The sequence below is a fragment of the Jeongeupia sp. USM3 genome (assembly GCF_001808185.1).
GTDB lineage: Bacteria > Pseudomonadota > Gammaproteobacteria > Burkholderiales > Chitinibacteraceae > Jeongeupia.
The window spans coordinates 450,629-681,314 of sequence record NZ_CP017668.1 but is presented as its reverse complement, the minus strand read 5'-3'; the positions used below and the strand labels follow the sequence as shown (position 1 = coordinate 681,314).

At 65.5% G+C, this 230,686-nt stretch carries 199 protein-coding genes, 1 tRNA gene and 1 pseudogene (2 of these 201 cut by a window edge); 124 read left to right on the top strand and 77 right to left on the bottom strand.

Annotated elements, in window-relative coordinates; translation table 11 throughout:
* The 4 genes in view from rimO to recJ are tightly spaced (at most 50 nt apart) and all read left to right on the top strand, a layout consistent with a single transcriptional unit that may run on beyond the window.
* Nucleotides 1–515: the end of a 30S ribosomal protein S12 methylthiotransferase RimO gene (gene rimO / locus BJP62_RS03060; protein WP_070526380.1), read on the top strand. It extends 808 nt beyond the left edge of the window; 515 of the gene's 1,323 nt are visible here — the last part of the coding sequence; its start codon lies beyond the left edge, outside the window; its stop codon occupies nt 513–515.
* Nucleotides 512–1,300: a tRNA cyclic N6-threonylcarbamoyladenosine(37) synthase TcdA gene (gene tcdA, locus BJP62_RS03055; protein WP_070532221.1), complete on the top strand. Its 789-nt coding sequence runs from the start codon at nt 512–514 to the stop codon at nt 1,298–1,300. Before rimO ends, tcdA begins: the two co-directional genes overlap by 4 nt.
* A 50-nt stretch (nt 1,301–1,350) precedes the next feature.
* On the top strand, nt 1,351–2,352 hold the full coding sequence (locus BJP62_RS03050; RefSeq protein ID WP_070526377.1) for a hypothetical protein: 1,002 nt from the start codon (nt 1,351–1,353) through the stop codon (nt 2,350–2,352).
* The gene (recJ, locus tag BJP62_RS03045; protein WP_070526375.1) at nt 2,352–4,055 is read left to right on the top strand and encodes a single-stranded-DNA-specific exonuclease RecJ; all 1,704 of its coding nucleotides are present in this window, start codon (nt 2,352–2,354) and stop codon (nt 4,053–4,055) included. The genes BJP62_RS03050 and recJ overlap by 1 nt, the downstream gene beginning before the upstream one ends.
* 1 nt (nt 4,056) lies before the next feature.
* Here recJ and BJP62_RS03040 read toward each other — a convergent pair whose 3' ends face one another.
* Complete coding sequence (locus BJP62_RS03040) at nt 4,057–4,290, bottom strand: hypothetical protein (RefSeq protein WP_070526372.1); 234 nt, start codon at nt 4,288–4,290, stop codon at nt 4,057–4,059.
* Nucleotides 4,291–4,418: 128 nt separating this feature from the next.
* Nucleotides 4,419–4,691, bottom strand: coding sequence for a hypothetical protein (locus BJP62_RS18805; protein WP_205700952.1), 273 nt, complete (start codon nt 4,689–4,691; stop codon nt 4,419–4,421).
* 5 nt (nt 4,692–4,696) lie between these two features.
* Here BJP62_RS18805 and BJP62_RS03030 point away from each other — a divergent pair, with 5 nt between their 5' ends.
* Nucleotides 4,697–5,935 (top strand): chitinase N-terminal domain-containing protein, encoded by a 1,239-nt coding sequence (locus BJP62_RS03030; protein WP_168163779.1) that lies wholly within the window; start codon nt 4,697–4,699, stop codon nt 5,933–5,935.
* 61 nt (nt 5,936–5,996) lie between these two features.
* Here BJP62_RS03030 and BJP62_RS03025 read toward each other — a convergent pair whose 3' ends face one another.
* The 5 genes from BJP62_RS03025 to BJP62_RS03005 form a co-directional block, all read right to left on the bottom strand.
* Nucleotides 5,997–6,341: a cytochrome C oxidase subunit IV family protein gene (locus BJP62_RS03025; protein ID WP_070526364.1), complete on the bottom strand. Its 345-nt coding sequence runs from the start codon at nt 6,339–6,341 to the stop codon at nt 5,997–5,999.
* A gap of 146 nt (nt 6,342–6,487) precedes the next feature.
* Nucleotides 6,488–7,198, bottom strand: coding sequence for a heme-copper oxidase subunit III family protein (locus BJP62_RS03020; RefSeq protein WP_070526361.1), 711 nt, complete (start codon nt 7,196–7,198; stop codon nt 6,488–6,490).
* Nucleotides 7,199–7,229: 31 nt separating this feature from the next.
* Nucleotides 7,230–7,817: a cytochrome c oxidase subunit 3 gene (locus BJP62_RS03015; protein ID WP_070526359.1), complete on the bottom strand. Its 588-nt coding sequence runs from the start codon at nt 7,815–7,817 to the stop codon at nt 7,230–7,232.
* The gene (gene ctaD / locus BJP62_RS03010) at nt 7,814–9,544 is read right to left on the bottom strand and encodes a cytochrome c oxidase subunit I (protein ID WP_070526357.1); all 1,731 of its coding nucleotides are present in this window, start codon (nt 9,542–9,544) and stop codon (nt 7,814–7,816) included. The genes BJP62_RS03015 and ctaD overlap by 4 nt, the downstream gene beginning before the upstream one ends.
* 9 nt (nt 9,545–9,553) lie before the next feature.
* Nucleotides 9,554–10,687, bottom strand: a complete 1,134-nt coding sequence (locus BJP62_RS03005; protein ID WP_070526355.1) for a cytochrome c oxidase subunit II — start codon at nt 10,685–10,687, stop codon at nt 9,554–9,556.
* Nucleotides 10,688–10,919: 232 nt separating this feature from the next.
* On the opposite strand from BJP62_RS03005, the gene BJP62_RS03000 reads away from it, so the two are divergent.
* The 7 genes from BJP62_RS03000 to cobA all read left to right on the top strand — a co-directional run bounded on the left by BJP62_RS03000 (nt 10,920) and on the right by cobA (nt 20,774).
* On the top strand, nt 10,920–11,495 hold the full coding sequence (locus BJP62_RS03000) for an ANTAR domain-containing response regulator (protein ID WP_070526352.1): 576 nt from the start codon (nt 10,920–10,922) through the stop codon (nt 11,493–11,495).
* Nucleotides 11,496–11,512: 17 nt separating this feature from the next.
* The gene (locus tag BJP62_RS02995; RefSeq protein ID WP_070526349.1) at nt 11,513–12,679 is read left to right on the top strand and encodes a CmpA/NrtA family ABC transporter substrate-binding protein; all 1,167 of its coding nucleotides are present in this window, start codon (nt 11,513–11,515) and stop codon (nt 12,677–12,679) included.
* Between the two features lie 403 nt (nt 12,680–13,082).
* Complete coding sequence (locus BJP62_RS02990) at nt 13,083–14,285, top strand: NarK/NasA family nitrate transporter (protein WP_070526347.1); 1,203 nt, start codon at nt 13,083–13,085, stop codon at nt 14,283–14,285.
* A gap of 148 nt (nt 14,286–14,433) precedes the next feature.
* Nucleotides 14,434–16,878: a nitrite reductase large subunit NirB gene (nirB, locus tag BJP62_RS02985; RefSeq protein WP_070526345.1), complete on the top strand. Its 2,445-nt coding sequence runs from the start codon at nt 14,434–14,436 to the stop codon at nt 16,876–16,878.
* Nucleotides 16,875–17,204: a nitrite reductase small subunit NirD gene (gene nirD, locus BJP62_RS02980; protein WP_070526343.1), complete on the top strand. Its 330-nt coding sequence runs from the start codon at nt 16,875–16,877 to the stop codon at nt 17,202–17,204. Before nirB ends, nirD begins: the two co-directional genes overlap by 4 nt.
* A gap of 11 nt (nt 17,205–17,215) precedes the next feature.
* Nucleotides 17,216–19,930, top strand: a complete 2,715-nt coding sequence (locus tag BJP62_RS02975) for a nitrate reductase (RefSeq protein WP_070526341.1) — start codon at nt 17,216–17,218, stop codon at nt 19,928–19,930.
* A gap of 109 nt (nt 19,931–20,039) precedes the next feature.
* On the top strand, nt 20,040–20,774 hold the full coding sequence (gene cobA, locus BJP62_RS02970) for a uroporphyrinogen-III C-methyltransferase (protein WP_070526338.1): 735 nt from the start codon (nt 20,040–20,042) through the stop codon (nt 20,772–20,774).
* Between the two features lie 106 nt (nt 20,775–20,880).
* Here cobA and BJP62_RS02965 read toward each other — a convergent pair whose 3' ends face one another.
* From BJP62_RS02965 to BJP62_RS02945, 5 genes are all read right to left on the bottom strand, one after another.
* Entirely contained in the window at nt 20,881–21,270 is a 390-nt protein-coding gene (locus tag BJP62_RS02965) for a hypothetical protein (RefSeq protein ID WP_070526337.1), read from the bottom strand.
* A gap of 146 nt (nt 21,271–21,416) precedes the next feature.
* Nucleotides 21,417–21,830, bottom strand: coding sequence for a DoxX family protein (locus BJP62_RS02960; RefSeq protein WP_070526334.1), 414 nt, complete (start codon nt 21,828–21,830; stop codon nt 21,417–21,419).
* 17 nt (nt 21,831–21,847) lie between these two features.
* Nucleotides 21,848–22,339 carry an SgcJ/EcaC family oxidoreductase gene (locus BJP62_RS02955; protein WP_070526331.1) on the bottom strand — a complete coding sequence of 164 codons (492 nt, stop codon included), beginning with the start codon at nt 22,337–22,339 and terminating at the stop codon, nt 21,848–21,850.
* Between the two features lie 15 nt (nt 22,340–22,354).
* Nucleotides 22,355–23,341, bottom strand: a complete 987-nt coding sequence (locus tag BJP62_RS02950) for a zinc-binding dehydrogenase (RefSeq protein WP_070526328.1) — start codon at nt 23,339–23,341, stop codon at nt 22,355–22,357.
* Between the two features lie 10 nt (nt 23,342–23,351).
* On the bottom strand, nt 23,352–23,729 hold the full coding sequence (locus tag BJP62_RS02945) for a nuclear transport factor 2 family protein (protein WP_070526326.1): 378 nt from the start codon (nt 23,727–23,729) through the stop codon (nt 23,352–23,354).
* A 122-nt stretch (nt 23,730–23,851) separates the two neighbouring features.
* Here BJP62_RS02945 and BJP62_RS02940 point away from each other — a divergent pair, with 122 nt between their 5' ends.
* Complete coding sequence (locus BJP62_RS02940; protein ID WP_070526323.1) at nt 23,852–24,754, top strand: LysR family transcriptional regulator; 903 nt, start codon at nt 23,852–23,854, stop codon at nt 24,752–24,754.
* A gap of 105 nt (nt 24,755–24,859) precedes the next feature.
* On the opposite strand, the gene BJP62_RS02935 is transcribed toward BJP62_RS02940, so the two are convergent.
* Entirely contained in the window at nt 24,860–25,927 is a 1,068-nt protein-coding gene (locus tag BJP62_RS02935; RefSeq protein WP_070526320.1) for a type II asparaginase, read from the bottom strand.
* Between the two features lie 452 nt (nt 25,928–26,379).
* Between BJP62_RS02935 and BJP62_RS02930 the strand changes: the two genes are divergently transcribed.
* On the top strand, nt 26,380–26,742 hold the full coding sequence (locus tag BJP62_RS02930; RefSeq protein WP_070526317.1) for a cupin domain-containing protein: 363 nt from the start codon (nt 26,380–26,382) through the stop codon (nt 26,740–26,742).
* A 1-nt stretch (nt 26,743) separates the two neighbouring features.
* Here the strand turns inward: BJP62_RS02930 and BJP62_RS02925 are convergent, their stop codons facing one another.
* From BJP62_RS02925 to BJP62_RS02910, 4 genes are all read right to left on the bottom strand, one after another.
* The gene (locus BJP62_RS02925) at nt 26,744–27,505 is read right to left on the bottom strand and encodes a ParA family protein (RefSeq protein WP_070532218.1); all 762 of its coding nucleotides are present in this window, start codon (nt 27,503–27,505) and stop codon (nt 26,744–26,746) included.
* Between the two features lie 120 nt (nt 27,506–27,625).
* Nucleotides 27,626–28,165 (bottom strand): GNAT family N-acetyltransferase, encoded by a 540-nt coding sequence (locus tag BJP62_RS02920; protein ID WP_070526316.1) that lies wholly within the window; start codon nt 28,163–28,165, stop codon nt 27,626–27,628.
* Nucleotides 28,166–28,623: 458 nt separating this feature from the next.
* Nucleotides 28,624–30,033: a PhoH family protein gene (locus BJP62_RS02915; protein WP_070526313.1), complete on the bottom strand. Its 1,410-nt coding sequence runs from the start codon at nt 30,031–30,033 to the stop codon at nt 28,624–28,626.
* A 73-nt stretch (nt 30,034–30,106) separates the two neighbouring features.
* The gene (locus BJP62_RS02910; protein WP_070526310.1) at nt 30,107–30,565 is read right to left on the bottom strand and encodes a peroxiredoxin; all 459 of its coding nucleotides are present in this window, start codon (nt 30,563–30,565) and stop codon (nt 30,107–30,109) included.
* A 154-nt stretch (nt 30,566–30,719) separates the two neighbouring features.
* Here BJP62_RS02910 and dcd point away from each other — a divergent pair, with 154 nt between their 5' ends.
* The 4 genes from dcd to BJP62_RS02890 all read left to right on the top strand — a co-directional run bounded on the left by dcd (nt 30,720) and on the right by BJP62_RS02890 (nt 35,157).
* Nucleotides 30,720–31,295 (top strand): dCTP deaminase, encoded by a 576-nt coding sequence (dcd, locus tag BJP62_RS02905; protein ID WP_070526307.1) that lies wholly within the window; start codon nt 30,720–30,722, stop codon nt 31,293–31,295.
* A 190-nt stretch (nt 31,296–31,485) separates the two neighbouring features.
* Complete coding sequence (locus tag BJP62_RS02900; protein ID WP_070525743.1) at nt 31,486–32,436, top strand: IS481 family transposase; 951 nt, start codon at nt 31,486–31,488, stop codon at nt 32,434–32,436.
* 166 nt (nt 32,437–32,602) lie between these two features.
* On the top strand, nt 32,603–34,684 hold the full coding sequence (locus tag BJP62_RS02895) for an HDOD domain-containing protein (protein ID WP_070526305.1): 2,082 nt from the start codon (nt 32,603–32,605) through the stop codon (nt 34,682–34,684).
* Nucleotides 34,685–34,764: 80 nt separating this feature from the next.
* Nucleotides 34,765–35,157 (top strand): hypothetical protein, encoded by a 393-nt coding sequence (locus BJP62_RS02890; RefSeq protein WP_083300661.1) that lies wholly within the window; start codon nt 34,765–34,767, stop codon nt 35,155–35,157.
* A gap of 58 nt (nt 35,158–35,215) precedes the next feature.
* Here the strand turns inward: BJP62_RS02890 and trxB are convergent, their stop codons facing one another.
* From trxB to crcB, 3 genes are all read right to left on the bottom strand, one after another.
* Complete coding sequence (trxB, locus tag BJP62_RS02885; RefSeq protein WP_070526302.1) at nt 35,216–36,169, bottom strand: thioredoxin-disulfide reductase; 954 nt, start codon at nt 36,167–36,169, stop codon at nt 35,216–35,218.
* Between the two features lie 73 nt (nt 36,170–36,242).
* Nucleotides 36,243–36,572, bottom strand: coding sequence for a DUF190 domain-containing protein (locus BJP62_RS02880; RefSeq protein WP_205700950.1), 330 nt, complete (start codon nt 36,570–36,572; stop codon nt 36,243–36,245).
* Entirely contained in the window at nt 36,569–36,958 is a 390-nt protein-coding gene (crcB, locus tag BJP62_RS02875; RefSeq protein WP_070526298.1) for a fluoride efflux transporter CrcB, read from the bottom strand. The genes BJP62_RS02880 and crcB overlap by 4 nt, the downstream gene beginning before the upstream one ends.
* Nucleotides 36,959–37,022: 64 nt before the next feature.
* Between crcB and BJP62_RS02870 the strand changes: the two genes are divergently transcribed.
* The 42 genes and pseudogenes from BJP62_RS02870 to BJP62_RS02665 all read left to right on the top strand — a co-directional run bounded on the left by BJP62_RS02870 (nt 37,023) and on the right by BJP62_RS02665 (nt 79,546).
* Nucleotides 37,023–37,718, top strand: coding sequence for an ABC transporter permease (locus BJP62_RS02870; RefSeq protein WP_145927080.1), 696 nt, complete (start codon nt 37,023–37,025; stop codon nt 37,716–37,718).
* Nucleotides 37,715–38,260 carry a hypothetical protein gene (locus tag BJP62_RS02865; RefSeq protein ID WP_145927079.1) on the top strand — a complete coding sequence of 182 codons (546 nt, stop codon included), beginning with the start codon at nt 37,715–37,717 and terminating at the stop codon, nt 38,258–38,260. Before BJP62_RS02870 ends, BJP62_RS02865 begins: the two co-directional genes overlap by 4 nt.
* The gene (locus tag BJP62_RS02860) at nt 38,241–39,209 is read left to right on the top strand and encodes an MlaD family protein (RefSeq protein ID WP_070526290.1); all 969 of its coding nucleotides are present in this window, start codon (nt 38,241–38,243) and stop codon (nt 39,207–39,209) included. The genes BJP62_RS02865 and BJP62_RS02860 overlap by 20 nt, the downstream gene beginning before the upstream one ends.
* Nucleotides 39,206–40,003: a hypothetical protein gene (locus BJP62_RS02855; RefSeq protein WP_145927078.1), complete on the top strand. Its 798-nt coding sequence runs from the start codon at nt 39,206–39,208 to the stop codon at nt 40,001–40,003. Before BJP62_RS02860 ends, BJP62_RS02855 begins: the two co-directional genes overlap by 4 nt.
* A gap of 150 nt (nt 40,004–40,153) precedes the next feature.
* Nucleotides 40,154–40,873, top strand: coding sequence for a 30S ribosomal protein S2 (rpsB, locus tag BJP62_RS02850; protein WP_070526285.1), 720 nt, complete (start codon nt 40,154–40,156; stop codon nt 40,871–40,873).
* A gap of 106 nt (nt 40,874–40,979) precedes the next feature.
* Nucleotides 40,980–41,858, top strand: coding sequence for a translation elongation factor Ts (gene tsf / locus BJP62_RS02845; RefSeq protein WP_070526282.1), 879 nt, complete (start codon nt 40,980–40,982; stop codon nt 41,856–41,858).
* A gap of 118 nt (nt 41,859–41,976) precedes the next feature.
* Nucleotides 41,977–42,696: a UMP kinase gene (gene pyrH, locus BJP62_RS02840; protein WP_070526279.1), complete on the top strand. Its 720-nt coding sequence runs from the start codon at nt 41,977–41,979 to the stop codon at nt 42,694–42,696.
* Between the two features lie 95 nt (nt 42,697–42,791).
* Nucleotides 42,792–43,349, top strand: coding sequence for a ribosome recycling factor (gene frr / locus BJP62_RS02835; RefSeq protein ID WP_070526277.1), 558 nt, complete (start codon nt 42,792–42,794; stop codon nt 43,347–43,349).
* An 11-nt stretch (nt 43,350–43,360) separates the two neighbouring features.
* Nucleotides 43,361–44,125: a polyprenyl diphosphate synthase gene (gene uppS / locus BJP62_RS02830; protein WP_070526274.1), complete on the top strand. Its 765-nt coding sequence runs from the start codon at nt 43,361–43,363 to the stop codon at nt 44,123–44,125.
* Nucleotides 44,119–44,952: a phosphatidate cytidylyltransferase gene (locus BJP62_RS02825; protein ID WP_070526271.1), complete on the top strand. Its 834-nt coding sequence runs from the start codon at nt 44,119–44,121 to the stop codon at nt 44,950–44,952. Before uppS ends, BJP62_RS02825 begins: the two co-directional genes overlap by 7 nt.
* Nucleotides 44,953–44,969: 17 nt before the next feature.
* The gene (gene ispC / locus BJP62_RS02820; RefSeq protein ID WP_070526266.1) at nt 44,970–46,172 is read left to right on the top strand and encodes a 1-deoxy-D-xylulose-5-phosphate reductoisomerase; all 1,203 of its coding nucleotides are present in this window, start codon (nt 44,970–44,972) and stop codon (nt 46,170–46,172) included.
* Nucleotide 46,173: 1 nt separating this feature from the next.
* Nucleotides 46,174–47,517 (top strand): RIP metalloprotease RseP, encoded by a 1,344-nt coding sequence (rseP, locus tag BJP62_RS02815; RefSeq protein WP_168163778.1) that lies wholly within the window; start codon nt 46,174–46,176, stop codon nt 47,515–47,517.
* 28 nt (nt 47,518–47,545) lie between these two features.
* Entirely contained in the window at nt 47,546–49,825 is a 2,280-nt protein-coding gene (gene bamA / locus BJP62_RS02810) for an outer membrane protein assembly factor BamA (RefSeq protein ID WP_374749731.1), read from the top strand.
* Nucleotides 49,826–49,841: 16 nt separating this feature from the next.
* Nucleotides 49,842–50,330, top strand: coding sequence for an OmpH family outer membrane protein (locus BJP62_RS02805; RefSeq protein ID WP_070526251.1), 489 nt, complete (start codon nt 49,842–49,844; stop codon nt 50,328–50,330).
* The gene (lpxD, locus tag BJP62_RS02800) at nt 50,330–51,376 is read left to right on the top strand and encodes a UDP-3-O-(3-hydroxymyristoyl)glucosamine N-acyltransferase (protein ID WP_070526248.1); all 1,047 of its coding nucleotides are present in this window, start codon (nt 50,330–50,332) and stop codon (nt 51,374–51,376) included. Before BJP62_RS02805 ends, lpxD begins: the two co-directional genes overlap by 1 nt.
* A pseudogene (gene fabZ / locus BJP62_RS02795) lies at nt 51,373–51,821 on the top strand (3-hydroxyacyl-ACP dehydratase FabZ). Before lpxD ends, fabZ begins: the two are co-directional and overlap by 4 nt.
* Nucleotides 51,822–51,836: 15 nt before the next feature.
* Nucleotides 51,837–52,613 carry an acyl-ACP--UDP-N-acetylglucosamine O-acyltransferase gene (gene lpxA / locus BJP62_RS02790; RefSeq protein ID WP_070526245.1) on the top strand — a complete coding sequence of 259 codons (777 nt, stop codon included), beginning with the start codon at nt 51,837–51,839 and terminating at the stop codon, nt 52,611–52,613.
* Nucleotides 52,614–52,626: 13 nt separating this feature from the next.
* Entirely contained in the window at nt 52,627–53,811 is a 1,185-nt protein-coding gene (lpxB, locus tag BJP62_RS02785; protein WP_070526243.1) for a lipid-A-disaccharide synthase, read from the top strand.
* The gene (gene rnhB / locus BJP62_RS02780) at nt 53,802–54,383 is read left to right on the top strand and encodes a ribonuclease HII (protein WP_070526241.1); all 582 of its coding nucleotides are present in this window, start codon (nt 53,802–53,804) and stop codon (nt 54,381–54,383) included. The genes lpxB and rnhB overlap by 10 nt, the downstream gene beginning before the upstream one ends.
* A 113-nt stretch (nt 54,384–54,496) precedes the next feature.
* Nucleotides 54,497–55,357 (top strand): flagellar motor stator protein MotA, encoded by an 861-nt coding sequence (motA, locus tag BJP62_RS02775; protein ID WP_070526238.1) that lies wholly within the window; start codon nt 54,497–54,499, stop codon nt 55,355–55,357.
* Nucleotides 55,358–55,381: 24 nt separating this feature from the next.
* Nucleotides 55,382–56,269 (top strand): flagellar motor protein MotB, encoded by an 888-nt coding sequence (gene motB, locus BJP62_RS02770; protein WP_070526236.1) that lies wholly within the window; start codon nt 55,382–55,384, stop codon nt 56,267–56,269.
* Nucleotides 56,266–56,985, top strand: a complete 720-nt coding sequence (locus BJP62_RS02765) for a hypothetical protein (protein ID WP_070526234.1) — start codon at nt 56,266–56,268, stop codon at nt 56,983–56,985. Before motB ends, BJP62_RS02765 begins: the two co-directional genes overlap by 4 nt.
* The gene (locus tag BJP62_RS02760) at nt 56,982–58,265 is read left to right on the top strand and encodes a hypothetical protein (RefSeq protein ID WP_145927076.1); all 1,284 of its coding nucleotides are present in this window, start codon (nt 56,982–56,984) and stop codon (nt 58,263–58,265) included. The genes BJP62_RS02765 and BJP62_RS02760 overlap by 4 nt, the downstream gene beginning before the upstream one ends.
* Complete coding sequence (locus BJP62_RS02755; RefSeq protein ID WP_070526228.1) at nt 58,265–59,056, top strand: RNA methyltransferase; 792 nt, start codon at nt 58,265–58,267, stop codon at nt 59,054–59,056. Before BJP62_RS02760 ends, BJP62_RS02755 begins: the two co-directional genes overlap by 1 nt.
* Before the next feature lie 27 nt (nt 59,057–59,083).
* A complete protein-coding gene (locus BJP62_RS02750) occupies nt 59,084–59,575 on the top strand; it encodes a PilZ domain-containing protein (protein WP_070526226.1) in 492 nt (163 codons plus the stop codon).
* Nucleotides 59,572–60,258, top strand: coding sequence for a uracil-DNA glycosylase (locus BJP62_RS02745; RefSeq protein ID WP_070526224.1), 687 nt, complete (start codon nt 59,572–59,574; stop codon nt 60,256–60,258). The genes BJP62_RS02750 and BJP62_RS02745 overlap by 4 nt, the downstream gene beginning before the upstream one ends.
* Nucleotides 60,255–61,142: an ROK family protein gene (locus BJP62_RS02740; RefSeq protein WP_070526222.1), complete on the top strand. Its 888-nt coding sequence runs from the start codon at nt 60,255–60,257 to the stop codon at nt 61,140–61,142. The genes BJP62_RS02745 and BJP62_RS02740 overlap by 4 nt, the downstream gene beginning before the upstream one ends.
* A gap of 31 nt (nt 61,143–61,173) precedes the next feature.
* Nucleotides 61,174–62,865: a glycoside hydrolase family 9 protein gene (locus tag BJP62_RS02735; RefSeq protein WP_070526221.1), complete on the top strand. Its 1,692-nt coding sequence runs from the start codon at nt 61,174–61,176 to the stop codon at nt 62,863–62,865.
* A 1-nt stretch (nt 62,866) separates the two neighbouring features.
* On the top strand, nt 62,867–63,862 hold the full coding sequence (gene rfaD, locus BJP62_RS02730) for an ADP-glyceromanno-heptose 6-epimerase (RefSeq protein ID WP_070526219.1): 996 nt from the start codon (nt 62,867–62,869) through the stop codon (nt 63,860–63,862).
* A 115-nt stretch (nt 63,863–63,977) separates the two neighbouring features.
* Nucleotides 63,978–69,683, top strand: coding sequence for an alpha-2-macroglobulin (locus BJP62_RS02725; protein WP_236943649.1), 5,706 nt, complete (start codon nt 63,978–63,980; stop codon nt 69,681–69,683).
* Between the two features lie 184 nt (nt 69,684–69,867).
* On the top strand, nt 69,868–71,982 hold the full coding sequence (gene pbpC, locus BJP62_RS02720) for a penicillin-binding protein 1C (protein ID WP_236943648.1): 2,115 nt from the start codon (nt 69,868–69,870) through the stop codon (nt 71,980–71,982).
* A gap of 79 nt (nt 71,983–72,061) precedes the next feature.
* Nucleotides 72,062–72,631 carry a hypothetical protein gene (locus BJP62_RS02715; protein WP_070526215.1) on the top strand — a complete coding sequence of 190 codons (570 nt, stop codon included), beginning with the start codon at nt 72,062–72,064 and terminating at the stop codon, nt 72,629–72,631.
* 60 nt (nt 72,632–72,691) lie between these two features.
* Complete coding sequence (gene cysM / locus BJP62_RS02710) at nt 72,692–73,582, top strand: cysteine synthase CysM (protein WP_070526214.1); 891 nt, start codon at nt 72,692–72,694, stop codon at nt 73,580–73,582.
* Complete coding sequence (locus BJP62_RS02705) at nt 73,579–73,848, top strand: SemiSWEET transporter (RefSeq protein WP_070526212.1); 270 nt, start codon at nt 73,579–73,581, stop codon at nt 73,846–73,848. The genes cysM and BJP62_RS02705 overlap by 4 nt, the downstream gene beginning before the upstream one ends.
* Nucleotides 73,845–74,705 carry a 3',5'-nucleoside bisphosphate phosphatase gene (locus BJP62_RS02700; protein WP_070526210.1) on the top strand — a complete coding sequence of 287 codons (861 nt, stop codon included), beginning with the start codon at nt 73,845–73,847 and terminating at the stop codon, nt 74,703–74,705. The genes BJP62_RS02705 and BJP62_RS02700 overlap by 4 nt, the downstream gene beginning before the upstream one ends.
* A 52-nt stretch (nt 74,706–74,757) precedes the next feature.
* Nucleotides 74,758–75,384, top strand: coding sequence for an L-threonylcarbamoyladenylate synthase (locus BJP62_RS02695; protein ID WP_070526209.1), 627 nt, complete (start codon nt 74,758–74,760; stop codon nt 75,382–75,384).
* 10 nt (nt 75,385–75,394) lie between these two features.
* Nucleotides 75,395–76,048, top strand: coding sequence for a site-2 protease family protein (locus BJP62_RS02690; RefSeq protein WP_070526207.1), 654 nt, complete (start codon nt 75,395–75,397; stop codon nt 76,046–76,048).
* A gap of 27 nt (nt 76,049–76,075) precedes the next feature.
* Nucleotides 76,076–77,278 carry a tryptophan--tRNA ligase gene (locus BJP62_RS02685; protein ID WP_070526205.1) on the top strand — a complete coding sequence of 401 codons (1,203 nt, stop codon included), beginning with the start codon at nt 76,076–76,078 and terminating at the stop codon, nt 77,276–77,278.
* Between the two features lie 134 nt (nt 77,279–77,412).
* Nucleotides 77,413–77,919, top strand: coding sequence for a GNAT family N-acetyltransferase (locus BJP62_RS02680; protein WP_083300658.1), 507 nt, complete (start codon nt 77,413–77,415; stop codon nt 77,917–77,919).
* The gene (locus tag BJP62_RS02675; RefSeq protein ID WP_236943647.1) at nt 77,916–78,725 is read left to right on the top strand and encodes a ScpA family protein; all 810 of its coding nucleotides are present in this window, start codon (nt 77,916–77,918) and stop codon (nt 78,723–78,725) included. Before BJP62_RS02680 ends, BJP62_RS02675 begins: the two co-directional genes overlap by 4 nt.
* Nucleotides 78,722–79,255, top strand: coding sequence for an SMC-Scp complex subunit ScpB (gene scpB / locus BJP62_RS02670; protein WP_070526203.1), 534 nt, complete (start codon nt 78,722–78,724; stop codon nt 79,253–79,255). The genes BJP62_RS02675 and scpB overlap by 4 nt, the downstream gene beginning before the upstream one ends.
* A gap of 75 nt (nt 79,256–79,330) precedes the next feature.
* Complete coding sequence (locus BJP62_RS02665) at nt 79,331–79,546, top strand: hypothetical protein (protein ID WP_070526201.1); 216 nt, start codon at nt 79,331–79,333, stop codon at nt 79,544–79,546.
* Here BJP62_RS02665 and BJP62_RS02660 read toward each other — a convergent pair.
* Entirely contained in the window at nt 79,543–80,193 is a 651-nt protein-coding gene (locus BJP62_RS02660) for an SOS response-associated peptidase (RefSeq protein ID WP_070526199.1), read from the bottom strand. The two genes, BJP62_RS02665 and BJP62_RS02660, sit on opposite strands and share 4 nt — an antisense overlap.
* 58 nt (nt 80,194–80,251) lie before the next feature.
* A tRNA-Gly gene (locus tag BJP62_RS02655) sits at nt 80,252–80,325 on the bottom strand.
* Nucleotides 80,326–80,430: 105 nt separating this feature from the next.
* Here BJP62_RS02655 and BJP62_RS02650 point away from each other — a divergent pair.
* The gene (locus BJP62_RS02650) at nt 80,431–82,020 is read left to right on the top strand and encodes an isovaleryl-CoA dehydrogenase (protein ID WP_070526197.1); all 1,590 of its coding nucleotides are present in this window, start codon (nt 80,431–80,433) and stop codon (nt 82,018–82,020) included.
* A gap of 31 nt (nt 82,021–82,051) precedes the next feature.
* On the opposite strand, the gene BJP62_RS02645 is transcribed toward BJP62_RS02650, so the two are convergent.
* From BJP62_RS02645 to BJP62_RS02635, 3 genes are read right to left on the bottom strand one after another with little or no spacing between them, the layout of a single operon-like run.
* On the bottom strand, nt 82,052–83,464 hold the full coding sequence (locus tag BJP62_RS02645) for an efflux transporter outer membrane subunit (RefSeq protein WP_070526195.1): 1,413 nt from the start codon (nt 83,462–83,464) through the stop codon (nt 82,052–82,054).
* Complete coding sequence (locus tag BJP62_RS02640; protein ID WP_070526193.1) at nt 83,457–86,591, bottom strand: efflux RND transporter permease subunit; 3,135 nt, start codon at nt 86,589–86,591, stop codon at nt 83,457–83,459. Before BJP62_RS02640 ends, BJP62_RS02645 begins: the two co-directional genes overlap by 8 nt.
* 9 nt (nt 86,592–86,600) lie before the next feature.
* Nucleotides 86,601–87,764, bottom strand: a complete 1,164-nt coding sequence (locus BJP62_RS02635; protein ID WP_070526191.1) for an efflux RND transporter periplasmic adaptor subunit — start codon at nt 87,762–87,764, stop codon at nt 86,601–86,603.
* A gap of 303 nt (nt 87,765–88,067) precedes the next feature.
* Between BJP62_RS02635 and BJP62_RS02630 the strand changes: the two genes are divergently transcribed.
* The 4 genes from BJP62_RS02630 (at nt 88,068) to BJP62_RS02615 (ending at nt 94,579) form a co-directional block, all read left to right on the top strand.
* Complete coding sequence (locus tag BJP62_RS02630; protein WP_145927075.1) at nt 88,068–88,667, top strand: TetR/AcrR family transcriptional regulator; 600 nt, start codon at nt 88,068–88,070, stop codon at nt 88,665–88,667.
* A 91-nt stretch (nt 88,668–88,758) separates the two neighbouring features.
* Entirely contained in the window at nt 88,759–90,033 is a 1,275-nt protein-coding gene (locus BJP62_RS02625) for an efflux RND transporter periplasmic adaptor subunit (RefSeq protein ID WP_070526188.1), read from the top strand.
* Nucleotides 90,034–90,045: 12 nt separating this feature from the next.
* Complete coding sequence (locus tag BJP62_RS02620) at nt 90,046–93,183, top strand: efflux RND transporter permease subunit (protein WP_070526186.1); 3,138 nt, start codon at nt 90,046–90,048, stop codon at nt 93,181–93,183.
* 10 nt (nt 93,184–93,193) lie between these two features.
* Nucleotides 93,194–94,579, top strand: coding sequence for an efflux transporter outer membrane subunit (locus tag BJP62_RS02615; protein WP_070526184.1), 1,386 nt, complete (start codon nt 93,194–93,196; stop codon nt 94,577–94,579).
* A 59-nt stretch (nt 94,580–94,638) separates the two neighbouring features.
* Here the strand turns inward: BJP62_RS02615 and phbB are convergent, their stop codons facing one another.
* Nucleotides 94,639–95,373 (bottom strand): acetoacetyl-CoA reductase, encoded by a 735-nt coding sequence (gene phbB, locus BJP62_RS02610; protein ID WP_070526183.1) that lies wholly within the window; start codon nt 95,371–95,373, stop codon nt 94,639–94,641.
* 150 nt (nt 95,374–95,523) lie between these two features.
* Here phbB and BJP62_RS02605 point away from each other — a divergent pair, with 150 nt between their 5' ends.
* From BJP62_RS02605 to BJP62_RS02580, 6 genes are all read left to right on the top strand, one after another.
* Nucleotides 95,524–96,405 (top strand): SDR family NAD(P)-dependent oxidoreductase, encoded by an 882-nt coding sequence (locus BJP62_RS02605; protein ID WP_070526181.1) that lies wholly within the window; start codon nt 95,524–95,526, stop codon nt 96,403–96,405.
* A gap of 106 nt (nt 96,406–96,511) precedes the next feature.
* The gene (locus BJP62_RS02600) at nt 96,512–98,164 is read left to right on the top strand and encodes a CTP synthase (protein WP_070526179.1); all 1,653 of its coding nucleotides are present in this window, start codon (nt 96,512–96,514) and stop codon (nt 98,162–98,164) included.
* A 77-nt stretch (nt 98,165–98,241) separates the two neighbouring features.
* Complete coding sequence (gene kdsA / locus BJP62_RS02595) at nt 98,242–99,093, top strand: 3-deoxy-8-phosphooctulonate synthase (RefSeq protein WP_070526178.1); 852 nt, start codon at nt 98,242–98,244, stop codon at nt 99,091–99,093.
* A gap of 66 nt (nt 99,094–99,159) precedes the next feature.
* Entirely contained in the window at nt 99,160–100,455 is a 1,296-nt protein-coding gene (gene eno, locus BJP62_RS02590) for a phosphopyruvate hydratase (RefSeq protein WP_070526176.1), read from the top strand.
* Nucleotides 100,456–100,550: 95 nt separating this feature from the next.
* Nucleotides 100,551–100,874, top strand: coding sequence for a cell division protein FtsB (ftsB, locus tag BJP62_RS02585; protein ID WP_070526174.1), 324 nt, complete (start codon nt 100,551–100,553; stop codon nt 100,872–100,874).
* Nucleotides 100,875–100,979: 105 nt separating this feature from the next.
* The gene (locus BJP62_RS02580; protein ID WP_070526173.1) at nt 100,980–102,458 is read left to right on the top strand and encodes a PLP-dependent aminotransferase family protein; all 1,479 of its coding nucleotides are present in this window, start codon (nt 100,980–100,982) and stop codon (nt 102,456–102,458) included.
* Nucleotides 102,459–102,462: 4 nt separating this feature from the next.
* Here BJP62_RS02580 and BJP62_RS02575 read toward each other — a convergent pair whose 3' ends face one another.
* From BJP62_RS02575 to BJP62_RS02560, 4 genes are all read right to left on the bottom strand, one after another.
* Entirely contained in the window at nt 102,463–102,741 is a 279-nt protein-coding gene (locus BJP62_RS02575) for a hypothetical protein (protein WP_070526171.1), read from the bottom strand.
* A 73-nt stretch (nt 102,742–102,814) separates the two neighbouring features.
* Complete coding sequence (locus BJP62_RS02570) at nt 102,815–103,102, bottom strand: DUF2917 domain-containing protein (protein WP_070526169.1); 288 nt, start codon at nt 103,100–103,102, stop codon at nt 102,815–102,817.
* 418 nt (nt 103,103–103,520) lie between these two features.
* The gene (mnmC, locus tag BJP62_RS02565) at nt 103,521–105,452 is read right to left on the bottom strand and encodes a bifunctional tRNA (5-methylaminomethyl-2-thiouridine)(34)-methyltransferase MnmD/FAD-dependent 5-carboxymethylaminomethyl-2-thiouridine(34) oxidoreductase MnmC (RefSeq protein ID WP_070526168.1); all 1,932 of its coding nucleotides are present in this window, start codon (nt 105,450–105,452) and stop codon (nt 103,521–103,523) included.
* A 27-nt stretch (nt 105,453–105,479) separates the two neighbouring features.
* Nucleotides 105,480–106,703 (bottom strand): MFS transporter, encoded by a 1,224-nt coding sequence (locus tag BJP62_RS02560; protein ID WP_070526166.1) that lies wholly within the window; start codon nt 106,701–106,703, stop codon nt 105,480–105,482.
* A 320-nt stretch (nt 106,704–107,023) separates the two neighbouring features.
* Here BJP62_RS02560 and BJP62_RS02555 point away from each other — a divergent pair, with 320 nt between their 5' ends.
* Nucleotides 107,024–108,373: a DUF1214 domain-containing protein gene (locus tag BJP62_RS02555; protein WP_205700948.1), complete on the top strand. Its 1,350-nt coding sequence runs from the start codon at nt 107,024–107,026 to the stop codon at nt 108,371–108,373.
* Between the two features lie 12 nt (nt 108,374–108,385).
* Here the strand turns inward: BJP62_RS02555 and BJP62_RS02550 are convergent, their stop codons facing one another.
* Nucleotides 108,386–109,750, bottom strand: coding sequence for an MATE family efflux transporter (locus BJP62_RS02550; RefSeq protein WP_070526165.1), 1,365 nt, complete (start codon nt 109,748–109,750; stop codon nt 108,386–108,388).
* 183 nt (nt 109,751–109,933) lie between these two features.
* Between BJP62_RS02550 and BJP62_RS02545 the strand changes: the two genes are divergently transcribed.
* Entirely contained in the window at nt 109,934–110,404 is a 471-nt protein-coding gene (locus tag BJP62_RS02545; RefSeq protein WP_070526163.1) for a WbuC family cupin fold metalloprotein, read from the top strand.
* A 67-nt stretch (nt 110,405–110,471) separates the two neighbouring features.
* On the opposite strand, the gene BJP62_RS02540 is transcribed toward BJP62_RS02545, so the two are convergent.
* The 3 genes from BJP62_RS02540 to BJP62_RS02530 are packed head-to-tail and all read right to left on the bottom strand — an operon-like array spanning nt 110,472 to nt 112,628.
* Nucleotides 110,472–111,803 carry an MFS transporter gene (locus BJP62_RS02540; RefSeq protein ID WP_070526161.1) on the bottom strand — a complete coding sequence of 444 codons (1,332 nt, stop codon included), beginning with the start codon at nt 111,801–111,803 and terminating at the stop codon, nt 110,472–110,474.
* A 4-nt stretch (nt 111,804–111,807) separates the two neighbouring features.
* Nucleotides 111,808–112,116, bottom strand: a complete 309-nt coding sequence (locus BJP62_RS02535; RefSeq protein WP_070526160.1) for a GIY-YIG nuclease family protein — start codon at nt 112,114–112,116, stop codon at nt 111,808–111,810.
* Nucleotides 112,117–112,166: 50 nt separating this feature from the next.
* On the bottom strand, nt 112,167–112,628 hold the full coding sequence (locus BJP62_RS02530) for a VOC family protein (RefSeq protein WP_070526158.1): 462 nt from the start codon (nt 112,626–112,628) through the stop codon (nt 112,167–112,169).
* A 163-nt stretch (nt 112,629–112,791) separates the two neighbouring features.
* On the opposite strand from BJP62_RS02530, the gene BJP62_RS02525 reads away from it, so the two are divergent.
* Nucleotides 112,792–113,250 (top strand): cupin domain-containing protein, encoded by a 459-nt coding sequence (locus BJP62_RS02525; protein WP_070526156.1) that lies wholly within the window; start codon nt 112,792–112,794, stop codon nt 113,248–113,250.
* Nucleotides 113,251–113,279: 29 nt separating this feature from the next.
* Here the strand turns inward: BJP62_RS02525 and BJP62_RS02520 are convergent, their stop codons facing one another.
* Complete coding sequence (locus tag BJP62_RS02520) at nt 113,280–114,458, bottom strand: PQQ-dependent sugar dehydrogenase (RefSeq protein ID WP_236943646.1); 1,179 nt, start codon at nt 114,456–114,458, stop codon at nt 113,280–113,282.
* A gap of 121 nt (nt 114,459–114,579) precedes the next feature.
* Here BJP62_RS02520 and BJP62_RS02515 point away from each other — a divergent pair, with 121 nt between their 5' ends.
* Both BJP62_RS02515 and BJP62_RS02510 read left to right on the top strand, forming a co-directional pair.
* Nucleotides 114,580–115,317 (top strand): Mut7-C RNAse domain-containing protein, encoded by a 738-nt coding sequence (locus BJP62_RS02515; protein ID WP_070526154.1) that lies wholly within the window; start codon nt 114,580–114,582, stop codon nt 115,315–115,317.
* Entirely contained in the window at nt 115,298–116,146 is an 849-nt protein-coding gene (locus BJP62_RS02510; protein WP_070526152.1) for a DMT family transporter, read from the top strand. The genes BJP62_RS02515 and BJP62_RS02510 overlap by 20 nt, the downstream gene beginning before the upstream one ends.
* Before the next feature lies 1 nt (nt 116,147).
* On the opposite strand, the gene acnA is transcribed toward BJP62_RS02510, so the two are convergent.
* From acnA to BJP62_RS02495, 3 genes are all read right to left on the bottom strand, one after another.
* Nucleotides 116,148–118,958, bottom strand: a complete 2,811-nt coding sequence (gene acnA, locus BJP62_RS02505; RefSeq protein ID WP_070526150.1) for an aconitate hydratase AcnA — start codon at nt 118,956–118,958, stop codon at nt 116,148–116,150.
* Nucleotides 118,959–119,084: 126 nt separating this feature from the next.
* Nucleotides 119,085–119,402: a hypothetical protein gene (locus BJP62_RS02500; protein ID WP_070526148.1), complete on the bottom strand. Its 318-nt coding sequence runs from the start codon at nt 119,400–119,402 to the stop codon at nt 119,085–119,087.
* Nucleotides 119,399–120,319, bottom strand: coding sequence for a transcriptional regulator GcvA (locus BJP62_RS02495; protein WP_070526147.1), 921 nt, complete (start codon nt 120,317–120,319; stop codon nt 119,399–119,401). Before BJP62_RS02495 ends, BJP62_RS02500 begins: the two co-directional genes overlap by 4 nt.
* A 195-nt stretch (nt 120,320–120,514) precedes the next feature.
* Here BJP62_RS02495 and acnB point away from each other — a divergent pair, with 195 nt between their 5' ends.
* The 10 genes from acnB (at nt 120,515) to BJP62_RS02445 (ending at nt 138,055) form a co-directional block, all read left to right on the top strand.
* Complete coding sequence (acnB, locus tag BJP62_RS02490) at nt 120,515–123,100, top strand: bifunctional aconitate hydratase 2/2-methylisocitrate dehydratase (protein WP_070526145.1); 2,586 nt, start codon at nt 120,515–120,517, stop codon at nt 123,098–123,100.
* A gap of 422 nt (nt 123,101–123,522) precedes the next feature.
* The gene (locus BJP62_RS02485; RefSeq protein WP_070526143.1) at nt 123,523–124,053 is read left to right on the top strand and encodes a fimbrial protein; all 531 of its coding nucleotides are present in this window, start codon (nt 123,523–123,525) and stop codon (nt 124,051–124,053) included.
* Nucleotides 124,054–124,125: 72 nt separating this feature from the next.
* Entirely contained in the window at nt 124,126–124,887 is a 762-nt protein-coding gene (locus tag BJP62_RS02480; RefSeq protein ID WP_070526141.1) for a molecular chaperone, read from the top strand.
* A 67-nt stretch (nt 124,888–124,954) separates the two neighbouring features.
* A complete protein-coding gene (locus tag BJP62_RS02475) occupies nt 124,955–127,600 on the top strand; it encodes a fimbria/pilus outer membrane usher protein (RefSeq protein ID WP_083300656.1) in 2,646 nt (881 codons plus the stop codon).
* A gap of 5 nt (nt 127,601–127,605) precedes the next feature.
* Nucleotides 127,606–128,982: a fimbrial protein gene (locus BJP62_RS02470; protein ID WP_205700947.1), complete on the top strand. Its 1,377-nt coding sequence runs from the start codon at nt 127,606–127,608 to the stop codon at nt 128,980–128,982.
* A gap of 31 nt (nt 128,983–129,013) precedes the next feature.
* Nucleotides 129,014–129,730 (top strand): molecular chaperone, encoded by a 717-nt coding sequence (locus tag BJP62_RS02465; protein ID WP_205700946.1) that lies wholly within the window; start codon nt 129,014–129,016, stop codon nt 129,728–129,730.
* A gap of 213 nt (nt 129,731–129,943) precedes the next feature.
* Nucleotides 129,944–131,158: an EAL domain-containing protein gene (locus BJP62_RS02460; protein WP_070526135.1), complete on the top strand. Its 1,215-nt coding sequence runs from the start codon at nt 129,944–129,946 to the stop codon at nt 131,156–131,158.
* A gap of 86 nt (nt 131,159–131,244) precedes the next feature.
* Nucleotides 131,245–134,130 (top strand): ATP-binding protein, encoded by a 2,886-nt coding sequence (locus BJP62_RS02455; RefSeq protein ID WP_083300654.1) that lies wholly within the window; start codon nt 131,245–131,247, stop codon nt 134,128–134,130.
* 56 nt (nt 134,131–134,186) lie between these two features.
* Nucleotides 134,187–137,408 carry a hybrid sensor histidine kinase/response regulator gene (locus BJP62_RS02450; RefSeq protein WP_145927073.1) on the top strand — a complete coding sequence of 1,074 codons (3,222 nt, stop codon included), beginning with the start codon at nt 134,187–134,189 and terminating at the stop codon, nt 137,406–137,408.
* Nucleotides 137,405–138,055 carry a response regulator transcription factor gene (locus BJP62_RS02445; RefSeq protein WP_070526126.1) on the top strand — a complete coding sequence of 217 codons (651 nt, stop codon included), beginning with the start codon at nt 137,405–137,407 and terminating at the stop codon, nt 138,053–138,055. Before BJP62_RS02450 ends, BJP62_RS02445 begins: the two co-directional genes overlap by 4 nt.
* A gap of 176 nt (nt 138,056–138,231) precedes the next feature.
* On the opposite strand, the gene BJP62_RS02440 is transcribed toward BJP62_RS02445, so the two are convergent.
* Nucleotides 138,232–138,972 carry a 6-phosphogluconolactonase gene (locus tag BJP62_RS02440; RefSeq protein WP_070526124.1) on the bottom strand — a complete coding sequence of 247 codons (741 nt, stop codon included), beginning with the start codon at nt 138,970–138,972 and terminating at the stop codon, nt 138,232–138,234.
* Between the two features lie 240 nt (nt 138,973–139,212).
* On the opposite strand from BJP62_RS02440, the gene agaB reads away from it, so the two are divergent.
* From agaB to agaF, 4 genes are all read left to right on the top strand, one after another.
* Nucleotides 139,213–139,686: a PTS galactosamine transporter subunit IIB gene (gene agaB, locus BJP62_RS02435; protein ID WP_070526123.1), complete on the top strand. Its 474-nt coding sequence runs from the start codon at nt 139,213–139,215 to the stop codon at nt 139,684–139,686.
* 11 nt (nt 139,687–139,697) lie between these two features.
* Nucleotides 139,698–140,492 (top strand): PTS galactosamine transporter subunit IIC, encoded by a 795-nt coding sequence (agaC, locus tag BJP62_RS02430; protein ID WP_070526121.1) that lies wholly within the window; start codon nt 139,698–139,700, stop codon nt 140,490–140,492.
* Nucleotides 140,482–141,300, top strand: a complete 819-nt coding sequence (gene agaD / locus BJP62_RS02425; RefSeq protein ID WP_070526119.1) for a PTS galactosamine transporter subunit IID — start codon at nt 140,482–140,484, stop codon at nt 141,298–141,300. Before agaC ends, agaD begins: the two co-directional genes overlap by 11 nt.
* A gap of 107 nt (nt 141,301–141,407) precedes the next feature.
* Nucleotides 141,408–141,851, top strand: a complete 444-nt coding sequence (gene agaF / locus BJP62_RS02420) for a PTS galactosamine/N-acetylgalactosamine transporter subunit IIA (protein ID WP_070526118.1) — start codon at nt 141,408–141,410, stop codon at nt 141,849–141,851.
* Between the two features lie 18 nt (nt 141,852–141,869).
* On the opposite strand, the gene BJP62_RS02415 is transcribed toward agaF, so the two are convergent.
* The 4 genes from BJP62_RS02415 to BJP62_RS02400 all read right to left on the bottom strand — a co-directional run bounded on the left by BJP62_RS02415 (nt 141,870) and on the right by BJP62_RS02400 (nt 145,864).
* Entirely contained in the window at nt 141,870–143,102 is a 1,233-nt protein-coding gene (locus BJP62_RS02415) for an ABC transporter substrate-binding protein (protein WP_070532194.1), read from the bottom strand.
* Between the two features lie 4 nt (nt 143,103–143,106).
* On the bottom strand, nt 143,107–144,582 hold the full coding sequence (locus BJP62_RS02410) for an ATP-binding protein (RefSeq protein WP_070526116.1): 1,476 nt from the start codon (nt 144,580–144,582) through the stop codon (nt 143,107–143,109).
* The gene (locus BJP62_RS02405) at nt 144,563–145,300 is read right to left on the bottom strand and encodes a response regulator (RefSeq protein WP_070526114.1); all 738 of its coding nucleotides are present in this window, start codon (nt 145,298–145,300) and stop codon (nt 144,563–144,565) included. The genes BJP62_RS02410 and BJP62_RS02405 overlap by 20 nt, the downstream gene beginning before the upstream one ends.
* Nucleotides 145,301–145,369: 69 nt before the next feature.
* Nucleotides 145,370–145,864, bottom strand: a complete 495-nt coding sequence (locus BJP62_RS02400; protein ID WP_083300652.1) for a HugZ family protein — start codon at nt 145,862–145,864, stop codon at nt 145,370–145,372.
* 175 nt (nt 145,865–146,039) lie between these two features.
* Between BJP62_RS02400 and BJP62_RS02395 the strand changes: the two genes are divergently transcribed.
* On the top strand, nt 146,040–146,984 hold the full coding sequence (locus BJP62_RS02395; RefSeq protein ID WP_070526111.1) for a rhodanese-related sulfurtransferase: 945 nt from the start codon (nt 146,040–146,042) through the stop codon (nt 146,982–146,984).
* 63 nt (nt 146,985–147,047) lie between these two features.
* On the opposite strand, the gene BJP62_RS02390 is transcribed toward BJP62_RS02395, so the two are convergent.
* Complete coding sequence (locus tag BJP62_RS02390) at nt 147,048–147,509, bottom strand: DUF1456 family protein (protein ID WP_070526109.1); 462 nt, start codon at nt 147,507–147,509, stop codon at nt 147,048–147,050.
* A 395-nt stretch (nt 147,510–147,904) separates the two neighbouring features.
* Here BJP62_RS02390 and BJP62_RS02385 point away from each other — a divergent pair, with 395 nt between their 5' ends.
* From BJP62_RS02385 to rpoS, 6 genes are all read left to right on the top strand, one after another.
* A complete protein-coding gene (locus tag BJP62_RS02385; RefSeq protein ID WP_374749730.1) occupies nt 147,905–148,981 on the top strand; it encodes an aromatic ring-hydroxylating dioxygenase subunit alpha in 1,077 nt (358 codons plus the stop codon).
* A gap of 97 nt (nt 148,982–149,078) precedes the next feature.
* Nucleotides 149,079–149,987, top strand: a complete 909-nt coding sequence (locus BJP62_RS02380) for a DMT family transporter (RefSeq protein WP_070526106.1) — start codon at nt 149,079–149,081, stop codon at nt 149,985–149,987.
* A 56-nt stretch (nt 149,988–150,043) separates the two neighbouring features.
* Nucleotides 150,044–150,787: a 5'/3'-nucleotidase SurE gene (surE, locus tag BJP62_RS02375; RefSeq protein WP_070526105.1), complete on the top strand. Its 744-nt coding sequence runs from the start codon at nt 150,044–150,046 to the stop codon at nt 150,785–150,787.
* A complete protein-coding gene (locus BJP62_RS02370) occupies nt 150,784–151,443 on the top strand; it encodes a protein-L-isoaspartate(D-aspartate) O-methyltransferase (RefSeq protein ID WP_236943645.1) in 660 nt (219 codons plus the stop codon). Before surE ends, BJP62_RS02370 begins: the two co-directional genes overlap by 4 nt.
* A 112-nt stretch (nt 151,444–151,555) precedes the next feature.
* Nucleotides 151,556–152,452, top strand: coding sequence for a peptidoglycan DD-metalloendopeptidase family protein (locus BJP62_RS02365; RefSeq protein ID WP_083300651.1), 897 nt, complete (start codon nt 151,556–151,558; stop codon nt 152,450–152,452).
* A gap of 6 nt (nt 152,453–152,458) precedes the next feature.
* Nucleotides 152,459–153,430: an RNA polymerase sigma factor RpoS gene (gene rpoS / locus BJP62_RS02360; RefSeq protein WP_070526101.1), complete on the top strand. Its 972-nt coding sequence runs from the start codon at nt 152,459–152,461 to the stop codon at nt 153,428–153,430.
* 55 nt (nt 153,431–153,485) lie between these two features.
* On the opposite strand, the gene dapD is transcribed toward rpoS, so the two are convergent.
* The 4 genes from dapD to BJP62_RS02340 form a co-directional block, all read right to left on the bottom strand.
* Nucleotides 153,486–154,307, bottom strand: a complete 822-nt coding sequence (gene dapD / locus BJP62_RS02355) for a 2,3,4,5-tetrahydropyridine-2,6-dicarboxylate N-succinyltransferase (protein WP_070526099.1) — start codon at nt 154,305–154,307, stop codon at nt 153,486–153,488.
* A gap of 18 nt (nt 154,308–154,325) precedes the next feature.
* Complete coding sequence (dapC, locus tag BJP62_RS02350) at nt 154,326–155,513, bottom strand: succinyldiaminopimelate transaminase (protein WP_070526098.1); 1,188 nt, start codon at nt 155,511–155,513, stop codon at nt 154,326–154,328.
* Nucleotides 155,514–155,668: 155 nt separating this feature from the next.
* Entirely contained in the window at nt 155,669–156,496 is an 828-nt protein-coding gene (queF, locus tag BJP62_RS02345) for an NADPH-dependent 7-cyano-7-deazaguanine reductase QueF (RefSeq protein ID WP_070526096.1), read from the bottom strand.
* A 32-nt stretch (nt 156,497–156,528) separates the two neighbouring features.
* Nucleotides 156,529–157,137, bottom strand: a complete 609-nt coding sequence (locus BJP62_RS02340; RefSeq protein WP_236943644.1) for a LexA family transcriptional regulator — start codon at nt 157,135–157,137, stop codon at nt 156,529–156,531.
* 102 nt (nt 157,138–157,239) lie between these two features.
* On the opposite strand from BJP62_RS02340, the gene BJP62_RS02335 reads away from it, so the two are divergent.
* Nucleotides 157,240–158,184 (top strand): tRNA-dihydrouridine synthase, encoded by a 945-nt coding sequence (locus BJP62_RS02335; protein ID WP_070526093.1) that lies wholly within the window; start codon nt 157,240–157,242, stop codon nt 158,182–158,184.
* Nucleotide 158,185: 1 nt separating this feature from the next.
* Here the strand turns inward: BJP62_RS02335 and BJP62_RS02330 are convergent, their stop codons facing one another.
* The 12 genes from BJP62_RS02330 to BJP62_RS02275 all read right to left on the bottom strand — a co-directional run bounded on the left by BJP62_RS02330 (nt 158,186) and on the right by BJP62_RS02275 (nt 171,627).
* Nucleotides 158,186–158,686 (bottom strand): FixH family protein, encoded by a 501-nt coding sequence (locus BJP62_RS02330; RefSeq protein ID WP_070526091.1) that lies wholly within the window; start codon nt 158,684–158,686, stop codon nt 158,186–158,188.
* Nucleotides 158,687–158,755: 69 nt separating this feature from the next.
* Complete coding sequence (gene ccoG / locus BJP62_RS02325; RefSeq protein WP_374749729.1) at nt 158,756–160,258, bottom strand: cytochrome c oxidase accessory protein CcoG; 1,503 nt, start codon at nt 160,256–160,258, stop codon at nt 158,756–158,758.
* Between the two features lie 60 nt (nt 160,259–160,318).
* Nucleotides 160,319–161,239 carry a cytochrome-c oxidase, cbb3-type subunit III gene (gene ccoP / locus BJP62_RS02320; RefSeq protein ID WP_070526087.1) on the bottom strand — a complete coding sequence of 307 codons (921 nt, stop codon included), beginning with the start codon at nt 161,237–161,239 and terminating at the stop codon, nt 160,319–160,321.
* Nucleotides 161,240–161,265: 26 nt separating this feature from the next.
* Nucleotides 161,266–161,433, bottom strand: a complete 168-nt coding sequence (locus tag BJP62_RS02315) for a cbb3-type cytochrome c oxidase subunit 3 (protein WP_070526086.1) — start codon at nt 161,431–161,433, stop codon at nt 161,266–161,268.
* Nucleotides 161,434–161,439: 6 nt separating this feature from the next.
* Nucleotides 161,440–162,054, bottom strand: coding sequence for a cytochrome-c oxidase, cbb3-type subunit II (gene ccoO / locus BJP62_RS02310; RefSeq protein ID WP_070526084.1), 615 nt, complete (start codon nt 162,052–162,054; stop codon nt 161,440–161,442).
* Between the two features lie 20 nt (nt 162,055–162,074).
* Nucleotides 162,075–163,496 (bottom strand): cytochrome-c oxidase, cbb3-type subunit I, encoded by a 1,422-nt coding sequence (ccoN, locus tag BJP62_RS02305; protein WP_070526082.1) that lies wholly within the window; start codon nt 163,494–163,496, stop codon nt 162,075–162,077.
* Nucleotides 163,497–163,712: 216 nt separating this feature from the next.
* A complete protein-coding gene (gene ccoS, locus BJP62_RS02300) occupies nt 163,713–163,904 on the bottom strand; it encodes a cbb3-type cytochrome oxidase assembly protein CcoS (RefSeq protein ID WP_070526081.1) in 192 nt (63 codons plus the stop codon).
* Nucleotides 163,904–166,348, bottom strand: coding sequence for a heavy metal translocating P-type ATPase (locus BJP62_RS02295; RefSeq protein WP_070526079.1), 2,445 nt, complete (start codon nt 166,346–166,348; stop codon nt 163,904–163,906). Before BJP62_RS02295 ends, ccoS begins: the two co-directional genes overlap by 1 nt.
* Nucleotides 166,349–166,432: 84 nt before the next feature.
* On the bottom strand, nt 166,433–167,359 hold the full coding sequence (ispH, locus tag BJP62_RS02290) for a 4-hydroxy-3-methylbut-2-enyl diphosphate reductase (protein WP_070526077.1): 927 nt from the start codon (nt 167,357–167,359) through the stop codon (nt 166,433–166,435).
* Complete coding sequence (lspA, locus tag BJP62_RS02285) at nt 167,356–167,832, bottom strand: signal peptidase II (RefSeq protein WP_070526075.1); 477 nt, start codon at nt 167,830–167,832, stop codon at nt 167,356–167,358. Before lspA ends, ispH begins: the two co-directional genes overlap by 4 nt.
* Complete coding sequence (gene ileS, locus BJP62_RS02280; RefSeq protein WP_070526073.1) at nt 167,825–170,692, bottom strand: isoleucine--tRNA ligase; 2,868 nt, start codon at nt 170,690–170,692, stop codon at nt 167,825–167,827. The genes lspA and ileS overlap by 8 nt, the downstream gene beginning before the upstream one ends.
* Nucleotides 170,689–171,627 (bottom strand): bifunctional riboflavin kinase/FAD synthetase, encoded by a 939-nt coding sequence (locus tag BJP62_RS02275; protein ID WP_070532185.1) that lies wholly within the window; start codon nt 171,625–171,627, stop codon nt 170,689–170,691. Before BJP62_RS02275 ends, ileS begins: the two co-directional genes overlap by 4 nt.
* Nucleotides 171,628–171,764: 137 nt before the next feature.
* On the opposite strand from BJP62_RS02275, the gene BJP62_RS02270 reads away from it, so the two are divergent.
* Nucleotides 171,765–174,137 carry a diguanylate cyclase gene (locus BJP62_RS02270; RefSeq protein WP_070526071.1) on the top strand — a complete coding sequence of 791 codons (2,373 nt, stop codon included), beginning with the start codon at nt 171,765–171,767 and terminating at the stop codon, nt 174,135–174,137.
* A gap of 10 nt (nt 174,138–174,147) precedes the next feature.
* On the opposite strand, the gene flgA is transcribed toward BJP62_RS02270, so the two are convergent.
* Nucleotides 174,148–174,825, bottom strand: a complete 678-nt coding sequence (flgA, locus tag BJP62_RS02265; protein WP_070526069.1) for a flagellar basal body P-ring formation chaperone FlgA — start codon at nt 174,823–174,825, stop codon at nt 174,148–174,150.
* A gap of 108 nt (nt 174,826–174,933) precedes the next feature.
* Between flgA and BJP62_RS02260 the strand changes: the two genes are divergently transcribed.
* From BJP62_RS02260 to BJP62_RS02250, 3 genes are all read left to right on the top strand, one after another.
* A complete protein-coding gene (locus BJP62_RS02260; RefSeq protein ID WP_070526067.1) occupies nt 174,934–176,889 on the top strand; it encodes an esterase-like activity of phytase family protein in 1,956 nt (651 codons plus the stop codon).
* Nucleotides 176,890–176,996: 107 nt separating this feature from the next.
* Entirely contained in the window at nt 176,997–178,475 is a 1,479-nt protein-coding gene (rmuC, locus tag BJP62_RS02255; protein ID WP_070526065.1) for a DNA recombination protein RmuC, read from the top strand.
* Nucleotides 178,476–178,738: 263 nt separating this feature from the next.
* Nucleotides 178,739–179,155 carry a DUF4124 domain-containing protein gene (locus BJP62_RS02250; RefSeq protein ID WP_070526064.1) on the top strand — a complete coding sequence of 139 codons (417 nt, stop codon included), beginning with the start codon at nt 178,739–178,741 and terminating at the stop codon, nt 179,153–179,155.
* Nucleotides 179,156–179,173: 18 nt separating this feature from the next.
* On the opposite strand, the gene BJP62_RS02245 is transcribed toward BJP62_RS02250, so the two are convergent.
* Together BJP62_RS02245 and BJP62_RS02240 are read right to left on the bottom strand one after the other, a co-directional pair.
* Nucleotides 179,174–179,485, bottom strand: a complete 312-nt coding sequence (locus BJP62_RS02245) for an RnfH family protein (protein WP_070526062.1) — start codon at nt 179,483–179,485, stop codon at nt 179,174–179,176.
* A 5-nt stretch (nt 179,486–179,490) separates the two neighbouring features.
* The gene (locus BJP62_RS02240; RefSeq protein ID WP_070526060.1) at nt 179,491–179,919 is read right to left on the bottom strand and encodes a type II toxin-antitoxin system RatA family toxin; all 429 of its coding nucleotides are present in this window, start codon (nt 179,917–179,919) and stop codon (nt 179,491–179,493) included.
* A gap of 72 nt (nt 179,920–179,991) precedes the next feature.
* Here BJP62_RS02240 and dnaB point away from each other — a divergent pair, with 72 nt between their 5' ends.
* A complete protein-coding gene (dnaB, locus tag BJP62_RS02235; protein ID WP_083300647.1) occupies nt 179,992–181,425 on the top strand; it encodes a replicative DNA helicase in 1,434 nt (477 codons plus the stop codon).
* Between the two features lie 79 nt (nt 181,426–181,504).
* Here dnaB and serB read toward each other — a convergent pair whose 3' ends face one another.
* From serB to mfd, 3 genes are all read right to left on the bottom strand, one after another.
* A complete protein-coding gene (gene serB, locus BJP62_RS02230) occupies nt 181,505–182,344 on the bottom strand; it encodes a phosphoserine phosphatase SerB (protein ID WP_070526058.1) in 840 nt (279 codons plus the stop codon).
* Nucleotides 182,345–182,422: 78 nt separating this feature from the next.
* Nucleotides 182,423–183,121, bottom strand: a complete 699-nt coding sequence (locus tag BJP62_RS02225; RefSeq protein ID WP_168163776.1) for a YecA family protein — start codon at nt 183,119–183,121, stop codon at nt 182,423–182,425.
* Nucleotides 183,122–183,135: 14 nt separating this feature from the next.
* Nucleotides 183,136–186,543, bottom strand: coding sequence for a transcription-repair coupling factor (gene mfd / locus BJP62_RS02220; protein ID WP_070526054.1), 3,408 nt, complete (start codon nt 186,541–186,543; stop codon nt 183,136–183,138).
* Between the two features lie 113 nt (nt 186,544–186,656).
* On the opposite strand from mfd, the gene BJP62_RS02215 reads away from it, so the two are divergent.
* Both BJP62_RS02215 and rlmB read left to right on the top strand, forming a co-directional pair.
* Nucleotides 186,657–189,191 carry an EAL domain-containing protein gene (locus BJP62_RS02215; RefSeq protein WP_070526053.1) on the top strand — a complete coding sequence of 845 codons (2,535 nt, stop codon included), beginning with the start codon at nt 186,657–186,659 and terminating at the stop codon, nt 189,189–189,191.
* Between the two features lie 78 nt (nt 189,192–189,269).
* The gene (gene rlmB / locus BJP62_RS02210; RefSeq protein ID WP_070526051.1) at nt 189,270–190,007 is read left to right on the top strand and encodes a 23S rRNA (guanosine(2251)-2'-O)-methyltransferase RlmB; all 738 of its coding nucleotides are present in this window, start codon (nt 189,270–189,272) and stop codon (nt 190,005–190,007) included.
* Between the two features lie 48 nt (nt 190,008–190,055).
* Here rlmB and mltB read toward each other — a convergent pair whose 3' ends face one another.
* Both mltB and hrcA read right to left on the bottom strand, forming a co-directional pair.
* Entirely contained in the window at nt 190,056–191,087 is a 1,032-nt protein-coding gene (gene mltB / locus BJP62_RS02205; protein WP_070526049.1) for a lytic murein transglycosylase B, read from the bottom strand.
* Between the two features lie 34 nt (nt 191,088–191,121).
* A complete protein-coding gene (hrcA, locus tag BJP62_RS02200; protein WP_070526048.1) occupies nt 191,122–192,138 on the bottom strand; it encodes a heat-inducible transcriptional repressor HrcA in 1,017 nt (338 codons plus the stop codon).
* Between the two features lie 94 nt (nt 192,139–192,232).
* Between hrcA and BJP62_RS02195 the strand changes: the two genes are divergently transcribed.
* The 6 genes from BJP62_RS02195 (at nt 192,233) to BJP62_RS02170 (ending at nt 199,206) form a co-directional block, all read left to right on the top strand.
* A complete protein-coding gene (locus tag BJP62_RS02195; RefSeq protein WP_070526046.1) occupies nt 192,233–193,108 on the top strand; it encodes an NAD kinase in 876 nt (291 codons plus the stop codon).
* Between the two features lie 30 nt (nt 193,109–193,138).
* The gene (recN, locus tag BJP62_RS02190) at nt 193,139–194,806 is read left to right on the top strand and encodes a DNA repair protein RecN (protein WP_070526044.1); all 1,668 of its coding nucleotides are present in this window, start codon (nt 193,139–193,141) and stop codon (nt 194,804–194,806) included.
* The gene (tadA, locus tag BJP62_RS02185) at nt 194,803–195,321 is read left to right on the top strand and encodes a tRNA adenosine(34) deaminase TadA (RefSeq protein ID WP_070526042.1); all 519 of its coding nucleotides are present in this window, start codon (nt 194,803–194,805) and stop codon (nt 195,319–195,321) included. Before recN ends, tadA begins: the two co-directional genes overlap by 4 nt.
* A gap of 144 nt (nt 195,322–195,465) precedes the next feature.
* Nucleotides 195,466–197,232, top strand: coding sequence for a glycoside hydrolase family 18 protein (locus BJP62_RS02180; RefSeq protein ID WP_083300646.1), 1,767 nt, complete (start codon nt 195,466–195,468; stop codon nt 197,230–197,232).
* A 126-nt stretch (nt 197,233–197,358) separates the two neighbouring features.
* Nucleotides 197,359–198,735 carry a cysteine--tRNA ligase gene (gene cysS, locus BJP62_RS02175; RefSeq protein ID WP_070526039.1) on the top strand — a complete coding sequence of 459 codons (1,377 nt, stop codon included), beginning with the start codon at nt 197,359–197,361 and terminating at the stop codon, nt 198,733–198,735.
* A 195-nt stretch (nt 198,736–198,930) separates the two neighbouring features.
* The gene (locus BJP62_RS02170) at nt 198,931–199,206 is read left to right on the top strand and encodes a hypothetical protein (protein WP_070526038.1); all 276 of its coding nucleotides are present in this window, start codon (nt 198,931–198,933) and stop codon (nt 199,204–199,206) included.
* 12 nt (nt 199,207–199,218) lie between these two features.
* On the opposite strand, the gene BJP62_RS02165 is transcribed toward BJP62_RS02170, so the two are convergent.
* A complete protein-coding gene (locus tag BJP62_RS02165) occupies nt 199,219–199,611 on the bottom strand; it encodes a hypothetical protein (protein WP_070526037.1) in 393 nt (130 codons plus the stop codon).
* Between the two features lie 370 nt (nt 199,612–199,981).
* On the opposite strand from BJP62_RS02165, the gene BJP62_RS02160 reads away from it, so the two are divergent.
* The 5 genes from BJP62_RS02160 to adhE all read left to right on the top strand — a co-directional run bounded on the left by BJP62_RS02160 (nt 199,982) and on the right by adhE (nt 207,317).
* The gene (locus BJP62_RS02160; RefSeq protein ID WP_070526036.1) at nt 199,982–202,708 is read left to right on the top strand and encodes a cation-transporting P-type ATPase; all 2,727 of its coding nucleotides are present in this window, start codon (nt 199,982–199,984) and stop codon (nt 202,706–202,708) included.
* A 6-nt stretch (nt 202,709–202,714) separates the two neighbouring features.
* A complete protein-coding gene (locus BJP62_RS02155; RefSeq protein ID WP_145927071.1) occupies nt 202,715–203,158 on the top strand; it encodes a universal stress protein in 444 nt (147 codons plus the stop codon).
* A 20-nt stretch (nt 203,159–203,178) separates the two neighbouring features.
* Nucleotides 203,179–203,607 (top strand): universal stress protein, encoded by a 429-nt coding sequence (locus BJP62_RS02150; RefSeq protein ID WP_070526034.1) that lies wholly within the window; start codon nt 203,179–203,181, stop codon nt 203,605–203,607.
* A gap of 198 nt (nt 203,608–203,805) precedes the next feature.
* On the top strand, nt 203,806–204,348 hold the full coding sequence (locus BJP62_RS02145) for a hypothetical protein (protein ID WP_070526032.1): 543 nt from the start codon (nt 203,806–203,808) through the stop codon (nt 204,346–204,348).
* A 341-nt stretch (nt 204,349–204,689) separates the two neighbouring features.
* Entirely contained in the window at nt 204,690–207,317 is a 2,628-nt protein-coding gene (gene adhE / locus BJP62_RS02140) for a bifunctional acetaldehyde-CoA/alcohol dehydrogenase (protein WP_070526030.1), read from the top strand.
* 65 nt (nt 207,318–207,382) lie between these two features.
* Here adhE and BJP62_RS02135 read toward each other — a convergent pair whose 3' ends face one another.
* The gene (locus BJP62_RS02135) at nt 207,383–208,486 is read right to left on the bottom strand and encodes a hypothetical protein (RefSeq protein ID WP_070526028.1); all 1,104 of its coding nucleotides are present in this window, start codon (nt 208,484–208,486) and stop codon (nt 207,383–207,385) included.
* A 227-nt stretch (nt 208,487–208,713) separates the two neighbouring features.
* Between BJP62_RS02135 and BJP62_RS02130 the strand changes: the two genes are divergently transcribed.
* Genes BJP62_RS02130 through BJP62_RS02120 form a run of 3 tightly spaced genes read left to right on the top strand, consistent with a single transcriptional unit; the run spans nt 208,714 to nt 210,762 of the window.
* Nucleotides 208,714–209,163, top strand: a complete 450-nt coding sequence (locus tag BJP62_RS02130; protein WP_070526026.1) for a PTS sugar transporter subunit IIA — start codon at nt 208,714–208,716, stop codon at nt 209,161–209,163.
* 28 nt (nt 209,164–209,191) lie between these two features.
* The gene (locus tag BJP62_RS02125) at nt 209,192–209,458 is read left to right on the top strand and encodes a PTS sugar transporter subunit IIB (protein ID WP_070526025.1); all 267 of its coding nucleotides are present in this window, start codon (nt 209,192–209,194) and stop codon (nt 209,456–209,458) included.
* 50 nt (nt 209,459–209,508) lie between these two features.
* Nucleotides 209,509–210,762, top strand: coding sequence for a PTS ascorbate transporter subunit IIC (locus BJP62_RS02120; RefSeq protein WP_070526023.1), 1,254 nt, complete (start codon nt 209,509–209,511; stop codon nt 210,760–210,762).
* 56 nt (nt 210,763–210,818) lie between these two features.
* Here BJP62_RS02120 and BJP62_RS02115 read toward each other — a convergent pair whose 3' ends face one another.
* Both BJP62_RS02115 and BJP62_RS02110 read right to left on the bottom strand, forming a co-directional pair.
* Nucleotides 210,819–212,720 (bottom strand): ATP-binding cassette domain-containing protein, encoded by a 1,902-nt coding sequence (locus BJP62_RS02115; protein WP_070526021.1) that lies wholly within the window; start codon nt 212,718–212,720, stop codon nt 210,819–210,821.
* A 46-nt stretch (nt 212,721–212,766) separates the two neighbouring features.
* Nucleotides 212,767–214,917, bottom strand: a complete 2,151-nt coding sequence (locus tag BJP62_RS02110) for a DUF1631 family protein (RefSeq protein WP_070526020.1) — start codon at nt 214,915–214,917, stop codon at nt 212,767–212,769.
* 232 nt (nt 214,918–215,149) lie between these two features.
* Here BJP62_RS02110 and BJP62_RS02105 point away from each other — a divergent pair, with 232 nt between their 5' ends.
* From BJP62_RS02105 to lysS, 3 genes are all read left to right on the top strand, one after another.
* The gene (locus BJP62_RS02105; RefSeq protein ID WP_070526018.1) at nt 215,150–219,895 is read left to right on the top strand and encodes an NAD-glutamate dehydrogenase; all 4,746 of its coding nucleotides are present in this window, start codon (nt 215,150–215,152) and stop codon (nt 219,893–219,895) included.
* A 144-nt stretch (nt 219,896–220,039) separates the two neighbouring features.
* Entirely contained in the window at nt 220,040–221,143 is a 1,104-nt protein-coding gene (gene prfB, locus BJP62_RS02100) for a peptide chain release factor 2 (protein ID WP_070526016.1), read from the top strand.
* Between the two features lie 44 nt (nt 221,144–221,187).
* Complete coding sequence (gene lysS, locus BJP62_RS02095; protein ID WP_070526015.1) at nt 221,188–222,696, top strand: lysine--tRNA ligase; 1,509 nt, start codon at nt 221,188–221,190, stop codon at nt 222,694–222,696.
* Nucleotides 222,697–222,775: 79 nt separating this feature from the next.
* Here the strand turns inward: lysS and BJP62_RS02090 are convergent, their stop codons facing one another.
* The 5 genes from BJP62_RS02090 to apaG form a co-directional block, all read right to left on the bottom strand.
* Nucleotides 222,776–224,395, bottom strand: coding sequence for a methyl-accepting chemotaxis protein (locus tag BJP62_RS02090; RefSeq protein ID WP_070526013.1), 1,620 nt, complete (start codon nt 224,393–224,395; stop codon nt 222,776–222,778).
* A 169-nt stretch (nt 224,396–224,564) separates the two neighbouring features.
* Entirely contained in the window at nt 224,565–225,935 is a 1,371-nt protein-coding gene (locus BJP62_RS02085) for an L-serine ammonia-lyase (protein WP_070526011.1), read from the bottom strand.
* Nucleotides 225,936–226,010: 75 nt separating this feature from the next.
* Complete coding sequence (locus tag BJP62_RS02080) at nt 226,011–227,246, bottom strand: amino acid permease (RefSeq protein ID WP_070526010.1); 1,236 nt, start codon at nt 227,244–227,246, stop codon at nt 226,011–226,013.
* Between the two features lie 187 nt (nt 227,247–227,433).
* On the bottom strand, nt 227,434–229,197 hold the full coding sequence (locus tag BJP62_RS02075) for an ABC transporter ATP-binding protein/permease (RefSeq protein WP_070526008.1): 1,764 nt from the start codon (nt 229,195–229,197) through the stop codon (nt 227,434–227,436).
* 64 nt (nt 229,198–229,261) lie between these two features.
* Nucleotides 229,262–229,645 carry a Co2+/Mg2+ efflux protein ApaG gene (apaG, locus tag BJP62_RS02070; RefSeq protein ID WP_070526006.1) on the bottom strand — a complete coding sequence of 128 codons (384 nt, stop codon included), beginning with the start codon at nt 229,643–229,645 and terminating at the stop codon, nt 229,262–229,264.
* Between the two features lie 99 nt (nt 229,646–229,744).
* On the opposite strand from apaG, the gene rpe reads away from it, so the two are divergent.
* On the top strand, nt 229,745–230,428 hold the full coding sequence (gene rpe / locus BJP62_RS02065; RefSeq protein WP_070526004.1) for a ribulose-phosphate 3-epimerase: 684 nt from the start codon (nt 229,745–229,747) through the stop codon (nt 230,426–230,428).
* Nucleotides 230,425–230,686 carry the 5' portion of a phosphoglycolate phosphatase gene (locus tag BJP62_RS02060; RefSeq protein ID WP_070526002.1) on the top strand. Its footprint extends 401 nt past the window's final position, so only the first 262 of its 663 coding nucleotides appear in the window; it begins with the start codon at nt 230,425–230,427; its stop codon lies beyond the right edge, outside the window. Before rpe ends, BJP62_RS02060 begins: the two co-directional genes overlap by 4 nt.

Here is a 230,686-nt window from a genome sequence, read left to right as displayed (position 1 = left end):
AGCTGATGAAGCGTCCGGCCAACAGCGCCAACGTGCTCGAGCGCATCAAGAAGTGGCGCGAGATCTGTCCGGACCTGACGATCCGTTCGACCTTCATCGTCGGCTTTCCGGGCGAGACCGACGCCGATTTCGACGAGCTGCTGGCCTTCCTCGACGAAGCCCAGCTCGACCGCGTCGGCTGTTTCACCTATTCGCCGGTCGACGGCGCGACGGCGAACGATCTGCCGGACCACGTAGCGGCGGATGTCGCCGAAGACCGCAAACGCCGCTTCATGGAAAAGCAGGCGGCGATTTCCGCGGCGCGACTGCAGGCCAAGATCGGCCGCGAGTTCACCGTGCTCGTCGACGAGATCGACGACGAAGGCGCCGTGGCGCGCACCTATGCCGATGCACCGGAGATCGACGGGCTGGTGTTCTTCGAGCCGGCCGCCGGCGTGCGGCCGGGCGACTTCGTCAAAGTGCGGATCACCGACGCCGACGAGCACGACCTGTGGGCCGAGCAGATCGAAGGCTGACCGTGGATACCTCGTACGAGCGCCGCTTCGGCGGCATCGCCCGGCTTTACGGCGCTGCCGCGCTGGAGACATTCCGCGCTGCGCACGTCTGCGTGATCGGTGTTGGCGGCGTCGGCTCGTGGTCGGCCGAGGCGCTGGCGCGTTCCGGCATCGGCGCGATCACGCTGATCGACCTCGATGACATCTGCGTGTCGAACACCAACCGGCAACTGCCGGCCCTGGCCGGCCAGTACGGCAGGATGAAGGTCGCGGCGCTGGCCGAGCGCATCGTCGCGATCAACCCCGAATGCCGGGTGACGACGGTCGAGGATTTCGTCGATGCCGACAATCTGGCCGCACTGCTTGGCGTCGGTTTCGATTACGTCGTCGACGCGATCGATTCGGTCAAGACCAAGGCGGCGCTGATCCACTGGTGCCGGCGCAACAAGGTCAGCCTGATCACCACCGGCGGCGCCGGCGGCCAGATCGACCCGACGCAGGTGCAGGTCACCGATCTGGCCAGAACCACGCAGGACCCGCTCGCCAGCAAGGTCCGCAGCATCCTGCGGCGCGAGTACGGTTTCCCGAAGGGCGACAAGAAGTTCGGCATCGACTGCGTGTTCTCGACCGAGCCGCTCGTCTACCCGCAACTCGACGGCAGCGTCTGCGCGCAGAAACCGGCCGTCGGCGATTCGCCGGTGCGGCTCGATTGCGAGGGCGGTTTCGGCGCCAGCGTCGCGGTCACCGGCACCTTCGGTTTTGTTGCCGTCGCGCACCTGCTGAAGAAGCTCGCGACCAAGGTCTGATGCGGCTTCTCCGGCAAGGGACGGGGCACTCGGCGTGATAAAATCGGCCGATGCCCCTTCACCTTGTCCTCCCTTATTCCGACTGGGCGGCGCGCGACGAGATCGCCGCTTTTGCCCGGTCCGTTTCCCTGCCCGCGACGGCGATGCTGCTCGGCCGCGGAGCCCGCCGGCCGGCGCGGCCAGAGCCGCTCGAAACCTGGCTCGCCAACCGCTGCGGCCTGGGTGATCTGCCCGTTGCACCACTGACGATGGCGCTTGACCTGCCCGGCGAGGCGCCGGGTTTCTGGTTGCGGGCCGACCCGGTTCACTTGCGTGTCGATCGCGACCGCCTGCTGCTGGTCGATGCCGGACACTTTCCGCTGACGCAGGCCGAGGCCGACGGTCTGTGCGCCGGGCTGAACGCGCTGTATCGCGATGACGGCCTGCGCTTCGTGGCGGCGACGCCGTCGCGCTGGTACCTGCGGCTGCCGGCCGATCCGGGCCTCGTCTGGTCGCCGATCGACGCCGTGCTCGGGCGCGATGTCCGCGAGCATCTGCCCAAGGGCGACGGCGCGCTGCGCTGGCATGGCTTGCTGAACGAGATCCAGATGTGCCTCTACAACCATCCGGTCAATGACGCGCGCGTGGCCGCCGGCAAGCCGGCGATCCAGAGCGTCTGGCCCTGGGGGGGCGGCCAGTACCCGCTGGCCGACAAACCGGTCGCGCCGGCGCAGCCGGTGCTGAGCGACCTGCCGCTGGTGGCTGCGCTGACCCAGCACGGCGGCGGCCAGGCGAGGCCGGCGCCAAGCGATTTTGAGGCGGTTTCCGGTGATGCGGTCGTGGTTCTGGATACGCTGCGCGATGGCAACCTCTACGGTGATGCGCATGCGTGGCTGTCGGCCTGGCTGGCGCTCGAAACGGACTGGCTGGCACCGGCGCTGGCGGCGCTGAAGGGCGGCCGGCTCGACGAACTGGCGATCTCGATGCCCGAGGCGGGGTTTGCGGTCAAAGTCACCCAACGCACGTTGTGGGCGTTCTGGCGCAAGGCGGTGTTGCCGTGGGAGGTGGCCTGATGTCCCAGGTCCGTGCCCGCCCGGTCGCGAGCGACCACCAGCAGCGGCTGATGATGGAAGGCATGAGCGCGCTCGAGGCGCGGCTTTACGCGGCGCGCGGCATCGCGTCGCCGGCCGAGCTCGAGCACGACCTCAAGCGCCTGCTGCCGTTCACGACGATGAAGAACGCCACCGCTGCGGCCATCCGGCTCGCCGATGCGATCGCCGCGAAGGAGCGGCTGCTGATCGTCGCCGACTACGACGCCGACGGTGCGACCGCCTGCAGCGTCGGCATGAAAGGGCTGACGATGCTCGGTGCCGTCGTCGACTTCGTCGTACCCAACCGCTTCGAGTACGGCTACGGGCTGACGCCCGAAATCGTCGAGCTCGCCGCACAGAAGTCGCCCGACCTGATCGTCACCGTCGACAACGGCATTGCCAGCGTCGCCGGCGTCGCCGCGGCCAAGGCGCGCGGGATCGACGTACTGGTCACCGATCACCATCTGCCCGGCGACACCTTGCCCGACTGTCTGATCGTCAATCCGAACCAGCCCGGCTGCGACTTCCCGAGCAAGCATCTCGCCGGCGTCGGCGTGATGTTCTACGTGCTGATGGCGCTGCGCGCCGAGCTGCGCGCCCGCGGTGCGTTCGCCGATCCTTCCGCCGGTGCCGCCGAGCCGAATCTGGCGACGCTGCTCGATCTGGTCGCGCTCGGCACCGTCGCCGACGTCGTCAGGCTCGATGGCAACAACCGCATCTTGGTCGAGCAGGGCCTGCGTCGGATGCGCGCCGGTCGCGCCAGCGCCGGGGTGATGGCGCTGTTTGCCGCCGCCGGCCGCAATCCGGCCAAGGCAAGCTGCTTCGACCTCGGCTTCACGCTCGGCCCACGGCTCAACGCTGCCGGCCGGCTCGACGACATGAGCTTCGGCATCGCCTGCCTGTTGTCGGCGTCCGAGGAGGATGCATTGCCGCGTGCGCGCGAGCTTGACCAGCTCAACCGCGCCCGCCGTGACATCGAGGCCGGCATGCGCGAGGAAGCCGAAGCCGCGCTGCAAAGCGTCGCGATCGACGCGCGCTACTGCATTACGCTGTACCGGCCGGACTGGCATCAGGGCGTGATCGGCATCGTCGCCTCACGGGTCAAGGAGCGTTACCACCGGCCGACCATCGTGTTTGCCGATGCGAGCGACACCGAGGTCAAGGGCTCGGGCCGGTCGATTCCGGGCCTGCACCTGCGCGATGCGCTTGATCTGGTGTCGAAACGCCATCCGGACCTGATCGTCAAGTTCGGCGGCCACGCGATGGCGGCGGGGCTGAGTCTGCGGCCGAACGACATCGGCCGCTTCCAGACGGCGTTCGAAGCCGTGTGCCGCGAGCTGATGAGTGAGTCCGCGCTCGAGCGCGTGATCGAAACCGACGGCGAGCTGCCGGCGGCGGATTTCTGCTTCGAAACGGCCGAGCGGATCGAGCGCCAGGTCTGGGGACAGGGCTTTCCGGCGCCGCTGTTCCACGGGCATTTCCGCGTGCTCGAGCAGCGGGTCGTCGGCGAGCGCCACCTCAAGGTCAAGCTCGCCAACGATCACGGCATGGTGCTCGACGGCATCCGTTTCCAGCACCCGGATCCGCTACCGCGCGACGTGACGGCCGTGTACGGTTTGTCGGTCAACGAATTCCGCGGCGAGCGCATCCTGCAGGTGATGCTCGATCACGTCGAGGCCACCTGAGCTATTTGCACTCGATGGTGATCGCGTAAACGTCGTCGGTTTCGTGCGGGTTGCCGATCAGCCCGTAGCCCTTGGGGCAGAGGTCGTGCGCTTCGTCGAAACTGTCGGCGGCGCTGCCGGTTTCGATATGATGGACGGGTTTGCCGTTGGGGCCGAATTCGGCGGTTTCGACCGAGGCGCAGCCGGCGAGCCAGGCGGCGCCGAGCAGCGCTGCTGCGAAGAGCGGTGTTTTCATGATGTCCGTGATTGGCGGTGCGGTAGGGCATTGTTGCGATTTGTGGTTGTCATCTACAACTGAAATAGTGGCGCGAGCCGCGATGGTCACGGCAGGAGGTGGCGGGTGGTTGGTACAGCATTCATTCGTTACGGGCTGCCCGGTGTCGCGCTGCTGCTTTCGGCCTGCACCGTGGTGACGGTGACCGGTGCGGTGGTCGGGACAGCGGTATCGGTGACGACGAGCGCGGTCGGGCTCGCGGTCGACGGCACGGTTGCGGCCGGCAAGGGCGTGGTTGCCGCTGGCGGCATGGCGGCCGGGGCGATATCGTCCAGACCGACGGCGAGCGAAGCCAGTTCGGCCAGCGGCGTCGCCAACCAATCGCGGTAAGCGGGAGAGGAAAACCATGCGCGCAATCGCATTCGCCATGACTTTGTTTGCCGCGCCGGCCATGGCGGGCACGGTGCTCACGCCGGCCGAGGCGTATGCGCTCGGCGATGCCGCGTGTACACCGCTGAAGAACGGCCTGCTCGACTGCCAGACGGTTGCCGCACCGCCACCGCCGCCCGCATCGGACCCCGCTATCCGGCCGCTTGACCCGATGTTTGCGCCGGCGACGCAGGTTTTCCCGGCGCCGAGCGCCGAAGCGCCGATCCTGCCGAGCTTTGATCCGGTGCCGGCCCGGCCGGACGGCGACACCGTCGAGATCGGCTGGGATATCGGCTTCGGGACGGTGGCGAGCTGGTGGGAGGTGTACGACAACGAAGCCCTGCGGCTGAAATCGCGCAACTTCGTCCAGCGCCCGCTCGGCGCCGCGCCGCTGGGCGAGAACGTGCCGGCGAGCGAGGGAATGATCGTCCAGGGGGGCGTGCAGTCGCTGTCGGTGCAGAGCGGCGTCTACAGGCTCGGCCCGTTGACGCCGGGACGGCACGTGATCGAGGTGCGGCTGTGCAACCCGGACGTCGATGGCAAGCCGCTGTGCACGGGCAAGACCTTCGAGGCCTGGGTCGGCGGCAAGGACGAGCAGGCCGGGGGGCTGCCCGACAAGCCGCAATTCGACTGGATTCCGCAGATCACCACCGGCGAGCCGATCACGGTGGGCTGGAACATGTGGTGGGGGCGGACCGGCAGCTACTGGCAGTTGCTCGACGACAAACAGGTGCTGCTCGAGTCGCGCGAGTTCGGCGAACACACCGAGCACAGCCAGTCGGGGCAGACGGTGCTGAAGGGGCTGGCGGCGGGCAAGCACAGCCTGCAGGTGCGGCTGTGCAATGCGCTGCAGTGCGCCGACAGCGACCCGGCGCCGGTCGAGGTGCTGTTGCCGCCGGCGGCGCCGTCCAAACCGTTGCTGGCGCTGCAGCCGCTGGACAACGGCTGGTGGCTGCTGCGCTGGTCCTTGCCGAAATCCACCCAGCTCGTCAGGCCGACCGACTGGCAGTTGCTCGATGCCGACGTGCCGGCGGTGCTGATGCACGAACGCGCAGTGCGCGCGTGCCAGGTGTCCGACGACACGCAGCAGACCGTGGCGAGCTACTGCGGCGAAGCCCGGATTGCCAGGTCCGCCATGCCGGCGCAGTTGCTCGTCCGGGTCTGCGCCGGCCAGCGCTGCGTCGACAGCGATACGGTGCCGGTGGTGATGCTGCTGGCGACGCCGGAAACGGAGTGAGCGGTGTGGGGCGCCTGCGTGCGCCGGGTCGGCGCATCGGGGGCAGGGCGATTCAATGACGCTAAGGCCGCTGCGGCTGTCCTTCCTCCGCCACCGGTGCGGCGAAATGAGTGCCGCGGGCGTTGAAGATGTACTCGGCCTCGAACGCCATCAGGCTTGCCAGCAGCAGCAGGCACAGTGGCGGCAGCAGGATCGCGCAGACGAGGGCGAGCCGCTCCCACGCCATGTGCATGAAGACGCAGACGATCAGGCCCGCCTTGTACAGCATGAAGGTCATGACCAGTGTCCAGCGCAGCGCGCCCTGAACCTGTAAGTAGTCGACCAGGTACGAGCAGGCGCTGAGGATGAAGAGCAGCCCCCAGATGATCAGGTACAGGCTGACCGGATGTTGCTGGCCGTGTTCCATGATGGCCTCCAAAAGCGACACTCAAACGTCCAATGCTGTTTAACGCAGTGCACAAAACGCCGATGGCAAGGCGTGCGAAGCGCAGACAGTACAAACGGGTACGGCAAGCGAGCACAACACAGCAAGCGGCGTTTTGTGAGCAGCGTTCACCACAGGTAAAAGAACGCAAAGATGAATACCCAGACCAGATCGACGAAATGCCAGTACAGGCCGGCGATCTCGACGCGATCGGCGTCGCCGGGTCGTCCATCACCGGGCGGCTCATCGTCGTGGCGCCTGAGCAGCCGAATGGCGACGGTGGCGAGGTAGGCCACGCCGGCGCTGACGTGCAGGCCGTGAAAGCCGGTGATCATGAAGAAGCACGCGCCGAACTGCGCCGCACCGAGCGGGTTGTTCCACGGCCGCACGCCCTCCGTGATCAGCTTGGTCCACTCGAACGCCTGCATGCCGACGAAGGTTGCGCCCAGCGCGGCGGTGACCAGCATCAGCGCGGCGGCGCGGCCCCGCTCGCGGCGGCAGGCGAAGTTGACCGCCATCGCCATCGTGCCGCTGCTGCTGATCAGCACGAAGGTCATGATGGCGATCAGCAGCAGCGGCAACCGGCTTGCGCCGACCTGCAGCGCGAACACCTCGCTCGGGTTGGGCCAAGGCTCGGCCGTGGTCATGCGCACCGCCATATAGCCGCTGAGGAAGATGCCGAAGATGAAGGTGTCGGACAGCAGGAACACCCACATCATCGCCTTGCCCCAGGGCACTTTGAACGTCTCGCGGTCGGCGGACCAGTCGGCCGCCAGACCGTCCAGACCGGTCGGTGCGGCGGTCCCGGCGGCGGGGGAAGAGGGGGTCGGATCAGGCATGTTGATCAACCTCGGTGGGTCTGGGGCCTGTTTACAGGCCCTGGCCGCTGCCGCAAATGGCCTGCAGCGTGGCCGGCGGGATCAGGAAGAGCACGCCGTACAGCAGCAGCCAGACCAGCAGCATGAAGTGCCAGTAGCGTGCGCACAGGCGCGTGCCGGGCACGGTGTCCGCGCCGCGCCGCGCACGGACCAGCAACACGCCCAGCACGGCCAGCCCGCCGAGCACATGCACGCCGTGCAGGCCGGTCAGCAGGTAGAAAAAGCTGTTGGCCGGATTGCCTGCCACGCCAAATCCCAGCGACTGCAGTTGCTGCCAGGCCAGCAGCTGGCCGGCCAGAAAGGCGCAGCCGAACAGGCCGCCGAGCCGGAGCGCGCGCTTCGCGCCGGGGCGCATTGCGGCCGACTGCAATGCGATGCCGGCCAGCAGCAGCGCCAGCGTGTTCCAGCGCAGCAGCGCCGGCTCGGGCAGGCGTTGCCAGTCCGGGCTGCCCAGCCGGACTGCGTACGCCTGGATGAACTGCAGGAACAGCACCGTGATCACGGCGATCAGCACCCACAGGCCGATCCGGGCGGCGGCATCCGCGGTGGCGCGATCCGGTCGGGCGGCGGCGTCGTTCATGGCGTGTCCTTTTCACCGCCGCCCAGCGGCGACGTCGAGGTCTGCGGCAGGAAATCCTCGTCGGCGCCCGGCACGCTGTAGTCGTAGGGCCAGCGGTGCACCTCCGGCAAGTCCGGCCCCCAGTTGCCATGGCCGGGCGGGGTTTGCGGCGTCTGCCATTCCAGCGTGGTTGCGCCCCAGGGGTTGGGGCCGGACGGCTGGCCCTTGAACGCGCTGCGGGCAAGGTTGTAGAGGAACACCAGCTGGAACGCGCCGACGACCAGCGCGGCGACGGTGATGAAGGCGTTCAGCTGCTGCGCGGAGGCCGGGATGAAGGCGTAGCCGTCGTACGCGTGATAGCGGCGCGGCATGCCGAGGATGCCGAGGTAGTGCATCGGAAAGTAGATCGCGTAGCTGCCGACGAACGTCACCCAGAAATGCAGCTTGCCGAGCGTGTCGTTCAGCATCCGGCCGGTGACTTTCGGGTACCAGTGGTAGATGCCGCCGAAAATCGCCAGGATCGGCGACACGCCCATCACCATGTGGAAGTGGGCAACGACGAAGTAGGTGTTCGACAGCGGCATGTCGGTGCTGACATTGCCGAGGAAGAGCCCGGTCAGGCCGCCGATCACGAAGGTGCTGACGAAGCCGATGGCGAACAGCATCGGTACCGTCAGATGTATGCTGCCGCGCCACAGCGTAAGCAGCCAGTTGTAGACCTTGATTGCGGTCGGCACGGCGATGACCAGCGTGGTGGTGGCGAAAAAGAAGCCGAACCAGGGGTTCATGCCGCTGACGTACATGTGGTGCGCCCACACGATGAAGCTGAGCACGCCGATGATGACGATGGCCCACACCATCATCCGGTAGCCGAAGATGTTCTTGCGCGCATGGGTGCTGATCAGGTCGGAGACGATGCCGAACGCCGGCAGCGCCACGATATAGACCTCGGGGTGGCCGAAGAACCAGAACAGGTGCTGGAACAGGATCGGGCTGCCGCCCTTGTACGCGAGCGCCTGCCCCATCGACACGATGGCGGGCATGAAGAAGCTGGTACCGAGCAGCTTGTCGAACAGCATCATCACCGCGCTGACGAACAGCGCCGGAAAGGCCAGCAGCGCCATGATGGTGGCGACCCATATTCCCCACACCGTCAGCGGCAGGCGCATCAGCGTCATCCCGCGCGTACGCGCCTGCAGCACCGTGGTCACGTAGTTGAGGCCGCCCATCGTTGCGGCGACGATGAAGATCGCCAGCGACACCAGCATCAGCACGATGCCGCCGCCGCTGCCGGGCGTGCCGGGCAGGATCGCTTGCGGCGGGTACAGCGTCCAGCCCGCGCCGGTCGGGCCGCCGGGCACGAAAAAGCTCGCCATCAGCACCAGCACCGCCAGCAGGTACACCCAGTAGCTGAGCATGTTGAGGAAGGGGAGCACCATGTCCCGCGCGCCGACCATCAGCGGGATCAGGTAATTGCCGAAGCCGCCGAGGAACAGCGCGGTCAGCAGGTAGATCACCATGATCATCCCGTGCATGGTGACAAACTGGTAATAGCGTGCGGCGTCGATCCACGGAAACTGGCCCGGAAAACCGATCTGCAGCCGCATCAGGTTGGACAGAACCAGCGCGACCAGCCCGACCGCAATCGCGGTGACCGTGTATTGCACCGCGATCACCTTGTGGTCCTGGCTCCATACGTAGCGGGTCCAGAAGCTGCGTGGTGCGTGATCGTGTTCCGGATAGCTCATGACGTTCCCTCAGCGTTGCGTGGTATTCGCCGCAGGCTTGCCGGACAGCGATTTGATGTAGGCGACCAGCGCGTCGACCTCCTGATCGCTCAGGTCGGCCTTGGGCATGATGGGCTGGAAGCCCTCGACCAGCGTCGCGTTCGGCGCGGTGATCGCTTCCCGCAGATAGGCCTCGTCGACCAGCGCGGTCTTGCCGCCCGCCAGCTTCTCGCGCTTGCCGTACAAGCCCTGCCAGCCCGGCCCGACGCCGGAACCGGCCGTCGGGCTGTGGCAGGCCACGCAGCCCTTGCCCTGTGCCAGTGCCTGTCCCCGGCTGACCAGCGTCGTTCCCGGCGCCGCCGCACCGGGTTTGGCGGCGGGCGGTGCCATGCCCGCCTGCTGCCTGCCCAGCCATGCCCGATACGCGGCCTCGTCGTCGACGACCACAAGGCCGCGCATGCTGGCGTGACCCACGCCGCACAACTGTGCGCACAGGATCTCGAATCGCCCCGTTCTGGTTGGCGTGAGCCAGAGCGAGGTGACCATGCCCGGCACCATGTTCATCCGGGTCCGGAAGGGCTGGACGAAGAAGTCGTGCAGCACGTCCTGCGAGCGCAGCAGGATCTTCACCGGCCGGTTCACCGGCAGATGCACCTCGGGTGCGTCGATCAGCACATCGTCGCGTCCGCGCGGGTCGGCCGGATCAAGGCCGAACGGATTGGCCGGGCCGACGAAGCGCACGTCGGTCGCACCCAGCCGGCCGTCGTCGCCGGGCAGGCGGAAGCGCCACTGCCACTGCCGGCCGACGGCCTCGATGACCGTGGACCCCGGCGGTGCGTTGATCAGGTCGCCATACACGAACAGCCCCGGCGCCAGCATGGCGGCGATGCCTGCCGCGGTCAGCCAGATCAGCCTCCATTCCAGCTTGCGGTTGCCCGGCTGGTAGGCGGCACGATGGCCGTCGCGGTGACGGAAGAGGACGACGCAGTAGGCGATGAAGACATTGACCGCAATGAAGACCGCGCCGGTGATCAGCAGGGTGATGGCCAGCGTGGTGTCGATCAGCGCCCAGTTGGAGGCCAGCGGCGTGTACCACCACGGGCTGAAGACGTGGAACAGAACCGCCGCGATGACCAGTGCGATCAGTACGATTGCGAGCGCCATGGGATGCCTGCCTGTCGCCGGCCCCGAACGCGTGGCATGCCCATGCTTCGGGACTTGCGTCGTTTTACGCTAGCACATCGTGACCGGCGCACCGGTCCGGCGGGGCAATCGGGCGATGACCTGCGGTTTTGCCCGATATCGGGCGGCCGGGGAAGGAGGGGGGGCGGGCCGTGCCGACCCCGGCACGCAACTTGCTTGGACTATGCTGGTTCCTATGCAAAGTCCAGCCCACATGCTTCGCGTCCTGCTCGTCAACGACACTGCCAAGGCCATCGGCGCACTGCGCGATGCGCTCGAGCACGCCGGCTACACGGTGACCGCCGAGGTCACCGGCGCCGCCGCCCTGTTGCGGGCGGTCGAAACGCAGCGTCCCGACGTGGTGATCATCGACACCGAATCGCCGTCGCGCGACACGCTCGAACAGCTCGCGGTGATGGGGCACGCGGCGCCGCGGCCGGTGGTGATGTTCGCCGACCGCGGCGAGCCGCAACTGATCCGCGACGCCGTCGGCGCTGGCGTCACCGCCTATGTCGTCGACCACGTCGGTGCCGACAAGCTTGCGCCGATCATCGAGCTGGCGCTGGCCCGCTTCGAGGAAGAGGCAAAGCTGAAGAAGCGGCTGGCGGATGTCGAGCAGCAACTGGCCGACCGCAAGCTGATCGACCGGGCCAAGGGCATCCTGATGGACAAGCGCGGCCTGAGCGAGGCCGAGGCGTTTTCAACCTTGCGCGACCAGGCGATGAAGCAGGGCATCAAGATCGCCGAAGTCGCGCGGCAACTGATCGCGATGTCCGGTCTTCTGGGCTGATCGCGAGGGTCAAAGCGATGTCACACCTGTATGAATCCTTGCCCGGCTACCGGATCACGGGCTCCGACGCGCCGGAAAAAGCCGTGCTCCGGCTCGGCTTCGTGCCGCTGTCCGACTGCGCGCCGCTGGTCGCGGCCAAGGTGCTCGACCTTGGGCGCCGTCATGGCATCGCGATCGAGCTGCACCGACAGCCGTCGTGGGCGGCGGTGCGCGACAAGCTGATCTCGGGCGAGCTCGATGCCGCACATGCGCTCCACGGCCTCGTTTACGGCGTGCAGCTCGGCATCGGCGGGCCGCAGGCCGACATGGCCGTGCTGATGACGCTGAACCGGAACGGCCAGGCGATCACGCTCTCGACCCGGCTGGCCGACGCGCTGCAGGCCGGCCGCGGGCTGCGCGAGCTGCTGGCGTCCGAATCGCGGCAGCACGTGTTCGCGCAGACCTTCCCGACCGGCACGCATGCGATGTGGCTGTATTACTGGCTGGCGGCGCAGGGCATCGACCCGTTGGGCGACATCAAGGCCGTGGTGATTCCGCCGCCGCAGATGAGCGACGCGCTGGCTTCGGGGCTGCTCGACGGCTACTGTGCCGGCGAGCCGTGGCACGCGGTTGCCGAGGCCGAAGGGCTGGGGCGGACCGTGGTGCGCAGCGGCGAAATCTGGCCCGACCACCCCGAGAAGGTGCTCGCGTGCCGGCGCGATTTCGTCCGGCAATGCCCGAACGCCGCGCGGGCGCTGACGATGACGCTGCTCGAGGCCTGCCGCTGGCTCGACGACCCCGGGCACCGGCGCGAGGCCGCCGGCTGGCTCTCCGGCCCCGGCTATGTCGGCCGTGCCAGCGCGCTGATCATGCCGCGGCTTCTGGGCGACTACGGCCGGCTTGGCGACACCGCGCCGCTGATGCGTTTTTTCGATGGCGGCAGCGTCAACTACCCGTACCTCTCGGACGGGCTGTGGTTCCTCAGCCAGTACCGGCGCTGGGGGCTGTGGTCCGGCGACGCCGACATGCTGGCGATCGCACGCGCGATCAACCAGACCGCGCTGTACGGCGAGGCCGCGTCGAACCTCGGCGTGCCGCAGCCGGCCAGCCCGATGCGCCGCAGCGTGCTGATGGACGGCCGCGTCTGGGACGGCAGCGATCCGCAAGCCTATGCGGACGGTTTCGACATCCGCATCAAGCCCTGATCGCCTGCCTGCGCGCCTTATCCGGCCCGGTGCGGCCATGGAAAGACCGTAGACGGACTCCGAGCGGACGGCCGGCACCGACGTGCCGATCTGCGCATCAAGCTGCGATGCTGCAGTGCGCAAATACCGTGCGATACCGCGCTACTTGCACCGATGCGGTGCGCCGGAATCGTCCGCAGCGCTGCGCAATACGGGCAAATTCCCATGCTGTACGGATAAAACCTTTCTGGCACGGCCCTTGCTAGATACGAAGTGACCGGCGCAATGGCGCGCCGGGCACCGAATGCAAAGCGACAAGGCCAACGGCGGTCTTCACGCTCAAGGACAACGGCGTCCCTCCATGTTTTCCACGACATGGGCGGACGCCGTTTTTGTTTTCTGATCGAGCTTGGGAGAGTCAACCATGAACCGTTCCTTCTGGCGTGCCGGGCATACGCCGACGCTGTTTTCCGCCTTCCTCTATTTCGACCTCAGCTTCATGGTCTGGTACCTGCTGGGGCCGCTGCAGGTGCAGATCGCCGGCGACCTCAACCTGACGACGCAGCAGCGCGCGCTGATGGTTGCCACGCCGATCCTCGCCGGCGCGCTGCTGCGGCTGGTGATGGGCGTGCTGGTCGACCGGATCGGCGCCAAGCGCGCCGGGCTGATCGGCCAGCTCATCGTCATCGCCGCCTTGTTCACCGCCTGGCAGGTCGGCTTCTCGACGCTGACCGGCGCGCTGACGCTCGGGCTCTTCCTCGGCGTTGCCGGCGCCTCGTTCGCCGTGGCGCTGCCGCTGGCCTCGCGCTGGTATCCGCCCGAGCATCAGGGCACGGCGATGGGCATCGCCGGCGCCGGCAACTCGGGCACCGTCCTCGCCGCGCTGTTCGCGCCGATGCTGGCGGTGGCCTTCGGCTGGCAGAACGTCTTCGGCCTGGCGTGCATCCCGCTGGTGCTGACGCTGGTGATCTACGCGCTGACCGCCAGGGACGCGCCGGGCGCCGCGCCGAAGAAGCGCCTTGGCGATTATCTGGCCGTGCTCGGCGAGAAGGACGCGTGGTGGTTCATGTTCTTCTACGCGATCACCTTCGGCGGCTTCTCCGGCTTTGCCAGCGCCTTGCCCGGTTACTTCCACGACCAGTTCGGCTTCGACGCCAAGACCGCCGGTTTCTACACCGCCGCCTGCGTGCTGGCCGGCTCGGTGATGCGCCCGATCGGCGGTGTACTGGCCGACAAGGTCGGCGGCACCAAGTCGCTGCTCGTCGTCTACACGGCCACCGCCGCGCTGATCGCCGCCGCCGGCTTCGGTCTGGGTGGCTCGGCCGGTACGGTCACGCTGTTCATCGCAGCGATGCTGTTCCTCGGCGCAGGCAACGGTGCGGTGTTCCAACTGGTGCCGCAACGCTTCGGCAAGGAAATCGGCGTGATGACCGGCCTGATCGGCATGGCGGGTGGTGTCGGCGGCTTCGCGCTGGCGGCAAGTCTGGGGGCGATCAAGCAGGCCACCGGCGACTACGCAAGCGGCTTGTGGCTGTTCGCCTGCATCGCCGCGCTGGGCTGGATGAGCCTGGCCGGGGTGAAACAGCGGTGGCGCAGCGACTGGTCGGTTGCGGCGGCACGGGTCTGAATCTGCTGCGCAGGCGATATGCGGCGTTGCGCGCTCCTCGAACTCCTCATGGGCTAATACCCATTCCGGGTTCTGTGGTGCGGGCGCCTTGCCTCTCGCCTGCTCGCGACGATTCATCACTAATTGAACAACTGAAGCGGGAATGATTATGAAAAAGCCCAAACTCGTCGTCGTCGGCAACGGCATGGCCGGCATCCGTACCGTCGAAGAGCTGCTGACGCTGGCGCCCGATCTGTACGAGATCGCCGTGTTCGGCGCCGAGCCGCACCCGAACTACAACCGCATCCTGCTGTCGCCGGTGCTGGCCGGCGAGCAGGAATTCAAGGACATCGTCCTGAACCCGCTGTCGTGGTACGCGGAAAACGGCATCCGCCTGCATCTGGGCAAGAGCGTCGCGCGGATCGACCGGCACCGCCGCACCGTCGTTGCCGACGACGGCACCGAGGAGCCGTACGACCGGCTGCTGCTCGCGACAGGGTCAATGCCCTTCATCCTGCCGGTGCCGGGCAAGGATCTGAAGGGCGTGATCAGCTACCGCGACATCTACGATACCGAGACGATGATCGAAACCGCCCTGACCAAGAAGCACGCGGTGGTGATCGGTGGCGGGCTGCTGGGGCTGGAAGCGGCCAACGGGCTGAAGATTCGCGGCATGGACGTGACCGTCGTGCATCTGGGCGAGTGGCTGCTCGACAAGCAGCTCGACGTGACCGCCGGCAAGCTGCTGCAGGATTCGCTTGAGGAGCGTGGTTTGTCCTTCCTGCTGCAGAAGCAGACCGCCGAGCTGGTCGGCAACGATGCCGGCGAAGTGACCGCGGTGCGTTTCAAGGACGGCGACGAGGTCGCGGCCGATCTGGTCGTGATGGCCGTCGGCATCCGCCCGAACACCGCACTGGCCGAATCGGCGGGGCTGCACTGCAACCGCGGCGTCGTCGTCAGCGATGCGCTGCAGACGTTCGACCCGCGCATCTACGCGGTCGGCGAGTGCGTCAGCCATCGCGGCGTCGCCTACGGGCTGGTCGCGCCGTTGTTCGAGCAGGCCAAGGTCTGCGCCAACCATCTGGCACAGCTCGGCATCGGCCAGTACAAGGGCTCGGTGCTGTCGACCAAGCTCAAGGTCACCGGCATCGACCTGTTCAGCGCCGGCGACTTCATGGGCGGCGAGGGCACCGAGGACATCGTGCTGTCCGACCCGGCCGGCGGCGTCTACAAGAAGCTCGTGATCAAGGACGACCAGCTCGTCGGCGCCTGCCTGTACGGCGACACCGCCGACGGCGCGTGGTACTTCAAGCTCTTGCGCGAGGGCCGCAAGATCGCCGACCTGCGCGATCACATCATGTTCGGCGAATCGGCGATCGGCGATGCCGGCGTGCAGGGCCAGAGCCGTGCCGGTGCGATGCAGGACAGCGACGAGGTCTGCGGCTGCAACGGCGTGTGCAAGGGCACCATCGTCAAGGCGATCAAGGACAAGGGGCTGTTCACCGTCGACGACGTCAAGAAGCACACCAAGGCGGCGAGTTCGTGCGGCTCGTGTACCGGCCTGGTCGAGCAGATCCTGATGAACACGCTGGGTACCAGCTTCCAGGAGGCGCCGAAGACCAAGGCGATCTGCGGCTGTACCGACCGCACCCACGGCGAGGTGCGCAAGGCCGTCCGCGAGCACCACCTGACCAGCCACAAGGCCGTCTACGACTTCCTCGAATGGCGCACGCCGAACGGCTGCGCGACGTGCCGGCCGGCGGTCAACTACTACCTGATCTCGACCTGGCCCAAGGAGGCCGTCGACGACCCGCAAAGCCGCTTCGTCAACGAGCGCGTCCACGCCAACATCCAGAAGGACGGCACGTTCTCGGTGATTCCGCAGATGAAGGGTGGCGTGACCAACTCGTCCGAATTGCGCCGGATCGCCGACGTCGCCGACAAGTACCACGTGCCCATGGTCAAGGTCACCGGCGGCCAGCGCATCGACCTGCTGGGTGTGAAGAAGGAAGACCTGGTCAACGTCTGGAAGGACCTCGGCATGCAGTCGGGCCACGCCTACGGCAAGTCGATCCGCACGGTGAAAACCTGCGTCGGCAGCGAGTTCTGCCGCTTCGGCACGCAGAACAGCACGCAGATGGGCATCGACCTCGAAACCATGCTCGCCAACATGTGGTCGCCGCACAAGGTCAAGCTCGCCGTCTCCGGCTGCCCGCGCAACTGCGCCGAATCGGGGATCAAGGACGTCGGCGTGATCGCGGTCGACAGCGGCTGGGAGCTGTATGTCGGCGGCAACGGCGGCATCAAGACCGAGGTCGCGCAGTTCCTCTGCAAGGTGAAGACCAGCGACGAGGTCAAGGCGTACACCGGCGCCTTCCTGCAGCTCTACCGCGAGGAGGCGTACTACCTCGACCGCACCGTGCATTACATCGCCCGTGTCGGCCTCGACTACATCAAGCAGAAGGTCGTCGACGACGCGGACTCCCGCCGTGCGCTGTACGAGCGGCTGCTGTATTCGCTCGAAGGGCTGCCCGACCCGTGGGCGGCGCGGATCGCCGGCGCGCAGAAGAACGAATACATCCCGATCAAACTCGTCGAAGGAGCGCCGGCATGAGCACGCTGACCGTAAGCGAACACTGGCTGCGCGTCTGCGCGGTTGCCGACATCCCGGTGCTGGGCAGCCGGGTGATCGAGCGCGAAGCCGGCAATATCGCCGTGTTCCGTACCGCGACCGACAGCGTGTTTGCCTTGCTCGACCGCTGCCCGCACAAGGGTGGCCCCTTGAGCCAGGGCATCGTCCACGGCGAAGCGGTGACCTGCCCGCTGCACAGCTGGAACATCGACCTGACATCGGGCGAAGCCCGGGCGTCCGACGTCGGCTGTGCGCGGCGGTTTCCCGTCAAAGTAGAAAACGGCGAAGTTTTCCTCGCATTGAGCTGAGGGCTGTAATCATGGGCAAGACCGTCACCAAATCTACTTGCTGCTACTGCGGTGTCGGCTGCGGCGTGCTGATCGAGTCGGACGGCGAGAAGATCACCGGCATCCAGGGCGATCCGTCGCATCCGGCCAACTTCGGCCGGCTGTGCACCAAGGGTATGACCCTGCCGGCGACGGCCGCCAGCCTGACCGGCCGGGCGCTGCATCCGGAAATGCGCCTGACGCGCGACGCCGAACGTCAACGCGTCGACTGGGAGGCGGCGCTCGATACGGTGTCCGAGCGCTTTGCCGACATCATCGAGCGCCACGGCCCGGATGCGGTTGCGTTCTATGTATCGGGCCAGTTGCTGACCGAGGACTACTACGTCTTCAACAAGCTCGCCAAGGGCGTGATCGGCAGCAACAACATCGATACCAATTCGCGGCTGTGCATGAGCAGCGCGGTAACCGCGTACAAGCTGGCGCTCGGTGCCGACGGCCCGCCGACGTGCTACGAGGACCTCGAACTTGCCGACTGCGTGCTGTTCGCCGGCAGCAATATGGCGTACGCGCATCCGGTGCTGTTCCGCCGGCTCGAAGCGGCCAAGGCGACACGGCCGGCAACCAAATGGATCGTGATCGACCCGCGCCGTACCGACACCGCGGCGGTGGCAGACCTGCACCTGCAGATCCAGCCCGGCACCGACGTTGCGCTGTTCAACGGCATGCTGCACCACCTGATCTGGGAAGGGCTGGTCGACCCGGCCTATATCGCCGCGCACACGGCCGGCTTTGCCGACCTGAAGGCACTGGTGCGCGACTATACGCCCAAAATGGCGGCCGAGATCTGCGGCATCCTCGAGGCCGACCTGATCCAGGCGGCGGAATGGTTCGGGCGGACCGACGGCGCCTCGTTGTCGCTGTACTGCATGGGGCTGAACCAGTCGGCGCACGGCACCGACAAGAACCTGGCGCTGATCAACCTGCATCTGGCCACCGGCCAGATCGGCAAGCCCGGTGCCGGCCCGTTCTCGCTGACCGGCCAGCCGAACGCGATGGGCGGGCGCGAGGTCGGTGGCATGGCGACGATGCTCGCTGCGCACCGCGACATCGCGATTCCGTCGCACCGCGCCGAGGTTGCCGAAGTCTGGAACGTGCCGGCCGGCCGGCTTTCGGGCCAGCCGGGCCTGCCGGCGGTGGCGATGTTCGACGCGATTCGCGACGGCCGGATCAAGGCGGTGTGGATTGCCTGTACCAACCCGGCGCATTCGCTGCCCGACGCCGGCAGGGTGGCCGAGGCGCTGGCGGCGGCCGAATTCGTCGTCGTGCAGGAAGCGTTCACCGGCACCGATACCGTGCCGTACGCCGACGTCCTGCTGCCGGCCGCGACCTGGGGCGAGAAGGGCGGCACGGTGACCAACTCCGAGCGCCGCATCTCGCGCGTCCGCGCCGCGATCCCGGCGCCAGGCGAGGCGAAGCCCGACTGGTGGATTGCGTGCGAAGTCGCGAAACGGATCGAAGCTCGCCTGCATCCCGATGAAGCGTCGTGCTTCGGTTATGCGAACACGGCGGCGATTTTCGACGAGCACCGCAGGCTGACGATCGGCCGCGACCTCGACATCGGCGGGCTCGACTATGCACTGCTCGAGTCGCACGGCCCGCAGCAATGGCCGTTGCCGGGCGGCATGAAGCAGGGGCTGGCGCGGCGTTACGTCGACGGCCGCTTCGCGACGCAGGACGGCCGTGCGCGCTTTCACGCGACGCCGTACAAGCCGGTCGCCGAGCCGACCAATGCGCGCTATCCGTTCCACCTGCTCACCGGCCGGCTGCGCGACCAGTGGCACGGCATGAGCCGTACCGGCCGGTTGCCGCAGCTGTTCGCGCACACGCCCGAGGCCAGCCTGACGATGCATCCGAACGACGCCGAGCGCCGGGGCCTCAAGGCCGGCGAGCTGGTCAGGGTCGCCAGCAAGCGCGGCGCACTGGTGCTGCCGCTGGCGATTGGCAACGATGTCCCGAGCGGCAGCGTGTTCGCCGCAATGCACTGGAACGGCCAGTTCCTCAACAGCATCGGCATCAACGAAACCAGTGCGCCGATGGTCGACGGCAAGTCCTTCCAGCCCGAGCTCAAGCACGCAGCGGTGCGGATCGAGCGTGCCGAGCTGCCGTGGCGCGCAATGGCGGCACTGCGCAGTCCCGACGTACTGCAGCTGCACGCGGCGGTGCAGCCTCTGCTCGCCGGCTGCGACTACGCCGCGGTCAGCCTGGCCGGGCGCGATGCGCTGGTGCTGCGCGCTGCCTGTGCCGAGGCGCCGGCCGGCTGGCTCGAACGGCTGTTCGCCGTGCTCGGCCTGCTGCCGGGCGCCGACGTGCTCGAGTACCGCGATGCGCGCCGCAATGTCGTCAAGCGCGTCGGCTGGCACCAGTTGGATGAAGGAGGTGGGGCGCTGGCCGGCTTCGTGTTCGCCGGTGACGTGTCCGGCGCCGAAGGCCTGCTCGACACGCTGCTCGAAGGCGAAACGTGGCAGGGGCCGCGGCTGGCGGTGTTCGCGCCGAAGGGCGCAAGCGCCGCGCCGCGCGACCGGGTCGTCTGCAACTGCACCCAGGTGCGCGAATCGCAGATTCTCGGCCGTGTCGCGACCGGCGCCGGCATCGACCAGCTGAAAGCGGAACTCGGCTGCGGCGGCGTCTGCGGCTCGTGCGTGCCCGAACTCAAACGCCTGTGCGCATCGGCGTCACGGGCGGCCTGAAAACGGTGGCCGGCGCTGCCGGCAAGGGGCCTCACGGGGCCGAAGCGAAGACGGTACGCGTTGACACGGCAAATGCACCCGGCATGCCGGTCACACTGAGGAGAAGATCATGAAAGGCAAAGTCATCCTGCTCGGCGCCGGCCCCGGCGATCTGGACCTGCTGACGCTGAAGGCCGCGAAGGCGCTGGTGGCGGCCGAGATCCTGCTGCTCGACGACCTCGCCAACCCGGAGATCGTGACGCTCGCGCCCGGGGCGCGGGTGATCCGCGTCGGCAAGCGCGGCGGCTGCAAATCGACGCCGCAGGATTTCATCCAGCGGCTGATGCGCCGCTACGCGCTGGCCGGCAAGGTCGTCGTGCGGGTCAAGGGCGGCGAAGTGCTGCTGTTCGGCCGCGCCGGCGAGGAGATCGCCTACCTGCAGGCGGCCGGCGTGCCGGTCGAGATCGTCAACGGCATCAGTTCCGGGCTGGCGGCCGCGGCGAGCCTCGGGATCTCGCTGACGCACCGCGAACACTGCCGCGGCGTGACCTTCGTCACCGCCCATGCACAGGACCACTCCGAACCGGACTGGGATGCGCTGGCCGCGACCGGTACGACGCTGGTGGTCTACATGGGCATGAGCCGGATCGCCAGCCTTGCCGGCGGCCTGATGCGGACGCTGCCGTCGTCTACGCCGGCGGCTGTGGTGCAATGGGCGAGCACCGCGCGCGAGCAGCGGCTGGTGACGACGCTGGCCGCGCTGGCCGGCGACGCCGAAGCCGCCGGCCTCGGCAGCCCGGCGATCATCCTCGTCGGCGAGGCGGTCGGCGAAGCGTTGCCGAGCGCGCTGCCGCTGGCGGCTTAGCGTACCGGCAAAACCTGGCGCAACCCGGCAGTGCGTACGAATGTCCCGCGCCCTGCGGTCGCAACAGCACGAGTACGGCAAGCGAGTACAGACAGGGCTGGCTCGCCTAGCGGTACTTGATCGCGATGCCGATAAGGCGCTGGCCTTCGATGCCTTGAACCGTCGCCGCCCAGTACGGGCCGGACACATAGGCGCCGACCGGCTGGATGCGGTCGTAGACGATGACAACCGCGTCGGCGCCGAGCTGCGCCGCCTCGGCGCGCAGCCTGTTCTCGACATCGGCGACGGCCGGCGCCGGGTCGGTACTGGCGTCGATTTTCACTTCGCCGATCCGGTCGAACGGCTTTTTCGGCTCCTCGCGCAGGATCTGCACCGAATCCGGGCTGGTCGCTGCCGGGTGCGGGGCGCCGACGTACTGGGTCGACGTGGCGTCGATACTGGCGCAGGCCGCGAGCAGCAAGGCGAGGGCGGCGGTGACGAGCGGGGCGGCTTTCATGAAGGTCTCGCTTGGACGGATGAGAATCAATCCCGATTTTAGCGCCAGCCGGAATCGTTGCCATCGAGAACTTCATTGCACAAATGCACAGTGCCGGACAAGAGCGCCACCCCAGCGGGTTCACGTCCGGCGGTCACGCTGGGGCATCAGCGATCGGCGCTAGGAGGCCGGGCCTTGCACCGGCATGCATCCAGGCTGAACCTGCCCGGGCCGTGGATGGCCAGCACGATGAAGCCGCCCGCCATCGCCAGATTCTTCAGGAACATGATCATCTGGATCTGGTCGCCGAACTGCGTGTGGAACAGCGCCGCCGCAGCCAGGCAGAATCCCGCCAGCAGGGCCGAGGCGACGCGGGTCTGATAGCCGGCGAGGACCAGAATGCCGGCGCCGATCTCGAAGACGATCGTCGGCCAGAGCAGGATGGCGGGGACGTGCATGGCTTCCATATACGCCGCCGTGGCGGCCTGTGCGCCGATCTTGCCCACGCCGGAGAGGATGAAGATCAGCGCCATCAGTGCACGGGCGATGACGATCGCGATGGATTGGGCCTGGATATTCATGGTAGGACCTCGCTGTATCAGTTCGGCCGCCGGGGCGGATTGGTGGTGGTAAAAATATAGCGGGCAAAGCGCCACTGCCCATCCGCTTCCCGATGGAAGAGGAACAGCTCCTGATTGGCCTCCGGCCCCGGCGGCTGATCGCTGCCCAGCACCTTGACCGTACCGGTCGAACGGGTCCGGGCAAACGCCCAGTCGTGCGAGAGCTGGCTGATCTCGTCGATCCGGAAGCGGATGTCGAGCCTGATGGCGCCGAAGACGCGCTGATAGGCCTCGCGTACCGCCGCACGCCCGACCGACGGCGGGCTGTGCTGCGGCATGAAAACGCCGTCATCGCTGTAGAGCGCCATGACGCGCTCAACATCCGCGGCATTCAGCGCCTGCTCATAACGGTTGAGCTGCCGGGTGATGCTGGCCGTGGTTGCGTCACCGGTCATGGGTACAGCGGCCAGCGCCGGTACTGCGGCGCTGAAGGCGGCGGCAGCCAGCGCCAGTCGGAAAGACTTGTTCATGATGATGCTCCCGTGTCAGACCACGACCACCAGCTTGCCCTGGGCCTGATTGCTTTCCATCAGGCTGTGGGCACGGCGGACGTCGTCAAAGTTGAAGGTTTCAACGCGCAGCGACGGTATGCGCCCGGCGGCAATGCCCTTGGCGATGGTGCGCAGCGGTGCGCTGCTCAACGGCAGCGCGGGCGTGCCCAGCAGCCCGCTGCCGAAGAAGCTCAACTGCGTCGCACCGGGCAGGTCCTGCATCAGGTGAAACTGCTCGAGTACCGGCGGGCCACCGAGCAGGCCGATGACCGTGACTGCGCCGAACGGGCGAAGCGTCCTGATCGTGTCGCGCAGCGTCGCGGCGCCGACCACTTCCAGTGCCGCGTCCACCCCGGCCGGGGCAATGGCGCGAACGGCCGGTGCGATGTCGCCGTTGTCGACGACGACCTCGTCGGCACCAAGCCGCACGAGGCGCTCGGCATGGGCGGGAGAGCGGGTGGTGCCGATCACCCGCAGGCCGAGCACCTTGGCGTAGGTCACCGCGGCCAGGCCGACCGACGAGGTCGCGCCGCGTACCAGCAGGGTTTGCCCTGCTTGCACGGCCAGCGTCCTGACCAGCGCGCCCCATACGGTGAGGTAGGCCTGCGGCAGCGCCGCCAGTTCTTCCCAGGACAGCGCAGTACCGTCGAGTGCAATGACATTGCTGCGCAGAACAGCGATTTCTTCCGCGTAGCTGCCGGTGCGGCCGAACTGCAGACCGCCCATTGCGGTCGCCACCCGCTGGCCGACCCGGAACGTGCCCGACGCGTCGGCGACGACTTCGCCGACCGCCTCGATACCCGGCACCCTGGGGCCGTCGATCGCGCCCGTCTTCCCGGCGCGAAGATACGCTTCGGCGCGGTTGAGGCCGAAGGCCCGTACCCGGATCTGCACTTCATCCGGGCCGGCTTGCGGTGCGGGAATGTCCCGCAGCTGCAGCGCTTCCGGGCCGCCCGCCTGTTCGATCACATACGCTTTCATGATGGTCTCCTCAGGCGCGCGGCAGGCTGGTGGCGAAGAGGTAGCGGTGAATCCGCCATTCGCCGGCTTCACGACGGAAGATGAACAGCTCGTTGTTGCCCTCGTCGACCTCGACGCCGGCGGCCAGAATGTGGGTCCGCCCGGCGGAACTGGTCCGCGCCCAGGCCCAGTCTCCCGATTCCTCGACGTCGTGAATGTCGAAGCGGACTTTGAGCTTCAGGTTCATGAAGACCTGCACGTAGCCGGCCAGTACGGCCTCGCGGCCGACCAGGGCCGGTGCATGCTGCGGCATGAACACCGGCTCCCGGCCGTACAGGTCGAGGATGGTGTCGATGTCGTTGGTGTTGAGTGCCAGTTCGTAAGTGCTGATCAGTTCCCGGATGGACATGGTTTCGGCTCCAGTGATTGGGCGGCTTTTGTCTGCTGCCGTGGAACAACGATATCCCTGTCAAATGCGGTGAAAAAGCCACTATGATTGCAGTCGTCATCTCATAAATGAGAGGTTTGCCGGTGGATCTGAATGCAGTACGGATGTTTGTCGCCGTGGTTCAGGCCGGGAGCCTGTCTGCCGCCGCGACGCGACTGGCGGTGCCACTCCCGACACTGAGTCGCCGCATCCGCGAGCTGGAGCGCGAGCTGAACGTGCAATTGCTGGAGCGGTCGGTGCGGGGCACCAGGCTCACCGACTCGGGCATGCAGCTTTACGAGAGCGCCAACCGGGGGATCGAGGAGCTGGCAGGGGCAGAGAGGGCGGTGATGAGCGATCAGGCACAGCTCAAGGGCCTGCTGCGCCTGTCGCTGCCGCCCGCGTTCGAGCCGTGGTGGGCGCTGCTGTCCCAGTTCCAGCGGCTGTACCCGGGGATAAGGCTGAATGTCTTTACCACCGAGCGGCGTGTCGACCTGATCGAGGATGGCGTCGACGTCGCATTGCGGGTCGGCGCGATTGCGCACGAGGCGATGGTTGCGCGGCATCTGCTGTCCTACCGCCACGTGCTGGTGGCGGGGCCGGCGCTGCTCGAGCGCTTCGGCAAGCCGGAAGCGCCGGCCGACCTGCACCGGTTCCCGTGCGCGACCTGGCGCCTCAGTGCGGCGGGGATTGCCCGCTGGCAGCTCGGCGCGCAGTTGTTCGAGCCGCAGGCCGTGCTGGCCACCAACGATTACCTGCACCTGCACAGTCGCGCCCTGCAAGGCGAAGTCGTGACTGAACTGCCGCCGTTCCTGGCGGCCGAAGCGCTCCGGGACGGTCGCCTCGTGGCGCTGTTGCCGGGCTATCCGCTGCCCGAGCAGCAGATCAACCTGCTTTACCCGTCCCACCGGCACCCGTCGTCGATCGTGCGGGCCTACCTGGAGTTCTGCCGCGACCGCCTGCCCGATGTGCTGAACGGACACCGGTCGTCAGCCGCGCCCGGCTGAACGAAAAAATCCCGCAGCAGTGCCGCGGGGTTGGGGTGTTTGTCGCAGTGCCCGGACCTGATTGTTTTCAAACAGCAATCAAATCGGCGTGCAGCGGTAACTTCCTTAGTAGGTGTAGAACATCCGCTGGATTTCCTTGGTGTCCTTTGTCTTCGTCAGCGCGAGCATCAGGAGGATGCGGGCCTTCTGCGGGCTCAGGTTGTCGGCGGCGACGAAGTCGAGTTCGTCGTCGTTGGCCTCGCCGTTGCGTGCGGTGATGCCGCTGCCGGTGCGCGAGCTGCGGACGACCACGACGCCCTTGCCGCGGGCTTCCTTCAGTGCGTCCTTGACCGGCGTGGCCAGGCTGCCGTTGCCGGTGCCGGCGTGGACGATGCCGACGTCACCGCCGGCGACGAAGGCGTCGATCGGCGTGCGCTTGGCGTTGGCATAACCGTAGACGATGTCGACTTCGGGCAGCTTGTCGAGCTTGCTGACGTCGAATTCGGTGTCGGTCGTGTTCTTGCGGGCGGTGGCGCGGTAGAACACCGGCTTGCCGCGGACAACATAACCGAGGTTGCCCAGTTCCGGCGCGCGGAAGGTGTTGGCCAGCATGGTGCTGGACTTGGTCACTTCGCGGGCACCCTGGATTTCGTCATTCAGCGCGACCAGCACGCCGCGGCCGGCCGAGTCCTTGCTGCCGGCAACGCCGACGGCGTTGTACAGGTTGATCGGGCCGTCGGCGCTGATCGCGGTCGCCGGGCGCATTGCGCCGACGATGACCACCGGCTTCTTGCTCTTCACGGTCAGGTTGAGGAAGTAAGCGGTTTCCTCGATGGTGTCGGTGCCGTGGGTGATGACGATGCCGTCGACGTCGGACTGCTTGAGCAGCTCGTTGACGCGCTTGGCGAGCTTGAGCCAGTGGTCGTTGGTCATGTTCTCGCTGGCGATCTGGAACACCTGCTCGCCCTTGACGTTGGCCACGGTCTTCATTTCCGGCACGGCTTCGATCAGCTTCTCGACGCCGATCTTGGCCGCCGTGTAGCCGACGGTGGTCGTGCTGGTGGCGCCGGTGCCGGCGATCGTGCCGCCGGTGGCAAGGATCATCACGTTGGGCAGCTTGTCGGCCGCGTGGACCGAAAACGCGGTAAACAGCGCAGCGGCACAGAGGCCTTGCTTGGTGAGGGTGGCAAACATCGGCATTCTCTCCGGTGTCGGCAGGCGCTTCGCTCACCGGGTCGGTGACACCGGGCCTGCCCGTTTTCTGGGTTGGAATACGCTGCCCGATGGCAGGGTGAAAACGATCATGCTTGCCGGGTTTTTGCAAACCTATTGTCACCTTTCCTGATGGGGAAATGCCTTAGCAGGGCGCGAAAGGATTTGCGCTATTAGGACGTGGAATCAACGCCTTACGGTTCCTGTTCGTGCTGCATCTGCACAAAAACGGGGCGCAGGGCGCACCCGTGCTGGATGTGCCGAAAGCTGCGTCGCAACAAGGACTTGAATGCGGCCGTGGCACGCCGACCCGTTTTTCGGCGGCTGTCGCGCACCGTCGTGATGCGCCCCGGTGATCGCCGCATCACCGCGGTGGGCGGATACCGGCGGCTGGCGATCGGCTATGCTTGTCGTTTTTCGTACCCGGTCCGACGATGAATCCGCCCCGCATTGTTCCGTTTTCCGCCACCGACGTGGCGCCCAGTCACGATCATCCGCGTCCGGACCGGCGCGTCGACGGCAACCCGCGGCGTACGACGTGGGAGCACTACACCCGGCAGGGGCTGTCCAGCGGCATCTGGGCGTGCGAGGTCGGCAGCTGGAACATCCGCTTTGCCGACAACCGCGACGAGTTCTTCTGCGTGATCGAGGGCTGGGTGCGGCTGCACGACGAGGCCGGCGGCGTGGCCGAATTCGGAGCGGGCGATGCGGGGGTGATTCCGGCCGGTTTTGTCGGCCGTTTCGAGGTCGTCGAGGCGGTGCGCAAGTACTTCGTCGTCGTCGACCAGCCGGGCTGAACTAGAGGCCGACCAGCCCTGTCTCGATCAGCTCGTCGAGCAGCAGCGCCATGTCTTGCGCGGCGTCGCTGTCGGGGTCGAGCGAGAACACGTCGGCGTGGCGGATCACCGCGGCTTCGTACAGCTCGGCCGGCCTCAGCGTGGCGCCGAGTACTTCGCCGGGGTAGTCGTGCCGCAACTGGCGCAGCGCGTGCTCGCTGCCGATACTGCCGCGCTGGTAGCGGTTGAGCAGGTAGCGGCGCGGTTTGCGCGGCACCAGCCGCTCGAGCCCGGCCAGTGTGCGTGCGCTCATCCGCGCGCCGTGCAGCGCCAGCGTTTCCGGCGATACCGGCACCAGCACCAGGTCGGCCGCGAGCAGCGCCGAGAAACCGAGCACGCCGAGCATCGGCCCGCAATCGATCAGCACCGGCGCCTGGCCGTCGAGCATTTCGGCGGTCAGCCCGAGCTTGAGCCGCCACAGGTGGTCGCGATGGCGGGTGAGCTGGGCGTCGACTTTCGACAGCGCCAGCTCGGACGGGATGAAGTCGATGCCGTTCGGCAGCGGCCGGACCAGGTCGGACAGCGCCGCGGTGCCGCGGAAAAAGTCGTGAATCGTCGCGCCGGGGGCGGCGCCGAAGCCCCAGTAATGACTCAGGTGCGCCTGCGGGTCGAGGTCGATCACCAGCGGTGCCGTGCCGTTCTGCGCCATCGCGGCGGCAAGGTTGGCCGTGACGGTCGTCTTGCCGACGCCGCCCTTCTGGTTGAAGACCGCAATCGTGGTCATGGTTTGCCGTTGATCGCCGTTGATCGGATCGCCGACCATAACCAAAACCCGCCGCCTTTCAAAGCCCGGAACGCAAAAAGGGCCGGCAAAGCCGGCCCGTACAACAGCATTTGCTGATTTTTATGCGGGGCGAGCGAGTACGAAATAGTCGAACGTGCCGTCGTCCGCGCATTCGACCGTGCCCTGGCAAGTGAAGCCGCTGCGCAGCAACACCCGGCGCGAATGATCGTGCGCCGGTTTGACGATTGCCATCAAGGCAGGAAGCGGACCGCGCTCGAACAGCCAGCTGCTGGCGGCGCGCACCGCTTCACTGACGTACCCCTGACCACGATGATCGCGCGAGATCGCGTAAGCCACTTCCGGTAAATCAACCTTGACGCTGGGCTTGGGCCAGATACCCAGCCAGCCGATCATCTCCCCCGTGGGCAGGCAGATTGCGAACGGCAGGCTGGGCTGGGCCGGGTTGAAATCGTCGTAGCGCGTGCAGTGCCACGTCAGCCATTGTGTGCATTGCTCCCGGCTCATGGCCCAGTCGTTGAGAATGTCGGTGATTTCAGGCTGAAGCGTCAGCGCATGCAGTGCATCGATGTCATCGAGGGTAAACGCACGCAGGTTCAGGCGCTCGGTTGCAATGTGCAGGGTGCGCAGGTTCTGCGTCATCGGATGATCCAGGTCGGTGGGGTCGATCGGCGCAGCAGACGGGCGTTGCGCTGGCGGTTGAATACGCCGGGCGCGAATCGGTTTGACGTTGCCTCTGGGGTTGCGGTAGTTGCGGATTGCAGTGTGGCCGCTTCTCAGAGCCTGTTCAATGTCTTTTCGCGTCAGCGTTCGGGGCAGTACCGGGGGGCGGGCAAGGCGAGAGCCGCGCCGCGGTACAGGTACCGCAAGCGGTTTGCAACGCTGCACGCAGCCGGCAATGCTCCGAACCCGAAGGGCCGAGCCGGAAAAAGGTCATCCACTGCGTTGTACTCCTTGCCAATAACCGGTTATTGCCCGCGTCGCACGCCTTGTGCCTGACCTTTTTCCGGCCCGGCACTGACGTGAAAAGACATTGAACAGGCTCTCAGCGGGCACGCAACGCGGGCAGGTTTGCCCGCGTTGCGTCGTCTGAGATTGCGCTAGAGTGTTTCGGCCGCGTAGTCGGCCAGCCGCGAACGCTCGCCGCGCTGCAGCGTGATGTGGCCCGAGTGGTTCCAGCCCTTGAAGCGGTCGACGACGTAGGTCAGCCCCGACGAGCCCTCGGTGAGGTAGGGCGTGTCGATCTGGCTGATGTTGCCAAGGCAGACGACCTTGGTGCCGGGGCCGGCGCGCGTGATCAGCGTCTTCATCTGCTTGGGCGTCAGGTTCTGCGCCTCGTCGATGATCAGGAACTTGTTGAGGAAGGTCCGGCCGCGCATGAAGTTGAGCGACTTGACCTTGATGCGCGAGCGGATCAGGTCGCGCGTGGCGGCACGGCCCCAGTCGCCGGCTTCGGCGTCGGTCTGGTTCAGCACGTCGAGGTTGTCCTCGAGCGCGCCCATCCACGGCTGCATCTTTTCCTCTTCGGTCCCCGGCAGGAAGCCGATGTCCTCGCCGACCGGCACGGTGACGCGGGTCATGATGATTTCGCTGTAGATCTTGGTTTCCAGCGTCTGCGCCAGGCTCGCCGCGAGCGTGAGTAGCGTCTTGCCGGTGCCGGCCTGGCCGAGCAGCGAGATGAAGTCGATCTCCGGGTCCATCAGCAGGTTGAGCGCGAAGTTCTGCTCGCGGTTGCGCGCCAGAATGCCCCAGATGGCGTTCTTCTGGTGCGAGTAATCCTTGAGGCTGACGATCAGCGCGCTCTTGCCGTCGATCTCGGCGACCCGGGCAATGAACGGGGTCTCGCCCTGCTGGTACAGCAACTGGTTCGGATAGAGGTCGATGACGTCCGGCCCCTTGATCCGCCAGTAGCTGCGGCCGCCTTCCTGCCAGCTCTGCAGGTCCTTGCTGTTTTTCTCCCAGAAGGCCTGGTCGATTTCGCGCATGCCGGTGTAGAGGAGGTCGGTATCCTCGAGCACCTTGTCGTTGAAGTAGTCCTCGGCCGCCAGCCCCATCGTGCGGGCCTTGATGCGCATGTTGATGTCTTTCGACACCAGAATGACGTGGCGCTTGGGCTGCATCTGCTGCAGGTGGTGGACGACGCCGAGGATCTGGTTGTCGGCCTTGCCCATCGGCAACTGCGACGGCAGCACGCTGGTGATCGCTTCGGTCTGCAGGAACAGCCGGCCGGTGGCCTGCTCCTTGCTCGGGCCGTCGAGCGGCACGCCTTCGTGCAGGCTGTGTTCGCGTCCGGCGACAAGCTCCTCCATGAAGCGGCTGGCCTGCCGGGCGTTGCGGGCGACTTCGGACATGCCCTTCTTGTTGTTGTCGAGTTCTTCCAGCGTCATCATCGGCAGGAAGAGGTCATGCTCCTGGAAACGGAACAGCGAGGTCGGATCGTGCATCAACACGTTGGTGTCGAGTACGAACAGCTTGGTGTCGTCCTTGCGGCGAGGCTTGCGGGCAGCCATGTCGTTCCCCTTGCTGGTTGGTGCTGTGCGGATGCAGCAGCCATGAAAAAAGCGGCGCACGCGCCGCTCTCCCTTACTTCAGTGTCCGGACAAAGCCGAGGACTTCCTCGACATGCCCCGGGACCTTGACGCCTCGCCACTCCCTGGCGATCTGTCCGGTCCGGTCGATGACGAAGGTACTGCGTTCGATGCCACGCACCTGTTTGCCATACATGTTCTTCATTTTCATGACACCGAATGCTTCGCAGGCGGTCTCCTCCGGGTCGGATACCAGTTCGAACGGAAAACACTGCTTGGTCCTGAAGTTTTCGTGCGACCGGACGCTGTCGCGGCTGATGCCGAAGACCTTCACGCCGGCGGCGTCGAACGCGTCGTGATGGATGCGGAAATCGTTGCCCTCGAGCGTGCAGCCGGGGGTGCTGTCTTTCGGGTAGAAGTAGAGGACGAAGGCCTGACCCCTGAGTGCTGCTGTATCGAAAACGCCGCCGCTGGTCGTCGGCAGGCTGAGGGTGGGGCACGGCGTGCTGGACATCTGCGGAGGTTCTCCTTCTCGTTATGCTTACCCTGATTGTCGGCAATCGGCGCGGCGAGGGCAAGTCGGTGGCGGCGGCAAGAGTCGTGTATCCGGCTCGGCTTCCTGCCGGTAAAATGCCGGCCATTCCAATGAAATCAAGCAGGGTATTGCAATGAGCATCAAGTCGGACAGGTGGATTCGGCGCATGGCCGAAGAGCACGGCATGATCGAGCCGTTCATCCCGGGCCAGGTCAAGGAAGTGAACGGCGAGCGCATCGTCTCCTACGGCACGTCGAGCTACGGCTACGACATCCGCTGCGCCGACGAATTCAAGGTGTTCACCAACCTGAACAGCACCATCGTCGACCCGAAGAACTTCGACGAGAACAGCTTCGTCGACGTCTCGGGCAAGGGCTACTGCATCATTCCGCCCAACTCGTTCGCGCTGGCGCGTACGGTCGAATACTTCCGCATCCCGCGCAACGCGCTGACCGTGTGTCTGGGCAAGTCGACCTACGCGCGCTGCGGCATCATCGTCAACGTCACGCCGTTCGAACCGGAATGGGAAGGCTATGTGACGCTGGAGTTCTCGAACACTACGCCGCTGCCGGCGAAGATCTACGCCAACGAAGGTGTCGCGCAGGTGCTGTTCTTCGAGGCCGACGAGGACGACGTGTGCGAAACCAGCTACCGCGACCGTGGCGGCAAGTATCAGGGCCAGAGCGGCGTCACGCTGCCGAAGACCTGAGCGCGGCTGACAAAACCCTGCTGGCTGTGCTCGCTTGCCGTACGCGTACTCTTGCGACCGCAGGGAGTCCCTTTGGGACGTGTTCGCACGCCTAGCTGTGAAGGTTCAATAGGTTGTTTCGGGTGTTCACCCGGAGAAGTTCTGCGAGACTGGAAATCGCCAAACCCCCAGTCACAGAACAAGACACCGGATGAACACACATAAGAATGCCCGACTGACGTATCTGCGTCGCCTGGAAATGGTTCAGGACATCACCGAGCATGGTTTGTCGACCGCGGCGGCGGCGGCACGCCATGGCGTAAGCGCGGTCACCACCCGCAAGTGGCTGGGCCGCTATCTGGTCGGCGGCGCGGCTGCCTTGCTCGACAAATCCTCGCGTCCCGAGCGCTCGCCACGTGCCATTGCGCCCAGCGTTGCCCTGACGATCATCGAATTGCGTCGCAAGCTGTTCCTGCAGGCTCGCATCGCAAGCTATATCGGCGTGTCCAAAGCAACCGTCAGTCGCGTGCTGCGACACGCAGGGCTATCGCGGTTAAGCGACCTGCAGCCCGCAGAGCCTGTGCAGCGCTACGAGCGCGAAACGCCCGGCGAACTGCTGCACGTCGACATCAAGAAGCTCGCCCGCTTCGAGCAGGTCGGCCATCGCATCACCGGCGATCGTCGCCAGAACAGCCGAAACAGCGGCTGGGAATATCTGTTCGTGGCGATCGACGACCATAGTCGCATCGCCTTCACCCGACTCTACCCCGACGAGCGCCGCGCCAGCGCCATCGACTTCCTGCGTGCGGCCAACGACTACTTCAAAACGCTGGGCGTACCGCTCCAGCGCCTGATCACCGATAACGGGCCCGCCTTCCGCTCCCATGACTTCGGCCGCGTTTGCGTTGAACTGGGCATTAAGCAGAGGTTCACCCGCGCCTACCGACCGCAAACCAACGGCAAGGCCGAGCGCTTCATCCAGTCCGCGCTGCGCGAATGGGCCTACGGCCAAACCTATCAACACTCGGATGAGCGCGGCGCAGTCCTGAGGTATTGGAATCATTATTACAACTGGCACCGTCCGCATCACGGCATCGGCTGCCACGTGCCCATGTCCCGTCTCTCAGCAACGAAAAACAACGTCTTGACTCTTCACACCTAGCCAGCACCGTTGCACCGGGTTTTTAGCCGTACTGAATACGCCCTCAGGGTGTCAATCGAAGCCGCCGCACAGGCGGCTTTTTTGTTACGCCCGTTCGCGCCGAGCATGACACCCCGTAAGCCTGCAAGCTATAAGTGCGGTGGGAGGCGTGCAATCGGGAGGGCACATGACCTTGTTATCGCGCTACGTCGTCGACGAGCCGCTGCTGAGCAAGCCGCACTGGTCGCTGCACCGCGGCCGTGACGAACAGGCCGGCCATGCGGTGATGCTGCTGGCGATCCGGCCACCGTGTGACGCGAATGCGCTGCTCGCGTTCCGGTATCCGCAACTGCTGACGCCGGAGGCCGCGTTCGACCACGACGGGGCGAGCTGGCTGGTGATCGGCGACGCCGCGTTCGAGCCGTTGTCACAGCGGTTGAGGCGCGAAGGTCCGGTCGCGCCGCTGTCCGCGGTTGGCTGGGTGCTCGATGTGCTGGCGGCGCAGCGCCATGCCCTGCAGCAGGGGCTGGCGTTCGAGTCCGGCGAAGACACCCTGATGATCGACGCGAAGGGCGGCGGCTGGCTGTTGCCGGTGCCCGGCCCGGCACCTGCGGACCCGTTGCCGGCTGCCGTGCAACTGCTGCAACGCCTGATCGGCGATGCTGCAACCCAGCCCGAACTGCGCGGGCTGGTCGCGGCCAGCGGCGGCGGGGCCGATGCCTGGTCGCAGGCGTTGCGGCGCTGGCTCGATGTGCAGGGCGGGACGCCGACCGGCGGCACGCTCGACAAGCTCCTGTGGCGCATGCAGCGCAGCAGCGACTTTCCGGCGCTGTCGCAGGCCATCAGCAGCCTCAACCAGATCCAGGTCGGCGACGGCGAGCATCTGCAGGCGCTGTCCGACGTGGTGCTGCGCGATTTCGCCCTGACCAACAAGCTGCTCAGGCTGGCCAATTCGGCAATCTACGGCCAGTACGGCGGCACGATCAGTACGATCTCCCGCGCGATCGTGATCCTCGGCTTCAACACGATCCGCAGCCTTGCGGTGACGGTCCTGCTGTTCGAGCACCTGCACGACAAAAGCCGGGCGCAGGCGATCAGGGAGGCAACTTTGCGGGCGTTCTTCTCGGGGCTGCTTGCCCGGGCGCTGCATCGCCGCAGCGGAGCGCGCGATACCGAGGAAACACTGGTCTGCGGCATGCTCCATCATCTGGGCAGGCTGTTGACCATCTATTACTTCCCCGACGACAAGCTGCGCATCGACCAGCGCTGTCGCGAAGGGCGGAGCGAGCAGAGCGCCGCCAAATCGGTGCTCGGACTCGATTTTTCCGAGCTGGGGCGCGGCGTGGCACGGCAGTGGCGCTTTCCGGAGCGCATCTGCCGCAGCATGGAGTCGCTGCCCGACGGCATCGTCCGTGCGGCACAGGCCGAGCAGGAAAGGCTGCGCCAGTACGCCAATCTCGGCAGCGAGCTGCTCGTCGTGCTCGATGGCAGCGACGAGACCGGCATCGACCGGCTGCAGCAACTGCACCGGCGCTATCTGCCGGCCACGGGGCTGACGCTCGACGATCTGAGCACCGTGCTGAACGAAGTCTCGGCGCAGTTTCGCGACTATCTGCATGCGCTGGGCATCACCGCCAGCGACAGCGCGTTCCTGAGCGGTCTGTCCAGGCTGGACGCCGCGCGGCTGAAGGCGGTGGCGCCCGATACGATCGATCAGGCCCGGCTGGAAACGACGCTCGAAGGCGGCACGCGCGCGCATACGGCGATCCTTGCCGCCGGCGTGCAGGACATCGCCAACACGCTGGTCGGCGGTTTCAGTCTCAACGACCTGCTGCGCATGGTGCTCGAAACGATGTACCGCGGCATCGGTTTCGACCGGGTGCTGCTGTGCACGCGTGACGTCAAGCGCCACGCCATCGTCGGCCGCTTCGGCTTCGGCGCCGATATCGCCACCGTTCTGCCCGGTTTCCAGGTCGAGCACGGTGCGGTGGCCGACGTGTTCCAGGTCGCGCTGCAGCGCAATGCCGACATCCTGATCGAGGATACGCACGACGCGACCATTCGCGACCGGATCCCGGCCTGGCACGCGCAGCGGCTCGGAGCGCGGACCTTCATCGTGCTGCCGCTGGTGCTCGACAAGCAGGTGATCGGCCTGCTGTACGGCGATCGCCGCGCGGCCGGCAGCCTGAAGATCGGCAACGACGAGCTCAACCTGCTCAAGACCTTGCGCAACCAGGCGCTGATGGCGATCCGGCAGGCGCAGTCTTGAACGCTGCCGGTTCTGTGCGGTCAGTGCGACATGGACTCACGCAAAAGGACGGGCAATGAAGCAACGCGCAATCGGGGTGAATGATGGCAATTAACTGGCTGGTCGCCCTGCAGGCGATACCGTGGGGGCAGGTGATCGAGAACGCACCGAAGATCATCGACGCGACGAAAAAGCTGTTCACCAAGGCCAAGGCGGCCGAGCCGCCGCGCGAGATCGTCATCGACGCGGGCGCGCCGACCGACGAACCGGCCCGGCTGGGCCGGGTGGAACGGCTGGTCGAGGAAAACCGCCACGAGCTGATCGTGCTGCACGAAGGCTTGCAGGCGTCGACCCGGCTGATCGGCGAGCTGGCCGAGCAGAACGCGCGGATGGTCGGCGAGATCGAGGCATTGCGTCGCCGCGGCCGCGTGCAGTTCTGGTTCTGCGCGCTGCTGGCGCTGCTGCTGGTTGGCGTCCTGCTCAGGCTGGCGTGATGCCGGCGGACAAAAAAAGCGCCCCGACGGGGCGCTTTTTATTACCGGCGTGCCGCGATCAGCGCAGCGTTTCCAGGTACTTGTCGGCGTCGAGCGCGGCCTGGCAGCCTGAAGCGGCGCTGGTGACGGCCTGACGGTAGATGTGGTCCTGCACGTCGCCGGCGGCAAAGACGCCCGGCGCGGTGGTTGCGGTGGCGCCGCCGTCGCGGCCGCCCTTGGTGATGATGTAGCCGGTGCTGTCCATCTCGATCTGGCCGCGGAAGATGTCGGTGTTCGGCTTGTGGCCGATCGCGATGAATACGCCGGCGACCTCGAGGTCCTTGGTGGCGCCATCCTGGCTCGACTTCAGTCGTGCACCAGTCACGCCGGTAGCGTCGCCCAGCACTTCGTCGAGCGTCTGGTTCAGTTCGAGCGTGATCTTGCCCTCTTTGACCTTGGCCATCAGGTGGTCGACGAGGATCTTTTCCGCGCGGAAGGTCTCGCGGCGATGGATCAGCGTCACGTGCGCAGCGATGTTGGCGAGGTAGAGCGCCTCTTCAACGGCCGTGTTGCCGCCGCCGACCACGGCAACCTTCTGGCCGCGGTAGAAGAAACCGTCGCACGTTGCGCAAGCCGACACGCCGCGGCCGGCGAACGCCTCTTCCGACGGCAGGCCGAGATACTGCGCCGATGCGCCGGTCGCGATGATGAGCGCGTCGCAGGTGTACTCGCCGGCGTCACCGACGAGGCGGATCGGCTTCTCGTTCAGGTGCGTCGTGTGGATGTGGTCGAAGATCATTTCGGTGCCGAAGCGCTCTGCGTGCTTCTGGAAGCGCATCATCAGCTCGGGGCCCTGAACGCCGTCGGCGTCGGCCGGCCAGTTGTCGACATCGGTGGTCGTCATCAGCTGGCCACCCTGAGCCAGACCGGTCACCAGCACCGGGTTCAGGTTGGCGCGTGCGGCATAGACGGCGGCGGTGTAGCCGGCCGGGCCGGAACCGAGAATCAACAGGCTGGCGTGCTTGGTGGCCATGAGCTTTCCTAGATGGGGTCGCAAAGGCGGATAGTTTAAATCAGCTGTGTTTCGACAATCTAATCGAATATGTCTATTGACCCGATTGCCGTGCCTCACCGGTGACGCGCAGTTCGACCGGCACCTGCAGGTAGGGGATGCTCAGTCCCTCGGCGTCGATCGCCGCAACGAGGTCGGCCACCACGGCCTCCGGCGCGATCACCTCGACCGCGACCGGCACTTCGCCGGCAAGCTCGAAGAAGGTCGCCTCGTGCCAGTGGTGGCGGCCGAAACCGGCGAGCGCATGGAACGCCGTCGCGCCGGAAGCGCCGCGATCGCGCGCCTGCTCGAGCAGCCATTCGTACAGCAGTACGCCGTGATGACGGCGCGTCTGGGTCAGGTAGAAGCGGACCAGCTGCATCATGCACCTCCCTTGAGCGCGGCGACCGTCTTCAGCCCCAGCCACGTCAGCGTCAGCGAGCCGCCGACGTGCAGGCCGATCGCCGCGACGGCCCAGCCGAACTGCTGGCGCAGAATCAGTGTGGTCATCTCGGCGGAAAAGGTCGAGAACGTCGTCAGCCCGCCGAGAAAGCCGGTCGTGACCAGCAGCTTGACCTCGGGCGAGATGCCCTGCCAGAGCGTGAACACGCCGAGCGACAGGCCCATCAGGTAGCCGCCGATCCAGTTGGCCGCGAGCGTGCCGGCGGGCACGGTCGGAAACAGCGGGTTGAGTGCGATCGACAATCCCCAGCGCGCCCAGGCGCCGAGCGCCGCGCCGATGCCGATGAAAAGCAGGCTGGTATAGTTCATAGTCGAAGCAGGGCGGAAGGATTGCCGCCGATTATAGTGCTCCCGCCATTTCTGCGAGTTTCTTGTGCCCAGTCGATTATTCACGCCACTGCTGCTGCTCGGACAGTTGCGCCGCGCGCCGGTGCGGCGGGTCGTGCTCAAGCAGCTGTATTTCACCGGCAACCAGGCCGCGTGGATCATGCTGCTGATCGGCGTTGCGCTGGGCGGCATCGTGATGCTGTTGCTGCACGGCCAGTACGGACAGAGCCGCGAGGCATCGCTGCGGCTGCTGGCGACCTTGAGTTTTCGCGACATCAGCCCCTTGCTCGCCGCGCTGGTACTGATCGCGCGCTCCTCATCGGCCGTGGCGAGCGAGCTGGCGGCGATGCGGGTTCACGGCGAACTCGACAGTCTTGCTGCGCTCGGCATCCCGGTGTCGGGCTACATCGTCCTGCCGCGGGTCATCGGCATCAGTGTATCGGCCGCGCTGCTGTCGTTCTATCTGGCCAGCGCCTCGCTGGTCGGCGGCGCGATCGCTTCATCGGGCTGGGAAATCGGCTATCAGGTGCAGCGCATCGACCAGGTCCTGCAGTTCGGCCTGGTGCTGCAGTGCCTGGCCAAGTCGCTGCTGTTCGGACTGGCGGCGGCAGTGCTCGCATGCATGGCCGGCTTGCGCGCCGCGCCGTATGTCACCGAGATCCCCAAGGCATCGTCGAGCGCGGTGGTTCGCGGCCTGCTGGCGGTGTTCTTTGTCGACCTGCTGTGGGTGCTGTTCTCGTGAGCTGGAACTTTGCCGCCTGTGCGCCCGGTGTGTGCTACGGCATCGAACGGGAGCTGGACCAGCGCGAGGGCCATGCCGTGGTGACGGCCTTGCAGCGCCTGTACCCGGGGCGCGTGGCGTGCCTGCAGGAGAGCGGCGGCTTCGTCAACAACCTGCGGGTGTGGGAAAACCTGATTCTGCCTGCGTGGTACCATGAATCGGCATCCTTGCCGGTGCTCGAAGCGCGCTTGGTCGCGGCGATGGACGCGCTGGCGATACCCGCCGATGGGCGCGCTGCGCTGACGGCGGCGCTGCCGGCGGCGTTGTCGAAATCGCAGCGTCGCGAGCTGGCGCTGGCCCGGTCGCTGGTGCAGTCGCCCGATTGGCTGGCCGTCGAAACCGAATGGCTGGTCTGGCTGAACGGCGCGGCCAGCGTCGCCTGCAAGGAAGTCTACGGTGCGTTGGCGCTGCGCTGCCCGGTGCTGCTGTTCGGCGCCGGAGCGTTGCAGCACGCCGAGCCGTTGCCGGATACCGGGGAGGAGAATGCTGTTACTCAGGGATAACGATCCGCGCTTTCGCCGGCTCGGTCTGCGCGTCAGTGCCTTCGTGCTGATCGGCGTCGGCATTGCGCTGACGCTGCTGGTGTTGCTCGGCCTGCGTCAGGGCTATTTCGTGCCGAAAACCCGGCTGCATTTTGTCGCCGAGCATGGCGCCGGGCTGATCCCGGGGATGCAGGTGAGGCTGTCCGGGTTCAAGATCGGCGTCGTCGATGCGGTTGCGCTGAACGATCAGGCCAAGGTCGACGTCGACCTGCTGGTCGAGGAGCGCTACATCAAATGGATCAAGCCCGATTCGACCGCGATCCTGCAGCAGGACGGGCTGATCGGCGACCATTACATCGAAGTCGCCGGCGGCTCCCCGAATCAGGCGCCGATCAAGGAGGGGGGCAAGCTCGCGTTTGCGCCGGCGCTGGGGCTGTCCGAGATCGCGCTCGACCTGCGGCAGCGCGTCGTCCCGATCATCGACTCGGTGCAGACGACGCTCGACACCGTCAACGACCCGAACGGCGATCTGCGCCAGACGCTGGCCAATGTGCGCGGCCTGACCGCCGAGCTGCGCCAGACCCGGGCGTCGGTCGACGAGCTGATCGTCAACCTGAACAAGCTGAGTGCGCACGATCTGCCCGCCGTTGCGCAAACCGGCCAGCAGGCGCTCGCCCGCGTCGATACGCTGGCCGCCGAACTGCAGACCCGCATGCCGACAATGCTCGACAAGCTCGACGGCACCTTGTCGCACGCCAGTCGCGCCGCCAGCGAGGCCGAGGCGATGATGGCGACGACACGCCGCGCCGTCGACACCGCCGCGCCGAGGTTGCCGGCCATCCTGCGCAACAGTGATGCGGTACTGCAAACCAGTCGCGACGCGCTCGACGGCGCGTCGCAGTCGTGGCCACTCAAGCAATGGCTGCCACCGGCCGATACCGCGGCGCCGCTGCCGCCGAGCCGGCCATGAGGGGCGCCCTGCGATTCGCCCTGCTGGCGGCGCTGCTGCTGAGCGCCTGCGGTGGCGCGCCGCCGGCGCCCCGGCCGGTGCTGCTGCAGCGTGCCGATGCCGCCGCGCTGGCTGCCAATCGTGCAACCCAGTCCGGCAACGACGAGGATGCGGCGGACTTGTGGCGCTCGGCGCTCGAGCTGCGTACCGCGATCGACGACTGGCAGGGCGCGGGTGAGGCGCGCCTCGGCCTGGCACAGGCGCAGCGCCAGCTTCAGCGCCCCGACGCAGCGGTCGCAACGCTCGATGGCATGCCGGACGCCGTGCTCTATCCGCCATCGCAGCGCGCACGCGCTGCCTATCTGATGGCCCTGCTGACGGTTGCGCAGCCGGGGGTGGCGAGGGGATGGCTGCAGCGTGCGCGGACGCAATGCACCGCGCCGTGCGCGCTGGCGGTGCCGCTGGCGAATCTCGATGCGCGTCTGTTGCTCGCGGAGGGTGATCCGGCCGCGGCGCTGGCGATGGCCGCATCGCCCGTCGATGCGCCACCCGCCGAACGCGCCCATGCGGCGCGGATTCGCGCCGAAGCGCTGGGGCAACTGGGGCGGCCCGCGGAGGGCCTGGTCCAGCTCGCCGATGCGATAACGGCCGATCGGCATCTGGCGGAACCCGCCTACCTCGCCGACGACTTTGCGTTGCAGCAGCGCCTCGCCGATGCCGCCGGGGAAGGCCGACTTGCCGACGAAGCGCGTACCCGGCTCGCGGCGATTTGCGCGGTGGCGAGGGTTCCGGCGTGCGCGCTTCGGCAGCCTTGAGGGATCGGGTTCTTTCGCGCTATAATCTTCGGCTGTGTGCGGGATGGTCCCGTGCGCAGATTCTCCCGGTTCGCCCCGATATGGGTGCCCTGCAAGTCAGGGTGTCGCGCGAACGGTAGTCCATAACCCTATCGATTTGGAGATTTACCAATGTCCGTTAGCATGCGTGAAATGCTTGAAGCTGGTGTTCACTTCGGTCACCAGACCCGTTACTGGCACCCGAAGATGGGTCAGTACATCTTCGGTGCGCGCAACAAGATTCACATCATCAACCTCGAAAAGACCCTGCCGCTGTTCGAAGAGGCGCTGAAGTACGTGCGTCGCCTGTCGGCCAACAAGGGCACGGTGCTGTTCGTGGGTACCAAGCGTTCGGCACGCGACATCGTTGCCGAAGAGGCCGTCCGCGCCGGCATGCCGTTCGTCTCGCACCGCTGGCTCGGCGGCATGCTGACCAACTACAAGACCGTCAAGCAATCGATCAAGCGTCTTGAAGAACTGCAGGCGATCCTGGCCGACGAAAACAGCGGCTACGGCAAGAAAGAACTGCTCGACATCCAGCGCGAAGTCGAGAAGCTCGACCGCTCGCTCGGCGGCATCAAGGACATGAAGGGTCTGCCGGACGCGATTTTCGTGATCGACACCGGCTACCAGAAGGGTGCGCTGGTCGAAGCCAAGAAGCTGGGTATTCCGGTCATCGGCATCGTCGATACCAACAACGACCCGCAAGGCGTCGACTTCGTTGTGCCGGGTAACGACGACTCGTCGCGTGCCATCCGTCTGTACGCCCGTGGCGTTGCCGATGCGGTGCTCGAAGGCCGCAACCAGGCTGTACAGGAAATCGTTGCTGCGGCTGCTGAAGCGCAGGCCTGATTCGCATCGCGCGAGTCCGAAATGAAAAAGGGGCGTTCAGCCCCTTTTTCATAAGCTAGTAAACCGAATTCAATACTGTATCTGAACCGTATTCAGGAGAATCAACATGGCAGCAATCACCGCAAAGATGGTCGCCGAACTGCGCGAACTGACCGGCCTGGGCATGATGGAGTGCAAGAAGGCGCTGGTCGAAGCCGATGGCGACGTCAAGAAGGCCGAAGAAGTCCTGCGCATCAAGTCGGGCAACAAGGCGTCGAAGATGGCCGGCCGTACCGCTGCCGAAGGCGTGATCGCCGCGTTCATCTCGGACGACAAGAAGGTTGGCGCCATTGTTGAAGTGAACTGCGAAACCGACTTCGTCGGCAAGGACGCGGGCTTCATCGAATTCGCCTCGGCCGTCGCCAAGGCGGTTGCCGTCGCCAATCCGGCCGATGTTGAGGCGCTGGCAGCCACCGCTACCGATTCGGGCGCTTCGGTCGAAGACCTGCGCAAGGCGATCATCGCCAAGCTCGGCGAAAACATGACGCTGCGCCGTTTCGTTCGTTACGAAACCGCTGGCCAGCTGGCGACCTACCTGCACGGCGGCAAGATCGGCGTGCTGGTCGACCTCGAAGGCGGTGACGAAGTGCTGGGCAAGGACGTGGCGATGCACATTGCCGCGGCCAAGCCGAAGTCGCTCGACGCATCGGGTGTCGATGCCGAGCTGATCGAAACCGAGCGTCGCGTTGCGATCGAGCGTGCCAAGGAAGCCGGCAAGCCGGAAGCGATGATCGAGAAGATCGCCGAAGGGACCGTGCAGAAGTTCCTGAAGGAAGTGACGCTGCTGAGCCAGCCGTTCGTCAAGGACGACAAGCAGACCATCGAGCAACTGCTCAAGGCCAATTCGGCCAAGGTCAACGCGTTTGCGCTGCTGGTCGTTGGCGAGGGCATCGAGAAGAAGGTTGTCGACTACGCAGCCGAAGTCGCAGCCGCAGCCAAGCTTTAAGCTATTGTTGTAGAAGTGCCTGACGCCGCGCGGTAACGCGCGGCGTTTGTCCGCCTGTCATATCGGCGGCAATCAGAATAATTCGTATCGTCGAGCGCCCCGCACAAGGAAAACCCAAATGAGCCAAGCCCCCAAATACAAGCGCATTCTGTTGAAACTCTCCGGCGAGGCCCTGATGGGCGATGACAGCTACGGGATCAATCGGGCTACCATCGATCGTATTGTCGGCGAGGTGAAGGCGGTCGTCGATCTGGGTGTGCAGGTCGCCGTGGTCATCGGTGGCGGCAACATCTTCCGCGGCGTGGCGCCGGCTGCGGCCGGGATGGATCGTGCAACGGCCGACTACATGGGGATGCTGGCGACGGTGATGAATGCGCTGGCGCTGCAAGATGCGATGCGTCATGCCGGCATCGTCAGTCGGGTGCAGTCGGCACTGACGATCCAGCAGGTTGCCGAGCCGTACATTCGCGGCAAGGCGATCCGCTATCTCGAAGAGAACAAGGTGGTGATCTTCGGTGCCGGCACCGGCAATCCGTTCTTCACGACCGATACCGCGGCCGCACTGCGCGGGATGGAAATGGGTGCCGACATCGTTCTCAAGGCAACCAAGGTCGACGGCGTCTACACCGATGATCCGAAGAAGAACCCCGATGCGGTGCGCTACCAGACGGTGACGTTCGACGAGGCGATCGGCCGCAACCTGAAGGTGATGGATGCGACCGCATTCGCGCTGTGCCGCGACCAGAAGATGAACATCAGCGTCTTCAGCATCTTCAAGGCCGGCGCGCTCAAGCGCGTGGTGCTTGGGGAAGACGAGGGCACGCTGGTACACTGCTGATCTTGGTGGGGCGCTCGCTCGCCCGTGCCGGATTCAGGAATGCTCGAGCAGGCGGATTCGGTCCGCCTGTTTCGTTTGTGCTGTGAGGACAAAAAATGATCGCCGATATCAAAAAGAACGCCGAAACCAAGATGCAGAAGTCGATCGAGTCGCTCAAGATCAGTCTGAGCAAGGTGCGCACTGGCCGTGCGCACATTGGTCTGCTTGATCACGTGATGGTCGACTACTGGGGTAGCCCGACGCCGATCAACCAGGTCGCCAACGTAACCTTGCTCGATGCGCGCACGATTGGTGTGCAGGCCTGGGAAAAACCGATGGTTGCCAAGGTTGAGAAGGCGATCCGCGACTCCGACCTCGGCCTCAATCCGATGTCGATGGGGGATGTGATCCGCGTGCCGATGCCGATGCTGACCGAAGAGCGTCGCAAGGAGCTGATCAAGGTCGTCAAGGGTGAGTCGGAAGATGCCCGCGTGGCGATTCGCAACCTGCGCCGCGACGCCAATGACCAGCTGAAAAAGCTGCTCAAGGACAAGGACATCTCCGAAGACGACGAGCGCCGTGGGCAGGATGATATCCAGAAGCTGACCGATCGTTACATCGTTGAAGTCGACAAGGTCTTCGCCGAGAAAGAAAAAGAGTTGATGACGGTATAAAGGCCGGATTCGTGACCCAGTTTTTCAGCTCGACGCTTGCGGTGCCGCAAGCTAATACATGCGTGCCGCAGCACGTTGCCATCATCATGGATGGCAACGGTCGCTGGGCCAAGAAGCGGCTGATGCCGCGCGTGTTCGGCCACAAGAAGGGCGTCGATGCGCTGCGGGAAACCGTCAAGGCGTGCGATTCGCTCGGCGTCCGATACCTGACCGTGTTCGCCTTCAGTAACGAGAACTGGCGCCGACCGGACGACGAAGTGTCGTTCCTGATGGGCTTGTTTCTCAAGGTGTTGCAGGGCGAAATCGAGCGGATGTGCCAGAACGGCATACGCTTGAAAATCATCGGCAACCGGACGCGCTTTCCCGCCGAGCTGCGCGAGTGGATCGAGGCCGCCGAGAGCAAGACGGCCGGCAATCCGGGGCTGACGCTGACGATTGCCGCCGATTACGGTGCGCGCTGGGACATCCTGCAGGCGACGCATCGCCTGCTGGCCGAGCACCCGGACAAGGCGACCAGCTTCGGCGAGGAGGCGCTGACGCCCTATCTGTCGATGGCCTACGCGCCCGAGCCCGACCTGTTCATCCGTACCGGCGGCGAGCAGCGCATCAGCAACTTCCTGTTGTGGCAGCTCGCGTATACCGAGCTGTACTTCACCGATCTGCTCTGGCCGGATTTCGATCAGGAGGCGTTTGGCGCGGCCATCGACTGGTACCGTGGCCGCGAGCGCCGCTTCGGCCGGACCAGCGAACAAGTGCAGGCGGCATCCGCATGCTGAAGCAGCGCGTACTGACCGCGCTGGTGCTGATCCCGCTGATCCTGCTCGGCCTGTTCGCCTTGCCGCAGGCGGCATGGACCGGTTTTGTCGCGGTGATCCTCGGCTTTGCCGCCTGGGAGTGGCAGCGGCTTGCCGGGATGCACGGGCTGGTGGCCCGGCTGTATCCGCTGCTGACGCCGGGGCTGTTCCTGCTGCTGGCGCTGCCGGTGTCGTCGCCGTTCATGCTGCTCGGTGTCATGCTTGCGGGGTGCGTGTTCTGGGGCCTGGTCGTGCCGTGCTGGCTCCGGACCAAGTGGCGGCTGGCCGATGGCGGCAACATCAATGCCCTGCTCGGTTGGGCCGTGCTGTTGCCGGCCGGACTGGCGATGGTCGTGCTGCGCGACGGCAGCATGGGCGGCTGGCTGCTGCTGATCATCATGGCGATTGCCTGGGTGGCCGATACCGCTGCCTATTTCAGCGGCAAGGCCTTCGGGCGCCGCAAGCTGGCGCCGACGATCAGTCCGGGCAAGAGCTGGGAAGGGGTCGTCGGCGGCATGGCCGGTGTCGCGATCTATGCGGCGGTGGTGCCGAAGGCGCCGTTCATCGGTGGGGATTCGGTTGCGACCTGGGTCTGGGTCGCGCTGGCGCTGCTGCTTACCGCCCTGAGCGTGATCGGCGATCTGCTCGAATCGCTGTTCAAGCGGCAGATCGGCCTCAAGGACAGCAGTCAGTTGTTGCCGGGGCATGGCGGCGTGCTCGACCGGATCGACAGCCTGCTGGCCATCCTGCCGGTTGCGGCCGCGCTCTATCTTTCCTACCTGCTGTTTTATCTCGTGCCTGGGCATTAGTCCGGCGAGGCTGAATCATGGCTCCACAAATTCTGACCGTTCTCGGCTCGACCGGCAGCATTGGCGTCAGCACGCTCGACGTCGTTGCCCGGCATCCAGAGCGCTTCCGCATTCATGCACTGACCGGGGCGACCCAGCTCGAGAAGCTGCACGACCAGTGTCTTGCATTTTCGCCGCGCTATGTCGTCGTGCTGGCCGAGCCGGCTGCCGAGACCTTGCGCGCCCGGCTCAGGGCCTCGGGCAGCGAGACCGAGGTATTGTGCGGCGAAGCTGCACTTGAACGTGTCGCCAGTGATCCGGCAGTGACGACGGTGATGGCTGCCATCGTCGGTGCCGCAGGGATGAGGCCGACGCTGGCTGCGGCGCGTGCCGGCAAGCGGGTTCTGCTGGCCAACAAGGAAACCCTGGTCCTGGCTGGCCGGCTGTTCATGGACGAGGCGACCCGTTGCGGTGCGACGCTGCTGCCGATCGACAGCGAGCACAACGCGATCTTCCAGGTGCTGCCGCGCGCGTATCGCGAGGCGCCGTACGCCGGTACGCTGTGCGCTGCCGGCGTCAAGCGCATCCTGCTGACCGCATCGGGCGGGCCGTTCCGCCAGCGGCCACTGGCCACGCTCGCCGATGTGACGCCCGAGGAGGCAGTCCGGCATCCGAACTGGTCGATGGGGCGGAAGATTTCCGTCGACTCGGCGTCGATGATGAACAAGGGGCTCGAGGTCATCGAGGCGCGCTGGTTGTTCAATGCCGACGTCGATGACATCGCCGTCGTCGTTCATCCGCAAAGCATCGTCCATTCGATGGTCGAGTATGTCGACGGCTCGGTGCTGGCCCAGCTGGGTGCGCCGGACATGCGCATTCCGATCACCTACGGCCTGGCCTATCCCGAGCGTGCCGAATCCGGTGCCGCTTCGCTGGACCTCTTCAGTGTCGGCCGGCTCGATTTCGAAGCGCCCGATCTGGCGCGTTTCCCCTGTCTGCGCCTGGCATTCGAGGCGCTGCGCGCCGGTGGTGCGGCAACGGCAGTGCTCAACGCCGCCAACGAAGTGGCTGTCGCGGCTTTTCTTGACCGCCGCCTGGGCTACACCGGCATTCCGGCGCTGATCGACGCAGTACTGGCCGAATGCGAAGGGCAGACCTGCGCGGAAAGCCTCGATGCCCTGATGGATGCCGATGCGCTGGCTCGCGAGCGGGCCGACGCATGGCTGGGCGCGCGACGCTGAGATGTTGCTGACCGTCCTGGCCTTTATCGTGACGCTGGGCGTGCTCGTGACCGTGCACGAATGGGGTCATTACTGGGTGGCGCGGCGCTGCGGCGTCAAGGTGCTGACGTTCTCGATCGGCTTCGGCAAGCCCTTGCTGCGCTGGCGGCGTGGCGACGAGAACTGGCAACTGGCGGCGATCCCGCTCGGCGGCTATGTGCGCATGCTCGACGAGCGCGAGGCGCCGATTCCGCCGCAGGACGCTGGCCTGGCGTTCAATCGCCAGCATCCGTTCAAGAAGATCCTGATCGTCGTGGCCGGTCCCTTGGCCAATCTGATCCTTGCCGGGCTGCTGTATGCCGGCCTGTATGTTCATGGCGTCGATGCGATCCGCCCGGTGGCCGGGCAGGTGTTGCCGGCATCGATCGCCGAGCGTGCCGGCTTTCGTCCTGGCGATCTGCTCGTCGCCGTGGCCGACCGACCGGTGGCCAGCTGGGACGAAGCCTTCGTTGCGCTGCTCGACGCGGCCGGTGACGACGCGCCGGTCGCCGTGCGGGTGCGCGATGCGCAGGGGCGCGAATCGGAGCGGACGCTGCCGCTGGCCGAGCTGGGGCGCAGCGTCTACGAGCCGCGCCTGCTGATCCGCCTCGGTTTCTCGCCATATCCGCTGACGACGACGATCGAGCGGGTCGAGCCGGGGAGTGCTGCCGATGCGGCCGGACTGCGAGCCGGCGACGTCATCGTGACGCTCGATCAGCGGGCGCTGGCGCAGTGGGGGCAGCTCCAGTCGGTGCTGCAGGAAGGGGCTGCGCCGCTGACGCTGGGCGTGCTGCGCGACGGCACGGTGCGCGCGCTGACCGTTGTGCCGAAGGCGGTTGGGGTCGGCGGCCGGACGATCGGACGTCTGGGGCTGGAGCCGGCGGTGGACAAGCAGGCCTGGCAGGCGGCACAGGTCCGCCTGCAATATGCGCCGCTCGGGGCGGTATCGGCCGCCGTCGAGAAAATCGCCATCCAGACCCGTCTGACGCTGAGCATGTTCGGCCGGATGATCGTTGGCAAGGCATCGCTCGATCAGGTGAGCGGCCCGCTGACGATTGCCACCTATGCCGGAGAAAGTGCGCGGCTGGGCTTGAGCACCTATATCGAATACCTGGCGCTGATCAGCCTGAGCCTTGCGGTGCTGAACCTGCTGCCGGTGCCGCTGCTGGACGGCGGGCATTTGTTGTATCATGTCGTCGAACTTTTGACCGGCCGGCCTGTGTCGCCGCAGGTCGAGGCAATCGGGCAGCGCATCGGGCTGACCCTGTTGTTCGCCTTGATGGCGCTTGCGCTGTTCAACGACATCCACCGACTTTTCCTGGGCTGATCGAGCCAGCATCCGACCGACAATGACATTGAAACCGCTTCATCTGCTGCTTGCCGCCGCACTGAGCTCGGCAAGCGTTGCCGCGCACGCCGTGGCACCGTTCGTGATCAAGGACATCCGGGTCGAGGGGCTGCAACGCACCGACCCCGGCACCGTGTTCAGCTATCTGCCCGTCAAGGTCGGCGACCGTTTCGACGACAGCCGGGCGACCGAGGCGATCAAGTCGCTGTTCGCGACCGGCTTCTTCAACGACGTCCGGGTCGAGTCCGACGGCAGCGTGCTGATCGTCACGGTCGAGGAGCGGCCGACGATCGCCCAGGTCAACATCAACGGCGCCAAACTGCTCGAGAAAGACCAGATCAAGACCGCGCTCAAGGGGCAGAACTTCGCCGAAGGGCGGATTTTCGACCAGGCCGTGCTCGACGCCGGTGTCAACGAACTCAAGCAGCAGTACTACTCGCGCGGCCGCTACTCGGTCATCATCAAGACGACGATCACCAAGCTCGAGCGCAATCGTGTCGGTGTGCAGTTCGACATCTCCGAAGGCGAGGTCGCGCGGATCAAGCAGATCAACGTCGTCGGCAACAAGGCGTTTTCCGATGGCGATGTCGGTGACCTGTTCTCGCTGACGACGCCGAACTGGATGTCCTGGTACACCAAAACCGACCAGTACTCGAAGCAGACCCTGAGCGCCGACCTGGAAAAGCTGCGCTCCTACTACCTTGATCGCGGCTATCTCGAGTTCAATATCGACTCGACCCAGGTGGCGATTTCGGAAAGCCGCGAGGACATGTTCCTGACGGTCAACGTGAGCGAGGGTGACCAGTTCACCGTCAGCGACGTCAAGCTGGTCGGCGACACCATCGTGCCGCGCGAAGAGGTCGAGAAGCTGATCGGCATCAAGGCCGGCGAAGTGTTCTCGCGCGAAAAGCTCAACAAGACCACCGCGGCGATCTCCGAGCTGCTCGGCAACGAAGGCTATGCGTTCGCCAACGTCAATGCGGTGCCGGAAATCGACAAGGAAAAGCACACGGTTGCATTTACGCTGTACGTCGATCCGGGTCGCAAGGTCTACGTGCGGCGGATCAATATCAGCGGCAACAACCTCACGCGCGACGAAGTGATCCGGCGCGAGCTGCGTCAGCTCGAATCGGCGCAGTACGACGGCGCCAAGATCAAGCGTTCGAAGCAGCGCCTGAATCAGCTCGGCTATTTCAACGAGGTGACGATCGATACGCCGATCGTGCCCGAGGCGACCGACCAGGTCGACATGAACGTCCAGGTCACCGAGCAGAAGACCGGTACGTTCAACATCGGCGCCGGTTACGGCCAGTCCGAAGGCATCGTGGTCATCCTGTCGCTGTCGCAGAGCAACTTTCTCGGCAGCGGCAAGCAGTTCACCGCCGAGGTCAACACCAGTCAGTCGAACAAGGTGTACTCGCTGGCATTGACCAACCCGTATGCGACACCGGATGGCGTGTCGCTGGGCTGGAACATCTATCAGCGTGAAACCGATGCGTCCGATCTGGATATCGGCGACTACGCGACCTCGTCGTACGGCGCCGGCATGTCGATGGGCTTTCCGGTGTCGGAAACCAACCGGATCAATGTCGGCCTCAACTACGAAAACCTCGAGCTGATCACCAATAACGATTCGCCGGGTTACATCAAGGACTTCGTTGCCGCGAACGGCAACCAGTACAACAACTACCCGATGACCGTCTCGTGGGCGCGCGATACCCGCGACAGCGGCTCGTACCCGACCAAGGGCTGGTATACGCGCGTGGCCGGCGAGGTGTCGCTGCCGTTCTCCGATCTCGACTACTACAAGATCCTCGGCCAGAGCCAGCTCTTCATTCCGCTGTCGAGCGAATTCACGCTGATGTGGAACATTGACGCGGGCTACGGCGACTCCTACGGCAGCAACAGCTATCCGTTCTACAAGAACTTCTATGTCGGCGGCGTGAACTCGGTGCGCGGCTTCAAGTACGGCACGATCGGCCCGAAGGACGAGGACGGCAACGGTATCGGCGGCACCCGCAAGCTGGTGAGCAACCTCGAGTTCCTGTTCCCGATGCCGGGCGTCAAGAACGACAAGTCGATGCGCCTGTCGGTCTTTGCCGATGCCGGTGACGCCTGGGGCGAGGGCGAGGATATCGACTTCTCGACCTTGCGCTACTCGGTCGGTGCCGCGTTCACCTGGATCTCGCCGGTCGGCCCGCTCAAGCTCGTTTACGCGCTGCCGCTGAAGTCCGAGGATGGCGACCAGATCGAGCGCTTCCAGTTCCAGCTGGGCAAGGTGTTCTAAGTTGCGAGGAAACGGTATGAAGCGACATGCATGCTGGCTGATCGCCGCGGTGCTGCTGAGTGCGTCGGCTTGGGCTGCCGACATGAAAATCGGCTTTGTCGATACCGATCGCATCCTGCGTGAGTCGGCACCCGCGCAGCGGGCGGGCAAGAAGCTGGAGAAGGAATTCGAAAGTCGCCGCCAGGAGCTGCAGCGTCTTTCGGCGCAGGGCAAGAACCTGCAGGCGCAGATGGACAAGCCGGGCGTATCCGAAAATGACCGCAAGGCCAAGGAAAGGGATCTGATCCGGCTGAATCAGGACTTCCAGCGCATGCAGCGCGAACTGAACGAAGACCTCAATGCGCGCCGGAACGAGGAGCTTGCCGGCATCCAGGAGCGTGTCAACAGCGCGATCCAGCAGATCGCCAGCGGCGAGAAGTACGACCTGATTCTGCAAGAAGCCGCCTGGCGCAATCCGCGGATCGACATCACCGACAAGGTGCTGCGTCTGCTGTCGGACAAATGATGGCAGGGCCGATTGCAATCTCGGCGCTGGCCGAGCGTTTTGGTGCGCAATGGCATGGCGACGACGTCCGGGTTGCGCGGGTCGCGCCACTGGAGTCGGCCGGGCCCGATGCGCTGGCTTTTCTGTCCAACCCGCGCTTCAAGCCGCAACTGGAAACCAGCGCCGCCGGCGTGATCGTGGTGCGCGCCGCCGACGCAGCGGGGCTGCAGCGACCGCACGTGGTTGCCAGGGATCCCTACCTGTTTTACGCGCAAGTGGCGCAGCAGCTCTATCCGCAACGCCAGCCCAAGGCCGGCATCCACCCGCAAGCCTGCGTCGATCCGTCGGCCCAGGTGCACGCATCGGCCGAGGTCGGCCCGAACGTGGTGGTCGGTGCCGGTGCGGTGGTCGGCGCGGGCAGCATAGTCATGGCCAATGCCTATGTCGGCGAGCGCGTGACACTGGGGCGCAACGTCTTGCTTCATCCGAACGTCACGGTGATGGACGACTGCCATCTCGGCGACCGGGTCGTCGTCCATCCGGGTGCGGTGCTCGGCGGCGACGGTTTCGGCAATGCCTGGGCCGGTGATCACTGGGAAAAAATCCCCCAGATCGGCCGTGTGCTGATCGGCGACGACGTCGAGATCGGCGCGTGCACGACGATCGACCGCGGCGCGCTCGAAGATACGGTGATCGGCCAGGGCGCGCGCATCGACAACCTGATCCAGATCGGCCACAACGTCGAGATCGGCGCGCACACGGCGCTGGCCGGCTGCGTCGGTATTGCCGGGTCGACGAAGATCGGCGCGCGCTGCCAGATCGGCGGTGCGGCAATGATCAGCGGCCACCTGGAAATCTGCGACGGCGCGGTGGTTCTCGGCGGTACGCTGGTCGCCAAGTCGATCCGCGAGCCCGGCGCCTACGGCGGCCCTTATCCGATGCAGCCTCACTCGGACTGGGTCAAGAATGCAGCACAGCTGCGACACCTCGGCGAGTTGGCACAACGTGTCAGACAGCTGGAAAAAAACATGGCGAGCCTGAGCGCCGCCGCTGGAGAAAAAGAATGAGCCAAGTGATGGATGTCCGCGAGATCATGGAATGCCTGCCGCACCGGTACCCGTTTCTGCTGCTGGATCGGGTGGTCGAGCTCGAGCCGGGCAAGTCGATCAAGGCGGTCAAGAACGTCACCGTCAACGAGCCGTTCTTTCAGGGGCACTTCCCGCAGTACCCGGTGATGCCGGGTGTGCTGATCCTCGAGGCGCTGGCGCAGGCCGCCGGTGTCCTGTCGTTCAAGAGTGTCGAAGAAGTCCCGAGGATTCGCTCTACCTGTTTGCAGGCATCGACAACGCGCGTTTCAAGCGCCAGGTGCTGCCGGGCGACCGGCTGACGCTGTGCGTCGAGATCGTCGCGCACAAGCGCGGCATCTGGAAGTACGTCGCCAAGGCCTTCGTCGATGGCGAGCTGGCGGCCGAAGCCGACCTGATGAGCGCACACCGCGTGATCAGCCGCTAAGTTTACGGAGCGAACATGCCGAAGATTCATCCCGCTGCGCTGGTCGATGCGCGTGCCGATCTGGCCGACGACGTCGAGGTCGGTCCGTTTGCCGTCATCGGTCCCGATGTGCGGATCGGCGCCGGGTCGGTCGTCGGTGCCGGCGTGCAGATCGAGGGTGTCACGCGCATCGGCATCGGCAACCGCTTCCACCCGCACAGCCATATCGGCTGCGCGCCGCAGGACAAGAAGTACAAGGGCGAGCCGACCGAGCTGCACATCGGCGACGGCAATACCTTTTTCCAGAACATGACGGTGTCGGTCGGCACGGCGCAGGACAAGGGCGTCACGCGGATCGGCGACAACAACTGGTTCATGGCCTATGCCCACATCGGCCACGATTGCACGATCGGCAGCAACACGATTTTCGCCAATGCGGTGACGCTCGGCGGCCACGTCAGCGTTGCGGACTGGGCGATCCTCGGCGGCCTCTCCGCGATCCACCAGTTCTGCACGATCGGCGCCCACGTAATGGCCGGTGGCGGTTCGATCATCGTCCAGGATCTGCCGCCTTACGTGATCTGCGAGGGTAATCGCGCCGTTGCGCGCGGTGTCAATCTCGAGGGGCTCAAGCGCCGCGGTTTCAGTGTCGACGCGATCGCCCGGGTCAAGCAGGCTTATCGCCAACTGTACCGGCAGGGGCTGCCGTTCGACGAGGCGCGCGCGAAGATCGAGGCCGATGCGCCCGGCGCGCCCGAACTGCAGGCCTTTGTCGACTTCTTTGCCGTGAGTCAGCGCGGCATCATTCGCTAAAGACGACGAGGCGATGAACGATCGACTCTTTGAAGCCGGGAGTCGCGGGCCCCGCATCGCCATCGTGGTCGGCGAGGCGTCCGGCGACCTGCTCGGATCCCAGCTGATGCTGGCACTCAAGGCCCGCCTGCCCGGCGCCCAGTTCGCCGGCATCGCCGGTCCCAAGATGATGGCGGCCGGCGCCAGCACCATGGTGCCGATGGAGAGCCTTGCGGTGCGCGGCTATGTCGAGGTGCTCAGGCATCTGCCCCGGCTGCTCGGCATCCGTCGCCGGCTCAAGCGGGCGATTCTCGCCGAAAAGCCCGACCTGCTGATCGGTATCGACGCGCCGGATTTCAACCTCGGCCTCGAGGCCGCGGCCAAGGCGGCCGGCATTCCGACCGTCCATTACGTCGGGCCGTCGGTCTGGGCCTGGCGTCCCGAACGGCTGAAGAAGATCGGCGCGTCGGTGTCGCACATCCTGCTGCTGTTTCCGTTCGAGGAAGAAATCTACCGTGAGGCCCGGATTCCGGCGACCTATGTCGGCCACCCGCTGGCCGACCTGATGGCGGTCGAGCCGGATCAGGCGGCCTTGCGCGAGCAGCTGGGCGTCGAGTCGGGCGGGCCGGTGTTCGCCCTGCTGCCGGGGAGCCGGCAGAACGAGCTGGAGATGCTCGGCGCGCTGTTCGTCGAGACGGCGAAGAAGCTGTATGAGCGTTTCCCGGATGCGACCTTCCTTGTGCCGTTCATTACCCGCGAAACGCGGTTGTATTTCGAGAGCGAGATGTGGCGCCAGGGCGCGCAGGAACTGCCGTTCCGGCTGATGTTCGGCCATGCACACGAAGCGATGCAGGCTTCCGACGCGATTCTTGTCGCGTCCGGTACCGCTGCGCTCGAGGCGATGCTCGCCAAGCGGCCGACCGTCGTCACCTACCGGATCACCAATTTCACTTACCGGATGGTGAAGAAAAAGCTGCGCCTGCCCTATGTCAGCCTGCCCAACGTGCTCGAGGGGCGTTTCGTGCTGCCCGAGCTGATCCAGCACGAGGCTACCGCCGAGAACCTGAGCCAGGCGCTGGCCAATCTGGTCGTCGACAAGCGGCTGGCCGGCAAGCTGGCCGACTGCTTTACCGCCCACCACAAGGCGCTGCGCTGCAACGCGGCCGAACGTGCGGCCGACGCGGTGATCCGCCTGCTCGGGACGCGCACATGGGCCTGATCTGCGGTGTCGACGAAGCGGGGCGCGGGCCGCTGGCCGGCTCGGTCTACGCCGCCGCGGTGATCCTGCCCGACGACCACGGCATCGTCGGCCTGAACGACTCGAAGAAGCTGTCGGAAAAGAAGCGCGAGCAGCTGTTTCCGCTGATCCAGCAGCGTGCGCTGGCCTGGGCGGTTGCCAGTGCCAGCGCGGCCGAGATCGACGAGATCAACATCCTGCAGGCGACGTTTCTGGCAATGCGCCGCGCGATCGAGGCGTTGCCGCTTGCGGCGACCGCGGCGCTGATCGACGGCAACCGGGTTCCGCCGCGGCTGGCGATACCGGCCGAGGCCATCGTCCAGGGCGATGCCAAGGTAGCGTCGATCGCCGCTGCGTCGATCCTGGCCAAGGTGTCGCGGGACCGCGAGGCGGTCGAGCTCGACGCGCGCTATCCCGGTTACGGCCTCGCGCAGCACAAGGGCTACCCGACCGCGGCGCATCTCGCTGCGCTGCAAAAGCTGGGGCCGACGCCGGAACACCGCCGCAGTTTCGGGCCGGTCAAGGCGCTGCTGGCGCAGGCCGCGCTGTTCTGACTGTTGCAGGGACTGTTGCAAAGGGCGCCTTGCACCGCGCCATGGGCGTTGCGGTGCAACGGGCGGATCGCCGACAATCGGCCGACAAATTTTACTAGTTCAGGGATAGGACGATGTTCGTTGTCATCGGCTACATCTTCATGTGCGCCTGCATTTTCGGCGCCTATGCCGCCCACGGCGGCCACCTTGCTGTGCTGTGGCAGCCGACCGAAATCGTCATCATCTTCGGTGGCGCACTCGGCGCGATGATCGTCGGCTACGGCGGCAAGCCGCTCAAGGCCGTGATGAAGGCGCTGCCGACGCTGTTCAAGGGCAGCGCCTACAGCAAGGCCTTTTACATGGACCTGTTTGCGCTGCTGTTCGAGCTGCTGACCAAGGTGCGCAAGGAAGGCCTGATGTCGATCGAGGCCGATGTCGAGGATCCGCACAGCAGCCCGGTGTTCGCCAAGTACGACCGGATCGCCAAGGACCACCACCTGGTCGAGTTCATCACCGACTACCTGCGGCTGATGGTCGGCGGCAACCTCAACGCCTTCGAAATCGAAAACCTGATGGACGTCGAAATCGATACCCATCACCACGAGGCGGCGATACCGGCAACGGCGATCACCAAGCTGGCCGACGGCCTGCCGGCGTTCGGCATCGTTGCGGCGGTGATGGGCGTCGTGCACACGATGGGCTCGTTGCACCTGCCGCCGTCCGAGCTTGGCGGGCTGATCGGTGCCGCGCTGGTCGGGACCTTCCTCGGCATTCTGCTGGCCTACGGTTTCGTCGGGCCGCTGGCGCAGATTCTCGAGCGCAAGGTCGAGGAGTCGAGCCAGTCGTTCAATACCGTGAAAGTCACGCTGCTCGCGAGCCTGAACGGCTATGCGCCGCAGGTGGCGGTCGAGTTCGGCCGCAAGGCGCTGAATTCGACCGAGCGGCCGTCGTTCAAGGAGCTCGAGGAGTTCGTCAAGAATGCCAAGGCCAAGTAATCACCGCGTGTACGGGGTGCTGGAATGAGCGACGAATCGCAACGGCCCATTGTCGTCAAGCGGGTCAAGAAGGGCGGGCACGGCCACCACGGCGGCGCATGGAAGATTGCCTACGCCGACTTCGTGACCGCGATGATGGCGTTTTTTCTGCTGATGTGGCTGCTGGGCTCGGTGTCCAAGGGCAACCTCAAGGGCATTGCCGACTATTTCTCCAATCCGCTCAAGGTGGCCAGCCGCGGTGGCGAAGGTGCCGGTGATGCCGATTCGCTGATCAAGGGTGGCGGCAAGGACTTGTCACAAAAAACCGGCCAGCTCAAGAAAGGGGCGCCGACGGTCGAGGACCTGCAGAAGGACAAGAACCGGCTTTCGGCGCTGAAGAAGAAGTTCGAGTCGCTGATGAACGACAAGGCGAAGAAGAACAGCAAGCTTGCCCAGTTCAGGGACCAGCTCCGGCTCGACATGGTCGCCGAAGGCCTGCGCATCCAGATCGTCGACAAGCAGAACCGGCCGATGTTCAAGTCGGGCGTCAGCGAGCTGGAGCCCTATGCCGTCGAGATCCTCGACGAGATTGCGCAACTGCTGAACGAGGTGCCCAACTCGGTCTCGATTTCCGGGCACACCGATGCGCAGCAGTACGCGAGCGGCCAGCGCGGGTTCAGCAACTGGGAGCTGTCGGCCGATCGCGCCAACGCGGCGCGGCGCGAGCTGATCCATGGCAGCCTGGCCGAGCAGAAGATCCTGCGCGTCAACGGCTTTGCCGACGAAGTGCCGCTCGATAGCGGCAACCGGCTCAATCCGGTCAACCGGCGGATCAGCATCGTCGTGCTCAACAAGGACGCCGAGGGCGATATCCGCCAGCAGGCCGGCATGGGGAGCGATGCCGCCAGCGAACCGCAGTCTGCCGGAACATGACCGCGGTCCTGCGCCTGCTGGCGCTGCAGGGCGCCGGCTGGCTGGCCGCGCTGGTGCTGCTCTGGTCGCAGCCCGCCTGGATGCAGTCGCTGCTGGCCGGAGGCACGGCTGCCGGGCTGGCCGCGCTGACCGGCCGTCGCTTCGTGCCGATGCACGCACTGATGCCGCCGCTGTGCGTGTTCGCGCTGCTGGGTGGCGTGCCGCCGTGGGTCTGGCTGGCCGCCGCGCTGCTGACGTGGGCGCTTGGTGCCGGTGCGTTTCGCTACCGTGTGCCGCTCTATCTGTCCAACCGGCATGCGCTGGCGCGACTCGAAACGCTGATCCCGCCCGGTGCGCGGGTCATCGACCTCGGTGCCGGCACCGGTTCCGCCTTGGTGTGGCTGGCGCGCCGGCGCAAGGACCTGTCGCTGAGCGGCGTCGAGATGGCGCTGCTGCCCTGGCTGATCGGCAAATGGCGCTTGCGCGCGAGTCCGGTCGGGTGGTGCCGCGGCGATGCATTCGACGTCGACCTCTCGGCGTACGATGTGGCCTATGCCTATCTGTCGCCTGCGCCGATGGTGGCGCTGTGGCACAAGGCGTGCAGCGAGATGGCGGACGGCGCGCTGCTGATCAGCAACAGCTTCGGCATCGACGGCGTGCCGCCGTGGCAGCGGCATCCGGTCGGAGACTGGAAACACAGTGAGTTGCTCGTATGGCGTCCAGGAGTGAATCCGTGAACGCGGCGGCATGGCGGGATTGCCCCTTGCCGGCGATGCAGGCCACCCGCGATGGCCTGCTCGGGCTGCTGCGGCGTGTCGATCGCCTGAAGCCGGCCGAGGTGGCCGACGTCGTGCTGACCGATCCGCTGCTGACCGCGACGGTACTGCGCGATGCGAGCCTGCGGACCAAGACCAGCATGAGCGTCGACGTCGTGACGATCGAGGCGGCGGTGATGCTGGTCGGCGTACTGCCTTTCGTCGAGCGCCATGCGCGGGGGCTCGCGCTCGAAACCGTGCTTGCCGGCGATGCCGCGCGGCTGGAGTGCTGCCTGGCGCTGATCGCGCGCGCGCAGCTCGCGGCGCGAATCGCAGGGGGCTTCGGGCTCCGCCGGATGGATGCCAGGGTCGAGGAGCTGCAGGTTGCCGCGCTGCTGAGTGTGGTGCCGGGCCTGCTGGCGCAGCTGCACGGCGATGTTGCCGACGTCACGGCCTTGCTCGCGGCCTGGGATTTTCCGGAAGTGCTCGTCCAGCTCTGCGTCGGTGCCGATGACATGCCGCCGCGACAGAAGCTGCAGCAGGCATCGTTGCGGCTTGCGGCAGGGCTCGAAAAGGGCTGGTGGGGCGACGAGGTGTCGCAGGCCGTCCAGAGCATCGCCGCGGTCTTCGATACGGCAGAGGGCGACGTCTGGCGGCAGCTTCACGAACCGGTGCTGGCGCAGGCGCATGCGCCGCTGGCGGCGCGGGTCGTGCCTGTTGCGACCTGGCTGCCGATGGTGGCCGGCGCCTGGCCTTCCCCCCGGCCGGTCAGGGATGTGCTCGCGGCGCGGATGCAGGCGCTGCATCTGGCCGGCCTGCAGGGGCTGCCGGCCAACCAGATCATGCGGCTGGCCGTGCGTGCGCTGGTCGAGGGCTTGCAGCTGCGGCGGGTGCTGCTGGCGATTCCGCAGGACGGCGCGCTCGTGGCGCGTTTCTGCGTCGGTGCGAGCGTCGACGACCCGATCCGCAGCCTGAATCTGCCGCTGGCCGGTCCGCAGCTGTTCGGTCAGCTGATGCAAAGACCGCAGGCCGTCTGGCTCAACGCCGACAGCCGGCCCAAGCTCGTGCCGCAACTGACGCCGGCGCTCACCGCGCTGATCGGTGACGGCGATTTTTACGCGATGTCGCTGTTCGTCGGCGACAAGGCCGTCGGGATGTTCTTTGCCGACCGTACCCTGCCGCTGGACGCGCAGTCCTATCTGTCCTTCAAACAAATCTGCCAGCTGACGAGCCGTGCGCTCGCCGGCAGGGCCGCCCTCTGATGCTGCAAGACGCCATCCACTCCGTCCACAATCCGCTCTACAAGCAGCTGCACAAGCTCGCGACGCAACGGCGCGACCGGCTCAAGCTTGGCCTGACCCTGCTTGACGGCCCGCACCTGATCGATGCTGCGTTGTCGGCGGGCTGGCCGCTGCAACGGCTGCTCGTCACCGATGCCGGCCTGCAGCGCCCCGAGGTGGCGGGGCTGGTCGCGCGGGCCGCCTTGCCGACGCACCCGCTGGCCGAGGCGCTTTTTGCCGAGCTGACCGAGTTGCCGAGCCTGAGCGGCGTGATTGCGCTGACCGCGATTCCGCCGGCACCGGTGCCGCGCCGCGATGGTCTGGTGCTCCTGCTCGACGGCGTGCAGGACCCGGGCAACGTCGGCACCTTGCTGCGTACCGCGGCGGCGGCCGGCGTCGACCAGGTCTGGCTATCGACGGGCTGCGCCGATGTCTGGTCGCCGCGGGTGCTGCGTGCCGGCATGGGCGCGCACTTCGTGCTGCCGCTGATCGAGCGTGCGCCGCTGCTCGACTTGCTCGACGGCTTCGACGGGCCGCTGGCGGCAACCCTGCTTGACGGCGCGGTCGACCTGTATGCGGCCGATCTGCGCGGCGATCTGGCGCTGGCACTCGGTGCCGAGGGGCAGGGGATTTCGGCCGGACTCGCCGCCAGGGCCGTCAAACGGCTGCGCATTCCGATGGCGGCCGGGGTCGAGTCGCTGAACGTCGGTGCCGCCGCGGCCATCTGCCTTTACGAGCGCGTGCGTCAGCTCGGTGGCGCCGGGCGGGTATAATCGCCGTTTTGGGTTTGCGAGAGCAGCATGCAAGCGTTTCCCGATGGCGTGTTCTTCGAAGCCGAGCTGCCGCTGGCATGGCAGCGGCAGCGGTGCTGGCAACCGCTGGAGGTTGCCCGTTATTTCGACGTACTGGCCGACTTCGAGGTCGTCGACCGCGCCGATGCGGCCGATGTGCATCAGGCCAAGCTCGATCTGCAGCTCGTCTGGCTGGCGCGGCTGATGACGCCGTCGCTGCCGGCCAAGGTGGCGGTAACGGTCGGCCTCGAGTCGGTGCGCTGGCTCGCTGCCGATCTCGAGCCCGGCGAGCGCGGCTGTCTGGCGATCGCGCCGGGCGCTGCGTTGCCGCACCTGCTGGCGCTGCCGGCCGAGATTTTCGATGTTGACGCGTCGCCGCAAGGTACGGTGGTGACCGCGCGCTGGTGCTTCGATCACGCCGGCGCGAAGGATGCGTTCGAGCGTTACGTGTTCCGCCGCCATCGCGAACAGATCCGCCACGGGCGCGGGGGCGAAGCGTGAGCGCGCTGGCAGGGCAGATTCCCGCCGCGTGGCAGGGGCCGCTCTCCGGCGTGACGGCAAAGCCGGCGTTCGACGCGCTGTCCCGCTTTCTCGATGCCGAGCTCGCCGCCGGCAAGACCATCTACCCGCCGCGCGCGAACTGGTTTGCCGCGCTTGCCGACCTGGCGCCCGACGATGTCCGCGTGGTGATTCTCGGGCAAGATCCCTACCACGGTGCCGGCGAGGCGCACGGACTGAGCTTTTCGGTGCCGCACGGCGTGAGGACGCCGCCGAGCCTGCGCAACATCTGGCAGGAAATCGCCCGAGATCTGGGTATCACGCCGCCGCAGCACGGCAATCTGGCCGGCTGGTCCGGTCAGGGGGTGCTGCTGCTGAACAGCGTGCTGACCGTCGAGGCCGACAGGGCCGGGTCGCACGCCAGACGCGGCTGGGAGGCGCTGACCGACGCGGTGATCGCGGAGCTGGCGTTGCGCCACGAACACCTCGTATTCATGCTCTGGGGTGCCTATGCGCAAAAGAAGGCTGCGCACGTCGACGCACAGCGCCACTGCGTGCTGGCGTCGGCGCACCCGTCGCCGCTGTCGGCCTACCGCGGCTTCCTCGGCAACGGCCATTTTTCGGCCGCTAATGCCTATCTCGAACAACACGGAAAGGCGCCCGTCGACTGGGCGCGGGTCGAATGAGCCAGAAACTACTGAGTTTTGATATCGGCGGTACGCAGATCAAGTACGGCATCGTCAGTGACAGCGGCGAGGTGCTGCTCGCGCACTCGGTGCCGACGCAGGCGCAGGAAGGCGCCGCGGCGCTGCTCGACCGTCTGGTTGCGCTGGCACGGCCGGTTGTCGAGCAGAACGACGTGTGCGGCATCGCGATCAGCACGCTGGGGCTGGTCGATGCCGACAGTGGCCGGATTCTCGGCGCTGCCGAGGCCGTGCCCGACTATGTCGGCATGTCGCCGAAACTGGCGCTCGAGGATGCGTTCGACCTGCCGGTGACGATCGAGAACGACGTCAACTGCGTCGCGCTGGCCGAAGGCTGGCAGGGTTCGGCCAAAGGCGTGCAGCACTATATCGCGCTGGCGATCGGCACCGGCATCGGCGGCGGTATCGTCATCAACGGCAAGCTCTACCACGGCGCCCGTTCGGCCGCCGGCGAGTGGGGCTATATGCGCATCGCCGACCGCTGCTGGGAAAACCATGCGTCGATGCGCGGCCTTGTCACCGAGGCGATCCGCGTCAGCGGGCGCAGCGACTGGGATGGTCGGGCGGTGTTCGCGGCCAGCGACGCAGGCGACGAGCAGATGTGCCGCGTCGTCGACGAATGGCTCGATCTGCTGGCGACCGGTATCGTCAACCTGATCTATGTGCTCAACCCCGAGCGGGTCGTCGTCGGCGGCGGCATCAGCGGTCGCGGCGAGCGCTTCCTGAACGAACTGCACGCCGCGATCGGCGCGCGGATCGAGCCGGGCTTCCGCGAGATGAGCGAAGTCGTGCTCGCCAGCGCCGGCAATCACGCCGGCATGATCGGCGCGGCACGCAACTGGTTCCTGAACAAGCGTCTGTTCTGATATCCGATAACAACCAAGGGCGAGACTGACCGTGAAAATCCTGTTCAACCACCTCGGCTTCGAGCCGCAGACCCGCAAGCAGGCACTGATCGAGGCGCCGGCCGATGCGGCGCTGACGACCTTCGGCGTCTACAACGCCGACACGCGCGAATGCGTGCATCGCGGCGACGTCCGTGCCGAAGGTGGCGTTGCACGCTGGAAGGACTGGCATTTCTGGTCGGCCGATTTTTCCGCGCTGACCGCACCGGGCGAATACTTCGTCGTCGTCGATGGCGTGAGCCCGGCGCTGGTGTCGCATACGTTCGCGATCGGCGAGGGCCTGTTCGGCGAGCTGCTGCTGTCGGACATCGTCCATTACATCAAGGGCCAGCGCTGCACCGGGCTGTACGACCTGGCCGACCGTTCGCGGCCGAAGTGGGGCAGCGACGAGCGTCGAGACGTGCACGGCGGCTGGTACGACGCGTCGGGCGACTGCTCCAAGTACCTGAGCCACCTGTCGTTCGCGCAGTTTATGAACCCGCAGCAGACGCCGCAGGTGGTCTGGAACCTGATCGACGGACTGGCGCAGCTGCCCCAGCAGTCGAAGTGGTTCAACGAGCGCATCGTCGACGAAGCCCTGCACGGCGCCGATTTCCTCGTCCGGATGCAGGACCCGGCCGGGTATTTCTACATGACGGTGTTCGACCAGTGGAGCAAGGACGAAAACCGCCGCGACATCTGCGAGTACAAGACGCAGAAGGGCGACAAGTACGATACCTACCAGTCCGCCTACCGCCACGGCGCCGGTGTCGCGATTGCCGCGCTGGCGCGGGCGTCGACGCTGGGCCGCGATGGCGAGGGCTTTGCCCGTGCCGATTACCTGAAGGCGGCGCAGACCGGTTTTGCCCATCTCGAAGCCAACAACGTCGCGTACCTCGAAGACGGTGTCGAGAACATCATCGACGACTACTGTGCGCTGCTCGCCGCGACCGAGCTCTTGGCGGTGACCGGTGACGGCGCCCATGCCGATGCTGCGACGCGCCGCGTGCTGAACCTGCTCGAGCGCCAGCAGATGGATGGCTGGTTTGCCGCCGATGCGGCGGGCGAGCGCAGCTATTTCCACGCGGCCGAGTCGGGGCTGCCGTACATCGTGCTGATGCGCTATCTGGAAGTCGTGCCGGCAAGCCCGCTGGCCGGCCGGATTCGCGAAGCGCTGCGCGGCGCCTACGAGTACGAGCTGCGCATTTCCAGCGAGGTCGCCAACCCGTTCGGCTACCCGCGCCAGTTCGTCAAGCTGCCGGGCCAGGACGGCAAGGTGCAGTTCTTCATTCCGCACGACAACGGCACCGGCTACTGGTGGCAGGGCGAGAACGCCCGGCTCGGCTCGATCGCCGCCTCGAGCGGCCGCGCCGCCGCGCTGTTCGCCGGCGAGCCGGAACTCGCCAACCGCATCGCCGCGCATGGCCAGAACGCGCTCGACTGGGTGCTCGGCGCCAATCCGTACGACGCGTGCATGCTGCAAGGCTGGGGCCGAAACAACCCGCGTTACGAGCCGGGGTTCTACAATGCGCCCGGTGGCGTGTGCAACGGCATCACCGGTGGCTTCGACGACGACCAGGACATCGACTTCCGCAAGTCGGAGGTCGCGACGATGGCGCACAGCTGGCGCTGGACCGAACAATGGATGCCGCACGGCGCTTGGCTGTTCCTCGCGCTGTGCACCCGACTGAAAAAGGAAAACTGATATGGCTATCGTGGTGACCGGCGCAGCCGGCTTTATCGGCTCGAACATCGTCAAGGGCCTGAACGCCCGCGGCGAAACCGACATCATCGCCGTCGACAACCTCACCCGTGGCGACAAGTTCCGCAATCTGGCCGACACCCAGATCAGCCACTTCGTCGACAAGAACGACTTCATCGCCGAACTCGCCAGTGGCCGTTACGACGGCGAGGTCACCGCGATCCTGCATCAGGGTGCGTGCTCCGACACCATGGAGCACAACGGCAAGTACATGATGGAGAACAACTACCAGTACACGCTGGGGCTGTTCGAGTGGTGCCAGGCCGAAGAGGCGCAGTTCATCTACGCCTCGAGCGCGGCCACCTACGGCAACGGCGACAACGGCTTTCGCGAGGACCCGGAGTGCGAAGGTCCGCTGAACGTCTACGGCTACTCGAAGCTGCTGTTCGATCAGGTGTTGCGCCGCCGCTGGGAAGAACTTTCCGCGCAGGCGGTGGGCTTTCGCTACTTCAACGTCTACGGCGCGCGCGAGTGGCACAAGGGCCGGATGGCCTCGGTGGCCTTCCACAACTTCAACCAGTACCGCGAGTCGGGCAAGGTCAAGCTGTTCGGCGAGTACGGCGGTTACGTGCCGGGCGGCCACCTGCGCGATTTCGTCTCGGTCGAGGACATCGTCAAGGCCAATCTGTGGTTCCTCGACAATGACGAGGTCTGCGGCATCTACAACCTCGGCTCGGGCCAGGCACAGCCGTTCAATGACGTTGCGTCGACCGTGGTCAATGCCTGCCGCTCTGCCGAAGGCAAGTCGATCCTGACGCTCGACGAGATGGTCGGCGAGGGCATTCTCGAGTACATCGATTTTCCCGATGCGCTGAAGGGCAAGTACCAGTGCCATACCGAGGCCGACCTGACGCTGCTGCGCGAAGCCGGCTATACCGAAGCGTTCCTCACCGTGCAGGAAGGTGTGTCGCGTTATGTGGAATCGCTGTTGCAAGGCTGATCTGACGCAATGTGCACGCAAAAAGCCGGCAAAAGCCGGCTTTTTGCTTTCCACTATCCGGATTGATTGAAAATTTTATGTAAGAATGTTGGCTTGTCACTACCGGGGTGCCCCGATGCGTGTATTCCGTCTGCTTGCGGCCAGTACGCTGGCGCTGAGCCTGGGGGAGGCCCAGGCCGCGGTCAATGTCGCGACCTTCTCGCCGCAGGGCGAGGTCCGGCAGGTCGAACAGGTGCGTGCGACCTTCTCGGCACCGATGGTGCGGATGGGGGACGTCTCGGCCGCTGCGCCGTTTGCCGTGTCGTGCACCTTGCCCGGCAAGGGCCGCTGGATCGACGACCGCAGCTGGGTGATCGACATCAGCGGTGATCTGCCGGCCGAGACGACCTGCCGCTTCACGCTCAAGCCGGGCCTCAAGAGCGTCGACGGCAGCGTGGTCGACGGTCGCGACGGCAAGCGGGCGTTCCAGTTCTCGACCGGCGCGCTGGCGATTGCGGAAAGCTGGCCGGATCGCGGCGAGACCATCGACGAGGATCAGGCCTTCGTACTGCGCTACAACGGAGCGCTTGGCGGCAAGCAGCCGCAGCTCTACTGCAAGATCGAGGGCCTGCCCGAACGCGTGCCGGTGACGCGTCTGCCGGCGACCGACACGGCGACGCTGGTCAAACACCTCGGCGAACAGAAGCGGGCGGCGACGATCGAGGCGGTGCGCTGTGCCCAGCGCCTGCCGGCCGGCAAGAAGGTCGTGCTCGTCCAGCCGCGCGCCGGCAAGGTCGAAATGCGCGCGTTCGACGTCCGCCCCGAGTTCAGCGCGTCGTTCAGCTGTTCGCGCGAGAACGCCAGGGCCGCGTGCATTCCGTTCAAGCCGGTGACGCTGTCGTTCAGCTCGCCGGTGCCGCAGAAGCTCGCCGACAAGATCCGGCTGGTGACACCCGAAGGCGAACGCGCGCCGGAGCCCGACCGCGATGCGCGCAACGGCACCGTCGATGCGGTCCGGTTCAAGCCGCCATTCGCCGCACTCGGCGCGTTCACGATCAAGCTTCCCGGTGATCTGGTCGACGACGCCGGACGCAAGCTCACCAATGCGTCGGCGTTTCCGCTGGCGTTCAAGACGACCGACTACCCGCCGCTGGCGAAATTCGCCGCTGCGCCGTTCGGCATCATCGAACTCGGTGACGATGCGGCGCTGCCGGTGACGCTGCGCAATGTCGAATCCGACCTCAAGGTCGGCGAAATCCGCGTCGGCGCCGAAACGCTGGCGGTCAACGACGACAAGGGCATGATGACCTGGCTTGCCCGGGTGCTCGACCACCACGAGGGCGTCGTGCCGGTGACGCGCAACGGCAAGACCGAACAGGTCGAAACGCGCCGGCTGAGCTTGCTCAAGGGCCAGAAGGGCGTGACGCCGCTGGCGCTGCCCGGCAAGCCCGATGCCAAGGGACGCTGGCCGTTCGAGGTTGTCGGCATTCCGCTCAAGACGCCGGGCCTGCACGTGGTCGAGATCGAATCGCGCCTGCTCGGCAAGGCGCTGCTCGGCGCGAACAAGCCGATGTACGTGCGCAGCGCGGTGCTGGTCACCAATCTGGCGGTGCATTTCAAGCAGGGACGTGACAACGCCGCCGTGTGGGTGACGACGCTCGATCGCGGCCGGCCGGTGCCGCAGGCCGACGTCAGCATCTACGACTGCAAGGGCGTCGCCCGCTGGCATGGCAAGACCGGCGCCAACGGCGTTGCGGCGGTGCCGCAGGCGCTGGGTCAGCCCGATTGCAGCGGCACGACGCTCGACGGCTACTTCGTGACCGCGCGCAAGACCGACAAGGGCGTCACCGACGTGTCCTTCGTGCGCTCGGGCTGGAACCGCGGCATCGAATCGTGGCGCTTCCCGTTTCCGACCAGCAGCAGCGACCGGCCGTCGGTGCAGGCGCACTCGGTGCTCGACCGGATGCTGTTCCGCGCCGGCGAGACGGTGTCGATGAAGCACTATCTGCGCGTCGAAACGACCAAGGGTTTCGCGCTGCCGAAGGCGAGCCAGTTGCCGGACCAGTTGCGCATCGTCCACGACGGCAGCGGGCAGGAGTACCGCCAGCCGCTGGTGTGGCGCCAGGGGCGCTACGCCGACTCGAGTTTTGCCCTGCCCAAGGACGCCAAGCTCGGCGAGTATTCGATCGTGCTCGAAAAGGCCGCCGTCAGGACGCGCAGTGACGATGCCGACGGGTATGACGGAGGGGGCAACGGACTGACGTTCTACTCGGGCACGTTCCGCGTCGAGGAATTCCGCCTGCCGGTGATGACCGGCTCGCTGACCGTGCCGGCCAAGGCCGGCATCGCACCCAAAGACCTGCCCGTTGATGTCGCACTGGCCTATGTCAACGGCGGTGCGGCCAAGGGGCTGCCGGTGCAGGTATCGGCGATGCTGCGCGAACGCTATGCGCGGCCGCAGGGTTACGACGGCTATTCGTTCAGCCCAGCCGAGGCCAGGCGCAACGAGACGCAGTCCTCGCTCGACGGCAAGGTGGTGCTCGACAAGGCGGCACTGTCGCTCGATGCCAACGGCGGCGGCAAGGTGGCGGTGAAGGCGCTGCCGGCAATCGACCGCCCGTACGACATGGTCGCCGAGGCCACCTACGCCGATCCGAACGGCGAGGTGCAGACCCTGTCGCGCACCGTGCCGCTGTGGCCGGCCGCGGTGCAGATCGGCGTCACTGTCGACGACTGGGTGTCGGTCGGCCGTGAAGCGAGCCTCAAGGCCGTGGTGCTCGATACCAACGGCAGGCCGGTGGCCGGCCGCAAGGTCGTCGTCAACGCCGTGCGCCACACCTACCAGTCGACACGCAAGCGGCTCGTCGGCGGCTTCTACGCCTACGATCACGACGAGCAGGTCGACGATCTGGGCAAGGTCTGCAGCGGCAGCAGCGATGCGCGCGGCCTGGTGTTCTGCGATATCGCGCTGAAGGACGCCGGCAGCATCGAACTCGTCGCCAGCGTCGACGACGGCGAAGGCCATACGGCCCGTGCGGCGCAGTCGGTCTGGGTCAGCAAGCAGGACGAGCTGTGGTTCGATGTCGACAACAATGACCGGATCGACCTGCTGGCCGAGAAGGAAAGCTACAAGCCCGGCGAGACGGCGCGCTTCCAGGTGCGCATGCCGTTCCGCAAGGCCACCGCCTGGGTCGCGATCGAGCGCGAGGGCGTGATCGACACGCGCGTGGTCGAACTCGAAGGCAAGTCGCCGGTGATCGAAGTGCCGGTCAGTAGCGCATGGGCGCCCAACGTCTACGTGTCGGTGCTGGCGGTGCGCGGTCGCGTGCGTGACGTGCCGTGGTACTCGTTCTTCACCTGGGGCTGGAAGGCGCCGGTTTCGTGGTGGGATGCGTACTGGAACGAGGGCCGGGACTATCAGGCTCCGACGGCAACGGTCGATCTGGCCAAGCCGGCGTTCAAGTACGGCATTGCCGAAATCCGCGTCGGCGAGGCCGGGCACAGGCTCGGCATCACCGTGACGCCGGACAAGCCCGGCTATGGCGTGCGCGATACCGCGCACGTCACCGTTCAGGTGAAGCTGCCCGACGGCAAGCCGGCGCCGGCCGGCACCGAGCTTGCATTTGCCGCCGTCGACGAGGCGCTGCTCGAGCTGCAGCCCAATCCGAGCTGGGACCTGCTCGACGCGATGCTGCAGCGGCGCAGCTACGGCGTCGAAACTGCAACGGCGCAACTCGAGGTCGTCGGCAAACGCCACTACGGCCGCAAAGCGCTGCCGCCGGGCGGCGGGGGTGGCTCGGCGCCGACGCGCGAGCTGTTCGATACGCTGCTGGTGTGGAATCCGAAGCTGGTGCTCGACGCCAATGGCCGGGCGAAGATCGCCGTGCCAATCAACGACTCCCTGACCCGTTTCCGCTTTGTCGCGATTGCCGATGCCGGGACCGGTTACTTCGGCACCGGCTCGGCCAGCGTGGCGGTGACGCAGGACCTGCAGCTGACGTCGGGCTTCGCGCCGCTGGTGCGCGAGGGCGACCAGATCCGCGCGTTGGCGACCCTGCGCAACGGCAGCACGCGCGCGATGAGCGTCCAGGTCAGCGCGCAGGCCGAAGGCTTGCCGGCACTGCCGGTCAGCAAGCTGACGCTGCCGGCCGGCGAGGCGCGCGAGCTGGTCTGGCCGATGGGTGTGCCCGACGGGTTCAAGTCGCTGAAATGGACGCTGACCGCGACCGAGGTCGGTGGCAAGGCGGTCGACCGGCTGACGTTCAGCCAGCAGGTCGACCCGGCGGTGCCGGTCACGGTACAGCAGGCGACGCTGCGCCGGATCGACGCCGACGTCAGCATCCCGGTGGCGCTACCGGCGTCGGCGCTGCCGGGGCGGGGCGGTGTCTCGGTGCAACTGCAGTCGCGGCTGTCGGCCGAGCTGCCGGCAGTGCGGCGCTGGTTTGCCGACTATCCCTATGTCTGCCTCGAGCAGCGGGCATCGGTCGCGATCGGCCTGGCGGACAAGGCACGCTGGGACGCGCTGATGGCCGAGCTGCCGGTCTACCTCGACGCCGACGGTCTGGCCAACTATTTCCCGCCGCGCGAAGGTGATGCGGCCCAGGGCAGCGATACGCTGACCAGCTACCTGCTCGCCGTGTCGTCCGAGGCCGGCTGGACGGTTCCGGAGGCCAGTCGCGAGAAAATGCTGCAAGGGCTGACACGCTTCGTCGAGGGCCGGCTCAAGCGCGATGCGTGGGCGCCGCGTCCGGATCTCGACGCGCGCCGGCTGGCGGCGCTCGAAGCGCTGAGCCGCTACGGCCGGGCCGAACCACGCCAGCTCGCGGTGCTGACGATCCAGCCGAACACCTGGCCGACGGCGATGCTGGTCGACTGGCTGTCCCTGCTCGAGCGGCTGCCGGCGCTGCCGGATCGCGCGGCGAAGGTCGCCGAGGCGGAGCAGTTGCTGCGCGGGCGCCTGAGCTATCAGGGAACCCGGCTGCAGTTCTCGGCCGAGAAGGACGACGACTGGTGGTGGCTGATGCGTAGCGCCGACGTCAACGCGGCACGGCTCCTGCTGGTGACGCGCAGCCTGCCGGGCTGGAAGGACGATCTGCCACGCTTGCTGAACGGCCTGATCGGCCGGCAGACGCAGGGTACGTGGCGGACGACGACGGCCAACGTCTGGGGTTCGCTTGCCGTGGCGGCATTTGCCCGGCAGTTCGACGCGACACCGGTTGCCGGCAGCACAAAGGTGGTGCTCGGTGAGGCAACACGTGAACAGGCATGGCCTGCGGCGACGCCGGTACCGGTTTCGCTGCCGTGGCCGGCTGGCGGCAAGGGCGTGCTGGCGATCAGGCACGACGGTGCGGGTGCGCCGTGGGCGACGGTGCAGGTGTCCGCCGCGGTGCCGCTCAAGGCGCCGGTCGGTGCCGGCTTCCGCGTCAAGAAGACCGTCAGTGCGGTCGAGCAGAAGGTTGCGGGCCGGTACAGCCGTGGCGACGTGCTGCGGGTGAAGCTCGATGTCGATGCGCAGAGCGACATGACGTGGGTGGTCGTCGACGACCCGGTGCCGGCCGGCGCAACCGTGCTCGGTGGCGGGCTTGGGCGCGATTCGGCAATCGCGACACGCGGCGAGCGGCGCGAGGGCGAGGCATGGCCGGCTTACGAGGAGCGCCGCTTTGCCGGCTACCGCGCCTATTACGGCTACGTGCCGCGCGGTACGTTCTCGGTCGAGTACACGGTGCGGCTCAACAGCGCCGGCGAGTTCAAACTGCCGCCGACACGGGTCGAGGCAATGTACGCGCCGGACGTGTTCGGCGTGTTCCCCAATCCGACCTTCAAGGTCGTCGATGCGAAGTAAAACCCGCCCCATCAGACGGCTGCGCCTTCGCGTTTTGCTTCCGTTCGGTGCTCGGCGCACCCCAAGGGCACTTCCTTCGGGGCGTCCTCATGGACCGTACGTCCATTCCGGCGCCTGCGTTCCGGGCGAAAGCAAACCGCTTTGGCCCGCTCGCCTGCTGAGGCAGGTTTTCATTGGGGGGGCGTTGCTGGCGATCTCGCCGGCGTGGGCACTGCCGACGTTCGATGCGGTCAGGGCCGACTGGCGCTCGTCCGACGCGGTGCTGCTCGATCGTCGCGGCGTCGAAATCCAGCGCGTCCGCGTCGACATGACGCAGCGGCGCGGCGACTGGGTGGCACTGGCCGAGACGTCGCCGGCGCTGCGGCATGCGCTGGTGGTGTCGGAAGACAGGCGCTTCTACGCACACAGCGGGGTTGACTGGTCGGCCGTCGCGGCGGCGGCGTGGGGCAATCTCTGGAGCAGCAAGACCCGTGGCGCGTCGACGCTGACGATGCAACTGGTCGGGCTGATCGATGATGACCTGCGCCGCGACCAGGGACGGCGCAGCTTCTGGCAGAAGGCCGGGCAGAGCGTGTCGGCGCAGGCGCTCGAGCGCAACTGGAGCAAGGCGCAGATTCTCGAGGCCTATCTGAACCTGGTCAGCTTTCGCGGTGAAATCGTCGGCCTGTCGGCGATGTCGGCGACCCTGTTCGGCAAGTTGCCGTCCGGCCTCAATGCGCGCGAGTCGGCGATTGCCGCGGCGCTGATCCGGGCACCGAATGCCTCCGTTGATCGTGTCGCGGCGCGTGCCTGCACCATCCTCAAGGACATGAAAACGCACGACGACTGTGGCGGGCTGCACGGCGAAACCCGGCTCGCGCTGGCACGCAAGGCGGCCCCGGCCGCGCAGGCCGACGCCCGGCCCGAGGCGCTGGCGCCGCACTTCGCCCGGCAGGTGCTCGCCGGCGCCAAGGCCGGGGCGCGCATTCCGACGACGCTGGACGCCGGCCTCCAGCGCTTCGCGACGCAAACGCTGCGCCGGCATCTGCTCGAGCTGAGTCGGCGCAATGTGCAGGACGGTGCGGTGATCGTGCTCGATAACGCCAGCGGCGACGTGCTCGCCTGGGTCGGGGCGAGCGGCGGGCTGTCGAAGGCGCGCGACGTCGATACCGTCGTGGCGCTGCGTCAGGCCGGATCAACGCTCAAGCCCTTCCTGTTCCAGCTGGCGCTGGAAGGGCGCTGGCTGACGGCGGCGTCCTTGCTCGACGATTCGCCGCTCGACCTGCAGGCCGCCGGCGGCCTCTATGCACCGCAGAACTACGCGAAGGATTTCAAGGGGCCGGTATCGGTACGCACGGCGCTGGCGGCGTCGCTCAACGTGCCGGCGGTGCGCACGGTCGAGATCGTCACACCGAACCGGCTGCGCGACCGCCTGCATGCGCTCGGCCTGAACAGCCTGTCCGAAGCCGGCGACTACTACGGCTATTCGCTGGCGCTCGGTGCGGCCGACGTGCGCCTGGTCGACCTCGCGAATGCCTACCGGGCGCTGGCCGACGGCGGCCTCGCATCGCCGCCGCGCTTGCGCAGCGATACGCCGCCGGTAAAGGGCAGGCGCGTCATGGATGCGGCGACGAGCTTCATCGTCGCCGACATCCTGTCGGACCGGACGGCGCGCTCGCGGACCTTCGGGCTCGAGAGCGCGCTGGCAACGCGCTACTGGAGCGCGGTGAAGACCGGTACCAGCAAGGACATGCGCGACAACTGGGCGGTCGGCTTTTCGCGCCGCTATACGGTTGGCGTCTGGGTCGGCAACGCCAGCGGCGAGCCGATGTGGGACGTGTCGGGCATGCACGGCGCCGCGCCGGTCTGGCTGGCGGTGATGAGTCGCGCGCAGCAGTCGCCATCGCGGCCACCGGCTGCACCGCCGGGTGTGGTTGCAAGGCGGGTCACGTTCGACGGCAATGTCGAGGCCGCGAGGCAGGAGTGGTTCATCAAGGGGACCGAGCGCAGCGAAATCCGCGTCGCCGCGGCCGACGCCAAATCGTCGCCGGCGCGCATCGTCAACCCGGTCGACGGTGCGATCTACGCGCTTGACCCGGATATCCCGCCACAAAGCCAGCGCATCGTCTTTCGTTCGGAGGGTGTGCCGGGCGCGATCTGGTGGCTCGACGGCCGGCGGCTCGGTCGCGGCGCAAGCGTGGGCTGGTTTCCGTGGCCGGGGCGGCACCTGCTGCAGTTGCGTGACGCCAGGGGCGGGCTCGTCGAGGAGCGACGATTCGAGGTGCGCGGCGCAACAGTCAGGCAGGGGCGTGGACGTTGAGCGTATCGTTACAAACTCAATGGAATGGCATGACGTATGCTGTAGGCCCAAACCTATATCTTTTACAGGGAGTGCTTTCATGAAAACCGTAACCAAGTTGCTGCTGGCGATGATGGTCTCCGCTGCGATCCCGGCGTGGGCGGCCGATGGCGCCGCCGTGCCGCTGGTCGTTCTCAAGGAGGAGGACAAGCTGACCGTGCAGATCGCCGCGATCGACGCGGCCAAGCGCAAGCTGACGGTGAAGCTGCCCAGCGGCGAACTCGCCGATGTCGACGCCGGTCCCGAAGTGCGCAACTTCGACCAGCTCAAGGTCGGCGACAAGGTGACGACGCGGATCGGCGTGGCGATCGCCTACGAACTGCTCAAGGGTGGCGCCGGTGTGCGCGGCACGACCGAGTCGACCGACGCAGCGCGCAGCGCGCCGGGCGAGCGCCCGGGCGGCGGCTGGGTGAAGACCGAGACGCTGGCGGCCGATGTTGTCGCAGTCGATCGCAAGACGTCGCGTGTCAAGCTCAAGACACCGGACAGCAAGATCGTCGAGGCCAACGTCAAAAACCCGGCCGCGCTCGAGCAGATCGCCGTCGGCGACCAGATCGAGGTGACCCTGCGCCGTTCGATCGCGATCTCGGTCGAGCCGGCGGCGCAGTAAGTCGTCACCGGGCGCGCGGGGCGTGCGCGTCGCCGTCATGCGGCGAGGTATAATCGCCGCATGACTACGCCCCGCTTCAAAACGCTCGAGGACTTCGTCGGCAACACGCCGCTGGTCCGACTCAAACGCCTGCCCGGCGAGACCAGCAACGTCGTCCTCGTCAAGCTCGAGGGCAACAACCCGGCCGGCTCGGTCAAGGACCGGCCCGCGCTGTCGATGATCCGCCACGCCGAGGCGCGCGGCACGATCCGCCCCGGCGATACGCTGATCGAAGCCACCAGCGGCAATACCGGCATCGCGCTGGCGATGGCCGCCGCGATGATGGGCTACCGGATGGTGCTGATCATGCCGGGCAATTCCAGCGTCGAGCGCGTCCAGACGATGAAGGCCTACGGCGCCGAGGTGATCCTCGTCGACGGCATGGAGGTTGCCCGCGACCTGGCCGCGCAGATGGTGCTCGATGGCAAGGGGCTGGTGCTCGACCAGTTCGCCAACCCGGACAACCCGCTGGCGCACTACGAGACGACCGGCCCGGAAATCTGGCGCGATACCGAAGGGACGATCACCCACTTCGTCTCGAGCATGGGCACGACCGGCACCATCATGGGAACCGGGCGCTACCTCAAGGAGATCGCGCCGCATGTCGAGATCGTCGGCGTCCAGCCGAGCGACGGTGCGGCCATTCCCGGCATCCGCAAGTGGCCGGCCGAATACGTGCCGGCAATCTGCGACTTCTCGCGGATCGACCGCGTCATGGAAGTCGGCCAGCAGGAGGCCGAGGAGATGACGCGCAGGCTGGCGCGCGAGGAAGGCATCTTTGCCGGCATTTCGTCGGGCGGCGCGCTCGCCGCCGCGCTGCAGCTGTCCAAGCAGGTAGAGAACGCCGTGATCGTGACCATCGTCTGCGACCGTGGCGACCGCTACCTGTCGACCGGGGTGTTTCCGGCGTGAACCCGCTCGACTGGATCGGCCATGTTGCCGGCGTCTGCACGACGTTTTCCTTCCTGCCGCAGGTGATCAAGGTCTGGCGGACGCGCTCGGTCGAGGACATTTCGCTCGGCATGTATTCGCTGTTCGTGTTCGGCGTTGCACTTTGGCTGCTGTACGGTGTGGTGATCGCCTCGTGGCCGCTGATCATCCCGAACACGATCACGCTGGTGCTCGCCGGCTCGGTGCTGGCGATGAAGCTGCGCTACTCGGTGAGGGGAAAGCGATGACGCCGGTCGATCTGCACTGCCATTCGAACGTCTCGGACGGCCTGCTGCCGCCGCGCGAAGTCGTGCGCAAGGCGTTCGAGCGCGGCTGTCAGCTGTTTGCGCTGACGGACCACGACGATGTCCGTGGCCTGCCCGACGCCGCCGACGAAGCGGCACAGCTCGGGATGCAGTTCATCAGCGGCGTCGAGATATCGGTCAGCTGGGGCAAGCACACCCTGCACATCGTCGGGCTCGGTTTCGATCCGAACCACCCGGCCATCGTCGATGGGCTGGCGAGCGTGCGTGCCGGTCGGGCGGAGCGCGGCGAGCGGATGGCCGCGGCGCTGGCGGCCGTCGGTATCGACGGCGTGCTCGAAGGTGCGCGTCGCTATGCCGACAACCCGGAGATGATCAGCCGGACGCACTTTGCCCGCTACCTGGTCGCAGCCGGTTACGCCAAGGACACCAAGAGCGTGTTCAGGAAGTATCTGGTCCGCGGCAAACCGGGTTACGTCGAGCACGAATGGGCGACGCTGCACGAGGCCATCGGCTGGATACGCGAGGCCGGCGGCGTTGCCGTGCTGGCCCATCCGGGCCGCTACGAGCTTGGCAACGAAACGTTGCGCGTCATGCTGACCGAATACCGGCGGCTTGGCGGCGAGGCGATCGAGGTCGTCTCGGGCAGCCACGGTGCCGCCGATGTCGGGCGCTTCTCGCGGCTGGCACAGGAGTTCGGTTTCCTTGCATCGGCCGGCACCGATTACCACGCAACCGGCGAAGGTGCCCGCGAGCCGGGGCTCAACGCCGATCTGCCCGTCGGCTGCGAACCGGTCTGGACGCGCTGGTGGACGCTGCCGTCCACGACAAACTTGCCCTGACGTCCGGCCGCCCGTCCGCTACAGTCGCAGCACAACTCCCAGAAGCGAGCCCATGTCCCAGTTTTTTTCGATACACGCCGAAACGCCGCAGTTGCGCCTGATCAAGCAGGCGGTCGAGATCGTCCGCAAGGGCGGGCTGATCGTCTATCCGACCGACTCCTGCTATGCGCTCGGTTGCGCGCTCGACAACAAGGATGCGCTCGAGCGCATCCGCCGCATCCGTCAGTTGAGCGACAAGCACCATTTCACGCTGGCGTGCCACGACCTGTCGCAGCTCGGCAACTACGCGCGCGTCGACAACCGGACGTACCGGATGCTCAAGAGCGCAACGCCGGGCAACTACACCTTCATTCTGCTGGCAACCAAGGAAGTGCCGCGCCGCGTCTGGCATCCGAAGAAACAGACCGTCGGCCTGCGCGTCCCCGACCATCCGGTGGCGCTGGCGTTGCTCGAGGAACTGGGCGAGCCGATGCTGTCGAGCTCGCTGCTGCTGCCCGGCGAAGAAATGCCGATGTCCGATGCGTGGGAAATCCGCGACCGGCTCGAGCACGATGTCGATCTGGTGATCGAGGGCGGTTACTGCGGTGTCGAGCCGACGACGGTGATCGACCTTTCCGATGGGGCGCCGGTGCTGATGCGTGCCGGCAAGGGGCCGCTGGCGCCGTTTGGGCTTGAGTGAGGATGGCATGATGGGTGGTTTTGACCTGGGCAGTTTTATCCAGACCGTTTGCATCTGGGCGATTCCGGTGCTGTTCGCGATCACCGTGCACGAGGCCGCGCACGGCTACGTGGCGCGGCACTTCGGCGACGATACCGCGTCGCGGCTGGGGCGGATTTCGCTGAATCCGGTCCGGCACATCGATCCGATCGGCACGGTGGTGCTGCCGATGGCACTGCTGGCGCTCGGCGGCTTCCTGTTCGGCTGGGCCAAGCCGGTGCCGGTCGATTTCGGCAAGCTGCGCAACCCGAAGCGCGACATGCTCTGGGTGGCCGCGGCCGGGCCGGGGTCGAATTTCGCGATGGCGATCGTCTGGGCGCTGCTGATGAAGGTTGCGCTCGGCCTCGAAGGCTTCAGCCTGCAGGAGCCGATGTTCCTGATGGGGCAGGCCGGGGTGACGATCAACCTGTCGCTGATGGTGCTGAACCTGCTGCCGCTGCCGCCGCTCGACGGCGGGCGCATCCTCGTGTCGCTGCTGCCGCACCGGCAGGCGGAGCTGGTGTCGCGGATCGAGCCCTACGGCTTTTTCATCCTGATCGCGCTGCTGGCGACCAATCTGTTGACCGCGATCATGAATCCGCTGATGAAGATCGCGGCGCTGCCGATCATGTTCATCCTGCATTAACCATCAAACAGTCAAGGATTTAGCTTCATGTTTCCCGACCGCGTCCTCTCGGGTATGCGCCCGACCGGCAAGCTGCACCTGGGGCACTATCACGGCGTACTGAAAAACTGGGTCAAGCTGCAGAGCGAGCACGAGTGCCTGTTCATGGTCGCCGACTGGCATGCGCTGACGACCGCGTACGACGACGTCAGCGTCATCGAGAAGAGCGTCTGGGACATGGTGATCGACTGGATTGCCGCCGGCGTCGATCCGGCGCAGGCGACGATCTTCATCCAGAGCCGCGTGCCCGAGCACGCCGAGCTGCATCTGCTGCTGTCGATGGTGACGCCGCTGTCGTGGCTCGAACGCGTTCCGACGTACAAGGACCAGATCGACAAGATGAGCCACAAGGACCTCGGCACCTACGGCTTCCTTGGCTACCCGCTGCTGCAGTCGGCCGACATCCTGCTCTACCGCGGCAATCTGGTGCCGGTGGGCGAGGACCAGGTGCCGCACGTCGAGATCACCCGCGAAATCGCCCGACGCTTCAACCACGTGTTCGGCAAGGAAGTCGGTTTCGAGGAAAAGGCCGAGGCGGCGGTCAAGAAGATCGGCGGCAAGAAGGGCAAGCTGTACGAGGAGCTGCGCACCCGCTACCAGCAGAACGGCGATGTCGAAGCGCTCGAATCCGCCCGCGCGCTCCTGGCCGAAACGCAGAATCTGTCGCATGGCGACCGGGAGCGGCTGTTCGGCTACCTCGAAGGCGGCGGCAAGATGATCCTGCCCGAGCCGCAGCCGCTGCTGACGTCGGCCAGCCGGATGCCGGGTCTTGATGGCAACAAGATGTCCAAGTCCTACGGCAACACGATCAGCCTGCGCGAGGATGCCGATTCGGTTGCCAAGAAGATCAAGCAGATGCCGACCGACCCGGCGCGCGTTCGCCGCACCGATCCGGGTGATCCGGAGAAGTGCCCGGTCTGGCAGCTGCATCAGGTGTATTCGGACAAAGCGACCCGTGCCTGGGTCGTCGAGGGCTGCAAGAGCGCCGGCATCGGCTGTATCCAGTGCAAGCAGCCGGTGATCGACGGCGTGCTGGCCGAACAGGCGCCGATGTTCGAGCGTGCACAGCCTTATCTCGAAGACCCGACCCTGGTGAAGAAGATCGTTGCCGACGGCTGCGAGCGTGCACGCGAGCTGGCACGCGATACGATGCGCGACGTGCGCGAGGCGATGGGCCTCGCTTACGGCTGAGCGCGACCAACAAGGCCGGCGTACTTGCCGCCGACGGTTGCGACTTCAGGGCGTCTCTTGATAGGGACGCTTCGTACGCCTTGCGGCACCGCGACCCCGGTATTGGGCCGCTCAAAAAAATGGAGAGTTTCTCGATGTCCGTGACGATTCGTCCCGCCGCAGCTGCCGACGCCGCGGCGGTCCATGCGCTTGTTACCGCGGCGTTTGGCCAGCCCGGCGAGGCAGATCTTGTCGTGGCGCTCAACGAGGCAGGGCGTACCAGGGTCGAGCTCGTTGCCGACGTCGACGGCCTGATCGTCGGCCACCTGCTGTTTTCGGCCGCCTCGGCCGATGGCGTCGCCGGCGAGGTGGCCGGGCTGGCGCCGCTGGCGGTCGCCGCCGACTGGCGCCGGCAGGGCGTCGCCAAAGCGCTGGTCGACGCGGGGCTGACGGCGCTGAAAGCACGGGGTGCCGCGGCGGTCGTCGTGCTCGGCGATCCGGCCTATTACGGCCGCTTCGGCTTCGTGCCGGCGGCGAACTACGGCCTGGTGTGCGAATACGACGTGCCGGCCGAGTACTTCATGGCGCTCGAGCTCTGGCCCGATGCGCTGGCGTTCGCCGCCGGCACGGTCCGCTATGCGCCGGAGTTTGCCGGGCTGTGAGCGCCGCCGACGCGCTGGCGCACGTGCTCGGCGAGCCGGTGCACCAGCTGCCGGCCGATCTGTACATCCCGCCCGATGCGCTGCGCGTGCTGCTCGAATCGTTCGAGGGGCCGCTCGACCTGTTGCTCTACCTGATCCGCAAGCAGAACCTCGACATTCTCGACATTCCGCTCGCCGACGTTACCGCCCAGTACATGCGCTATGTCGAGGCAATGCAGGCGAGCCGGCTCGAACTCGCGGCCGAGTACCTGCTGATGGCGGCGGTGCTGATCGAGATCAAGTCGCGCCTGCTGCTGCCCAGACGTGACGAGTATTTCGACGACGGCGCCGATTTCGAGCCCGAGGACCCGCGGGCCGAACTGGTCCGGCGTCTGCTCGAGTACGAGCAGATCAAGCAGGCGGCGCTCGGGCTCGACCGGCTGCCGCTGGCCGGGCGCGATTTCCACTTCGTTGCCGTGCTGTTCGAGCGCGAAATGGTCCAGCGCCTGCCCGAAGTCGGCGTAGCCGACCTGCGCTCGGCCTGGCAGGCCATCCTGACCCGCGCCAGGCGCAATCAGCATCATCAGATCACGCCGGATACGCTGTCGGTGCGCGAGCAGATGAGCCGGATCCTCAAGTTGCTGCAGGACGGCTGCCACCACGCGTTCGAGCGGCTGTTCGAGCCCGATGGCGGCGTACCGCTGCTGGTCGTCAGCTTTCTGGCCGTGCTCGAGCTGGTCAAGGAGTCGCATATCGTCGTCAGTCAGGACGACGGTTACGCGACGATCTATGTGCGCCTTGCGAAAGGCATCGGGGAGGGCGTATGAGCGTCGCGCCGAAAACCGTGCTGGAAACGGCGCTGCTGGTCGCGCAGGAGCCCTTGCCGATGGTTGCGTTGCGGCAGCTGTTTGCTGATGCGCTGAGCGGCAAGGAAGTGGCGGCACTGCTCGATCAGCTGCAGCAAGACTGGGAAGGGCGCGGCGTCGAGCTGGTCCAGCTCGCGACGGGCTGGCGTTTTCGCGCCCGGCCGGCCATGCAGCCCTATCTCGACCGGCTCAACCTCGAGCGGCCGCCACGGTACTCGCGTGCGGTGATGGAAACGCTGGCGATCATCGCCTACCGGCAGCCGGTAACGCGCGGGGAGATCGAGGAGATCCGCGGCGTGGCCGTATCGAGCGCGATCGTCCAGACGCTGAAGGAGCGAGGCTGGATCGACGTCGTCGGCCACAAGGAAGTGCCGGGGCGGCCGGAGCTGCTGGCGACGAACAAGCAGTTTCTTGACGATCTGGGCTTGTCGTCGCTGTCGGGCTTGCCGCCGCTCGCCGAGCTGGGTGGCTTGATCGAGCCGGAAGAGTGACGGCACTTTACCGAGGTCAATCAGGCCGCTTGCCATCCGCGGTACACTGCTGCCGAACTTCTCGTCAGGATTGCCATGAATGAAATGACCGCCGTCGGCATTGGTGCCGTCGCCCTGTTCGTCGTCTGGAAATGGGTTGCAGCCAGGGTGGCCGGCTACGGCCGCGGCAAGGTGTTGCAGCACCTGGCCGGCGGCATCGCCGGCATGCTGGTGCTGGCGGCCATCGTCGGCGTGCTCGCGCCGTCGCGCATGCCGGCACAGCCCGTGCCGGCGGCCAGCTCGGTACGCTAGAACAGCGTTGCCGTGGTCGGCGTTGCGCGCGGCACCGGTGCGCCGTACAGGTTGCCGGGCAGGCGCAGAAAGGCTTCGGCCGTGAGGACTGAGGCGCAATCCAGCCATGCGTCGTAGTCGCGTTCGGCGATGACGACAAGGCTGCGCTTTTCATCGCCGGGCCTGTGCATGCGCGACATCAGCGGGTGCGCATCGGCATTGACGGTGAGCTGGCTGAACGAAAAGCTGTAACCGCCGTCGTCTTCCTTCCACGGACGCCAGATGCCGGCCACTGCAAACGCTTCGCCATCGGCGGGCTCGATGCGCCAGCGCTCGGCTTGGCCGGTTTCGTAGCAAGGCTCGTAAAAACAATGCATCGGCACCAGGCAGCGGTAATGCCTGCGCCAGGCCGTCCGGTACGACGGCAGCTCGCCGACCGTTTCGGCGCGGGCATTCATCGTGCTGAACGGTTTTCTGCCCGGCGGCAGCTTGCGCTTCGGGATCATGCCGTAGCTGGCGATCATCGCTTCGCGGCCGCCGTCACCGGCAACGATGATCGGCGCGGCGTAGTCCTGCCAGGCCTCATCGGGCCAGTCGCCCAGTGGCGCCGGCGTGCCGAAACGGGAGGGCCATGCAGTACTCGGGACGGGGGTGTAGTTGACGCACATCGGCCGCAGGCGAAAAAACGCCCGGCGCCAGATGGCTGGCCGGGCGCTGTTGCGTGTCTGGAGCGGGCGACGGGAATCGAACCCGTGTTCCGAGCTTGGGAAGCTAGTGTCTTACCATTAGACGACGCCCGCAGAAGCCATGCATTCTAGCCGATTGCCGCCTGTCGGGCAATCGGCGCGGGGGCTCGCCCGAACCGGCCGCCGGGCCTGTAGACCGGAAGCAGCGGGGAGGGTTTCATGGCCGGCAAGACGTCGTTCAATCAGGTTCCGTGGCTGGAAAACGCCGATCTGTTCGGCGGCGATACGGCGCTCAAGGCGGCGGTCCGGACGTTTGGCGCTGCGTGGGCTCTGCCTGGCTTGTGGCGGCGCGGCCGTCTGCTCGGCCGGGCACAATGGCTGGATATCGCCGATGCGGCCAACCGGCATCCGCCCCGGCTGATCCAGTACGACCGGCTCGGAGCGCGCTGCGACCGGGTGGTGTTCGATCCCGCCTGGCACGATCTGCTTGGGTCGATTACCGCGGCGAGGCTGCACAACGCCGCCTGGGCCGTACCGCGAGCCGGGGCTCAGGTGGCACGGGCCGCGGGGTTCTACCTGCAGGCGCAGCTCGAGGCCGGCAGCCTGTGCCCGGTGACGATGACCTATGCGGCGATCCCTTTGTTGCTCGACCAGCCCGCGCTGGCGGCCTGGCGCCGGCCGCTGCTGTCGGATCGCTATGACCCGCGGCCCTTGCCGGGGCCGGAGAAGGCCGGCGTGCTGGTCGGGATGGGCATGACCGAAAAGCAGGGTGGCTCCGACCTGCGCAGCAACCGGACCCGGGCCGAAGCCGATGGCGATCGCGCTCGGCTGTCCGGTCACAAGTGGTTTTTCTCGGTGCCGCAGGCCGATGCACACCTGGTGCTGGCCCAGGCCGCGGCCGGGCCTTCGTGCTACTTCATGCCGCGGTTTCGCGATGACGGCGAACTCAACGGTATCCGGCTGCTCAGGCTGAAGGACAAACTTGGTAACCACTCGAACGCCAGTGCCGAGGTCGAGTTCGACGGCGCGCTCGCCTATCCGGTCGGCGAACCCGGCCGCGGCATCGCCACCTTGCTGGCGGTGGCGGCGCGGACGAGGCTGGACTGTGCGATCGCCTCGGCCGGCATGATGCGGATGACGCTGGTCGAGGCGCTCCATCATGCGCGTCACCGCCGCGCCTTCGGGGGGGCGCTGGTCGATGCGCCGCTGATGCGCACTGTGCTGGCGGACATGGCGATCGAGTCCGAAGCGGCGATGTGGCTGGCGTTGCGGCTTGCCGATGCGGCGGACAACGAACCGATGCTGTTTCGCATGCTGACGCCGGTGGCGAAGTACTGGATCTGCAAGCGGGCCGAGGCCTTCATCGGCGAAGCGATGGAGGTGCTCGGCGGCAACGGTTACTGCGAGGATTTCCGGCTGGCGCGTGCTTACCGCGAAGCGCCGGTCAATGCGATCTGGGAAGGGGCGGGCAACATCATGTGCCTCGATTTGTTGCGCGCCTTGCAGCGGCAGCCCGACTCGCTGGCACTGTTGATGGGCGAGCTGGGCGCCGCTGCCGGCGGGCATCGCGATTACGATCATGCACTCGGCCAGCTGCCGGAGAAACTGCGCAGCGCCGACGAGGCGGGCGCCCGGCATCTGGCGAGCTGGGTTGCGCGGCTGGTTCAGGCCGGGCTGCTGTTGCGCTATGGCAGCAAGGCCATCGGCGACGCTTACTGCGCCAGCCGGCTGACGCAGGGCGATGCGCTGTTCGGCGAGGCCGTCCATCGCGGCGCGTCCGCGATCCTGCGGCGGGCGTGGCCGGAATGAAAAGACCCGGCGCGAGGCCGGGTCCGGGTGCTTACTTCTGGGCGGTTTCGTCCGGCAGCCGCCAGCCGCCGCCGACCGCCTTGTAGAGCGCGACGCGGCTGTTGACCTCGTTCAGCTGGGCATCGACCAGCGCAAGGCGGGCGTTGAACAGGTTGCGTTCGGTGTCCAGCACTTCGAGGTAGCTCGAGTAGCCGTTGTCGTAACGCAGGTTCGCCAGTTTGTACTGCCGTTGCAGCGCGACGACCCGGTCCGCTTGCGCGCGGGTCCGCTTGTTCGACTCGCCGTTGGCGACCAGTGCGCCGCGTACGTCGGCAAACGATTGCTGGACGGTCAGGCGGTAGTTGGCCAGCGCCTGTTTCTCGACGGCGCGGGCCTGATCGACCTGCGCCGCGGTCAGTCCGCCATCGAACAGCGGCATCGCGAGGTTGCCGGCAAACGACCAGGTCTTGGCCGCACCGGTGAACAGGTCCGAGAACGACAGGCTTTGCACGCCAAGCAGGCCGGTCAGCGAGATCGTCGGGAAGTAGGCGGCGCGGGCGGCTTCGACGCTGGCGCGCGCACCGATCAAGCTGGCCTCGGCCGACTGGATGTCCGGACGGCGCAGCAACAGATCGGACGGCAGTCCGGCCGGGATCGCCGGCGGGTTGCCGAGATCCTGGATCGACTTGCCGCGCTGCGGTGCCGACTCGATGATTGCCTTCGGGTCTGCACCGATCAGTACGCCGAGCGCGCCTTCGGTGGTCGCGATCGCGCTGACCAGATCAGGCACTGCGGCGCGGGCGATGTCGAGTTCCGATTCGGCCTGACGCACGTCGAGCTCGGAAATCAGCCCGCCCTTGAAGCGCTTGGTCTGCAGCGCGTAGGTCTCCTCGCGCGACTTGACGGTGTCCTGCGAAATCGACAGCTGCGAGTCGAGCGCGCGCAGGTTGAAGTAGGTCTGGGCGACTTCGGCTTCGAGCGAAATCTCGACGCCGTCGCGGTTGTAGGCTGTGGCGAGGTAATTGCGCCGTGCGGCCTCGGTCTGGTTGGCCAGCTTGCCCCACAGGTCGATCTCCCAACTGGCCGACCCGGCGACCTGGTAGTCGTTGTAGGTGCCCAGCACAGCCTGCGAACCCTTTTCCGAGGTCTTCTGGCGGGCGCCGCCGGCGCCGAGGTCGACGCGCGGCAGCTGTGCGGCCGAGTTGATGCCGAGCACGGCACGCGCCTGATCGACGCGGGCGCTGGCGATCGCCAGATTCTGGTTGTTGCTGCGCGCGGTTTCGATCAGCTGGTCGAGCGTCGGGTCGCCGAACTGCTTCCACCAGCCATCGCTGACCCAGTCGGGTTGTACCTGGGCGGTGGCCGGCAGCGGCATCTGCGGTGCCTTGGTGTCGGGCTGGAAAAAGGCGCAGCCGGACAGCAGGGCGAGCGCGACGGAAACGGACAGAAGTTTCAGCTTAGGCATGGTGGTCTCCCGAAGTCGGCGCGGCGTCTTTCTTCTTGCCCAGGCCCATGATCAGTCGGAAGAAGAGCGGAACAAAGAAAGTGGCGAGGCAGGTTGCGGCGAGCATGCCGCCGATCACGCCGGTGCCGATCGAGTGCCGGCTGGCGGCGCCGGCGCCGCTCGAGGTGACGAGCGGAACGCAGCCGAGAATGAAGGCCAGCGACGTCATCACGATCGGGCGGAAGCGCAGCCGGGACGCTTCCAGCGCCGCATCGAGCAGCGACATGCCTTCGTGGACCTTCTCGACGGCGAACTCGACGATCAGGATCGCGTTCTTCGCCGCCAGGCCGATCAGCGTGACCAGGCCGATCTGGAAGTAGACGTCGTTGTTGAGGTCGCGCAGCCAGACCGCGAGCAGCGCACCGAACAGGCCGAACGGCACGGCGGTGACGACGGCGATCGGCAGGGTCCAGCGCTCGTACTGCGCGGCCAGGATCAGGAACACCATGATGATCCCGAACACGAAGGCCTGCGTCGACGTGCTGCCGGCGAGTTTCTGCTGATAGGCGCTCCCCATCCACGCGAGCGTGAAGTCCGAGCCGAGATCCTGGCTGGCGACCTCCTCGGCGGCGTTGATCGCCTGACCGGTCGAATAGCCTGGTGCCGGCTGCAGCATGACCTTGCCGGCGGCGAACACGTTGAAGCGTTCGACCAGTTCCGGGCCGGTAACCGGCTTGACCGTGACGAGCGAGTCGAGCGGAATCATCTGGCCGCTGGCAGCGCGCACGAACACGTTGCGAATGTCGCTTGGGCGCGAGCGGAAGTCGGCTTCCGACTGCAGCTCGACCTTGTACGTCCGGCCGAACTTGTTGAAGTCGTTGACATAGAGCGAACCGAACGTTGCCGACAGCGTCTGGAAGACCTGGTCGACCGGCACGCCGAGCGTCTTGGCTTTCTCGCGGTCGAGGTCGAAGTACATCTGCGGTACGTTGGCGCGGTACGTCGTCGTCACGCTGGAGAATTCCGGACGCTTCTTGGCCGCCTCGATGAACGATTGGATGGCGGCTTCGATCTGCTTCGGATCGGTCGTGCCACGGCTCTGGATATAAGCCTCAAGGCCGCCGGTCGTCGACATGCCGGTAATGGCCGGCGGGTTGAACGCCAGCACCACACCGTCCTTGACCGCGTGGGCGCCAAAGCCCATCACCTGTTTGGCGAGCGAGAACGAATCCTGGCCTTCGCCTTCACGCTCTTTCCAGTCCTTCAGTGTCATGAAGGTCGCCGCTGCGTTCGAGCGATAGGAGCTCGACAGCAGGTCAAAACCCGAGAACGTCAGGACCTGATCGATGTCCTTGTTCTTGGCGAAACCGGCGTCGAGCGTCTGTGTCACCGCCTGGGTGCGGGTCAGCGACGCGGCGTCCGGCATGATCGGCACGACCATCAGATAACCCTGGTCTTCGTCGGGAACCAGCCCGCCCGGTACGCGCAGGAACAGCACCACCAGCAGCACGATCATCGTGCCGAACAGCGTGAACGCGACCAGCACGCGGCGGTTCAGGAACGCAACGCCGGAGACATAGCCGTTGGTCATCTTGTCGAAGCTGCGGTTGAACCAGCGGAAGAAGCGGTTCGGCTCCGAATGTGTCGGCTTGAGGATCAGCGCGCACAGGGCCGGCGTCAGTGTCAGCGCGACCAGACCCGAAATCACCACCGAGACGGCGATGGTGACGGCGAACTGCTTGTACATCTGGCCGGTCATGCCGCCCATGAAGGCAACGGGCAGGAAGACCGAGCACAGCACCAGCACGATCGCGACAACCGGACCGGAAACTTCTTCCATCGCCTTGATCGCAGCGTCCTTCGGCGAGCATTTCTCGGTCGACATGATCCGCTCGACGTTCTCGAGTACGACGATCGCATCGTCGACGACGATACCGATCGCCAGCACCATGCCGAACAGCGTCAGGAGGTTGATCGAGAATCCGAGCGCGTACATGCCGGCAAAGGTGCCGATCAGCGAGACCGGAACGGCGAGGCAGGGGATCAGCGTGGCGCGGGCGTTCTGCAGGAAGAGGTAAACGACGATGAAGACGAGGATGATGGCTTCGAACAGTGTATGGACCACTTCCTCGATCGAGATCTTGACGAACTTGGTCGTGTCGTACGGGATGTTGTATTCCATGCCCTTGGGGAAGCGCGCCTTCATCCCGTCCATGGCGCCGCGAACCGATTCGAGCACCTTGAGTGCGTTGGCGCCCGGTTGCAGGTAGACGGCGATGCCGACGGTGTCCTTGCCGTTGTGCTTGGCGACGACGTCATAGCTGTCGGCGCCGAGCTGGATGCGGGCGACATCCTTGAGCTTGGTCTGCGAGCCGTCCGGGTTCGAGCGCAGGATGATGTTGCCGAATTCCTCGGTCGTCTCGAGCCGGCCCTTGGCGGTGGCGGTGTAGGTGAATTCGAGCGGCTCGTTGGTCGGCGCGGCGCCGACCTTGCCGGCGGCGAACTGCTGGTTCTGCTCGTTGATCGCATTGACGACGTCGGACGTGCTCATGCCGAGCTGGGCGAGTTTGTCCGGGCGCAGCCAGACGCGCATCGAGTAGTCGCCGGCACCGATGACGGAAATGTCACCGACGCCGTTCAGCCGCTTGAGGGCATCGACGACGTTGAGGTTGGCGTAGTTGGCGAGGAACAGCGAATCGAGGCTGCCATCGGGCGAGTCGAGCGTCACGAAGGCGAGAATCGACGACGATTTCTTCTGGACCGTGACCCCCTGCTTCTTCACCGTGTCCGGCAGTTGCGCCATCGCGGCCTGGACCCGGTTGTTGACGTTGATCGTCGCCATGTCCGGGTCTGCGCCGATGTTGAAGTAGACGTTGAGCGTCATCGCGCCGTTGGACGCGCCGGACGACTGCATGTAGATCATGTCCTCGACGCCGTTGACCTGTTGCTCGATCGGTGCGGCAACGGTTTCGGCGATGACCTCGGGCGAGGCGCCCGGGTAGGAGGTCGTCACGGACACCTGGGGCGGGACGATGTTCGGATACTGCTCGACCGGCAGCGCCTTCATCGACACCAGGCCCGCAAGGGTGATGATGATCGAGATGACGCTGGCGAAGATCGGCCGTTCGATAAAGAATTTGGAGAACATGCCGGCTCCTTATTTGGCGGCCACGGCCGGGGCGCTGGCGCCTGCCGGAACCGGATGCACCGGCAGACCCGGACGCGCCTTGAGCACGCCGTCGACGATCACGCGGTCGCCATTCTTGAGACCCGACGTCACGACGAAGTCGTTGCCGCGTTCCTGACCCAGCTGGACCACGCGCGGCGCGACGACGTTCTTGTCGTTGAGCACCAGCACGGCCTTGTCGGCCTGGAACTGGATGACGGCGCGTTGCGGAATCAGCATCGCGTTGTTGAGCTGTGCACCGTTAACCACGACGCGGACGAACTGGCCCGGCAGCAAGTCACCTTCGGGGTTCGGGATCACCGCACGCGCCTTGATCGTGCCGGTGGCCGGATCGACCTTGCTGTCGGAGAAGTCGATGCGCCCGCTGTGCTTGAAGACCGAGCCGTCCGCCAGCTTGAGCGAGACCTGATAGCTGCGGTCTTCGGGCAGCGTGACGCTGCCGCGCTGGGCGGCTTTTTCCAGTGCCAGCTTTTCGGCCTCGGAGAACGAGAAGTTCGCGTAGAGCGGGTCGAGCTGGACAATCGTCGTCAGTAGGCCGCCATTGGTGGTCGGCGAAACCAGGCTGCCTTCGGAGAAATTGATCTTGCTGGCCATGCCGGAAATCGGCGCAACGACATTGGTATAGCCGAGGTTGATACGGGCTTCCTCGGTGCTGGCCGTGGCGGCAGCGAGGTTGGCGACGGCGGCGTCGTAGCCGGCATTGGCGTCGTCGAAATCCTTTTTCGAGACGGCGTTTTCCTTGAACAGCGGCGTGATCCGGTTGCGGTCCGCCGTGGCCTTCTCGAGCGATGCCTTGGACTGCGCCTGGGCGCCCAGTGCCCGGTCGAGCGCTGCCTTGAACGGCGCCGGGTCGATCTGGAACAGCGTCTGGCCTTCCTTGACCGGCTTGCCTTCGGTGTAGACCCGCTTGAGCAGAATGCCGTCGACGCGCGCGCGCACGTCGATCTCGCGGTAGCCGGCCGTCTGGCCCACCGCCTCATAGGTGTAGGGAACGGTCTGCGTCTTGATCGTGATCACGCCAACCTGGGGCGGAGGGGGCTTCGGCGCCTCTTGCTGTTTGCATGCGGCCAGGCTGATGGCGAGGGCGGCGGCGAGCAGGGTGGGGATCGCGGTGAATTTGCGGCAGCGGGGCACGGGAGTTCTCCAGGTGCGTTTTTTTACAGAGACTCGGCGTCGAGTCTTTATTGGCGTGCAAGGCGCGGCCCGCTCTGGATTAGCGGGCGGTGATGTGCAGTTTACCCAAAATTGAACTGATTTTATGACAACTTGTCGCCCGCCTGAGATGGCGGCAATTTATGGTTGTGTGCTGCAACATATTGCGGCCTTGCATCGTAAACAAGACGGCGAAGCTGTGCGCGCTTAATCCATGTAGATATTTACGTCGCCGATTCCGACATTTAGACTGGACAGTCCAATCCAGTGGTTGTGGCGGTGCCGATGTCGGAGCAGGAAATTCATGGTCAGGGCTGCCGGCAGCGCATTGTCGCTGCGGCGCTGGAGGTCTTTCGCGAATGCGGCTACCGCGCCAGCGTCGATCGCGTCGCACGCCAGGCCGGCGTCGCACGTCAGACGATCTACAACCATTTCGCATCCAAGCCGGCGCTCTTCGCCGCGGTGTTGCAAGAAGGCTGCGCGGCGCACCGGGCGCGATTGCTGAATGCCGACGGCTCCCTCGCGGAGCGCTTGCTGCACTTTGCCGAGGGTATGCAGGCCAATCTGCTGACACTGGAGGCGATCAATCTGCACCGGCTGCTGACGCACGAAGCGCCTCGCTTCCCTGAACTTGCGGCGCAGGTTTATGTCAATGGCGTGCAGGCAACGGGTCAGCAACTGGCCGGTATGCTGTCGCAGGCGATGCGGGACGGCGAAATGCGGGAGGACGACCCGCAACTGGCCGCAGACATCTTCCTCGATGTGGTGGTCAGCCACGACCGTGCTCGCCTGCTGTTCTGTATGCCGTTGCCGGATACCGCTGCGCAGCGGGTGTTGCTGCAACGGAGAGTCGAGGTGTTCCTGCGCGCCTACGTGAGGTCCTGACGTCGTTGCGCTGCCGCTGCGACTTGAAGCCGTTGCCACGAAGCAATAGTAGAAAAATCAAATAATCGAGATACAACCGAAGGGATACGCCATGCAGCAACGACTTGCCGTGCTGTGCGCCGTGCTGGCGCTTGGTTTTACCGCCTGCAGCAAGCAGGATGATGCCGCCAGGGCCGGCGGGCCGCCTCCGGCCGAGGTTGCCGTCGTGACCGCGGCACGGGGCGACAGCGCGGTCACGCGCGAGTTTCCGGGTCGGGTGACGGCGTACCGCACCGCCGAGGTTCGCGCCCAGGTCGAAGGCATCCTGCAGCAGCGGCGCTATGCCGAAGGCAGCGAGGTCCGTGCCGGTCAGCAACTGTTCCAGATCGATCCGCGCACGCTGCGTGCCAATCTGGCCGCGGCCAGCGCCGAACTGGCGCGCGCGCAGGCCAGCGCCGAGATCGCCGCGGCGACGGTCAAGCGCTATGGCCAGCTTGTCGGCGACCAGGGTGTGTCGCGGCAGGAGTACGACCAGGCGCAATCGACGCTGAAGCAGGCGCAGGCCCAGGTGCTGGCCGCGTCCGCCGCGGTCGACCGCGCCCGGATCGACCTCGAGCATGCTTCGGTGTCGGCGCCGATCTCGGGCCGGATCGGCCGGGCGCTGGTGTCCGAAGGGGCGCTGGTCGGCAAGGGCGAGGCGACGCATCTGGCGACGATCGAACAGCTCGACCCGATCTACGTCGACTTCAACCAGTCGGCCAACGACCTGCTGCGACTGCGCCAGCAACTCAAGTCCGGCAAGCTGAACGCGGCCGATGGCCTGCCGGTCGAGCTCATCCTGCCCGACGGCAGTGCCTACCCGCATGCCGGCAAGCTGCTGTTCTCGGAGCAGACCGTCGATCCGGCGACCGGCACGATTGTCGTGCGCGCCCAGTTCCCGAATCCGGACCGTTTGCTGATGCCGGGCGTCTATGTGACCGCCCGCTCCGCCCAGGGAACGCTGAGCGGCGCGGTGCGCGTGCCGCAGCGCGCGGTGCAGAGCTCGCCGCAGGGCCAGTTCGTCTATGTCGTCGACAAGGATGGCAAGGTGGCGCAGCAGCCGGTCAAGACCGCCGGCTTCTCGGGCAAGGACTGGCTGATCGGCGAGGGCCTCGAGGGTGGCGAGACGGTGATCGTCGAAGGCATCCAGAAAATTCGTCCGGGTGCGCCGGTCAAGCCGGTGCCCTATGGCGCCAGCCAAGTCTCAAGCCAGAGCGCCAGCCAAGTCACAAGTCAGAGCGCCAGCCAAGTCACAAGTCAGAGCGCCAGCCAAGCCACAGGTCAGGGCGCAGGCCAAGTCGCCAGCCAGCCGGCAGCGGCGGCAAGCGCCGTCCCGGCCAAGCGGTAAGGGGGCGCGACCATGTCACGCTTCTTCATCGACCGCCCGGTGTTCGCCTGGGTGATTGCACTGATTATCATTCTCGCCGGTCTGCTGGCGCTGCGCGGGCTGCCGGTGTCGCAGTACCCGGAGGTTGCACCGCCAGGCCTGACGATCTCGGCCACGTATCCCGGTGCCAATGCCAGGCTTGTCGAAGAGACGGTGACGGCGCTGATCGAGCAGGAAATGAACGGGCTCGAGAACCTGCTGTACTTCGACTCGGCGAGCGACAGCAACGGTTCGGCGACGATCACGCTCACGTTCGCGTCGGGCACCGATATCGACATCGCCTCGGTCGAGGCGCAGAACCGCATCAAGCGGGTCGAGGCGCGGCTGCCGGCCGAGGTGCGCCAGCAGGGCGTGCAGGTCGCCAAGTCCCGCCGCAACTACCTGCTGTTCATGACGTTGTATTCGCCCGACGGCACGCTCGACAACGTCGCGCTCGGCAGCTATGCCAGCTCGGCGGTGCTCGACAGCCTCCGCCGCGTCAAGGGCGTCGGCGAGGCGACGCTGTTCGGCACCGAGTACGCGATGCGCGTCTGGCTCGACCCGCAGAAGCTCGCCGGTTACAAGATGACGCCAGCCGAGGCGCTGGCGGCGGTGCGGGCGCAGAACGTCCAGGTCGCAACCGGCGAGCTCGGCCAGCTGCCGGCGGCGCCGGGGCAGGAAATCAACGCGACCGTCGTTACCCAGGGACGTTTCGTCACGCCCGAGCAGTTCGGCAGCATCGTGTTGCGTGACGGCGGCGGTGGCGCACAGGTGCGGCTCAAGGACGTCGCGCGGGTCGAACTCGGCGCGCAGGACTACTCGGTCGTCGCACGCCTGAACGGCAAGCAGACCGCCGCGATCGGCGTGAAGCTGTCGCCGGACGGCAATGCGGTCGAAACCGCGGGCCTTGTGCGCGCGAAGATGAACGAACTGCAGCGCTACTTCCCGCAGGGCGTGGCCTGGGACATCCCGTACGACACGTCCAAGTTTGTCGACATCTCGATCAAGGAAGTGCTGAAGACGCTGGCCGAGGCCGTCGTGCTGGTGTTCCTGGTGATGTACCTCTTCCTTGGCAACCTGCGCGCGACGCTGATTCCGACCATCGTCGTGCCGATCGCGCTGACCGGCTCGCTGGTCGGCCTCTACCTGCTCGGCTATTCGATCAACGTGCTGACCTTGTTCGCGATGGTGCTGGCAATCGGCATCCTCGTCGACGATGCGATCGTCGTGGTCGAGAACGTCGAGCGGATCATGGCCGAGGAAGGGCTGGCGCCACGCGAGGCGACGCAGAAGGCGATGGGCCAGATCGTCGGCGCGATCGTCGCGATCACGCTGGTGCTGTCGGCGGTGTTCGTGCCGATGGCGTTCTTCACCGGTTCGGTCGGCGCGATCTACCGGCAGTTCTCGGTGACGCTGGTGCTGACGATGGGCTTCTCGGCACTGCTGGCGCTGACGCTGACGCCGGCGCTGTGCGCGACGATGCTCAAGCCGATCCACAAGGGCGAGCTGCACACGCAGACCGGCTTCTTCGGCTGGTTCAACCGCAAGTTCCACAACACCACCGTCGGCTACGTCGGCTGGGTTGGGCGCATCCTGCGCCGCTCGGGGCTGGCGCTGCTGTTTTTCGCGCTGATCCTTGCCGCCACCGGCTGGCTGATGAGCCGCTTGCCGACGTCGTTCCTGCCCGACGAGGACCAGGGCTATTTCGTCAGCCTGGTGCAACTGCCGGCCGGCGCGACGCGCGAGCGCACGCTGCTGGTGATGAACGAAGTCGAGCAGTACTACATGAAGCAGCCCGAGGTCGAAAAGGTCATCGGCGTCGTCGGTTTCAGCTTCTTCGGTCGTGGCCAGAACGCCGCGCTCGCCTTCGTGACGCTGAAGGACTGGAAAAACCGTCCCAGGAAGGAAGAGGGCGTGTCGACGCTGGTGCAGAACGCCAACATGATGCTGTTCCGGATCAAGCAAGCCTTCGTGTTTGCCCTGAACGTGCCGCCGATTCCCGAGCTGGCGTCGGTCGGCGGCTTCGACTTCCGGCTGCAGGACCGGGCCGGCGTCGGCCGCGAAAAGCTGCTCGAAGCGCGCAACATGCTGCTCGGCATGGCCGGGCAGAACCCGGCGCTGGCCGGCGTGCGGCCGGAAGGCCAGGAGCCCGGGCCGCAGCTCTATCTCGAGGTCGACCGTGTCCGTGCCAGCCAGCTGGGCATTCCGCTGGGCGACCTGAACGATACGCTGTCGATCGCGCTCGGCTCGGCCTATGCCAACGACTTCGTCCGCGACGGTCGCATCCTGCGCGTGCTGATCCAGGCCGATGCGCAATCGCGCTCGTCGCCGGACGGCATCCTCGCGCTGCAACTGCGCAACCGCCAGGGAAATCTGGTGCCGCTGGCGGAAATCGCCACCGCCAGCTGGGTCGTCGGCGCGCCGAAGCTCGACCGCTATAACGGCCTGCCGTCGTACAAGATCAGCGGCGGCCCGGCGCCGGGCAAGAGTTCGGGCGACGCAATGGGCGCAATGGAGGAGATGGCGGCCAAGCTGCCGCAGGGCATCGGCTTCGAGTGGTCCGGCACCTCGTACGAGGAGCGCCTGTCGGGCTCGCAGGCACCGTTCCTGTTCGGGTTGTCGGTGCTGGTCGTCTTTCTGTGCCTTGCCGCGCTGTACGAAAGCTGGTCGATTCCGTTTGCGGTGCTGCTGGTCGTGCCGCTGGGGATCTTCGGTGCGGTGGTGGCGATGACGTTGCGCGGGCTGCCGAACGACGTCTACTTCAAGGTCGGGCTGATCGCGATCATCGGCCTGTCGTCGAAGAACGCGATCCTGATCATCGAATTCGCCAAGGACCTGCAGCGCCACGGCATGGGCTTGACCGAGGCGACGCTCGAAGCGTGCCGGCTGCGGTTCCGGCCGATCCTGATGACGTCGATCGCCTTCATCGCCGGCGTGTTGCCGCTGGTGATCAGCACCGGCGCCGGCGCGGCAAGCCGTCATGCGATCGGTACCGGGGTGATGGGCGGGATGATCGCCGCTACCGTGCTCGCGGTCTTTCTGGTGCCGGTGTTCTTCGTCGTGACGCGCAAGCTGTTGCCGGACAGGGCGCACAAGGCGTCGACCGACGCCGCCACCGATGATTGCCGCTAAGGAGCACGCGATGAAAACAACCGTTATTCCGCTCGCGCTGCTGGCCCTGCTCGGCGGCTGCGCCGTCGGTCCCGACTACCAGCGCCCGGCGCTCGAGATGCCGAAGCAGATCGGCGCGGCCGACCGGCCGGCAGCCGTGCCGGCGCTGGCTTGGGAACGCTATTTCACCGATCCGGCGCTGAGGCCGCTGATCGAGGATGCACTGGCCAACAACCGCGACCTGCGCGTCGCCGTTGCCCGGGTCGAGGAGGCGCGCGCGCTGTATGGCATCCAGAAGGCCGATGCGCTGCCGTCGTTCAGTGCGGTGGGCGCCGGGGCGGCGAGCAGGGTGCCGGCGACGGTCAATGGCGGCAGCGCGGCGACGATTTCGCGCCGCTACGATGCCAACCTTGGCCTGCTGTCGTACGAGCTCGATTTCTGGGGGCGGGTGCGGCGCCTGAACGAGGCGGCGCAGGCCAGTTACTTCGCCAGCGAGGCGGCGCAGAAGAGCTTCCGCGCCGGGCTGATCGCCGACGTCGTCAGCGGCTATTACGGCGCGCAGGCGCTGTCGGAGCAACTGGCGTTCTCGCGCAAAACCGAGGTGGCGCGGGCCGAGACCTTGCGGCTGGTCCAGCGCAGGCTCGATGTCGGCGTCGCCGGCAGGCTCGAGTTGCTCGAGGCGCAGAGCGCGCTCGAAACGTCGCAGGCGGTTTCGGCGCAGCTGGCCAGGCAGAAGGACAATGCCAGGCATGCGCTGAGCGTGCTGGTCGGCCGCGTCGTCGGCGACGACGAAATCATTTCCGGCGACGCAACACTGCTCGAAAAACGGCCCTTGCCGCTGGCGATTCCCGCCGGCCTGCCGTCGGATATCCTGCTGGGGCGCCCGGACGTCGAGCAGGCCGAGCAGCAACTGGTTGCGGCCAATGCCAATATCGGCGCAGCGCGCGCGGCGTTCTTCCCGAAGGTGACGCTGCTCGGTTCGGCCGGCACGGCCAGTGCCGAGCTTGGCGATCTGTTTGGCAGTGGCAGTGGTGCGTGGAGCTTCCTGCCGACGGTATCGATGCCGATTTTTGACGGTGGCCGGACGCGCTCGGGGCTGGCGCTGGCCGAAGCGCGCAAGGTCGGTGCGGTTGCCGGCTACGAGAAAGCCATCCAGGTTGCATTCAAGGAAGTGGCCGATGTGCTGTCGGACCAGCAATGGCTCGATGCCCAGCTTGAGGCGCAGCAGCGGCTGATCCGCAGCCAGACCGCGCGGATGGATCTGGCCGAGCAGCGCTACCGGGACGGTCTGACCAACTATCTGGAGTTCCTGATCGCGCAGCGCGACTACTACGCTTCGCAGCAGACGCTGATCGAGGCGAGGCGGGCGAGGCTGACTGTGGCGGCGCAGGCGTACAAGGCGCTGGGTGGCGATTAGACCGCACAAACGACAACGCCAAGGTTTCACCTTGGCGTTGTCGTTCCGGAGGTCGGGGCTCAGCCCATGTGCTGGCCGCCGTTGATGGCGAGGTTGGCGCCGGTCATGAAACCCGAGACGTCCGACGAGAGATAGCCGATCAGCGCGGCGATTTCTTCGGGCTTGCCGAGGCGGTTGACCGGAATGTGCGAGATGATTTTGTTGCGCACGTCCTCGGGCACTGCCATCACCATGTCGGTGGCGATGTAGCCCGGCGAGATCGTGTTGACCGTCACGCCCTTGCGTGCCACTTCCTGCGCCAGCGCCATCGTGAAGCCGTGCATGCCGGCCTTGGCCGCCGAGTAGTTGGTCTGGCCGAACTGGCCCTTCTGGCCGTTGATCGACGAGATGTTGATCACGCGGCCCCAGCCGCGCTCGGCCATGCCGTCGACGAACTGCTTGCAGACGTTGAAGACCGAATCGAGGTTGGTCTTGAGCACGTCGTCCCAGCTGACCTTGTCGAGCTTCTTGAACGTGGCGTCACGGGTGATGCCGGCGTTGTTGATCAGGACGTCGACCTGGCCGACTTCGGCGGTGACTTTTGCGGCCAGTGCGACGCACGCATCATAATCGGTGACGTCGCATTGAAATGCGTGGAAGTTGTAACCCAGCTCCTTCATGTCGGCGAGCCAGGCTTGCTCCTTGCCCGGACGCGAGTAGGTCGTCACAACGGCGTAGCCGTCGTCTGCGAGCCGTTTGCAGATGGCCGTACCAATGCCACCCATGCCGCCGGTAATCAATGCGATTTTTGCCATGATGTGCTGTCCTTCTCGTTTTGTATGTTGTCGTTCCTGCCTGGGGCTAGGCAGTGAAAATCTTACTACTTACATTCTTTGGATGTAAATAAATAAGCGGGTCCGCCTGTGTGTGGCAGCAACACTACTTCACTAGGAAGTTAAATACTGATGAAAGAAATGCCGGTGCACTCACCCCCTTCCGTTCTGATCAGCGGTTGCTCTTCAGGTATAGGCCACATCGTCGCGAAAGGGCTGCAGGCCCGTGGCTGGCTGGTGTTCGCAACGGCGCGCCAGCACAACGATGTTGCACGGCTGGCCGACGAGGGCTTTGTTGCCCTGCAACTGGATATCGCCGACGATACGTCGATTCGCAGCTGTGTCGATCAGGTATTGACCCACACCGGCGGTCGCCTCGACGCGTTGTTCAACAACGCCGGTTTCGGTGTTCCGGGGGCCGTCGAGGACGTGTCGCGCGATGCGATGCGGCATCAGTTCGAAACCAATGTGTTCGGCAGTCTGGCGCTGACCAATGCGGTGTTGCCGGCGATGCGCAGGCAGGGCCGTGGGCGGATACTGTTCAACAGCTCGGTGCTGGGGTTTGCGGCGATGCCGTACCGCGGGGCGTACAACGCCAGCAAGTTCGCGCTCGAAGGTCTGGCGGATACGCTGCGGCTGGAACTGGCAGGTTCCGGCATCCACGTGTCGCTGATCGAGCCCGGGCCGATTGCGAGCCGCTTTCGCGCCAATGCGCAGCTGCAGTTCGACCGCTGGATCGACGAGGCGGCGAGCGTGCATGCGCCGGCCTACCGGGCGATGCGGGCGCGGCTTGCCAGAGCGGGGCCCGCTGCGCCGTTCACGCTGCCGCCGGAGGCGGTGCTGCAGGTCGTGATCGCCGCGCTTGACGCGGACCGCCCGGCGGCGCGTTACCGCGTGACGGTGCCGACGCACGTATTCTGGTGGCTCAAGCGGCTGCTGCCGACCCGCCTGCTCGACTTGGTACTTTTGCGCGCCAGTGGCGACGAGCCCGGTCATGTGTACGGACGCAAGTAAATCCGTCGCGTCGGCATGACCGAGTCACATTCCGCCGTCCTTGTCCAGAATTGAGGGGGGGCGGGTGTTCGGCTAAAATACGGGATTCCAATCTGTTGCATTCGCCATGACCAAGTACATCTTCGTAACCGGCGGCGTTGTTTCTTCTCTCGGGAAGGGCATCGCCGCCGCGTCGCTTGCGGCCATCCTCGAGTCGCGTGGCCTCAAGGTCACCATGATGAAGCTCGATCCGTACATCAACGTCGACCCGGGTACGATGAGCCCGATGCAGCACGGCGAAGTGTTCGTGACCGAAGACGGCGCCGAGACCGACCTCGACCTCGGCCACTACGAGCGCTTCATCCACTCGAAGATGAAGAAGAGCAACAACTTCACCACCGGGCAGATCTACGAATCGGTGATCAAGAAGGAACGTCGTGGCGACTACCTGGGCAAGACCGTCCAGGTGATTCCGCACATCACCGACGAGATCCGGCTGTTCATCGGCGAAGGCACCGAAGGGGTCGATCTGGCCGTGATCGAGATCGGCGGCACCGTCGGCGACATCGAGTCGCTGCCCTTCCTCGAAGCGATCCGCCAGATGGGGGTCGTGCTCGGTCGCGAAAACGTCTGTTTCGTTCATCTCTCCTACGTGCCGTACATTGCTGCCGCCGGCGAGATCAAGACCAAGCCGACCCAGCACAGCGTCAAGGAGTTGCGCGAAATCGGCATCCAGCCGGACGTGCTGATCTGCCGCGCCGATCGCGTCGTGCCGGACGACGAGCGCAAGAAGATCGCGCTGTTCACCAATGTGTCGGAAAAGGCCGTGGTGTCGTGCCCGGACATGGATTCGATCTACCAGATCCCGCGCGTGCTGTCGGATCAGGGCATCGACGACATCATCTGCAAGCAGTTGCAGCTGACCCTGCCGAAGGCCGACCTTTCGATGTGGGACCGCATCGTCGGGGCAATCCAGAATCCGAAGCAGACCGTCAATATCGCCATGGTCGGCAAGTACGTCGACCTGACCGAATCGTACAAGTCGCTGATCGAGGCGCTGAAGCACGCCGGCATCCACACCGAGAGCGAAGTGAAGATCCACTTCGTCGATTCGGAGTCGCTCGAGACCGAAGGTCCGGGTTGCCTGGCGTCGGTCGACGCGATCCTCGTGCCGGGCGGTTTCGGCAAGCGCGGCGTCGAGGGCAAGATCGTTGCGGTCAAGTACGCCCGCGAAAACAATATTCCTTACCTCGGCATCTGCCTTGGCATGCAGATCGCGCTGATCGAATACGCGCGTGACGTTGCCGGCATGAAGGGCGCGAACTCGACCGAGTTCGACCTCGAGACCGGGTTCCCGGTCGTGGCGCTGATCGACGAGTGGGTCAACCACGACGGCAAGATCGAGACCCGCGACGAGAACTCGAACATGGGCGGCACGATGCGCCTTGGCGCGCAGGAGTGCAGGCTCGTTCCGGGCAGCCACGCGGCGAACATCTACGGTGCTGACGTGATCACCGAGCGCCACCGCCACCGCTACGAAGTCAACAACCACTACCTGCCGCGCCTCGAGGCGGCCGGGCTGACGATCAGCGGCAAATCGACCGGTGCTGAGCAACTGGTCGAGACCATCGAGTTGCCGGAGCACCGCTGGTTCTTCGCGTGCCAGTTCCATCCGGAATTCACCTCGACGCCGCGCGATGGCCATCCGCTGTTCAAGTCCTATATCGAGGCGGCGGTCGATTACGCCAAGTCGCAAGGGCGTGAAGGCCTGAGCTGCTGATCAACCCGGGCCACCAGCAGGTGGCCCGTCATGCGTATTGGCCGGGTGTTGCGACACCTCGCCGGGAGACAAGCACCATGAAGCTGTGCGGATTCGAAGCCGGTCTCGACAAGCCGTTTTTCCTGATTGCCGGGCCGTGCGTGATCGAGGGCGAGCAGTTCTCGATCGACGTTGCCGGTCAACTCAAGGAAATCACCGCCGAACTCGGCATCCCGTTCATTTTCAAGTCGAGTTTCGACAAGGCCAACCGTTCGAGCGGCAAGTCGTTCCGCGGCTTCGGCATGGACGAGGGGCTGAAGATTCTGGCCAAGGTCAAGGAACAGATCGGCGTGCCGGTGCTGACCGATATCCATGAGATCGACCAGATCAAGCCGGTTTCAGCCGTTGTCGACGTACTGCAGACCCCGGCCTTCCTGTGCCGCCAGACCGATTTCATCCGGGCCTGTGCGCAATCGGGCCGGCCGGTGAACATCAAGAAGGGCCAGTTCCTCGCACCGGGCGACATGAAGAACGTCATCGACAAGGCCCGCGAGGCCGCGCGCGACGCCGGCCTGCCCGACGACGTGTTCATGGCTTGCGAGCGTGGTGCCAGCTTCGGCTACAACAATCTGGTGTCCGACATGCGCTCGCTGGCGATCATGCGCGAGACCGGTGCGCCGGTGGTGTTCGACGCGACCCATTCGGTCCAGCTGCCGGGCGGCCAGGGCGACAAGTCCGGCGGTCAGCGCGAGTTCGTGCCGGTGCTGGCGCGCGCGGCGATGGCGGTCGGCGTCGCCGGCCTGTTCGCCGAAACGCACCCGGACCCGGCGTGCGCGATGTCCGACGGCCCGAATGCGTGGCCGCTGCCGCGGATGAAGGAGTTGCTGACGGTGCTCAAGGCGATCGACACCACGGTTAAGGCAAACTCCTTGTCTGAACAAACGCTGTAACCCGGTGCCGGCAGTATCGGCGCTGGTCTGTTCTACAAACGTCATCATCAACAAAGGAAAGCATCAATGAGCGCAATCGTTGAAGTGATCGCCCGCGAGATTCTCGACTCCCGCGGCAACCCGACCGTCGAAGCAGACGTCCTGCTCGAATCCGGTGTGATGGGCCGTGCCGCCGTGCCGTCCGGCGCGTCGACCGGCGAGCGCGAAGCGCTCGAACTGCGCGACAACGACAAGTATCGCTACCTCGGCAAGGGCGTGCTCAAGGCCGTCGAGAACATCAATACCGAGATCGTCGAAGCGATCATCGGCCTCGATGCCGCCGACCAGGCATTCATCGACAAGACCATGCTCGAACTCGACGGTACCGAGGACAAGAGCAAGCTGGGCGCCAACGCCATCCTCGCCGTGTCGATGGCCGTTGCCAAGGCTGCAGCCGAAGAATCGGGCCTGCCGCTGTACCGCTACATCGGCGGTTCGGGCCCGATGAGCCTGCCGGTGCCGATGATGAACGTCGTCAACGGTGGCGAGCACGCGTCGAACAGCCTCGACTTCCAGGAACTGATGATCGTTCCGGTCGGCGCACCGACCTTCCGCGAAGCGCTGCGCTACGGCGCCGAGATCTTCCACAACCTGAAGAAGATCCTGCACGACAAGCACCTGCCGACCCAGGTGGGTGACGAAGGCGGTTTCGCGCCGGACGTGGCCAATGCCGAAGAAGCACTGGACCTGATCCTGGCCGCCATCCACAAGGCCGGCTACAAGCCGGGCGAAGACATCGCCATTGCGCTGGACTGCGCCGCGTCGGAATTCTTCGACAAGGCCACCGGCAAGTACGTTTACAAGAAGAGCGACCAGCGCGCACTGACCAGCGAACAGCAGGTCGACTACCTCGAGAGCCTCGTCAACAAGTACCCGATCATCTCGATCGAGGACGGCATGGGCGAGCGGGACTGGGACGGCTGGAAGGTGCTGACCGACCGCCTGGGCGACCGCGTCCAGCTCGTCGGCGACGACCTGTTCGTCACCAACACCAAGATCCTCGCCGAAGGCATCGCCAAGGGCATCTGCAACTCGATCCTGATCAAGGTCAACCAGATCGGTTCGCTGTCGGAAACGCTCGCTGCGGTCGATCTGGCCAAGCGCAACGGCTACACCTCGGTCATGTCGCACCGTTCGGGCGAAACCGAAGATTCGACCATTGCCGATCTGGCCGTTGCAACCAACTGCATGCAGATCAAGACCGGCTCGCTGTCGCGTTCGGACCGTATCGCCAAGTACAACCAGCTGCTCCGTATCGAGGAAGAGCTCGGCGATGCAGCGGTGTACCCGGGCCGTGGTGCGTTCTACCAGCTCAAGAAGTAAGCGCCTAAAACGCTGCAAACATGTAGTAAGATGGAAAACCGGGGTTCGGCCCCGGTTTTTCTTTGGTTCCAACCCGGTTTCTCCCGCACTCACCCATGCGCCTGCTTGCCATCGTCCTTGCCTTGTTGATCGCCCTGTTGCAGTGGCCGTTGTGGATCGGCAAGGGTAGCTGGTTGCGCGTCTGGCAGCTCGACAACGAGCTCGTCGCCAAGCGCGCCCAGAACGAGCGGCTGAAGGAGCGCAATGCCGCGCTCGACGCCGAAGTCGCCGACCTCAAGTCCGGTACCGATGCAATCGAGGAGCGTGCCCGCAACGAGCTGGGCATGATCCGCCAGGACGAGGTGTTCTTCCAGGTGCTCGATCGCCGCAAGCCGGCCAGCGGCCCGTCGATTGCCAGCCAGATCGCGTCGGCACCCTGAGCGCATTTCGCTCGAATTGTGCTGCTGTCGTGGTTTAATAAACAAATATTCACAACTGTAACGGCCTGACTGTATATTGGTATCTCATCGACGATGAGGTGCATGATGGCAACGCCGGTTTCTCCCGCTGCAAAGCGCAAGTCCGATACCCTGTATTTCCAGCTGGCCGAGGAAATGGCGCAGGCGATTGCGGCCGGGGTGCTGAAGGCCGGCGAGCGGTTGCCGTCGATCCGCCGCCTTTCGGCACAGCGCCAGATCAGCCTGTCGACGGTGATGGAGGCGTACCGCGAGCTCGAAGCGCGCGGGCTGATCGAGGCTCGGCCGCAGAGCGGTTTTTACGTCAGGGCGCTGCATCCGGCCTTCGTGGCGCCGGCGCTGACGCAGCCGCCGACCGAGCCGCGAGAGGTCGTCACCGCGCCGGTGCTCTGGCCCTACCAGGTCAACGAGAACCAGTCGATCCGCGTCGATTTCGGCCTTGCGATCCTGTCCCCCGAGCTGTACCCGACCCAGCAACTGCAACGGCTACTGGCGCAGACGACGCGCTACCAGCCGAGGGTGCTGGCCGATTACGGCAAGCCGGCCGGCGACATCGAGCTGCGCCGGCACATCGCCCGCCGCTCGATCGCCTGGGGCGGCCAGTTCGAGGCCGACGACGTGCTGATCACCAATGGCTGTCTCGAGGCGATCAACCTGTGCCTGCGTGCGGTGACGTCGCCGGGCGATGTCGTCGCGATCGAATCGCCGGCCTATTTCGGCCTGCTGCAGATCCTCGAGAGCTTCCAGCTCAAGGCGCTGGAAATCCCGACGCATCCGCAGAACGGGATTTCGATCGAGGCGCTCGAACTTGCGACGCGCGACGGTCGGGTCAAGGCCTGCCTGCTGATCCCTAGCTTCTCGAATCCGCTCGGCAGCGTGATGCCGGACGAGAACAAGAAGCGGCTGGTCGAACTGCTCGCGAGCCGCAGCATTCCGCTGATCGAGGATGACCTGTACGGTGAATTCTTCCACCACGGCAGTCGCCCGCGCCCGGCCAAGGCCTTTGATCGCGACGGCAATGTGATGCTGTGCTCGTCGTTCACCAAGGCGCTGGCGCCGGGGATGCGCGTCGGCTGGGTCGTCGCCGGGCGCTGGCGGCGCGAGCTCGAGAAGCTCAAGTTCATCAACACCTATTCGACGCCGCTGGCCCTGCAGCAGACGATCGCGCGCTTTCTCGAGAACGGCGGCTACGACCACCACCTGCGCCGGTTGCGGCGTGCCGTGGCCGAGCAGGTCGACGGGGCGGTATCGGCAATCCGGCGTTTCTTTCCGAAGGACACGCGGCTGAACGTGCCGCAGGGCGGCTATGTGCTGTGGGTCGAGTTGCCCGAGTGTGTCGACACGCGCGAACTGTTGCGGCTGTCGCTGGCGGAAGGGATCAGCTTTGCGCCGGGCGAGCTGTTCTCGCCCAGCCACAGCTACCGCAACTGCCTGCGCATCTGCTGCGTCGAGCCATGGACGACAAGGCACGAGCGCGCGATCCAGCGGCTGGGCGAGCTGTGCCAGACGCTGATCCGCCCGGTGCCGCAGATCGCCACCACCGTGTGAACGCTCAGTTCTCGCTGCTCGGGTTGCCGTCGTCGACGTGCATCACGACCATGCAGCTGGTCGGGCCGCTGTGCTGGACCTCGTCGCAGAACGGCGAGTACGACATCAGGCAGGGCTGGTTGGAGCGGGTTTCGTCGATCCAGATCACGTCGAAACGCTGACCGCAGACCGAGTCGAGCACCATGCGCAGCGTGCTGATGTTCTCGATCAGCCCGCCGGCGGTGTACGGGCTGAACAGGCTGGTGGCAAGCGCGAGCGCCGCGAGGCGTGGGGGGCGAATCATGGCGGACCTCCCGGCAGTCGCCCGGCACAGCCGCCGGCCCCCGAGGGGTACTGCCATGATTCACTCTAGATACTTACAACCGCCACTTCAGTGACAGCGGGGCGCCGAACGTCGGCTGGCGATGCCGGGTCAGCCGGGCGAGCCAGCCCGAGCGGGCCGAGAGCTGCAGCCTGGCCTGCACCGAGATGGCTTCGACCAGTGCGGTGCCGCGCACCGGCGCGGTCCACTGCTCGCCCTGCCTGAGCGTGACGTCCTCGCCGTCCAGCGTCAGCCAGAGGCTGCCGGCGGTGCAGCGCAGCGCCCGCCCCGGTGTGAGCACCAGCCTGTGCAACTGGCCGGATTCGAGTGTCAGGGTCTTCATCGTCGTCTCCTGTCGTAACCATAAGAACCTGTTTACGATCTTTTCACGGCCGCGCCGATCCGGAAAAAACGCAGCCACAAGGCGTGCGACGCGGGCAATAACCAGTTATTGGCAAGGAGCACAACGCAGTGGATGCGTTTTTTCCGGATCGGCCCTTCGGGTTCCGGGCATTGCCGGCGGCGGACTGCGTTGCAAACCGCTTGCGGTACTCGTACCGCGGCGCGGTTCACGCCTTGCCCACCCCCGGCACTGCCCGGAACGCGGTCGTGAAAAGATCGTAAACAGGTTCTAAGACGATGCTACGGCGGCACCTGTCGCGGCGTCAGACGCAGCCGTTCGGTACTGTGATGGTGCAGCGGGTCAGCCGGTGCTGATTGTAATGCCCATGCCGATGGCAAGCTGTTTGGTCGCCACCGGTTCAGTCGTCGTCGCTGCCCGAAAGCGGTGGCTGGTAAGCCTCGCCGCGGCGCAGTGCGCGCAACAGGAAGCGGGCGGGGTCGACGGCACGGACGAGCGACTTCTCGAGCGGCAGCGGTTCGCCGTCGAGCTGGCTGGCGAGCAGCTCGCCCATCAGTGTTGCCCAGCTCAGGCCGCGCGCGCCGAAGCCGAGTACGCCGTACAGCCCCGGCTGGCGCGGGATCTGCTGCGGCTGGTGGCAGCGCGGGTAGCCCGCGTGCCAGCGTTCCGGCAGGGCGCCGACCAGCGGCAGCCGGTCTGGCGAGGCGGGGCGCTGGCAGAGCCGGTGGGTCAGTGCAATGTCGTCGGCGAGTCCGGCGTCGGGGAGTAGCGCCATCAGCGCCTTGCGGTTGTCGTCACCGGCGGCGGCCAGATCACCGCCGTAGGCGGCTGCGCCGATGACCCGTTCGCCGGCGTGGGCGCCGGTGACGTAGCCGGCGCCGGCGATGCCTGCCGCGGGCAACGGCAATGCATCGGCGGCGAGCCGGCTGGCGACGCGGGCGACGCTCCACAGCGGCAGCTCGGACCCTTGTGCCAGCGCGCGTGCGGCGCTGGCGTTGGCGAGGATCACGACCGGTGCGGTGCCGACAAGGCGATCCTGTGCGTCGAACGCCTGCCACTGCTGCGTCGCCTCGTCGCGCGCGAGCCGGACGATCGGCGTGTCGGGCCGGAAACGGATGCGATCGGCGTGGCGCGCGAGCAGTGCGGCGCAGTAGGCCGGCGGATTGATCCAGGCGCCGCGCTCGAACCACCAGCCGCCGCGCGCCGGCCGCAGCCCGAGCCGGGACCGCGCATCGTCGGCGGACCAGAATTGCAGGCCGTGGCAGGTGCCGGCCTCGGCGATTTTGCGCTGCAGCGCTTCCTGCGCATCGTCGCGCGCGACCTGCAGGATGCCGTCGACGCCGTGCGGCACGGTCAGCCCGGCTCCGGCGAGTTCGGCCAGCTTTGCCAGCGTCGCTGCGTTGCCGGCACGGCTGAGGCGGGACAGCAGGTTGTCGTCCTGCGAGACGTAGGCGTGCATCAGGCCGGCGGGGTTGCCCGACGATTGCGTGGCCGGTGCCGGCGCGCTGTCGACGAGGTCGATGCACCAGCCGCGTGCGGCCAGCCGCTCGGCGGTGGCGCAGCCGGCGAGCCCGGCGCCGACGATCAGCGCATGCCTGGCGGTGCTGGCGCTGCGGGCCTGCCGCGGTGCGCGGGCAACGCCGCCGCGCAGCATGTGCCACTTGCTGCCGTAACCCTTGGCCCTTTCGACGGCGAAACCGCATTCGTTCAGGCTGCGCCGCACCGTGCCGGCGGCGGTGTAGGTCGCCAGTGTGGTGCCGGGATGACTGAGCCGCCACAGCTGCCTGAAGACCTCGGGCGACCACAGTTCGGGGTTCTTGGCCGGCGAGAAGCCGTCGAGATAGATCGCGTCGGCACAGGCGTCGAGCTCGGGCAGCACGTCGAGCGCATCGCCGAACAGCAGCGTCAGCGTGATCCGGCCTTCGTCGAGCGCCAGCCGGTGAAAGCCGGGCGTGAGGTCGGGCCAGCGTTCGACGAGCTGTGCGGCCAGTTCGCCGAATTGCGGGAGGCGGGCGAGCAGGGCCGCCAGGTCGTCGCGACCGAAGGGGTGGCGCTCGACCGAGGCGAAATGCAGCCGCCGGCCCGCGGCCGGGTCGGCCCGCCATGCGGCCCAGGTCACCAGAAAGTTCAGCCCCTGCCCGAAGCCGGTTTCGACGATGGTGAACATGTCCCGGCCCTGCCAGCGCGCCGGCAGGTCGTTACCGTTCAGGAAGACATGTTCGGCCTGGCCGATGCCGCCATCGGGCGAGTGGTAGGCGTCGTCGAACTCGTTCGAGAACGGGATGCCGTGTTCGTTGAAGGCGAGCCGGGCGGGCGTGATGCGGGCGGGCAAGGGTGGCTTCCGGGCAAAGTCGCGATTCTACGTGCCTGCGACGGGGACGTCGTGTCCGGAGAGGAAACGGCGTACTAGCAGCCAGAAGCCGATGCCGGCGACGAGGTTGGCGCAGGCAAACCAGACGTTGCCGCCGCCGTCGTAGCCCAGCCGGACGATCTCGATGCCGATCGTAAAGAACACCATCGTGATCATGCCGAGCGAGGCGGCGACGGTGCCCTTGCTGACGCTGCTCGAGAACAGCGTCAGCCGGTACAGCGCTGCGTTGGCCAGCCCGACACCGAAGGCGTAGAGGCTGATGCCGGCGACCAGCCAGGCGATCGCGTTGCTGTCGACCAGCATGGCAGCGGCGGAGACGCTCAGGCCGGTCAGTGCCGGGATCAGGCCGAAGCCGATCATCCGGTGGATCGGCACCCGGTCCGCCACGCGGGCCAGCGTGATGTTGCCGAGGATCAGCGCCGCAAATACCGGGATCTGCCACAGGCCGAAGGTCAGCGGCGTCATGTGCGCGCGCTCCATCAGGATTACTGGCGCCTGGCCGATCCAGGTCAGGATCGGCAGGCTGGCCGCGCCGATCGCGAGTGCGCCGCAAACGAAGCGCCGGTTGCCGAACACCTTGCGGTAGTCGCCGGCGATGCTGCGGATGCTGAACGGTGTGCCGCGCAGCTTGGCGGTTTCGGGCATCGTGCGCCACAGGCCGAACAGCGAGATCGATGTCGTGATCGCGATGAGTACGAAAATCATCCGCCACGGCGCGACCTCGATCAGCGCCGCGCCGGCCACCGGCCCGACCAGGGGGGCCAGTAGCGCGACATTGGCCATCAGCGCCATCACCCGCACGGCCGCCGTTTCGGAAAACGCTTCCTGGATCGACGCGTAACCGATCGCGGTGACGAAGCACAGCCCCATGCCCTGGAAGAAACGCAGCACCATGAACTGGCCGATCGAGCTGGTCGGCAGCGTCAGCAACAGCAGCACGATGAAGGCCGAGACGCCGAACAGCATCAGCGGCCGCCGGCCGATCCGGTCCGACAGCGGCCCGAGCAGCCATTGCAGCGCCGCGCCGCCGGCAAGGTAGGCCGCCAGCGCCGTCGGCACCAGCGACGACGGCGCGTTGAACTCGTGTACGACCTGCAGCATGCCCGGCAGGATCATGTCGTTGGCGATGTAGGTCGAAAACTCGAACAGCACCAGCGAGATCGGGAACAGCATCGTTCGCCAGGTGAGTCGGGAGATGGGCTGGGCGGTCATGGGCGGACTTCGGGGAATCAACCCGCCAGTCTGACCGATGACGACGGAATGCGCGATGGAGGATTACCGCCGTTGCGACACTTCGGGCGGGGTCGGGCAACGTCGGCCAAGCGCCGCCGCCGGCCCATGCTTACGCCGCCGCTGCGGTGCTGTTTGGCGCAAATGCAGTGCTGCGCTGCATTTGCGCTGGCGGATGAAACGCAAGGCATGGCCTGACGGCAAATAGCGCCGAATTTCATATTGAGTGGATTGCATATTCTTTGCGGGTCTATTTGGCGGCTTCCTATCCTTGTCGTTCATTTACAGACAAGGAGGAATGTATGCCGTCCAGCCGTTCACAAACGCTTTCGTCGTTCAGACACGCCGGCCTGCTGCCCGGTCTGGCCGCGCTGCTGCTCGCCGGCCAGGTCAGTGCCGCCTCGGTGCTGGCGACGCCCGAGCAGCAGGCGCTCGACGCCCGGGCGATCCAGATCAGCAAGCGCAATCCCTTCTTGCTGCAGCGCGCGCAGCTGGCTTCGGCGTACGCGGCAGCCCACGGTGCGCCAATCAGCAGAGAGGCCGGCGCGCGGCTCGACGAGGCGATCGACGAGCTGGTGTTCAGCGCCATCCAGAAGGCGGTGAACAACGATCCGGCGTATCCGAAGGTCTACTGGCTGAATGCGCCGCCGCGCGACTGGTTCGGCCTCACGGTGCCGGGCGGGCGCTATTCGTACGACAACCCGGACAACATCTACCGGACCATTCCGGTCGACGGCGACTCGCGCTACGTGATCCGCGGCCAGCGCCGCGGCAGCGGGCCGAGCGACGTGACGTTCTCGCTGATCAGCAACCCGAACTACCAGCAGAGCATTGCCGTGCTGAGCGGCAAGGACCTGGTCGTGGCCGGCGACGGCAGTTTCACCATCACGGTCGACAGCCAGCCGGCCAACGGCCGGGTCAACCACATCCGGTCGACCGCCGAGGCGAAGCAGCTCTTCGTGCGCAACAACCTCGGCGACTGGGCCGCGGAGACGGCCGACGCGCTCAGCGTCACCCGCCTCGATGCGCCACCGCGCCCGGTGAAGAGCGACGCGGACATCGTCGCCGACGTCCGGACCAATCTGAACGAATCGACACTGGCCTACGCGGTCGGCACGCTGGGGCTGAAGACCTATGCCAACCCGGTGAACACGCTGCCGCAGCCGAGCTCGTCGGCCACGCTCGGCACGCTGGTGACGCAGGCCAGCAGCTTCGGGCATTTCCGCCTGACCGACGACGAGGCGCTGCTGGTCACGGTCAACACCGGCGGTGCCGGCTACTTCGTGCTGCCGCTGACCGACCCGTGGACGGTCAGCGTCGAGCCGGATCGCCGCCAGGTCAGCCTGAACCATGCGCAGGCGGTTGCCGATGCCGATGGCGGCTACACCTTCGTGATCTCGCCGCGCGATCCCGGCGTGCACAACTGGCTCGACACCGCGGGGCTGCACGAAGGCACGCTGATGCCGCGCTGGCAGAACCTGCCGGCGACGCCGCCGGCCAGCGGCGGCCCGGCCATCGCCACCCGCGTCGTCAGGCTGGCGGAACTGCCGCACTACCTGCCCGCAGGGACGCGCTACGTGACGCCGGCAGAGCGCCAGCAGCAGCTGGCGGCGCGTGCAGCCGGATACGCGGAGCGGGTGGCAACCGACTGATCGGGACGACGGTCAGCAAGGCTGCGGGCGGAGGCGTCGGTGGATGGCGCCCGCCTGCACCAGCCAGCCACGCTGCTGCCAGCGCCGGTACATCAGCACGCCGCGCAGCCATTCGTCGCAGAGCATCGCCAGCCAGACGCCGGCCAGCCCGAGGCCGAGCGCCGTACCGAGCAGCCACGCGCCGCCGACGAGAATGGTCCACATCGACAGCATGCCGACGACGACCGGGTACCGTACGTCGCCGGCCGCGCGCAGCGCGTTGATGGCGACCAGGTTGGCAACGCGCCCCGGCTCGAGCACGATGCCGATGTACATCAGCACCGTGCCGGTGGCGATGATCGCCGCATCGGCGGTGAACAGGCCGAGCAGCCACGGCGCGGCCAGCGCGACCAGCAGCGCCATGCTGCCGGCGAACAACCAGCCCAGCTTCAGGCTCTGCAGCACCTGCCGGTAGGCGGCGTCGAACTCGCCGGCGCCGACGAGCTGGCCGATGAGGATCTCGGTCGCGAGGCCGATCGCGACGCTGGTCAGCACGACGATGTGCACCAGCTGCATCGCGTAGGTCTGCGTGGCCAGCGTCGTATCGCCAAGCCGCGCGCTGAGCGCGGTGATCGTCATAAAGGCCAGATACCAGCTGACCTTCTCGCCGGCGGCCGGCAGGCCGATGTGCAGGATGCGCCGCAAGACGTCGGCCGGAACGACGAGCAGCTCGCGCAGCTGCGGATGCCAGCCCAGCGCACGACCCAGCAGCAGGATCAGTGCCAGCAGCGCGACGATGCGTCCCAGCACGGTGGCGTAGGCGACACCCTCGACGCCCAGCACCGGCGCGCCGAGCAGGCCGAACAGCAGGACCGCATTGCCGCAGGCACTGACGACGTTCTGCGCCAGGCTCACCCACATCGCCGTCCGGCTATGGCCGTGCGCGCGCAGCACGGCCGATACCGACAGGTTGACCGCCTCTAGGCACAGGCTGGCGCCGACGATGACGAGATAGGGGCGGGCGTAACCGCGCAGCGCGTCGGAAAGCTGCATCGCCCGCAGCAGCGGGTCGGCCAGCACGGCGACGACGATGCCGAGTGCGAGGCCGAGCCAGGCGTTGACCGCGATCGCGGCAACGGCAACGCTGCGGGTGCCCTGCCGGTCGCCGGCGCCGATGTGGTGGGTCAGGACGACGCTGCCGCCGATGGCAACGAAACCGAACACCATGATGCACAGCGAGACGACCTGGTTGGCCGCCGACAGGCCGGCGACGGCGCTGTCGCCGATGTGGCTGACCATGAAAACGCCGATCATGCCGACCAGCATGTGCAGCAACTGCTCGAGGAACAGCGGCCAGGCGAGCTGGAACAGGGTGGGGCGCTGCGGGGCGGGATGCATGGCGGCTGGTTTTCCGGGTGGTTTCCGCCATTCTGCGCAATTCTCCGGCGCAATTCAAACCGGTTTGAATTGGAGTTTTGGTGGTTCAGGAGCCGGTCAGGGCGATGAAGCAACCACGGCTCGTGCTGGTGGCGTATCGTGCTTTGCGGCATGCTCGCCGCTTTTCCGCACCGGAGCCCGGCCATGAAACAGATCGACACCGTGACGCTGGACGCGCTGGCGGCGCAGGCCGCGCAATCGCCGCGCCGACGTGCCAACCACAACCTGCATCCGGTGCTGGCCGATCCGGTCCAGCGGCTGGCGATTGCAATGGAGCCCGATACCTATGTGCGGCCGCACCGGCATCCGCACACCTGGGAGCTGCTGTATCCGCTGCGTGGCCGCTTTGTCGTGCTGCATTTCGACGCCGCCGGTACGGTCATCGACCGCGCGGTGCTCGGCGACGGTGTCGCGGTGGTGGAGACGCCGGCCGGCGTCTGGCATGCGGTGCTGTCGCTCGACGAGGGCGGGGTGATCTTCGAGGTCAAGCACGGCCCGTATGCGGCGATCCCGCCGGAGGACTATGCCGCCTGGTCGCCGGCCGAGGGCGAGGCGGGCGTTGCCGGGCTGATTGCGCGCTATGCGAGTGCCCGGCCGGGTGACGTGCTGGCGTAGCGCCTTTGCGCTGTCCGCTAGCGGTCGGCCTCGCGCACCGCGCGGCCGAACCAGACCGCGAGCAAGGTCAGCAGGGCGAGCGCGGCGAAGGTCCAGTGAAACGCCGGCAGCAAGGCTTCGCCACCGATGCCGGCCGGCGCCAGCGCCGCCAGCAGCAGGCTGCCGACGGCAACGCCGAAGGCCATCGACAACTGCATCGCGGTGATCCAGCCGGTGTTGCCCATATTGGTGTTCTCGGGGGCAGTTCGGTCACCGTCGCGGCATTCAGCACCGTGTACTGGGTCGAATTCAGCGCGCCGTTGAGCAACAGCAGCGCGACGATCTGCACGCCGGCGCTGTCCGGCTTCAGCCAGCCGAAGGCCCAGGTCGCCAGCGCGAGCAGGATATTGGTTGCTGTCAGCAGCCGTGCCCGGCCGAATAGGCGGATCAGCGCGGGCATCAGCGGTTTGGCACCGATCGCGCCGATCGACGCGACACCGATGTACAGCCCGGCCTTGGTCGGGCTGAAGCCGAGCGCCAGCTGCAGCTGCAGCGGCACAAGGAGCGGCACCGCACCGGTGCCAAGCCGGCCGAGCAGCGTCGCGAGGATGCCGGCGCGGTATCCGCCCTGTTGCCACAGCGCCGGCGAGAATAGCGGCGCCGGATGCCGGCCGAAGTGGCGGGTGCACAGCCAGAGCGGAATCAGCGCCGCCAGCGCGAGCGGCAAGGCCAGCGAAACCGGCAAGGCCTTCTGGCCGAGCGCATCGAGCGCGGTCGTCAGCACGGCGATGCCGCCGGCAAACAGCAGGAAGCCGAGCGTATCGAAACGCTTGGCGTCGCTGTGCCGGTAGTCGGGCATGCAGCGCCGGATCAGCAGCAGCCCGAGCACGCCGACCGGGACATTGATGAAGAAAATCCAGCGCCACGATGCGTATTCGGCCAGCCAGCCGCCGAGCAGGGGGCCCAGCAGCGGGCCGACCAGACCGGGGATGGTCACGTAGTTCATCACCCGCAGGTAACGTTCGCGCGGGTAGTGATGCAGGATCGTCGCCAGCCCCACCGGCATCATCAGCGCCGCGCCGGCGCCCTGCAGCACGCGCACGACGACGAGAAAGCCCAAGCTTTGCGAGAAGCCGGCCGCCAGCGAGGCGGCGGTGAACAGCAGCAAGGAGCCGGCGAACACCCGGCGGCTGCCGAAGCGGTCGGCCAGCCAGCCCGATGCCGGCGTGCAGACGGCGACGGCCAGCCCATAGGCGAGGATGACCGCATGCAGCGAGAACGGGCTGGTGCCCAGTTGCGCCGCCATGGCCGGGATCGCGGTATTGAGGATGGTGACGTCCAGCATCTGCATGAACATCGCGATGGCGACGAGCCAGGGCAGGCCGCGGTAGTGGCGGGTGATGTGGGTGCGGGCTTCCATGGGCTCAACCGGGTGACGGGGTGCTGCCGGCGTGTGCCGGCAGTGCGGCCAGCAAGTCGGCCGGTACCGGATACTGCGCGCACAGGGCGCGCTTCTGCACCGCAGATAGTTGCTTGACTGCGTGTTCTTCGCGGCTGGCGCTGGCGCGGTCGGCGTGCGGGATCACGGCTGCGAGCCGCCTAGGCGGATTGGCGCGGGTGTAACGCGCGCCCTTGCCGGCAAGGTGGGTGCAAAAGCGCGCGACGACGTCGTTGCTGATGCCGGTATAGAGATGGCCGTTGGCACACTCGATCAGGTAGACGTACCAGGACATGGAAGCGGCCGGGATGCGGAAGCGGACGATTGTACCCGCCGGCGCGGGCGCTATTCCATGTCTTGCGCCCTGGCGCGCGCGTGCATTTCCTCGGCCGACAGCCGTTCGCGTTGCGACGAGATGTACCAGCGGTGCCCGAAGGGATCGACGATGGTGCCGCTGCGGTCGCCGTAGAACTGGTCGGCCGCCGGCCGCGTCACGACCGCGCCGAGCCCGACGGCACGTGCGATGGTCGCGTCGACGTCTTCGACATAGAGCAGCAGCCCCACCGGCGTGCCGCCGACGGTCTGCGGGCTGTGGGCCTCGTACTCGGGGTGTTCGCTCGCCAGCATCAGCGGCTGGCCGTTGATGCGCAGCTCGGCGTGGCCGATGCTGCCGCCGGCGCCTTCGAAGCGCATCGCCTCGGTGGCGCCGAATGCGGCCTTGTAGAAATCGAGCGCGGCGTGACCGTCGTCGACGATCAGATAGGGTGTGACTGCCGTGTATTCGGCGGGAATCGGCGGGACAGGCATGGGGGACTCCGGCGGAGGTGACGCTCCACGATAGACCGCCTGTGGCGCGACGGGTGCGTCCGTTCATCGACGCGGCGCCGTATTGCCGGAGGGCCGAAGGAAAGGGGCGGCTACCGTTGAATCTGGCGAGCCGATTCGCCGTTTTCCGCCGACAGGAGGCGTCATGAAACCGCAATGTCCAGCGCTGGCGATCCTTGTCGCCCTGATCGCGTCGCCGCTGTGGGCTGACGATGCGGTCTTCCTCAACCCCGGGCAGCTCATCTGGCAGGCCGCGCCGCCGACCCTGCCCAAGGGCGCCAAACTGGCCGTGCTGCGTGGCGATCCGGCCAAGTCCGGGCCGTTCACGATTCGCCTGAGCGTGCCGGCGGGCTACAAGGTGCCGCCGCACCGGCACTCGCGGGCCGAAAGCGTGACGGTGATTTCGGGCTCTTTCCATCTCGGCCTTGGCGACAGGATCGACAAGGCAAAGGCGCACGAACTCAAGGCCGGCGGCTACCGTTACCTGCCGGCCGAGGTCCATCACTATGCGGTGGCCAGGACCCGGGGCGTCATCCAGATCGAAGGCGAAGGGCCGTTCGACATCCATTACCTCGATCCGGCGGACAAGCCCGAAGGCAAGTAGGCGCCGGTGCGACGCGGATGGGCGCAGCGCTACCGGCGGTGCAGGCGCAGGATTTCGCCGTCGCCCTCGTCGGTCAGCAGGTAGAGCCAGCCGTCCGGCCCCTGGCGCACGTCGCGGATGCGGCGCTTTTCGCCCTGCAGCAGCCGTTCCTCGGCAACGACCCGGTCGCCGGATAGCGCCAGCCGCACCAGCATCGTGTCCTTGAGTGCGCCGACGAAAACGCTGCCGGCCCAGCCCGGGTAGCGCGTGCCGGTATAGAACGCCATGCCCGACGGCGCGATCGACGGGTCCCAGTGGTAGACGGGCTGTTCCATGCCGGGCTTGCTCGTTCCCTCGCCGATTTTCATGAAGTTGTAGTCGCGCCCGTAGGTGATCACCGGCCAGCCGTAGTTGGCGCCGGCTTGCGGGATGTTGATCTCGTCGCCGCCGCGTGCGCCGTGTTCGACCGTCCAGAGCCGGCCGCTGGCGGGATTGATCGCCGCGCCCTGCGGGTTGCGGTGTCCGTAGCTCCAGATTTCCGGCAACACGTCCTTGCGGCCGGCAAAGGGGTTGTCGGCCGGCAGGCTGCCGTCAGGCCGGATCCGGACGACCTTGCCCAGATGCGTGCCGAGATCCTGCGCGCGGTCGCGCTGGTAGCGCTCGCCGAGTGTGATGAACAGCGTGCCGTCTCGCGCAAACACCAGGCGCGAACCGAAGTGCGCGCTGCCGTCGACCTTGGGCTGCTGGCGGAAGATCACCTGCAGTCCGGCCAGGCTGGCCTTGCCGTCCGCCTCGGCCAGCCGCGCTCGCGCAACCGCCGTGCCGGCGCGGCCGCCACTGCCCGCCTCGGCGTAGCTCAGGTAGACGAGGCGGTTGTCGGCAAACTTCGGGTCGGTCGCGACATCGAGCAGCCCGCCCTGGCCGGTTGCATACACGCCGGGAACGCCGGCGACGGGTGCGGAGAGCTCGCCGGCGGCCGAGACGATGCGCAAGCGGCCGGGGCGCTCGGTCACAAGCATCCGGCCGTCGGGCAGGAAGGCGAGCCCCCACGGGTGCTCGAGCCCGCGAGCGACGGTCGTCGTGGCCCAAGCGCCGGAGGTACTGACCGGCACCGCAGCCCGGACCCCGCCGGCCAGCACCAGCCCGGCCAGCGCAATGCCGGCCGCGCGCAGAACGCTGCCGATCCGGTGGGGCATCGCCGCATGGCGTGGTACAGCAGGCTGGATCATGGCCGGATTCCGGGGGTTGGGCTCCCCAGCATAGCGGGCGGCGCGGCGATGCGGGTATCCGCCGTCGGCTGTTTCGTCGACCGGTACCGCGGCGGGCATGGCCGGGTGCAATACTTCCGGCATGAGTACGGCGATTTTCCGCTTCTACGAGGAGCTTAACGACTTCATCGCGCCCGAACGGCGCCGGTGCGAATTCACCTGCGTGCTGGCGCGGGCGGCAACGGCCAAGCACATGATCGAGGCGCTCGGCGTGCCGCATACCGAGGTCGAGCTGGTACTGGTGAATGGCGAGTCGGTCGGCTTCGAGCGGGTGCTCGACGACGGCGACAGGGTGGCGGTCTACCCGAAGTTCGAGTCGCTCGACGTCTCGCCGCTGCTGCGCGTGCGCGAACACCCGTTGCGGGTGACGCGCTTCGTTGCCGACGCGCATCTCGGCGGGCTGGCACGGCTGCTGCGCATGGCCGGCTTCGACACCCTGTACGACAACCATTTCGCCGACGACGAGATCGAAAGGCTGGCCGGGGTGGAGCGGCGCATCGTGCTGACGCGGGACCGCGAGCTGCTCAAGCGGCGCACGATCACGCACGGCTGCTACGTGCGCGCGCTCAAGCCGCCACAGCAGTTGCGCGAGGTCGTCGACCGGCTCGACCTGGCCGGCAGCGCCCAGCCGTTCACGCGCTGCCTGACGTGCAATGCACCGCTGCGCGCGATCGCCAAGGCCGACGTGGTCGAGCGCCTGCCGCCGGCGGTGCGCGAGCAGCACACGCGCTTCAGCACCTGCGACGTGTGCCGGCGCGTCTACTGGGAAGGCTCGCACTGGCTGCGGATGCGGGCGCTGCTTGAAACGCTGGGGTGCTGAGGTGGCGGGGCGGATTGCCGTGCTGACCGCGCTGGCGATGCTGGCCTTTGCCGGCAACTCGATCCTGTGCCGGCTGGCGCTGCGCGACGCCGCGATCGACGCGGCCAGCTTCACCGTGATCCGCCTTGTTTCCGGCGCGCTGGTGCTCTGGCTGATCGTGCTGATCCGTGGCGGCAGGGCCGCAGGCAACTGGCGATCGGCGCTGGCGCTGCTGGCCTACGCGGCAATGTTCTCGTTCGCGTATCTGGGGCTGACCGCGGCCACCGGCGCCTTGCTGCTGTTCGCTGCGGTACAGGCGACGATGGTCGGCGTCGGCTGGTGGGGCGGAGAACGGATGAATGGCGGGCAGTGTTCCGGGCTCGCCATGGCAATGGCTGGACTCGTCGTGCTGCTGCTGCCGGGGCTGTCGGCGCCGCCACCGGCGAGTGCGGCGCTGATGGTCGGCGCCGGCATGGCCTGGGGCGTTTACTCGCTGCGCGGCCGCGGTTCGACCGATCCGCTCGGCGAAACCGCCGGCAACTTCGCGCGTGCCGTGCCGCTGGCACTGCCGTTGCTGGCGTGGTCGGTGCGGCCGGCGGGCCTGGACGGCGTCGTCTTCGCGGTGCTGTCGGGGGCGCTTGCCTCGGGTTGCGGTTACGCGGTCTGGTACGCCGCGCTGCGCGGCCTGAGCGCCTCCGGCGCCGCAGCGGTGCAACTGAGCGTGCCGGTGATCGTTGCCGCTGCCGGCGTGCTGCTGCTCGGCGAGCCGTTGTCGCTGAGGCTGGTGCTGGCCTCTGCGGCGATCCTCGGCGGCATCGCGCTGGTGCTGCGGGCGAAGCGCCCGGCCTGACTCAGCGCGTGCCCACCAGCAGCTCGCGCAACACATAGGGCAGGATCCCGCCGTGCCGGTAGTAGTCGACCTCGATCGGCGTATCGATCCGGCAGCGCACGGCGATGTCGCGTGCCTTGCCGTCGGTGCCGGTGATGCGCAAGGTCAGGTCTTGCTGCGGCTTCAGCCCGCCGTCGATGCCGACGATGTCGAAAGTCTCGTCGCCGACCAGTTGCAGCGTTGCGGCGCTGTCGTTGCCGCTGAACTGCAAGGGCAGCACGCCCATGCCAACAAGGTTGCTGCGGTGGATGCGCTCGAAGCTGCGCGCGATCACTGCCTTCACGCCGAGCAGTTGCGTGCCCTTGGCGGCCCAGTCGCGGCTTGATCCGGTGCCGTACTCGTCGCCGGCGAACACGACGGTCGGCGTGCCGGCGGCCAGATGCGCCTGCGCGGCGTCGAACACCGTCGCCTGCGCGCCATCAAGCAGCGTGTACCCGCCCTCGGTCCGGCTGCCGTCGGCCTTCGCCGGCAGCATCAGGTTCCTGATCCGTACATTGGCGAAGGTGCCGCGGATCATGATGTCGTGGTTGCCGCGCCGGCTGCCGTAGCTGTTGAAGTCGGCGCGCGGCACGCCGTGCGCGATCAGGTACTGGCCGGCCGGCGTCTTCTCGCCGAACGAACCGGCCGGGCTGATGTGGTCGGTAGTGACCGAATCGCCAAGGACCAACAGCGCCCGGGCGCCGTGGATGTCGCTGACGGTGCCGGGCTGCATCGCGAAGCCGTCGAAGAACGGCGGCCGGGCGATGTAGGTCGATGCCGGCCACGAATAGACCTGGCCGGATGGCGCGGGGATCGCGTTCCACAGCTCGAGATCTTTGGTGAAGTCGGCATAGAGCCGGCGGAAGACCGCCGGGTCGAGTGCCGTCGGCAGCAGCGCGGCGATCTCGTCGGCCGCGGGCCAGACGTCGCGCAGATAGACCGGCTCGCCCTCGTTGCCGATGCCGAGCGGTTCGGACTCGAGGTCGATGTCGACCCGGCCGGCAAGCGCGAAGGCGACGACCAGCGGCGGGCTGGCAAGGTAGTTGGCGCGGATGTTCGGATGGATGCGCGCCTCGAAATTGCGGTTGCCCGACAGCACCGCCGCGGCAATGACGTCGTTCTCGGCGATCGCCGCGTTGAGCTCGGGCGTCAGGTCGCCCGAGTTGCCGATACAGGTGGTGCAGCCGTAGCCGGCCAGCGCGAAGCCGAGCTGCGCCAGCGGCTCGAGCAGGCCGGTTTTTTCCAAGTACTCGGTGACGACGCGCGATCCCGGCGCGAGGCTGGTCTTGATGTGTGGCTTGACGCGCAAACCATGGGCGACGGCCTTGCGCGCCAGCAGCCCCGCCGCGAGCAGCACGCCGGGGTTCGACGTGTTGGTGCAACTGGTGATCGCCGCGATCAGCACGTCGCCGTGGCCGAGGTCGATGCCGCTGTCGTGGCGGTCGTCGATGCGGTCCGGCGACGGGCGGTTGTCGGCCATCTCGACGACGTTGCGCGCCGAACCGGTGTGGTCGAACTGCTGGCCGTCGACGGTGCTGCAGCTGCTTTCCTGCCCGACCGGGTAGCGCCGAGCCAGCTCGGCCGCCGGCTTGCCGAAACCGTTGTCGCCGACCGGTGTCGAGAACAGCGTCTCAAACGTCTCGCGCATCGCCGGCAGCGCGATCCGGTCCTGCGGGCGCTTCGGTCCGGCCAGGCTGGGGACGATGCCGGCGAGGTCGAGCGTCAGCGTGCGGGTGTAGTCGATGTCGCCGGCCTTGGGTATACCGAACAGCTGCTGCGTCCTGAAGTAGGCCTCGAACGCCTCGATTTCGCTGTCGAGCCGGCCGGTGCCGCGCAGGTAGGCGATCGTCTGTTCGTCGACCGGAAAGAAACCCATCGTCGCGCCGTACTCGGGCGCCATGTTCGCGATCGTCGCCCGGTCGGGCACCGTCAGGCTGGCCGTGCCGTCGCCGAAGAATTCAACGAACTTGCCGACCACCTTTTCGCGCCGCAGCAGCTCGGTGACGGTCAGCACCAGATCGGTTGCGGTCACGCCGTCGCGCAGCCGGCCCTTGAGTTCGACGCCGATCACGTCCGGCGTCAGGAAGTACACCGGCTGGCCGAGCATGCCGGCCTCGGCCTCGATGCCGCCAACACCCCAGCCGACGGCGCCGACCGCGTTGATCATCGTCGTGTGGCTGTCGGTGCCGACCAGCGTATCGGGGAAGGCGACGCCGTCGCGGATCTGCACGCCACGGAACAGGTATTCGAGGTTGACCTGGTGGACGATGCCGATGCCCGGCGGCACGACCTTGAAGGTGTCGAACGCCTGCATTCCCCATTTCATGAAGCGGTAGCGCTCGCCGTTGCGGGCGAACTCGAACTCCATGTTCCGCTGCAGCGCATCGGGCCGGCCGAACACGTCGACCTGCACCGAGTGGTCGACGACGAGGTCGACCGGCACCAGCGGCTCGATCAGCGCGGGGTCGCGACCGAGCGCTTCGACGGCGCTGCGCATCGCGGCCAGATCGGCGAGCAGCGGTACGCCGGTGAAGTCCTGCAGCACCACGCGGGCGACGATGAACGGAATCTCATCGACCCGTTCGCCCTGCGGCTGCCAGTTGGCCAGTTGCCGGACGTGGTCAATGGTGACCTTCTTGCCGTCGCAGTTGCGCAGCACCGATTCGAGCACCAGCCGGATTGACACCGGCAGCCGCGACACCGGGCCGACGCCGGCGGCTTCGAGCGCGGGCAGGCTGTAGTAATCCAGCGTTTCGCCGTTGGCGAGGGCGAGCGACTTCAGCGTATGCAGCATGGCGGGGCTCCGTCTGCGGGGTCGATAAACAGTCCGACCGCGTGCGGGGCCGGCCGTTCACGTGATCGCATTCATCTTCGCAGATCGGGACGCCGGAGCAAGGTACGCCAGCCGGCGGGCGCCGGTTCAGTGGCGCGGCGGGCCCGGCGGCAGGTAGGGGAGCGCCGCCTGAAGCGCGGGGATGCTCAGCGCGACCCACGCCGCCGCCAGGATGGCCAGCCACAATCCCTTGCGCTCGGCGTTGAGCAGCCAGCACAGCCAGCCAAGCACGCTGCCCAGCAGTGGCACGAACTGGAGCAGGATGGAGAGCTCGTAGTAGAAGCGTGGCAGTCTCGGGTTTGCCAGGCCGACGGTAAGCACGAAAAACGCAAATTGATAAAGACAGTAACCGAACGCCAGTCCGACGATCACGATGCCGATCCGCGTCCATGTCTGCGGCGTCATTTGCGGCCGCCCGAGTTTGAAGTCACGCCCTTGAACCCTTCGGTCGAGCGCTCGAGCCACTGGCAAAAGGCGTTGGTCATCGGATCGTTCATCGCCGTTCGCGGTGCAATCCAGCAATAGCCGCGCACCGGGACGATCGGCGCCGCAAGCGGTGCGATCAGGCTGCCGTTGTCGAGTTCGGCCTGCATCATCGGCAACGGTCCGAGTGTGACACCGAGGCCGTCCATCGCCGCCTGCAGCGCCAGGTAGAAGTGGTCGAACTGCTGCGTGGCCGCGGGCTTGAGGTCCGGAACGCCGGCCAGCGTGAACCAGCGCTGCCATGCGGTCGGGCGCGTGTCGGCATACAGCAGCGTGTGGCCGGCCAGATCGGCGGGCGTGCGGATCGGCTGGCGCTCGAGCAGCGCCGGGCTGCACAGAGGCAGCTCCCATTCGTCGAGGAAGGGCTTGCTGACATAGCCGGGCCAGTCGCCGGGGCCGCGGCGGATCGCGACGTCGAACGGTGTATCGAGCCGGCTGATGTCGCGGTCCGACGTCATCAGCCGCAGCTCGACGTCCGGGTGCTCGCGCTGGAACTGTGCCAGATGCGGCAGCAGCCAGTACATCGCCAGCGTCGGCGTGGAGTTGATCACCAGTCGACGCTGGCGGTTCGGTTGCATCAATTGCTGAGTGGCATTGGCGATGATGTCGAAACCGTCCTGCACCTGCACCAGATAGCGCCAGCCGGCATCGGTCAGCCTGACCCGGCCGCCGGCGCGCTCGAACAGCTGCACCGATAGCCATTCCTCGAGTTGCTTGATCTGCTTGCTCACAGCGCCGTGCGTGACGAACAGCTCGTTGGCGGCGGCGGAAAAGCTTTCCAGCCGGGCGGCGGCTTCGAAAATGCGCAGGGCGTTCAGCGGCGGAAGGGTCTGGCTCATCGTGTGAGTATATCTCACAGGCGATGTGGCGATTACTCGTTTGTTTTGCCGTCGTGATCGCGTTACGCTCGCAGCCAAATCCCCGGTTTGCGTTCGGTACTGACGCGGGCCGCGATGGTCCGCATGCGCGGCCATCAATGGAGTCGATACGGACGCGAGTCCGCCGTACACAACGCAACCGCAAAGGTCACCCCCATGCTTGAAGCCTATCGCCAGCACGTTGCAGAGCGCGCCGCCCTTGGCATTCCGCCGCTCGCACTCACCGCCCAGCAGGTCGCCGACCTCGTCGCGCTGCTGCAGAATCCGCCGGCAGGCGAGGAAGAGTTCCTGCTCGACCTGATCACCAACCGCGTGCCGCCGGGCGTTGACGATGCCGCCAAGGTCAAGGCCGCCTTCCTCGCCGCCGTGGCGCAGGGAAAGGACACCTGTAAGCTGATCAGCCGCGCCAAGGCGGTCGAACTGCTGGGCACCATGCTCGGCGGCTTCAACATCAAGCCGATGATCGACCTGCTCGGCGACACCGAAGTCGGCACCGTCGCGGCCGAGGGGCTGAAGAAAACGCTGTTGATGTTCGACTACTTCCACGACGTGAAGGAACTGGCCGACGGCGGCAACGCCAATGCCAAGGCCGTGATCCAGAGCTGGGCCGACGCCGAGTGGTTCACCAGCCGTCCGGAAGTGCCGCAAGCCGTGACGCTGACCGTGTTCAAGGTCACCGGCGAAACCAATACCGACGACCTGTCGCCGGCCCCGGACGCGTGGTCGCGCCCGGACATCCCGCTGCACGCGCTGGCGATGCTCAAGAACACCCGCGACGGCATCACGCCGGAAGAAGACGGCAAGCGCGGCCCGATCGCCTTCCTGCAGGAACTGGCCGCCAAGGGCCACGCCGTTGCCTACGTCGGCGACGTGGTCGGTACCGGTTCGAGCCGCAAGTCGGCGACCAACTCGGTGCTGTGGTGGACCGGCGAAGACATCCCGTTCGTGCCGAACAAGCGCTTCGGCGGCTACTGCCTTGGCGGCAAGATCGCGCCGATCTTCTTCAACACGCAGGAAGACTCGGGCGCGCTGCCGATCGAAGTCGACGTGACCCAGCTGAACATGGGCGACGTGATCGAGCTGCGCCCGTACGAAGGCAAGGTGCTCAAGGGCGGCGAAACCGTATCCGAGTTCAAGGTCAAGTCCGACGTGCTGTTCGACGAAGTGCGCGCCGGCGGCCGGATCAACCTGATCATCGGCCGCGGCCTGACCGCCAAGGCGCGCGAGTCGCTCGGCCTGCCGGCCTCGACGCTGTTCCGCCTGCCGCAGGCACCGGCCGAATCGACCAAGGGCTTCACCCAGGCGCAGAAGATGGTCGGCCGTGCTGTCGGCCTGCCGGAAGGCCAGGGCGTGCGCCCGGGCACCTATTGCGAACCGCGCATGACCTCGGTCGGCTCGCAGGACACCACCGGCCCGATGACCCGCGACGAGCTGAAGGACCTGGCTTGCCTCGGCTTCTCGGCCGACCTCGTGATGCAGTCGTTCTGCCACACCGCGGCCTATCCGAAGCCGGTCGACGTCAAGACCCACCACGAACTGCCGGAGTTCATCCGCAACCGTGGCGGCGTGTCGCTGCGTCCGGGCGACGGCGTGATCCACAGCTGGCTGAACCGCATGCTGCTGCCGGATACCGTCGGCACCGGCGGTGACTCGCACACCCGTTTCCCGATCGGCATCTCGTTCCCGGCCGGCTCGGGCCTCGTTGCCTTCGGCGCCGCCACCGGCGTGATGCCGCTGGACATGCCGGAATCGGTGCTGGTGCGCTTCAAGGGCGAACTGCAGCCGGGCATCACCCTGCGCGACCTCGTCAACGCGATCCCGCTGTACGCGATCAAGGCAGGCCTGCTGACCGTGGCCAAGGCCGGCAAGAAGAACATCTTCTCGGGCCGCATCCTCGAAATCGAAGGTCTGCCGGACCTGAAGGTCGAGCAGGCGTTCGAGCTGACCGATGCGTCGGCAGAGCGTTCGGCTGCCGGTTGCTCGGTGCGCCTGAACAAGGAGCCGATCATCGAGTACCTGAACTCGAACATCGTGCTGCTGAAGTCGATGATCGCCGACGGTTACGGCGATGCCAAAACGCTGGCCCGCCGCGTCAAGGGCATGGAAGCATGGCTGGCCAACCCGAACCTGATCGAGCCGGATGCCGACGCCGAATACGCCGCCGTGATCGAGATCGACCTCGCCGATGTCAAGGAGCCGATCCTCGCCTGCCCGAACGACCCGGACGACGTGAAGGTACTGTCCGAAGTGGCCGGCACCAAGATCGACGAAGTGTTCATCGGTTCGTGCATGACCAACATCGGCCACTTCCGTGCCGCCGGCAAGCTGCTGGAAGGCAAGCGCGACATCCCGGTCAAGCTGTGGATTGCGCCGCCGACCAAGATGGACGCGCAGCAGCTGACCGAGGAAGGCTATTACGGCACTTTCGGCACCGCCGGCGCGCGTACCGAAATGCCGGGCTGCTCGCTGTGCATGGGCAACCAGGCGCAGGTGCGTGAAGGCGCAACCGTGGTGTCGACCTCGACCCGCAACTTCCCGAACCGTCTGGGCAAGAACACCAACGTGTTCCTCTCGTCGGCCGAACTTGCCGCGATCGCATCGCGTCTCGGCCGCATTCCGACCGTGGCCGAATACATGGCCGACATCGGCGTGATCAACGAGAAGGGTGCCGAGGTCTACCGCTACCTCAACTTCAACCAGATCGACAGCTACCAGGCCGAAGCCGCAAAAGCGACGGTTTGATCGTACGATTCCGGTCAGCCTGACCTGAAAACAGCCCGCCAATCGGCGGGCTGTTTGTTTTTCAGCGTGCACTGTCGCCGGCGGGGCCGTTGTCGGGCGGCGCGGCTACGGCAAGAGCGCCGATGGCCACGGCCGGCGGCCGCGCCAGCCCGACCACCTTCGATCCGTCGCGCCATGCAGGCCGGTGTGTAGCGCACGGCTGCGGACGGCTTGGCGTGCGGCGAGCCATGGGGCGGGTTTCCGCGCCGGGCCACTTTGAGATTCGTCTGAAGTGCGGGTGTTTCGTGCTTCGGTATCTTCCGAATCAGAAGCTTGGTTCACTTTCCGGCATTCGAATCGGGAATGAATTGAGGTTTGCTTCAGTGTGAGGTGGTCAATTCCCTCCTTTCTTTGACGTTGTTTTGATGCTTTCAGGAGTCATCATGAAAAAATTCGCTTTTGCCGCCGCCGCGCTGTCGATTATTCCCGCGCTGACGTTTGCCGCCAGTGCCAATACGATCAATTTCCAGGGGGAAGTGGCTGACCAGACTTGCTCCGTCACCATCAACGGCAATGCAACGACGCCGATGGTGCTGTTGCCGACCGTGCCGGCGAGCCAATTGGCCGCTTCGGGCAGCACTGCCGGCCAGACGCCGTTTACCGTCGGCCTGACCGGTTGCACCGCGCCGGCTTCGGCATTGTCGGTCAAGACCGTTTTTGTCGGCAACAACCTGAATACGGGCAATCGTCTTGGCAATACCGGTTCGGCCACCAATGTCAGCCTGGAGCTGGTCGACCCGGCCACGCCGGCCACGCCGCTGGATCTGACCGGTCAGACCGGCGCAGCGGGTCTGGTGCTGGCGGCAGGTGCCACTTCGGCATCGCATGATTTCGCCGTCCGCTATTACGCCGAAGGCGCGGCCACCGCCGGTTCGGTGCTCGGCAGCGTCCAGTACGCAGTGTCCTACCAGTAAGTCGTTTCCAATGGGCCGGCCGCGAATCTGGCGGCCGGTTTTCATTGGTGCAGCCATTGCGGAGTCGTGAATATGATCCAGTCAGCCATTATTGCCGCACTGCTGTGGTGTCTGGGCATCTTTGTGCCTGCCGCGGCCAGTGTCACGATGATCAATACCCGGGTGGTTTATCCGGGGGATGCGACCGAGCGGACGATCCAGCTGAACAACGACGACCCGATTCCCAGCATCGTTCAGGTGTGGGTCGACTCGGGCGATGCCGCTTCGACGCCTGAAACGGCCGATGCGCCCTTCGTTGCGCTGCCGGCGCTGTTCCGCATCGAGCCCAGGTCGGGGCAGGTGGTCCGGCTGATTTATACCGGCAAGGACCTGCCCCGGGATCGGGAATCGGTCTTTTACCTGAATATTGTTCAGGTGCCGCCGAAAGACGCGCTCAAGTCGCAACAGAATCACATGACCGTCATCCTGCGGAACCGTTTGAAGCTCTTCTATCGGCCGTCCGGCATTGAAGGTCGTTCGGATGACGTGAGCAAGCAACTGGCCTTTTCGCTGGTGCAGGACGGAAACAAGGGCCGGGCTATCAGGGTAAAGAACAATTCCGGCTATTTCGCCTCGCTGGCGAGCGCCAGGCTCGTTGCCGGCACCGAAGAACTGGCATTGAACGCGGAGATGGTCGCGCCCAAATCGGCCGTCAATTGGGAGGTTGGCGATCGTGCCGCGAAAATGAAAGGGCCGATGAAAATCAAGTACACGCTGATCAATGATTACGGCGCGATCGTTGCTGCCGAGGCGGTGGTGGATATCGAAGGACTTCGGCAGGCGGGAGAGCAATAGCGGGCCGGGTTGTGTATTGAAGCACCGGTTCCGGCCGACCTGTTTTTCTTCCCCGAAGAGGTTTTTCATGAAGCGCGGCATTCCGAATCGAACTCCGCATTCCGCAGTTGATGTCCTGCCCGTCAAACCGCTGGTGCAGGCGCTGATGGTGGTGTTTTGCGCCGGCTCTGCGATGGCCGACGGCGTGCCGCCATTGGCGGGTGAATCCGAGTACCAGTTCGACGAGAGCCTGCTTGTCGGCAAATCGGTTTCGCCCGGCACGATTGCCCGTTTCAACAAGGCCAACGCGGTCAATCCGGGCGAATACCAGGTCGATGTCTATATCAACGAGGGTTTTCTTTCCAGAAAGACGATCGAATTCCGCGCCGACCGGCAGGGCGAGGTGCGGCCGTGCCTGAGCAGCGATCTGCTGCTGGCCGGTGGCGTGTTGCCGGACAAGATTGCGGCCGCGGCCGGCGAATGTGCGCCGCTTGGCGATCTGGTGGCCGGTGCGGCCAGCCGTTTCGATCAGGGGCGGCTGCGGCTGGACCTGTGGGTACCGCAGGCGTCGATGAAGCGCGTTGCCCGGGGCGCGGTTGCGCGGGACGACCTGAACGCTGGCGAAACGATGGTCTTCGTCAACTACGACACGAACTACTACCGCTCCGACGCCGCCGGCCTGTCGAGCGATTCGCTCTACCTGAACCTCAACAGCGGGGTGAATCTGGGCGCCTGGCGCTTCCGGCAGCAGTCCAGCTACAACGGCACGGTGAGCGGCGGCAAACGCAAGGGCAACTGGGATGCGCAGCAGACCTACGTCCAGCGCGCCATTCCCGCCTGGCAGAGCGAACTGAAGGTCGGCGACAGCTATACGCCCGGCAACTTTTTCAGCAGCCTGAGCTTTCGCGGCGTGCAGCTGGCCACCGACGAGCGCATGGTGCCCGATTCGCTGCGCGGTTACGCGCCGACGGTGCGCGGCATCGCGACGACCAACGCCAAGGTATCGGTCCGCCAGGGCGGGGCGCTGATCTACCAGACGACCGTGGCGCCGGGGCCGTTCGCGATCGACGACCTGTACCCGACCAGCCTCAGCGGTGATCTCGACGTCGCGGTTGAAGAGGCGGACGGGCGCATCTCGACCTATACCGTGCCGTTCAATGCGCTGCCCGAATCGGTCCGGCCCGGCCGTTCGCAGTGGAACGTGTCGGCCGGCCGCGTGCGAGGGATCGAGGGCAGCGACGCCTACTTCGGCGATGCCACCTATCAGCGCGGGCTGACCAATGCGCTGACCGCGAATGGCGGCATCCGCGTGTCCGACCACTACCTGTCGGCGACGCTGGGCGGGGTGCTGGCAACCAAACTCGGTGCGTTCGGCGTCAACGCGATCTACTCCAGTTCCGATGATCCGGTCGACGGCCGGCAGCAGGGCTGGCAACTGTCGGCGAACTACAGCCACGCCATCGCGCCGTGGGGAACGACGTTCTCGCTGGCCGGCTACCGTTATTCGACCGACGGCTACCGCGAACTGGCCGACGTGCTCGCCGTCAGCAGCCTGGGCAGCAATGCCGACTGGCAATCGAAGACCTACCGCCAGCGCAGCCAGTTCACCGCGACGATGGCGCAGAGCCTGGCGAGCTACGGGCAGCTCTACCTGTCGTTCTCCAGCAGCGACTACTGGGATGGCCGCGGCCGCGATACCCAGTACCAGCTGACCTATTCCAAGGCGTACAAGAGCGTCAGCTACAACCTGTCGCTGTCGCGGCAATGCATGGCTTCGCTGAACGGCATCGGACCGGAAGGCGGCGCGATGCCGTCGCCCGGGACGGCCCAGTCGTGCGGTGCCAACCAGAACATGGTGATGTTCTCGCTGTCCTTGCCGCTGGGGCCGGGCGCAACGTCGCCGGTGTTGTCGGGCAGCGTGAGCCGGCAGGGCGGCAGCCAGGGCGAGACCACGCTGCAGACGACGCTGGCTGGAACGGCCGGCGAGACGCAGGACTTTAGCTACGCCGTCAATGCGGCCTACGACACCGCCGGCAACGGCGTCAGCGGCGGTGCGAGCGTTCAGCAGCGCCTGCCGGTTGCCACGGTCGGCGGCAGCTACTCGAAGGGCCAGGGCTACTCGCAGTGGGGCGCCAGCGCCCGTGGTGCGGTCGTCGCGCATGCGGGCGGCGTGACTTTCGGTCCTTACGTCAACGACACCTTTGCCCTGGTCGAGGCCAAGGGCGCCGAGGGCGCGCGCGTGATCGGCGGAATGGGGGCGGAAGTCGACCGCTTCGGCTACGCGCTCGTCCCGTCGCTGGTGCCCTACCGCTACAACGATGTCGCGCTGGACAGCAAGGGCATGAGCGGCGATGCCGAACTGACCGAGGGCACCCGGCGCACCGCACCGTACGCCGGTGCCGCGGTCAGGCTCAAGTTCAGGACGCTGGAAGGCAGCGCACTGCTGATCAGGTCGCACCAGGCGAGCGGCGACGGCCTGCCGCTGGGCGCCAGCGTACTCGATGCCAAGGGCGCGGTGATCGGCCTCGTTGGCCAGGGCAGCCAGATCTATGCCCGAGCCGCGGGCGACAAGGGCGAGTTGCTGGTCAAGTGGGGCGACGGCAACGGCGAACAATGCAAGCTGCCGTTCGATTTGAGCGGTCAGGCGAAGGCTACGAAGAACCCGTTGTTCCGACTGGACGCGGTCTGCTTGCCGGTGCCGGCTACGGCCAGTGCTGCACGCAAGGAAGGATGAATGCCATGACGAAGATGCAAACGACCATTTCCACCATGAAGCGCGGGGGGCTGCTGCTGGCTATCGCCGTGCTTTCATCCGCGTCGGCGTGGGCGACCTGCTACCGGATCAGCTATGCGCCGGGTGGTGTCACCGATGTGAACTCGGCCTACTACGTTGATCCGGCCTACGGCACGACCGGTGTGTGGAGCGGTGCAACCGATACCTCCGGTACGAGTGGCGGGCTGCCGGCGCTGGTCAACATCAACAGTTCGACCTTCCAGCCCGACGGCACGCTGCTGGCGAGCGGCACCACCGATTTTCTCCGTTCTGGCCTGGAACAACCGTACAAGCCGGAGCAGGTGCTGTACCGCTGCACGGCCAGCGAGGCAGGCCAGCTCTACGAGTACTACGCCACCAACGGTGACAACGACTGGGGCGGGATGTACGAGGATGGCGCATCGGCCGGCATGCCGGGAGCCTACCGGACCTATGCGAAGGGCATGCTGATCCGCGTGACCAACACGATTACCGGCGAGTATTACTCGCGCTACTGGAAGGCCCGGCAGCTGACCGGGCTGGACGTCGATTCGAAGGGATGGATTCTGGTCAAGGCGAAGAATTTTGCCGGCTACAAGGTCGAGCTGCTGCGGATGAACAATTCGGCCGCGTGGACCGGCAGCGGCATGTACGGCTACTCGCAACCCGCCGCCTACGTCGCCTTCAAGGGGGGCGGGATGTCGTCGGGGCTGACGGTCGGCGCGGACTCGCGCTACGTCTATCACGGCTGGTACGGCGACTGGCCCGGGGCAATCAACCTGTACAACCGCCTGACGGTGCGGCGCTCGGCCACCTGCGGCGTGACCAGCGTGACGCCGACGGTCACCTTCCCGGTGATCACCGCGGCCGAAATGAACAGCGGCGGTTCGCGCCAGGTACCGGTCTCGATCAAGTTCGACTGCCAGACCGGGGCGCCGGCCAATACCGGCCTGACGGCCTTCGCCAGCGGCATCGCGACGAACCAGACCGCGATGGGCTTGCTGGTCAACCCGGCCAATGCCGCTGCCGCCGTGGCCGCCGGGGTAGGGACCGCCGGTTCGGGCGTGAGCTACCTGCTGTCCGACGGCTACGGCAGCGACCCGACCGTCGCCACCGGCGTGGGGGTACAGATCTCGCGCACCAGCGGCACACCGCTGAAGCTGTTGAGCACCTTGGGTACGCTGGGCGGCGGCAATGCGGCAGGCTGGTACCCGGTGCTCGACGATGCGACAGCAGGCGCGGTGGTGAGTGGCGTCACGTCATATACCAAGACGCTGAACGCCAAATTCATGGCGCTGCCGGGCAAGACTGCGACCGTGGGCCGGTTCAGCGGCCAGGCGCAGGTGATCATCCAGGTGCAGTAGCGGGAGGGTGAAGGAGGTGCAAATGAGGGCAGTGCGCTGGCTGTGCGTCTTGCTGGTATCGGTCGTCGTCGGCATGCCGGCTGCGGTGCAGGCCGGGGTCATCGTCGAGTCGTCGCGCGTGGTGTTTGCGGCCGGCGCCCGCGAGCAGTCGCTGCTGCTGGCCAACAGCGAGTCCTACCCGATTCTGGTGCAGGTCTGGATCGACGATGGCAAGCCGGAAGGCACGCCTGAAACCGCCGAAGCACCGGTCATGCCGCTGCCGGCAATCTTCCGGCTCGAGCCGGGCGAGAAGAAGAACCTGCGCTTGCTGAATACCGCAGGCGCTGCCCAGCCGCGGGACCGCGAGTCGCTCTACTGGCTGAACGTCTACGCGGTGCCGCCGCGCGACGCGAAGCTGCCGCCGGGGGCGTCGTCGCTGACCGTGGCGATCCGCTTGCAGCTGAAGGTGTTTTTCAGACCGAAGCTGGCCGTACCGGTCGACGCGCGGCTCGACCGGCTCCGGTTTTCCATGCAAGGGCAGGGTGAACATGCCTTGAACATCGAAAACCCGACACCCTATTTCGTCACCCTCAGCCGCCTGAAAATCTCCGGCGGGGGCGGCGAGCAGCAGCTTGCCGGTGGCATGATCGCGCCATTTTCGGCAATGAAGGTCGCGGTCGATGACGGGATTGAGGGCGTGCGATCGGTCGATTACGCCATCATCGATGATGACGGCAACGAAATAGCCTTGCATTCGGCGCCGGAGTAACAGCCATTGGCCTCAGGGCGATTGCACCGGTGGTCACGATGCACCGCCATTTTTGAGATCAATCTCAATCGCCGGGACATTGCCGGCGCGTATGCTGGCAGCAGGCCTGTGGCGAGGCAGGCGGCGCCTGATTGGCCGGGCGCACTGACAAGCGGCGCAAGTCAGTGATATGGCACCAAGGTGGTGCGGCAGATATTCGATAGGGCAGCAAGCATGAATTTCAACACAGCCGGGCATGTGCAAGCCGTATCGCGAACGGTCCTGCTTGTGGAGGATCATGTATTCCAGCAGGAATACATGGCGCAGCAATTGCGGTTTGAAATGAGCTGCCAGGTCGATTGCGCCGCGAACGGCCTCGAGGCGCTGGAGAAGCTGAAACAGAAGCGCTACGACATGGTGGTCTGTGATTTGGCAATGCCCGGAATGGATGGCATTGTCTTCATCAAGCACCTGGCGCAGTTGCATGATCGGCCCGATCTGATCATTCTGTCCTCGCAGCCGGCATCGTTGCTGCACCTGGTCGAGCGTCTGGCCAAATCACTGGGTTTCGAGCGATTTACTGCGCTGGCCAAGCCGATGGTGATCGACCAGATCAAGGGCGCGATACGGCAGTTCGAATCGTCGGGTGTCGCGGCGGAGCATTGGCCCGCGGCCGACAGCCCGATGGCAGCCGCTGCCGTTGAAGTACTCGAAGGCTTGATCCGCAAGCAGTTTTTCCCGTGGTACCAGCCGCAGCACGATATCGCGACGGCAAGAGTCGTCGGGGTGGAAGTGCTCGCCCGCTGGCATCACCCGCAACGCGGTGTTTTGCCGCCGTCCATCTTTCTGGATACGGTGATCGAATCGAACTGGATCAACCACCTGAATTCCATCCTGCTGGAAAAAGCGCTCAGGGCACAGGTGAAATGGGCGAAGGCGGGGCGCAGGCTGGCCATTTCGTTCAATTTGCCGGTCTGCCTGCTTGCGGAGGAGTCGCTGCCGGAGCGTCTGCTCAACATCGTCGAGCGTTGCGGCGCCGATCCCGGTGCATTGATGCTGGAATTGACTGAAACGACCGTGGCCGATCAGTTCAGCGATTACCTTGCCGGCGCCGCGCGGCTCAAGCTCAATGGCTTCAAATTGTCGATCGACGACTACGGCACCGGCTATTCATCGCTGTTCCACCTGATGTCGGTTCCGTTCGATGAAATCAAGCTTGATCGCGCCTTCGTGCATGGCGCACACAAGGACATCGCCGCGCAGGCCGCGCTGGAGAGCAGTATCGCACTGGCCCGGCGTCTGGATATCAAGGTCGTTGCCGAAGGGATCGAAGACCCGCGGGATCTCGCGCTGCTGCGGCATCTGGGCTGCAGCACGGTGCAGGGCTATCTGTTCAGCAAGCCGCTGACGGAGCCGGCATTCGAGAGGTTGCTGCTCGGCCAGGTTTGACCCAAGTGGAATAATGCCATTCCACTTTTCCAGCCTATCAGAATCCTCTTATTTTCCAGGTTAATCATGACGACTAATTTTGCGTCATGACAAAAATCATTCCTTCCTTTCGTGCGCTGAATAATTGGATTCTGCATCCAAAATTCGCGTACAGGCTGATTTGTTGCCTGGCAATAGCATTCGTTCTCGGCGTGCTGGGTGCCATTACGATGTATTGTTATGCTTCGCTGGTGAGTGAAATATCCGCTTACAGAAAGGTATTCAACAACAGCTATATCCATGCCCGTGACTATTACGAGAACAGCGAGTCTGATCTCGCCGGCATCATCAAGGCCGTAGACTTCTCCGGGTATGGCGATCCGCCGGTCGAAGGCGAGGGCAAAAAGGTATTCCGCTTCAAGCCGGGCAGCGCTCTGGACGGACGGCAAGGCGTGCTCCACCTCTCGGTCAAGATGCGGCGTTCGCTTCGTTTGTCGGAGATGGACCTGGTCTATCTGAATACGCAGACAGGAACGGCCGAGTACGTGTTTCAGTCCTCCGTTGATGGCGATATTTATCTTGGCCGCTTGCTTCAGGCAGTGCGAGATGTCGACATGAATCAGGCGAGCGAGTCGGAAACAAGAATCTTGCGTGTCGGCGAAGGCGAGCAGGAAAGAACCTATCTGTTCGAGCCGTTGGCATCGAGTATCATGCCTCATGCATGGCTGGGGCTGGTTTTGCCGAAAAAGCAGATCGAGAAATCGATCACGAGGGAAATTGGCACCGTTCCGGATCTGAATATCAAGTATCTGGTCATGGATCAACATGGCGAAGTGCTCAGGGGAAAGGCAGAGACCCGTTGGCGCCATCAGAACAACGCCGAATTCCTGCAAAAGCTTCGACAGACTGAAGACGGATTTTTGGATTTCGGCATGCCAATATTCATGATCTGCCTGAAAAAGGAGTTGGGTGACGGGCAGCGCCAGGTTGTATTTTATGCGAGCTATATCGACGTCCTGTGGCAAATCCGGCATCCGGTACTGTTCGGCCTGGGACTGTTTGCCCTTGCTGCCGTGGCGGCCTGTGTCGCGGTTCGTCATGTCAAATACGCGGTGCTTCTGCCGGCCGAGGATCAGGCGGCGCAGCTGCTGGAGCGGGAGGCATTCAATCGCGCAATGCTGGCGCTGGCACCGGTTGGCATCTGCGTGCTGCGCCGCACGAATGGCGAGTTGCTGATCTGCAATGAGCAGGCCAAGTCGTTGCTGGCGCTGGGGCTGGATGTCGGCGGAGTGTGGCAGGGGCTGCATGCGTATTTCCTGAATCTTCCCGTTGTGGGGATGAACAGGCCGTTTCATGGTGATGTGAGCGTCTTGGCTGCGGATGATGAAGCAACTAGGCACATTCATTTCTCGCTGATCGATTTGCAGTACAACGATCAGCCGGTGCTGTTCTGCGTTTTCACCGACGACAGCGACCGCAAGAACGTCGAGCTGGCACTGGCCGCCGCCAGGGATGCGGCCGACAGCGCCAACAAGGCCAAGTCGGCCTTCCTGGCGATGATGAGCCACGAGATCCGCACGCCGCTCTATGGCGTGCTGGGCACGCTCGAGCTGCTGGGCAAGACCGCGCTGTCACCGCAGCAGCATGGCTATCTGGGCACGGTGCAGCAGTCGTCTGGCAACCTGCTGCAGATCATCAACGACATCCTCGACTTCTCCAAGATCGAGGCCGACCAGCTGAGTCTGGCGTTGGCGCCGTTCAACGCGATCGAACTGGCCGAGGGGGTGGCGCGGAACTTCGCGCCGCTGGCGCGGCAGAAAGGCGTCGATCTGTACTGCTGCCTGCAGCCGGACGTGCCGGTGCTGCTCGGCGACCGCCACCGGCTGCAGCAGGTGCTGAGCAATCTGGTCGGCAACGCGGTCAAGTTCACCGACAGCGGCAAGATCGTCATCCGCCTGAACGGCCGCGAGGTCGAGCCCGGCCGGTTCGCGCTCGACCTGCAGGTCACGGACTCGGGCATCGGCATCGGCAAGGCCGACCAGGCCCGACTGTTCGAGCCCTTCACCCAGGCCGACGATTCGACGGCACGGCGCTTCGGCGGGACCGGGCTGGGGCTGTCGATCTGTCGCAAGCTCGTCGCGCTGATGGGCGGCGGGATCGAACTGGTGAGCGAAACCGGGCTGGGCAGCAGCTTCACCGTGCGCTTGCCGCTGGCGATCACCGAGCGGCCGCAACCGGCCAGCCTGGCCGGCGTGGCGCTGGTGCACGTGCAGGCCGGCGCGAGCGATTGGCGCGAGAACCTGCTTGCCCAGATCCGGCATGCCGGCGGTCAGGCGCAGCCGTTCAGCGCAACCGCGGCCATCGGTCCGGACGACATCCTGCTGGTCGCCGGGCCGGCGGACGCCGGGCTGGTGCAAGGCTTTGCCCATGTGGTCCGGCTGACGCCCGAGGGCGCACCGGCTCCCGAGTGGCACGACGACGGCTGGCACGTGAGCGGGCTGTGCCAGCAGGGGCTGCTGGACGCGCTGCGGCTGGCCGGCGGCCAGGGGTTGCATCCTGCCGCGGCGGCAGCCGGGGGCGAGCCGGCGGCGCACCGCGGGCTGCACGTGCTGGTGGTGGAAGACCACCCGATCAACCAGCTGGTGATGAGCGACCAGCTCGAACAGCTCGGCTGCACGGTCACGCTGGTGGCCGACGGCCGCGAGGCGCTGCAGCGCTGGCGCCGGGGCGAGCGCTACGACGTGATGCTGACCGACGTGAACATGCCGAATCTGGACGGCTACGCGCTGGCGCGGCAATTGCGTGTGGACGGCATCGGCGTCCCGATCGTCGGGGTGACGGCGAATGCACAGCCGGAGGAGGCGGCGCGTTGCCTGGCGGCGGGGATGGACGCCCATCTGGCCAAGCCCGTGTCCCTGAGCAGCTTGAGCCAGACACTCCGGCGGTTCTGGCGGTTGGCTGGCCTACCGGATCAGAGAACGCTTATAGTTTAATGCGATATACATAGTGGCCCAGCTCAAGCCGGCCCGAGGGTCATAAGGGGCGGACCGTGAAAAAAGAACAGTTTCAGTTATCCCGATTCCTGCTGCATGGTGTGGCCGCGCTGGCCATTGTGCTATTGCTCGCGTCATTCCTGTTCCACTACTACGTGATGCTCGGGAATGTGCTCGCCGAATACGGAAATCGGGCAAAGTCGCACGCAGCGGCTCTGGCGGTACAAACCAGCTTTGAGAATTGGGTTGTCTCGTCCTTTGCCAGGCTGGCATTGAGTGTTAGCAAGAACGCGGGGGAGGGAGCGCCATTCGTCCAGCCCCATTCATCCGGGTCTACTGGCATCGGAACCGCCGTGTCCGAAGGTGGGGTTCTGATTGCCGGTGATCGCCAGCCGAGCAGTGAGTTCACGGATTTCAGTAGGCAGGCTGAACTCTTTTCCCTGGTGACTACGGTCTCCTGGCAGGGCGTGGAAACCAGACGACGCCGATTCCTGATTTCTTCGGAGATGACGTTTCTTTTTCTCTCTCCCAGTTTGTTCGGCCTGAGCCATCTGGAGCGGCGGGGCAATCCCGCCGAGCGGCAGCGCCTGCTGGAAGCCGCCGGCATGCCGGTTATCCGGGATTACACTGAGCGCCAGTTCAAATCACCACAGCGGGACGCGATCTGGGGGGCAGTTCACCAGAGTGCGTTCGATGCGCAACCGGTAACGATCTGTTATCTACCGATCTACGGCCCGAATGGCAAACCGGTCTCGTATGTTGTCAGCGAAGTGCTGGTGTCGGATCTCGTGTCCGCCCAGCGCCTGAAGCCTTATGGCATGCAGCTGATGCTGCTCGATCCGGAAGGCAAGCCGGTTTTTGTCGATCCGGCACTGAAACAGGGCCGCCAGCTGGCGGATCGCATCATGTCGATGCGGGGTGATTTCCACCTGGAAATTGATTGGCGCAATGCACGGCTGCTCATGTTCTATCAAGGGCTGGTCTCCCATTGGCGCATTGTGTATGCCGTACCGCTTTCCGCGGTTATTGCAAGGCACACTATTGTCGTTGTCATTTCGCTGCTTTTCCTGCTGACGGGACTCGTCGGAATATTCTGGACCGCAAGGGAAGTTCGTCGTCGCATCATCGAACCGGCACGAAAAAACGCGGAGGAAGTCATCAAGGGCCGTGATCTCATCCAGACCCTGATGGAATTGGCCCCTGTCGCCCTGTGTCTGTTGAGGGTCGACAGGGGTACGGTGCTCATTCAGAACGAGCGTGCTCGCGAATTGGCGCAGCTGGAGATCAGCAAGGGAGAGGCGCGCTGGCCACTGCTCGATTTCTTTCTGGCCGTCCCGTCCGCGGGGCCAGAGATACCCCATTCGGTCGAAGTGGAGACCAATGCGCCCGACCATGAGCGACGGCAGTACATCGTGGCCAAACTGATGAGAATCCGGTACGAGGACCAGCCCGCGCTGTTCTGCGCATTCAGCGACGTCAGCGACCGCAAGAACGCCGAGCTGGCACTGGCCGCCGCCAGGGATGCGGCCGACAGCGCCAACAAGGCCAAGTCGGCCTTCCTGGCGATGATGAGCCACGAGATCCGCACGCCGCTCTATGGCGTGCTGGGCACGCTCGAGCTGCTGGGCAAGACCGCGCTGTCACCGCAGCAGCATGGCTATCTGGGCACGGTGCAGCAGTCGTCGGGCAACCTGCTGCAGATCATCAACGACATCCTCGACTTCTCCAAGATCGAGGCCGACCAGCTGAGTCTGGCGTTGGCGCCGTTCAACGCGATCGAACTGGCCGAGGGGGTGGCGCGGAACTTCGCGCCGCTGGCGCGGCAGAAAGGCGTCGATCTGTACTGCTGCCTGCAGCCGGACGTGCCGGTGCTGCTCGGCGACCGCCACCGGCTGCAGCAGGTGCTGAGCAATCTGGTCGGCAACGCGGTCAAGTTCACCGACAGCGGCAAGATCGTCATCCGCCTGAACGGCCGCGAGGTCGAGCCCGGCCGGTTCGCGCTCGACCTGCAGGTCACGGACTCGGGCATCGGCATCGGCAAGGCCGACCAGGCCCGACTGTTCGAGCCCTTCACCCAGGCCGACGATTCGACGGCACGGCGCTTCGGCGGGACCGGGCTGGGGCTGTCGATCTGTCGCAAGCTCGTCGCGCTGATGGGCGGCGGGATCGAACTGGTGAGCGAAACCGGGCTGGGCAGCAGCTTCACCGTGCGCTTGCCGCTGGCGATCACCGAGCGGCCGCAACCGGCCAGCCTGGCCGGCGTGGCGCTGGTGCACGTGCAGGCCGGCGCGAGCGATTGGCGCGAGAACCTGCTTGCCCAGATCCGGCATGCCGGCGGTCAGGCGCAGCCGTTCAGCGCAACCGCGGCCATCGGTCCGGACGACATCCTGCTGGTCGCCGGGCCGGCGGACGCCGGGCTGGTGCAAGGCTTTGCCCATGTGGTCCGGCTGACGCCCGAGGGCGCACCGGCTCCCGAGTGGCACGACGACGGCTGGCACGTGAGCGGGCTGTGCCAGCAGGGGCTGCTGGACGCGCTGCGGCTGGCCGGCGGCCAGGGGTTGCATCCTGCCGCGGCGGCAGCCGGGGGCGAGCCGGCGGCGCACCGCGGGCTGCACGTGCTGGTGGTGGAAGACCACCCGATCAACCAGCTGGTGATGAGCGACCAGCTCGAACAGCTCGGCTGCACGGTCACGCTGGTGGCCGACGGCCGCGAGGCGCTGCAGCGCTGGCGCCGGGGCGAGCGCTACGACGTGATGCTGACCGACGTGAACATGCCGAATCTGGACGGCTACGCGCTGGCGCGGCAATTGCGTGTGGACGGCATCGGCGTCCCGATCGTCGGGGTGACGGCGAATGCACAGCCGGAGGAGGCGGCGCGTTGCCTGGCGGCGGGGATGGACGCCCATCTGGCCAAGCCCGTGTCCCTGGCGGAACTGACGGCGGCTTTGGCGCCGTTTCGCATGCGCAGCGCATCTCCTCCGGCGAACGTGCTGCCCCATCTGGAAGGACTCAAACCGGCGATGAGAGAACTGTTCGTTTCGACGGCCAGAGCGGACTGGCTTGCGGTGCTGGCGGCCATTCCGGGCGGCGATTCGGCATCGGTCGTTGTCCATGCACACCGGCTCAAGGGCGCGTTGGCGACCATCGGCGCGGCGGATGCCGTGGAGTACTGTGCCCGCCTGGAGGAGCGTGCGGCCGAAGGCGCAATGGACGATACGGCAGACGATGTCCGGTGGCTGAATGATTATCTGAGTCCGATATTGGAGGTGTTGCCATGAGCATCAAAGTGGTTTTGGCGGATGACCATCCGATCGTGTTGCTGGGTATCCGCATGGCTTTCGAAAGCGAGCAGGACCTTGAGATCTGCGGCGAGGCGGCGGACTCGACCGAGCTGGTCGAGCTGATCGAAAAGACGAGTCCGGATGTCCTGATCTGCGATTTCTATATGCCGGGCGGCAAGTATGGCGACGGGTTGACGCTGATTGCCCACCTCAGGCGCAAATACCCGGAAGCAAAGCTGATCATCCTGACCATGATGGCCAATCCCCTGCTGCTGGAAAGCATTCTGGAAACCGGGGGCAATGGCATTCTGCTGAAAAGCGGCCGGCAGGATGAGGTCGTCAATGCGGTCCGTACCGTTGTCGCGGGCGGAACCTATATCGATGCAACCGTCAGAAAAATCCTGGACGAAGCGCGGCTCAGCCATCTGACTTCCCGCGGGGAAATCGCGCAGACCGAGTTGTCGAGAAAGGAGCTGGAAGTACTGAGGCTGTTTGTCGAAGGGAACACGGTGTCCGGCATTGCCGAGATGCTGCACCGCAGCGTCAAGACGATCAGTCACCAGAAAATCGCCGCTCAGAAAAAGCTGGGGATATCGAACGACAGGGAATTGTACGAATACGCGTTGCGGCATGGCTTGCTGTGATCCGCAAGGCAACCCCCGTTTCGCGCAGGCCGGCCGCTGCCGGTCGAGCCGCAAGCGACGGCCTGATCGCTTGATCACGGTCGGTTTGACGTGAAAACGGCCCGCCGGATGGCGGGCCGTTCTGTCATTGCGGGCGCCTGAAGCAGGCGGGCGTGCGCCGGGCTGCCAGCGGCGGATCAGCAGGGTGCAGGGGCGAGCAGCCGCGCCGCTTCGGCGTCGAGCATCGCGATTGCGTTGCCATGCCGGCGCAGCAGGCTGGCCGGCAGCGGGTTGCCGATGTCGCCCTGCAGCGCCTTGTGCACCGTTTCGGCTTTTTTGTCCCCGCTGACCATCAGTACCGCGCAGTGCGCCTGCATGATGCTGCCGATGCCGAGAGTGATGCCTTGCCTGAGCACCGGTTGCTGCGCGCCGAAGTACTTCTGGCCGACGCTGACGGTAACCGGGTCGAGTTCGGTGACGATGCTGCCGCTGTCCTCGGCGCAGCCCGGTTCGTTCATGCCCAGATGGCCGTTCATGCCCATGCCGAGCAGCACCAGATCGAGCGGACCGCGCTCGGCCAGAAAGGCGTCGACGCGGCGGCACTCGGCCGCCAGATCGCCGGCCACGGCGTCGTAGAACACGATACGTTCCGGCGGCACCGCCAGCGGGCCGAACACGGTTTCCTGCATGAAGGCGCGGCAGCTTCCGGGATAGTCGGCGGGCAGGCCGACCCATTCGTCGAGGCCGACGTAAACCACCCGCGACAAATCGACCTCGCCGGCGCGCTGCATTGCCACCAGCCGCGCATAGGCCGCGCGCGGCGTGTCGCCGCCGGCCAGACACACTACCGCGTCGGGTTTGGCGCGGACGCAGTCGGCGATCAGGGTGGCGACGGCGTCGGCCAGCGCGGCCGGGTCGGCATGAATGCGGGTTTGCATGAGCGAAGCTCCTGTTCGTGATCGATGCCCGTCAGGCTAGCGCCTGCCCGGCGCGCACTCGGTATCAAAATCCGCCGCCGCTGCAACCTTTGTCCGTTTTGTTGCCGCGCCGAAACATTTGCCGTGCCGGTTTGCAGTGTCGAGACAAATGCTCAATGAGATGTAGCCTTCGCGGCAGCGCGGCTTTCTAGACTCGTTTCCAACGCCCCACCGAGGGACGGCGAACAGAAGGAGTCCAAGATGACCGCACCCAACATCCTGCTCACCCGCATCGACAACCGGCTGGTCCACGGCCAGGTCGGCGTGACGTGGACCACCGCGCTCGGCGCCAACCTGCTTGTCGTCGTCGACGACGTCACCGCCGCCGACGAAATGCAGCAGAAGCTGATGGCCATCACCGCCGACCAGGTCGGCGTCGGCATCCGCTTTTTCACGGTCGAGAAGACCATTGCCGTGATCCACAAGGCATCGCCCGCACAGCAGATCTTCCTGATCTGCCGCACCCCGGCGACGGTGCGCCGGCTGGTCGACAGCGGTGTGCCGATCCGCGACGTCAACGTCGGCAACATGCATTTCTCCGAGGGCAAGCGGCCGCTGTCCAAGAAGGTCTACGTCGACGACGCCGACCTTGCCGACCTGCGCGCGCTCAAGGCCGCCGGCATCAACGTGTTCATCCAGGACACGCCCGGGGACACCAAGGACACCATCCAGTAGGGGAGACCGTCATGCATGAAATCACACTGATGCAGGGGCTGATGCTGGCCGGCGTCGCCTTCATTTTCGGGATCGACTTCTGGCTCGAGGCGCTGTTCCTGTTCCGGCCCATCATCGTCTGCACGATCACCGGCGCCATTCTCGGCGACCTGCAGATCGGCCTGATTACCGGCGGGCTGACCGAGCTGGCCTTCGCCGGGCTGACCCCGGCCGGCGGCGTGCAACCGCCAAACCCGATCCTTGCCGGGATCATGACCACGGTGATCGCGCACAGCGCCGGCGTCGATCCGAAGACCGCGATCGGCCTCGGGCTGCCGTTCAGCCTGCTGATGCAGTACATCATCCTGTTCTACTACTCGGCGTTCTCGATGTTCATGCCCAAGGTCGAGCGCTATGTGCGCGACAACAACACCACCGGGCTGGGCCGGATGAGCCTGCTGATGACGCTGATCGTTGCCTGCACCTACGCGCTGGTGGTGTTCCTGTGCGCATACTCGGCGCAGGGCGCAATGCAGGCGCTGGTGAAGTCGATGCCGGGCTGGCTGAGCCACGGCTTCGAAGTCGCCGGCGGCATCCTGCCCGCGGTCGGTTTCGGCCTGCTGCTGCGGGTGATGCTGAAGATGCAGTACGTGCCGTACCTGCTCGCCGGCTTCCTGTTCGTCTGCTACGTGCAGATCCAGAACCTGCTGCCGGTGGCGGTGATGGGCGCGGCCTTCGCCCTGTTCGTCTACTTCAACAGCAAGCCCGAAGCGGCGCCTGCCGCACCCGCTGCCCAGCCAGAGGAGGATTTCAGCAATGGCATCTGATCACACCACGTCCAGCGACGACGCCGTCGTCACCAAGGGCGACATCACCAAGCTCGCTTTCCGCTCGTCGATGCTGCAGGCCGGTTTCAACTACGAACGGATGCAGTCGGTCGGCTTCACCACGGCCATGCAGCCGCTGCTGAAAAAGATCTATCGCGACGATCCGGACGGGCTGAAGGCCGCCAACAAGGACAGCCTCGAGTTCATCAACACCCACCCGAACCTCGTCGGCTTCCTGATGGGGCTGCTGATCTCGCTCGAGGAGAAGAAGGAGGACCGCGCGCTGATCAAGGGCCTGAAGGTGGCGCTGTTCGGGCCGATCGCCGGTATCGGCGATGCGCTGTTCTGGTTCACGCTGTTGCCGATCGTCGCCGGTGTCTGCGCGTCGTTCGCGATCCAGGGCAATGTGCTCGGGCCGCTGATCTTCTTCCTTGTCTACCTCGTGGTGTTCTTCATGCGCGTCGGCTGGACCCACATGGGCTATACGCTCGGGGTCAAGGCCATCGACAAGATCAAGGACAGCTCGACGATGATCGCCAAGTCGGCAACCATCCTCGGGGTGACGGTGATCGGCGGGCTGATTGCGTCCTATGTGCACATCAACGTCATCGCCAGCTTCGCGATCGACGCCACCCACAGCGTCGGGCTGCAGAAAGACTTCTTCGACAAGGTCTTTCCCAACCTGCTGCCGATGGGCTACGTGATGCTGATGTACTACCTGCTGAAGAAAAAGCAGGTGCATCCGGTCATGCTGATCCTGATCACCTTCGTGCTCTCGATCGCGCTGTCCTGGCTCGGCATCCTCTGACCCGTTTTTCCGGCCGGTCCCCCTCCCGCCGTGCCGGAGGCGGCGGTTCCTGTAACCGCCGCTCCCTTTCCTGCATCACGGACGCCCGCGTCACAGAAGGAGTCTCCATGATCAGCCTCATCGTCACCGGCCACGGCCGGTTCGCCTCGGGCCTGCTCGGCGCGGTCGAGCAGGTGTTCGGCCCGCAAGCGCAGGCCGTCGCCGTCGACTTTCCGCCCGAGCTCGGCACCGCCGAACTCGAGGCACACCTGAATGCCGCCGTCGCCAGCCTGCCGGCCGGCGCCGGCATCGTGTTCCTCACCGACCTGCTCGGCGGCTCGCCGTTCAAGCTCGCATCGCAAATCGCCCTGGCGCAGTCGCAGCCCTGCGACGTGATCGCCGGCAGCAATATGGCGATGTTTGCCGAAGTCGCGCTCGAGCGCGACGAGATTGCCGGCGTCGGCGATTTCGTCACACGTGCGCAGGCGGCGGGCAGGGCCGGCGTGGCCAGCCTGCGCGAGCGGCTTGCGCGGCAGCAGGCTCGCGCCAGCGCACAGGACGACGGGCTTTAAGCGCTTGGGCTTAAGGACTCAGTAGCGCAAAGCCTGCAGGGCGGCGTCAATCTGCCTTGCCGCCTGCTGGCTGCTCTGCTCGGGGTGGTTGAAGTAGTAGCTGATCACCCGGAAGAACACCTCGCGCGCCTGCTGCGACGTGGCCATCGAGTGCGCCATGCTCGGCAGCAGGCGGCCGTGCTTTTCGGCGTCGCGGAAGGCGCTGACCGCGTCGAGCCCGCAACTGTCGAACCCTTCGTGGCTTGCGTCGGTGCGGGGCGGAATGGCGCCCTTGCGCCGGGCCAGCTCCGACTGGAGCGCCGGGTTCATCAGCACGTCGGCCAGTGCCGCCTGCGTGTCCGCCGCGCTTTCGGCCGTGCGGAACAGTGCAAAGCTGTCCAGCCCGTAAACGAAGTAGCCGGCGGTGCCCGGCGCGGGCACGCAGCGCAGCGTCTTGCCCGGCACCATGCCCTGCAGGACCAGGTCGGCCTTGGCCCAATCGCCCATGATGAACATCGCCGCGCGGCCGCTGCGTATTGCCGCCATTTCCGGCGACTTGCCGGTGCTCCCCGGTGCGGCGTACTGGCGCAACTGCCGGAAGCGTTCGAGCACGGCCACCATTCGCGCGCTGTTGATGGCGGCGCTGTCCTGTTCGACGAAGACCTTGCGGTAGAACGCGCCATCGGTCAGGCCGAGCAGGACGCTCTCGAACAGCGTCGTCTCCTGCCAGTCGAGCTTGCCCAGCGACAGCGGGATGTAACCGGCCGCCTTGAGCCTGGGCGCCACCTTGAAGAACGCGTCCCAGCTTGCCGGCACCGGCAGTTTCAGCGCATCGAACGGCGCCGGGTTCACCAGCATCCAGTTGATCCTGTGCAGGTCGGTCGGCAGCGCCACGTAACGGCCCTTGTACTTGACCGCGTCGCGAACCACGGCCGGCAGGACGGCGTCCCACTGCTTTTCCCTCGCCGGCGGGTAGGGGGCGGCCAGAAAGCCCAGCGACGCCCATTCCTGGATGATCGGCCCTTCCATCAGCGCCGCCATCGGCGGGTCGCCGGCGATGGCCCGGGCCTGCAGCACCGCGTAGGCGCTCTCGCCGCCGCCGCCGGGCACGACGAAATCCTTCCAGTACAGCCCGTGCCGGCCCAGCTTCGACTTCAGGAGCGCCAGCGCGGTGACCTCGCTCGGCAGCGTCCAGTAGTGCAGCACCTCGATCTGTCCTGCCTGCGCCGGGAGACTCAGCGCCAGCAGGCAGGTTGCAAGCAGTTTCTTCATCGTTTCAGCCATTGCGCAGCAGCACCAGTGTCGCCATCAGGCCGCCTTGCGGATCGTTGTGCAGCACCAGTTCGCCGCCGTGGCTGCGGGCGATGCTGCGGGCGATCGCCAGCCCGAGTCCGGTCCCGCCCTGATCGTGGTGGCCGCGGAAATACGGTTCGAAAACCTTCTCCAGCAGTCTGTCCGGCAGGCCGGGGCCGTCGTCGCCGACGAACAGCGTGATCCGGTCCGCCTGCTCGTCGAGCGTCAGCGTCACATGGCGGCCGAACTTGAGGCCGTTGTCGATCAGGTTGCCGATGCAGCGGCGGATCGCCAGCGGCCGGCCGCGTATCGGCGCCACCTTGCCCCGCAGCAGCACGCGCTCGCCGTAGGCTTCGATCAGTTGCGCGAGCAGCTGCATCACGTCGACCCGCTCGATGTTCTCGTGGATGTCGGTGTCCTTCATGCTCTGCAGCGCCCCCTTGACCATCAGCTCCAGATCCTTGAGGTCGGCCTCGAACTTCTGCTGCTGCGTCTCGTCGTCGAGCATCTCGGCGCGCAGCCGCAGCCGGGTGATCGGGGTTTTCAGGTCGTGGCTGATGGCGGTGAACAGCATTTCCCGGTTGTGCAGGTAGGCGCGCAGCCGGCCCTGCATCCGGTTGAACGCCCGCGTCGCGGCGACGAACTCGGCATTGCCGGCCTCGGGCAGCGGCGGCACGTCCAGCCGCGAATCGAGTTCTTCGGCCGCGCTCGCCAGCGCCTCGATCGGCTTGAGTTCGCGCCGCAGCAGCGGCCAGGTGAACAGCAGCACCAGCAGCATGCCGAAGGCAGTGAACCAGAACTGCCGCGGCGTGAGGAAGGGGACGTCGAGGGCGTCGTAAGGCGGTGGCAGCGGTGCGGCGAGGAACAGCCATTCCTTCGGATTGATCTGCAGCTGCAGCACCAGAATGGGCGCGTTCTGGCGCAGGATGGGCAGCGAGAACCGCGCCCAGCCCGGCGGCAGATCGGCCATCAGCACGCCAGCGTTGAACACGCGGAGCTGGTCGGCGCGGGTCAGCGCGACGCTTACGGGCTGGTCGCTGCGCAGGTGCAGCGCCAGCTCGCGCGTGGCGATCTCGACGATTTTCCGGCCGGCCTTGCTGGCGGGCAGCGGCTGCTGTTTCAGCTCGTGATTGTTGATCGAGACGAAGAACTGCGAGCCGCCCAGCTCGCGCTGCTGCGCCAGCACCAGCTGGCGGTAGTTGCGCGGCAGCGCGCTCATGAAGTTGACCGTGGCAATGACGCCCTGCGTCATGCTGCGGATCGCGCTTTCCAGCCCGGCGTCGATGCGCGAGCGGTACTGGTAGTACCAGAGCGCGCCGGCCAGCAGCTCGGCCAGCAGCAGCGCGGCGACCAGCATGCACCAGACGCGGCCGAACAGCGAGCGCGGGTAAAGGCGCGCCAGCCGGCGCCACCATTCGCCGCCCGTCGAGGGGGCGATGTCAGTATTCGCGCCGGACATCGGCACAGAGCATGTAGCCCTGATTGCGCACCGCGCGCACCAGCTCGCGCTGGCCGTCGCGCAGACGTTGCCTCAGCCGGCTGACCTGAACGTCGACGCCGCGATCGAGCGGGTTGTTCTCGCGGTGGCGGGTGATCTCGGAGATCGCATCGCGGTCGAGCACCTCGTGCGCGTGGCGCAGGAACAGCGACAGCAGCGCGTATTCGGTGCCGGAAATCGGTTCGACGCTGCCGTCGGCATGCAGCAGCTCGCGGCGCAGCACGTCGAGCTTCCAGTCGCCGAACACCAGATAGCGCGGTTCGGCGCCGGATGCCGGTGTCTGCGCCATCTGGTTGCGCCGCAGCAGCGCCTTGATCCGCGCCAGCAGCTCGCGCGCGCTGAACGGCTTGGCCATGTAGTCGTCGGCGCCGAATTCGAGCCCGATCACCTTGTCCGCCTCGTCCGACGCCGCCGTCAGCATGATGATCGGCACGGTCGAGAACTGCCGGATCATCCGGCACAGCGTAAACCCGTCGTGACCGGGGAGCATGATGTCGAGCACGACCAGGTCGATCGCATCCTGCTTGAGTACCGACATCAGCGTGCTGCCGTCGGGCAGCGCCCGGACCCCGAAGCCGGCACGGCCGAGGTACTCGGTCAGCAGGGTCCGGATTTCGGCATCGTCGTCGATCAGCAGGATGGTTGCCGCCCGGGCGGCGTGGTGCGCGTGCAGGTCCATGGCCGATTATGGGGCGATCCCGGGCGGCAATTGCAATCGGGGATTTGCGTTACATCAACGTGCGCCGATTCAGGCGGTTTTCCGGTCGACGACGACGTGATCGAACTGCGCGCCGTCGATGCTGACGTCGAACGCCTTGCCGAAGCCGACGACGTAACGGCCCGTTTGCGGCGTCAGCTCGAACAGCGAGAAATCGAGCCCGCGCAGCAGGGCCAGCATCTTCTCGCCGAAGCGCTCGTCGAACAGTGCAAACACCGCGTCGTTGCCGTCGTCGCCGAGCCTGGTCACGTCGCACAGCCAGCGCGCACGCTCGCGGCCGAACAGGTTGGCGGTGTCCGCCTCGTCGGCGAGCAGCATCACGTTGGCCTGCCGGTGCGCGTCGATGAAGCGGTAGTGCTCGGCCAGGCGGCTGATGTAGATGTAGAAACGGCCTTCGCGATGGACGAACGGCGCGTAGCTGATGAACGGTGCGCCTGCATCGTCGAGGCAGGCGATCGCCAGTGTTCTGCGGCTGGCGACGAAATCGAGAAACTGCTGTTTTGCGCTGGCAAGGTCGATGGCCATGGTCGGCGTCATCCTGTCGGTCGGCAGCCGGCTATTGTCGGGGCTGACGGCCGGGATGTCACGGCCTGCAATCGCGGCGCCGGAGCGGGTAAAATGCGGGTAGCGCCGGCCACAGAGCCGGCCTTGTCATTGATCCGGTCCGCCCTTTGCGAGGGCGACCACCTGGAGAATACCGATGTCGCATCAAACCGCCCGGCCCATCGTGGTCGCGGCCCTGTACAAGTTCGTTACGCTGGACGATTACGCCGCGCTGCGCGAGCCGCTGCTGCAATGCATGCTCGACAACGGCGTGAGGGGCACGCTGCTGCTCGCCGGGGAAGGCATCAACGGCACGGTGTCCGGCACGCGCGCCGCGATCGACGCCCTGCTGGGCTGGCTGCGTGCCGATCCGCGCCTGGTCGATGTCGACCACAAGGAATCGTATTGCGACGAGCAGCCTTTCCTGCGCACCAAGGTCAAGCTGAAGAAGGAAATCGTCACCCTCGGCGTCGACGGTGTCGATCCGAACAAGCGCGTCGGCACCTATGTCGAGCCGCAGGACTGGAATGCGCTGATCAGCGATCCGGAAGTCCTGCTGATCGATACCCGCAACGATTACGAAGTAGCCATCGGTACGTTCGAAGGCGCCATCGACCCGAAAACCGAGAGCTTCCGCGAGTTTCCCGACTACGTGAGCGCGCACTTCGATCCGGCCCGCCACAAGAAGGTGGCGATGTTCTGCACCGGCGGCATCCGCTGCGAGAAGGCATCGAGCTACATGCTCGGCGCGGGTTTCGACGAGGTCTATCACCTGAAGGGCGGCATCCTCAAGTATCTGGAAACCGTACCGCAGGACGAGTCGCTGTGGCGCGGCGACTGTTTCGTCTTCGACAACCGGGTGACGGTGCGTCACGACCTGTCCGAAGGCGACTATGTGCTCTGCCATGCCTGCCGCGAACCGGTGTCGGTGGACGAGCGCCAGTCGCCGGATTACGTCGAAGGCATCAGCTGCCCGCATTGCCGGGACAGCCTGAGCGAGAAGACCCGCGCCGGCGCCCGCGAGCGGCAGAAGCAGATCAATCTGGCCAAAGAACGCAAGCAGCCCAGCCCGCTGGGACGCAATCCGCGCGGCGACGATTGAGTCCGGCGCGGACGGACGATGAAAAACAGCCCGGCCAAGCCGGGCTGTTTCCATTCGATGGACTCAGCCGCGAATCCGCATCGTCAGTCCCTTGAGGAAGTTGCGCAGCAACTGGTCGCCGCAGCGGCGGAAGTTCTTCTGGCCTTCCTTGCGGAACAGCGCGCTGAGCTCCGGCTTGGAAACGTCGAAGTCCACGCTGGCGAGGATGGCGTGCATGTCCTCGTCCTTGAGTTCGAACGCGACGCGCAGCTTCTTCAGCACCGTGTTGTTCGAGACCGGCCAGACGGCCTCCGGGAGGGGGCGGCTGTCGTCCTTGCCGCGCCTGTACACCACCAGGCCGTCGAGGAAGTGGGCGAACATCTGGTTGTCGCAATGCTTGTAGCCGTCCTCGTCGTCCTTCTTGAGATAGGCCCGGACGTCGGCCAGCTGGGCCTCGAAGCCGGCGAGGGCGGTGATTTCGACGAGCTTGGCGTCGCTGATGTCGAGCATGTAGCGCACGCTGCGCAGTACATCGTTGGAAAGCAATTCGGTTCCTTGTCTTGGCTGGGCGCGGCGGGAAAGCCGGGCCGAAACCGCCATTTTGCCACCTTGTCCGCGCCCCCGGCAGTGCTGGCACCGTCTTGCTGTCCTTTCGGTTCCATGCGGCTTCGTGCCGCGCCGTCTGTTCGCCGGCCGGATTTCGGGCTAAATTTCTAATTTTTCTCGATATTTTCGTCGTTTTGGCTTGCCCGGCCTGTGCCGGCAGGGCAAAATCCCCGTCTTTTTTCGGGCCGGACATCCATCCGGCATGTGATGAATTGATGGCTTGCCCACCCATCGTGACCTGGTCACAAAGTGGCGAGACGTCTTAGACCTTCTAGCCCAGGGGGTGTGGGATAAACATGACGAATCTGGCTACGGCTGCAGCCTTGCAGCTGGATATGACGACCCAGCTCCCTGTGTCGTCCTACTTTGACGAAACCCTTTTCCAGATCGAGCAGGAGCGCCTGTTCGCACGGGGGCCGAAGTACATCGGTCACCAGCTGATGGTCCCGGAAGTCGGCGACTATCACGTACTCGAGATGACCGACGGTGCCAAGTACCTGAAGCGCACCGATCAAGGCGTCAAACTCCTTTCCAATATCTGCCGCCACCGTCAGGCCACGATGCTGTCCGGTCGCGGCAACGGCACGCACACCGTCTGCCCGCTGCATCGCTGGACCTACGACCAGCACGGCAAGCTCGCCGGGGCGCCGCATTTTCCGGGCAATCCGTGCCTGCATCTGCCGGAAACCGGGCTGGTGCAGTGGAACGGCCTGCTGTTCGAGAGCAACGGTCGCGACATCGAGGCCGACCTCAAGGATCTTGGCGTTGCCAAGCACCTCGACTTTTCGAACTATGTGTTCCACAGCGTCCAGGTCGACGAATACGAAGGCAACTGGAAGACCTTTATCGAGGTCTACCTCGAGGACTACCACGTCGAGCCATTCCATCCCGGCCTTGGCCGTTTCGTCACCTGCGACGACCTGAAGTGGGAGTTCGGCGACTGGCACTCGGTGCAGACCGTCGGCGTCAACAACGCCCTCGCCAAACCCGGCTCCAAGGTCTACCAGGAGTGGCACAAGCAGGTTCAGGCCTACTACGGCGACAAGGTGCCCGAGCACGGCGCGATCTGGCTGACCTACTACCCGAATGTGATGGTCGAGTGGTATCCGCACACGCTGGTGATCTCTACGCTGATTCCGACCGGGCCGCGCAGCTACAAAAACGTTGTCGAGTTCTATTACCCGGAAGACATCGCCTGGTTCGAGCCCGAGTTCGTCGCCGCCGAGCAGGCCGCCTACGCCGAGACGGCGGTCGAGGACGTCGAAATCATCAACCGGATGGAAGCGGGACGGATGGCGCTGTACAAGGCCGGCCGCAACGAGGTCGGCCCGTACCAGAGCCCGATGGAGGACGGCATGCGCCACTTCCACCAGTTCCTGCGCCGGGAGCTCGGCGACGCGATCCGCGCTTAGGGCTTGGCCCAATGGCGCGGGCGGCCATGCAGGCCGATCATCGCGTCAGTACACAAGGCAGCCTGTGGCTGCCTTTTTTCATTCGTCGAGCCCGCCCATGACCGCAACGCACTGGCATCGCCTGAAAGACTCCGGCCCGTTCTGGATGGTGATCGCGTGCCTGAGCTTCGGCGTGATGGGGGTGTTCGTCAAACTCGGCAGCCGCAGCTTCAGCACCGCCGAACTGGTGTTCTACCGCTGCCTGGCCGGCTTCGTCGGGATCCTGCTGATCGCGCTGCCGGCGCGGCGACCGCTGCGGGTATCCTGGCCGCTGCTGCAGGTTCATCTCGGGCGCAGCATTTCCGGCTTCCTGTCGCTGATGCTGTACTTCTACGCGATCAGTCGCCTGCCGCTGTCGACTGCGGTGACGCTCAACTACACCTCGCCACTGTTCCTGATGGTGGTTTCCACGCTCTGGTACCGGCAGTGGCCGATGAGCCGCCAGGTGCTGGCCATCCTGTTCGGCTTCGCCGGCGTCGTGCTGCTGTTGCGGCCGGCAATCCACGGCGACGAATGGCTGGCCGGCGTACTGGGCTTGTGCTCGGGGCTGCTCGCCAGCATCGCCTACCTGAACGTGCACGAGCTTGGTCGCCGCGGCGAGCCGGAATGGCGGACGGTGTTCTACTTCTCGCTGGTGTCGTCGCTCGGTGCCGGCATCTGGATGCTGCTGCAGCCGGGGGCGCTGGCGCCGCTGCATCTCGACAACCTGTGGGTCGTGCTCGGCATGGGGATCAGTGCGACCATCGCGCAGCTGTCGATGACGCGCGCCTACAGCAAGGGCAAGTCGCTGGTCGTCGCCAGCCTGGCCTACCTGACCGTCGTGTTCTCGACCTTGTTCGGCGTGCTGTTGTGGGGCGACCGCCTGCCGCCGTCGAGCTATCTGGCAATGCTGCTCATTGCCGCGTGCGGCGTGGTTTCCGCCCGTTTGGGCTCAGGGGCGGGGGCGCGGTCACAACGGCCGGACTAGTCCCATTTTGTCGTCTCCGGTGGTGCAGCTAGAATAGGGCCGACCGGGGAGAGTGCATGCGCATACTAATATCAAACGACGACGGTTATTTCGCGCCGGGCCTGGCCGCGCTGGCTGGCGCACTGGCCGAGCATCACGACGTGCTCGTCTGCGCACCGGAGCGCGATCGCAGCGGTGCCAGCAACTCGCTGACGCTCGACCGGCCGCTGACGGTGCGTACCGCGCCGAACGGTTTCCGCTATGTCAACGGCACCCCGACCGACTGTGTCCACCTCGCCGCGACCGGGCTGATGGAAACGCTGCCCGACATGGTGGTGTCCGGCATCAACCACGGCGCCAACATGGGCGACGACACCATCTATTCCGGCACCGTCGCCGCGGCAACGGAAGGCTTCCTGCTTGGCGTGCCTTCGATGGCGGTGTCGCTGGCTTCGCGCAACCCGGCCCACTTCGAAACGGCCGCCAGAGTCGCGGTCGAACTGGCTGCACGCATCGAACGCGACCCATTCCGGGGTGCGGTACTGCTCAACGTCAACGTGCCGGATCTGCCGTACGAAGCACTCGCCGGCCACCGGGTCACGCGACTCGGCCGCCGGCATCGTGCGGCGCCGGTGATCAAGTCCGCCAATCCCCGCGGCGAGGCGATCTGGTGGGTCGGCCCGCCCGGACTCGCCGCCGATGCGGCGGAAGGCACCGATTTTGACGCGATTGCCCAAGGGCTTGTGTCGATCACGCCGCTGTCGATCGACCTGACCGCTTACCCTCAGCTGGATTTCATCGAATCATGGCTGCACGCATGAACTTCAATACCTTCGATGGCGCCGGGATGACCTCGGCCCGCACCCGCGCCCGCATGATCGAACGCATCAAGCAGCTCGGCATTCATGACGCCAAGGTGCTGGCGGTCATGGGGATGATCCCGCGACATGTTTTCGTTGACGAGGCGCTGTCGCACAAGGCCTACGACGACACGGCGCTGCCGATCGGGCACGGCCAGACCATCTCGCAGCCCTACATCGTCGCGCAGATGACCGCACTGGCACTGGGGGCGGCGCAACATGAAAAAGTGCTGGAAATCGGGACTGGCTGCGGCTATCAGGCCGCGGTATTGTCTCAGCTGTTCAAGACGGTCTATACGATCGAGCGCATCGGCTCGTTGAGCAAGGGCGCAAGAGAGCGGCTCAACCTGCTCGGGCTGCACAACGTGAGGGTAAGGCATGCCGACGGCAGTCGTGGCCTGCCCGATGCCGCCCCGTTTGACGTCATTCTGATCGCTGCCGCGGCCCCCATCGTGCCGGAGGACCTGGTCGAACAGTTGCGCATCGGCGGCCGGCTGATTTTTCCGGTCGGCAGTGAAGACCAGGAACTGCGAATGATCGAGCGTACCGACGAAGGCATCGTCGAGACGCGTCTTGAGAAAGTACGGTTCGTGCCCCTGTTGCCCGGCCTGGCCTAGGGCCGGCCACGATTGCGCAACGCAGCGCACGGGGTGATCATGCGGCACAGCCGAACCATTTACCGCTGCCGCTGAACCACACCCGGCAGGCAGCCCGACAAGGAGAGACTTTGTGAGTTGGCCGCGCCTGATCGCCCCGACCGTTCTACTGCTTCTGGCAGGGTGTTCCAGCACCCCCCGTCAGCCGGCACCGATCGTCGATCATACCAATCCGACTCCGCTTCCGGCGGCCGTTCCGGCAACGCCGGTGGCCGTGCCCGCCGGCCAGTACATGGTAAAAAAAGGCGATACGCTTTACCGGATTGCGCTCGAGCACGGGCTGGCCTACCGTGACCTGGCCAGCTGGAACGGCCTGACCGATTTCAACGACATCAAGATCGGACAACTGCTCAGGCTGAACCCGCCACAGGGCGCGGCCACGCCGTCCGGTGTCGAAGTACGCCCGCTGGGTGAACCCGCCGTCGTGAGCAGCACGCCGCAGCAGGTCAAGCCTGCAGCCAAAACGGCAAGCGCAGCGGCGCCCGTTGCTGCCAAACCACAGCCGGCAGCTGCAAGTGCTGCTGCGAAGGCCAGTGCATCCGCTGCGTCGGCAGTGGCGAAAACCCCTGAAAAATCAGCCACGAAGCCCGGTGCTGATGATGCCGATGTGGCGGACTGGGTCACGCCGACTCCCGGGAAGCCCGGCAAGGGCTTTACCGAAGAGAGTCGCGGCATTGATATTCCCGGAAAAATGGGACAGTCTATTGTTGCGTCAGCATCTGGAAAGGTTGTTTACGCAGGCTCAGGGCTTCGTGGTTATGGCAAGATGTTGATCATCAAGCATAACAAGGAGTTTTTGTCAGCTTATGCCCATAACAGCAAGCTGCTCGTGAAGGAAGGCGACAACGTCAAGAAGGGCGAGAAGATTGCCGAGATGGGGAACACCGACTCCGACCAGGTCAAGCTGCACTTCGAAGTTCGCAGATACGGCAAACCGGTCGATCCCGCCAAATATATTCAGCTTGAATGACCGACCATGAACGATCAAATCGATATGCTGGAAAATGATTCGGGTCTCGATCGCGGAGATGAGGCCGAACGGGAAGAGATGGATGACGAGGCAGAGGCCGAGGCCGAAGCCAGCGGTGCCGAGGACGCCGATCACACCAGCTACGAAAGTACCGGTGACGTCACGCAGATTTACCTGAACGAGATCGGTCGCAGCCCTTTGCTCAAGCCCGATCAGGAGCGCGAGCTGGCTCGCCGCGTCGTGCAGGGGGATTTCGAGGCGCGGCAGAAAATGATCGAGCACAACCTGCGCCTCGTTGTGAACATCGCCAAGCACTACATCAACCGTGGGATGACGCTGCTCGACCTGATCGAGGAGGGTAATATCGGCTTGATGCATGCGCTGGAGAAGTTCGATCCCGAGCGGGGCTTCCGTTTCTCGACCTATGCAACCTGGTGGATCCGCCAGAGCATCGAGCGCGCGATCATGAACCAGTCGCGGACGATCCGCCTGCCGGTGCACGTGATCAAGGAGCTCAACGTCTATCTGCGTGCGCAGCGCCATCTCGAGACGCATCTGGGCTACGAGCCGTCGCTCGAGGATGTTGCACATCTCGTCGGCAAGGACGTCGAGGACGTCCGGCGCGTCATGGGCCTGAACGAGCGGGTCGCCTCGCTCGATGCGCCGCTCGATATCGACCCGATGCTGACCATCGGCGAGTCGATTCCGGACGAGCAGAACGAAGGCCCGGAGATGATCCTGCAGAATGCGGAGATCCAGCGCTATGTCCGCGAGTGGCTGCGCCAGCTCAACGAGAAGCAGCGCATGGTCATCGAGCGCCGTTACGGGCTGAACGGCTACGAGATCTGCACGCTCGAGGATCTGGCTGCCAGCCTTAGCCTGACCCGCGAGCGGGTGAGGCAGATCCAGATCGAAGCGCTGGAGCAGTTGCGGCGCATCCTGCGTCGTTACGGCGTATCGCGCGACGTTGTTCTTTGAGCTGGCGCCGCAAAAAAAGCCGACCTGCAAGGTCGGCTTTTTTCATTCGAACAACTCAGATGCCGCGCAGCAGCTCGTTGATGCCGACCTTGCCGCGGGTCTTGGCGTCGACCTTCTTGACGATGACCGCGCAGTACAGGCTGTACTTGCCGTCGCTTGAGGGCAGGTTGCCCGAGACGACGACCGAACCGGCCGGAATGCGACCATAGCTGACTTCGCCGGTCTCGCGGTCGTAGATCTTCGTCGACTGGCCGATGTAGACGCCCATCGAAATCACCGAGCCTTCTTCGACGATCACGCCTTCGACGACTTCCGAGCGCGCGCCGATGAAGCAGTTGTCTTCGATGATGGTCGGGTTGGCCTGCAGCGGCTCGAGCACGCCGCCGATGCCGACGCCGCCCGAAAGATGGACGTTCTTGCCGATCTGGGCGCACGAACCGACGGTAGCCCAAGTGTCGACCATCGTGCCTTCGTCGACGTAGGCGCCGATATTGACGTACGACGGCATCAGCACGACGTTCTTGCCCACGAAAGAGCCCTTGCGCGCGATCGCATTCGGCACGACGCGGAATCCGCCGGCGCGGAAGTCGGCTTCGGTATAGTCGCCGAACTTCGACGGCACCTTGTCGAAGTACTGGGTGCAGCCGCCATCCATCGGTACATTGTCGTTGATGCGGAACGACAGCAGCACCGCCTTCTTCAGCCACTGGTGGGTTTGCCACTGGCCGCCGATTTTCTCGGCGACGCGCAGCTGACCCTTGTCGAGGGCGTTGATGACTTCGTTGATCGCGTCGCGCAGCTCGGCCGATGCCGAACCGGGGTTGATGTCGGCGCGGTTCTCGAAGGCGGTTTCGATCACGGATTGCAGGTTGCTCATGCTGTTTTCCTGGTGGGTTTACAAAGATTGGACGAAGCGGACGATGCGTTCGGCCGCTTCGAGGCATTCCTGTTGCGACGCGACCAGCGCGATGCGCACATAGCTACAGCCCGGATTCACGCCATGGGCTTCACGGGCAAGGAAGGAGCCGGGCAGGACGGTGACGTGCTCCTGTGCGTAGAGCCGCTTGGCGAACTCGGCGTCGTCGATCGGCACCCTAGCCCACAGGTAGAACGATGCGTCGGGCAAGCTGACGTCGAGTACCGTCTGTAGCCGCGGCGTCACCGCTTCGAACTTGGCCGCGTACTCGCGGCGGTTGTCCTCGACGTGCGTTTCGTCGTCCCAGGTGACCGCGCTGGCGGCCTGGATTGTCGGGCTCATTGCGCAGCCATGGTAGGTCCGGTAGAGCAGGAATTGCGCCATCAGCTTTGCATCGCCGGCGACGAAGCCCGAGCGCAGGCCGGGGACGTTCGACCGCTTCGACAGCGACGAGAACATCACCAGGTTCGTGTAGTCGCGGCCTAGCTTTGCTGCGGCTTCAAGGCCGCCGAGCGGTTTGTCCTTGCCGAAATAGATTTCCGAATAACATTCGTCGCTGGCAATGACAAAACCGTGGCGATCCGACAGTGCAAACAGCTTTTGCCAGTCGCCCAGCGACGCGACTGCGCCGGTCGGGTTGCCCGGCGAGCAGACGAAGACCAGTTGGGTGCGCGCCCAGACGTCGTCGGGGACGGCGTCCCAGTCGGGCTGGAAGCGGTTCGATGCGGTGCAGTTGACGTAATAGGGCTCGGCGCCGGCCAGCAGCGCCGCGCCCTCGTAAATCTGGTAGAACGGGTTCGGCGACAGCACGACCGGCTTGTGGTCGGTGCCGGTATTGATGATCGCCTGCGCAAACGCGAACAGTGCTTCGCGGCTGCCGTTGACCGGCAGGATTTCGGTGGCCGGGTCGATGCCGATCCCGTAACGGCGCCGGGCCCAGTGGCCGATGGCTGTGCGAAGCGCCTCGCTGCCCTGGGTCGCCGGATAGGCCGACAGGCCGTCGAAATTGGCGACGAGCGCATCCTTGATCAGTTGCGGGGTCGGGTGCTTGGGTTCGCCGATCGACAGGTTGATGGGCTTGAGCGCCGGGTTGGGCGTGATGTCGGCGAAGAGCTGGCGCAGCTTCTGGAACGGGTAGGGATGCAACTGCGCAAGATTCGGGGACATGGCGGCCGGACTTAGGGAAAACGACAAGTATAACCCGCCGGCCCCCGTCGTCACCTGTCGGTGTCAGGCACCCGACGGGCAGGTCTGCCACGGGGTTAATCATGATTCGCGCCGCCCGTCATCGGCATGGGCTGCGCGCCTTCGTGACCTGTGCGCTACTGGCGCGCCGTTCTGGCGTTGGACGGCTGCGGCGCGTTGAAGTTGCTGCGGTACGGATTGATGTCGAGCCCGCCCCGCCGCGTGTAGCGGGCATAGACCGACAGTTTCAGCGGGGCGCAGGCTCGCTGGATGTCGACGAAGATGCGCTCGACGCACTGCTCGTGGAACTCGTTGTGGTTCCGGAACGAGATCAGGTACTTCAGCAGCGATTCGCGATTGATCGGCTGGCCGACATAGCGGATCTGCACGCTGGCCCAGTCGGGCTGGCCGGTGACGAGGCAGTTGGACTTGAGCAGGCTGGAGGTCAGTACCTCGTCGACCGGGCTGTCGGCCTCGTCGCAATGCAGCAGGCCCGGTTGCGGCGTGTAGCTGCCGACCTCGATGTCGAGGTTGTCGATGCAGTACCCGTCGAGCTCGCCAAGGCGCTGGCGATCGAATGCTTCGGGTTCGATCAGCTCGACCCGGACCGTTGCGCCGACGGCGTCGCCGAGGTCGTGACGCAGCAGCTCGGCCAGCGCTTCCGCGCTGGCGAGCCGCGTCTGGTTGAAGCTGTTGAGGTAGAGCTTGAACGATTTGGATTCGATGATGTTCGGGCTCGAGGCCGGAATCTCGAACACGGCGAGCGCGATCTGCGGCTTGCCGCGCATATTGAGCCACGACAGTTCGTAGGCGTTCCAGATGTCGACGCCCATGAACGGCAGGGTGGCGCCGATGCCGATTTCGTCGCGCTTGCCGCTGCGCGGGATGGCGAACAGCAGGCTGGGGTCATACTCGGCCTTGTAGCTGACCGCCTTGCCGAGGGGGGAGTGGTGTTCGTTGCTCATTGCGCTTCAGCCGGATGACGTGGGGACGAAGTTTAACGGTATTTGCGTACCAGCCCGACCATGATGCCGAAGATTTCCAGCCCTTCCTGCGGGCGGATCGGCGCATAGGCGGCGTTGTGCGGCAGCAGCATGTAGCCCTGCTTGTCGCGGCCGAGTTCCTTCAGCGTGTACTCGTTGTCGACGACGGCAACGACGATGTCGCCGACACTGGCGGCATGGCGTTTCTCGACGATGGCGATATCCCCGTCGTGAATGCCGGCCTCGATCATCGAATCGCCCTTGACCTTGACCATGATGGTGCTGGATGGCTTGGGAATCAGGTATTCGTCGATCGTCAGCGATTCGCTCATCGCGTCGTTGGCGGCCGCAGGCATGCCGGCGGGGATCGGGAAGTCGGCCAGCTCGCGCTCGAAGAAGCGCTTTGTCGGCGCCAGGCGCTTGTCCGGCGTCATCTCGACGTAGCCGGCCAGCGTCAGCCGCTTGATCAGTGCCGAGACGGCCGACTTGGACGCCATGCCGAGCATGTCGCCGATAACGGCATAAGAGGGGATGCTGCGGTAGTCGGCGTAGTAGTCCTGCAACTTGCCGAGGTATTCCTGGTCACGGTTCGGGTTGCCCATAGTCTGCGCGATAGAGAACATTCGTTCCACAAGCGTAGTGAACGATCGTACGCGTGTCAATCGGTACGCCGCCATCCTGTGTCGGCAGGGTAAAATGGCCGGCTAGTCTTGAGTTGCACGATCGTGAAAATCTATCTCGCCCCGATGGAGGGGTTGCTCGACCACTTGCTGCGCGACATGCTGACCCGGACGCCCGGTGTCGACATTTGCGTGACCGAATTCGTCCGCGTATCCGGCAGTCTGCTGCCGAACAGGGCCTTCCAGCGTATCGCACCGGAGCTGCTGAACGGCAGCCGTACGCCGTCGGGCGTGCCCGTCCGGGTGCAGCTGCTGGGGTCCGATCCGGCCTGCCTGGCCGAGAACGCGGCGCGTCTCGCCGAACTGGCGCCAATGGCCATCGACCTCAACTTCGGCTGTCCGGCCAAGTCGGTCAACCGCCATCGCGGCGGCGCCGTGCTGCTTGACGAGCCCGAGCTGCTGCACGAAATCGTCACCAGCGTGCGCCGTGCCGTGCCGGCCGAGGTACCGGTCACGGCCAAGATGCGCCTCGGCTACAACGACCGTGCACGCATGCTCGATTGCGCCCATGCGCTGGCATCGGCCGGGGCGGCCGAGCTGGTCGTGCATGCGCGGACCAAGCTGGATGGCTACAAGCCGCCGGCGTACTGGCACGAGATCGGCCGGATTCGCGAAGCCGTGACCGTTCCGGTGGTCGCCAACGGCGAGATCTGGACCGTCGACGATTACGTGCAGTGCCGGCTCGAGTCCGGTTGCGACGACGTGATGCTCGGTCGCGGCATCGTCGCCGACCCGGGGTTGGCCGCGCGGATCAAGGGGCTGCCGGCGCCGGACTGGGGCGACGTCAAGCCGCTGCTGGCGGCGTTCTGGGACGACGTGCTGATCCATATCCTGCCCAAGTATCAGGCGGGGCGGCTCAAGCAGTGGCTCAACTACCTGAAGCGGGTTCACCCCGAGGCTGGCGCCGCATTCGAGTACATCAAGACCGTCAAGGATCCGGATGCGATCGGCGCGTGGCTGGCTGCGGGCTGCCCCGTTCCCGGGGCGTGAATCAGTGCGGCGACAGCGTCAGGACCGTGTTGCCCTGAAGCACTTCCTCCGACTTGAGCCGCCACTGCCCGGCGGTGTCACCGAGCTCGAGCTGCCAGCGGTGTGACGGTAGCGGCTGGTCCAGCTGCGCCGCGTACAGCATCGGCCCCTGCTGGGCGAGTTTCAGCTGCTGATCGTGCCCTGAAATCGTTGGGTGGATGATCTTGAGATAGAGCTCGCCGCCGGCCGGATGGTTGAGTAGGATGCGAATCGCCCGGCTGTCGTCGCTGACCATCAGCTGTGCATTCAGGCCGAGCGCGCGCGCCTTGTCGTCGCGCGCCAGGCGCTGGTTGATTTCCTGGCCTTCCTTGTAGTAATCGTCCGAGACGAGGCTATCCTCGGTCTTGAAGGCGATGACGAAGGTGGCCACGCCGGCCACCACGGCCAGCGCGGGGAAGAACATCAGGAACCAAGGCCACGGCGATTTGTACCAGGGTGATTTGCGGGGAAGGGTCGTGCTCATGACAGGGCCTGCGTGTTTGCGGTGCTGGATGGACCGCCGGGCCCGGTAAAGGATTCCCGGCGGAGCGAATTACTGGCCGATGAACGTCGCTTTTTCGCGCGTGCTGATTTCGGGCTTGTCGACGGCGGTGATGACGAAGCGGATGTCGTGGCTGCCCTTGCTTGCCACTTGCGGTTCGGCCTGCAGCCGGACGCCGACCTCCTGGATCTCGGTCGGCGCGACGTCGACGGTGGCCGGGCCATCGATGACGACGCGCAGCCCGGGCAGCCCTTCAGCAGTGATGCGGTAGGCGTGGCGCGCCTCGTCGGCGTTCTCGATCTGGACGCGGTAGCTGTTCTCGAGCCAGCCGTCGTCGGTTTCGCGCACCAGCGCAACGCGGTCGCGGGCGATATTGGCCTTGACCGGCTGGCGCAGCACCAGGCCGGTAACCGTCGCCGCCACGATGATGGCGAGCACGACGCCGTACATCAGCACGCGCGGCCGGGCGATGCGCCTGACGATCTGCCGCTCCGGATAGTCGCCCTTGAGCGCGTTTTCCGAGGTGTAGCGGATCAGTCCGCGCGGGTAGTTCATTTTGTCCATGACGCTGTCGCAGGCGTCGATACAGGCGGCACAGCCGATGCATTCGTACTGCAGGCCGTCGCGGATGTCGATGCCGACCGGACAGACCTGCACGCACATCGTGCAGTCGATGCAGTCACCGAGCCCCTCGGCCTTGTAGTCGGCCCCCTTCTTGCGGCTGCCGCGCGCCTCGCCGCGCTTTTCGTCGTACGAGACGATCAGCGTGTCGGCGTCGAACATCGTGCTCTGGAAGCGTGCGTACGGGCACATGTACTTGCAGACCTGTTCGCGCATCCAGCCGGCGTTGCCATAGGTTGCAAAGCCGTAGAACAGGATCCAGAACAGCTCCCAGCCACCAAGCGCCAGAATCAGCATGTCGGACCACAGTTCGCGGATCGGCGTGAAATAGCCGACGAAGGTAAAGCCGGTCCACAGAGAAAACACGATCCAGATCGTGTGCTTGACGGTTTTCAGCCGCAACTTGCGCGCGGAAAGCGGGCCATTGTCGAGCTTGATCCGTGCCGGACGATCGCCTTCAACCCACTTCTCGATCCACAGGAAAATCTCGGTATAGACCGTCTGCGGACAGGCATAGCCGCACCACAGCCGGCCGCCGATCGTCGTCCATGCGAACAGGCCGAATGCACAGAGCATCAGCAGCGCGGTCAGGTAGATGAAGTCCTGCGGCAGGAAGAGCAGGTTGAAAATGTAGAACTTGCGCGTCGAGAGGTCGAACAGCAGTGCCTGACGGCCGTTGATCTGCAGCCACGGCACGGCGTAGAAGAACAGCTGGGTGGCGATGACGGCAAAAATGCGCCAGTTGTTCCACAGGCCGGTCACCCAGCGCGGATAAATCTTCCGGTGCGCGGCATACAGGTGGATCTGCTCGTACTCGCCGTCGTCGCTGACGACATTGACCGGAATGTCCTGGAGTTTCTGCTTGCTCATCGCGCTTTCCTGCTGTGCTGTTCCCGGGGGCAACCCAAACGGTTCTCGTTCGCGATCGCGCATCAGGATGGTAAAACGGGCGGGGATAAGCCCGCCCGTTGTACTTGCCGGAAAACCGGCGACTTACTTGGTCGTGGCGACCGGGTTGCTCGACAGGCCGTAGACGTAGGCGGCGAGCAGGTGCACCTTGCTGTCGCCGAGGAAGTCTTTCCACGCCGGCATGACGTTGTCGCGGCCGTTGGTGATGGTCTCGACGATGGTTGCTTCGGAACCGCCGTACAGCCAGGTCTTGTCGGTCAGGTTCGGTGCGCCGACATCCTTGTTGCCCTTGCCGTCCGCGTTGTGACAGGCGATGCAGACCTGCTGGAAGGTCGCCTGGCCACGGTTGGCGCGCAGCTCGTTGTGCGGCCGGCCGGCAATCTGCAGCACGTAGTTGGCAACGTCGCGGACCTTCTCTTCACCGAAGGCGGCGCCGAAAGCCGGCATCTGGCCGTGGCGACCCTTCTGGATCGTTTCGAGGATCTTCTCCGGCGTGCCGCCATAGAGCCAGTCGCTGTCGGTCAGGTTCGGGAAGCCCTTGGCGCCACGTGCATCGGCGCCGTGGCACTGGATGCAGTAGGTGTAGAACAGGCGCTGACCCATCTCGCGCGCGTCCTTGTCCTGTGCGACCTGGGTGATCGGCATCTTCGCGTACTTGTCGTAGATCGGGCCATACTTGGCGTCGGCCTTGGCGACTTCCTGCTTGAACTGGCCGGTCGACGTCCAGCCCTTGGCATTGCCGAACAGCACCAGGCCCGGGTAGAGCGCAAGGTAACCGACCGCGAACACGATGGTCAGGATGAACAGCCACAGCCACCAGCCCGGCAGCGGATTGTTGTACTCCTGCAGATCGCCGTCCCACTTGTGGTCGAGCACCGCGGCCTTTTCGCCTTTCTTGAGCTTGATCACCGCCTGGCTCTTGAGCAGGACGGCGAGCCAGATCAGCGACACGATCACGATGACCGCGATGAAAACGCCCCAGAAACCGCTATAAAAATCTGTCATCTCATTCTTCTCCGTACGGCAGATTTTCAGGCACGCGGGCCGTGGTGCGGGGTGTCGTCATCCAGCAAGGGGGCCTGCGCGGCTTCGTCGAAGCCGGCGCGGCTCTTGCGGCTGTACGCCCAGGCGCAGATTCCCAGAAAACAGCAGAAGCTGACGACGGTGACGGCGATGCGCGCGATGTCCTGAAAATCCATTCCGTATTACCTCTTGTTCTTGAGTGCCAGGCCGAGACCTTGCAGATAGGCGATCAGCGCATCCATCTCGGTCTTGCCTTCAACGGCCTTGGCTGCACCGGCGATATCGGCATCGGTGTACGGCACGCCGACCTTGCGCAGCGCGTCCATCTTCGCCGGCAGCGACTCGGCGTCGACCTTCTGCGCAGCCAGCCACGGGAAGGCCGGCATCACCGATTCGGGCACCACGTCCTGCGGCCGCATCAGGTGGGCACGGTGCCATTCGTCCGAATAACGGCCGCCGACGCGGGCGAGATCCGGACCGGTCCGCTTCGAGCCCCACAGGAACGGATGGTCGTAAACCGATTCGCCGGCGACCGAGTAGTGGCCGTAGCGTTCGGTTTCGGCGCGGAACGGGCGGATCATCTGCGAGTGGCAGTTGTAGCAGCCTTCGCGGATGTAGATGTCGCGCCCGGCCAGCTGCACGGCCGTGTACGGCTTGACGCCCTCGATCGGTTTGGTCACCGACTTGGAGAACATCAGCGGCAGGATCTCCACCAGCATCGCGACACTGATGGTGGCGATCGTCAGGACGATCAGCCAGCCCACGTTTTCTTCGATCAGTTTCTGAGCCTTGTTCATTTTCTTCAGATCCTCTCAGCTCAGGCGTGGGCGGGTACGGCCGGGATCGGCGCGTTGACCGGCTTGCCGTCGAACACGGTGCGCAGCACGTTGTAGAACATCAGGAACATGCCGGCGACGAAGCAGCAGCCACCCAGGAAACGGATGAAGTAGTACGGGTGCGTTGCCTTGACCGAGTCGATGAACGAGTAGGTCAGCGTACCGTCCGGGTTTACCGCACGCCACATCAGGCCCTGCGTCACGCCGGCGATCCACATCGACGAGATGTACAGCACGATGCCGAGCGTGGCGATCCAGAAGTGCGCTTCGATCAGCTTGATCGAGTGCATCTGCTCGCGGTCGAACAGGCGCGGGATCAGGTAATAGATCGAGCCGATGGTGATCATTGCCACCCAGCCCAGCGCACCCGAGTGCACGTGGCCGACGGTCCAGTCGGTGTAGTGGCTCAGCGCGTTGACGGTCTTGATCGCCATCATCGGACCTTCGAACGTCGACATGCCGTAGAACGACAGCGCGGTGACCAGGAACTTGAGGATCGGGTCGGTGCGCAGCTTATGCCAGGCGCCCGACAGCGTCATGATGCCGTTGATCATGCCGCCCCAGCTCGGCGCCAGCAGGATCAGCGAGAACACCATGCCCAGCGACTGGGTCCAGTCGGGCAGGGCGGTGTAGTGCAGGTGGTGCGGACCGGCCCACATGTAGGTGAAGATCAGCGCCCAGAAGTGGACGACCGACAGCCGGTACGAGTACACCGGGCGACCGGCCTGCTTCGGCACGAAGTAGTACATCATGCCGAGGAAGCCGGCGGTCAGGAAGAAGCCGACCGCGTTGTGGCCGTACCACCACTGCACCATCGCGTCGACGGCGCCGGAGTAGGCCGAGTACGACTTCCACAGCGACACCGGAACGAAGGCGCTGTTGACGATGTGCAGCAGCGCGACGGCGAGGATGAAGGCGCCGTAGAACCAGTTGGCGACGTAGATGTGCTTGACCTTGCGCTTGGCGAGGGTGCCGAAGAACACCACGGCGTACGCGACCCAGACGATGGCGAGCAGGATCTTGATCGGCCACTCCATCTCGGCATATTCCTTGTTGAAGGTGATGCCGAGCGGATAGGTGATGACGCACAGGACGATCACCAGCTGGTAGCCCCAGAAGGTGAGCGCGGCGAGGCCGTCAGAGAACAGGCGGACATTACAGGTGCGCTGGACGACGTAGTAGCTGGTGGCGATCAGGCCACAGCCGCCGAACGCGAAGATCACTGCGCTGGTATGGAGCGCGCGCAGGCGTCCGAAGTGAAAATACTGGCCCAGATTGAGTTCCGGCCAGACGAGTTGCGAGGCGATGAACACCCCGAGCAGCATGCCGACAATGCCCCAGACGACTGTCATGATGGCGAATTGCCGCACCACTTTATAGTTATATGTGGCTTGGTTTTCCATGGGAGCGCTCCGAATGTTCTCCAAGAACGGCGGTTATATTAAAACTTGTGATTGCGCGATCCGCTGCTAGCGAACGGCGGGCCTGACCGGTATTTCTGGTCGGTATTTGCGCAATAAGCCGGCGCGACTATAACGAGGGAGGCACTAGTCCAACCTTGATTTAAATCAAGCCGCCCGACGACCAACGTGCATTTTACCGTGCCGGGCGTCCTCCAGTCAGTTGTTTTTTTCCCTGCCGGCCTCATTTCCGGGCGACTCGTGCCCGGGGCGGTCGTCGTCCTGCAGGATGCGGTGCGCCGGCCCTTCCAGGTCGTCGAATTGCCCGCCGCGAATCGCATTCCAGAACAGCGCGCCGATCACGACCACCAGCAGGACCGAGAGCGGAATCAGCAGATAGAGGCTTTCCATCAGCTTCTCCGGGTTGGGCGGGTCAGCCGCAGTGCATTGAGCACGACCAGCAGCGAGCTGGCAGCCATCCCCGCGCTGGCCAGCCAGGGCGTAACCAGACCGGCGACGGCCACGGGCAGTGCGATCAGGTTGTAGAGCAGCGCCCAGCCCAGGTTTTGCCGCACGATCTTGCGTGTCCTGCGGGCAAAGGCGATGGCCGCGGGAACGTGCCGCAGGCGGTTGTCGAGCAGCACGGCGTCGCCGGCGCCATGCGCAACGTCGGTGCCGCCCCCCATGGCGACCGATACCGAGGCCGCGGCCAGTACCGGCGCGTCGTTGACGCCGTCGCCGATCATCAGCACCCGTCCGCCGCGGGCCTGCAGCGCGTTCAGATGGGCAAGCTTGTCCTCGGGTGACGCACCGGCGCGCCAGCGCGTGATCCCCAGTTGCCCGGCCGTTTCGGCAACGGCAGATTCGGCGTCGCCGCTGAGGATGTGCGTATTCAGGCCCATCCGCGTCAGTGCGGCGACTGCGGCCGCTGCATCCGGGCGGAGCGTGTCCGTGAGGCGGAACCAGCCCAGCCACTCGTCATCGCTCGCCAGTGCCAGCACGGTGCCCGATGCGGGGATCTCGGGCCGGGTTTGCCGGACATGGCGGGCGACGAAATCGGGGTGGCCGATCGCGTGCCGGACGCCGCCGATGACGCCGACGAGGCCACCGCCGGGGTGGTTGACGATGTCGCAGGCCACGCGGGGTTCGCCCTTGCAGGCGCCGGTAAAGGCGCGCGCCAGCGGATGTTCCGAGTGGAGCTCGAGCGCCGCGGCGAGTGCGAGCAGCGTCGACGGATCGTGCGTGCCAAGCGGCTGGACGGCCTGTATGCGCGGCTCGCCGAGCGTCAGCGTGCCGGTCTTGTCGAATACGACGTCGGTAACGCCCGCCAGCGTCTCGAGTGCATGCCCGCGGCTGATCAGCACGCCGCGCCGTGCCAGCGTGCCGGTGGCTGCGGTCAGCGCCACCGGCGTCGCCAGCGACAGTGCGCACGGGCAGGAAATCACCAGCACGGCGACGGCGATCGGCAGCGCGTGGGTCGGGTCGTGCCCGTGCCAGTAGAGCCAGGCTGCGGCGGCAGCCAGCAGCAGTGCGGCAACGAAGCGGCCGGCAATCCGGTCGGCCATCAGCGCCAGCCTCGGCTTTTCGGCGAGCGCACGGTCGAGCAGGCGTACGATGCCCGCGAGCCGCGTCTCCTGCCCGAGGCGTTCGACCGAAACGATCAGTGGCGAGCCGAGGTTGACGGTGCCGCCGGTGACGACGTCACCGACCCGCTTGTCGACAGGAAGGCTTTCGCCGGTCAGCATCGCCTCGTTGACCTGCGATTCGCCCTCGATCACGCGTGCATCGGCGGGAACGGCCTCGCCGGGCTTGACCAGCAGCACGTCGCCGACGCACAACCGGGCGACCGCGGCCTCGTGCGGCGTGCGCCCGTCCGGATAGTCGGCGAGCCGGTGCGCGAATGCCGGGATCAGTGCGGCCAGCTGTTCGAGTGCGGCGCCGGCCTTGGCGCGCGCCTGCGATTCGAGATAGCGGCCGGTCAGCAGCAGGAAGACGAACATCGATACCGAGTCGTAGTAGACCTCGCAGTGGTCGGTGATCGTTGCGTAAACGCTGGCGACAAAGGCGAGCAGCACGCTGATCGCGACCGGCAGATCCATGCCGGTCCGGCCGCGTTTGAGGTCGCGCCAAGCCGAAACATAGAAGGGCCAGCTCGAATACAGCACGACGGGCAGGGTCAGCACCAGGCTTGCCCAGTTCATCAGGCCAAGCCAGCGCGGTTCGATTTCGCCGGCCGGTGCCAGATAGACCGGCACCGCGAACATCATGACCTGCATCATCGACAGCCCGGCGACCCACAGCCGGAATAGCGCCGCCTTGCGCGATCTGGCCTGCGCCGCTTCCTGCCGCGCCCTGTCGTAGGGCAGCGCCCGGTAGCCGATCGCGGCAACCGCTTCGAGGATCGCCGACAGGCTGGTCCAGGCCGGGTCCCAGCGCACGCGGGCACGGTGGCTGGTGTAGTTGATCGACACGTCGGCGACACCCGGCACGCGGGCAATCTGCCGTTCGTTCAGCCAGATGCACGCCGCGCAGCTGATGCCTTCGATCATCAGAGCGGCGTCTTTCAGCTCGCCGTCGCTGGCGACGAAGCCCGCCTGCAGTTGCGGGTCGTCGTAGAGCGCCAGTTGTTCACGCAAGGCCTGCGGCAGCGGCTCGGCGCGGCCGGCCGGCTTCTCGCGCTGCTCGTAATAGGCGTGGAGCCCCGCGTCGATGATGCTCTGGGCGACGGCCTGGCAGCCGGCACAGCAGGCCGGTTCGTTGCGCTGGCGGTAACGGATGGTCAGGCTGGTGCTGTCGGGTACGGATTCGCCGCAGTGGAAGCACTGCAGGTCGACAGGCGGAGAAGCGGCGTTCATGGCGGCATTTTACCCGAGCCGGCGGCTCGCCGAACGATTGCGCCGCAATGAAAAAACGCCCCGGCGGGGCGTTTTTCCGGGTGCTTACGCCAGCCCTTTGGGGAGCGAAAACACGACGTTTTCCTCGATGCCGTCCATCGGCGATACCGATTCGGCACCGAACTCGCCGATCCGCTGGATGACACGCTGGACCAGCACGTCCGGCGCCGACGCGCCGGCGGTAATGCCAACCCGGACGCCGTCGGCAAACCATTCGGGCTTGAGTTCGGTTTCGTTGTCGACCATGTACGAGTCGATGCCGAGGCTGGCACCGACTTCGCGCAAGCGGTTCGAGTTCGAGCTGTTCGGCGAACCGACCACGACCAGCACGTCGACGTCGCGCGCCAGCTGCTTGACCGCATCCTGGCGGTTCTGCGTCGCGTAGCAGATGTCGTCCTTTTTCGGGCCGACGATGTCGGGGAAGCGTGTGCGCAGCGCATCGACAACGCGTTGCGCGTCGTCGACCGACAGCGTGGTCTGCGTCACGTAGGCGAGCTTGGCGTTGGCATTGACGACCATGGTCGGCACATCCTCGGCTTCCTCGACCAGATACATCCCGCCGTCGGCCTGGCCCATGGTCCCTTCGACTTCCGGGTGACCCTTGTGGCCGATCATGATGATCTCGAAACCCTGCTGACGCAGCCGCTTGACCTCGAGGTGGACCTTGGTGACCAGCGGGCACGTTGCGTCGAACACCGACAGGCCGCGCGCCTCGGCCTCGGCGCGCACCGCCTGCGAGACGCCGTGCGCCGAGAAAATCACCGTATTGCCGGCCGGCACCTCCGCCAGCTCCTCGACGAAGATCGCGCCCTTGGCCTTCAGGTCCTCGATCACGAACTTGTTGTGGACGACCTCGTGGCGCACGTAGATCGGCGCGCCGAACTTCTCCAGCGCCTTTTCGACGATGGCGATCGCCCGGTCGACACCGGCGCAGAAGCCGCGCGGCTGCGCGAGGATGATCTGCATGCTCATGCGGATTCCTTTTTGCGGAAGCTGTCCCAGACCATCAGCGCCGCGCCGACGCAGATCGCCGAGTCGGCGAGGTTGAATGCCGGGTAGTACCAGTTCCGATAATAAAGCTGGATGAAGTCGATGACGTGACCGAATAGCACCCGGTCGATCACATTGCCGAGTGCGCCACCCATGATCAGCGACAGCGCCAGCGCAAACATCGTCTGGCCATGGTGCTTGCGCAGCGTCAGCACGATGAACACCGAGACGCCCAGCGCCAGCACGGTGAAGAAGTGCCGCTGCCAGCCGCCGGCGTCGGCGAGGAAGGAGAACGCCGCACCGGGGTTGTACGCCAGTGTCAGGTTGAAGAAGCCGGGAATCACCGGCAGCACGTCGCCGTAGGCGAAGGCCGCTTCGGCGGCGTGCTTGGTGAGCTGGTCCAGTGCGATGACAACGACTGCCAGCGCGATCCACTGCCAGAACCGCTTAGGCATGCGCGCGCGCCTCGCCCTGGCCGTGCAGGTTGTCGTCGCAACGCGCGCACAGACCCGGGTGGTTGGCGATCGTGCCGACGCTCGGCAGGTAATGCCAGCAGCGCTCGCACTTGGTGTAGACCGACGGCGTGACGCCGATTGCCAGCGCCTCACCCTGCTTGAGCCCGGCCTTCGAGGTGATCAGCACGAAGCGCAGTTCGTCACCGAGGCTGGCGAGCGCGTCGTACAGCTCGCCGCCGGCAGTTACTTCGACTTCGGCCTGCAGGCTTGAGCCGAGCTTGCCTTCGGCGCGCAAGACCTCGATGTCCTTCTGAGCGGCGGTACGCGCTTCGCGAATCAGCGCAAACCGGGTCGACAGTTCGTCGGCGTCGGCGACGGCCGGTGCCTTGTGCCAGGTCGACAGGAAGACGCTGTCGTCGCTGCCGTTGAGCACTTCCCATGCTTCGTGCGCGGTAAACGACAGGATCGGCGCCAGGATGCGGACCAGCGACTGGCTGATGTGCCAGAGCGCGGTCTGCGCCGAGCGGCGGATCGCCGAGTCGGCCTTGGTCGTGTACAGCCGGTCCTTGATGACGTCGAGGTAGAACGAGCCGAGCTCTTCCGAGCAGTAGCGGTGGATTTCCTGCACCGCCGAGTGGAACTCGTAGCGATCGAACAGCGCGGCAACGCGCTGCTGGAAGGCGTCGAGCTCGACCAGTGCGTAGCGATCGAGTGTCAGCAGCTGCCCGGCCGGAACGACCTGTTCCACCTTGAAGTCGGACAGGTTGGCGAGCAGGAAGCGCAGCGTGTTGCGGATGCGGCGGTACGAGTCGGTCGTGCGCTTGAGGATCTCCTGCGACAGCGACATTTCGCCCGAGTAGTCGGCGCTGGCGACCCACAGGCGCAGCATGTCGGCACCGATGCTGTTGAAGATCTCCTGCGGCTCGATGCCGTTGCCCTTGGACTTCGACATCTTGTGACCCTTTTCGTCGACGGTAAAACCGTGGGTCAGCAGTTGCTTGTACGGTGCACGACCTTCGGTCGCGCAGCCGGTGAGCAGGGACGACTGGAACCAGCCGCGATGCTGGTCCGAGCCTTCGAGGTACAGATCGGCCGGCCAGCCGAGTTCTTCGCGCTGCCGCAGCACCGCGTAGTGGGTCGAGCCCGAGTCGAACCAGACGTCGAGCGTGTCCTTGAGCTTTTCGTAGTGTTCAGCTTCGGCGCCGAGCAGTTCCTCGGCTTCAAGCTTGAACCAGGCCTCGATGCCTTCGTTTTCGATGCGCTGTGCAACCTGTTCGAGCAGTTCGCCGGAACGCGGATGCAGGTCGCCGGTTTCCTTGTGCACGAAGAACGTCATCGGCACGCCCCAGTTGCGCTGGCGCGAGATGCACCAGTCCGGGCGGTTGCCGATCATCGCCTCGAGCCGCGCACGGCCCCAGGTCGGGAAGAACTCGGTGTCGTCGACGGCCTTGTTGGCGTGCTGGCGCAGCGTGCTGCCGTTCACCGCCTTTTCCATTGCGATGAACCACTGCGTGGTGGCGCGGAAAATGATCGGCGTCTTGTGGCGCCAGCAGTGCGGGTAGCTGTGCTTGAGCTTTTCGCTCGCAAACAGCGCCTGATGCTCGTCGAGCGCCGCGATCACCAGCGGGTTGGCTTCCCAGACGGTCTTGCCCGGCGCGAACGGCGCACTGCTGACGTAGCGGCCATCGCCGCCGACCGGGTTTTCCACCGGCAGGTGGTAATGCAGGCCGACGAGATAGTCGTCGAGGCCGTGCGCCGGGGCGGTGTGCACCAGGCCGGTGCCGGCCTCGGTGGTGACGTGCTCGCCGAGGATGACCGGCACTTGCCGGTTGAGGAAGGGGTGTTGCAGCTGCAGCAGGTTCAGCCGCGAGCCATGGGCCTTGGCGATCACCTCGGCCGCTTCGATGCCGTAGCGCTTCAGCGCGGATTCGGCCAGGTCGGCTGCCAGCACCAGCAAGCCCTTGGGCGTGGCGATCAGGTCGTAGTTCAGCTCCGGGTGGACGCACACGGCCTGGTTGGCCGGCAGTGTCCACGGTGTCGTGGTCCAGATGATCGCGTAGGCGGGCTGGTCCTGTAGGTTCACGCCGCCAAAGGCCTGCGACAGTGCTTCGGTATCGACGAAGCGGAAGCCGGCGTCGATCGCCGGCGACACCTTGTCCTCGTACTCGACTTCGGCCTCGGCCAGTGCCGAGCCGCAGTCGACGCACCAGTGCACCGGCTTCTGGCCTTTGACGATGTAGTCGTTGGCGTGGATCTTGCCGAGCGTGCGAACGATGTTGGCTTCGGTCTTGAATGCCATCGTCTGGTACGGATCGGCCCAGTCGCCCCACACGCCGAGACGGATGAAGCCGGCCTTCTGGATTTCGATCTGCTTGGCGGCGTAGCTGCGGCACAGTTCGCGCACGAAGGCGGCCGGCAGGTGCGTTTCCTTTTCGCCCAGACCGTTTTCCTTGCGGAAGGCGACGATGCGGGCATGGATGTCCGGATTGGCCTTGACGGCCTTTTCATCGTTCTTGGCGATTTTTTCGATCTGGTGCTCGATCGGCAGCCCGTGGCAGTCCCAGCCCGGCACGTACGGTGCATCGAAGCCGGCCAGCGACTTCGACTTGATGATGATGTCCTTGAGCGTCTTGTTTACCGCGTGGCCGAGGTGGATTTCGCCGTTCGCATACGGCGGGCCGTCGTGCAGGATGAACTTGGGCCGGTTTTCCTGCCGGGCGCGCTCGCGCAGCTTCTTGTACAGCTGCTTGTCCTGCCACTGTTTCAGGAAGCCCGGTTCGCGCTTGGCGAGGTCGCCGCGCATCGGGAAGGCGGTGTCCAGCAGGTTGACCGGGTATTTGTTCGGCGCTTTTTCGCTCATGGTGTCTCTCGGTGTTGGGCACGTGTCGCGAACCAGTCGCGGGCTTGGTCACAATCTTTGTGGATCTGGGCGATCAAGGGTTCCAGACCCGAGTACTTTTCTTCGTCGCGCAGCTTGGCGAGAAAATCCACCCTCAGGTGCTTGCCGTAGATTTCGCGCTCGAAGTCGAACAGGTGCACTTCCAGTACCGGCGCCGCATCGGCACCCTTGACCGTCGGTCGCACGCCGAGGCTGGCAACGCCCTGCCACGGCTTTTCCAGTCCGTGGGCCTCGACGACGAAGACACCCATCATCGGCGGCTTGTTGTGGTGCAGCTGGATATTGGCGGTCGGAAAGCCGAGCTGCCGCCCGAGCTTGTCGCCGCCGGTCACCCGGCCGGAAATCGAATAGGGCCGGCCGAGAAGGGCGGCGGCATGCGCCATGTCACCGGAGGCCAGCGCGGTACGCACCGCGGTCGATGAGACGCGCTCGCCGTCGTGGGCGACGGTCGACAGCGCATGCGCGTCGAATGCCTCGGACTGCGACAGCAGCGCGATATTGCCCGCGCGCCGCGCGCCGAAACAGAAGTCGTCGCCGACGATCACGTAACGGGCGTTGAGCCGCCTGGCAATGATCTCGTCACGAAAGGCTTCCGCTTCGTAGCCGGCAAAGCGCCGGTCAAAGCGCTGGACGATCAGGTAATCGACGCCTTCCGCGGCGAGCAGCTCGGCCTTCTCGCGAAAGCTGGTGAGCCGTGCCGGCGCGGTATCGGGCGCAAACAGCTCGCGCGGATGCGGCTCGAAAGTCAGCACCGCGGTCGCGAGCCCGCGAACGCGGGCGATGTCGCGAACCTGGGCCAGCATGGCCTGGTGCCCGAGATGCAGGCCGTCGAAGTTGCCGATGGTCAGTGCACAGGGCGGAAGTTGGGCTGCGGTAACACCGCGTACGACTCGCATGATCGGCGTGGCAATCGGGTGCAAAACCGTAGATTTTAGCGGGTATGCGCCGGCTTGTCAGGCGCGCCCGGTGCGATGTTTTGCACGCATTCGACGGTTGCACTTTCTATATTGAAGCGACTTGTCAGGGGTGCCTCATGAACGATGCCTACCAAGCGCTTTTGCGCCTGCTGCCACTGGTGTTGGCGGCATCAACCCTGCACGGCTGCCTGTACTGGCTGAAAGGCGGTCGGGCGATGACGGTGCGCGCACGGCGCCGGTGTGTCCATGTGGCGGCGCTGGTGCTGGGAGGCGGGCTGTGGATTGCCAAGCTCGGCTGGCTGCTGGTGATGGCGCCGGAGCGCCTCGGACAGCTTGCCCTGCTGCCTGCGTTCGGCGGGCTGCTCGTCCTGCTGGCGGGAAGCGCCGTAGCGCTGCACCTGTTGGCCGGCCACCGGTTGCGGCCGATGGGGCTGACCGTACTGGCACTCGGCCTCGCCGTCGCACTGGTCGCCGGCGATCGCTTGACTGACCTTGGCGCCGGTTTCGCGCCACCGGTGCTCGGCATCAGCGTGCTGATGCTGGTCGCCGCGACGGCGCTGACATGGGGAGGCCATGGCAGCCTCGCCGGCACCTCATCGCCGCCCTGGCAGTATCCGGTGCTGCTGGCCGTGTTCACGCTTGCGATGGCGGGCTCGTACCTGTTGCCGGGGGGGTATGCACCGCTGCCGATCATGGACCCGGGCGGCGATCCCGATCAACTGACCGCACTGGCGGCGACGGGGGGCTTGCTATTTATTGGCGTCGTAACCGCGCCGCCGCTGGCACTACTGCTCAAGGCCGAGGCCGCGCCGGCCGACGCCGGCCAACTCAGGCGACAGTCGTGGCTGGCTACCGGCTTGCTGCTGGCCTTTGTGCTGACCGGGGCGGGCTGGACGCTTGCCCAGGGCCAGCGGATGGCGGAGGCGCGAGCCGTCGGTAGCGATGCGTGGACTGGTGAGCTGGCGCAGCTGCAGGACATGCGCCAGAAGCTGGTCGCCGCGGATACGCCGCAGGCTTGGCGTGGCGAAGCGGGTGAAGCACTCCGCCGCGACTGGGCCAACTGGCGGCGAGCCGCCGGCGTGGTGGCGAACGATGATGTGACGGAGGGGCGAGGCGTCGCCTTCCAGGTCGAACGTGACCAGATATTCCGCGCGATCGACACCCGGCAGCAAGCGCTGGTCGGCTCCCTGGGTGCGACCGGCAACGAGTCCCGCCTTACCGGCGCCGCCGTCCGGGCTGTCACGGTCGCGTGGTTGCTGGTAACGGTGGCGCTGATCCTCGCGGGGGTTTTCGTCATTGCGCGGGTCGCGCGCAGTGCGCGGCATGCCAATGCCGAGCGCATGCGGCTGCAGGCCGACATTGTCGAGCGCGAATCGCTCAGCGATGCGCTGCAGCGCAGCAACGAGGCACTACAGGGCGGGCTGGACGCACTGCGGCGCCACCTGCAGGACGTCTCGGTCCAGCGCGAACTCGGGCGCATGCTCGAGTGCTGCCAGACCTTCGACGAAGCGCGCGACATCATCCGGACGAGCATGGCCAAGCTGTTCCCCGAGAGCGCCGGACAGTTGTTCATCGACAACCCGGGCACCTCCCAGCTCGAAGAGGCCTGTCGCTGGGGCGAGCTGCCGCGCTCGCACACGGCGATCGCCCCGGACGATTGCTGGGGCGTGAGACTGGGGCAGCCTCACTGGCTGCAGTCGCCGCAGCAGGGGCCGCGCTGCCGACATGTGCCGGTGGCGCCGGCGAGACAGAGCCTGTGCATTCCGCTGACCGCGCAGGGGCGCAACCAGGGGGTGCTGACCTTGCTGGGCTCGTTGGCGCGGTCCGAAAACCAGTTCAGCGACGTCGAGCACCAGCTGGCGCTGTCCGTCGCCGAGCAGATCTCGCTGGCGATCGCCAATCTGCAACTGCGCGAGACGCTGAAGCAGCAATCGATCTCCGACCCGCTGACCGGGCTGTTCAATCGCCGCTATCTCGAAGAGTGCCTGCGCCGGGAGCTGGCCCGGGCCAAGCGCAGTCATGGCGCCCTCGGGGTGGCGATGGTCGATATCGACTATTTCAAGCGTTACAACGATACCTACGGGCATGAGGCCGGCGATGCCGTACTGCGCGCCCTGGCGCAATGCCTGCTCAACCTCGGCCGTGCAGACGACGTCGTCTGCCGCTACGGCGGCGAGGAGTTCACCGTGCTGCTGCCGGGCATCGACCGCGACGGGCTGACCGACTGGGGTGAGCGGCTGATGGCCGCTGTGAGGTTGCTCTCGGTGGATTTTCATGGCCAGCGCCTGATCGGCATCACGATCTCGATCGGCGCGATGCTGGTCGGCGGCGGCGAGTCCGATACCGATTCGCCGCTCGAGCTGGCGGATGCCGCGCTCTACGCCGCCAAGCGGGAGGGGCGCAACCGCCTGCGCTGGTGGACGCCGGCCGATCCGAGCCGGGCCGACGCCGAGCGCGAATCCGTCGGCACGCTGCATTCGGCCCACTGAACCCGCGGGTTTACGGCGCGGCGTCCACCGTGCCGTCTGCGCGCGCCGTTCCCTGGCTGACCTGATTGTTGTTCAGGCGGACTCGCACCGACTGGCCTTCGCTCGCGCTGTTGAGTGCCACACCCTCGTTGCTGACGTCGATGCCGCCGATCCGCACGACCAGCTTGACGCGCTGCCCCTGGCGAATGACGTTGGCCGAACGCAGCATTTCCGCGCGGATCGGCGCTCCGCTTGCCAGTGCGGTGCCGAGCGTCCGTCCGGCGGCCTGGGCTGTGTCGAGCACTACGCTGCCTGGCAGGTCGGCAAGATTGCCGCGCTGCGGCTGCAGGTCTGCAGTGCCTAGCACGTGACCGGCCGGCAGGGGCCGGGCTGCAACGTAATAAACCACCTCCTGGCCGATCTGCACGGGCAGGTTGACCGACCAGCTGGCGCCGTCGATGCAGCGGACGCGGACCTGGGCATTGCCGAGCAGGCGCTGCCCGGGGGCAAGCTGGATGTCGCGCTGCGCGCAGGCAGCCAGCTTCAGCCGGCTGTCCAGGTGGCCGGCCTTGACCGTTGCGCCCGGCGAGGTGCTGAGCTGCTGCCTCACCCATGCCTCAACCTCCTGGCGCAGAACGTCGTTGTCCATCGGCGCGGCGTGACTGACGGCGCTGGCCGCGAGAAGTACGAGGGGGGCTGTGCGTTTCATCGCGCCATTATATGTTGCGAGCACGCCGCACCGACAGCGGGCGTCACCGACGCGTCATGTTGACGCTTTAGCGTTCTGCGCTTTCGTTCACAATAAGGATGAGACGCAATGAAGCACGGTATTCCGGCCCTGGCGCTGGCCACATTGATCGGTACGGGCCTGTCCGCCTGCGGTGGCGGCAGTGACGGCGCATCTCCGACCCCGGCGCCGACTCCGGCGCCCACCCCCGCACCGAGCGCCAAATCCGGCCAGTTTCTCGACGCGCAGGTGGCGGGGCTGGAATACTCGACCAGCAGCGATGGCGCCCTGCGGGTCACCGATGCCAGCGGCACGTTCGGCTATCGCGATGGCGACACGGCCACATTCCGGGTCGGCGATATCGTGATCGGCTCGGCCAAAGGCAAGGACAAGGTGACCCTGGCCGATTTCGATCCAGCCAACCCGCTGTCCGACAAGGTCATCAGCCGGGCGCGGCTGCTGCAAACGCTCGACGCCGACCAGGATCCGGACAACGGCATCGCTATCGAGGCGGCGACCCGCGCCGCACTGAAGGGCAAGTCGCTGCCGCTCGACGACATGCAGGCATTCGATGCTGCCGCCAGCGGCGTACTCGGAAAGGTGCCGGTCAGTACCGCGACCGCTCGCGAGCACTTCGAGTCGACACTGGCCATGCTGAACGGCGCAGCGACGACCAAGGTCAGTGCATCGGGCGTAACGCTCGAAATCAGCAAGTACCGCGTCCAGGTGCCCGCGAAGTTCTACGTGCCGTACCCGGGGAGCGACGCCGGCATCAAAGCTGCCTTCCCGCAGGGCTTTCCGCTGTCGGTCGGCTCCAGCCTTGCCTACAAGGGCAAGGACGCCGACGGTAGCCAGCTTTTCTACATCCTGACCGACCGCGGCCCCAACGGTGATTCGCCGGACCAGTCGGACAGCCGGAAGAGCAAGGTGTTTCCGGTGCCGGGCTTCAATCCGAAAATCGGCCTGATGCGCCTGAAGGGCGGCGTGGCGACCGTCGAATCGACGACCGACCTCAAGGATGTCGACGGCGGCAGAATGAGCGGCTTGCCGCTTCCTGTCGGTGTGGTCGGCGCCACGAACGAAGCGGCGCTGAACGAAGCTCTGGGCAAGCTGAACCCGGCCGACGATGTGCGCGGCATCGACCCGGAAGGGCTGTCGATCGACAAGGGGGGCAAGCTGTGGCTGACCGACGAATACGGCCCCTTCCTTGCCCAGCTCGACCCTGCAACCGGCAAATTGCTGAAAAAGCTGGCGCCGGGCAGCGGTCTGCCCGGCATCATCGCCAAGCGCCAGGCCAATCGCGGCTTCGAAGGTGTGGCGGTGACGCCGTCGGGCAAGGTCGTTGCGATGGTGCAGTCGATCCTGTCGATCGAGGATGCCAAGGACAGCAACGGCAAGACGCAGAAAACCAGCAAGTCGCCGGTAATTCGCCTGGTCGAGTACGACCCGGCGACCGGCACGACGCGCATGCTGGCGTACCCGTTCGACACGGCGATCTACGACAAGGCCAAGGACGCCAAGCTCGGCGACCTGATTGCATTGTCCGATACCCGTTTCCTGCTGATCGAGCAGGGTGCGCAGAAGGACGGCGTGGTCCACAACATGCTGGTGCTGATCGACACGGCCACGGCGACCGACCTGACCGGCAGGACGATCAACGGGCTCGAGGTCGAGTATCAGGGTGATCTGGCCGCCATCAAGGCCGCCGGCGTTACGCCGGTCGCCAAGCGCGTGCTTGCCGATCTGCGCGATGCGAAGTTCGGCTGGGTGGCCGAGAAGGCCGAAGGGCTGACGCTGATCGACGCCAATACGATTGCGCTGATCAACGACAACGATTTCGGCCTGTCGGGCAAGATCGTTGACGACAAGGGCGTGGTGCTCAAGGGCGATGACTGCAGCCAGGACGCCGGTGGCACGCTGACTGGCAGCAAGTGTGCGGCGCTCGCCAACCCGAAATACCGGATCGGTCGCGGCAGCGACGACGAACGCCCGAGCCGGCTGTGGGTGATCCGTTTCGGTACGGCGCTGAAGGACATTGCGCTGTAACGCGAAGCCGGTCTCCACCCCGGAAAGCCCCGCTCGCGGGGCTTTTTGTTACGGCAGCTTGCGCGCGGGATCACTTACAATGTGCGGCTCAGTTCACGGAGTTTCCCATGCTCGACCTGCTTTTCGGCATTACGACGCTGGTCGTCCTGATCGCCGGCGTTGTCGTCGTGCTGCGCCTGCAGCAACTTGCCCGAACCCAGCAGGACGTGCTCGACCTGCTGTCGCAGGAGCTCGAGGCCAAGCACCGGCAGATGCTCGGCGATCTGCATGCGGGCCTTGCGCGGCAGACCGAATCGCAGCACGCGGCGCTGGCGCAGCACGGCAGCCTGCTCAACGAGGCGGTCAACCGCTCGGCCGGCCAGTTGCGCGATGCGATGGGCGAGTCGTTCGACCGGCTGCGGGGCGGTGTGAGCACCGAACTCAAGGACACCCGCGAAGCGCTGAACCGGCTGGCCAGTACACAAAGCGAATCGCTGTCGGCCATGCGGCTGTCGCTGACGTCGACGCTGTCGGAAACGCGTGAGCTGATGCTCAAGCAGCTCGCCGATATCGCTTCTGACCTCAAGGGCAAGCAGGATGCGCTGCGCGAGGACGTGCTGGTCAAGCTCTCGACGATGCTGGCCGAGCAGTCGAAGCGCGAAATGGAGCAGATCCAGCTGCTGTTGCAGGCCACGTCGCAGCAACTGACCACCACCGTCGGCGAACTGACCAAGACCGCCGATACGCGGCTGGCCGAAATTTCCGGCAAGGTCAACGAGCGGCTCGACGAGGGCTTCAAGAAGACCAACGAAACGTTTGCCAGCGTGATGGCGCGGCTGGCGACGATCGATGAGGCGCAGAAGAAGATCGACGGGCTGACGACCAATGTGGTCAGCCTGCAGGAGCTGCTCGGCGACAAGCGCTCGCGCGGCGCATTCGGCGAGGTGCAGCTCGAGCACCTGGTGCGCAACGTGCTGCCGGCGCAGGTGTACGAATTCCAGGCAACGCTGTCGAACGGTACGCGCGCCGACTGCCTGCTGCGACTGCCGGAGCCGACCGGGCTGGTCGCTGTCGACGCCAAGTTCCCGCTCGAGAACTATCACCGGATGTTCGACCCCGCGTCGGACAAGGTGGTCGCGACACGCGCATTCAAGGTCGACGTCAAAAAGCACATCGACGATATTTCGGGCAAGTACATCATTACCAACGAAACCGCCGACGGCGCGGTGATGTTCGTTCCGGCCGAGGCGGTGTTTGCCGAGATTCACGCCTATCACCCGGATCTGGTCCAGCATGCGCTGGCGCGACGGGTGTGGATCGTGTCGCCGACCACGCTGATGGCGGTGCTCAATACCGCGCGCGCGGTGATCAAGGACGTCGAGACGCGCAAGCAGGTCCACATCATCAAGGAGGCGCTCGGCAAGCTGTCGCAGGAATTCGGGCGTTTCGACGAACGGATGAAGAAACTGGCGACGCATATCCGCCAGGCGCACGACGACGTCCAGAGCGTGGCGATCACCAGCGAAAAGATTTCGCGGCGTTTCGTCGAGATCGAGCAGGTGAAGCTCGAGGGCGATGGCGCCGACCCGGCTCGGATCGAGGCGTAAAAAAAAGCCCGCTGGCAGGCGGGCACTCAAGTCATGAGGAGAGATGAAGCTTTGCCGGTTGTTCCGGTACGGTTCAACTGGCACAAGTTCATGTTAAATCGCGCCCGCCCCGGTCTCCACGGCCAAACTCACACCTGTGAGTAATGCCGTCCGGATGGAGCTGGTGTGGTCTTTTCGGCAAATTGGCGCCGGCCGTGTTCGGCTCGTCCGCGTGTCGTGGTATTAAGCGTTTTTGCGCTCAACAAGAGACCGGGGAGGTTCGAATGAAAACGCATCTGGCACTGCTGGTGCTGTGTCTGACTACCGGACTGGCGCACGCCGAGATCTACAAATGGAAGGACGCCAACGGCAACTGGCAGTATTCCGATACGCCGCCCGCCGGGGCCGACAAGGGCAAGGCACAGATCGTCAAGACGACCAAGCAGCCCGTGACAACCGTTGCGCCGCCGGCCGCGAAGGCTAGCGCGCCGGTAGCATCGGCGGTGCAGCCGGCTCCGCAGACCCAGGCCGAGAGCAAGAAGGATCCGAAACTCTGCGCCGAAGCGAAGACCCGGCTTGGTTACCTGCAGGCGGCGCGATTCAACAGCCTGAACGACAAGGGCAAGGTCGAATTCATGACCGAAGAGCGCAAGAAAGAGGAAATTGCCAAAATCCAGGAAGTCATCAAGAACAGTTGCTAGCCGGCTGCGGGGCGGGCCTTACTGCTCGCCGCCACCTTTCTTCATCGCCTTGCCTTCGGCAACGCGTTTGCGGCGCACTTCCTTGGGATCGGCAATCAGCGGGCGATAGATTTCGACGCGATCGTGCTCGCGCAGCACCGCGTCCAGCTTGATTGCCTTGCCGAAGATGCCGACCTTGTTCTGCGCAAGGTCGATTTCGGTGAGCTCGTCCAGAAGCCCGGACTGGGCGATGGCCTGCTCCGCGGTCGTGCCGGCGGCCACTCGCAGCGCGACGAGCTTTTGCTTTGCCGGCGTGGCGTAGACGACCTCGACGCTGATGGATTCGCTCATATCGCTCAACCGTGGCGCCGATCGGCTTCCTTGACGAAGCAGTCGACGAAAGTGCCGGTGATTTTCTCGAACACCGGGCCGATCAGTACCTCGAGCGCCCGGTTTTCAAACTGGTAGTCGAGTTCGAACTCGACCTTGCACGCGTCTTCCATCAGCGGCGTGAATTGCCATATCCCCGACAGCGTCTTGAACGGCCCGTCGACGAGCTGCATTTCGATGCGGTTCTCGCTGTTGAGATTGTGGGTGCGGAAGAACGACTTGACCCGCAGGAAGTCGATGCGCAGCGTCGTGTTGAGCGTGGTCGGGGTGCGCTCGTGCACCTCGACACCACCACACCATGGCAGGAAGCGCGGGTAGTGCTCGACGTCGTCGACGAGGCGGAACATGTGCGCGGCAGAGTGGGGAACGAGAACGGACTTGCGGATTTGCTTCATCGGGAACGGCGTCGCGCCTCGGGTCACAAGGCGCTAGAATAGGCGGCCTTCGCCCATGAACGACTGTCGGAAATGACCGAGTATCCTACCGCCCACCCCGAAGCCATGCAAGCCGGCCTCGCTGCCGATGTCGCTGCACTCAGGCTGCCGCCACATTCGATCGAGGCCGAGCAATCGGTGCTCGGCGGGCTGATGCTCGACAACACGGCGTTCGACAAGATCGCTGACGTCATCAACGAGAACGACTTCTACCGCGAAGACCACAAGAAGATCTGGCAGCACATCGTCAAGCTGATCGAGCACAACCGGCCGGCCGACGTGATCACCGTTGCCGAATCGCTCGACAACTCGAACGACCTCGCCTATGTCGGCGGACTGGCCTACCTCGGTTCGCTGGCGTCGAACACGCCATCGGCGGCCAACATCCGCCGATACGGGGAAATCGTCCGCGAGCGTTCGGTGATGCGCCAGCTTGCCGGGGTCGGCACCGAGATCGCCGAGTCGGCGTACAACCCCGACGGCCGTGAATCGGCCCAGTTGCTCGACGAAGCCGAGTCACGGGTTTTCCAGATTGCCGAGCAATCGGCCAAGGGGCAGAAGGGTTTTATCGCGATGCCGCCGATCCTCAAGGAGATCGTCGAGCGCATCGACCACCTGTACCAGCAGGACAACCCGTCCGAAGTCACCGGCGTCGCCACCGGTTTCATCGACCTCGACAAGATGACGTCGGGGCTGCAGAAAGGCGACCTGATCATCGTCGCCGGCCGGCCGTCGATGGGCAAGACGGCGTTTTCGGTCAATATCGCCGAATACGTCGGTGCCGAGCTCAAGCTGCCGGTCGCGATCTTCTCGCTGGAAATGGGGGCGGCGCAGCTGGGTATGCGGATGGTCGGCTCGATCGGCAAGATCGACATGCACAAGCTCAAGACCGGCCGTTTCGAGGACGAGGACTGGCTGCGACTGACGCATGCGGTGAACAAGCTCTCCGAGGCGCCGATCTTCATCGAGGAGACCGGTGCGCTGACTGCAATGGAGATTCGCACCAAGTCACGAAGACTGGCGCGGCAGGTCGGCGGCCAGCTTGGCCTGATCGTGATCGACTATATCCAGCTGATGGCGGGCCGTGCCGGCGCCAAGGACCAGAACCGGGCGACCGAGGTCAGCGAAATTTCCCGTTCACTCAAGGGCTTGGCGCGCGAACTTCAAGTGCCGATCATTGCGTTGTCGCAGTTGTCGCGTGCGGTCGAGCAGCGTACCGACAAGCGCCCGATGATGTCCGACCTGCGAGAGTCCGGCGCCATCGAGCAGGATGCCGACGTGATCATGTTCATGTACCGCGACGACTACTACAACCCGGATTCGCCGCACAAAGGTCTGGCCGAGTGCATCATCGGCAAGCACCGTAACGGCCCCACCGGCAAGATTCCGCTGGTGTTCATGGGGCAGCATTCTCGCTTCGACAATGCGCTGATGCGGCCGGAAGGCTGGTCGAGCGACCTCGAGTAACAACCTCATCCAGTGCACCAACAAAAAACGCCAACCCCTTGTCCGGATTGGCGTTTTTTGTTGATGTTAAAGCGATACTTTAACGGAAGTAGTTGAGCGCACCCTCGAGCCCGACCCGGTTGATGCAGAACGGCGCTTCGGCCTGCACCCTGGGCTTGGCGTGGCAGGCGATGCCGAAACCGGCCTCGTGCAGCATCGGCAGGTCGTTCGCGCCGTCGCCGAGCGCGACGACCTGCTCGCGCCGCAAGCCGAGCGCTTCACGCAGCGCGATCAGTTCGGCCTTCTTGCGTTCTGCGTCGACAATGTCGCCGTTCACGCGGCCGGTCAGTTTGCCGCCTTCGATTTCGAGCACATTGGCGATCGTCTTGCTCAGGTTCAGACGGGGTTGTAGCCGGTCGGTAAAGAAGGTGAACCCGCCGGAAATCAGCAGCGTCGTGGCGCCGGCCGCCTGGAAGCCCGTCAGCATTTCTTCGGCCCCCGCCATCAGTTGCAGCCGCTCGTCGTAAACGCGCTGCAGCGCGCCTTCGTCGAGCCCGGCCAGCAGTGCGACGCGACGCGTCAGGCTTTCACGAAAATCCAGTTCGCCACGCATCGCTGCTGCGGTGATCTCGGCGACCTGCGGCTTGATGCCGACCATGTCGGCGATCTCGTCGATGCACTCGATCGTGATCAGCGTCGAATCCATGTCCATGACGACAAGGCCGATGTCGCGCACGCCGAGTTCCTCGGGGATGAAGGCGTAGTCGAGCTGATTGCTCTCGCAGAAATCGGCAACCGCTTCCTCGTTGCCGATGTGTGCGCCGTGCAGCTTGAAGGCGCGCTGGCTGATGGCTTCGATCTGGTGCGCATCGGACAGGCGGGCGAGTTGCTTCAGGTCCTGAGTGGCAATGTCGGGGGCTTGGATGACGAGACGGTGCATGGCTTCGGGCGGTCGGGCGGAAAAGAGGGCGATTCTAGCACCGGACGGCATGCCGCCCGGTGCTGCGGCTTGCGCGGTTCAGGCGCCGTGGCACTTCTTGAACTTCTTGCCCGAGCCGCACGGGCACGGATCGTTGCGGCCGACCTTGGGCTCTTCGCGCTCGACGCGCTCGACCTGGCCGTACTTCTGCTCGAGCCAGTAGAACATCACGTCCTCGACGATCCACGGTAGCTCGGAAATGCGCTCCTCGCGCTGCTTGACCGTCAGCGGGCGGCTTTCGTCATCGGGCTCGTGACCTTCCTCGAGGGCGAGAACGGCCGCGACCGAATCGAACAGTTGCTCGTCTTCGTCGAGCGCCTTCTGCCAGACGTCCTCGCGCGCGAGCAGGCCAAGGCGGAAACCGCTGGCCCAGTAGGCGCCGAGCGAGTCCTGCCATTTCTCGTCGGCGCCTTCGTCCGACAGTACCAGCGGGAAATACAGCGGCTCTTCGCCGATGTTTTCGCGCCGTTTCGGTGCGAATGCGGCCTTGATGCTGGCGGCGTGCCGGCGGATCAGCGAGAACGTTTCTTCGGCCTCGGTGGCGTCGTCGAATTCGGGCGGCGTGCCGTCGAAGACCTGCGGCAGCCATTCATCCTCGGGGACTTCGTCGGGGCCGACGGCCAGCGCCACCAGGAAGCCGTCGAGCATTTCCAGGTCCATGGTCTCGGCAGGCGTGCGCGGCGACATCAGGAAGGCGTCGAGGCGGTCGAGTTCGGTTTCGTCGAGGGGTGTTTGCATATCGGTCATGGTGTTCACTTGGTGAGTTCGGCGAGCAGTTCCTTGATGCGAACGGCGCGCAGGGTGGGTTCCGGCCAGTTGCCCTCGACGCGCATGCGGTCGGGCGGCAGCATCTTGTAGTTTTTCTTGCTCTGGATCAGCTGGATCAGCTTGAACGGTTCGACGACGGTGTTCGGTGCAAAGGTCAGCACGATGGCCGTGTCGGCGGCGTCGATCTTCTGGATGCCCATGGGCTTGGCCAGCATGCGCAGGCGGTGGCAGTCGAGCAGCACCTTGGCCGGGTCTGGCAGCAGGCCGAAGCGGTCGACGAGCTCCTGCAGGATATCGTCAAGCTCGTCCGGCGTCTCGCAGTTGGCGAGCCGCTTGTACAGCGACAGCCGCTCGTGCACGTCCGGGCAGTAGTCGTTCGGCAGCAGCGCCGGGGCATGCAGGTTGATCTCGGTGGTGATGCCGAGCGGTTGCGACAGGTCGGGCTCGAGGCCCTTCTTCAGCGACTTGACCGCTTCGTTCAGCATCTGGCTGTAGAGCGAGAAGCCGATTTCCTGCATCTCGCCCGACTGCGAATCGCCGAGCACCTCGCCGGCGCCGCGGATCTCGAGGTCGTGCATCGCCAGGTAGAAGCCCGAGCCGAGTTCTTCCATCTGCTGGATTGCCTCGAGCCGCTTCTTCGCATCGGCGGTCATCCCCTCGAGGTCGGGCACCAGCAGATAGGCATAGGCCTGGTGGTGCGAGCGGCCGACGCGGCCGCGCATCTGGTGCAACTGCGCCAGGCCGAACTTGTCGGCACGGTTCATCACGATGGTGTTGGCGTTCGGGATGTCGATGCCGGTTTCGATGATCGTCGTGCACAGCAGGATATTGAAGCGCTGGGCGTGGAAGTCGCGCATCACGTGCTCGAGCTCGCGTTCGCGCATCTGGCCGTGAGCGACGCCGATCCGTGCCTCGGGCAGCAGCGCGGCGAGCTTCTCGCGCATGTTCTCGATCGTGTCGACTTCGTTGTGCAGGAAGAAGATCTGGCCGCCGCGCTTGAGCTCGCGCAGCGCCGCCTCGCGGATCACGCCGTCGGAATACTTGGCGACGAAGGTCTTGACCGACAGCCGCTTGCTCGGCGCGGTGGCGATGACCGAAAAATCGCGGATGCCTTCAAGGCTCATCGCCAGCGTGCGCGGAATCGGTGTTGCCGTCAGCGTCAGTACGTCGACATTGGCGCGCAGCGCCTTCAGCTGTTCTTTCTGCCGGACGCCGAAGCGGTGCTCCTCGTCGATGATGACAAGGCCGAGCTGTTTGAAGGCGACGTCGGGCTGGACGAGCTTGTGCGTGCCGATGACGATGTCGACCGAGCCGTCGGCCAGACCCTTGAGTGCGGCGGTGGTTTCCTTGCCGGTCCGGAAGCGGCTCAGCTCGGCGATGCGCACCGGCCAGTCGGCGAAGCGGTCGGCAAAAGTCTGTGCGTGCTGTTCGGCCAGCAGCGTCGTCGGCACCAGTACCGCGACCTGCTTGCCGCCGGCGACGGCCGCGAACGCCGCGCGCAGCGCGACTTCGGTCTTGCCGAAGCCAACGTCGCCGCATACCAGCCGGTCCATCGGCTGGCCGACACGCATGTCGACCAGCACGGCCTCGATCGCCGCGGCCTGGTCGGGCGTTTCGTCGAAGCCGAAGCCTTCGGCGAATGCTTCGTAATCATGGTGTTTCCATTCGAACGCATGGCCTTGTCGCGCCGCGCGCCGCGCGTACAGGTTGAGCAGTTCGGCCGCCGTGTCGCGGACCTGTTCGGCCGCGCGGCGCTTGGCCTTTTCCCAGATGCCGGAGCCGAGCCGGTGCAGTGGCGCCGCATCGGCCGCACCCCCCGAATAGCGGCTGATCACGTGCAGCTGGCTTACCGGCACATAGAGCTTGTCGCCGGCGGCGTATTCGAGCAGCAGTAGCTCGGTTTCGCCCTCGCCGAGGTCCATCGCGGTCAGCCCCATGTAGCGACCGATGCCATGGGCTTCGTGGACGACGGCGTCGCCGATCTTGAGTTCCGACAGATCGCGCAGCATTGCGTCGGTGTTGCTGCGCTTTTGCTGCTTTTTCCCGCGTCCCTGGGCAACGGTCGGATACAGGTCGGCCTCGGTGATGACCGCCAGTTGCTCGCCGGTCAGCATGAAGCCGTTGTAGAGCGGCGCGGCCGACAGCATCAGCCGGGTCTTGCTGGCCTCGACAGCGTCGGACCATGCTTCGACCAGCGTCGGCTTGAGGCCGTACTCGGCAAAAAACTGCGCCATCGTCTCGCGGCGGCCAAGGCTCTCGGCGGTGATCAGCACCTTGCCCGGAAAATCGGCAACGAAGGCTTCGAGCCGTGCCAGCGGATTGTCGGCGCGCCGGTCGACGGCAAGCTGCGGCAGCGGCTGGGTCGGGATGGGCAGGTCGCCGCCGCCGATCAGCTCGACCCGGCGTTGCGGCTTGATCCGGCCGAAAAGCTCGTCCGGCGCCAGATAGAGTTCGGCCGGCTTCAGGATGGGCCGGTCCTTCTCGCCGGACAGGTTGCGGTAGCGGTCCTGTGTATCGCGCCAGAACGCCTCGGCGGCGTCGAGCACGCCGCCGTGCAGCGCGACGACCGCTTCGGCCGGCAGGTAGTCGAACAGCGTCGCAGTGTGGTCAAAAAACAGCGGCAGATAGTACTCGATGCCTGCCGGCGTTACGCCATTGCTGATGTCCTTGTAAAGTTGGGACTTACTCGGGTCGCCCTCGAAGATTTCGCGAAAGCGCTGGCGGAATTTGGTGCGGCCGGCGTCGTCGAGCGGAAACTCGCGCGCGGGCAGCAGGCGGATGTCCGGTACCGGATAAAGGCTGCGCTGGGTGTCGACGTCGAAGGTGCGGATCGTCTCGATTTCATCGTCGAACAGGTCGAGCCGGAACGGGAGTGGCGAGCCCATCGGGTACAGGTCGACCAGCCCGCCGCGGATCGAGAATTCGCCCGGGCTGAATACCTGGGTAACGTGGTTGTAGCCGGCGAAGATCAGGTCGGCGCGCAGTTTTTCCGGGTCGAACTTGCTGCCTTTCCTGATGTTGAAGGTGTAGGCGGCGAGATACTCGACCGGTGCAAGCCGGCCCATCGCGGTCTGGATCGGAACGATGATGACATCGGCCTGCTGTTCGCGGATCTGCCAGAGGCTGGCAAGTCGCTCGGAGATCAGGTCGTGATGCGGACTGAAGTGGTCGTAGGGCAGGGTTTCCCAGTCGGGAAGCTGGACGACGGTATGCTTCGGCGCAAAGTAGCGGATCTCGTCCCTGATCCGGCCGGCATCCTGGGCCGAAGCGGTAAGGATCAGCAGCGGGCGCGCCTGCGTTGCCAGCCGTGCCAGCAACCAGGCGTCGGCCGAGCCGTGGGGCGTGGCAAGAAGCAGGCGTTCGCCGGCGCGCGGCAGGGTCGGGGTGGTCATGTGCGGATTGTGCGGCAATCGGAAATAGCCCCGATTATACCGGTGGCGATGAAAGCTTCAGTACAAGCCATGTGGCGAAGACCATCTGGCGGATAAGAATACGAGGAGGGGCAATGTCGGTACGGTGGTGGCGCGAAGCGCAACTGGCGGGGCTCTATGGTGTGGCGCAGTGTCTGTCCTGGCTGTTCGTGACGCCCGGCCAGTACGGCTCGCTGGTTGCGCCGCATGTCGGTGTCGCGGTGGCCGGCCTGCTGCTGCTCGGCTCCCGCGCGTGGCCGGCGCTGGCGCTGGCGGCCTGGGTGCTGCCGGCCCTGAGCGGCTTGTCGCTGCCGGCCATCGCGCTGGTCGCACTGGCGCAGGTGCTGCAGGCGCTGCTGGTCGTCGGCCTGCTGCCGGGGCTGGCGGCATCGGGTGACGTCCGCGTCCGCGATGCATTGCGGCTGCTCGTTGCCGGGCCGCTGGTCGGTGTGCTGCTGGCGGCAACCTTCGTGTCGATCGTTTTCGGCGTATTCGAGCCGGGGCGGGAACTCAATACCATCGGCTTGTGGATCGAGCGCACAATGGGCGAGGCACTCGGCATCCTGATCGTGGTGCCGTTTGCCGCCGGCCTGCGCTCCGAGCTGCGCAGCTTCAACGCCAACCGGCTGATCGAGCTGACATTGCTGGTCACGGTGACCGCGGTCGGGACGATGCTGATCTACCGCCATTACGGCGAGGGGCTGGCCAACCTGCAGTTCCTGCTGTTCCTGCTGATCATCTGGTCCGCGCTGCGGCTGGGGCATATCGGCAACGGCTGCACGATGGCGACCGCCGTCATGGTGGCGACGGCCATACTGCACGGGCTCAGCCTGCCCGGCGCCGACGATCTGTCGATCATGCTCCACCTCTTTACCGTCGCCGTTGCCGGACTGCTGATGGCGGCGTCGTACCGCGACGAAGCGGCGGCGGCCCGCAGCGTGCGGCTGGCGGCACAGGTGTTCGACAACGCATCGGAAGGCATCCTGATTACCGATGCGCAGGCGCGCATCGTCGCGGTGAATCCGGCGTTCAGCCGCGTTACCGGTTTCGGCGCCAACGAGGCGATCGGCAAAACGTCGCGGATGTTCGGCGAGCACCGCCGCTCGCGCGAGAAGAATCGCGAAATGGTCACCCGGCTGGCCGAGCACGGCCACTGGGAAGGGGAAATGCTCGATCGCCGCAAGAATGGCGAGACTTACCCGGCCTGGCTGTCGATCAGCGCGGTGCGCGACGAGGTCGGCAACGTCAGCAATTACGTCGGCGTGTTTTCTGACTACACGCACCGCAAGGAAGCCGAACTGCGTCTGCACTTCCTGGCCAATCACGACGCGCTGACGCAGTTGCGCAACCGCAGCGCAATGCATGCGGCGCTGAGGCAGGCGGCCGAGCATGAGTCGGCCGAGCCTTTTGCCTTGCTGTTTCTCGACCTGGATCGCTTCAAGGCGATCAACGACAGCCTTGGGCACGATGTCGGCGACGAGCTGCTGAAGGTGGTGTCACAGCGTCTGCGCGGCTCGCTCAAGGATGGCGACATTACCGCCCGGCTCGGCGGGGACGAATTCACCGTGCTGCTGCGCGGCATGCAGAGTGCCGACGATGTCGCTGCCGTCGCCGAGCGCCTGCTGAGCCGGCTGGGGCAACCGGTGCTGATCCAGGGGCACGAGCTGTTCGTGACCTGCTCGATCGGCATCAGCCTGTTCCCCAGTGACGGCCTGCTGCCGGCGCAACTGATCAAGAACGCCGACGTGGCGATGTACCGCGCCAAGGAGCTCGGCAAGAACACCTTCCAGTTCTTTGCGCCGGAAATGAATGTCCGCGCCTTCGAGCACCTGGTGCTCGAGAACGGCCTGCGTCATGCGCTCGAGCGCGACGAGCTCTGTCTCTACTTCCAGCCGCAGGTCGACCTTGCCGCCGGTACGCTCTATGGCGTCGAAGCCTTGCTGCGCTGGTCGCACCCGCAACTGGGGCTGGTGCCGCCGGCGAGCTTCATTCCGCTGGCCGAGGAAAACGGCCTGATCGTGCCGATCGGCGAGTGGGTGCTGATCGAGGCGTGCCGGAAGATGCGCGACTGGCTCGACGCCGGCCACGACATCCCGCGCGTCGCCGTCAACCTGTCGCCAAGGCAGTTCATGCGCGAGCAGTTGCCGCAGCAGGTCGCAACGGCGCTGGCCCGGGCGCAACTGCCGGCCGACCGGCTCGAGCTGGAGATCACCGAAAGCATGATCATGCAGAACCCGGACCGCGCGGTGCGCATTCTTGCGCAACTGCGGGAAATGGGCGTGCTGCTGGCGATCGACGACTTCGGGACCGGCTATTCGTCACTGTCGAACTTGCGGCATTTTCCGCTCGATACACTCAAGATCGACCGTTCGTTCATCGAGAGCGCGCCGGATGACGAGGACAGCGGCGCCATCGCCGAGGCGATCGTCGCGATGGCGAAGAAGCTGCGCCTCAGGGTGATCGCGGAGGGCGTCGAAACGCAGCAGCAGGCTTACTTCCTGCGGCGGACCGGCTGTCATGTCGTGCAGGGCTACCTGTATGCGCCGCCGCTCTGCGACGTCGAGCTGCTGCATTATCTGGCGCAGAACGGGCTGATCGGGAACGGCGAGGCGCGCGTGCTCGCGGTCTGATATTGCCGGCCGGCTCGCCGCGGCTGCTAGAATTGCGGCTTTCCTATCTTCGCCGCCGGCGATTCGTCGCCGCCCGCCATGCAAAACAAACTGATTCACGGCTTTCACGCCGTTTCGTCCCGACTGAAGCGCTTTCCCGACAGCGTGCGCGAGCTGTACCTGAATGCCGCGCGCATCGATGCCCGCGCCAAGGAACTGATCAAGCTTGCCGAAGAGCAGGGCGCCAAGGTGGTGCTGGTCGACGTCGCCCGGCTCGACGGGCTGACCGGCAAGGCCCGGCACCAGGGCGTTGCGGCACTGATCGACCCGACCAAGTCGTACGTCGCGCTCGACGATGTGCTCGAAGCGCTCGATGAGCCACCGTTCCTGCTGGTGCTCGACGGCATCACCGACCCGCACAACCTCGGCGCCTGCCTGCGCGTCGCCGACGCGATGGGCGTGCACGCGGTGATCGCGCCGAAGGACAAGTCGGTCGGCATCAATGCGACCGTGTCGAAGGTTGCCTGCGGCGCGGCCGAAACGGTGCCGTACGTGATGGTGACCAATCTGGCGCGAACGCTGCGCGAGCTGAAGGAGCGCGACGTCTGGATCGTCGGCACTGCCGCCGAAGCCGATACCGACCTGCACCACTTCGAGGCCCGCGGCGGCATCGCCTGGGTGCTGGGGAACGAGGGCGAGGGGATGCGCCGCTTGACGCGCGAGCATTGCGACCAGCTGGTGTCGATCCCGATGTACGGCTCGGTCGAGAGCCTCAATGTGTCGGTTGCGACCGGGATCGTGCTGGCCGAGACGCGCCGGCAGCTTTCGCTGCGCTGATTCGCGGGCGCTAGGAAAAATGGCCGGCATTGCCGGCCATTTTGACGTTTACGGCTTGGGCTTGCCCCAGCTGCCGGTGCTTTTCGGCGCCGTGGCGGCTTCGCCGTAGGCCGACTTGATGCCCTCGGCCAGTTCGAGCACGGCGCTCGCATACAGCGTGCTCTTGTTGTAGCGGGTGATGACGTAGAAGTTCGTGTAGCCGAGGTAGTAGCGGGTGAAATCCGGCTCGGTATCGAGCGCGAACAGCACCGCCTTCCGTTGCGGGTCGACTTCGTGCAGCGGCTTGATACCCTTGGCCATCATCTCGGCCACCGTGTAATGCAGGTTGAACTTGTCAGCCAGCAGCGCGTCGACCTGGTCGCTGTCGACGTTGACGACATCCATCGTCGGGCCGTTCTTCTCCCAGCCGTGCGCGGCGAGATAGTTGGCGACGCTGGCGATCGCGTCATCGGCGTTGTTCCAGATGTCGCGATGGTGGTCGCCGCTCCAGTCGACCGCGTACTGGCGGAAGCTCGACGGCATGAATTGCGGCCAGCCCATCGCGCCGGCGTACGAACCCTTGAACGACAGCGGATCCTCGTTCTCCTCGCGCGCCAGCAGCAGGAACTGGGTCAGCTCCTTTCTGAAGAAGTCGGCGCGGCGCGGGTAATCGAAGGCGACGGTCGACAATGCGTCGATGACGCGGAAGCTGCCGGTATTGCTGCCGTAGTTGGTTTCGGCGCCGATGATCGCGACGATCACCTCGGCAGGCACGCCATAGCGCGCGGAGACCGCGGCGAGCGTGGCGGCATTGGCTTGCCAGAACTTCGTTCCGGCCTTGATGCGCGCCGGATTCACGAAGTTGCCGCGGAACTGGTACCACGGGCGGCTGGTCGACGGGCGATCGAGGATGGCGAGGATGTTCGGCTTGAGCTGTACCTGCGCAAACAGCGCATCGAGCTTGTCGCGGGGCATGTTTTCACTGGCGGCGACGTCGTTCAGGTATTGCTGCACATCGGGCCGGGCAATCAGGGCGTCATCGGCGAGCGCCGGTGCGGTCAGGGCGAGCGAAAGCAGGGTGCAGATCAGGGTGGTGCGCATGGATTCCTCAAGCGGCTGGGCCGGACGGTTTGATTTATTGCGACAGCGCGCTGGACAGCAGCTTGGCGGTGACGTTGACGATCGGGATCACGCGCTCGTAGGCCATCCGGGTCGGGCCGATCACGCCGAGCGTGCCGACAATCTCGCCGTTGCTGCGGTACGGCGCGGTGATGACCGAGCAGTCGCCGAGCGGCTCGAGACCCGATTCGCCGCCGATATAGATCTGCACGCCTTCGGCGCGGTTGCCGACGTCGAGCAGCTGCAGCAGCGCGGTCTTGCGGTCGAACAGCTCGAACAGCTGGCGCAGCCGGCCCATGTTCGACGCCAGATCGTCGCTGTCGAGCAGGTTGCGCTCGCCCGAGATCAGCACCGCGTCGCTGCCCGACGAGGCCATTTCGTCCTGCGCCGCCGCGTTGAGCAGGGCGACGAGCTCGCCCTTCAGTGCGTGCACCTCGGCCTGGACGACGCTGCGCAGATGGCCGAAAGTCTTGCCGGCGCAGTGGGCGTTGAGAAAATTGGCGGCTTCGGTCAGCTGTGCCGGCGTGTAGGCGGTCTGTGTGGTCAGGATGCGGTTCTGCACGTCGCCGTCGGCGGTGACGAGGATCAGCAGTACGCGGTTCTCGCCGAGTTGCAGGAACTCGATGTGCGTGAGGATGGCCTCCTGCCTTTTGGGCAGCATGACAACGCCGGCGAAGTGCGTCAGTTGCGATACCAGTTGCGATGCGGCAGCGATCGAGCGCTGCGGATTGCCCTTGGGCAAGCCGCCAACCTCGGGCGTAGCGGTCCGCTCGAGCCGGTCGAGTGACTGCATCACCATCAGCGAGTCGACGAAAAAGCGGTAGCCGCGCGCCGTCGGTATCCGCCCGGCCGAGGTGTGCGGGCTGGCGATGAAACCGAGGTCTTCGAGTTCGGCCATGACGTTGCGGATCGTCGCCGGGCTGACCACCAGGCCGCTGGCCTGGGACAGGGTCTTCGATCCGACCGGCTGGCCGTCGGCGATATACCGTTCGACGAGGGCCGTGAGCAGATGTTGGGCGCGTTCGCTGAGCATGCTCCGATTCTAACGCCGTTGCCGTGTGCGTGCCCGGGGTGGCTATGGTTTAATTCCGCCATGGTGGCCGCTGGCCACCCGAATGGATATCGCAATGACAACCCTGTTCAAGACCGTGGCGCTGGTCGGCCGGCGAAGCACGCCGACCATCGCCGAACCGATGGCCCGCCTCGCGGCGATGCTGACCGCGCGCGGTGCAAGCGTGCTGATCGACGAGGAGGCGGCGGCCGAGCACGGCATCGCCGCCTACCCGACCGTGGCGCGCGAAATGATCGGCCGGCTCGCCGATCTGGTGATCGTGATGGGCGGCGACGGCACCATGCTCGGCATCGCACGCCTTGTGGCGCCGTACCGGATTCCGCTGATCGGCGTGAACCAGGGGCGGCTCGGCTTCATGACCGACGTGCCGCTCGGCGAGATGGAGAAAGTGATCGGCGACATGCTGTCCGGCGCTTTCGTCCCCGAGGAGCGCATCCTGCTCGAAACGACGATCTGCCGCGGCGACGAGGAGTTCGGTCCGTCGCTGGCGTTCAACGACGTCGTATTCAGCCGCGGTTCGACCGGCTCGATGATCGAGTTCGAAATCATCATCGACCGCCAGTTCGTCTACAGCCAGCGCTCGGACGGACTGATCGTCAGCACACCGACCGGTTCGACCGCTTACGCGCTGGCGTCGGGCGGGCCCATCCTGCATCCGAGCCTGCCGGCGGTAACGCTGGTGCCGATCTGCCCGCAATCGCTGTCGAACCGGCCGATCGTCGTCAGCGACGACGCCGAAGTCGAATTCCTGCTGACGCGCGCCAACGACGCACGGGTCTATTTCGACAACCAGTCGGACTTCGAGCTCAAGGAGCACGACCGCGTGCGCATCCGCCGCTACCGCAACACGCTGCGCATCCTGCACCCGGTTGGCTACAACTACTACGACATGCTCCGGGCCAAGCTGCACTGGGGCCACAAGCTGCAGTAACCCTTTACCCCGAACGGACGTCCCGAACGCATGCTGCTTTCGCTCAGGCTCAAGAATTTCGTCATCGTCGACGAGCTCGCGCTCGATTTCACCGCCGGCCTCACGGTGCTGACCGGCGAGACCGGCGCCGGCAAGTCGATCGTGCTCGACGCGTTGGGTCTGCTCCTTGGCGACCGGGCCGAGAGCGGCATCATCCGGCATGGCTGCGAGCGTGCCGAGCTGGCCGCCGAGTTCGAGCTGGGCGATGTGCCGGCCGCCGGCGAATGGCTGGCCGAGTCGGACCTGGCCGATGTCGATCCGGCTCGCCTGGTGCTGCGCCGGACCATCGACATCCACGGCAAGAACCGCGCTTTCATCAACGGCAGTCCGGCGACGCTGGCGCAACTCAAGGCCGTCGGCGAGCTGCTGGTCGACATCCACGGCCAGCATGCGCACCAGCGCCTGTTGCGTGCCGAGGTGCAGCGTCAGGTGCTCGATGCCTACGCCGGCGCCGAATCGCTGGCGGCCGAACTGGCCGAAGCATGGCGCGGCTGGCGCAGGCTGGCGGACGAGCTCGACGCGGCGCACCGCAATGCGGCGACGTTCGAGGCCGAGCGCGAGCGGCTGCAATGGCAGATTGACGAGGTCGCCGCACTGGCGCTCGGCGACGACGAGTGGGGCGCGCTGCAGGCCGAACACAAACGGCTGCACCATGCCGCCAGCCTGATCGACGGCGTGCAGGCGGCCTTGCTGGCGCTGGCGGACGGCGACGAAAACTGCCAGGGCTGGCTGGGTGGTGCGCAGCACCGTATCGACGAACTCGCCGGCTACGACGACGGGTTGGCCGAAGCGCGCGAACTGCTGGCGTCGACCGATGCCCAGCTTGCCGAGGCGGTGAATACGCTGCGGCGCTATGCCGACGGGCTCGAGCTCGATCCGCAGCGGCTGGCCGATGTCGAAACCCGCATGGACGCAATCTGGCGCACCGCGCGCAAGTATCGCTGCGAGCCGGAACAGCTCGCCGGCCTGCTGGCCGAATGGCAGGCGCGGCTCGATACGCTCGGAGGTCGTGACGGGCTGGCGCGGCTCGAGGCCGATGTCGCCGGCGCCGAGAAGGCGACGCGCGCGCTGGCCAAGGCATTGACGGCCAAGCGGGCTGCCGTGGCGCCGACGCTGGCCGAGGCCGTGACGCGGGAGATGCGGCCGCTGGCGCTGGCCGACAGCCGCTTCGAAATCGCACTGAGCCCGCTCGACAAATTGTCCGCGCATGGCGCCGAGAGCGTCGAGTTTCTTGTCGGCCACGGCGATGCGCCCGCGAAACCGATGGCCAAGATCGTTTCCGGTGGCGAGTTGTCGCGGATCAGCCTGGCGCTGCAGGTGATCGCGGCAACGCAGGGCGGGATTTCGACCTTCGTATTCGACGAGGTCGACGTCGGCATCGGCGGACGGGTTGCCGAGATCGTCGGGCGCCTGCTCGCCGACCTGGGTGCCAGCCGCCAGGTACTGTGCATTACCCACTTGCCGCAAGTCGCCGCCTGCGGCCATCGGCATCTGCAGGTCAGCAAGGCCAATACGCCGGCCGGCATCGTCAGTGCGGTGCGCCCGCTGGCGAGCGACGAGCGCATCGAGGAGATCGCCCGGATGCTCGGCGGCGTGGAGATCACCGAAACCACGCGACGCCACGCGGCCGAGCTGCTCGGTCTGGTCCAGTCGGCATGAGCGAGGTCGTCTGCTCGCCGGCGCCGGATTGGACCGACGCCGATGCCGGCTTCATGCGCGAAGCGCTGGCCGAAGCGGCGCGCGCCTGTGCCCTGGGCGAGGTGCCGGTCGGCGCGGTCGTCGTGATCGACGGCGAGATCGTCGGCCGCGGCTGCAACCAGCCGATCACGCTGCACGACCCTAGTGCACATGCCGAGATGCTGGCCTTGCGTGACGCGGCGCAACGGCTCGGCAATTACCGCCTGCCCGGTGCGCAGCTCTACGTGACGCTGGAGCCCTGCCTGATGTGTGCGGGCGCGATGCTGCACGCGCGGCTGGCGCGCATCGTCTACGCAACAACCGACCCCAAAACCGGCGCCGCCGGTAGCGTGATCAACCCGTTTCCGGATCGTCGCCTCAACCACCAGACCGAAGTTGTCGGCGGGCTCTTGGCCGACGAGGCGGCCGCGCAGCTGCGGGCGTTCTTCCGGGCGCGCCGCGAAGCCGAAAAGGCGCGCCGCGCCACGGCGGGCTGAGCAGGGCCGGTTGTGACATTTGCGCGTCAGCGCAATACGGCATCCGCTGTAGTCGGGTATTCCGACGCTACACTTGATTCCGCCATCTGCGGCCGGCTGCAAGCCGCCGCGCCAACATTCACAAAAACGAAGGTGGGGTCGAAAATGAAACGTCTGGTATTGCCGCTCTTGCTCACGGCGGCGTTTGCGCACGCGGACAGCGTGGTATTCGAGGAAAACTTCGAGGGTGATCTGGCCAAGTGGGTCGGCCAGCGCGGCGACGGCTCGGTGCCGATGAACGCCTCGCTGGTCGACGATCCGCTCAAGCCCGGCAACAAGGTCGCGCGCTTCGACAAGCCGGTGTACGGCGGCGACATCTTCACCAAAGAGCAGTTTCCCGAAGGCAAGTATGTGCTGTCGTTCGATTACCTCGGCACCTGCGGCGGCAACTGCGGTGGCGTCATCGGCGTGACCGCCGAATTCCCGGGGCGCGACCAGTGGCTGGCCGGCACGGCCAATTCCGGTTTTCCGGACCGGATCAAGGACACCGGCAAGTGGGAGCATTACGACCTCGACTTCAAGGGGCGTTTCGACTTCCACCTGGCGCTCGAGCAATGGACCAGCTCGGCCGGCGCGGGCAAGGACATCTATTTCGACAACATCAAGCTGGTGCGGAAGGGTGACGCCGCAGCGTCGGCCGGCACCAAGGCCGCCGCGGCCGTCGCCGTTACCGGCGTGCCGGCGCCGAAGTCGCCGCAGATGGTCGGTTATTTCCCGGCCTGGGCCAAGCACAACAGCAATTACTGGGTGAAGGACATCGAAACCTCGGGCGCGGCCAAGCGACTGACGGTGATCAACTACGCCTTTGCCAACGTCAAGGACAACAAGTGTGTCGTCGGTGTCGAGGCCAAGGGTGTTGGCGCGGCGGCGGACGATTACTGGGATCCGGTGCCGAAGGCGCACACGCTCGACGGCAAGGACGATCTGGGCGACAAGGGACTGTTCGGGCACTGGAATCAGCTCAAGCAGCTGAAGAAGGCCAATCCGAACCTCAAGGTCGTGATCAGCCTGGGTGGCTGGAGCTGGTCGAAGTACTTCTCGGATGCGGCGCTGCCGCAGAACCGCGAAGCCTTCGTCAAATCCTGCGTCGACGCCTATATCAAGGGCAACGTGCCGGACAAGCAGGGCAAGCTGGTGAGCGGGCTCGCCGCCGGCGTGTTCGACGGGATCGACGTCGACTGGGAATACCCTGCCGCCGAGGGCGAGAAAGGCAATATCGTCCGCAAGGAGGACACCAAGAACTTCACCGCCTTGCTGGCCGAGTTCCGCAAGCAGCTCGACGCGGTCAAGCCCGGCCTGATGCTGACGATCGCCAGTCCGGCCGCCAGCGACAAGTCGGCGATGATGGAACTGGACAAGATCCATCCGTCGCTCGATTTCATCAACATCATGACCTACGACTTCAGCAACGGCTGGGCCAACCAGAGTCAGCCGCACGCCAATCTGTACGGCAGCAAGAAGGACCAGTTCGCGATCGACTATACGGTCAAGGATTACCTCGAGAAAGTGCCGTCGCAGAAGCTGGTGCTGGGCGTGCCGTTCTACGGCTACGGCTGGATGGTCAAGAGCACCGACAACAACGGCATGTACCAGCCGGCCAGCGGCCCGGCCAAGGGGCCGGTCGAACAGGGCAGCAAGCCGTACGCGCAGATCAAGACCGCGCCGGGCAAGGTGTTCCGTGACGACAAGACCCGCGCCGTCTGGAAGCTCAGCGGCAACGAAGTATGGAACTACGACGACCCGCAGGCGCTGCAGGAGAAGGTCGAGTTCGTGAAGAAGAACAAGCTCGGCGGCGTGATGTTCTGGGAGCTGTCGAACGATACGGCCGACGGCGAGCTGAGCAAGACGCTGGCCGATGCGCTGAAGAAGTAAGCGCGCCGGCCTCGTGAAAGGACGCCTTCGGGCGTCCTTTTTTTATGTCCGAACCGTTCCGCGCGGCTTAGTGACGCGGTGCCAGTCTGTTAGAATCAACGGTTCGTTCCACCTTACGCACTTACCATGCTCAGCCTCTACAACACCCTCGCACGCGAGAAGCAGGTCTTCACCCCCATCCATGCCGGCAAGGTCAATATGTACGTCTGCGGCATGACGGTGTACGACTACTGTCATCTCGGCCACGCGCGGGTGATGGTGGTGTTCGACATGGTGGCGCGCTGGTTGCGGGCGTCGGGTTACGACGTCAATTACGTGCGCAATATCACCGACATCGACGACAAGATCATCAAGCGTGCGCTCGAGAACGGCGAGGCGATCAACGCGCTGACCGCGCGCTTCATCGCGGCCATGGACGAGGATGCGGCGGCGCTCGGCGTACAGAAGCCCGATCACGAGCCGCGGGCGACCGAGTTCGTCGGTAAAATGCACCATCTGATTGCGCAACTGATCGACAAGGGGCTGGCCTACCCGGCGCCGAACGGCGACGTGTACTACGCGGTGCGCAAGTTCGACGGCTACGGCAAGCTTTCGGGCAAGAGCCTCGAAGACCTGCGCGCCGGCGAGCGTGTCGATGTCGACGTCAACAAGCAGGATCCGCTCGATTTCGTGCTGTGGAAGGCCGCCAAGGTGGACGAGCCGCAGGACGCCAAGTGGGCATCGCCCTGGGGCGAAGGCCGGCCGGGCTGGCATATCGAGTGCTCGGCGATGAGCTGCCACCACCTCGGCAGCCATTTCGACATCCACGGCGGCGGCGCCGACCTGCAGTTCCCGCACCACGAGAACGAGATCGCCCAGTCCGAAGGCGCCAGCGGTCATGCCTACGTCAACTACTGGATGCACAACGGTTTCATCCGCGTCGACAACGAGAAGATGTCCAAGAGCCTGGGCAACTTCTTCACGATCCGCGAAGTACTGCAGAAGTTCGATGCCGAAGTCGTGCGCTTCTTCATCCTGCGCGCCCACTACCGCAGTCCGCTCAACTACTCGGACGTGCACCTGAACGATGCCAGGAATGCGCTGACGCGACTGTACACCGCACTCAAGGGGGTGCCACCGGCCGATGTCGCCATCGACTGGCAGAGCCCGTATGCGGCACGCTTCAAGGCCGCGATGGACGACGATTTCAATACCGTCGAAGCCGTGGCCGTGCTGTTCGAGCTGGCGCACGAAGCCAACCGGCAGCAGTCGGCGCAATTGTCGGGCGAGCTGAAGGCGCTGGCTGCCGTACTGGGCTTGCTGGAGAGCGACCCGCAAGCCTTTCTGCAGGGCGGCGATGCCGGCGAATGGACGGCCGAAAAGGTCGACGCTGCGATTGCCGCACGCAAGGCGGCGAGGGCGGCGAAGGACTGGGCCGAGTCCGATCGTTTGCGTGACGAGCTGGCCGCCGCCGGCATCGTCATCGAGGATGGCCCGCAGGGAACCAGCTGGCGACGCCAGTAGCCCGTTGTTCCCTGAAGAAAACGGCCTCGATGAGGCCGTTTTCTTTCCTCGGCCCCGGCGTCTACAATGGCATCGGGTATTTTGTGACTAGTAGACTATCCCGCCATGCGCCATCCAGACGACCGCCAAACAGCCGAACTGCCGGGACTGCCCGTCACCAAAAAACGGGGGCGGCCATCGATCGGCCCCAAGGCAATGACCTCGGCCGAACGCAAGCGCCGCAGCCGCTTCAACCAGCTGCAGCGCGCACTGCAGAGCAAGGATGTCGCCAATACGCAGATTCCGGCCCAGCTCAACGCCGTGGTTGACGAATCGACCCGGCGCTACCTGGTTGCCACCGCACGGGAGCAGGGCACGACCGTGGGCCGGCTGATCGACCAGCTGGTTGCCGCCGAACGGCACCGGCAGGAAGAAGCCAAGCGCCCCGCATTCGAGCTTGTTTCGCCGAATGCGCCAGCCCCCCAGCGCTGAGGGCACGGGCGATCAGTCCGGTTTTTGCGCCTGCACGGACAATTCGACGTATGAGATGAAGAACTGGGCCGGTTCGACGGTGTCGTCCCCCAGCGTCCAGGCATCTTCCATCGTGCCGTTGTCGGCGGAGGCCTTGAGCCAGAGTTCGGCCAGCTGTTTCTCGCTCAGCTTGTGCTGGCGGCCGTAGGCGATCGCATCCTGCTTGGCCGTGCGGTAACACGGGATGGCTTTGCGGGCGTATTCCTTGCTGGCCGGATCGACGCTGGCGGGAATCGCCCGAAGACAGGTCACGAACGCCTGGGTCACCGGGCCGTCCGAAATCGGCACCGATGCGGCGAATGCAAGCGTGGTGATGTGGGCGGCTGCGAGTGCTGCAGCGGTCTTGAGGATGTTTCGTTTTTTCATGGGCGAAGCATAACGTCCTGGGCGAGCGGCTGTGAATGGATTGCCGCCCGGGTGTGCGATCCTGGCCATGCGCGCGCGGCACTTCCCGGGCTGGAAGGGTGGTGAGCGAGGGCGTGCCTGACTGCGGAGCCGGGCGGCGTTCTGGCCGGTGGCTCGGGCTCTTGGGCATAAAGTTCCGCCGCGGTGAATAGTCACCCGGCATGCATAAGCGGGTGCGAGGCTTGTGTTGCGTCAAGCCTGGCAATAGCAAGCGGCAATTAAACTTTGGCTTCCGTTTGATTTTCCGTTGCCCGGGTGTCGCTTCTCGTTCTCCGAGTTTCGTCGATTTCGTCTTGCGCCGTCCGCGCCTCGGTCGCCATGGAGGGCGTGCGTGCACGATCATGACAACAAGCAAAACCCGAGCGTCAACAGTCAGGCCGACTGGTACCGGCTGGACGTGGATGCCGTACTTGACCACCTGAACAGCGATGCGCATGGCCTGGACGAGGCCGAAGTGCAGCGTCGGCTCACCCGGCACGGTCCGAACAGGTTGCCGGAGCAGGCCGGCAGGCCGCGCTGGCTCAAATTTCTCGCCCACTTCAACGACGTACTGATCTATATCCTGCTCGCGGCAGCAGTGCTGACCGGCGTGATGGGGCATTGGGTCGACACCGTCATCATTCTCGGCGTGGCGGTCATCAATGCGCTGATCGGTTTCTACCAGGAAAACAGCGCGGAGAAATCGCTGCAGGGCATCCGCGGCATGCTGTCCAGCCGTGCGCACGTGATCCGTGCCGGTGCAAAGCGTGATATCGATGCCGAGGCACTGGTCCCCGGGGATATCGTCACGCTGCGCCCGGGCGACCGGATCCCGGCCGATCTGCGCCTGCTCGAAGTGCACAATCTTCGCGTCGAAGAGGCCATCCTCACCGGCGAGTCGACCGTCGTTTCCAAGTTCATTGATACGATCGCCAGCGAGTCGGCCATCGGCGACCGCATCAATCTGGCGTATTCCGGCACGACCGTCAGCGCCGGCACCGCAACCGGGGTCGTGGTCGCTACCGGCGAGCATACGGAGCTGGGCCACATCAACGGCATGCTGGCCGCGGTCGAGCCGCAGCAGACGCCGTTGCTGCAGCAGATGCACCGGCTGGGCAAGGGCATCTTCTACCTGATCGTCGCGATGATGGTGCTGCTGTTCGTGTTCAGTGCCGTGCTGCACGAAGCCCCCTTGGGCGAGCTGCTGCTCACGCTGATCAGTCTGGCTGTCGCCGCCGTGCCGGAGGGCCTGCCGGCCATCATCTCGATCATCCTGTCGATGGGCGTGCAGAGCATGGCAAAGAAAAACGCCATCATCCGCAAGCTGCCGACGGTCGAGACGCTGGGCGCGATGACGGTCATCTGCTCGGACAAGACCGGCACGCTGACGATGAACGAGATGACCGTGAAGGCGGTGCTGCTCGCCGACGGCGGCTATCTGGTCGACGGCGAGAGCTACGACCCGGCGGGTTCGTTGTCCGACGAGGCGACCGGCAGCGATGTCGATCCGGCCAGCCGGCCGGCGCTGAAGCAGTTCATCGCCGCGATCCATCTCTGCAACGATGCGCAGCTGCGGCAGGGCGACGATGGCCGCTGGCAGATCATCGGGGCGCCGACGGCCGGGGCGTTGCAGGTGCTGGCCGCCAAGACCGGGCTGCATTTCGACGATGCCGAACTGATCGACAAGATTCCGTTCGATTCTGCCTACAAATATCAGGCAACGCTGCACCGCACCGACCGGGTCAACACCGTCTTCATCACCGGTGCGCCGGACGTGCTGTTCGCCATGGCGGAATCCGAGCTGGGCGAGGGTGGAGCGCAGCCGTTCCGCCGGGACTTCTGGGAGGCCGAGATGGCGCGCTATGCCCGGCTCGGCCTGCGCATGGTGGCCGCCGCATGCAAGCCGGCCGCCGACGACGCAAGCCGCATCGATCACGACGATCTGTCCGGCGGCGTGGTTTTCCTCGGCATTGCCGCAATGATGGATCCGCCACGTCCCGAGGCGGTCGAGGCGATCGCGGTCTGCCAGCAGGCCGGCATCCGCGTGAAGATGATCACCGGCGACCACCCGGAAACGGCGATGGCCATCGGCAAGATGCTCGGCATGCGCGATTGGCAGGATGCGATCACCGGTGCCCAGCTCGAGCACATGAGTGATGCCGAGCTGGGCAGGGTGGCGGCAAACCACGACATCTTTGCGCGCACGAGTCCGGAGCACAAACTCAGGCTGGTTCGGGCCTTGCAGGCCAGCGGCGAGGTGGTCGGCATGACCGGCGACGGCGTGAACGATGCGCCGGCGCTGAAGCAGGCCGATGTCGGCATCGCCATGGGCATCAAGGGGACCGAGGTCACCAAGGAGACCGCCGACATGGTGCTGGCCGACGACAATTTTGCGTCGATCGCCCGCGCGGTCACGGAAGGCCGCCGCGTCTACGACAACCTGAAAAAAACGATCCTGTTCGTTTTGCCGACCAATCTGGCGCAGGGGCTGCTGATCGTTGTTGCGTTGCTGGCGGGTACGACGATTCCGCTGACGCCGCTGCAGATCCTCTGGATGAACATGGCGACATCGACCACGCTGGCCTTCGGCCTGGCGTTCGAGCCGGCCGAGGCGGGCATGATGCGGCGCAAGCCGCGCGCGCCGGGCAAGTCCATTCTCGATCTGCATGCCTTGTGGCGGATCGGGCTTGTCGGCGTCCTGATCGCCGGCAGCGCATTCTGGCTCGAGGCGTACCTGCTCGGCCGCGGCTACGGCGAGGGCTTCATCCGCTCGGTGCTGCTGCAAACGCTGGTCACGGCGCAGTGGGTCTACATGTTCAATTGCCGCATCCAGGACCGGTTCTCGTTGAATGCGGCCATGTTCCGCAATGCCGGGCTGTGGCTGGCGAGCGCAATCCTGTTGCTGCTGCAACTGGCGATCTGCTACGTACCGGCAATGAATCGCGTCTTCGGCACCGAACCGTTGCCGCTGGCGTACTGGGGCATTGCCCTGCTGATCGGCTTGGCCGTGTTCGTCGTGGTCGAGCTGGAGAAGTGTGCGGTGCGCTGGCTTCGGCAGCACCGGCACGAAGCAGCATGAACGTGATTGACCACCAACCAGGAGAATGTGATGACCACCATCCTTGTTCCCGTCGACGGCTCGCGCCAGTCGATGAATGCGGTCGAAGCCGCGCTTGATTTTGCCGATTACCAGCCGTTCGACCGTCTGGTGCTGCTGAACGTACAGGTGCCGATCGTGCGTGGCCGCAGCTTCATGACCGACGCAGACGTGCTGGCCATCTACAAGGCCGAGGCCGACCGTGCTTTCGAAGACGCCTGCAAAACGCTCGAGGCGCGGGGTGTCCGCTTCGAGGCGCTCGCCCAGCCCGGCCCGGTGGCCGAGACCATTGTTCGCGTTGCCGGCGAGATCGGTGCGGATCACATCTACATGGGGACACGCGGTTACGGCGCAGCCATCAGCGCCATGCTCGGGTCGGTGGCCGGCAAAGTCGTCGGCCTGAGCGATCTACCCGTCACCCTTGTCAACTGAGCTGCAAAGGAGAGCCTGTCATGCTGAATATTCTGATTCCGGTCGATGGTTCGGACAATGCGCTGCGTGCGGTCGACTACGCGATCGGGCTGGGAAAAACCGGCAAGCCGCTGACCGTGCGACTGCTCAACGTGCAACAGCCCATGCTGTACCCGTCGCTGGTCGAAGGAATCGCCAACACCCAGTCGATGCAGGCGATGCTGCACGAGCAGGGCGAGTCGGCCATTGCCGCTGCAGCCGCAAGGCTGGCCGATGCGGGCATCCCGTTCAGCCAGAAAATCCTGTTCGGCAAACCTGCGACGGTGATCCGCGAGCAGGCCGGGCGTGCCGACTGCCATCGTGTCGTCATGGGAACGCGCGGCAGCGGCGCGTTGCAGCGCTTCGTGTTTGGCTCGGTGGCCTACAGCGTAGCCAGCACTGCAAGCGCGCCGGTGACGCTGGTCAAGTAAACCGCGCGGCTTGGCGGTCCGAAACACCGGAATGGCGGCATCTTTTCGGTGTGTCGGACGCCAGGATGCCCGGCTGGAAAACCATCAGGGCAAGGTGGATGGGTGGTGCAGGGCGACCTGCTTGACCGCCATTTGCCGGCGCCGCTTTCTTGTGCGACTCTCTTGTGAAAATTTCTACGAGAGTCAGTAATTCGCCTGGTGTTGGTTGTTATCGCCGTCTGCGCGGCACTGTATGGTGCCGTGCAATTCCGGCTGGATGACGGGCGGCTTGGGCCGGTGGACGGGATGAAAGAGCGCATCGCCGCGCAGATTTCGAAAGTCGTCGCGGACAAGACCCCACCTCAGACCGCCCATCCGCCGGTTGCCGCAGGCGGCCTGGGTGCCGACGACAACGGTCAGCAATATGTCTACAAGTGCGCGGACGCCCGTGGCGCAATCACTTACCAGCAAAACCCTTGCGGCCGGGGTTCGCGGCTTGTTTACCAAAAGCCCATTTCGGATTTTCCAGCGACCGCGGATCGTTCCGCGAACCCGTCGCGCATTCAGTCGGCTCAGCCTCAAGGGGATCCTCAGGTAGTGGTCGCCCGCGGCCCCGATCCGATCGAGTGCAAGCGATTGCGTCAGGTTTACAGTCGCAACTGGGCTGAGAACAAGCTCAAGGATTGCCCGTACTGCAAGCGGGTAATGATGGATGCTTCAGAAAAAATGTTGTCGATGGGTTGCCCGCCGATCAATGGCTGATCGCTCGTTGTTGCAGGCCTGGCGACCGTGGCGGACCGCTTTGGCGTCATGAGGGATCGGAGCATCCCGGCCGCGCGGGGTTGCCTCTCGCGTGTCGTACTGAAGCGGCTAGGGAGCGCAGTGCTCCGAACCGCTTCCATGCCTAGATAACTTTACATAATATACATTATGCGACATAAAAGAATAATAAAACTTGCAACTTGATGCATATCAACTTTATTGTTCCAGCCAAGGACTATTCTGGCGATGACCCAATCGGCACGATTCCAGAATCGCCCCGGCCTTTGATCAGGCCGTTGCCGCCGTGAACGGCGGCACTTTCAAAACCAAGGAGATCACCAATGGCTGTTACTTCGGTGCAAGAACTCGACGCTCTGGTTGCCCGCGTAAAGAAAGCGCAGCAACTGTTCGCAACCTACACCCAGGAGCAAGTCGACAATATCTTCCGCTGCGCCGCGCTGGCCGCAGCCGATGCGCGCATCCCGCTGGCCAAGCAGGCTGTCTCCGAAACCGGCATGGGCGTGCTTGAAGACAAGGTCATCAAGAACCACTTTGCATCGGAATATATCTACAACGCCTACAAGGACGAAAAGACCTGCGGCGTGCTGTCGACCGACGACGCGTTCGGCACGATCACCATTGCCGAGCCGATCGGCATCATCTGTGGCATCGTCCCGACGACCAACCCGACGTCGACGGCGATCTTCAAGGCGCTGATTTCGCTGAAGACCCGCAACGGCATCATCTTCAGCCCGCACCCGCGCGCCAAGGATTCGACCAATGCCGCCGCGCGCCTGGTGCTCGAGGCCGCTGTTGCCGCCGGCGCGCCGCGCGACATCATCGGCTGGATCGATGCGCCGAGCGTCGAGCTGTCCAACCATCTTATGAAGCACCCGGACGTCAATCTGATCCTGGCAACCGGTGGCCCGGGCATGGTCAAGGCCGCCTACTCGTCCGGCAAGCCGGCGATCGGCGTCGGCGCCGGCAACACGCCAGTGGTCGTTGACGAAACCGCCGACATCAAGCGCATGGTCGCGTCGATCCTGATGTCGAAGACCTTCGACAACGGCGTGGTCTGCGCATCCGAACAGGCCGTGATCATCGTCGACGAAGTCTACGAAGCCGCCAAGGAGCGCTTCTCGAAGAACGGCGGCCACATCCTGAACAAGAAGGATGCCGAGGCCGTCCGCAAGGTCATCCTGATCAATGGCGGCCTGAATGCCAATATCGTCGGCCAGTCCGCGATCAAGATCGCCGAAATGGCCGGCGTCAAGGTGCCGCCGTACACCAAGGTGCTGATCGGTGAAGTGACGTCGGTTGGCGAGGAAGAAGCCTTCGCGCACGAAAAACTGAGCCCGGTGCTCGGCATGTATCGCGCCAAGGACTTCTACGATGCGGTCACCAAGGCCGAAGCGCTGGTCGCGCTGGGCGGTATCGGCCACACCTCTGCCCTGTACACCGACCAGGACTTGCAGGCCGAGCGCATCAACTACTTCGGCGACAAGATGAAGACCGCGCGGATCCTCATCAACACCCCGTCGTCGCAAGGTGGTATCGGCGACCTCTACAACTTCAAGCTGGCCCCGTCGCTGACGTTGGGTTGCGGTTCCTGGGGCGGTAACTCGATCTCCGAGAACGTTGGTCCGAAGCACCTGATCAACAAGAAAACCGTCGCGAAGAGGGCCGAAAACATGTTGTGGCACAAACTGCCGAAGAGCATCTATTTCCGCCGCGGTTGCCTGCCGATCGCACTCGAGGAACTGAGCAACAAGAAGCGCGCCGCGATCGTTACCGGCCACTACCTGTTCAACAACGGCTTCTGCGACGAGACCATCCGCATCCTCAAGCAGATGGGTCTGGAAGTCGAAGTGTTCTACGACGTGCCGGCCGATCCGACGCTGGAAGTGGTCCGTGCCGGCGTGGCGCTGCTGAACACCTTCAAGCCGGACGTGATCATTGCGCTCGGCGGCGGCAGCCCGATGGATGCGGCCAAGATCATGTGGGTGATGTACGAACACCCGGACGTCCACTTCGAAGAACTGGCACTGCGCTTCATGGACATCCGCAAGCGCATCTACAAGTTCCCGAAGATGGGCATCAAGGCCGAACTGATCGCAATCCCGACCACCTCGGGCACCGGTTCGGAAGTGACGCCGTTCGCCGTGGTGACCGACGAGAAGACCGGCATGAAGTACCCGATCGCCGACTACGAGCTCACGCCGAACATGGCGATCATCGACGCCAACCTGGTCATGGACATGCCGAAGAGCCTGACCGCTTACGGCGGCATCGACGCGGTGACCCATGCCCTCGAAGCCTACGCATCGGTGATGGCGACCGAGTACTCGGACCCGCAGGCCCTGCAGGCGCTGAAACTGCTGAAGGAATACCTGCCCTCCTCGTACGCCAACGGCGCCAAGGATCCGAAGGCGCGCGAACAGGTGCACAACGCGGCCACGATCGCCGGCATGTCGTTTGCCAACGCCTTCCTCGGCGTCTGCCACTCGATGGCGCACAAGATCGGTGCCGAGTTCCACCTGGCGCACGGTCTGGCCAACGCCCTGCTGATCTCGAACGTCATCCGCTACAACTCGGTCGACATTCCGACCAAGCAGACCGCGTTCAGCCAGTACGATCGCCCGATCGGCAAGTGCCGCTACGCCGACATCGCCGAGCACCTCGGCCTGCCGGGCAAGAACGACGACCAGAAGGTCGAATCGCTGATCGCCTGGGTTGACGAAATGAAGGCTTGCCTCGACATTCCGATGTCGATCCAGGCGGCCGGCGTGCCCGAGAAGGAGTTCCTCGCCAAGCTCGACGAGGTGGCCGAAGAAGCGTTCGACGACCAGTGCACCGGCGCCAACCCGCGCTATCCGCTGATCTCGGAGCTGAAGCAGTTGCTGCTTGACAGCTACTACGGCCGTCCGTATGTCGAAGCGTACGAACGCGAAGAAGCCAAGACCAAGTAAGCGCTTGCGCTGAAAAGAAAACCCCGGCACCTGCCGGGGTTTTTGTTTGCCCGCGCATTACCCCCTTACACGGACAGTGCAACGGCGAGATGCGGGTCGATGATGGTGAAGCGCCCTTCTCCGCCGCTGCCCAGCACGCGGTTGCGCACCAGCTTCTTCAGGCTGCTCTGCACCTGCGACGACGATACCGACGCAACACCGGTCTGTTCGGCCAGATGGGCGCGGAACGCGTTGCCGTACAGCCGTGGCGCACCCTTGGCGATTTCGACCAGCAGCAGCCGGTCCAGCCGGCTCATGTCCTCCCACGACAATGCCGACACCGCATGGCGCTGCAGCCGGGCCTGCTGCAGCTGCAGGCCTTCGGCCAGCGTGCGCTGCGGGTTCAGTACCAGATCCTCGATCAGCGCCCGCAGGTAGTACGGTATGCGCTGCAGCCGGTTGAAGGCGTCGAGCATGCCGGCCTCGTCGACCTGCCCCCAGGTGATGCCCTCGTAGGGGCTGGACAGCTGGCCGAAGGTGCGCTCGCCGTCACGGTTTCCCTGCGTGCGCAGCTGATACTGGCTGACCAGGTGCCGAACGAAGCCATCGCCGATGTCGGGCAGGTTCAGCACCGCGCTCTGCTGCTGGAGACGCAGCGGAATGGCCTGCGTCTCGTTGCCGAGGGTGACGCCCATGACCAGTTTGGCGCGCCCGCCCAGCGCGCCAAATGCATGCATCACGTCGCGCAGCATCGCATCGCCGCCGGGCTGCATGGCAATCAGGTCGGCATCGTCGATCAGCAGCAGCGATTTGCGCTTGTCGTCGCGCAGTTGTGCAAGTTCGCGCGTCAGTCGTTCGGCCAGCGTCAGCCGGGTGGGCGCTTGCCGGCCGGTCAGCGATGCAAGCTGGCGACTCAGCCACTTCTCGCCGGCGGCGAAGTCGGCCAGCCACTCGACAAACTGCCGTTGCAGCGCGCGGGGCGAGACGGCGTCGCAAGCGAAGTAGCGGACACGCCAGCCGGAACGCTCGGCTTCGGCAATCAGGTCGCGTTGCAGGAATTCGCTCTTGCCCATCTGCGCCGGCGAAGCCAGCGTTACCGACTGCGCCAGCCCGCTTTGCAGGGTCGCCATCATGGCCTGCGCCAGCTCGGCACGCGCAAAGTGCCATCCCGTTCCCGATTCCGTTGGCATGCTCGTCCCTCATCCACGAATGCATAATTATGCATCAACACACTATTTGATGCATTCGAGAATAATAGTTGTTCTATCTAACTGATTAACAAAGAAAATATGATTTGCTGTACTGCGGAATTAAACGGCGGTGAGCAAAACCCGAATATTGGCAATATTCCAATTCCGGCGGATGAGGCCGGGTATCAGGATGCAGGGCAAGCCATTCAACACCGCAAGGAGCCCTCATGCTGCAAGACATCCTGCCCGCCGGAAGCATCCGCTTTGCCACGCAGTTTGCCGACTGGCGCGACGCCGTCCGCTCGGCATGCGAGCCGCTGCTCGAACGCGGTGCCATCGAGCCGGCCTACATCGACGCGATCATCGACAACGTCGAGAAGATCGGCCCCTACATCGTGATTGCGCCGGACGTGGCGATTCCGCATGCCCGCCCGGAGGCCGGCGCCAAGGCGATCGCGATGTCGCTGCTCAAGGTCGAGCACCCGGTGAAGTTCGGCGACGACCCCGACCATCATGCCCGGCTGCTGTTCGCCTTCTCGGCCACCGATTCGCACAGCCACCAGCGCGCACTGAAGCAGCTCGCCCACTGGATCATGGACGAAGACAAGTTCGCCGCCCTGCAGGCGGCCACCACCACCGGGCAGATCACCGCGCTGATCGCCTCGCTCGCCGACTGATTCATCACGTCTGACAAGGAACACCACCATGAAAATCCTCATCGTTTGCGGTAACGGCCTCGGCAGCAGCCTGATGCTGGAAATGGCCGTCAAGGACGTCCTGCGCGAACTCGGCAGCGACGCCGAGGTAAGCCATACCGACCTGTTCTCGTCGCGCAGCGAAACCGCCGACCTTTTCCTCGGCTCGCGCGAGATCATCGACAACCTCGACGACGGCAGCCGCAAGGTCGCGTCGCTGAAGAACATCATGGACAAGGCCGAGATCAAGTCGGTACTGGCGCCCTACCTGTCCTGACCCCCGCACGCCGGCCGCCCGGCCGGCTTCATCACCCGCAGAGGTGCACCATGAAATTCCTGCTCGACATCCTTTCCGATCCGGCCGTGCTGATCGGCGTGTTTGCGCTTGCCGGCCTGCTGCTGCAAAAGGCCAAGGTTTCCGACGTCGTCGGCGGCACGATCAAGACCATTCTCGGCTTCGTCATCCTCGGCGCCGGTGCGCAGATCCTCGTCGGCTCGCTCGACATCTTCCGGCAGATCTTCGACCATGCCTTCGGCCTGAAAGGCACGATCCCGAACAACGAGGCGATCGTTGCGCTGGCGATGAAGCAGTTCGGCACCTACACCGCCTACGTGATGATCCTCGGCATGGGCTTCAACCTGCTGCTGGCAAGGGTCACGCCGCTGAAGTACATCTTCCTGACCGGTCACCACACGCTGTTCATGGCCTGCCTGCTGGTTGCCGTACTGTCGGCCGGCGGCATGCACGGCATCGGTCTGGTGCTGGCCGGCGGTGCGCTGCTCGGTGTGCTGATGGTGGTGATGCCGGCGCTGGCGCAGCCGTTCACCCGCAAGATCACCGGCAACGACAGCTTCGCGCTCGGCCACTTCGGCACGATCGGCTACCTGTCCGCCGCGCTGGTCGGCAAGGCATTCGGCAAGGGCGGTCGCAGCACCGAGGACATCAAGGTGCCGGAATCGCTGCGCTTCCTGCGCGACACGTCGATCTCGATGGCACTGACGATGGGCATCCTCTACATCATCGTCTCGCTGTTTGCCGGGCCGGCCTTCATCGAAGGCACGCTGTCTGGCGGCGTGAACTTCCTCGTCTTCGCGATCAAGCAGGCGCTGGTGTTCTCGGCCGGGGTCTACATCATCCTCGCTGGCGTGCGGCTGCTGATTTCGGAAATCGTGCCGGCCTTCAAGGGCATTTCCGACAAGCTGATCCCGAATGCCAAACCGGCGCTGGATTGCCCTGCGGTGTTCCCGTTCGCACCGAACGCGGTCGTCATCGGCTTCATGTCGAGCTTCCTCGGCGGTTTGCTGGCGATGTTCCTGACGCCGGCACTGGGCCTGGCGGTGATCGTGCCGGGACTGATTCCGCACTTTTTCACCGGCTCGACCGCGGGCATCTACGGCAACGCCACCGGCGGGCTGCGTGGCGCGGTCGTCGGCGCCTTCGTCAACGGCCTGCTGATCAGCTTCCTGCCGGCGATCCTGCTCAACAGCCTGGGTGCGCTCGGGTTTGCCGGCACGACCTTCGGCGACACCGACTTCGGCGTGGTCGGCATCGTGCTTTCGGTTTTCCTCGGTCGCTTCTGACCGGCGCGGTCCAAAAAAAAAGGAGCCTGCGGGCTCCCTTTTTTCGATGCCGCGGATCAGGCGGCTGCCAGCGCCTCGAGCGCTTCGCTGATCTCCAGCCACTGCATTTCCAGCTCGTCGATCTCGCCCTTGAGCTGCGACTCGCGCCGCAGTACCGACTGCAGCTCGTCCTTGCGGCCGGCTTCGTACAAGGCGGCATCCTGCAACTGCGTGGTCAGCTCGGCGTGCTCGGCCTGTTTCGGCGTCAGCGCCTTTTCGATCTTGCCCAGACGCTGCTCAAGCGGCTTGCGCTGTTGCGCCAGCGCCTGGCGCGCCTCGGCTTCGGCACGTTTCTGTGCCTTGCGGTCGAGCCCCGCGTCGGATGCCTGCAGGCCGGGTGCGGCCGTTTCGCCGCGTTTTTCCTGGCTGTAGCGCGAATAATCGTCGAGGTCACCATCGAAAGGCTGCACGGTGCCCGATTCGATCAGCCAGAAGTCGTCGACCGTCGCCCGCAGCAGGTGCCGATCGTGCGAAACGATGATGATGGCGCCGTCGAAATCGGTCAGCGCCCGGGTCAGTGCCTGCCGCATGTCGATGTCGAGGTGGTTGGTCGGCTCGTCGAGCAGCAGCAGGTTCGGCCGCTGCCAGATCACCAGCGCGAGCGCCAGCCGCGCCTTCTCACCGCCCGAGAACGGAGCCACCGGGCTCGATGCCATAGTGCCGCGGAAGTCGAAACCACCGAGGTAGTCGCGCAGCTCCTGCTCGCGGGTGTCGGGCGCGAGCTTCTGCAAGTGCCACAGCGGCGACTCGTCGAGTCGCAGATGCTCGAGCTGGTGCTGGGCGAAATAGCCGACCTTGAGCCCCTTGCCCTCGTGCCGCTCGCCGGCGAGCAGCGGCAACTCGCCGACCAGCGTCTTGATCAGCGTTGATTTGCCGGCGCCGTTGACGCCGAGCAGGCCGATCCGCGCCTGCTTCTGCAGGCTGAGATCGAGCTTGCGCAGCGTCGGTTTGCCAGCGGCATAACCTGCCTCCCCGCCTTCGATGCGCAACAGCGGGTTCGGGCTCGATTCGGGCTCGCGGAACGAGAACGTGAACGGCGAATCGACGTGGGCCGCGGCGATGATTTCCATCCGCTCAAGCGCCTTGACCCGGCTCTGCGCCTGCCGTGCCTTGCTCGCCTTGGCCTTGAAGCGGGTGATGAACGATTCGAGGTGGGCGATCTCGCGTTGCTGCTTGTCGTGCGCCTGCTGCTGCTGCGAGAGCTTTTCGGCGCGCTGCGCCTCGAAGCTGGCGTAGTTGCCGGTGTAGAGGTTGAGCTTGCCCTGCTCGACATGCAGGATGCTGCCGACGGTGGCATCGAGGAAGTCTCGGTCGTGCGAGATCACCAGCAGCATGCCCTGATAGCTGCGCAGCCAGCCTTCGAGCCAGACGACGGTTTCGAGGTCCAGGTGATTGGTCGGTTCGTCGAGCAGCAGCAGGTCGGAGCGGCACATCAGCGCCTGCGCCAGATTCAGCCGCATGCGCCAGCCGCCGGAAAAATCGGAGACCGGCCGCGCCATTTCGGCTTCGGAAAAGCCGAGTCCGGCCAGCAGCTTGGCGCCGCGCGCCCGCGCGGTATAGCCGTCGACGGCTTCGTAGCGGGCCAGCAGCTCGGCGTGATGGACGCCGTCGTCGTGATCTTGCGCCAACGCCTGTTCGAGTGCGCTCAGTTCGGCGTCGCCGCGCAGCACGTAATCGAGCGCCGGGTCGGCCAGCGCCGGCGTTTCCTGCGCAACGTGACCGATCGTCAACCGCGGCGGCAGTTCGATGTCGCCGCCATCGAGGTGCAGCTCGCCGCGCAGCAGGGCAAAGAACGATGATTTCCCGGCGCCGTTGGCGCCGACGACGCCGGCCTTCTGGCCGGGATTGAGGGTCAGGTCGGCCTGGTCGAGCAGGACCTTGAGGCCACGTCGCAGCGTGGCGGATTTGAGTCGGATCATGGGTCGGAGTTTACCAGACCTCCGGTCGGGCCCGGACCTGGCCGGATCAGGTGATCAGCGCGTCACGCAGCAGGCTGAACGCGTCTTCGGTGACGCCGGCGCCGAGCGCGATGACGCGCAGCGCGCCGCTGGCAAGGTGTGCCTCGACCTCGTGCCGCATCAGCGTCAGCCCCTTGTCGTTGCGGCTGGTGAGCAGGAAGCGGGTACCCTGCGGGCTGATCCAGCCGACACGCAGCCGCCGCGGCGGTGCGCCGCCGTCCAGCCATTCGACCCAGTCGCCGCGGACCGGAAAGGCAATGGCAGCGGCAGGCTCGATCACCGATGGTTCCGGTTCATGGAATGTGTCCGGCACCTCGTCGGTGATGTATTCAACCTCCGGCGCCGCCGGGCGGATGGCGATGGCCTGCTCGATGACCGGCCCGGCCGGCGCCGCGGGCTCCGCAGCCAGCGCCTGCTTCAGCCCCTGGCGAATGGCACTGGCGTGCAACTGCACCAGTTCGGAGAAGAAGCCCTTGCGCACCTCGTCGGCGACTTCGGCGTCCCTCATCCCCTTTTCGAGTTTGGCCAGCAGCGCCGGCAGCGTATTCACCAGTTGCAGACGGTCTTCGGGTCTGACCTTGGGTGCGATGCTCCACAGCAGGTCATCGACGACGGCCAGCCGCTCGATGAAGAGCGGCGCCGCCTCGCCGTTGCCGTCGTAGGCGGCAACCAGCGCAGCGCGCCACTGCTCGTGGACGAAAGCGACGACCACCGGCGGGTGTGCCGGCTTGAGCCGCTGCTCGAGCAGTGTCTGGACCGTGGCCTGGGCCAGTTCGCTGATCTCGCCGGCCAGCAGCGCCTCGGCCTGCTCGCTGATCGACGCGTCGATCTCGTTGCTTTCGGCGTCGAGCCATCGGTCGAGCGAGTCCAGTGCAGTCTGGAATATGGTTGCATCGTCGCTGAATGTCCGGGCAACCTCGGCGATCAGTTCGGCGAACTTGCGCAGCCGGGCGTCGTCCTCGGCCGGCTCGTCCTGCCACTCGAGGCTGGCCTCGGCGATCCGGTCGATCAGCCGTCGCGCCGGATGGGACTTGTCGCTGAAAAATCCGGCGTCGAGCATCGCCGCCTTCAGCGCCGGCACCTGCAGCCGGGACAGCAGCCCCTTGGCGGCAACCGGCAGCCGGGCATCGTCGAACAGCCGGTCGAACAGCAGTGCGACCAGTTCGACGGTCATCGTGTCGAGCCGGTCGAGCTCCTGCGTCCAGCGGCTGCCGCGCAGCAGGGCCAGCAGGTTTTCCGGCTGGGCAAAGAGGTCCTGCGCGCTGCCGAACGCATCCTGCTGCAGGTGATCGAGAAAGTTGAACCAGTCCGGACGGACCGGCCGTTGCGCCGCCGCTGCACCGTTGTTGCTGAACAGCTGGTTCAGGTGAGCGATCAGCTCCGGACGCAACAACGAGGCCGCGCCGGCAGCACCGCCCGCAACTTCGCCTTGCGGCACTGCGCCGTCGCCACCGGCGTCCGGCGCGCGCCGCGCAACGCGCGACGTGCCGGCCCGGCGGGCGAGCGCCGGCAGCGCGACATTCTGCTGGATCAGGTACTGGTTGAGCTGCTGATAGACGTCGGCCACCTTGCCCGACAGTTCGGTCTCGAACGTCCGCAGCGCGACAAGCCGCGCGGCAAGACCGCTTTCGAGCTGCTGGCAGGCGCTGAGGAAGGCTTCGCAAATGGCCTTGGGACTGAGCGGGCCGGCCGTTTCGCTGCGCTCGGGCAGCAAGGTGGCCAGCCGCTGTTCGAGCTGGGCCAGCGTGTCACCGCCCTTCTGCTGCATGGCGTTCGTTACGCTGCTCAGCGTCAGCGAGGCTTCGTATTCGTCATTGGCCACCAGCGACAAGGCGTCCGGTGCCAGATTGACCTGGAAAAAGCTGCTTTCGCCGCGCGAGTCGCGCGCCTGCAGGCTGGCCTCGAAACTGGCGAGGAATTGCTGCTTGAAAGCCGCGATGATCGCGTCCTTCTTGGTTTGCGCCTCGACGCGCGCATCGAAGTACTGGTCGCGCAGCCCGCGCTCGGTAGTGGTTTCGGCGAGCTGGAAGAAGGCTTCCTGCAGCTCATCGAAGAAATCGTCCAGCGACTCGGTCAGCATCGTCAGCGCCAGATCGCGACAGGCGATCAGCGTCCCTGCCGACGGGCGGGCTTCGGATTGGGCGCGTGCGGTCTGCATGGGTCGGCCGGCCTGAAGTGAATTTTGTATATTAGGGTATGGTAATGTTTTGAGAATTTTCCGGCCAATCCGACCACTGGCGGACGGGCGGCGATGAGACACCGATTGCCTTCCAGCCCACGTCCGCCTTGGCGATTGGGGAAAACCGAGGTTGAGGAAAACCCGGTCTGGCGGGGGTATGGGGCCGGGTATAGAGTCAAAGTCAGCTTTAACGACGCAGAGACAGGCTGACATGACCTTTTCCGTTCCCCGCTCGCAGCTGGACGCGCTGTCCCAGGCCCGCGAACCCCTCGCCGACAATATCCGCTCGCTGTTTGCGCGCTATTACGCGGATCTTCCCGCCGAGGACTTCGACGCCCGGGATGCCGACAACTGGGCCGGTGCCGCATTGTCGCACTGGCGTTTCGGCGCCCGGCGCGGTGCCGGCGAGGCGCTGCTGCGCGTGAACAATCCGACCCTGATCGAGCACGGCTGGGAGTGCAGGCACACCGTCGTCGAGCTCGTTGTCGACGACATGCCCTTCCTGGTCGATACCGTCGGCATGGCGATCCACCGCCTTGGCTACGCGGTCCATCTCGTCGTCCACCCGGTACTGCGGGTGGCGCGCGACGCCGACGGCCAGGCGACGGACCTTGGCGACGATGGCGTGCACGAATCGTGGATGCACTTCGAGATCGACCGGATCACCCGCCCCGAGGCGCTGGACGAGCTCGAACGGGAAATCCGCCGTGCGCTTGAAATACTCGCCGTTGCCGTCGCCGACTGGCCGAAGATGACCGAACACATCGGCGCGACGCTCGAGGCGCTGCGCACCAGCCCGCCGCCGCTGGCCGAGCGCGAGATCGCCGAAACCATCGCTTATCTTGAATGGCTGCGCGACGACCACTTCATCTTCCTCGGCTGCCGCGACTACCGGATCGACGACATCGGCGGCGACGGCAATATGTGGATCACCCCGGGGTCGGGACTGGGCATGCTGCGCGACGACGGCGTCGGCGGCCCGTCGCGCACCTGGGCATCGCTGACGCCCGAGTTGCGCCAGATCGCCTACCGGCCCGACACGCTGCTGATCCTGACCAAGGCCGACACCCGCTCGGTGATCCACCGGCCGGTGCACCTCGACATGGTCTGCCTCAAGCGCATCGACGCCGCCGGCAAGGTCGTCGGCGAGCTGCGTCTGCTTGGCCTGTACACCGCCAGCGCCTACAGCGTGCCGCCGCGGCAGATCCCCATCCTGCGCGACAAGATCGCCCGTGCAGTCGCGCAATCGGGCGTCGATCTGGCCGGCCATCGCGGCAAGGCACTGCTCAATGTGCTCGACACCTATCCGCGCGACGAACTGATCGAAACCGACGCGGACGAACTGGCCCGGATCACCGACGGCATCGTCGGACTGCAGGAGCGCAACCGGACGCGGATCTTCTTCCGCGACGACATCTACGGTCGCTACGTGTCGGCAATGCTCTACGTGCCGCGCGACAACTACACGACCGAAGTCCGCGTCAAGGTTCAGCAACTGCTGCTCGAGCGGCTTGCCGGCGAGAGCTGCGAGTTCAACGTGCTGCTGTCGGACAGCCCGCTGGCGCGCATCAACTTCATTACCCGCATCCAGCCCGGCACGCATCCGCAGTACGACGCGCAGGAAATCGAGGCCGAGATCGCCGAGATCGCCCAGCGCTGGCCGGACGAGCTGCGCCGGCAACTGGTTGCCCATGGCGGCGAGGAACAGGGAGCGGTCCGCTACCTGCGCTATGCCAACGCGTTCTCGGCCGCCTACTGCGCCGATTACCCGGCGCGCGTGGCGGTTCACGATATCGACGCGCTCGAGACGGCGCTGACTTCCGGCCGGCTGGCGACGAGCATCGTCCCGGGCAGCCAGTCCGACACCCGGCTCTGGCGCCTGAAGCTGTATCGCAATACGCCGATCGAGCTGTCCGACTGCCTGCCGCTGCTGGAAAACCTCGGCGTCCGCGTTCAGGACGAGCGGCCGTACAAGCTCGGCTTTGCCGACGGCAGCGCGGCATGGATCATCGACATCGGCATCCAGCTGCCGCAAGCCGGCGCGCTGGAAGCGCCGCAGTCGCGCGCCCGGTTGCTCGATGCGTTCGAGGCCATTTTTGCCGGCCGCAGCGAGAACGATGCGTTCAACCGGCTGGTGTTGCACGCGGGCCTCGACTGGCGCGACGTGCTGGTGCTGCGCGCCTATGCGCGCTACCTCAAGCAGATCGGCCTGCGCTTCAGCCAGGAAACGCTTGCCGACATGCTGCTGCGCTTCCCGGCCCAGGCGGGGCAACTGGTCGCGCTGTTCAACGGCCGGCTGAAGCCGGACGCAGCCAGCGCCGTGCAGGCCGACGCACTGAGCAAGGGGCTGGCGCAATTCGCCGCCGACCTGCCGAACCTCGACGACGAGAAGATGCTGTCGCGGTTCCGCTCGGCGATCGAGGCGACGATGCGGACCAACTTCTGGCAGGCGGATGCGGCCGGCGAACCCAAGCCCTATGTCTCGTTCAAGATCGCATCGGCGCAGATTCCGGAGATGCCGCAGCCGGTTCCGCTGTTCGAGATCTTCGTCTATTCGGGCGAGATGGAAGGCGTGCACCTGCGTGGCGGCAAGGTCGCCCGCGGCGGCCTGCGCTGGTCCGACCGGCGCGAGGACTTCCGCACCGAGGTGCTGGGGCTGGTGAAGGCGCAGATCGTCAAGAACACCGTGATCGTGCCGGTCGGCTCGAAGGGCGGCTTCGTCGTCAAGAACCCGCCGGTTGAGCGCGAGGCTTTCCTTGCCAAGGGCGTCGAGTGCTACCAGACGCTGATCCGCGGCATGCTCGACCTGACCGACAACCTCGTTGACGGCAAGGTCGTGCCGCCACAAGGCGTCACCCGCCGCGACGAGGACGACCCCTACCTCGTCGTTGCCGCCGACAAGGGCACCGCCACATTCTCGGACGTGGCCAACGCACTGTCCCAGGAGTACGGCTTCTGGCTCGACGACGCGTTCGCGTCGGGTGGCTCGGTCGGCTACGACCACAAGAAGATGGGCATTACCGCGCGCGGTGCCTGGGTGTCGGTCGAACGGCACTTCCGCGAGATGGGCATCGACGTTGCCGTCGATCCGATCACCATCGCCGGCATCGGCGACATGTCCGGCGACGTGTTCGGCAACGGCCTGCTGCGCTCGACCGCGGTCAAGCTCGTCGCGGCCTTCGACCACCGGCACATCTTCATCGACCCGAACCCGGATCCGGCGCTGTCGTACAAGGAGCGTGAGCGGCTGTTCACCCTGCCGCGCTCGAGCTGGGCCGACTACGATGCAAGGCTGATCTCGCAGGGCGGCGGCCTGTGGCCGCGCACCGCCAAATCGGTTCCGCTCTCGCCCGAAATGAAGGCGCTGCTGCAGGTCGAGGACGACGAGCTCGAGCCCAGCCTGCTGATCCAGGCCATCCTGAAGGCGCCGGTCGACCTGCTCTACAACGGCGGCATCGGCACCTACGTGAAGGCGAGCACGCAGACCCACGCCGAGGCGAACGATCGCGGCAGCGATGCCGTGCGCGTCGACGGGCGCGAACTGCGCTGCAAGGTGGTCGGCGAAGGCGGCAACCTCGGCTTCACCCAGCTCGGGCGGATCGAGTACGGGCTGTCGGGTGGCCGCATCTTTACCGATGCGATCGACAACTCGGCCGGCGTCGACTGCTCGGACCACGAAGTCAACATCAAGATCTTCCTCAACCGCATCGTTGCCAGCGGCGACATGACGCTGAAGCAGCGCAACCAGCTGCTCGCCGAAATGACCGACGAGGTCGGCCGGCTGGTGCTCGAAGACAACCGGCTGCAGACGCAGGCCATCTCGCTCGAGCGGATGCAGGCGCCGTCGCTGCTGTCGGTGCACCAGCGCTTCATGCAGGCGATGGAGCGCCAGGGCAAGCTGTCCCGCCGGCTCGAGTACCTGCCGAGCGACAGCCTGCTGCTCGACCGCCAGCAGGCCAAGCTCGGGCTGACCCGGCCGGAGCTCTCGGTGCTGCTCGCCTACGCCAAGATCGCACTCAAGCAGCAACTGCTCGCCAGCGCGCTGCCCGACGATGCACGGTGGAACGCACAGCTCGCCGACTACTTCCCGCGCGCACTGGTCGAACGCCACGGCGAACGCGTTGCCGAGCACCCGCTGCGCCGCGAAATCGTCGCCACGCTGCTGACCAACCATGTCGTCAACCGCTACGGCATTACCTGCGTCTTCCGCCTGAGCGAGGAAGTCGAACGCCCGGCCGACGCGGTCGTTGCCGCGCTGATCGACGCGCAGCAACTGCTCGACGCCGAATCGCTGGTGCGCGAGATCGAGGTCGCCGCCGGCATGGCGGTCGCCGAACAGTACGAGCTGCTGTCGTCGGTACGCCGCCAGACCGAGCGCGTCGCGCGCTGGCTGTTGCAGCATCCGCTGAGCGCCACCGAGCGGGACCATCTCGCCACCTGCACCGAGCTGTGTCTGCCGCGCCTGCCCGAGTGGCTGGCCGGCAGCGCCGATGCGCAGGCGCGGCGCGAAGCCTGGATCGAGGCTGGGGTGCTTGCGCCGCTCGCCGGCAAGGTGCTGGCGATCGAGCACGCGATGCCGTTCATCGAGCTGGCGCGCGGCGCCGTCGACACCGGCACGCTGGCCGAGCGGATGAAGCTCTTCCTGTCGCTGGGGCAGACGCTGTCGCTCGACTGGCTGGCCGGTGCAATCGAGAAGCTGCCGCGCGAGAACCGCTGGCAGACCCTTGCCCGCCTTGCGGCGCGTGACGATCTGCAACGCCTGCACGCAACCTTGACCGACCGCGTCTGGCAGCGTCCGCAGGCCGATGCCGATGCCAAGCGCTCGACCTGGCAGGACGAGGCGTCCGAGTCGCTGGCGCAATGGCTGCGCATGCTCGACGAGCTGCGCGAGAGCCAGCCCGATCTGGCAATGATCTCGGCGGCGCTGCGTGAACTGCGGGCGCGGATGACGGCCTGATCTTCGGCCTGATCCAGCGGTCCGGCACCAGGGCGGCGCAGCGTTGCGCCGCCTTTTTCATGCCCGCCGCCACCGCGCGCATTCCCGCCGATCCGGCCGGCCAATCCGGTATAATGGCCGGTTTTCCGACCGATACAGACCGTGATGGAAGCCGAACAGCTCAACCAGATCGACAACCACCTCGCAGACCTGGCCAGCCGCGCCGAGGAGCTGAAGCGTTACCTTGACTATCCGGGCAAGCGTGACCGGCTCGAGGAGGTTGTCCGCCTCTCCGAAGACCCGGACATCTGGAACGACCAGAAGAAAGCCCAGGAAATCGGCCGCGAGCGCAAGGCGCTCGAAGACGTCGTCGTGGTGCTCGACGAGGTCGCCGGCGGCGCCGCCGATGCCAAGGAGCTGTTCGACATGGCGCGCGGCGAGAGCGATTACGACACCTGCGCCGCGATCAACGACGACGCGCAGGTGCTCGAAGAAAAGATCGCCAGGCTCGAATTCCGCCGGATGTTCAGCAATCCGGCCGACCCGAACAACTGCTTCATCGACATCCAGTCGGGCGCCGGCGGCACCGAGGCGCAGGACTGGGCCGGCATGCTGCTGCGCATGTACGTGCGCTACGGCGAGCGCAAGGGCTTCAACGTCGAGGTGATGGAAGAGTCCGAAGGCGAAGTCGCCGGGATCACCAGCGCGACGATCAAGCTCTCGGGCGAATACGCCTACGGCTTCCTGCGCACCGAAACCGGCGTGCACCGGCTGGTGCGCGTGTCGCCGTTCGACTCGAACGCGCGCCGCCACACGTCGTTCTGCTCGGTCTTCGTCTACCCCGAGGTCGACGACAGCTTCGAGATCGAGATCAACCCGGCCGACGTGCGCACCGATACCTATCGCGCTTCGGGCGCCGGCGGCCAGCACATCAACAAGACCGACTCCGCGGTGCGGCTGACGCACGCGCCGACCGGCATCGTCGTCCAGTGCCAGAACGACCGCTCGCAGCACCGCAACCGCGACGAAGCGTGGGCGATGCTGCGCGCCAAGCTGTACGAACTCGAGCTGCGCAAGCGCATGGAAGCACAGCAGACGCTTGAAGCCGGCAAGGCCGACATCGGCTGGGGCCACCAGATCCGCTCCTACGTGTTCGACCAGAGCCGGATCAAGGACCTGCGCACCAGCTACGAGGTGGGCAACCTCAAGGGCGTGATGGACGGCGACCTCGACGGCTTTATCGAAGCCAGCCTGAAGCAAGGCGTTTGACCTTTGACCGGGTCGCGCGCGACCCTGCATTGACGGAAACAAGAATGAGCGAACAGCAAGAACACGTCGTCCAGCAGGACGAAAACCAGATCATGGCCGAGCGCCGCGCCAAGCTCGGCGCGCTGCGCAAGCAAGGCCCGGCTTTCCCGAACGACTTCAGGCGCGCCGACGTCGCCGGCGATCTGCATGCGCGTTTCGACGGCGTCGAGAAGGAAGACCTCGAAGCGCAGAACGTCACCGTCAGCGTCGCCGGCCGGATGATGCTCAAGCGCGTCATGGGCAAGGCGAGCTTTGCCACGGTGCAGGACGTGAGCGGACGCATCCAGTTCTACATCAGCCGCGATTCGGTCGGCGAAGAGGTCTACGCCGCGTTCAAGACCTGGGACATGGGCGACATCCTCGGTGCCGTCGGCACGCTGATGAAGACCAAGACCGGCGAGCTGTCGGTACAAGTCACCGAACTGCGCCTCCTGACCAAGTCGCTGCGCCCGCTGCCGGACAAGTTCCACGGCCTTGCCGACCAGGAGCAGAAGTACCGCCAGCGCTACGTCGACCTGATCGTCAGCGACGTCAGCCGCGACACCTTCATCAAGCGCTCGCGCATCGTGCAGAAGATCCGCGAATACATGGTGAACGAGTCGTATCTCGAAGTCGAAACGCCGATGATGCACCCGATCCCGGGCGGCGCCACGGCCAAGCCGTTTACGACGCACCACAATGCACTCGACATGCCGCTATTCCTGCGCGTTGCGCCCGAGCTGTACCTGAAGCGGCTGGTCGTCGGCGGCATGGAGCGCGTGTTCGAGGTCAACCGCAACTTCCGCAACGAGGGGATGAGCACGCGGCACAACCCCGAGTTCACGATGATGGAGTTCTACGAGGCCTACGCCGACTACCAGCGCATGATGGATATGACCGAAGGCGTGATCCGCTATGCGGCGCGCGAAGTCATCGGCCACACCGTGATCGAATATCAGGGCAAGCCGGTCGACCTGTCCAAGCCCTTCGCCCGCTTCACCATCGCCGGCGCGATCAGGCACTACAACCCGCAGTACACCGACGAGCAGCTGCACGACCGTGCCTGGCTCAAGGCCGAACTGGCCCGCCTGGGTGCCAAGCCGGTACTGACCGACGGCATCGGCGGCCTGCAGCTCTCGCTGTTCGACGAAACCACCGAAGAAAAGCTCTGGGAGCCGACCTTCATCGTCGACTACCCGGCCGAGGTGTCGCCGCTGGCGCGCGCCAACGACACCAACCCGGGCATCACCGAGCGCTTCGAGCTGTTCATGGTCGGCCGCGAGCACGCCAACGGCTACTCGGAGCTGAACGACCCCGAAGACCAGGCCGCCCGCTTCCAGGCCCAGGTCGACCTGAAGGACAAGGGTGACGACGAGGCGATGCACTTCGACGCCGACTACATCCGCGCGCTCGAGTACGGTCTGCCGCCGACCGGCGGCTGCGGCATCGGCATCGACCGGCTGGTGATGCTGCTGACCGATTCGGCCAGCATCCGCGACGTGATCCTGTTCCCGCAGATGCGCCGCGAGGACTGATCCCCGCAACCATTCGCCGAACCGGCGAATGAGCAATAAAAAAACCGGCGATTCCGCCGGTTTTTTTATTGGATGTACATCAAATCCTGTATTGCGAAGTCTCGCGCTGCATATTTCCCGCCAATTCGCCAAGCTGTTTGGCCGAGCTATTGGTCTGCTGCGCAATGGCGCTGTTTTCCTCGGTCATTTGCGCAATGCGCTCGACCTGCTGGGCAATATTGGCACTCGCCAGCGATTGCTCGCGCAGCGCCGCCGAAATGTCGTTGACCATCTGCACCGTCTGTTCGGCCTTGCCGCCGATCTGGCCAATGACGTCGCGTGCGGCATCGGCCTGCGCCACGCCGGACTTCACCAGACCCACCGCCTGGTTCATGCCGGCCACCGAGCGTTGCGCGCGCTCGCCGACCGCCTCGATGATCTTCGAGATTTCCGCCGTCGAATTGGCGGTGCGCTCTGCCAGCTTGCGCACCTCGTCGGCGACGACCGCAAAGCCGCGCCCCTGCTCGCCGGCGCGTGCGGCCTCGATCGCCGCATTCAGCGCCAGCAGATTGGTCTGGTCGGCGACGTCGCGGATCACGCTGATCACCGAGGAAATCTGCTGCGTCTGCGCCTCGAGCTCGGCCAGCCGTTCGGCCGCCTCGCCCACGCCTTCGGCGATCTGGTTGATCTCCTGCACGGTACGGCCGATGACCTCCCGCCCCTGGAGGACCAGCTCGCCGGACGCCTTCGCCAGACCCTGTGCCTCGCCGGCGCGGTCGGACACATGGCTGATGCTGACGGTCATCTGCTCGACCGACGACGCCATGCTCGCCGTTGCGTCGCTCTGGTAGTTGGCGCTCTTGGCGACCTGCCCCGATGCATCGGACAGCTCGCCGGCCGAACCGGCCACCTCGCCGGCAGCGCGCTGCAGCTGCCCGAGGCTGCCCTGCACGCGATCCATCAACCGGTTGAACGCCGTCACCGTTTCGCCGACCTCGCCCTTGCCGTCGGTGCTGGCACGACGCTTGAAGTCGAGGTCCTGCTCCACGCCACGGATCGCGTCGCGCATGCCGTTGAGCGGCGTGACGATGGCGCGGTAGCTGATCAGGCCAAACACGCCGGCACCAGCGAGGCCGAGCACCAGACAGAGGATGGACTGGAAGGTCGCGCTGCTGAACGCCTTCTGTGCATCCTTGGCCTGCGCGGTCGACCACTCCTCGTTGTACTTCGCATGCGCATCCAGCGCAGCGGCAACGCGCTGCGACTCGTTGTAGCTTCTGGCCAGCAGGCCATTGGCTTCGTTGCGCTGCGCCAGCCGCGAAAGCGCCAGCGCCTTGTCCTGGATCTGCAGGTAGGCCTGCATGCTGTCCTTGTTGTCGGCCAGCAGGCGGACATCCTTCTGGTCCGCGGTGTTGAGCACGTTCTTTTCATAGTCGCGGAACGACTGGGCGATCTTGTCCTTGTAGCCTGCAATGCGTTTTTCGAGCTCGTCCTGATCCTGCGTGCTCACCGCATTGAGGTGGCGGAACGTGGTGACGCGCATGCGCTGGAAGGTGATGTTCGCGTCGCTCAGGTAGCGCAGACTGGGAATGACGTTGCGGTTGATTTCTTCGACATGCCCGTTGATCCGGTTCAGCTGATAGATGCCCAGGCCGGAAAGCAGGGTCAATACCGCCGCAAATGCCGCGATCAAAGCGATTAATCGTGTCTTGACGGTCATGGGGGTTCTCGCAAATTGACTGACTGTATGTATCGAATTTAACGCAAGCTGAATGTAATAATTGTGGGTTGTCATTTGCAGCAATGCCAATGGTATTAGGAATTGGTAATGCAGGCAAAAAAAATGCCCCGGATTGATCGGGGCATTGATTGCGGTAATGATGCTTAAATCAGCATGCCGGGACACCTACGGTTAATGCAAGCCCGCCCAAAGACGTTTCCTTGTATTTGTTCTGCATATCCATGCCGGTGCGGTACATGGTTTCGATCACCTGATCGAGGCTGACCTTGTGCTGCCCGTCCTCGAGAATCGCCAGTTGCGCGCACTTGATGGCCTTCTCCGCCGCAACGCCATTGCGTTCCACGCACGGAATCTGCACCAGCCCGCCGACCGGGTCGCAGGTCAGGCCGAGATGGTGCTCCATGGCGATCTCGGCCGCATTCTCGACCTGCGCAAGGTTGCCGCCGCTGACTGCGCAGTAGGCTGCCGACGCCATCGAACATGCAACGCCGACCTCGCCCTGACAGCCGACCTCGGCACCGGAAATCGACGCATTCATCTTGTAGAGCATGCCGACCGCTGCGGCGGTCAGCAGGAACTCGACCACGCCCTCGTCGCCTGCGCGCGGGTGAAAGTTGCGGTAGTACTGCAGTACCGACGGGATGATGCCGGCGGCGCCATTGGTCGGCGCGGTCACGATGCGCCCGCCGTTGGCGTTTTCCTCCGACACGGCGATCGCGTACAGCATCGGCCAGAGCATCACGTCGGTGCGCCCCGCCAGCTGCAGCGATACCATGCGCCGGAAAATGGCCGGCGCCCGGCGCTTGACGCCGTAACCGCCGGGCAGGTCGCCCTCCTGCCGGCAGCCGCTTTCGATGCAGTCCTTCATCACCGCGGCAATCTCGAACAGCCCGGCGCGCACCTCGGCCTCGCTGCGCCAGCTGGTTTCATTGGCCATGACGATATCGGCGATCGTCCGCCCTTCCCGCTGGCAATGCGCCATCAGTTCGGCGGCGCTGGCAAACGGGTAAGGCACGTCGGCGGCGGTCGCGGCGGCCTGGCCGAACTCGGCATCGGACACGATGAAGCCCCCGCCGACCGAGTAGTACACCTCGCGCGCCAGCAGGCCACCCTGATCGTCGAAAGCGCTCAAGCGCATGCCGTTCGCGTGCCTGGGCAGGAACTCGTGCATGTGCAGCACCACGTCGCGCCGGCCGTCAAACGGCACCGGCTGCCTGCCGTCCAGCATCAGTGTCGCGTCGGGCTGCATCAGTGCGCGGGCACGCGGGACGATGATCGCCGGGTCGACCGTGCGCGGCGCGCGGCCTTCAAGGCCGTTGAGCGTGGCCTCGACCGTGCCGTGCCCCTTGCCGGTCAGCGCGAGCGAGCCGTACAGGTCGACGACGATCCGCCCGGCCCGACCGGCCAGCCCCTCGGTCGTCAACTGGCCGGCAAAGCGTCTGGCCGCGACCATCGGCCCCACCGTATGGGAGCTCGACGGACCGATGCCGATCTTGAACATGTCAAACACACTCAGCATGGAGTACTCCTGCCGGGCGGGGTCGCCGCCCGGTTGACGGATGCAGGTTCGCGGTGGCGAATCCTGCGCCCGGATTTACAGATAGCTGCCGACGAAGTCGCCGGCGATGCCGACCAGGCCCATGACGAAGACGAAGCTGGCGAAGGACGAGCGGTAGATCATCAGCCGCGGCACGCGCTTCATCAGCATCACCGGCATCAGGTAGGCGTAGATCGCGATGATCGGCGCCGACAGCGCGCCGATGATCTTCAGGATCGGCGGGTTGTACACGGCAAGGAACCACAGGCCGACCATCATCAGCACCGTCACGACGCGGTTGATGCGCGTCCGGTCGAGCTTTGCCTCGTCGGCCGGATTGCGCCACGTCATCAGTCGCGTGATGATGCCGACCAGCCCCTCGCGGGTGCCGACGAAGTGACCGAAGTATGAGCTGGCGATCGCAAGGAAGGCGATCAGCGGAATCACGTACTTGAGGAAGGGCTGGTGCACGGCCAGCGACAGCACGGTGAGGATGTCGACGTTCTTGGCCTGCGCCTCGGCCAGCATCGCCGGCGTCGTGGTCATGAGCATCGACAGTACGAAGAACATCACGAACACGAGCAGGATCAGCGAGGTCCACTTGATGATGCCGTCGGTGCGCTTGACCGCCTCGTCAACCGGATACCGGGCACGGTACGACGCGCCGAGCGTCGAGCACACCGGCGAGAAATTCATCGCGAACACCAGCACCGGGAACAGCAGCAGCAGGTTCTTCATCACCTCGCCGCCAGTGGTCGGCGCAGTCACGACCGCGGTATTCCAGTACGGAATCATGTACAGCGACAGCAGTGCCAGCAGGATGATCAGCGGGAAGGTGATGATCGACGTGACGCGGACCATGATCTTCTCGCCGGCGAGGATCACGCTGGTCAGGCCGACCAGCAGCACGAAGGTCAGCACCGGCCGCGACACCTCGCTCACGCCCATCTGGTTGGTCAGGAACGACGAGACGATGTTGGTGATCCCGGTTGCGTAGCCGACGCAGATCGTGATGATCGACAGGAAATACAGCACCGACACGGAAAAGCCGACATTGCGGCCGAGATCATGTTCGACGGCACCGACGATGTCGGTCGCCTTGCTGCACGATGCGACGACCCGGGTGATGCCGCGGTGGGCGATATAGGTCACCGGGAAGATGATCGCGGTGAGGATCAGCGTCGGCCAGATGCCGCCAAGCCCTGCGCGAATCGGCAGAAAGAGGATCCCCGCCCCCACCGCCGTACCGAAGCACGTCAGCACCCACTCCCAGTCTTTTCTGTCCAGCTTCATTTCGACCCTCCTGAGGCCCGTTGTTGTCAGGCCGTCCCTTATGCGAACGGCGTGTGGCGACTTTTTACGGGCTGCAGGAGGGGGCGGCTGTGACTTAATCACATAATGCGCACTTTCCCTTATGCAAATTGCGGCATATCAATATAAAAATCCGGAATAAGGCAAGGCGCTTGTCCATTCAATTTTTTCACTCTTCATGCCGCTGCAGCGCCCACAGCCGTGCATAGTGACCATCGCGCAGCAGCAGCTCGGCATGCCGGCCGCGTTCGACGATGCGGCCGCCGTCCATCACCGCGATCTCGTCGGCATCGGCGATCGTCGACAGCCGGTGAGCGATGATCAGCGTCGTCCGGTTCGCCGACACCGCCTTGAGCTCGGCCTGGATGCCCTTCTCGGTCTTCGAGTCGAGCGCGCTGGTCGCCTCGTCGAAGATCAGGATCGGCGGGTTCTTGAGGATGGTCCGGGCAATCGCGACGCGCTGCTTCTCGCCGCCCGAGAGCTTGAGGCCGCGCTCGCCGACCATCGTCTCGAAGCCGTCGGGCAGCTTTTCGATGAAGTCGTAGATGTGCGCCGCCCGCGCCGCCTCGATCACCTCGTCGCGGCTTGCGCCCGGCTTGCCGTAGGCGATGTTGTAGTAGATCGTGTCGTTGAACAGCACCGTATCCTGCGGGACGATGCCGATGTGTGCGCGCAGGCTTTCCTGCGTCATGTCGCGCAGGTCGACGCCGTCGATCGTCACCTTGCCCTGCCAGATGTCGTAGAAGCGGTACAGCAGCCTTGATAGCGTCGACTTGCCCGCACCACTGGCGCCGACGACAGCGAGCGTCCTGCCGGCCGGAATCTCGAAACTGACGTCGTTCAGGATCTGCCGCTTGCGCTCGTAGCCGAAGTCGACATTCTCGAAGCGCACGGTGGCGCTGCCGGTATGCAGCGGCACGGCCCCGGGCGCGTCGTTGACTTCGGAGTTCTGTCGCAACAGCGTGAACATCTTCTCCATGTCGGCCAGCGAGTGCTTGATCTCCCGATAGACGAAGCCGAGGAAGTTCAGCGGCGCATACAGCTGCAGCAGGAAGGCGTTGACCAGCACCAGATCGCCAAGCGTCATCCGTCCGTCGACGACATCCCTCGCCGCCAGCCACACCAGCGCGGTCACGCCGGCGGCGATGATCACCGCCTGCCCGGCGTTGAGCAGCGACAGCGACACCTGGTTCTTGACCGAGGCGCCCTCCCACTTCTCGAGGCTGCGGTCATAGCGTTCGGCCTCCCAGCGCTCGTTGTTGAAGTACTTGACCGTCTCGTAGTTCAGCAGCGCGTCGATCGCGCGGGTATTGGCCTTCGAGTCGAGCTCGTTCATCTGCCGGCGGAACGCCATGCGCCACTCGGTCACGCCGAGGGTGAAGCCGATGTAGATGACGATGGTGCCGAAGGTGATCGCGGCGAAGTACCAGTCGTACTTCTTCAGCAGAATGATCGCCACCAGCGCGATTTCGACCAGCGTCGGCAGGATGTTGAACAGCATGAAGTTGAGCAGGAAGGCGATGCCCTTGGTGCCGCGGTCGATGTCGCGGCTCATCCCGCCGGTCTGACGCTCGAGGTGGAAGCGCAGGCTCAATGCGCTCAGGTGCTTGAACACCTGCAGCGCCACGCGCCGGATCGAGCCCTGCGTAACCTTGGCGAATACCGCGTCGCGCAGTTCGCCGAATACCGACGAACACATCCGCAAGGCGCCGTAGGCAAACACCAGCGCAACCGGCATCACCACCATGCTCTTGCTGCCGTCGAGTGCGTCGACGATGTCCTTGAGCACCAGCGGCACGGCAACGTTGGCGAACTTCGCCGCGATCAGCAGGCCCAGGGCCAGGACCACCCGGTTCTTGTAGCGCCAGAGATAAGGAAAGAGCGTGCGCAACGTTTGCCAGTCGTTGCGCGGGACGAAATCGGGAGCGGCCATGATTGTTCTTATCGACAGACGACAGGAACAGATGCGGCCACGGCGGCCGATTGCAAGCCCGGGCTCAGTGCAGCGTGCGCGGGATCGACAGCACGAACTCGGGGATGTCGACGTGGAACTCGGTGCCGTCCATCGTGCGCATCAGATAGCTGCCGCGCATGGTGCCGACCGGCGTTTCCAGCGTGGCGCCGCTCATGTACTCGAACGACTGGCCCGGCTCGAGCACCGGCTGTTCGCCGACGACGCCAAGGCCGCGCACCTCCTGGACGCGGTCGTCCATGTCGCGGATCACCCAGTGGCGCGAAATCAGCTGCGCCTCCGTTTCGCCGTGATTGGTGATTCTGATGTGGTAGGCGAAGACGAACCGCCCTTCGTCCTCGTCCGACTGCTCGGCAACGAAACTGGCCCGCGGCTCGACCACGATGTGGTACCTAGGACTATCGCTCATGCACGCTTCCCCATTGATGGTGGACAATCTTAGCAGGCCGCCCCGCCTGCCGCAGGGCTGGCAACGCTACAATCATGTCATTGCCACCGGAGTACGCCCATGAGCCAGTTCCGCATCGCCCCCAGCATCCTGTCCGCCGACTTTGCGCGGCTCGGCGAGGAAATCAGCAACGTCATCGCAGCCGGCGCAGGCCTGATCCACTTTGACGTGATGGACAACCATTACGTCCCCAACCTGACGATCGGCCCGCTCGTCTGCGAGGCGATCAAGCCGTACGCCACCGTGCCGATCGACGTGCACCTGATGGTCAAGCCGGTCGACCGCATCATCCCCGACTTCGCCAAGGCCGGCGCCAACATCATCACCTTCCACCCCGAGGCGTCGGACCACATCGACCGCAGTCTCTCGCTGATCCGCGACCACGGCTGTCAGGCCGGGCTGGTGTTCAATCCGGCCACCTCGCTCGACCATCTCGACTACGTGCTCGACAAGGTCGACATGGTGCTGCTGATGTCGGTCAACCCGGGCTTCGGCGGCCAGTCCTTCATTCCGGCGATGCTCGACAAGGCCCGCGCTGCACGCGCCAAGCTCGATGCGTACAAGGAAAAGACCGGCCGGCACATCCACCTCGAAATCGACGGCGGCGTGAAGGTCGACAATATCGGCGCGATCGCCGCTGCCGGCGTCGATACCTTCGTCGCCGGCTCGGCGGTCTTCGGTCACCCGGACTACAAGGCGGTCATCGATGCGATGCACGCCGAAATCGCCAAGGCCCTCGCATGACGATCCGCGCCCTTGCCTTCGACCTTGACGGCACCCTCGTCGATTCGATCGCGGACCTCGCCCGCGCCGCCAATGCCGCCCGCGCCGACCTCGGCCTGCCGCCGCTCGCCGAAGCCACGGTGGAGAGCTACGTCGGCGACGGCGCAAACAGCCTCGTCGCGCGCACGCTGGCCGACGACCACGGCGCGCAATGGCGCAACTCGCCCGAACAGCAGCAGGCGATGCAGCGGTTCGACATCCACTACAAGGCCGGCCTGA

Coding starts and splice junctions, on each gene's coding strand:
- BJP62_RS02480 (WP_070526141.1), top strand. CDS start 124,126: ATGATCCAGTCAGCCATTATTGCCGCACTGCTGTGGTGTCTGGGCATC.
- BJP62_RS02455 (WP_083300654.1), top strand. CDS start 131,245: ATGACAAAAATCATTCCTTCCTTTCGTGCGCTGAATAATTGGATTCTG.
- dcd (WP_070526307.1), top strand. CDS start 30,720: ATGAGCATCAAGTCGGACAGGTGGATTCGGCGCATGGCCGAAGAGCAC.
- rpsB (WP_070526285.1), top strand. CDS start 40,154: ATGTCCGTTAGCATGCGTGAAATGCTTGAAGCTGGTGTTCACTTCGGT.
- BJP62_RS18805 (WP_205700952.1), bottom strand. CDS start 4,691: ATGCGATTGCGCGCATGGTTTTCCTCTCCCGCTTACCGCGATTGGTTG.
- BJP62_RS02150 (WP_070526034.1), top strand. CDS start 203,179: ATGCTGAATATTCTGATTCCGGTCGATGGTTCGGACAATGCGCTGCGT.
- cysS (WP_070526039.1), top strand. CDS start 197,359: ATGCTCAGCCTCTACAACACCCTCGCACGCGAGAAGCAGGTCTTCACC.
- BJP62_RS02680 (WP_083300658.1), top strand. CDS start 77,413: ATGTCCGTGACGATTCGTCCCGCCGCAGCTGCCGACGCCGCGGCGGTC.
- BJP62_RS02370 (WP_236943645.1), top strand. CDS start 150,784: ATGAACTTCAATACCTTCGATGGCGCCGGGATGACCTCGGCCCGCACC.
- ctaD (WP_070526357.1), bottom strand. CDS start 9,544: ATGAGCTATCCGGAACACGATCACGCACCACGCAGCTTCTGGACCCGC.
- dapD (WP_070526099.1), bottom strand. CDS start 154,307: ATGAGCAACCTGCAATCCGTGATCGAAACCGCCTTCGAGAACCGCGCC.
- lpxD (WP_070526248.1), top strand. CDS start 50,330: ATGGCAGGGCCGATTGCAATCTCGGCGCTGGCCGAGCGTTTTGGTGCG.
- tadA (WP_070526042.1), top strand. CDS start 194,803: ATGAGCGAGGTCGTCTGCTCGCCGGCGCCGGATTGGACCGACGCCGAT.
- BJP62_RS03005 (WP_070526355.1), bottom strand. CDS start 10,687: ATGGCGCTCGCAATCGTACTGATCGCACTGGTCATCGCGGCGGTTCTG.
- nirD (WP_070526343.1), top strand. CDS start 16,875: ATGAGCACGCTGACCGTAAGCGAACACTGGCTGCGCGTCTGCGCGGTT.
- BJP62_RS02295 (WP_070526079.1), bottom strand. CDS start 166,348: ATGAACGCCGCTTCTCCGCCTGTCGACCTGCAGTGCTTCCACTGCGGC.
- mfd (WP_070526054.1), bottom strand. CDS start 186,543: ATGACCACCCCGACCCTGCCGCGCGCCGGCGAACGCCTGCTTCTTGCC.
- serB (WP_070526058.1), bottom strand. CDS start 182,344: ATGCACCGTCTCGTCATCCAAGCCCCCGACATTGCCACTCAGGACCTG.
- acnB (WP_070526145.1), top strand. CDS start 120,515: ATGCTTGAAGCCTATCGCCAGCACGTTGCAGAGCGCGCCGCCCTTGGC.
- BJP62_RS02515 (WP_070526154.1), top strand. CDS start 114,580: ATGAGTACGGCGATTTTCCGCTTCTACGAGGAGCTTAACGACTTCATC.
- BJP62_RS02075 (WP_070526008.1), bottom strand. CDS start 229,197: ATGGCCGCTCCCGATTTCGTCCCGCGCAACGACTGGCAAACGTTGCGC.
- BJP62_RS02895 (WP_070526305.1), top strand. CDS start 32,603: ATGACCTTGTTATCGCGCTACGTCGTCGACGAGCCGCTGCTGAGCAAG.
- BJP62_RS02645 (WP_070526195.1), bottom strand. CDS start 83,464: ATGCCTAAGCTGAAACTTCTGTCCGTTTCCGTCGCGCTCGCCCTGCTG.
- BJP62_RS02630 (WP_145927075.1), top strand. CDS start 88,068: ATGTCGGAGCAGGAAATTCATGGTCAGGGCTGCCGGCAGCGCATTGTC.
- BJP62_RS02525 (WP_070526156.1), top strand. CDS start 112,792: ATGAAACCGCAATGTCCAGCGCTGGCGATCCTTGTCGCCCTGATCGCG.
- BJP62_RS02860 (WP_070526290.1), top strand. CDS start 38,241: ATGCTGTTACTCAGGGATAACGATCCGCGCTTTCGCCGGCTCGGTCTG.
- BJP62_RS02890 (WP_083300661.1), top strand. CDS start 34,765: ATGATGGCAATTAACTGGCTGGTCGCCCTGCAGGCGATACCGTGGGGG.
- frr (WP_070526277.1), top strand. CDS start 42,792: ATGATCGCCGATATCAAAAAGAACGCCGAAACCAAGATGCAGAAGTCG.
- BJP62_RS02740 (WP_070526222.1), top strand. CDS start 60,255: ATGAGCCAGAAACTACTGAGTTTTGATATCGGCGGTACGCAGATCAAG.
- ispC (WP_070526266.1), top strand. CDS start 44,970: ATGGCTCCACAAATTCTGACCGTTCTCGGCTCGACCGGCAGCATTGGC.
- ccoG (WP_374749729.1), bottom strand. CDS start 160,258: ATGCGCGATCGCGAACGAGAACCGTTTGGGTTGCCCCCGGGAACAGCA.
- BJP62_RS02410 (WP_070526116.1), bottom strand. CDS start 144,582: ATGTCCGGCGCGAATACTGACATCGCCCCCTCGACGGGCGGCGAATGG.
- recN (WP_070526044.1), top strand. CDS start 193,139: ATGCTGCTTTCGCTCAGGCTCAAGAATTTCGTCATCGTCGACGAGCTC.
- BJP62_RS02685 (WP_070526205.1), top strand. CDS start 76,076: ATGTTTCCCGACCGCGTCCTCTCGGGTATGCGCCCGACCGGCAAGCTG.
- ccoO (WP_070526084.1), bottom strand. CDS start 162,054: ATGAACAAGGCTCAGAAACTGATCGAAGAAAACGTGGGCTGGCTGATC.
- BJP62_RS02275 (WP_070532185.1), bottom strand. CDS start 171,627: ATGCGAGTCGTACGCGGTGTTACCGCAGCCCAACTTCCGCCCTGTGCA.
- BJP62_RS02495 (WP_070526147.1), bottom strand. CDS start 120,319: ATGAGCCAGACCCTTCCGCCGCTGAACGCCCTGCGCATTTTCGAAGCC.
- BJP62_RS02260 (WP_070526067.1), top strand. CDS start 174,934: ATGAAGCACGGTATTCCGGCCCTGGCGCTGGCCACATTGATCGGTACG.
- agaD (WP_070526119.1), top strand. CDS start 140,482: ATGGCATCTGATCACACCACGTCCAGCGACGACGCCGTCGTCACCAAG.
- rpe (WP_070526004.1), top strand. CDS start 229,745: ATGAGCCAGTTCCGCATCGCCCCCAGCATCCTGTCCGCCGACTTTGCG.
- BJP62_RS02115 (WP_070526021.1), bottom strand. CDS start 212,720: ATGATCCGACTCAAATCCGCCACGCTGCGACGTGGCCTCAAGGTCCTG.
- BJP62_RS03040 (WP_070526372.1), bottom strand. CDS start 4,290: ATGAAAACACCGCTCTTCGCAGCAGCGCTGCTCGGCGCCGCCTGGCTC.
- crcB (WP_070526298.1), bottom strand. CDS start 36,958: ATGAACTATACCAGCCTGCTTTTCATCGGCATCGGCGCGGCGCTCGGC.
- BJP62_RS02080 (WP_070526010.1), bottom strand. CDS start 227,246: ATGAAGCTGGACAGAAAAGACTGGGAGTGGGTGCTGACGTGCTTCGGT.
- BJP62_RS02085 (WP_070526011.1), bottom strand. CDS start 225,935: ATGCTGAGTGTGTTTGACATGTTCAAGATCGGCATCGGTCCGTCGAGC.
- BJP62_RS02105 (WP_070526018.1), top strand. CDS start 215,150: ATGACCTTTTCCGTTCCCCGCTCGCAGCTGGACGCGCTGTCCCAGGCC.
- BJP62_RS02605 (WP_070526181.1), top strand. CDS start 95,524: ATGAAAGAAATGCCGGTGCACTCACCCCCTTCCGTTCTGATCAGCGGT.
- BJP62_RS02600 (WP_070526179.1), top strand. CDS start 96,512: ATGACCAAGTACATCTTCGTAACCGGCGGCGTTGTTTCTTCTCTCGGG.
- BJP62_RS03020 (WP_070526361.1), bottom strand. CDS start 7,198: ATGCCTGATCCGACCCCCTCTTCCCCCGCCGCCGGGACCGCCGCACCG.
- BJP62_RS02520 (WP_236943646.1), bottom strand. CDS start 114,458: ATGATCCAGCCTGCTGTACCACGCCATGCGGCGATGCCCCACCGGATC.
- ccoN (WP_070526082.1), bottom strand. CDS start 163,496: ATGGAAAACCAAGCCACATATAACTATAAAGTGGTGCGGCAATTCGCC.
- BJP62_RS02910 (WP_070526310.1), bottom strand. CDS start 30,565: ATGTCCAGCACGCCGTGCCCCACCCTCAGCCTGCCGACGACCAGCGGC.
- queF (WP_070526096.1), bottom strand. CDS start 156,496: ATGAGCAACGAACACCACTCCCCCCTCGGCAAGGCGGTCAGCTACAAG.
- BJP62_RS02395 (WP_070526111.1), top strand. CDS start 146,040: ATGTCGCATCAAACCGCCCGGCCCATCGTGGTCGCGGCCCTGTACAAG.
- ileS (WP_070526073.1), bottom strand. CDS start 170,692: ATGAGCGAAAAAGCGCCGAACAAATACCCGGTCAACCTGCTGGACACC.
- ispH (WP_070526077.1), bottom strand. CDS start 167,359: ATGAGCATGCAGATCATCCTCGCGCAGCCGCGCGGCTTCTGCGCCGGT.
- ccoS (WP_070526081.1), bottom strand. CDS start 163,904: ATGGAAAGCCTCTATCTGCTGATTCCGCTCTCGGTCCTGCTGGTGGTC.
- BJP62_RS02445 (WP_070526126.1), top strand. CDS start 137,405: ATGAGCATCAAAGTGGTTTTGGCGGATGACCATCCGATCGTGTTGCTG.
- dapC (WP_070526098.1), bottom strand. CDS start 155,513: ATGTCCCCGAATCTTGCGCAGTTGCATCCCTACCCGTTCCAGAAGCTG.
- kdsA (WP_070526178.1), top strand. CDS start 98,242: ATGAAGCTGTGCGGATTCGAAGCCGGTCTCGACAAGCCGTTTTTCCTG.
- BJP62_RS02440 (WP_070526124.1), bottom strand. CDS start 138,972: ATGCAAACCCGCATTCATGCCGACCCGGCCGCGCTGGCCGACGCCGTC.
- BJP62_RS03025 (WP_070526364.1), bottom strand. CDS start 6,341: ATGGAACACGGCCAGCAACATCCGGTCAGCCTGTACCTGATCATCTGG.
- lpxA (WP_070526245.1), top strand. CDS start 51,837: ATGCCGAAGATTCATCCCGCTGCGCTGGTCGATGCGCGTGCCGATCTG.
- apaG (WP_070526006.1), bottom strand. CDS start 229,645: ATGAGCGATAGTCCTAGGTACCACATCGTGGTCGAGCCGCGGGCCAGT.
- BJP62_RS02545 (WP_070526163.1), top strand. CDS start 109,934: ATGAAACAGATCGACACCGTGACGCTGGACGCGCTGGCGGCGCAGGCC.
- BJP62_RS02165 (WP_070526037.1), bottom strand. CDS start 199,611: ATGAAAAAACGAAACATCCTCAAGACCGCTGCAGCACTCGCAGCCGCC.
- BJP62_RS02195 (WP_070526046.1), top strand. CDS start 192,233: ATGACAACCCTGTTCAAGACCGTGGCGCTGGTCGGCCGGCGAAGCACG.
- BJP62_RS02900 (WP_070525743.1), top strand. CDS start 31,486: ATGAACACACATAAGAATGCCCGACTGACGTATCTGCGTCGCCTGGAA.
- rfaD (WP_070526219.1), top strand. CDS start 62,867: ATGGCTATCGTGGTGACCGGCGCAGCCGGCTTTATCGGCTCGAACATC.
- BJP62_RS03050 (WP_070526377.1), top strand. CDS start 1,351: ATGCCCCTTCACCTTGTCCTCCCTTATTCCGACTGGGCGGCGCGCGAC.
- BJP62_RS03015 (WP_070526359.1), bottom strand. CDS start 7,817: ATGAACGACGCCGCCGCCCGACCGGATCGCGCCACCGCGGATGCCGCC.
- BJP62_RS02925 (WP_070532218.1), bottom strand. CDS start 27,505: ATGACCACGATTGCGGTCTTCAACCAGAAGGGCGGCGTCGGCAAGACG.
- mltB (WP_070526049.1), bottom strand. CDS start 191,087: ATGCGCACCACCCTGATCTGCACCCTGCTTTCGCTCGCCCTGACCGCA.
- BJP62_RS02130 (WP_070526026.1), top strand. CDS start 208,714: ATGCTGCAAGACATCCTGCCCGCCGGAAGCATCCGCTTTGCCACGCAG.
- BJP62_RS02550 (WP_070526165.1), bottom strand. CDS start 109,750: ATGCATCCCGCCCCGCAGCGCCCCACCCTGTTCCAGCTCGCCTGGCCG.
- lysS (WP_070526015.1), top strand. CDS start 221,188: ATGAGCGAACAGCAAGAACACGTCGTCCAGCAGGACGAAAACCAGATC.
- BJP62_RS02240 (WP_070526060.1), bottom strand. CDS start 179,919: ATGAAGCAAATCCGCAAGTCCGTTCTCGTTCCCCACTCTGCCGCGCAC.
- BJP62_RS02415 (WP_070532194.1), bottom strand. CDS start 143,102: ATGAAGAAACTGCTTGCAACCTGCCTGCTGGCGCTGAGTCTCCCGGCG.
- agaC (WP_070526121.1), top strand. CDS start 139,698: ATGCATGAAATCACACTGATGCAGGGGCTGATGCTGGCCGGCGTCGCC.
- BJP62_RS02405 (WP_070526114.1), bottom strand. CDS start 145,300: ATGGACCTGCACGCGCACCACGCCGCCCGGGCGGCAACCATCCTGCTG.
- BJP62_RS02575 (WP_070526171.1), bottom strand. CDS start 102,741: ATGATTCGCCCCCCACGCCTCGCGGCGCTCGCGCTTGCCACCAGCCTG.
- BJP62_RS02755 (WP_070526228.1), top strand. CDS start 58,265: ATGCTGCAAGACGCCATCCACTCCGTCCACAATCCGCTCTACAAGCAG.
- BJP62_RS02660 (WP_070526199.1), bottom strand. CDS start 80,193: ATGTGCGTCAACTACACCCCCGTCCCGAGTACTGCATGGCCCTCCCGT.
- BJP62_RS02615 (WP_070526184.1), top strand. CDS start 93,194: ATGAAAACAACCGTTATTCCGCTCGCGCTGCTGGCCCTGCTCGGCGGC.
- BJP62_RS02125 (WP_070526025.1), top strand. CDS start 209,192: ATGAAAATCCTCATCGTTTGCGGTAACGGCCTCGGCAGCAGCCTGATG.
- recJ (WP_070526375.1), top strand. CDS start 2,352: ATGTCCCAGGTCCGTGCCCGCCCGGTCGCGAGCGACCACCAGCAGCGG.
- BJP62_RS02750 (WP_070526226.1), top strand. CDS start 59,084: ATGCAAGCGTTTCCCGATGGCGTGTTCTTCGAAGCCGAGCTGCCGCTG.
- rnhB (WP_070526241.1), top strand. CDS start 53,802: ATGGGCCTGATCTGCGGTGTCGACGAAGCGGGGCGCGGGCCGCTGGCC.
- BJP62_RS02650 (WP_070526197.1), top strand. CDS start 80,431: ATGGCCGGCAAGACGTCGTTCAATCAGGTTCCGTGGCTGGAAAACGCC.
- BJP62_RS02530 (WP_070526158.1), bottom strand. CDS start 112,628: ATGCCTGTCCCGCCGATTCCCGCCGAATACACGGCAGTCACACCCTAT.
- rpoS (WP_070526101.1), top strand. CDS start 152,459: ATGAACGATCAAATCGATATGCTGGAAAATGATTCGGGTCTCGATCGC.
- BJP62_RS02120 (WP_070526023.1), top strand. CDS start 209,509: ATGAAATTCCTGCTCGACATCCTTTCCGATCCGGCCGTGCTGATCGGC.
- BJP62_RS02215 (WP_070526053.1), top strand. CDS start 186,657: ATGTCGGTACGGTGGTGGCGCGAAGCGCAACTGGCGGGGCTCTATGGT.
- BJP62_RS02400 (WP_083300652.1), bottom strand. CDS start 145,864: ATGGCCATCGACCTTGCCAGCGCAAAACAGCAGTTTCTCGATTTCGTC.
- prfB (WP_070526016.1), top strand. CDS start 220,040: ATGGAAGCCGAACAGCTCAACCAGATCGACAACCACCTCGCAGACCTG.
- motA (WP_070526238.1), top strand. CDS start 54,497: ATGTTCGTTGTCATCGGCTACATCTTCATGTGCGCCTGCATTTTCGGC.
- BJP62_RS02485 (WP_070526143.1), top strand. CDS start 123,523: ATGAAAAAATTCGCTTTTGCCGCCGCCGCGCTGTCGATTATTCCCGCG.
- cysM (WP_070526214.1), top strand. CDS start 72,692: ATGACTACGCCCCGCTTCAAAACGCTCGAGGACTTCGTCGGCAACACG.
- BJP62_RS02915 (WP_070526313.1), bottom strand. CDS start 30,033: ATGGCTGCCCGCAAGCCTCGCCGCAAGGACGACACCAAGCTGTTCGTA.
- ftsB (WP_070526174.1), top strand. CDS start 100,551: ATGCGCCTGCTTGCCATCGTCCTTGCCTTGTTGATCGCCCTGTTGCAG.
- BJP62_RS02935 (WP_070526320.1), bottom strand. CDS start 25,927: ATGTTTGCCACCCTCACCAAGCAAGGCCTCTGTGCCGCTGCGCTGTTT.
- BJP62_RS03030 (WP_168163779.1), top strand. CDS start 4,697: ATGACTTTGTTTGCCGCGCCGGCCATGGCGGGCACGGTGCTCACGCCG.
- BJP62_RS02110 (WP_070526020.1), bottom strand. CDS start 214,917: ATGCAGACCGCACGCGCCCAATCCGAAGCCCGCCCGTCGGCAGGGACG.
- scpB (WP_070526203.1), top strand. CDS start 78,722: ATGAGCGTCGCGCCGAAAACCGTGCTGGAAACGGCGCTGCTGGTCGCG.
- agaB (WP_070526123.1), top strand. CDS start 139,213: ATGACCGCACCCAACATCCTGCTCACCCGCATCGACAACCGGCTGGTC.
- BJP62_RS02180 (WP_083300646.1), top strand. CDS start 195,466: ATGAAACGTCTGGTATTGCCGCTCTTGCTCACGGCGGCGTTTGCGCAC.
- BJP62_RS02920 (WP_070526316.1), bottom strand. CDS start 28,165: ATGACGCAGAACCTGCGCACCCTGCACATTGCAACCGAGCGCCTGAAC.
- BJP62_RS02385 (WP_374749730.1), top strand. CDS start 147,905: ATGACGACCCAGCTCCCTGTGTCGTCCTACTTTGACGAAACCCTTTTC.
- adhE (WP_070526030.1), top strand. CDS start 204,690: ATGGCTGTTACTTCGGTGCAAGAACTCGACGCTCTGGTTGCCCGCGTA.
- flgA (WP_070526069.1), bottom strand. CDS start 174,825: ATGAAACGCACAGCCCCCCTCGTACTTCTCGCGGCCAGCGCCGTCAGT.
- lspA (WP_070526075.1), bottom strand. CDS start 167,832: ATGCCTAAGCGGTTCTGGCAGTGGATCGCGCTGGCAGTCGTTGTCATC.
- surE (WP_070526105.1), top strand. CDS start 150,044: ATGCGCATACTAATATCAAACGACGACGGTTATTTCGCGCCGGGCCTG.
- BJP62_RS03000 (WP_070526352.1), top strand. CDS start 10,920: ATGCTTCGCGTCCTGCTCGTCAACGACACTGCCAAGGCCATCGGCGCA.
- BJP62_RS02975 (WP_070526341.1), top strand. CDS start 17,216: ATGGGCAAGACCGTCACCAAATCTACTTGCTGCTACTGCGGTGTCGGC.
- BJP62_RS02315 (WP_070526086.1), bottom strand. CDS start 161,433: ATGGATTTTCAGGACATCGCGCGCATCGCCGTCACCGTCGTCAGCTTC.
- BJP62_RS02540 (WP_070526161.1), bottom strand. CDS start 111,803: ATGGAAGCCCGCACCCACATCACCCGCCACTACCGCGGCCTGCCCTGG.
- BJP62_RS02965 (WP_070526337.1), bottom strand. CDS start 21,270: ATGAAAGCCGCCCCGCTCGTCACCGCCGCCCTCGCCTTGCTGCTCGCG.
- BJP62_RS02765 (WP_070526234.1), top strand. CDS start 56,266: ATGACCGCGGTCCTGCGCCTGCTGGCGCTGCAGGGCGCCGGCTGGCTG.
- BJP62_RS02535 (WP_070526160.1), bottom strand. CDS start 112,116: ATGTCCTGGTACGTCTACCTGATCGAGTGTGCCAACGGCCATCTCTAT.
- BJP62_RS02475 (WP_083300656.1), top strand. CDS start 124,955: ATGAAGCGCGGCATTCCGAATCGAACTCCGCATTCCGCAGTTGATGTC.
- rmuC (WP_070526065.1), top strand. CDS start 176,997: ATGCTCGACCTGCTTTTCGGCATTACGACGCTGGTCGTCCTGATCGCC.
- BJP62_RS02665 (WP_070526201.1), top strand. CDS start 79,331: ATGAATGAAATGACCGCCGTCGGCATTGGTGCCGTCGCCCTGTTCGTC.
- BJP62_RS02695 (WP_070526209.1), top strand. CDS start 74,758: ATGTCCCAGTTTTTTTCGATACACGCCGAAACGCCGCAGTTGCGCCTG.
- BJP62_RS02955 (WP_070526331.1), bottom strand. CDS start 22,339: ATGAACAAGTCTTTCCGACTGGCGCTGGCTGCCGCCGCCTTCAGCGCC.
- BJP62_RS02700 (WP_070526210.1), top strand. CDS start 73,845: ATGACGCCGGTCGATCTGCACTGCCATTCGAACGTCTCGGACGGCCTG.
- BJP62_RS02990 (WP_070526347.1), top strand. CDS start 13,083: ATGAACCGTTCCTTCTGGCGTGCCGGGCATACGCCGACGCTGTTTTCC.
- BJP62_RS02950 (WP_070526328.1), bottom strand. CDS start 23,341: ATGAAAGCGTATGTGATCGAACAGGCGGGCGGCCCGGAAGCGCTGCAG.
- lpxB (WP_070526243.1), top strand. CDS start 52,627: ATGAACGATCGACTCTTTGAAGCCGGGAGTCGCGGGCCCCGCATCGCC.
- rseP (WP_168163778.1), top strand. CDS start 46,174: ATGTTGCTGACCGTCCTGGCCTTTATCGTGACGCTGGGCGTGCTCGTG.
- BJP62_RS02825 (WP_070526271.1), top strand. CDS start 44,119: ATGCTGAAGCAGCGCGTACTGACCGCGCTGGTGCTGATCCCGCTGATC.
- BJP62_RS02245 (WP_070526062.1), bottom strand. CDS start 179,485: ATGAGCGAATCCATCAGCGTCGAGGTCGTCTACGCCACGCCGGCAAAG.
- BJP62_RS02380 (WP_070526106.1), top strand. CDS start 149,079: ATGACCGCAACGCACTGGCATCGCCTGAAAGACTCCGGCCCGTTCTGG.
- acnA (WP_070526150.1), bottom strand. CDS start 118,958: ATGCTGCATACGCTGAAGTCGCTCGCCCTCGCCAACGGCGAAACGCTG.
- BJP62_RS02225 (WP_168163776.1), bottom strand. CDS start 183,121: ATGCAAACACCCCTCGACGAAACCGAACTCGACCGCCTCGACGCCTTC.
- trxB (WP_070526302.1), bottom strand. CDS start 36,169: ATGGCCACCAAGCACGCCAGCCTGTTGATTCTCGGTTCCGGCCCGGCC.
- BJP62_RS02560 (WP_070526166.1), bottom strand. CDS start 106,703: ATGACCGCCCAGCCCATCTCCCGACTCACCTGGCGAACGATGCTGTTC.
- tsf (WP_070526282.1), top strand. CDS start 40,980: ATGGCAGCAATCACCGCAAAGATGGTCGCCGAACTGCGCGAACTGACC.
- hrcA (WP_070526048.1), bottom strand. CDS start 192,138: ATGCTCAGCGAACGCGCCCAACATCTGCTCACGGCCCTCGTCGAACGG.
- BJP62_RS02170 (WP_070526038.1), top strand. CDS start 198,931: ATGACCTCGGCCGAACGCAAGCGCCGCAGCCGCTTCAACCAGCTGCAG.
- BJP62_RS02690 (WP_070526207.1), top strand. CDS start 75,395: ATGGGTGGTTTTGACCTGGGCAGTTTTATCCAGACCGTTTGCATCTGG.
- BJP62_RS02580 (WP_070526173.1), top strand. CDS start 100,980: ATGGCAACGCCGGTTTCTCCCGCTGCAAAGCGCAAGTCCGATACCCTG.
- BJP62_RS02995 (WP_070526349.1), top strand. CDS start 11,513: ATGTCACACCTGTATGAATCCTTGCCCGGCTACCGGATCACGGGCTCC.
- BJP62_RS02625 (WP_070526188.1), top strand. CDS start 88,759: ATGCAGCAACGACTTGCCGTGCTGTGCGCCGTGCTGGCGCTTGGTTTT.
- BJP62_RS02855 (WP_145927078.1), top strand. CDS start 39,206: ATGAGGGGCGCCCTGCGATTCGCCCTGCTGGCGGCGCTGCTGCTGAGC.
- BJP62_RS02805 (WP_070526251.1), top strand. CDS start 49,842: ATGAAGCGACATGCATGCTGGCTGATCGCCGCGGTGCTGCTGAGTGCG.
- BJP62_RS02330 (WP_070526091.1), bottom strand. CDS start 158,686: ATGAGCACGACCCTTCCCCGCAAATCACCCTGGTACAAATCGCCGTGG.
- cobA (WP_070526338.1), top strand. CDS start 20,040: ATGAAAGGCAAAGTCATCCTGCTCGGCGCCGGCCCCGGCGATCTGGAC.
- phbB (WP_070526183.1), bottom strand. CDS start 95,373: ATGGCAAAAATCGCATTGATTACCGGCGGCATGGGTGGCATTGGTACG.
- BJP62_RS02460 (WP_070526135.1), top strand. CDS start 129,944: ATGAATTTCAACACAGCCGGGCATGTGCAAGCCGTATCGCGAACGGTC.
- agaF (WP_070526118.1), top strand. CDS start 141,408: ATGATCAGCCTCATCGTCACCGGCCACGGCCGGTTCGCCTCGGGCCTG.
- BJP62_RS02570 (WP_070526169.1), bottom strand. CDS start 103,102: ATGAAGACCCTGACACTCGAATCCGGCCAGTTGCACAGGCTGGTGCTC.
- BJP62_RS02090 (WP_070526013.1), bottom strand. CDS start 224,395: ATGACCGTCAAGACACGATTAATCGCTTTGATCGCGGCATTTGCGGCG.
- dnaB (WP_083300647.1), top strand. CDS start 179,992: ATGACCGAGTATCCTACCGCCCACCCCGAAGCCATGCAAGCCGGCCTC.
- BJP62_RS02250 (WP_070526064.1), top strand. CDS start 178,739: ATGAAAACGCATCTGGCACTGCTGGTGCTGTGTCTGACTACCGGACTG.
- pyrH (WP_070526279.1), top strand. CDS start 41,977: ATGAGCCAAGCCCCCAAATACAAGCGCATTCTGTTGAAACTCTCCGGC.
- BJP62_RS02500 (WP_070526148.1), bottom strand. CDS start 119,402: ATGACGCCGCAGACATGGACGCGGATCGGCATCGTGATCGTCGGACTG.
- BJP62_RS02555 (WP_205700948.1), top strand. CDS start 107,024: ATGCCGTCCAGCCGTTCACAAACGCTTTCGTCGTTCAGACACGCCGGC.
- BJP62_RS02270 (WP_070526071.1), top strand. CDS start 171,765: ATGAACGATGCCTACCAAGCGCTTTTGCGCCTGCTGCCACTGGTGTTG.
- BJP62_RS02470 (WP_205700947.1), top strand. CDS start 127,606: ATGACGAAGATGCAAACGACCATTTCCACCATGAAGCGCGGGGGGCTG.
- BJP62_RS02340 (WP_236943644.1), bottom strand. CDS start 157,137: ATGTTCTCTATCGCGCAGACTATGGGCAACCCGAACCGTGACCAGGAA.
- BJP62_RS02620 (WP_070526186.1), top strand. CDS start 90,046: ATGTCACGCTTCTTCATCGACCGCCCGGTGTTCGCCTGGGTGATTGCA.
- BJP62_RS02945 (WP_070526326.1), bottom strand. CDS start 23,729: ATGTCCATCCGGGAACTGATCAGCACTTACGAACTGGCACTCAACACC.
- rlmB (WP_070526051.1), top strand. CDS start 189,270: ATGCAAAACAAACTGATTCACGGCTTTCACGCCGTTTCGTCCCGACTG.
- motB (WP_070526236.1), top strand. CDS start 55,382: ATGAGCGACGAATCGCAACGGCCCATTGTCGTCAAGCGGGTCAAGAAG.
- eno (WP_070526176.1), top strand. CDS start 99,160: ATGAGCGCAATCGTTGAAGTGATCGCCCGCGAGATTCTCGACTCCCGC.
- ccoP (WP_070526087.1), bottom strand. CDS start 161,239: ATGACAGATTTTTATAGCGGTTTCTGGGGCGTTTTCATCGCGGTCATC.
- BJP62_RS02725 (WP_236943649.1), top strand. CDS start 63,978: ATGCGTGTATTCCGTCTGCTTGCGGCCAGTACGCTGGCGCTGAGCCTG.
- BJP62_RS02135 (WP_070526028.1), bottom strand. CDS start 208,486: ATGCCAACGGAATCGGGAACGGGATGGCACTTTGCGCGTGCCGAGCTG.
- BJP62_RS02715 (WP_070526215.1), top strand. CDS start 72,062: ATGAAAACCGTAACCAAGTTGCTGCTGGCGATGATGGTCTCCGCTGCG.
- BJP62_RS02640 (WP_070526193.1), bottom strand. CDS start 86,591: ATGTTCTCCAAATTCTTTATCGAACGGCCGATCTTCGCCAGCGTCATC.
- BJP62_RS02880 (WP_205700950.1), bottom strand. CDS start 36,572: ATGATGCAGCTGGTCCGCTTCTACCTGACCCAGACGCGCCGTCATCAC.
- BJP62_RS02960 (WP_070526334.1), bottom strand. CDS start 21,830: ATGAATATCCAGGCCCAATCCATCGCGATCGTCATCGCCCGTGCACTG.
- BJP62_RS02930 (WP_070526317.1), top strand. CDS start 26,380: ATGAATCCGCCCCGCATTGTTCCGTTTTCCGCCACCGACGTGGCGCCC.
- nirB (WP_070526345.1), top strand. CDS start 14,434: ATGAAAAAGCCCAAACTCGTCGTCGTCGGCAACGGCATGGCCGGCATC.